General features: G+C 70.3%; 206 protein-coding genes and 1 riboswitch (2 of these 207 cut by a window edge). Of the genes, 105 read left to right on the forward strand and 101 right to left on the reverse strand.

The annotated features are described in order from the left end of the window. Positions 1-463 carry the 3' portion of a PLP-dependent aminotransferase family protein gene (locus tag ACFY2X_RS05465; protein WP_389932652.1) on the forward strand. The gene continues 971 nt to the left of window position 1, outside the view, so only the last 463 of its 1,434 coding nucleotides appear in the window; its start codon lies off the left edge, out of view; its stop codon occupies positions 461-463. Between the two features lie 4 nt (positions 464-467). On the opposite strand, the gene ACFY2X_RS05470 is transcribed toward ACFY2X_RS05465, so the two are convergent. Both ACFY2X_RS05470 and ACFY2X_RS05475 read right to left on the reverse strand, forming a co-directional pair. Then, the gene (locus ACFY2X_RS05470) at positions 468-1,079 is read right to left on the reverse strand and encodes a trimeric intracellular cation channel family protein (protein ID WP_389932654.1); all 612 of its coding nucleotides are present in this window, start codon (positions 1,077-1,079) and stop codon (positions 468-470) included. A gap of 38 nt (positions 1,080-1,117) precedes the next feature. Then, positions 1,118-2,626, reverse strand: a complete 1,509-nt coding sequence (locus ACFY2X_RS05475; protein WP_389932657.1) for a peptide MFS transporter — start codon at positions 2,624-2,626, stop codon at positions 1,118-1,120. A gap of 180 nt (positions 2,627-2,806) precedes the next feature. On the opposite strand from ACFY2X_RS05475, the gene ACFY2X_RS05480 reads away from it, so the two are divergent. Both ACFY2X_RS05480 and ACFY2X_RS05485 read left to right on the forward strand, forming a co-directional pair. Beyond that, a complete protein-coding gene (locus tag ACFY2X_RS05480; RefSeq protein ID WP_389932659.1) occupies positions 2,807-4,642 on the forward strand; it encodes an AMP-dependent synthetase/ligase in 1,836 nt (611 codons plus the stop codon). Positions 4,643-4,780: 138 nt separating this feature from the next. Beyond that, complete coding sequence (locus tag ACFY2X_RS05485; protein WP_389932661.1) at positions 4,781-5,761, forward strand: hypothetical protein; 981 nt, start codon at positions 4,781-4,783, stop codon at positions 5,759-5,761. 59 nt (positions 5,762-5,820) lie between these two features. On the opposite strand, the gene ACFY2X_RS05490 is transcribed toward ACFY2X_RS05485, so the two are convergent. From ACFY2X_RS05490 to ACFY2X_RS05500, 3 genes are read right to left on the reverse strand one after another with little or no spacing between them, the layout of a single operon-like run. Beyond that, entirely contained in the window at positions 5,821-6,834 is a 1,014-nt protein-coding gene (locus tag ACFY2X_RS05490; RefSeq protein WP_389932664.1) for an NAD(P)/FAD-dependent oxidoreductase, read from the reverse strand. Next, a complete protein-coding gene (locus ACFY2X_RS05495) occupies positions 6,831-7,388 on the reverse strand; it encodes an isoprenylcysteine carboxyl methyltransferase family protein (protein WP_389932667.1) in 558 nt (185 codons plus the stop codon). The genes ACFY2X_RS05490 and ACFY2X_RS05495 overlap by 4 nt, the downstream gene beginning before the upstream one ends. A gap of 6 nt (positions 7,389-7,394) precedes the next feature. Beyond that, positions 7,395-8,450 carry a type III polyketide synthase gene (locus ACFY2X_RS05500; protein ID WP_389932669.1) on the reverse strand — a complete coding sequence of 352 codons (1,056 nt, stop codon included), beginning with the start codon at positions 8,448-8,450 and terminating at the stop codon, positions 7,395-7,397. A gap of 308 nt (positions 8,451-8,758) precedes the next feature. On the opposite strand from ACFY2X_RS05500, the gene ACFY2X_RS05505 reads away from it, so the two are divergent. Next, the gene (locus ACFY2X_RS05505; RefSeq protein ID WP_389932671.1) at positions 8,759-10,012 is read left to right on the forward strand and encodes an MFS transporter; all 1,254 of its coding nucleotides are present in this window, start codon (positions 8,759-8,761) and stop codon (positions 10,010-10,012) included. Beyond that, positions 10,009-10,929 carry a UbiA family prenyltransferase gene (locus tag ACFY2X_RS05510; protein ID WP_389932674.1) on the forward strand — a complete coding sequence of 307 codons (921 nt, stop codon included), beginning with the start codon at positions 10,009-10,011 and terminating at the stop codon, positions 10,927-10,929. The genes ACFY2X_RS05505 and ACFY2X_RS05510 overlap by 4 nt, the downstream gene beginning before the upstream one ends. A 53-nt stretch (positions 10,930-10,982) precedes the next feature. Here the strand turns inward: ACFY2X_RS05510 and ACFY2X_RS05515 are convergent, their stop codons facing one another. Continuing rightward, positions 10,983-11,198, reverse strand: a complete 216-nt coding sequence (locus tag ACFY2X_RS05515) for a hypothetical protein (RefSeq protein WP_389932676.1) — start codon at positions 11,196-11,198, stop codon at positions 10,983-10,985. A 200-nt stretch (positions 11,199-11,398) separates the two neighbouring features. On the opposite strand from ACFY2X_RS05515, the gene ACFY2X_RS05520 reads away from it, so the two are divergent. The 4 genes from ACFY2X_RS05520 to ACFY2X_RS05535 all read left to right on the forward strand — a co-directional run bounded on the left by ACFY2X_RS05520 (position 11,399) and on the right by ACFY2X_RS05535 (position 14,689). After that, on the forward strand, positions 11,399-12,586 hold the full coding sequence (locus tag ACFY2X_RS05520; RefSeq protein ID WP_389932678.1) for an RtcB family protein: 1,188 nt from the start codon (positions 11,399-11,401) through the stop codon (positions 12,584-12,586). Positions 12,587-12,725: 139 nt separating this feature from the next. Further along, a complete protein-coding gene (gene moaA, locus ACFY2X_RS05525) occupies positions 12,726-13,715 on the forward strand; it encodes a GTP 3',8-cyclase MoaA (protein ID WP_389932681.1) in 990 nt (329 codons plus the stop codon). Next, entirely contained in the window at positions 13,712-14,290 is a 579-nt protein-coding gene (locus ACFY2X_RS05530) for a molybdenum cofactor guanylyltransferase (protein WP_389932684.1), read from the forward strand. Before moaA ends, ACFY2X_RS05530 begins: the two co-directional genes overlap by 4 nt. A 141-nt stretch (positions 14,291-14,431) precedes the next feature. Continuing rightward, the gene (locus ACFY2X_RS05535) at positions 14,432-14,689 is read left to right on the forward strand and encodes a DUF6457 domain-containing protein (RefSeq protein WP_389932686.1); all 258 of its coding nucleotides are present in this window, start codon (positions 14,432-14,434) and stop codon (positions 14,687-14,689) included. A 167-nt stretch (positions 14,690-14,856) separates the two neighbouring features. Here the strand turns inward: ACFY2X_RS05535 and ACFY2X_RS05540 are convergent, their stop codons facing one another. Next, positions 14,857-15,168: a DUF3099 domain-containing protein gene (locus tag ACFY2X_RS05540; RefSeq protein ID WP_389932689.1), complete on the reverse strand. Its 312-nt coding sequence runs from the start codon at positions 15,166-15,168 to the stop codon at positions 14,857-14,859. Between the two features lie 102 nt (positions 15,169-15,270). Here ACFY2X_RS05540 and ACFY2X_RS05545 point away from each other — a divergent pair, with 102 nt between their 5' ends. Then, positions 15,271-15,483 carry a dodecin gene (locus ACFY2X_RS05545; protein WP_389932692.1) on the forward strand — a complete coding sequence of 71 codons (213 nt, stop codon included), beginning with the start codon at positions 15,271-15,273 and terminating at the stop codon, positions 15,481-15,483. 38 nt (positions 15,484-15,521) lie between these two features. Next, positions 15,522-16,577 (forward strand): linear amide C-N hydrolase, encoded by a 1,056-nt coding sequence (locus ACFY2X_RS05550; RefSeq protein ID WP_389932695.1) that lies wholly within the window; start codon positions 15,522-15,524, stop codon positions 16,575-16,577. A gap of 195 nt (positions 16,578-16,772) precedes the next feature. Here ACFY2X_RS05550 and ACFY2X_RS05555 read toward each other — a convergent pair whose 3' ends face one another. Both ACFY2X_RS05555 and ACFY2X_RS05560 read right to left on the reverse strand, forming a co-directional pair. Continuing rightward, a complete protein-coding gene (locus ACFY2X_RS05555) occupies positions 16,773-18,140 on the reverse strand; it encodes a metallopeptidase TldD-related protein (protein ID WP_389933677.1) in 1,368 nt (455 codons plus the stop codon). 5 nt (positions 18,141-18,145) lie between these two features. Continuing rightward, positions 18,146-19,645: a TldD/PmbA family protein gene (locus ACFY2X_RS05560; protein ID WP_389932698.1), complete on the reverse strand. Its 1,500-nt coding sequence runs from the start codon at positions 19,643-19,645 to the stop codon at positions 18,146-18,148. A gap of 77 nt (positions 19,646-19,722) precedes the next feature. Here ACFY2X_RS05560 and ACFY2X_RS05565 point away from each other — a divergent pair, with 77 nt between their 5' ends. Both ACFY2X_RS05565 and fabI read left to right on the forward strand, forming a co-directional pair. Further along, positions 19,723-20,427 (forward strand): beta-ketoacyl-ACP reductase, encoded by a 705-nt coding sequence (locus tag ACFY2X_RS05565; RefSeq protein WP_389932700.1) that lies wholly within the window; start codon positions 19,723-19,725, stop codon positions 20,425-20,427. 3 nt (positions 20,428-20,430) lie between these two features. Then, the gene (gene fabI, locus ACFY2X_RS05570) at positions 20,431-21,195 is read left to right on the forward strand and encodes an enoyl-ACP reductase FabI (protein ID WP_389932703.1); all 765 of its coding nucleotides are present in this window, start codon (positions 20,431-20,433) and stop codon (positions 21,193-21,195) included. A gap of 13 nt (positions 21,196-21,208) precedes the next feature. Here the strand turns inward: fabI and ACFY2X_RS05575 are convergent, their stop codons facing one another. Then, entirely contained in the window at positions 21,209-22,045 is an 837-nt protein-coding gene (locus tag ACFY2X_RS05575) for a hypothetical protein (RefSeq protein WP_389932706.1), read from the reverse strand. A 159-nt stretch (positions 22,046-22,204) separates the two neighbouring features. Then, positions 22,205-23,149 carry an aldo/keto reductase gene (locus tag ACFY2X_RS05580; RefSeq protein WP_389932708.1) on the reverse strand — a complete coding sequence of 315 codons (945 nt, stop codon included), beginning with the start codon at positions 23,147-23,149 and terminating at the stop codon, positions 22,205-22,207. 65 nt (positions 23,150-23,214) lie between these two features. Here ACFY2X_RS05580 and ACFY2X_RS05585 point away from each other — a divergent pair, with 65 nt between their 5' ends. The 5 genes from ACFY2X_RS05585 (at position 23,215) to mshC (ending at position 27,337) form a co-directional block, all read left to right on the forward strand. Continuing rightward, complete coding sequence (locus tag ACFY2X_RS05585; protein ID WP_389932711.1) at positions 23,215-23,913, forward strand: histidine phosphatase family protein; 699 nt, start codon at positions 23,215-23,217, stop codon at positions 23,911-23,913. Positions 23,914-23,922: 9 nt separating this feature from the next. Further along, entirely contained in the window at positions 23,923-24,501 is a 579-nt protein-coding gene (locus ACFY2X_RS05590; protein WP_389932714.1) for a DUF3090 domain-containing protein, read from the forward strand. Continuing rightward, on the forward strand, positions 24,498-25,259 hold the full coding sequence (locus ACFY2X_RS05595) for an SCO1664 family protein (protein ID WP_389932717.1): 762 nt from the start codon (positions 24,498-24,500) through the stop codon (positions 25,257-25,259). Before ACFY2X_RS05590 ends, ACFY2X_RS05595 begins: the two co-directional genes overlap by 4 nt. A 33-nt stretch (positions 25,260-25,292) precedes the next feature. Then, positions 25,293-26,009 carry an NRDE family protein gene (locus tag ACFY2X_RS05600; protein WP_389932719.1) on the forward strand — a complete coding sequence of 239 codons (717 nt, stop codon included), beginning with the start codon at positions 25,293-25,295 and terminating at the stop codon, positions 26,007-26,009. 89 nt (positions 26,010-26,098) lie between these two features. Next, positions 26,099-27,337, forward strand: a complete 1,239-nt coding sequence (mshC, locus tag ACFY2X_RS05605; RefSeq protein ID WP_389932722.1) for a cysteine--1-D-myo-inosityl 2-amino-2-deoxy-alpha-D-glucopyranoside ligase — start codon at positions 26,099-26,101, stop codon at positions 27,335-27,337. Between the two features lie 153 nt (positions 27,338-27,490). Here the strand turns inward: mshC and ACFY2X_RS05610 are convergent, their stop codons facing one another. Both ACFY2X_RS05610 and def read right to left on the reverse strand, forming a co-directional pair. Further along, positions 27,491-28,132 (reverse strand): Uma2 family endonuclease, encoded by a 642-nt coding sequence (locus ACFY2X_RS05610; protein WP_389932725.1) that lies wholly within the window; start codon positions 28,130-28,132, stop codon positions 27,491-27,493. A gap of 18 nt (positions 28,133-28,150) precedes the next feature. Beyond that, a complete protein-coding gene (gene def / locus ACFY2X_RS05615) occupies positions 28,151-28,663 on the reverse strand; it encodes a peptide deformylase (protein ID WP_389932729.1) in 513 nt (170 codons plus the stop codon). 196 nt (positions 28,664-28,859) lie between these two features. On the opposite strand from def, the gene ACFY2X_RS05620 reads away from it, so the two are divergent. The 7 genes from ACFY2X_RS05620 to ACFY2X_RS05650 all read left to right on the forward strand — a co-directional run bounded on the left by ACFY2X_RS05620 (position 28,860) and on the right by ACFY2X_RS05650 (position 38,861). Further along, positions 28,860-30,182, forward strand: coding sequence for an MFS transporter (locus tag ACFY2X_RS05620; protein WP_389932732.1), 1,323 nt, complete (start codon positions 28,860-28,862; stop codon positions 30,180-30,182). Between the two features lie 107 nt (positions 30,183-30,289). Beyond that, the gene (locus ACFY2X_RS05625; RefSeq protein ID WP_389932734.1) at positions 30,290-32,365 is read left to right on the forward strand and encodes a molybdopterin oxidoreductase family protein; all 2,076 of its coding nucleotides are present in this window, start codon (positions 30,290-30,292) and stop codon (positions 32,363-32,365) included. Continuing rightward, positions 32,362-33,765 carry an FAD-dependent oxidoreductase gene (locus ACFY2X_RS05630; RefSeq protein ID WP_389932737.1) on the forward strand — a complete coding sequence of 468 codons (1,404 nt, stop codon included), beginning with the start codon at positions 32,362-32,364 and terminating at the stop codon, positions 33,763-33,765. The genes ACFY2X_RS05625 and ACFY2X_RS05630 overlap by 4 nt, the downstream gene beginning before the upstream one ends. Then, positions 33,762-36,206: a nitrite reductase large subunit NirB gene (gene nirB, locus ACFY2X_RS05635; protein ID WP_389932740.1), complete on the forward strand. Its 2,445-nt coding sequence runs from the start codon at positions 33,762-33,764 to the stop codon at positions 36,204-36,206. The genes ACFY2X_RS05630 and nirB overlap by 4 nt, the downstream gene beginning before the upstream one ends. A gap of 67 nt (positions 36,207-36,273) precedes the next feature. Next, positions 36,274-36,627: a nitrite reductase small subunit NirD gene (gene nirD / locus ACFY2X_RS05640; protein WP_389932743.1), complete on the forward strand. Its 354-nt coding sequence runs from the start codon at positions 36,274-36,276 to the stop codon at positions 36,625-36,627. 277 nt (positions 36,628-36,904) lie between these two features. Next, entirely contained in the window at positions 36,905-38,074 is a 1,170-nt protein-coding gene (locus ACFY2X_RS05645) for a uroporphyrinogen-III synthase (protein ID WP_389932746.1), read from the forward strand. Positions 38,075-38,108: 34 nt separating this feature from the next. Then, entirely contained in the window at positions 38,109-38,861 is a 753-nt protein-coding gene (locus ACFY2X_RS05650) for a sirohydrochlorin chelatase (protein ID WP_389932749.1), read from the forward strand. Here the strand turns inward: ACFY2X_RS05650 and ACFY2X_RS05655 are convergent. The 3 genes from ACFY2X_RS05655 to ACFY2X_RS05665 all read right to left on the reverse strand — a co-directional run bounded on the left by ACFY2X_RS05655 (position 38,765) and on the right by ACFY2X_RS05665 (position 40,953). After that, positions 38,765-39,286 (reverse strand): hypothetical protein, encoded by a 522-nt coding sequence (locus ACFY2X_RS05655; protein ID WP_389932752.1) that lies wholly within the window; start codon positions 39,284-39,286, stop codon positions 38,765-38,767. The two genes, ACFY2X_RS05650 and ACFY2X_RS05655, sit on opposite strands and share 97 nt — an antisense overlap. Before the next feature lie 288 nt (positions 39,287-39,574). Continuing rightward, complete coding sequence (locus ACFY2X_RS05660) at positions 39,575-40,429, reverse strand: PAC2 family protein (protein ID WP_389932755.1); 855 nt, start codon at positions 40,427-40,429, stop codon at positions 39,575-39,577. 65 nt (positions 40,430-40,494) lie between these two features. Next, positions 40,495-40,953: a universal stress protein gene (locus tag ACFY2X_RS05665; protein WP_389932758.1), complete on the reverse strand. Its 459-nt coding sequence runs from the start codon at positions 40,951-40,953 to the stop codon at positions 40,495-40,497. Positions 40,954-41,041: 88 nt separating this feature from the next. Between ACFY2X_RS05665 and metH the strand changes: the two genes are divergently transcribed. From metH to ACFY2X_RS05705, 8 genes are all read left to right on the forward strand, one after another. Further along, a complete protein-coding gene (gene metH, locus ACFY2X_RS05670) occupies positions 41,042-44,506 on the forward strand; it encodes a methionine synthase (protein WP_389932761.1) in 3,465 nt (1,154 codons plus the stop codon). A gap of 19 nt (positions 44,507-44,525) precedes the next feature. Beyond that, positions 44,526-45,176, forward strand: a complete 651-nt coding sequence (locus ACFY2X_RS05675) for an HAD family hydrolase (RefSeq protein ID WP_389932764.1) — start codon at positions 44,526-44,528, stop codon at positions 45,174-45,176. A gap of 163 nt (positions 45,177-45,339) precedes the next feature. Beyond that, entirely contained in the window at positions 45,340-45,852 is a 513-nt protein-coding gene (locus ACFY2X_RS05680) for a cellulose synthase (RefSeq protein ID WP_389932767.1), read from the forward strand. 262 nt (positions 45,853-46,114) lie between these two features. After that, on the forward strand, positions 46,115-47,110 hold the full coding sequence (locus tag ACFY2X_RS05685) for an ABC transporter permease (RefSeq protein ID WP_389932769.1): 996 nt from the start codon (positions 46,115-46,117) through the stop codon (positions 47,108-47,110). A gap of 57 nt (positions 47,111-47,167) precedes the next feature. Continuing rightward, on the forward strand, positions 47,168-48,940 hold the full coding sequence (locus ACFY2X_RS05690) for an ABC transporter substrate-binding protein (RefSeq protein WP_389932772.1): 1,773 nt from the start codon (positions 47,168-47,170) through the stop codon (positions 48,938-48,940). Positions 48,941-49,030: 90 nt separating this feature from the next. After that, on the forward strand, positions 49,031-50,050 hold the full coding sequence (locus tag ACFY2X_RS05695) for an ABC transporter permease (RefSeq protein WP_389932774.1): 1,020 nt from the start codon (positions 49,031-49,033) through the stop codon (positions 50,048-50,050). Further along, positions 50,047-51,072 carry an ABC transporter ATP-binding protein gene (locus ACFY2X_RS05700; RefSeq protein ID WP_389932776.1) on the forward strand — a complete coding sequence of 342 codons (1,026 nt, stop codon included), beginning with the start codon at positions 50,047-50,049 and terminating at the stop codon, positions 51,070-51,072. Before ACFY2X_RS05695 ends, ACFY2X_RS05700 begins: the two co-directional genes overlap by 4 nt. After that, positions 51,069-52,097 (forward strand): ABC transporter ATP-binding protein, encoded by a 1,029-nt coding sequence (locus ACFY2X_RS05705; protein WP_389932779.1) that lies wholly within the window; start codon positions 51,069-51,071, stop codon positions 52,095-52,097. Before ACFY2X_RS05700 ends, ACFY2X_RS05705 begins: the two co-directional genes overlap by 4 nt. A 128-nt stretch (positions 52,098-52,225) precedes the next feature. Here the strand turns inward: ACFY2X_RS05705 and tuf are convergent, their stop codons facing one another. The 3 genes from tuf to ACFY2X_RS05720 all read right to left on the reverse strand — a co-directional run bounded on the left by tuf (position 52,226) and on the right by ACFY2X_RS05720 (position 54,774). After that, positions 52,226-53,398 (reverse strand): elongation factor Tu, encoded by a 1,173-nt coding sequence (gene tuf / locus ACFY2X_RS05710; protein WP_389932782.1) that lies wholly within the window; start codon positions 53,396-53,398, stop codon positions 52,226-52,228. A gap of 351 nt (positions 53,399-53,749) precedes the next feature. Further along, positions 53,750-54,049 (reverse strand): AzlD domain-containing protein, encoded by a 300-nt coding sequence (locus tag ACFY2X_RS05715; RefSeq protein ID WP_389932784.1) that lies wholly within the window; start codon positions 54,047-54,049, stop codon positions 53,750-53,752. Continuing rightward, complete coding sequence (locus tag ACFY2X_RS05720) at positions 54,046-54,774, reverse strand: AzlC family ABC transporter permease (protein WP_389932787.1); 729 nt, start codon at positions 54,772-54,774, stop codon at positions 54,046-54,048. Before ACFY2X_RS05720 ends, ACFY2X_RS05715 begins: the two co-directional genes overlap by 4 nt. A 253-nt stretch (positions 54,775-55,027) precedes the next feature. On the opposite strand from ACFY2X_RS05720, the gene ACFY2X_RS05725 reads away from it, so the two are divergent. Beyond that, positions 55,028-55,924 carry a LysR family transcriptional regulator gene (locus ACFY2X_RS05725; RefSeq protein WP_389932790.1) on the forward strand — a complete coding sequence of 299 codons (897 nt, stop codon included), beginning with the start codon at positions 55,028-55,030 and terminating at the stop codon, positions 55,922-55,924. Positions 55,925-55,983: 59 nt separating this feature from the next. On the opposite strand, the gene ACFY2X_RS05730 is transcribed toward ACFY2X_RS05725, so the two are convergent. The 3 genes from ACFY2X_RS05730 to ACFY2X_RS05740 form a co-directional block, all read right to left on the reverse strand. Then, positions 55,984-56,667: a response regulator gene (locus tag ACFY2X_RS05730; RefSeq protein ID WP_389932793.1), complete on the reverse strand. Its 684-nt coding sequence runs from the start codon at positions 56,665-56,667 to the stop codon at positions 55,984-55,986. Further along, positions 56,667-57,860 (reverse strand): sensor histidine kinase, encoded by a 1,194-nt coding sequence (locus tag ACFY2X_RS05735; RefSeq protein ID WP_389932796.1) that lies wholly within the window; start codon positions 57,858-57,860, stop codon positions 56,667-56,669. Before ACFY2X_RS05735 ends, ACFY2X_RS05730 begins: the two co-directional genes overlap by 1 nt. A gap of 115 nt (positions 57,861-57,975) precedes the next feature. After that, positions 57,976-58,845: a RecB family exonuclease gene (locus ACFY2X_RS05740; protein WP_389932799.1), complete on the reverse strand. Its 870-nt coding sequence runs from the start codon at positions 58,843-58,845 to the stop codon at positions 57,976-57,978. A gap of 168 nt (positions 58,846-59,013) precedes the next feature. Here ACFY2X_RS05740 and ACFY2X_RS05745 point away from each other — a divergent pair, with 168 nt between their 5' ends. The 4 genes from ACFY2X_RS05745 to ACFY2X_RS05760 all read left to right on the forward strand — a co-directional run bounded on the left by ACFY2X_RS05745 (position 59,014) and on the right by ACFY2X_RS05760 (position 63,760). Beyond that, on the forward strand, positions 59,014-60,102 hold the full coding sequence (locus ACFY2X_RS05745) for a site-2 protease family protein (protein WP_389933681.1): 1,089 nt from the start codon (positions 59,014-59,016) through the stop codon (positions 60,100-60,102). A gap of 169 nt (positions 60,103-60,271) precedes the next feature. Beyond that, positions 60,272-61,807: a hypothetical protein gene (locus tag ACFY2X_RS05750; protein WP_389932802.1), complete on the forward strand. Its 1,536-nt coding sequence runs from the start codon at positions 60,272-60,274 to the stop codon at positions 61,805-61,807. Between the two features lie 11 nt (positions 61,808-61,818). Then, positions 61,819-62,256: a hypothetical protein gene (locus ACFY2X_RS05755; RefSeq protein WP_389932805.1), complete on the forward strand. Its 438-nt coding sequence runs from the start codon at positions 61,819-61,821 to the stop codon at positions 62,254-62,256. Positions 62,257-62,320: 64 nt separating this feature from the next. Beyond that, positions 62,321-63,760, forward strand: a complete 1,440-nt coding sequence (locus ACFY2X_RS05760; RefSeq protein ID WP_389932808.1) for an FHA domain-containing protein — start codon at positions 62,321-62,323, stop codon at positions 63,758-63,760. Between the two features lie 223 nt (positions 63,761-63,983). On the opposite strand, the gene ACFY2X_RS05765 is transcribed toward ACFY2X_RS05760, so the two are convergent. Beyond that, the gene (locus ACFY2X_RS05765) at positions 63,984-65,999 is read right to left on the reverse strand and encodes a cation:proton antiporter (protein ID WP_389932812.1); all 2,016 of its coding nucleotides are present in this window, start codon (positions 65,997-65,999) and stop codon (positions 63,984-63,986) included. A 132-nt stretch (positions 66,000-66,131) separates the two neighbouring features. On the opposite strand from ACFY2X_RS05765, the gene ACFY2X_RS05770 reads away from it, so the two are divergent. Beyond that, entirely contained in the window at positions 66,132-66,920 is a 789-nt protein-coding gene (locus ACFY2X_RS05770) for a serine/threonine-protein kinase (protein ID WP_389932814.1), read from the forward strand. Here ACFY2X_RS05770 and ACFY2X_RS05775 read toward each other — a convergent pair. Beyond that, entirely contained in the window at positions 66,902-67,501 is a 600-nt protein-coding gene (locus tag ACFY2X_RS05775; RefSeq protein WP_389932817.1) for a TetR/AcrR family transcriptional regulator, read from the reverse strand. The genes ACFY2X_RS05770 and ACFY2X_RS05775 overlap by 19 nt on opposite strands. A gap of 79 nt (positions 67,502-67,580) precedes the next feature. On the opposite strand from ACFY2X_RS05775, the gene ACFY2X_RS05780 reads away from it, so the two are divergent. Further along, positions 67,581-68,519, forward strand: coding sequence for a carbohydrate kinase family protein (locus tag ACFY2X_RS05780; protein ID WP_389932819.1), 939 nt, complete (start codon positions 67,581-67,583; stop codon positions 68,517-68,519). An 82-nt stretch (positions 68,520-68,601) separates the two neighbouring features. After that, on the forward strand, positions 68,602-69,825 hold the full coding sequence (locus ACFY2X_RS05785; RefSeq protein ID WP_389932822.1) for an aminotransferase class III-fold pyridoxal phosphate-dependent enzyme: 1,224 nt from the start codon (positions 68,602-68,604) through the stop codon (positions 69,823-69,825). A gap of 94 nt (positions 69,826-69,919) precedes the next feature. Here the strand turns inward: ACFY2X_RS05785 and ACFY2X_RS05790 are convergent, their stop codons facing one another. Continuing rightward, positions 69,920-71,023, reverse strand: a complete 1,104-nt coding sequence (locus ACFY2X_RS05790) for a GNAT family N-acetyltransferase (RefSeq protein WP_389932825.1) — start codon at positions 71,021-71,023, stop codon at positions 69,920-69,922. Positions 71,024-71,164: 141 nt separating this feature from the next. Between ACFY2X_RS05790 and ACFY2X_RS05795 the strand changes: the two genes are divergently transcribed. The 10 genes from ACFY2X_RS05795 (at position 71,165) to ACFY2X_RS05840 (ending at position 82,850) form a co-directional block, all read left to right on the forward strand. Beyond that, positions 71,165-72,034, forward strand: coding sequence for a tRNA (adenine-N1)-methyltransferase (locus tag ACFY2X_RS05795; RefSeq protein ID WP_389932827.1), 870 nt, complete (start codon positions 71,165-71,167; stop codon positions 72,032-72,034). 205 nt (positions 72,035-72,239) lie between these two features. Next, complete coding sequence (arc, locus tag ACFY2X_RS05800; protein WP_389932830.1) at positions 72,240-74,003, forward strand: proteasome ATPase; 1,764 nt, start codon at positions 72,240-72,242, stop codon at positions 74,001-74,003. Positions 74,004-74,173: 170 nt separating this feature from the next. Next, complete coding sequence (locus ACFY2X_RS05805) at positions 74,174-75,319, forward strand: acyltransferase family protein (protein ID WP_389932833.1); 1,146 nt, start codon at positions 74,174-74,176, stop codon at positions 75,317-75,319. Positions 75,320-75,405: 86 nt separating this feature from the next. Beyond that, entirely contained in the window at positions 75,406-76,923 is a 1,518-nt protein-coding gene (gene dop / locus ACFY2X_RS05810; RefSeq protein WP_389932836.1) for a depupylase/deamidase Dop, read from the forward strand. A 149-nt stretch (positions 76,924-77,072) separates the two neighbouring features. Then, positions 77,073-77,165, forward strand: a riboswitch (adenosylcobalamin (AdoCbl) riboswitch). Between the two features lie 43 nt (positions 77,166-77,208). Continuing rightward, positions 77,209-77,403 carry a CbtB domain-containing protein gene (locus ACFY2X_RS05815; RefSeq protein ID WP_389932839.1) on the forward strand — a complete coding sequence of 65 codons (195 nt, stop codon included), beginning with the start codon at positions 77,209-77,211 and terminating at the stop codon, positions 77,401-77,403. Between the two features lie 7 nt (positions 77,404-77,410). After that, complete coding sequence (locus tag ACFY2X_RS05820; protein WP_389932842.1) at positions 77,411-78,157, forward strand: CbtA family protein; 747 nt, start codon at positions 77,411-77,413, stop codon at positions 78,155-78,157. Continuing rightward, positions 78,157-78,717 carry a histidine phosphatase family protein gene (locus tag ACFY2X_RS05825; RefSeq protein ID WP_389932845.1) on the forward strand — a complete coding sequence of 187 codons (561 nt, stop codon included), beginning with the start codon at positions 78,157-78,159 and terminating at the stop codon, positions 78,715-78,717. Before ACFY2X_RS05820 ends, ACFY2X_RS05825 begins: the two co-directional genes overlap by 1 nt. Next, the gene (locus tag ACFY2X_RS05830; RefSeq protein WP_389932848.1) at positions 78,714-80,891 is read left to right on the forward strand and encodes a putative cobaltochelatase; all 2,178 of its coding nucleotides are present in this window, start codon (positions 78,714-78,716) and stop codon (positions 80,889-80,891) included. The genes ACFY2X_RS05825 and ACFY2X_RS05830 overlap by 4 nt, the downstream gene beginning before the upstream one ends. A gap of 19 nt (positions 80,892-80,910) precedes the next feature. Beyond that, complete coding sequence (gene cobO, locus ACFY2X_RS05835) at positions 80,911-81,513, forward strand: cob(I)yrinic acid a,c-diamide adenosyltransferase (protein WP_389932851.1); 603 nt, start codon at positions 80,911-80,913, stop codon at positions 81,511-81,513. Further along, positions 81,507-82,850 (forward strand): cobyrinate a,c-diamide synthase, encoded by a 1,344-nt coding sequence (locus tag ACFY2X_RS05840; RefSeq protein ID WP_389932853.1) that lies wholly within the window; start codon positions 81,507-81,509, stop codon positions 82,848-82,850. Before cobO ends, ACFY2X_RS05840 begins: the two co-directional genes overlap by 7 nt. 40 nt (positions 82,851-82,890) lie before the next feature. Here the strand turns inward: ACFY2X_RS05840 and ACFY2X_RS05845 are convergent, their stop codons facing one another. The 3 genes from ACFY2X_RS05845 to ACFY2X_RS05855 all read right to left on the reverse strand — a co-directional run bounded on the left by ACFY2X_RS05845 (position 82,891) and on the right by ACFY2X_RS05855 (position 85,200). After that, entirely contained in the window at positions 82,891-83,790 is a 900-nt protein-coding gene (locus ACFY2X_RS05845) for a serine/threonine-protein kinase (RefSeq protein ID WP_389932858.1), read from the reverse strand. Between the two features lie 112 nt (positions 83,791-83,902). Then, on the reverse strand, positions 83,903-84,697 hold the full coding sequence (locus ACFY2X_RS05850) for a serine/threonine-protein kinase (protein WP_389932861.1): 795 nt from the start codon (positions 84,695-84,697) through the stop codon (positions 83,903-83,905). Between the two features lie 98 nt (positions 84,698-84,795). Beyond that, positions 84,796-85,200 (reverse strand): hypothetical protein, encoded by a 405-nt coding sequence (locus ACFY2X_RS05855; protein WP_389932864.1) that lies wholly within the window; start codon positions 85,198-85,200, stop codon positions 84,796-84,798. A 230-nt stretch (positions 85,201-85,430) separates the two neighbouring features. Here ACFY2X_RS05855 and ACFY2X_RS05860 point away from each other — a divergent pair, with 230 nt between their 5' ends. After that, positions 85,431-85,640, forward strand: a complete 210-nt coding sequence (locus tag ACFY2X_RS05860; protein WP_389932867.1) for a ubiquitin-like protein Pup — start codon at positions 85,431-85,433, stop codon at positions 85,638-85,640. 267 nt (positions 85,641-85,907) lie between these two features. Here the strand turns inward: ACFY2X_RS05860 and ACFY2X_RS05865 are convergent, their stop codons facing one another. From ACFY2X_RS05865 to ACFY2X_RS05895, 7 genes are all read right to left on the reverse strand, one after another. Continuing rightward, complete coding sequence (locus ACFY2X_RS05865; protein WP_389932870.1) at positions 85,908-88,682, reverse strand: alpha-mannosidase; 2,775 nt, start codon at positions 88,680-88,682, stop codon at positions 85,908-85,910. A gap of 167 nt (positions 88,683-88,849) precedes the next feature. Beyond that, positions 88,850-90,055 (reverse strand): CehA/McbA family metallohydrolase, encoded by a 1,206-nt coding sequence (locus tag ACFY2X_RS05870; protein ID WP_389932873.1) that lies wholly within the window; start codon positions 90,053-90,055, stop codon positions 88,850-88,852. Then, on the reverse strand, positions 90,052-91,146 hold the full coding sequence (locus tag ACFY2X_RS05875; RefSeq protein WP_389932876.1) for an ABC transporter ATP-binding protein: 1,095 nt from the start codon (positions 91,144-91,146) through the stop codon (positions 90,052-90,054). Before ACFY2X_RS05875 ends, ACFY2X_RS05870 begins: the two co-directional genes overlap by 4 nt. Positions 91,147-91,318: 172 nt before the next feature. Beyond that, positions 91,319-91,669 (reverse strand): hypothetical protein, encoded by a 351-nt coding sequence (locus tag ACFY2X_RS05880; RefSeq protein WP_389932879.1) that lies wholly within the window; start codon positions 91,667-91,669, stop codon positions 91,319-91,321. A 301-nt stretch (positions 91,670-91,970) separates the two neighbouring features. Beyond that, the gene (locus tag ACFY2X_RS05885; RefSeq protein WP_389932882.1) at positions 91,971-92,795 is read right to left on the reverse strand and encodes a carbohydrate ABC transporter permease; all 825 of its coding nucleotides are present in this window, start codon (positions 92,793-92,795) and stop codon (positions 91,971-91,973) included. Continuing rightward, entirely contained in the window at positions 92,792-93,676 is an 885-nt protein-coding gene (locus tag ACFY2X_RS05890) for a carbohydrate ABC transporter permease (protein ID WP_389932885.1), read from the reverse strand. The genes ACFY2X_RS05885 and ACFY2X_RS05890 overlap by 4 nt, the downstream gene beginning before the upstream one ends. Before the next feature lie 40 nt (positions 93,677-93,716). Continuing rightward, a complete protein-coding gene (locus tag ACFY2X_RS05895; RefSeq protein ID WP_389932888.1) occupies positions 93,717-95,099 on the reverse strand; it encodes an extracellular solute-binding protein in 1,383 nt (460 codons plus the stop codon). Positions 95,100-95,284: 185 nt separating this feature from the next. Between ACFY2X_RS05895 and prcB the strand changes: the two genes are divergently transcribed. The 6 genes from prcB (at position 95,285) to ACFY2X_RS05925 (ending at position 101,500) form a co-directional block, all read left to right on the forward strand. Then, the gene (gene prcB, locus ACFY2X_RS05900; RefSeq protein WP_389932891.1) at positions 95,285-96,133 is read left to right on the forward strand and encodes a proteasome subunit beta; all 849 of its coding nucleotides are present in this window, start codon (positions 95,285-95,287) and stop codon (positions 96,131-96,133) included. Between the two features lie 25 nt (positions 96,134-96,158). Continuing rightward, on the forward strand, positions 96,159-96,944 hold the full coding sequence (prcA, locus tag ACFY2X_RS05905) for a proteasome subunit alpha (protein ID WP_389933684.1): 786 nt from the start codon (positions 96,159-96,161) through the stop codon (positions 96,942-96,944). Positions 96,945-97,070: 126 nt separating this feature from the next. Next, positions 97,071-97,580, forward strand: a complete 510-nt coding sequence (locus ACFY2X_RS05910) for a hypothetical protein (protein ID WP_389932894.1) — start codon at positions 97,071-97,073, stop codon at positions 97,578-97,580. A gap of 322 nt (positions 97,581-97,902) precedes the next feature. Further along, positions 97,903-99,261: a Pup--protein ligase gene (pafA, locus tag ACFY2X_RS05915; RefSeq protein ID WP_389932897.1), complete on the forward strand. Its 1,359-nt coding sequence runs from the start codon at positions 97,903-97,905 to the stop codon at positions 99,259-99,261. A gap of 96 nt (positions 99,262-99,357) precedes the next feature. Continuing rightward, positions 99,358-100,302: an FKBP-type peptidyl-prolyl cis-trans isomerase gene (locus tag ACFY2X_RS05920; RefSeq protein ID WP_389932900.1), complete on the forward strand. Its 945-nt coding sequence runs from the start codon at positions 99,358-99,360 to the stop codon at positions 100,300-100,302. Between the two features lie 292 nt (positions 100,303-100,594). Then, the gene (locus tag ACFY2X_RS05925; protein WP_389932903.1) at positions 100,595-101,500 is read left to right on the forward strand and encodes an FKBP-type peptidyl-prolyl cis-trans isomerase; all 906 of its coding nucleotides are present in this window, start codon (positions 100,595-100,597) and stop codon (positions 101,498-101,500) included. 60 nt (positions 101,501-101,560) lie between these two features. Here the strand turns inward: ACFY2X_RS05925 and ACFY2X_RS05930 are convergent, their stop codons facing one another. Then, entirely contained in the window at positions 101,561-102,709 is a 1,149-nt protein-coding gene (locus ACFY2X_RS05930) for a DUF3866 family protein (protein WP_389932905.1), read from the reverse strand. A gap of 40 nt (positions 102,710-102,749) precedes the next feature. On the opposite strand from ACFY2X_RS05930, the gene ACFY2X_RS05935 reads away from it, so the two are divergent. The 8 genes from ACFY2X_RS05935 to ACFY2X_RS05970 all read left to right on the forward strand — a co-directional run bounded on the left by ACFY2X_RS05935 (position 102,750) and on the right by ACFY2X_RS05970 (position 110,299). Then, positions 102,750-103,709: a helix-turn-helix transcriptional regulator gene (locus ACFY2X_RS05935; protein ID WP_389932906.1), complete on the forward strand. Its 960-nt coding sequence runs from the start codon at positions 102,750-102,752 to the stop codon at positions 103,707-103,709. A gap of 78 nt (positions 103,710-103,787) precedes the next feature. After that, on the forward strand, positions 103,788-104,744 hold the full coding sequence (locus ACFY2X_RS05940) for a helix-turn-helix transcriptional regulator (RefSeq protein WP_389932909.1): 957 nt from the start codon (positions 103,788-103,790) through the stop codon (positions 104,742-104,744). Between the two features lie 23 nt (positions 104,745-104,767). Continuing rightward, positions 104,768-104,956: a hypothetical protein gene (locus tag ACFY2X_RS05945; protein WP_389932912.1), complete on the forward strand. Its 189-nt coding sequence runs from the start codon at positions 104,768-104,770 to the stop codon at positions 104,954-104,956. Between the two features lie 66 nt (positions 104,957-105,022). Then, the gene (gene tatA / locus ACFY2X_RS05950; RefSeq protein ID WP_389932915.1) at positions 105,023-105,352 is read left to right on the forward strand and encodes a Sec-independent protein translocase subunit TatA; all 330 of its coding nucleotides are present in this window, start codon (positions 105,023-105,025) and stop codon (positions 105,350-105,352) included. Positions 105,353-105,403: 51 nt separating this feature from the next. After that, complete coding sequence (gene tatC / locus ACFY2X_RS05955) at positions 105,404-106,303, forward strand: twin-arginine translocase subunit TatC (RefSeq protein ID WP_389932918.1); 900 nt, start codon at positions 105,404-105,406, stop codon at positions 106,301-106,303. A gap of 16 nt (positions 106,304-106,319) precedes the next feature. After that, the gene (locus ACFY2X_RS05960) at positions 106,320-107,195 is read left to right on the forward strand and encodes a diacylglycerol kinase (protein ID WP_389932921.1); all 876 of its coding nucleotides are present in this window, start codon (positions 106,320-106,322) and stop codon (positions 107,193-107,195) included. 71 nt (positions 107,196-107,266) lie between these two features. Beyond that, positions 107,267-109,996: a DEAD/DEAH box helicase gene (locus tag ACFY2X_RS05965; protein ID WP_389932923.1), complete on the forward strand. Its 2,730-nt coding sequence runs from the start codon at positions 107,267-107,269 to the stop codon at positions 109,994-109,996. Between the two features lie 135 nt (positions 109,997-110,131). After that, positions 110,132-110,299, forward strand: a complete 168-nt coding sequence (locus tag ACFY2X_RS05970; protein ID WP_389932926.1) for a hypothetical protein — start codon at positions 110,132-110,134, stop codon at positions 110,297-110,299. A gap of 240 nt (positions 110,300-110,539) precedes the next feature. On the opposite strand, the gene ACFY2X_RS05975 is transcribed toward ACFY2X_RS05970, so the two are convergent. The 3 genes from ACFY2X_RS05975 to ACFY2X_RS05985 all read right to left on the reverse strand — a co-directional run bounded on the left by ACFY2X_RS05975 (position 110,540) and on the right by ACFY2X_RS05985 (position 114,491). Then, positions 110,540-111,967 (reverse strand): RNB domain-containing ribonuclease, encoded by a 1,428-nt coding sequence (locus ACFY2X_RS05975; protein ID WP_389932929.1) that lies wholly within the window; start codon positions 111,965-111,967, stop codon positions 110,540-110,542. 372 nt (positions 111,968-112,339) lie between these two features. Continuing rightward, positions 112,340-113,233: a 5'-3' exonuclease H3TH domain-containing protein gene (locus tag ACFY2X_RS05980; RefSeq protein ID WP_389932932.1), complete on the reverse strand. Its 894-nt coding sequence runs from the start codon at positions 113,231-113,233 to the stop codon at positions 112,340-112,342. A 37-nt stretch (positions 113,234-113,270) separates the two neighbouring features. Then, entirely contained in the window at positions 113,271-114,491 is a 1,221-nt protein-coding gene (locus ACFY2X_RS05985) for a PP2C family protein-serine/threonine phosphatase (RefSeq protein WP_389932935.1), read from the reverse strand. A gap of 229 nt (positions 114,492-114,720) precedes the next feature. Here ACFY2X_RS05985 and ACFY2X_RS05990 point away from each other — a divergent pair, with 229 nt between their 5' ends. From ACFY2X_RS05990 to ACFY2X_RS06005, 4 genes are all read left to right on the forward strand, one after another. Then, the gene (locus tag ACFY2X_RS05990; protein ID WP_389933687.1) at positions 114,721-115,830 is read left to right on the forward strand and encodes a M24 family metallopeptidase; all 1,110 of its coding nucleotides are present in this window, start codon (positions 114,721-114,723) and stop codon (positions 115,828-115,830) included. 77 nt (positions 115,831-115,907) lie between these two features. Further along, a complete protein-coding gene (locus tag ACFY2X_RS05995) occupies positions 115,908-117,053 on the forward strand; it encodes an acyl-CoA dehydrogenase family protein (RefSeq protein WP_389932938.1) in 1,146 nt (381 codons plus the stop codon). 185 nt (positions 117,054-117,238) lie between these two features. Further along, a complete protein-coding gene (locus ACFY2X_RS06000; RefSeq protein ID WP_389932940.1) occupies positions 117,239-118,795 on the forward strand; it encodes an FAD-dependent monooxygenase in 1,557 nt (518 codons plus the stop codon). A gap of 235 nt (positions 118,796-119,030) precedes the next feature. Further along, positions 119,031-120,011, forward strand: coding sequence for an MsnO8 family LLM class oxidoreductase (locus ACFY2X_RS06005; RefSeq protein ID WP_389932942.1), 981 nt, complete (start codon positions 119,031-119,033; stop codon positions 120,009-120,011). A 94-nt stretch (positions 120,012-120,105) separates the two neighbouring features. On the opposite strand, the gene ACFY2X_RS06010 is transcribed toward ACFY2X_RS06005, so the two are convergent. The 4 genes from ACFY2X_RS06010 to bioB all read right to left on the reverse strand — a co-directional run bounded on the left by ACFY2X_RS06010 (position 120,106) and on the right by bioB (position 127,691). Then, positions 120,106-123,108: a BTAD domain-containing putative transcriptional regulator gene (locus ACFY2X_RS06010; protein ID WP_389932945.1), complete on the reverse strand. Its 3,003-nt coding sequence runs from the start codon at positions 123,106-123,108 to the stop codon at positions 120,106-120,108. A 650-nt stretch (positions 123,109-123,758) separates the two neighbouring features. Continuing rightward, positions 123,759-125,171 carry a dihydrolipoyl dehydrogenase family protein gene (locus tag ACFY2X_RS06015; protein ID WP_389932948.1) on the reverse strand — a complete coding sequence of 471 codons (1,413 nt, stop codon included), beginning with the start codon at positions 125,169-125,171 and terminating at the stop codon, positions 123,759-123,761. 170 nt (positions 125,172-125,341) lie between these two features. Continuing rightward, positions 125,342-126,637, reverse strand: a complete 1,296-nt coding sequence (locus ACFY2X_RS06020) for an adenosylmethionine--8-amino-7-oxononanoate transaminase (RefSeq protein WP_389932951.1) — start codon at positions 126,635-126,637, stop codon at positions 125,342-125,344. Then, positions 126,630-127,691, reverse strand: coding sequence for a biotin synthase BioB (gene bioB / locus ACFY2X_RS06025; RefSeq protein WP_389932954.1), 1,062 nt, complete (start codon positions 127,689-127,691; stop codon positions 126,630-126,632). The genes ACFY2X_RS06020 and bioB overlap by 8 nt, the downstream gene beginning before the upstream one ends. A 297-nt stretch (positions 127,692-127,988) precedes the next feature. On the opposite strand from bioB, the gene ACFY2X_RS06030 reads away from it, so the two are divergent. Beyond that, positions 127,989-129,308, forward strand: a complete 1,320-nt coding sequence (locus tag ACFY2X_RS06030) for a GDSL-type esterase/lipase family protein (protein ID WP_389932957.1) — start codon at positions 127,989-127,991, stop codon at positions 129,306-129,308. A 69-nt stretch (positions 129,309-129,377) separates the two neighbouring features. Here the strand turns inward: ACFY2X_RS06030 and ACFY2X_RS06035 are convergent, their stop codons facing one another. Further along, positions 129,378-130,331: a pirin family protein gene (locus ACFY2X_RS06035; protein ID WP_389932960.1), complete on the reverse strand. Its 954-nt coding sequence runs from the start codon at positions 130,329-130,331 to the stop codon at positions 129,378-129,380. A 258-nt stretch (positions 130,332-130,589) separates the two neighbouring features. Here ACFY2X_RS06035 and ACFY2X_RS06040 point away from each other — a divergent pair, with 258 nt between their 5' ends. Then, the gene (locus ACFY2X_RS06040; protein WP_389932963.1) at positions 130,590-131,066 is read left to right on the forward strand and encodes an Lrp/AsnC family transcriptional regulator; all 477 of its coding nucleotides are present in this window, start codon (positions 130,590-130,592) and stop codon (positions 131,064-131,066) included. A gap of 72 nt (positions 131,067-131,138) precedes the next feature. Here ACFY2X_RS06040 and ACFY2X_RS06045 read toward each other — a convergent pair whose 3' ends face one another. After that, positions 131,139-131,657: a winged helix-turn-helix transcriptional regulator gene (locus ACFY2X_RS06045; protein ID WP_389932966.1), complete on the reverse strand. Its 519-nt coding sequence runs from the start codon at positions 131,655-131,657 to the stop codon at positions 131,139-131,141. Positions 131,658-131,751: 94 nt separating this feature from the next. Here ACFY2X_RS06045 and ACFY2X_RS06050 point away from each other — a divergent pair, with 94 nt between their 5' ends. After that, positions 131,752-132,294, forward strand: a complete 543-nt coding sequence (locus ACFY2X_RS06050; RefSeq protein WP_389932969.1) for a nuclear transport factor 2 family protein — start codon at positions 131,752-131,754, stop codon at positions 132,292-132,294. A gap of 48 nt (positions 132,295-132,342) precedes the next feature. On the opposite strand, the gene ACFY2X_RS06055 is transcribed toward ACFY2X_RS06050, so the two are convergent. From ACFY2X_RS06055 to ACFY2X_RS06080, 6 genes are all read right to left on the reverse strand, one after another. Then, positions 132,343-133,311 (reverse strand): N-acetylglucosamine kinase, encoded by a 969-nt coding sequence (locus tag ACFY2X_RS06055; protein WP_389932973.1) that lies wholly within the window; start codon positions 133,309-133,311, stop codon positions 132,343-132,345. Next, positions 133,308-134,567 (reverse strand): 6-phospho-beta-glucosidase, encoded by a 1,260-nt coding sequence (locus tag ACFY2X_RS06060; RefSeq protein ID WP_389932976.1) that lies wholly within the window; start codon positions 134,565-134,567, stop codon positions 133,308-133,310. The genes ACFY2X_RS06055 and ACFY2X_RS06060 overlap by 4 nt, the downstream gene beginning before the upstream one ends. Then, complete coding sequence (locus ACFY2X_RS06065; RefSeq protein WP_389932977.1) at positions 134,564-135,457, reverse strand: carbohydrate ABC transporter permease; 894 nt, start codon at positions 135,455-135,457, stop codon at positions 134,564-134,566. Before ACFY2X_RS06065 ends, ACFY2X_RS06060 begins: the two co-directional genes overlap by 4 nt. Next, positions 135,454-136,401 carry a carbohydrate ABC transporter permease gene (locus ACFY2X_RS06070; RefSeq protein WP_389932980.1) on the reverse strand — a complete coding sequence of 316 codons (948 nt, stop codon included), beginning with the start codon at positions 136,399-136,401 and terminating at the stop codon, positions 135,454-135,456. The genes ACFY2X_RS06065 and ACFY2X_RS06070 overlap by 4 nt, the downstream gene beginning before the upstream one ends. Positions 136,402-136,407: 6 nt before the next feature. Further along, a complete protein-coding gene (locus ACFY2X_RS06075) occupies positions 136,408-137,751 on the reverse strand; it encodes an ABC transporter substrate-binding protein (protein WP_389932982.1) in 1,344 nt (447 codons plus the stop codon). Between the two features lie 97 nt (positions 137,752-137,848). Continuing rightward, positions 137,849-139,039 carry an ROK family protein gene (locus ACFY2X_RS06080; protein WP_389932985.1) on the reverse strand — a complete coding sequence of 397 codons (1,191 nt, stop codon included), beginning with the start codon at positions 139,037-139,039 and terminating at the stop codon, positions 137,849-137,851. A gap of 237 nt (positions 139,040-139,276) precedes the next feature. On the opposite strand from ACFY2X_RS06080, the gene ACFY2X_RS06085 reads away from it, so the two are divergent. The 4 genes from ACFY2X_RS06085 (at position 139,277) to ACFY2X_RS06100 (ending at position 145,207) form a co-directional block, all read left to right on the forward strand. Next, complete coding sequence (locus ACFY2X_RS06085) at positions 139,277-141,586, forward strand: HelD family protein (RefSeq protein WP_389933690.1); 2,310 nt, start codon at positions 139,277-139,279, stop codon at positions 141,584-141,586. Positions 141,587-142,153: 567 nt separating this feature from the next. After that, a complete protein-coding gene (lnt, locus tag ACFY2X_RS06090) occupies positions 142,154-143,797 on the forward strand; it encodes an apolipoprotein N-acyltransferase (RefSeq protein WP_389932988.1) in 1,644 nt (547 codons plus the stop codon). Beyond that, entirely contained in the window at positions 143,797-144,540 is a 744-nt protein-coding gene (locus ACFY2X_RS06095) for a polyprenol monophosphomannose synthase (protein ID WP_389932990.1), read from the forward strand. Before lnt ends, ACFY2X_RS06095 begins: the two co-directional genes overlap by 1 nt. Positions 144,541-144,661: 121 nt before the next feature. Continuing rightward, complete coding sequence (locus ACFY2X_RS06100) at positions 144,662-145,207, forward strand: FxsA family protein (RefSeq protein WP_389932993.1); 546 nt, start codon at positions 144,662-144,664, stop codon at positions 145,205-145,207. Positions 145,208-145,305: 98 nt separating this feature from the next. Here ACFY2X_RS06100 and ACFY2X_RS06105 read toward each other — a convergent pair whose 3' ends face one another. Beyond that, entirely contained in the window at positions 145,306-145,746 is a 441-nt protein-coding gene (locus tag ACFY2X_RS06105) for an SRPBCC family protein (RefSeq protein ID WP_389932995.1), read from the reverse strand. A gap of 105 nt (positions 145,747-145,851) precedes the next feature. Here ACFY2X_RS06105 and ACFY2X_RS06110 point away from each other — a divergent pair, with 105 nt between their 5' ends. After that, positions 145,852-146,466, forward strand: a complete 615-nt coding sequence (locus ACFY2X_RS06110; RefSeq protein ID WP_389932998.1) for an RNA polymerase sigma factor — start codon at positions 145,852-145,854, stop codon at positions 146,464-146,466. Beyond that, positions 146,450-147,205 carry a methylated-DNA--[protein]-cysteine S-methyltransferase gene (locus ACFY2X_RS06115; protein ID WP_389933001.1) on the forward strand — a complete coding sequence of 252 codons (756 nt, stop codon included), beginning with the start codon at positions 146,450-146,452 and terminating at the stop codon, positions 147,203-147,205. Before ACFY2X_RS06110 ends, ACFY2X_RS06115 begins: the two co-directional genes overlap by 17 nt. 102 nt (positions 147,206-147,307) lie before the next feature. Here ACFY2X_RS06115 and ACFY2X_RS06120 read toward each other — a convergent pair whose 3' ends face one another. Beyond that, on the reverse strand, positions 147,308-147,547 hold the full coding sequence (locus tag ACFY2X_RS06120) for a hypothetical protein (protein WP_389933004.1): 240 nt from the start codon (positions 147,545-147,547) through the stop codon (positions 147,308-147,310). Between the two features lie 271 nt (positions 147,548-147,818). Here ACFY2X_RS06120 and ACFY2X_RS06125 point away from each other — a divergent pair, with 271 nt between their 5' ends. The 5 genes from ACFY2X_RS06125 (at position 147,819) to ACFY2X_RS06145 (ending at position 152,428) form a co-directional block, all read left to right on the forward strand. Beyond that, positions 147,819-147,956 (forward strand): putative ATP-grasp target RiPP, encoded by a 138-nt coding sequence (locus tag ACFY2X_RS06125; RefSeq protein WP_389933007.1) that lies wholly within the window; start codon positions 147,819-147,821, stop codon positions 147,954-147,956. Between the two features lie 69 nt (positions 147,957-148,025). After that, a complete protein-coding gene (locus tag ACFY2X_RS06130) occupies positions 148,026-149,009 on the forward strand; it encodes an MvdC/MvdD family ATP grasp protein (RefSeq protein WP_389933014.1) in 984 nt (327 codons plus the stop codon). Then, entirely contained in the window at positions 149,002-150,003 is a 1,002-nt protein-coding gene (locus ACFY2X_RS06135) for a TIGR04500 family putative peptide maturation system protein (RefSeq protein WP_389933017.1), read from the forward strand. Before ACFY2X_RS06130 ends, ACFY2X_RS06135 begins: the two co-directional genes overlap by 8 nt. After that, positions 149,988-150,185, forward strand: coding sequence for a hypothetical protein (locus ACFY2X_RS06140; protein ID WP_389933020.1), 198 nt, complete (start codon positions 149,988-149,990; stop codon positions 150,183-150,185). Before ACFY2X_RS06135 ends, ACFY2X_RS06140 begins: the two co-directional genes overlap by 16 nt. Next, on the forward strand, positions 150,182-152,428 hold the full coding sequence (locus ACFY2X_RS06145; protein ID WP_389933023.1) for a peptidase domain-containing ABC transporter: 2,247 nt from the start codon (positions 150,182-150,184) through the stop codon (positions 152,426-152,428). Before ACFY2X_RS06140 ends, ACFY2X_RS06145 begins: the two co-directional genes overlap by 4 nt. Here ACFY2X_RS06145 and ACFY2X_RS06150 read toward each other — a convergent pair. Together ACFY2X_RS06150 and ACFY2X_RS06155 are read right to left on the reverse strand one after the other, a co-directional pair. Then, positions 152,330-152,560, reverse strand: coding sequence for a hypothetical protein (locus ACFY2X_RS06150; protein ID WP_389933026.1), 231 nt, complete (start codon positions 152,558-152,560; stop codon positions 152,330-152,332). The two genes, ACFY2X_RS06145 and ACFY2X_RS06150, sit on opposite strands and share 99 nt — an antisense overlap. Beyond that, positions 152,557-153,753: an anion permease gene (locus ACFY2X_RS06155; protein ID WP_389933029.1), complete on the reverse strand. Its 1,197-nt coding sequence runs from the start codon at positions 153,751-153,753 to the stop codon at positions 152,557-152,559. Before ACFY2X_RS06155 ends, ACFY2X_RS06150 begins: the two co-directional genes overlap by 4 nt. Positions 153,754-153,963: 210 nt before the next feature. Here ACFY2X_RS06155 and ACFY2X_RS06160 point away from each other — a divergent pair, with 210 nt between their 5' ends. Then, the gene (locus ACFY2X_RS06160; RefSeq protein ID WP_389933031.1) at positions 153,964-154,803 is read left to right on the forward strand and encodes an LLM class F420-dependent oxidoreductase; all 840 of its coding nucleotides are present in this window, start codon (positions 153,964-153,966) and stop codon (positions 154,801-154,803) included. Between the two features lie 138 nt (positions 154,804-154,941). Then, on the forward strand, positions 154,942-156,096 hold the full coding sequence (locus tag ACFY2X_RS06165) for an alkaline phosphatase PhoX (protein ID WP_389933033.1): 1,155 nt from the start codon (positions 154,942-154,944) through the stop codon (positions 156,094-156,096). 134 nt (positions 156,097-156,230) lie between these two features. Here the strand turns inward: ACFY2X_RS06165 and ACFY2X_RS06170 are convergent, their stop codons facing one another. From ACFY2X_RS06170 to ACFY2X_RS06180, 3 genes are all read right to left on the reverse strand, one after another. Beyond that, entirely contained in the window at positions 156,231-157,349 is a 1,119-nt protein-coding gene (locus ACFY2X_RS06170) for a S1 family peptidase (RefSeq protein WP_389933036.1), read from the reverse strand. A 199-nt stretch (positions 157,350-157,548) separates the two neighbouring features. Continuing rightward, positions 157,549-158,505, reverse strand: coding sequence for a nucleoside hydrolase (locus ACFY2X_RS06175; RefSeq protein WP_389933039.1), 957 nt, complete (start codon positions 158,503-158,505; stop codon positions 157,549-157,551). A gap of 72 nt (positions 158,506-158,577) precedes the next feature. Beyond that, entirely contained in the window at positions 158,578-159,504 is a 927-nt protein-coding gene (locus ACFY2X_RS06180) for a sporulation protein (RefSeq protein WP_389933042.1), read from the reverse strand. Positions 159,505-159,829: 325 nt separating this feature from the next. Between ACFY2X_RS06180 and ACFY2X_RS06185 the strand changes: the two genes are divergently transcribed. Further along, entirely contained in the window at positions 159,830-160,048 is a 219-nt protein-coding gene (locus ACFY2X_RS06185) for a hypothetical protein (RefSeq protein WP_389933045.1), read from the forward strand. Positions 160,049-160,069: 21 nt separating this feature from the next. Here the strand turns inward: ACFY2X_RS06185 and ACFY2X_RS06190 are convergent, their stop codons facing one another. Further along, positions 160,070-160,639, reverse strand: coding sequence for a hemerythrin domain-containing protein (locus ACFY2X_RS06190; protein WP_389933048.1), 570 nt, complete (start codon positions 160,637-160,639; stop codon positions 160,070-160,072). 321 nt (positions 160,640-160,960) lie between these two features. Between ACFY2X_RS06190 and ACFY2X_RS06195 the strand changes: the two genes are divergently transcribed. Then, positions 160,961-161,287: a hypothetical protein gene (locus ACFY2X_RS06195; protein ID WP_389933050.1), complete on the forward strand. Its 327-nt coding sequence runs from the start codon at positions 160,961-160,963 to the stop codon at positions 161,285-161,287. 50 nt (positions 161,288-161,337) lie between these two features. Here ACFY2X_RS06195 and ACFY2X_RS06200 read toward each other — a convergent pair whose 3' ends face one another. From ACFY2X_RS06200 to ACFY2X_RS06245, 10 genes are all read right to left on the reverse strand, one after another. Next, positions 161,338-162,561 (reverse strand): beta-ketoacyl-[acyl-carrier-protein] synthase family protein, encoded by a 1,224-nt coding sequence (locus ACFY2X_RS06200; RefSeq protein ID WP_389933052.1) that lies wholly within the window; start codon positions 162,559-162,561, stop codon positions 161,338-161,340. A 175-nt stretch (positions 162,562-162,736) separates the two neighbouring features. Further along, a complete protein-coding gene (locus tag ACFY2X_RS06205) occupies positions 162,737-163,456 on the reverse strand; it encodes an aspartate/glutamate racemase family protein (RefSeq protein ID WP_389933055.1) in 720 nt (239 codons plus the stop codon). A 65-nt stretch (positions 163,457-163,521) separates the two neighbouring features. Next, positions 163,522-164,838, reverse strand: a complete 1,317-nt coding sequence (locus ACFY2X_RS06210; RefSeq protein ID WP_389933059.1) for an NAD(P)/FAD-dependent oxidoreductase — start codon at positions 164,836-164,838, stop codon at positions 163,522-163,524. Positions 164,839-164,847: 9 nt separating this feature from the next. Continuing rightward, entirely contained in the window at positions 164,848-165,693 is an 846-nt protein-coding gene (locus ACFY2X_RS06215; RefSeq protein ID WP_389933062.1) for a family 3 encapsulin nanocompartment shell protein, read from the reverse strand. A 56-nt stretch (positions 165,694-165,749) separates the two neighbouring features. Beyond that, a complete protein-coding gene (locus ACFY2X_RS06220; protein WP_389933065.1) occupies positions 165,750-166,610 on the reverse strand; it encodes a class I SAM-dependent methyltransferase in 861 nt (286 codons plus the stop codon). Further along, a complete protein-coding gene (locus tag ACFY2X_RS06225) occupies positions 166,607-167,434 on the reverse strand; it encodes an SDR family NAD(P)-dependent oxidoreductase (protein ID WP_389933068.1) in 828 nt (275 codons plus the stop codon). Before ACFY2X_RS06225 ends, ACFY2X_RS06220 begins: the two co-directional genes overlap by 4 nt. Before the next feature lie 26 nt (positions 167,435-167,460). Further along, positions 167,461-168,438, reverse strand: coding sequence for a sulfotransferase (locus ACFY2X_RS06230; protein WP_389933071.1), 978 nt, complete (start codon positions 168,436-168,438; stop codon positions 167,461-167,463). Between the two features lie 15 nt (positions 168,439-168,453). Continuing rightward, a complete protein-coding gene (locus tag ACFY2X_RS06235) occupies positions 168,454-169,620 on the reverse strand; it encodes an MFS transporter (protein ID WP_389933074.1) in 1,167 nt (388 codons plus the stop codon). Further along, positions 169,617-171,047 (reverse strand): DegT/DnrJ/EryC1/StrS family aminotransferase, encoded by a 1,431-nt coding sequence (locus ACFY2X_RS06240; protein WP_389933077.1) that lies wholly within the window; start codon positions 171,045-171,047, stop codon positions 169,617-169,619. Before ACFY2X_RS06240 ends, ACFY2X_RS06235 begins: the two co-directional genes overlap by 4 nt. A 427-nt stretch (positions 171,048-171,474) precedes the next feature. Then, entirely contained in the window at positions 171,475-171,621 is a 147-nt protein-coding gene (locus ACFY2X_RS06245; protein WP_389933080.1) for a hypothetical protein, read from the reverse strand. 443 nt (positions 171,622-172,064) lie between these two features. Here ACFY2X_RS06245 and ACFY2X_RS06250 point away from each other — a divergent pair, with 443 nt between their 5' ends. Then, positions 172,065-173,792, forward strand: coding sequence for a S8 family serine peptidase (locus tag ACFY2X_RS06250; RefSeq protein WP_389933084.1), 1,728 nt, complete (start codon positions 172,065-172,067; stop codon positions 173,790-173,792). 132 nt (positions 173,793-173,924) lie between these two features. On the opposite strand, the gene ACFY2X_RS06255 is transcribed toward ACFY2X_RS06250, so the two are convergent. Then, positions 173,925-176,336 (reverse strand): M4 family metallopeptidase, encoded by a 2,412-nt coding sequence (locus ACFY2X_RS06255; protein ID WP_389933087.1) that lies wholly within the window; start codon positions 176,334-176,336, stop codon positions 173,925-173,927. Positions 176,337-177,003: 667 nt separating this feature from the next. On the opposite strand from ACFY2X_RS06255, the gene ACFY2X_RS06260 reads away from it, so the two are divergent. Continuing rightward, the gene (locus ACFY2X_RS06260) at positions 177,004-180,399 is read left to right on the forward strand and encodes a phosphodiester glycosidase family protein (RefSeq protein ID WP_389933090.1); all 3,396 of its coding nucleotides are present in this window, start codon (positions 177,004-177,006) and stop codon (positions 180,397-180,399) included. Between the two features lie 190 nt (positions 180,400-180,589). Then, positions 180,590-181,513 (forward strand): SDR family oxidoreductase, encoded by a 924-nt coding sequence (locus ACFY2X_RS06265; protein WP_389933093.1) that lies wholly within the window; start codon positions 180,590-180,592, stop codon positions 181,511-181,513. Between the two features lie 57 nt (positions 181,514-181,570). Here ACFY2X_RS06265 and ACFY2X_RS06270 read toward each other — a convergent pair whose 3' ends face one another. Beyond that, the gene (locus tag ACFY2X_RS06270) at positions 181,571-182,122 is read right to left on the reverse strand and encodes a hypothetical protein (RefSeq protein ID WP_389933094.1); all 552 of its coding nucleotides are present in this window, start codon (positions 182,120-182,122) and stop codon (positions 181,571-181,573) included. Positions 182,123-182,291: 169 nt separating this feature from the next. Between ACFY2X_RS06270 and ACFY2X_RS06275 the strand changes: the two genes are divergently transcribed. Then, a complete protein-coding gene (locus ACFY2X_RS06275; protein ID WP_389933097.1) occupies positions 182,292-183,218 on the forward strand; it encodes a S1C family serine protease in 927 nt (308 codons plus the stop codon). Between the two features lie 243 nt (positions 183,219-183,461). Here the strand turns inward: ACFY2X_RS06275 and ACFY2X_RS06280 are convergent, their stop codons facing one another. Both ACFY2X_RS06280 and ACFY2X_RS06285 read right to left on the reverse strand, forming a co-directional pair. Then, complete coding sequence (locus ACFY2X_RS06280; RefSeq protein ID WP_389933100.1) at positions 183,462-184,910, reverse strand: N-acetylmuramoyl-L-alanine amidase; 1,449 nt, start codon at positions 184,908-184,910, stop codon at positions 183,462-183,464. Positions 184,911-184,983: 73 nt separating this feature from the next. Next, entirely contained in the window at positions 184,984-186,042 is a 1,059-nt protein-coding gene (locus ACFY2X_RS06285; protein ID WP_389933103.1) for a M23 family metallopeptidase, read from the reverse strand. Between the two features lie 237 nt (positions 186,043-186,279). Between ACFY2X_RS06285 and ACFY2X_RS06290 the strand changes: the two genes are divergently transcribed. Continuing rightward, positions 186,280-189,168: a BTAD domain-containing putative transcriptional regulator gene (locus ACFY2X_RS06290; protein WP_389933106.1), complete on the forward strand. Its 2,889-nt coding sequence runs from the start codon at positions 186,280-186,282 to the stop codon at positions 189,166-189,168. Positions 189,169-189,206: 38 nt separating this feature from the next. Here ACFY2X_RS06290 and egtD read toward each other — a convergent pair whose 3' ends face one another. From egtD to egtA, 4 genes are all read right to left on the reverse strand, one after another. Then, positions 189,207-190,187, reverse strand: coding sequence for an L-histidine N(alpha)-methyltransferase (egtD, locus tag ACFY2X_RS06295; RefSeq protein WP_389933109.1), 981 nt, complete (start codon positions 190,185-190,187; stop codon positions 189,207-189,209). 132 nt (positions 190,188-190,319) lie between these two features. After that, complete coding sequence (gene egtC / locus ACFY2X_RS06300; RefSeq protein ID WP_389933112.1) at positions 190,320-191,027, reverse strand: ergothioneine biosynthesis protein EgtC; 708 nt, start codon at positions 191,025-191,027, stop codon at positions 190,320-190,322. After that, positions 191,028-192,329 carry an ergothioneine biosynthesis protein EgtB gene (gene egtB, locus ACFY2X_RS06305; RefSeq protein WP_389933115.1) on the reverse strand — a complete coding sequence of 434 codons (1,302 nt, stop codon included), beginning with the start codon at positions 192,327-192,329 and terminating at the stop codon, positions 191,028-191,030. Continuing rightward, the gene (gene egtA, locus ACFY2X_RS06310) at positions 192,326-193,552 is read right to left on the reverse strand and encodes an ergothioneine biosynthesis glutamate--cysteine ligase EgtA (protein WP_389933118.1); all 1,227 of its coding nucleotides are present in this window, start codon (positions 193,550-193,552) and stop codon (positions 192,326-192,328) included. The genes egtB and egtA overlap by 4 nt, the downstream gene beginning before the upstream one ends. 112 nt (positions 193,553-193,664) lie before the next feature. Between egtA and ACFY2X_RS06315 the strand changes: the two genes are divergently transcribed. Further along, a complete protein-coding gene (locus tag ACFY2X_RS06315; RefSeq protein ID WP_389933119.1) occupies positions 193,665-193,961 on the forward strand; it encodes an anti-sigma factor family protein in 297 nt (98 codons plus the stop codon). Here the strand turns inward: ACFY2X_RS06315 and ACFY2X_RS06320 are convergent. From ACFY2X_RS06320 to ACFY2X_RS06360, 9 genes are all read right to left on the reverse strand, one after another. Further along, positions 193,926-194,195, reverse strand: coding sequence for an anti-sigma factor family protein (locus tag ACFY2X_RS06320; protein WP_389933122.1), 270 nt, complete (start codon positions 194,193-194,195; stop codon positions 193,926-193,928). The two genes, ACFY2X_RS06315 and ACFY2X_RS06320, sit on opposite strands and share 36 nt — an antisense overlap. Before the next feature lie 41 nt (positions 194,196-194,236). After that, positions 194,237-194,887 (reverse strand): RNA polymerase sigma factor, encoded by a 651-nt coding sequence (locus ACFY2X_RS06325; RefSeq protein ID WP_389933125.1) that lies wholly within the window; start codon positions 194,885-194,887, stop codon positions 194,237-194,239. Positions 194,888-195,300: 413 nt separating this feature from the next. After that, positions 195,301-196,362, reverse strand: coding sequence for a hypothetical protein (locus tag ACFY2X_RS06330; protein ID WP_389933126.1), 1,062 nt, complete (start codon positions 196,360-196,362; stop codon positions 195,301-195,303). A gap of 201 nt (positions 196,363-196,563) precedes the next feature. Beyond that, entirely contained in the window at positions 196,564-197,538 is a 975-nt protein-coding gene (locus ACFY2X_RS06335; RefSeq protein WP_389933129.1) for a M24 family metallopeptidase, read from the reverse strand. After that, positions 197,535-198,449, reverse strand: a complete 915-nt coding sequence (locus tag ACFY2X_RS06340; protein ID WP_389933132.1) for an ABC transporter ATP-binding protein — start codon at positions 198,447-198,449, stop codon at positions 197,535-197,537. The genes ACFY2X_RS06335 and ACFY2X_RS06340 overlap by 4 nt, the downstream gene beginning before the upstream one ends. Then, on the reverse strand, positions 198,446-199,216 hold the full coding sequence (locus ACFY2X_RS06345; protein WP_389933135.1) for an ABC transporter ATP-binding protein: 771 nt from the start codon (positions 199,214-199,216) through the stop codon (positions 198,446-198,448). Before ACFY2X_RS06345 ends, ACFY2X_RS06340 begins: the two co-directional genes overlap by 4 nt. Then, complete coding sequence (locus tag ACFY2X_RS06350; protein ID WP_389933139.1) at positions 199,213-200,052, reverse strand: ABC transporter permease; 840 nt, start codon at positions 200,050-200,052, stop codon at positions 199,213-199,215. Before ACFY2X_RS06350 ends, ACFY2X_RS06345 begins: the two co-directional genes overlap by 4 nt. Next, positions 200,049-201,146 carry an ABC transporter permease gene (locus ACFY2X_RS06355; RefSeq protein ID WP_389933141.1) on the reverse strand — a complete coding sequence of 366 codons (1,098 nt, stop codon included), beginning with the start codon at positions 201,144-201,146 and terminating at the stop codon, positions 200,049-200,051. Before ACFY2X_RS06355 ends, ACFY2X_RS06350 begins: the two co-directional genes overlap by 4 nt. After that, positions 201,121-202,722 (reverse strand): ABC transporter substrate-binding protein, encoded by a 1,602-nt coding sequence (locus ACFY2X_RS06360; protein ID WP_389933144.1) that lies wholly within the window; start codon positions 202,720-202,722, stop codon positions 201,121-201,123. The genes ACFY2X_RS06355 and ACFY2X_RS06360 overlap by 26 nt, the downstream gene beginning before the upstream one ends. A 119-nt stretch (positions 202,723-202,841) precedes the next feature. Here ACFY2X_RS06360 and ACFY2X_RS06365 point away from each other — a divergent pair, with 119 nt between their 5' ends. After that, positions 202,842-203,480, forward strand: a complete 639-nt coding sequence (locus ACFY2X_RS06365) for an Lrp/AsnC family transcriptional regulator (RefSeq protein ID WP_389933147.1) — start codon at positions 202,842-202,844, stop codon at positions 203,478-203,480. Between the two features lie 160 nt (positions 203,481-203,640). Here ACFY2X_RS06365 and ACFY2X_RS06370 read toward each other — a convergent pair whose 3' ends face one another. Together ACFY2X_RS06370 and ACFY2X_RS06375 are read right to left on the reverse strand one after the other, a co-directional pair. After that, positions 203,641-203,988: a hypothetical protein gene (locus ACFY2X_RS06370; protein ID WP_389933150.1), complete on the reverse strand. Its 348-nt coding sequence runs from the start codon at positions 203,986-203,988 to the stop codon at positions 203,641-203,643. Positions 203,989-204,211: 223 nt separating this feature from the next. Next, positions 204,212-204,841, reverse strand: coding sequence for a GNAT family N-acetyltransferase (locus ACFY2X_RS06375; RefSeq protein WP_389933153.1), 630 nt, complete (start codon positions 204,839-204,841; stop codon positions 204,212-204,214). A gap of 258 nt (positions 204,842-205,099) precedes the next feature. On the opposite strand from ACFY2X_RS06375, the gene ACFY2X_RS06380 reads away from it, so the two are divergent. Continuing rightward, on the forward strand, positions 205,100-205,357 hold the full coding sequence (locus ACFY2X_RS06380) for a hypothetical protein (protein ID WP_389933155.1): 258 nt from the start codon (positions 205,100-205,102) through the stop codon (positions 205,355-205,357). 69 nt (positions 205,358-205,426) lie between these two features. On the opposite strand, the gene ACFY2X_RS06385 is transcribed toward ACFY2X_RS06380, so the two are convergent. From ACFY2X_RS06385 to ACFY2X_RS06395, 3 genes are all read right to left on the reverse strand, one after another. Next, the gene (locus ACFY2X_RS06385; RefSeq protein ID WP_389933692.1) at positions 205,427-207,133 is read right to left on the reverse strand and encodes a glycerol-3-phosphate dehydrogenase/oxidase; all 1,707 of its coding nucleotides are present in this window, start codon (positions 207,131-207,133) and stop codon (positions 205,427-205,429) included. 93 nt (positions 207,134-207,226) lie between these two features. Next, the gene (gene glpK / locus ACFY2X_RS06390) at positions 207,227-208,744 is read right to left on the reverse strand and encodes a glycerol kinase GlpK (protein WP_389933157.1); all 1,518 of its coding nucleotides are present in this window, start codon (positions 208,742-208,744) and stop codon (positions 207,227-207,229) included. 34 nt (positions 208,745-208,778) lie between these two features. Next, a complete protein-coding gene (locus tag ACFY2X_RS06395; RefSeq protein WP_389933160.1) occupies positions 208,779-209,606 on the reverse strand; it encodes an MIP/aquaporin family protein in 828 nt (275 codons plus the stop codon). 306 nt (positions 209,607-209,912) lie between these two features. Here ACFY2X_RS06395 and ACFY2X_RS06400 point away from each other — a divergent pair, with 306 nt between their 5' ends. Next, positions 209,913-210,680, forward strand: coding sequence for an IclR family transcriptional regulator (locus ACFY2X_RS06400; RefSeq protein ID WP_389933162.1), 768 nt, complete (start codon positions 209,913-209,915; stop codon positions 210,678-210,680). 32 nt (positions 210,681-210,712) lie between these two features. Continuing rightward, entirely contained in the window at positions 210,713-212,221 is a 1,509-nt protein-coding gene (gene glpK / locus ACFY2X_RS06405; RefSeq protein WP_389933165.1) for a glycerol kinase GlpK, read from the forward strand. Between the two features lie 94 nt (positions 212,222-212,315). Here the strand turns inward: glpK (ACFY2X_RS06405) and ACFY2X_RS06410 are convergent, their stop codons facing one another. The 6 genes from ACFY2X_RS06410 to ACFY2X_RS06435 form a co-directional block, all read right to left on the reverse strand. After that, positions 212,316-212,765, reverse strand: coding sequence for a hypothetical protein (locus tag ACFY2X_RS06410; RefSeq protein WP_389933168.1), 450 nt, complete (start codon positions 212,763-212,765; stop codon positions 212,316-212,318). A 126-nt stretch (positions 212,766-212,891) separates the two neighbouring features. After that, positions 212,892-213,056 (reverse strand): hypothetical protein, encoded by a 165-nt coding sequence (locus ACFY2X_RS06415; protein WP_389933170.1) that lies wholly within the window; start codon positions 213,054-213,056, stop codon positions 212,892-212,894. Continuing rightward, on the reverse strand, positions 213,044-213,568 hold the full coding sequence (locus tag ACFY2X_RS06420) for a hypothetical protein (protein ID WP_389933172.1): 525 nt from the start codon (positions 213,566-213,568) through the stop codon (positions 213,044-213,046). The genes ACFY2X_RS06415 and ACFY2X_RS06420 overlap by 13 nt, the downstream gene beginning before the upstream one ends. Next, positions 213,558-214,073, reverse strand: a complete 516-nt coding sequence (locus ACFY2X_RS06425; RefSeq protein ID WP_389933175.1) for a hypothetical protein — start codon at positions 214,071-214,073, stop codon at positions 213,558-213,560. The genes ACFY2X_RS06420 and ACFY2X_RS06425 overlap by 11 nt, the downstream gene beginning before the upstream one ends. Continuing rightward, complete coding sequence (locus ACFY2X_RS06430) at positions 214,070-214,825, reverse strand: hypothetical protein (RefSeq protein WP_389933178.1); 756 nt, start codon at positions 214,823-214,825, stop codon at positions 214,070-214,072. Before ACFY2X_RS06430 ends, ACFY2X_RS06425 begins: the two co-directional genes overlap by 4 nt. A 302-nt stretch (positions 214,826-215,127) precedes the next feature. After that, a complete protein-coding gene (locus ACFY2X_RS06435; protein ID WP_389933181.1) occupies positions 215,128-218,034 on the reverse strand; it encodes a BTAD domain-containing putative transcriptional regulator in 2,907 nt (968 codons plus the stop codon). A 203-nt stretch (positions 218,035-218,237) separates the two neighbouring features. Here ACFY2X_RS06435 and ACFY2X_RS06440 point away from each other — a divergent pair, with 203 nt between their 5' ends. Further along, the gene (locus ACFY2X_RS06440) at positions 218,238-220,526 is read left to right on the forward strand and encodes a xanthine dehydrogenase family protein molybdopterin-binding subunit (RefSeq protein ID WP_389933184.1); all 2,289 of its coding nucleotides are present in this window, start codon (positions 218,238-218,240) and stop codon (positions 220,524-220,526) included. Between the two features lie 114 nt (positions 220,527-220,640). Further along, positions 220,641-220,814 (forward strand): hypothetical protein, encoded by a 174-nt coding sequence (locus tag ACFY2X_RS06445; protein ID WP_389933187.1) that lies wholly within the window; start codon positions 220,641-220,643, stop codon positions 220,812-220,814. 95 nt (positions 220,815-220,909) lie between these two features. Here ACFY2X_RS06445 and tnpA read toward each other — a convergent pair whose 3' ends face one another. Further along, positions 220,910-221,326 carry an IS200/IS605 family transposase gene (gene tnpA / locus ACFY2X_RS06450; RefSeq protein WP_389933190.1) on the reverse strand — a complete coding sequence of 139 codons (417 nt, stop codon included), beginning with the start codon at positions 221,324-221,326 and terminating at the stop codon, positions 220,910-220,912. A gap of 22 nt (positions 221,327-221,348) precedes the next feature. On the opposite strand from tnpA, the gene ACFY2X_RS06455 reads away from it, so the two are divergent. Both ACFY2X_RS06455 and ACFY2X_RS06460 read left to right on the forward strand, forming a co-directional pair. Further along, positions 221,349-222,608 (forward strand): RNA-guided endonuclease InsQ/TnpB family protein, encoded by a 1,260-nt coding sequence (locus ACFY2X_RS06455; protein WP_389933193.1) that lies wholly within the window; start codon positions 221,349-221,351, stop codon positions 222,606-222,608. Beyond that, the gene (locus ACFY2X_RS06460) at positions 222,577-223,047 is read left to right on the forward strand and encodes a ferritin-like domain-containing protein (RefSeq protein ID WP_389933197.1); all 471 of its coding nucleotides are present in this window, start codon (positions 222,577-222,579) and stop codon (positions 223,045-223,047) included. Before ACFY2X_RS06455 ends, ACFY2X_RS06460 begins: the two co-directional genes overlap by 32 nt. Positions 223,048-223,098: 51 nt before the next feature. Here the strand turns inward: ACFY2X_RS06460 and ACFY2X_RS06465 are convergent, their stop codons facing one another. Then, positions 223,099-223,563, reverse strand: a complete 465-nt coding sequence (locus tag ACFY2X_RS06465) for a MarR family winged helix-turn-helix transcriptional regulator (RefSeq protein ID WP_389933200.1) — start codon at positions 223,561-223,563, stop codon at positions 223,099-223,101. Between the two features lie 86 nt (positions 223,564-223,649). On the opposite strand from ACFY2X_RS06465, the gene ACFY2X_RS06470 reads away from it, so the two are divergent. The 3 genes from ACFY2X_RS06470 to ACFY2X_RS06480 all read left to right on the forward strand — a co-directional run bounded on the left by ACFY2X_RS06470 (position 223,650) and on the right by ACFY2X_RS06480 (position 225,881). Further along, positions 223,650-224,024, forward strand: a complete 375-nt coding sequence (locus tag ACFY2X_RS06470) for a cupin domain-containing protein (protein WP_389933203.1) — start codon at positions 223,650-223,652, stop codon at positions 224,022-224,024. A gap of 10 nt (positions 224,025-224,034) precedes the next feature. Continuing rightward, positions 224,035-224,409 carry a cupin domain-containing protein gene (locus ACFY2X_RS06475; protein WP_389933206.1) on the forward strand — a complete coding sequence of 125 codons (375 nt, stop codon included), beginning with the start codon at positions 224,035-224,037 and terminating at the stop codon, positions 224,407-224,409. 146 nt (positions 224,410-224,555) lie between these two features. Then, positions 224,556-225,881 carry a serine hydrolase gene (locus ACFY2X_RS06480; protein WP_389933209.1) on the forward strand — a complete coding sequence of 442 codons (1,326 nt, stop codon included), beginning with the start codon at positions 224,556-224,558 and terminating at the stop codon, positions 225,879-225,881. A 69-nt stretch (positions 225,882-225,950) separates the two neighbouring features. On the opposite strand, the gene ACFY2X_RS06485 is transcribed toward ACFY2X_RS06480, so the two are convergent. Both ACFY2X_RS06485 and ACFY2X_RS06490 read right to left on the reverse strand, forming a co-directional pair. Next, positions 225,951-226,766: an aminotransferase class IV family protein gene (locus tag ACFY2X_RS06485; protein WP_389933212.1), complete on the reverse strand. Its 816-nt coding sequence runs from the start codon at positions 226,764-226,766 to the stop codon at positions 225,951-225,953. A 193-nt stretch (positions 226,767-226,959) separates the two neighbouring features. After that, positions 226,960-227,245: the 3' portion of a sensor histidine kinase gene (locus tag ACFY2X_RS06490; protein ID WP_389933215.1), read on the reverse strand. It continues 1,247 nt past the right edge of the window; the window shows 286 of its 1,533 coding nt (coding positions 1,248-1,533); its start codon lies beyond the right edge, outside the window — the gene reads right to left on this strand; its stop codon occupies positions 226,960-226,962.

Consider the following 227,245-nt stretch of genomic DNA (forward strand, 5'->3'; position numbering starts at 1 on the left):
CACCACCGCCGCCATGGTCCGCCGCCTGGCCGTGCTCCGCGCGGCCATGGACATCGCCAGCCCCCTCTTCGAGCAGCTGGTCGTGACCAGGCTGTTCGAGGACATCGAGGAGACCAGGGCCGAGCGCCGCCGGAGCCTCAGCGCGTCCCGGGACGCGCTGGTGGCCGCGCTGGCCGAGCAAATGCCCGACTGGAGTTTCACCGTTCCCCGGGGCGGTGGCTCGCTCTGGGTGCGGCTGCCGAGCCCGTCGGCCACCCCGCTGGCCGACGCGGCGGCCTGTCACGGCGTACGGCTCGCGCCGGGCACCTGGTTCGGCGTGGAGGGCACGCTGGAGGGCCGGCTGCGCCTGCCCTTCACCCAGCCACCGCAGGTCATCGCCGAGGCGGTGAGCCGCATCGCCGAGGCCAGGGTCAGGGGGGCCTACGGCGCGCGCCCCGCCGAGCCGCTCACCCCGGCGCTGTGAGGTCCTACTCCGAGGTGACGCCCCTGGCCAGCGGCGCGCGCAGCCGCAGCCGCATGGCCGCGATGCGCAGCCCGAAGGCGAGCACGGCGGCGGCCAGCGTGGCCGGCCAGCCGTGCAGGTCGAGGGTGTAGAGCACGGCCATGACCGCCGAGCCGAGCATGGCGGGCACCGCGTAGAGCTGGCGGTCGTACAGCAGGCTCGGGATCTGCCCGGCGAGGATGTCACGCAGGATGCCGCCGCCGACCGCGGTGGTGACCCCGAGCAGGGCCGCGTGCAGGGGGCTGAGGCCGTAGTTCATGGCCTTCTCCGTGCCGACCGCGCAGAACAGGCCGAGGCCCGCCGCGTCGAGCACGTTCACCGCGGGCATCACCCGCTCCACGTGCGGGTGCCAGAAGAACACGATCACGGTGGCGGCGACGGGGACGACCACGTAGCCGACGCTGAAGAAGGCCGCGGGCGGTACGTTGAGGATCAGGTCGCGCAGGATTCCGCCGCCCAGCGCGGTTATCTCCGCCAATACGGCCATGCCGACCACGTCCAGCCGCTTGCGGACGCCGACGAGCGCGCCGGAGAGCGCGAAGACGAAGATTCCGATGAGATCGAGGACCTGATTCACGGATAAATCATCCCATGACCGGCTCTATGTGATTTCCACTAGGACGGCAGGGAACCGGCCCCCGCGCCCTCCTCGTGGTGCTCCCGCATCATGGCGTTGAGCTTGCCGACGAACATGAACAGCACCACGCTCGCCGCGAGGGCGATCCCCGCGAGTGTGAGGAAATACATAGGCTCCGACATGTAGTTCCTCAGCCGGCCGGTCTGCCCGCCCACGGCGTCGCCCACGGAGATGGCGATGAACCACACCCCGAGCATCTGGCTCTTGAAGGCCGCGGGAGCGAGCTTGGAAGTGATCGAGAGCCCGATGGGGCTCATCGCCAGCTCGCCGATGACCTGGACGAGATAGACCAGTACCAGCCACCACACCGAGATCCTCCCGTGCTGGGCCAGGGCGGCGGCCAGGGCCATGACCACGAAGCTCATCCCGTTCATGAAGAGCGCGATGACGAACTTGTGGGGAGAGGTCACTCGGTTGCCCAGTTTCACCCAGAGCGCCGCGAAGAGCGGAGCGAAGATCATGACGAGCAGCGGGTTGAACGCCTGCGTCGTCGCGGCGGTGATCCGGATGCCGAACATCGTCAGGTCGGTCTTGTCCTGGGCGAAGAACAGCAGCACGGTCGGCGCGAGGTCGTAGAGCATCCAGAAGGTCGCCGCGGAGATGAACAGCCAGATGTAGGCCTTCATCCGGGAGCGCTCGTCCTCGGTCAGGTTGTGGCTGCCGAGCAGGATGTAGGCGAAGTAGAGGACCGGGACGGCGACGACGAATACCGTCATCACGAGCGCGAAGGCGCTGAGGCTGAAGGTGCCCGAGGTCACCCAGACGGCCATGGCGACGGCGACGACGGCGACGGCGATGAGGAGACCGAGGGAGAAGTGCCTGCGCTCGCGAGGGGTCAGGTGGTGTCCGGGCTCCTCGCCCACGCCCCTGAGGTAACGGCCGCCCAGCACATACTGGGTGAGACCCAGGGCCATGCCGACCGCCGCCGCGCCGAAGCCCAGGTGCCACCGGTTGTCCGCGGCGAGCCAGCCGACGATGATGGGGGCGATGAACGCGCCGATGTTGATGCCGAGGTAGAAGAGGGAGAAACCCGAGTCCCTGCGCGCGTCCTCGTCCTCCGGATAGAGCTTGCCGACCATCGCCGAGATGTTCGGCTTCAGCAGCCCGGTCCCGACGATGATGAGGAACAGCCCGAGCGCGACGAAGACGCCCGTCTCGGCGGGAATGGCCATGCTGATGTGGCCGCACATGATGATGAGGCCGCCCCACAGCACCGCCCTGCGGGCGCCGAGGACGCGGTCGGCCACCCAGCCGCCGGGCAGGGTGACGAGATAGATGAGCGCGCCGTAGATGCCGACGACCGCCTGGGCGGTCCCCTGCGGCAGGCCGAGGCCGCCGACGGCGGGAGATGCGGCCATGAAGGTGGCCAGGATGGCTCGCAGGCCGTACCAGCTGAAGCGCTCCCACATCTCGGTGCCGAAGAGCGTGGCGAGGCCGCGTGGATGTCCGAAGAAGGTTTTCTCGCGAGTGGCCGTTCTCGATGTCATGTGACCCCCCGGTGTCATCATGTGATCGATTTTTAACTCTACGTACACGTCCTGACGTGATAGCGAGGGAGGTTGTGCATTGTGGCGTTTCTTCTCACTTACAAGGTCTTGTTCTTCGGTAACACCGTGTGGTGCGATGCATCCCACTCGTGCAAGTGAGCACTTTCGGGAGGCGCGTCCATGGCCGGTGTCCTTGAAGAGCGTGCGGCGATCGAGCAGGAGATCGCAGGCCGTACCGTCTGTGCCCAGCTGAGAGAGGCAGCGGAGCAGAACCCCGACGCTCCAGCCTATTCCGACCCGATCGAGGGCGGCTGGGCCACCCTTACCTACGCCGAGGCCCGGCAGCGGGTCCTGGAGATCGCCGCCGGATTCGTCGCCCTCGGGCTGCGGCCGGGCGAGGCGGTCGCGCTGATGATGATCAACCGCAGTGAGCATGTCCTGGCCGACCTGGGAGCGGTGCACGCGGGCGGCGTGTCGTGCTCGGTCTACTCCACCTTCGCCCCCGAGCAGGTGGCCTTCGTCGCCGGCGACGTCGCCGCGAAGATCGCGGTGCTGGGCGGCCCCGAGGAACTGGCCAGGTGGGAGCCGGTGCTGGACGAGCTTCCCGGACTCCAGAAGATCATCGTGCTGGAGGGTGCCCCGGCCGGTGACCGGTTCCTCGGCTGGGACGACTTCCTGGCCCTGGGCCGCGAACGGCTCGCCGAGGATCCCGCCGCGATCGACGCCCGCTGGCAGGCGGTGACCGCCGAGGACACCTTGAGCGTTCTGTACACCTCGGGCACCACCGGCAATCCCAAGGGTGTGCCGCTGACCCACGCCAACGTGTTCTTCGAGGTCGTGGCCACCGACCGGATGAGCGCACTGCCCACCAAGGGCACCCAGATCTCCTACCTCACCTACGCGCACATCGCCGAGCGGGTGCTCAGCCTCTATCTGCCGCTGTTCAAGTTCTCCCACGTTCACTTCTGCACCGACCTCGCCCAGCTCGGCGCCACCCTCGGCCAGGTCAAGCCGGTGCTGTTCTTCGGCGTCCCGCGTGTCTGGGAGAAGATGATGGCGCGCCTTCAGGCGCTGCTGTCCACCCAGCCGGAGGAGCAGCAGGAGAACGTGCGCAACGCCATGGCCGCCGGCCTGGCCTACATCGAGGCCAACCAGCACGGGCGGACTCCCTCGCCCGAGGTCCGGGCCGCCTACGAGCAGGCCGACGCCGCGCTGCTGTCGATCATCCGCTCGATGATCGGCTTCGACAACGCGGGCTGGCTGGCCAGCGCCGCCGCGCCGATGCCGCTGGAGGTCCAGCGCTTCTTCGCCGGTCTCGGCCTGCTCGTGCTCGACGTGTACGGCATGACCGAGACGACGGGCGCGTTCACCGCCAACGCCCCCGGCTGCTTCAAGCTCGGCACGGTCGGCCGGCCAGGTCCGGGCGTCGAGGTCCGCATCGCCGAGGACGGCGAGATCCTGACCCGCAGCCCCGCCAACACCCGCGGCTACCTGAACCGGCCCGAGGCGACCGCCGACCTGCTGGACGACGACGGCTGGCTGCGCACCGGCGACGTGGGCGTGGTCGACGAGGACGGCTTCATCCGCATCATCGACCGGAAGAAGGAGCTCATCATCACCGCCGGTGGCGAGAACATCTCCCCGGCCAACATCGAGAACTACCTCAAAGAGCATCCCCTCATCGGCCAGGCCCTCGCCTACGGTGACGGCAGGCCGTACCCGGTGGCGATCCTCACCCTCGACGGCGAGGTGGCTCCGGGCTGGGCCCAGGGCCACGGCATCGAGTTCGCCACTCTGGCCGAGCTCGCCGAGCACTCTGACGTCCTCAAGGCCGTCGAAGCCGCGGTCGCCACCGCCAACGAGAAACTGGCCCGCGTCCAGCAGGTCAAGCGCTGGCGTCTGCTGCCGGTGGAGTGGACGGCCGAGACCCAGGAGCTCACGCCGAGCCTGAAGCTCAAGCGCCGCGTCATTCACGCCAAGTACGCCGAGGTCATCGACGGCATGTATGACAGCTGACCCGGCCCCCGTCGGCGCCCGTCCCTCCTTCTTCCCCGGAGGGACGGGCGCCGGTACGCGTCGTGCGGACGGTGTTTTGCCCAACCGGTTGTGTGTCGCCTCCTCGGCCATTACCGGGGGATTTCTAGCGTCCTGACCATGAGAGTCCTTCTTCCTTTCCTGGTGGCGGGGGCCTCGGCCCTCCCCGCGTCGGCCGAGCCGGTGCCCGCCGCAGCCGGGAACCTGGTGATCCGCTCCATAGTCCTGCGTCCCGAAGCCCCCGTGGTCGGGCCGACCGGTGCGGTACGCCTGGTGGTCAAGGTGGTCGCCCGCGGGGCCGACGGCCCGGGCGCTGTGACCGTTCAGGTCGAGCCGGGGGCGCCGCCCGAGTCCGGAGCGGGGGTCTTTCCCGTCCCCGTCCCCAAGCCGGGTCCTGTGCTCAAGCCGGGTCCCGTCCTCAAACCCGGCCCCGACCTCAAGCCCGGCCCCGCTCCCGTGATCGGCCAGCTTCCCGTGATCGGCCAGCTTCCGGGGCCCGGCGCCTCCCCGCCGATGATCGGGCCGGTGCCACCCACTCCCGGTGTGGGTTCCGCCGATCGAAGGGAGCCGGGCTTCGTCGTCCAGGGAAGGGCCGAGATCAGACCGCGGGCGGCGGATCCCGTGCTGGACGGTGAAGACGACTGGCGGACCTGGCGGTTCCTGCCGGAGAAGAAACTGAGCCGCTGGTATCCCGCCGGGCGCTGGACCGTCACCGCGACCGCCAGGGGCGCGGACGGCTCCACGGTCACCGGGTACACCGGCTTCTGGCTGAAGCGCGAGACCAGGTTCAGCGCCATCCAGCCGTCCAGGAAAGGCGCGGGCGCAGTGGTCACGGGCGTGCTGAACCGGGTCGACCCGCAGGGATACCTCGACTACGCCCCGTTCCCCGGCCAGCCCGTCGAGATCATGCACCGGGCACCGGGGGAGACGGCCTGGACGAAGGTGGCCGACACGACGACCGACGTCCAGGGGCGCTTCACCCAGACCGTGGCGGACCACCGGGACGGGGAGTGGCGGATCCGGTTCGCGGGGACTAACCGTTACGCCCCCAAGCTGAGCGCCGTTCACCAGCTCTCGCCACGCCAGGGCTCCGATTCCTGACGGGGCGTGCCCGCGCCGGGGTGACCGCGGCGGGGCGGAAAGACCGGCCGGAACGGGTCCTATGCAAGGGCGTGCACCGCCGCGTCGAACAGGGCGGGCATCCGCTGAGCCGCCGGGACGATCAGCCGTGCCGGCACGCGGTGCCGGCGGGCCGAGACAAGCGCCCCGGTGAGCAACCGATGGCGCCGGGACAGCCGCAGCCAGTCGTCCTCGTACGCCTGCGGAGCGCCCTCCCGCAGGCGGCGGACCAGGGCTCGCGCGGACAGCAACGCCAGCGACACGCCCTCACCTGTGAGCGCGTCGGTGTATCCGGCCGCGTCGCCCACCAGCAGCACCCGCCCGGCGACCCGGCCGCGCACCCGCTGGCGCAGCGGCCCGGCGCCGCGCACCGGGGTCGCGGCCGGCCCCTCCAGCCGGGTCAGGAGGGCGGGAAAGTCCGCCAGGTGCTCCCGGTAGCCGCGGCGCCGGGAACTCAGCACGGCCACGCCGACGAGGTTCTCACCCACCGGCGTCACATATGCCTCGCCGTACGCGGCCCAGTGAACCTCGACGAAATCCGTCCAGGGCGCGACCGGGTAATGCCGGCGCAGGCCGTACCGGCGCGGGCCGCGGGCGGGCAGTTCCAGCCCGAGCAGGGCGCGCAGCGGGGAGTGCAGGCCGTCCGCGGCCACCAGCCAGCGAGCCCGCAGCCCCGCTGCCTCTATCGCGTCACGGCCCTGCCGTACTCCGTCCACCCTGCCGGGAACGATCCGCACCCCCAGCTCGGCCGCCCGCGCCGACAGCGCGGCGTGCAGCGCGGTGCGCCGCACTCCCAGCCCGTGGCCGTCCCGGAACGCGGCCTGCGCCTGATGCCGCCCGTCCAGGTAGCGGATGCCGAGCAGTGGCCGGCCCTCCACCCGCACACCCAGCGATCGCAGGGCGGCGGCTCCGCTGGGCATCAGCCCCTCGCCGCACGCCTTGTCCACCGGCGCGGGCCGGGGCTCGACCACGACCGCCTCCATCCCGGCCAGCGCCGCGTGGATGGCGGTGGCCAGGCCCGCCGGTCCTCCACCGGCGATCAGGACGTCGATCACGCGGGTGTCCGTCCGGGCGCCACCGGGGCGAGCGAGGCGAGAGCGGCCTCCTCGCACCGGATCCGCACCACCATCAGCATGGCGTTGAGCACGGTGAAGGTCACCGCGGTGATCCAGGCGCCGTGCACCAGAGGCAGAGCCATGCCCTCCACGGCCACCGCCACGTAGTTGGGGTGGCGCAGCCACCGCAACCGGTAGGGGCCGCGCGTCACCGGTGGCAGGCCGGGAACCACGATCACCTGGGTGTTCCAGCGCCGGCCCAGCGTGACGACGCACCACCAGCGCAACCCCTGCGCGATGATCACCAGGCCCAGCATCGGCCAGCCGAGCGCCGGGACGAAGGGCCGGCCGGCCAGGCCCACCTCCAGCAGGCATCCGGCCAGCAGCCCGGTGTGCAGGGCGACCATCCACGGATAGTGACCGCGCCCGGACACCACTCCGCCCCGGGCCAGGCTCCAGCGCGTGTTGCGGCGGGCGATGACCAGCTCGACGAGGCGCTCCACCCCGACGAGCAGCACGAGCAGCAGGTACCAGGACGGCAGATGTCCCCACATCGGCGCCTACCAGCGCAGCAGGACGAGTTCGGAGCAGAAGCCGGGGCCCATCGCGATGAGCATGCCCGGCGTGCCCGGCGGCGGTCGCAGGGCGAGGGTGTCCTGCAGGACGTGCAGCACCGAGGAGGAGGACAGGTTTCCGACCTCCGCCAGCGAGCGCCAGGTGACGTCCAGCGTGCCGTCCGGCAGCTGAAGCGTCTCGGCCACGGCCTCCAGGACCTTCGGGCCGCCGGGATGGCACACCCAGGCCGTCACGTCCCGCGCCGTCAGACCATGATCGGCGAGGAAGCCGCGCACGTCGCCGGCCAGGTAGGCCCGCACCATGTCCGGGACGCTCACGTCGAGCACCACCCGGAAACCGGTGTCGCCCACGTCCCAGCCCATCACGTGCCCGGAGCCGGGATACAGGCGGCTCCGGGTGGCCACCACGGCCGGCCCGGCCGTCTCCTGCTCCCGTTCGTCGCCGCAGGCCACCACCGCCGCCGCGCCGTCGCCGAACAACGCCCCGGCGACCATGTTGGCGGGGGAGGGGTCGCCGCGTTGCAGGGTCAGGGAGCACAGCTCCACCGACAGCAGCACGGCCACGTGGTCCGGCCAGCCGCGCAGGTAGTCGTGCAGGCGGGCGATGCCGGCGGCCCCCGCCACGCAGCCGAGCCCGAACACCGGAACCCGCTTGACGTCCGGGCGCAGTCCCAGACGGCCGGCCAGCCTGGCGTCCACCGAAGGGACGGCGATACCGGTCACCGAGGTGAACAGGATCATGTCCACGTCTTCCGGCGCGAGCCCGGCCGCCTCCAGCGCGGCACCGATCGCCTCGGCGCCCAGAGCGACGGCGGAGTCGACGAAGACGTCGTTGGCCCTCCCGAAGCCGTCGAGCTTGGCGTACTGGTCGAGCGGGAGCGCCAGATGGCGGGATTCGACCCGCGCGCCGGCGTGCAGCCGGTCCAGCAACCGCCGGTCGGCGCCCTCGGACAGGCATATCCGCGCGAACGCGTCGGTGATCTCGGCCTGGGAGTAGCGGTTCGGCGGAAGCGCGCCACGGACAGCGGCGATTCGCGTCATGTGATCAATACCCCCGGGCAGCCGAGATCGGATACCTGCCTCCTGCCCACCTGCGTGTACGGCATGCCTCGCAGCCGCCGGTGGCCAGGTGACACCCCGGCCCTCGAACCGGCTCATGGGGAACGGCTCACCATCACAAACCTGTCAGCGTGAGTCGAGCCATAGATACATAGATAAGGGTGCGCCTGAGACTCCGGGATCGAGAGAATCTGACGGTGAAAGCGGGCAGTTCCGATCTCCTGCTCATGAGTGCGCATCTATACACGCGTGCTGGAGGCGATGAGTAAGTGGTCAGGGGAGAAGCCGTCGTGAGCACAGGCATCGGGATACGGCAGTGGAATCGGATCTGGGGCTCATATTCGATCAGCGCCGCAGGCACGGCCATTGCGGCTGGCATCTTCCCGATCATCGCGATCGTGGAGTTGAACGCGTCTCCGGCTGCTGTCACGACAATGGCCGCTGTCTCCGCCGTCGCCGGTGGTGTGATCGCGACATGGGGTTCGCGAGTATTTGAACACTTTCCGGTCGTCAAGGTGCTCCGGCTCGTTGAGACCGTCCAGTTCCTCATGCTGGCCTCGCTACTGGCGGCAGCCGCCCTCGACGGTTTGACCTTCGTCCATCTGGTGGTCGCCGCAACGTCGCAAACCGTGGGCTACATCATCTACGCCGCGGGGTTCAGCCTTCACATGAAGCTCGTACTACGTGATGAGGAATTGATCAACGCCAATTCTCGCGTGGAGGCCACCAACTGGTCGACGCAAACCATCGGACCGGTCATCGGTGGAGCCCTCGTCAGTGCTCTGGGCGCCTTCGTATCCGTGGCCGTCGATGCCGTCAGTTTCTTGGCCGCCGCGCTAGGCCTGACGCGAGTGAGCGAGCCGGCACCAACCGAGGCTCCTGACCCGAGCGGATCCCCGTCTTCGCCCCGCGGCGGTGGTCTGCGGCATATCTGGCAGAACCCGACGCTCAGAGCTCTCTACCTCAACGCCATGACGCTGGGCGGCGGACTCTTGATGACGTCTCCGCTGCTCGCCCTCTTGATGCTCCGCGAACTTCACCTGCCGCCCTGGCAGTATGGCCTGGTTCTCGGTCTTCCAGCCGCAGCCGGCCTGGCCGGTGCGTTGAGCGCGCAAGGGATCAACCGGCGACTGGGCGGCGATCGCACGCTGCTGATCTTCGGTGCGTTGCGCGGCCCGTGCCTTCTGCCATTGGTGTTTGTGCCAACGGCACCCTCCCCGGCACTCGCGGTCGTGCTCGTGTCGCAATGCGTGTTGCTGTTCGCGGCGGGTGTCTTCAACCCGAGTTTCGCCACCACCCGACTCCGCTTATGTCCCGCCGGTCTGCTCACGAGGGTCACCGCAGCCTGGTCGGCTTCCGCCAAGGTCGTACAGCCGGCGTGCATCGCGGCAGGTGGCCTGCTGGCCGCCCAATGGAGCGTCCGATCGGCACTGATGGCCGCAGCGGCACTTGGAGTCTTAAGCGCGGTGATGTTGCCTTGGAACCTTCTCCGCACCGCGAACACAGAGCAGCGACAAGAACAAGCAATAAGATCGGTTCTGTGACGACGAGCGGGCGTCCGCGCCGGGAGCAGGGCCGAGCCCCCCTCCGGAGCCTCCGGAGCCGAAGCCGGGTCCTGGGGCGGGGGACCGGTCTGGCGGCGGTCCTGGGGTTGTCGCGGGCCTGCCATCCCGGGCCCACCGCGGCCGTCACCGCCCTGGTGGCCGCGCTGGCCGTGGCGAGCGGGCGCGACGCGGCCGGATGCGCCGTGGTGGCCGCGGCCGTGCTGACCGGTCAGCTCTCGATCGGCTGGTGCAACGACGCGGTGGACGCCGAACGGGACATCGCGGCCAGCCGTACCGGCAAACCGGTCGTCGACGGCATGGTGAGCGTCCGGACGCTGTGGGCCGCCGCGATCACCGCCCTGGTTCTCTGCGTCCCGCTCTCCCTCGCCTCCGGCCCGATGGCCGGGGCCGTCCATCTCGCCGGTGTCGCGGCGGCCTGGGCCTACGACCTCGGGCTGAAGGCCACCATGCTGTCGTGGCTGCCCTACGTCGTGGGATTCGGCGTGCTGCCGGCATTCGTTACCCTCGGCCTGCCCGGCCACCCGTGGCCCGCATGGTGGGCCGTCCTCGCCGCGGCGCTGTTCGGATGCGGGGCACACCTGGCCAACGTGCTCCCCGACATCCCCGCGGATCTCGCCACCGGCGTTCGCGGCTGGCCGCAACGGCTCGGTGCCGCCCGGGTCCGCGTCCTGATCCCGGTGCCGCTGTTCCTGGCGACCGGGCTGCTCGTCTTCGGCCCCCCTGACCGGCCCGGCGCGGGAGGCTGGGCCGCGCTCGCCGGAGCCGGAGCGTTCGCCGCCGCCGGGCTGTCGCTGGGAGGGCGGTCACCGCGGGTTCCCTTCGCCGCGGCCGTCGCGGTGGCCGCGGTCGGCGTCGTCCTCCTGCTCGCCCGCGGCACCGGGATCGCCGCTCCCTGATCGCTCCCCGCGCGAGAGGGCTCGGGGCCGGTAGGGGAGGCGCCGGGCCGCGTTCAATCTTTCGGGCGGACGAACAGTTCGAGATGGGAGCAGTGAGTGCAGCGGAAGGCGTCGATGATCCAGCGCGTCTTTCCCAGACGCCTGGCGCCGCCGAACAGCCCGCGCTCCAGAGGGCCCTTGATCCAGCGACTGTACCCCTGGGAGTGCTCGCCGGCGTCCTCGATGAAACCCGGCTCCAGGTCCGTGCTCTCGCACTGGGTGCATCGCATGCCCGTATTGTGGCAGTGCCCTTCCCGGCGATCGAGACATTTCATCGGACGAAGGCGGCGGGCCGGCCGTTCCCGCAGATTTGAACGGGTTTTTGCCGGAGAACAGGCTATGGATCCTTAATTCGGTTGCAGGAATGGTGAGGGTCTGGCGTCATTGTCGTCGTCGATCGGCCGATCGGCTGGAGGGAGGCGATGTGGGGATGACGTACAACGAGGTGATGGGTGGCCGCGCGCCAATCCGCATGTGGGCCGACCCGGCCGAGGTCGAGCCGAATGTCATGCAGCAGCTGCGCAACGTGGCGAACCTGCCGTGGGTGCACGGGGTCGCGGTCATGCCCGACGTGCATCACGGCATGGGCGCGACGGTGGGTTCGGTCATCGCGATGCGTGACGCGGTCTCGCCCGCGGCGGTGGGAGTGGACATCGGGTGCGGGATGACCGCGGTGAAGACCTCGTTCAAGGTCGACAACCTGCCCGACAACCTGGCCTACCTGCGTTCGAGGCTGGAGCAGGCGATCCCGGTCGGGTTCGGCCACCACAAGGAGCCGGTGGATCCGTCCGCACTGCACGGGCTCAAGACCGCTGACTGGGCGGGTTTCTGGAAGGGCTTCGACGCCCTGGCCTCGGCCGTGCACCCGAAGAGGGAGCGCGCGGAGGTGCAGATGGGCACCCTGGGCGGCGGAAACCACTTCCTGGAGATCTGCGCCGACGATGAGGGCACGGTGTGGGTCGTGCTGCACTCGGGGTCGCGCAACATCGGCAAGGAACTGGCCGAGTTCCATATCGAGCAGGCCCGGAAGCTGCCGCACAACCAGGATCTGCCCGACCGGAACCTCGCGGTGTTCGTCGGGGGCACCCCGGAGATGGACGCCTACCGGCGTGACCTGTTCTGGGCGCAGGACTACGCGCGGCGCAACCGGGCGGTCATGATGGCCCTGGTCTGCGGCGTGCTCAGGCGCCACCTTCAGGGCATCACGTTCGAGCAGCCGATCTCCTGCCACCACAACTACGTGGCCGAGGAGCGGTACGACGACGTGGACGTGCTCGTCACCCGCAAGGGCGCGATCCGCGCGGGATCCGGCGAGTTCGGCATCATCCCCGGCTCGATGGCGACCGGCACCTACATCGTGAAGGGCCTGGGGAACGCGAGCGCGTTCAACTCGGCCTCGCACGGCGCCGGCCGCCGGATGAGCAGGACCAAGGCCAAAAAGACCTTCACGCTGGCCGACTTCGAGGCGCAGACCCACGGTGTCGAATGCCGTAAGGACACCGGGGTGATCGACGAGATCCCGGGCGCCTACAAGGACATCGAGTCGGTCATGGCCGCACAGACCGACCTGGTCAAGGTGGTCGCTCACCTCCGGCAGGTCATCTGTATCAAGGGCTGAGATTGTCTGATCCTCCGAGGAATCAACGGTGCAGCCGCACTGTTGTTGGCCGATATAGCCTGATTTTGGGCTAGGCAGGGGGGTGGCCGTAGGCTGGCCCCCTGTTCGGCTCCAGGATGGATTGGGGAGGTGACGTCCCGTGTTGCAGGACTCGTTCGGCCGGGTGGCGACCGATCTGCGGGTGTCCCTCACAGACCGCTGCAACCTGCGGTGTTCGTACTGCATGCCTCCCGAAGGGCTCGAATGGCTGCCCAAACCCGATCTCCTGACAGCCGATGAGATCGTCCGGCTGGTGACCATCGGCGTGGAGCGGCTGGGCATCACCGAGGTCCGCTACACCGGCGGTGAGCCGCTGCTCCGCCGTGAGCTGGTGGACATCGTCACTCGCACCACGGTGCTGCGCCCCACTCCTCAGGTCTCGCTGACCACCAACGGCATCGGCCTGGCACGGCTGGCCGCCCCCCTCGCCGCGGCGGGCCTGGCCCGGGTCAACGTCTCCCTCGACACCCTTGACAGGGAGATCTTCAGGAAGCTCGCCCACCGCGACCGGCTCGACGACGTGCTGGAGGGCCTGGCCGCGGCCGACGCGGCGGGGCTGCGCCCGGTCAAGATCAACACCGTGTTGATGCGCGACGTCAACGACCACGAGGCGGTCCCGCTGATGCGCTACTGCCTGGAGCGGGGATACGAACTCCGGTTCATCGAGCAGATGCCGCTGGACGCCCAGCACGGCTGGCGCCGGGAGAACATGATCACGGCCGATGAGATCCTCGCCGGCCTGAAGGAGGCCTTCGACCTGACCGAGGACGATCCGGTGGAGCGCGGCAGCGCCCCGGCCGAGCTGTTCCTCGTCGACGGCGGGCCGGCCAGGGTCGGGGTGATCGGTTCGGTGACCCGGCCGTTCTGCGGCGCCTGCGATCGAGTACGGCTCACCGCCGACGGCCAGATCCGCAACTGCCTGTTCGCCACCGAGGAGTCCGACCTGCGAACGGCGATGCGCTCGGGCGCGACGGACGAGGAAATCGCCGAGCGCTGGACGGCCGCCGTCCGGACCAAGAAGGCCGGGCATGGCATCGACGACCCGGCCTTCCTGCAGCCGTCCCGCCCGATGTCCGCGATCGGCGGATGACCGCGCGCTACGACGCGTGCATCCTGGCGGGCGGCCTCGCCAGGCGACTCGGCGGGCGGGACAAGCCGGGCATGCTCGTCTCCGGCAGGCCGCTGATCGAGTCGGTGGCGGCGGCCGTACCGGACGCCGGGAAGCTGATCGTCGTCGGCCCGCACCGTCCCGGCCTGCCCCGCGCGCTCTTCCAGCGGGAGGATCCGCCCGGCGGCGGCCCGGTCTCCGCGTTGCGCGTGGGGCTGGCCGAGGTGAGCGCGCCCTGGGTGGCGCTGCTCGCGGCCGACCTGCCGTTCCTGACCGCCGGACACGTGTCGGCGTTGCTGGACGCCGCGGAGACGGGAGCCGTGCTCGTGGACGACGACGGGCGGGAACAGTGGCTTACCGGAGTCTGGCGTACGGCGGAGCTCGCGGAGGCGCTCGCCCGCTACGAGGGACGGTCGCTCCACGGGTTGCTCGCCCCGCTGGCCCCCGCCAGACTTCATCTCGCCGGGCAGCCGTGGTTCGACTGCGACACGGCGGACGATCTGAAGCGAGCCCGGAGCGGTGAAATGGGTCCGGGAGCGCAGACGCGAGGCCGGTGAGGGCTCACCGGGCAAGCGTGCTCATGGATGAACCAGGCAAGCGTGCTCATGGATGAACCAGGCAAGCGTGCTCATGGATGAGATGAGAGCGCGCTCATGAACAGGACGGGCGAGCGTGCTCATGGACGAAAGGGTGAAGAGGTGAACGTGCTGACGGAGTGGACCGCACTGGTCTGCCGGGAACTGGGCATCGATCCGGCGAAAGTCGATCGGGACGCGCTGCTGGACCTGACCAAGGAGGTCGCCCACGGAGTGACCCGGCCGGCCGCGCCGCTGACGGCTTATCTGCTGGGACTCGCCCAGGGAGCGGGCTCGGCACCGCCGGACGCGGTGGAACGGCTGACAACGCTGGCGCGCAACTGGGAGAAGGCGGTCACCGAGACGATGAGCGAGAAGTAAAGTCCGGGAAAAGGGCGACGCCGGGTGGTTACGGGGGCAAACCACCCGGCGTCGCTTCATCGGCGTTCCGACGGGGGCCCGGAACGCCGGCACCAGTGCCCCGACGGGGGACCAGGGCACTTGGCTAAAGCGTACACCTCCAACCCCTAAGATGCGTCAAGACTTAGTCACGACCCGATCTCGCGTCGGTGGCGTGGGATCTCGTTTTGGCCACTGTCTTCCCTGTCAAAGGCATCGGGAACCCCATGGCGAGGTGCGTTGGCCCCGATAACGGCAACGTATGGCAAAAAGATCGCCCCGGCGAAGAGCAGGAGCTTCACGGGCAGCGGGGCAGGCACGGTGAAGGCGAGGATCAGGCAGATCAGCCGGATCCCCATCTTGATGAAGTAGTACTTCTCTCGTTTCCCGATGTCCTCGCTGAGCGATGGCTGAGCATCGGTTACCTGGTACACCACCTGGCGCTTGTGCCATCCCTTCACAACTCCAACTTAGACCTGGGACAGGGCGGGTCCAACTCTGGCCTCGCTGTCGAGCGGGAGCGGCCATTCGTGCGATCATGGCCTTCGGACAAGGAGGTCGGGATGACGGATCGAACGTACCGGGTGACCGAGATCGTCGGCACCTCGGAGGACAGCGTCGAGCAGGCCATTCGCAACGGCATCCGCCGTGCCGCGCAGACCCTGCGCCATCTCGACTGGTTCGAGGTGACCGAGGTCAGAGGGCACATCGTCGACGGCGAGGTCGGCCACTTCCAGGTCGGCATGAAGGTCGGATTCCGCCTAGAGGACGCTTGATCCTGTACGGCGGGGCGTCCACGGTGCAGACTACGAGGATGGCCAAGCCACGTCGGATCGCAGGGGTCGCGCTGGCCGCGGCGCTGTCACTCGCCGGATGCTCCACCCCGGCCGGCGGGCCGCCCGCCGCCCCGACGGGCAACCAGGCCGCAGCCCCGGCCTCCACCTCGGCCGCCGCTCCGGCCTCGCGCGGTTCCGTGCTCGACCAGACCGCCGCCGACGTCCGGCGGACGGTCCAGAGCCTGCGCCAGGTGGACGACCTCCCGATGTACGAGATGACCTTCCACGGGTCCTACAACCGGGAGGCCCCGCTCAGCGAGGAGGAGCTCACCGGGCGCGCCGACGGCTGGGCCTGTTCGCTGTTCCACCTGGCCGGAGACCGGCCGCTGTTCGGCCGGAACTTCGACTGGGACCCCAACCCGGCGATGATCGTGCACGCAGACCCGTCCGACGGTTACGCCTCGGTCTCCCTGGTGGACCTGTCCTACCTGCTCGGCGACGCCAACGCGCCGGACCTCACCGATCCTCGGGCCCGCCGCAGGATGGCCCACGCCGTGCTCGCCCCCTTCGACGGGGTGAACGAGAAAGGCCTGGCGATCGGCATGGCCGCGGTCCCCGTCGGAGAGCCGCCGCCCAAGATGGCCGATCGCCCGACTGTCGGCAGTATGCGGATCATCCGGCTGATGCTGGACAAAGCCGCGACCGTGGACGAAGCGGTGGCGATCATGCGCCGCTACAACATCGACTTCACCAGCGGCCCGCAGGTCCACTACCTGCTGGCCGACGCCACCGGGAAGTCGGCCGTCGTGGAGTTCGCCAACGGCGAGCTCAACGTCATCGAGGACCGCATCCTGACCAACTTCACCATGACCGGTACCACCGGCGAGCAGCGCCTGGCCGACGACCGGTACGGCAAGCTCGCCGAGGGCCTTCCCTCGGCGAAGAACTGGCAGGACGGGATGAACCTGCTCCAGCGGGTGGCCCAGGGGCACACCCGGTGGTCGGTCGTCTACGACCTCACCGACGCCACGGCCCGCCTGGTGACCGGCAAACGCTGGGAGCGGGTGCACACGATCCCGCTCGTGCAGCGCTAGGCGAGCACGTCCGCACCGGTGACGACCGGTCAGCTCCGCCTTTTCTGACCGGCGGCGCGGTGGGAAGGGTGCCGACGCCTGTCGTCACAGACAGGTCGTCGACACCCTTCGCCGTTCCCACGGGCCCGGACGCCCTGGGGCCTACGCCTCCGGGCCCGCCGCCGGACCTTTCGCCCGCCGGGGCCCGGGCGGGGGTCAGCTGGCCTGGCTGACCGTCGACATGTTGAAGTCGGGCACCCGGACCGGGGGCATGACCGTGCGGGTGAAGTAGTCGTTCCACTCGCGCGGCAGGGTCTGCTCCTCGGCGCCGATCTCGGTGAGGCGGCCGAGCAGGTCCACCGGGCTCTCGTTGAAGCGGAAGTTGTTCACCTCTCCCACGACCTCGCCGTTCTCCACCAGGTAGACGCCGTCCCGGGTCAGCCCGGTGAGCAGCAGGGTCTGCGGGTCCACCTCGCGGATGTACCACAGGCAGGTGAGAAGCAGGCCACGCTCGGTGGAGGCGATCATCTCCTCCAGGGACCGGCCGTTCCCGGGACCCTTCATGATCAGGTTGTCGATCGCGGGGGTCGCGGGCATGCCGGTCAGCTCGGCCGAGTGCCGGGTCTGCTGCAGGTTCGCCAGCGTGCCGCCGGAGATCCAGTCGGTGGGCTCCAAGGGCATCGCGTTGTCGAACACCGAGCTGTGCCGGCTGGAGGAATGCGTCACGACGAAGGGCGCGCATCCGATGCCCGGCGCCGCCGGGTCGCTGTACAGGCGGATCGGAAGGGAGGACAGGATCTCTCCCACGCGGGTCCCGCCACCGGGCTTGGAGAAGACCGTCTGGCCCTCGAAGGCGTCCCGGGCGCCGGCCGTCCAGTACATGTAGATCATCAGGTCGGCCACCGCCGTGGGCGGGAGCAGCGTTTCGTACCGGCCCGCCGGCAGGTCGATCCGGTTCTTCGCCCACTCCAGGCGCTGAGCCAGCGAGGCGTCCAGCGCGGCCACGTCCACGTCCGAGAAGTCGCGAGTGGCCATACCGGTCCAGGCCGAGCGCTTCATGTCGGAAGACTTGGCGTTGAGCTCCAGGCGGCCGGTGGGCTGGGTGTGGCGGAGCCTGGCCCCCGCCGAGGTGCCCACGAAGGTCGTGGTGACGATGTGCTCGGCGAAGCCGTACAGTTTGCGGCCGCCCGCCTCCGCCACGGCGAAGGTCTCGCCCAGGGCGGGGGCGAACGCGCCGAACACGCCGATGGAGGTGGGCTCGGAGGGCAGGTCCCAGTCCGCCGAGCGGTCGCCCTCGACCAGCGGCCGGGCGTCTTCGGACGGCTGCGCGTCCTCCGCCGCCCGGTCGGCCGCGGCGACGATGTCGGCGAGCTGCTCGGGGCGGACCCCGGCCCGCGACACCACGCCCACGCCCCGGCCCGCGACCGAGATCACGGTGAGCTGGGAGGAACGGGCCACACCGTTGGTCGTGAGCGTGTTGCCGGCGAACCGGAGGTTGGCGCTGGAACTCTCGTTCACGATCACGACGGTGTCGTCGGCCGTGGAGAGGCTCAGAGCCTTCTCGATCATCTCCTGGGGGGTCATCCCACTCACTTGCCACTCTCCTGCCGGGTGTTGAGGATGCGCACGTCGCGGAAGAGCGCCGACGGGCAGCCGTGGCTGACCGGGGCGACCTGGCCCGGCTGACCCTTCCCGCAGTTGAACGCGCCGCCCAGCACGTAGGTCTGCGGCCCGCCGACGGCCGCCATCGACCGCCAGAAATCGGTGGTCGTGGCCTGGTAGGCGACGTCGCGGACCTGACCGGCCAGCCTGCCGTTCTCGATCCTGTAGAACCGCTGACCGGTGAACTGGAAGTTGTAGCGCTGCATGTCGATGGACCAGCTCTTGTCGCCGACGACGTAGATGCCGCGCTCCACGCCGGAGATCAGCCCCTCGGTGGAGGGACCGTCGGGAGCGGGCAGCAGCGAGACGTTGGCCATGCGCTGGATCGGCATGTTGCCGGGGGAGTCGGCGAAGGCGCAGCCGTTGGAGGCGCCCAGGCCCTTCAGCAGCGCCATCCGCCGATCGAGCTGGTAGCCGACCAGGATGCCGCCGGAGACGATGTCGAACTGCCTGGTCGCCACGCCCTCGTCGTCGTAGCCGATCGTGGACAGGCCGTGTTCCGTCGTGCGGTCGCCCACCACGTTCATCACCGGCGAGCCGTACACCAGCTTGCCGAGCTGGTCGAAGGTGGCGAAGCTGGTCCCGGCGTAGGCCGCCTCGTAGCCGAGGGCCCGGTCCAGCTCGGTGGCGTGCCCGATGGACTCGTGGATCGTCAGCCACAGGTTCGACGGGTCGACGACCAGGTCGTACTGTCCTGCCTCGACGGAGGGGGCCTTGAGCTTCTCCTCCAGGAGCTCGGGGATGCGCGCGAGCTCGCCCGGGAAGTCCCAGGCGGTGCCGGTGAGGTATTCGTATCCCCGGCCGGCGGGCGGGGCGAGGGTGCGCATCGAGTCGAAGCAGCCGTCCAGCACCTTCATGGCCTCAAGCTGGGGATAGACGCGAACCCGCTGCTGGGTGGTGGAGGTGCCGGCCGTGTCGGCGTAGAACTTCTGCTCCTTGACCTGCATCAGCGAGGCCTGGACGTGGTCCACGCGCGGGTCCTTCAGCAGCCCGGCCGACCAGTCGGCGAGCAGGGCCACCTTGTCGGGCAGCGGCACCTCGAACGGGTCGACGTCGTAGGCCGAGACCCAGGTGACGCCGGAGTGGACCGGCTCCGGGGCCAGCTCGATGGGTTCGCGGTTGACGGCCGCGGAGATGACCGCCACCTCCACCGCCTGCTCGGCGACCTTCGCGGCGGCCTCGGCGGTGAGTTCGATACCGGCCGCGAAGCCCCAGGTGCCGTTTTTGACGACCCGTACGGCATAGCCCAGATCGTCGGCGTCCATGGACCCCTCAAGCGAGGCGTCGGACAGGCGCAGGGTCTCCGAGCGGATGCGTTCGAGTCGGAAGTCGGCGTGCTCGGCGCCGAGGTCGCGGGCGCGTTGCAAGGCCGCGTCCGCCAGCCGCCTCAGGGGCAGAGCGAGGAAGTCGGGATCGATCTGGCGCATGTCAACGATCCTAGCCCTGTGATCTTGTCCCTCGCGGACAAGAGTTTTACCTCCGAAGAGGCGATAGCGTCAGCTGTATGGCTCGATCTGTTCTCGTAACCGGTGGCAATCGCGGCATCGGCCTCGCGATCGCCCGCGAACTCGCCAAGGCCGGTGACGCCGTCGCCGTGACCTACCGCTCCGGAGAACCCCCCGAGGGGTTGTTCGGCGTGCGGTGCGATGTGACCAGCACGGCCGATGTCGACGCGGCGTTCGGGAAGGTCGAGGCCGAGCACGGCCCGGTCGAGGTGCTCGTCGCCAACGCGGGCATCACCAAGGACACGCTGCTGCCGATGATGAAGGAGGAGACCTTCACCGACGTCATCGACGCAAACCTGACCGGTGCCTACCGGGTGGCCAAGCGCGCCACGCGCGGCATGCTGCGGCTCAAGCGCGGGCGAATCGTGCTGATCTCCTCGGTGGTGGCCATGCTGGGCTCGGCCGGGCAGACCAACTACGCCGCCTCCAAGGCCGGGATGATCGGCTTCGCCCGGTCCGCGGCCCGGGAGCTGGGCTCGCGCGGCATCACGGTCAACGTGGTGGCCCCCGGCTTCGTGGAGACCGACATGACGGCCGCGCTGGACGAGGCCCACCAGGAGCAGATCCGCAAGAGCATCCCGCTGGGCCGCTATGCGAGCGCCGACGAGATCGCACGCGTGGTCAAGTTCCTGGCGAGCGAGGACGCCGCCTACATCACCGGGGCCGTGATCCCCGTCGACGGCGGCCTGGGAATGGGGCACTGACACATGGGAATCCTCGAAGGCAAGCGAATTCTGGTCACCGGCGTCCTGACCGACGCCTCCATCGCCTTCTCCGTCGCCAAGCTGGCCCAGGAGGAGGGCGCGCAGGTCGTGCTGACCGGTTTCGGCCGGCTCAGCCTCGTCGAGCGCATCGCCAAGCGGCTCCCCGAGCCGCCGCCGGTGATCGAGCTGGACGTGCAGAACACCGAGCATCTCGACTCGCTGGCCGACCGGGTCGGCCAGCACCTGGACGGGCTCGACGGTGTCGTGCACTCCATCGGCTTCGCCCCGCAGAGCTGCCTGGGCGGCAACTTCCTCAACACGTCGTGGGAGGACGTCTCGACCGCCCTGCACGTGTCGACCTACTCGTTCAAGTCGCTGGCGGTCGCCTGCCTGCCCCTGATGAAGGAGGGGGGCGCGATCGTCGGTCTCGACTTCGACGCCACCAAGGCCTGGCCCGTGTACGACTGGATGGGCGTGGCCAAGGCCGGTCTGGAGTCCTGCTCCCGCTATATGGCCCGGGATCTCGGCAAGCACGGGATCCGCGTCAACCTGGTGGCGGCCGGGCCGCTGCGCACCATGGCCGCCAAGAGCATCCCGGGCTTCACCGAGTTCGAGGACAGCTGGCCGGGGAAGGCGCCGCTCGGCTGGGACCTGAGCGACACCGTGCCCGCGGCCAAGGCCTGTCTCGCGCTGATGTCGGACTGGTTCCCCGCCACCACCGGTGAGATCGTGCACGTCGACGGCGGCGTGCACGCGATCGGAGCCTAGGAGGCCCGGCTCCCTAGGCCATCCGGTGCCGCCCCACCCGGAGCGGCTCGAACGGCATCGACTCCTCGCCGGTCCGCTTGGCGTACAGCACGCGGACGGCGAGGATCGCCACGACCAGCAGTGCCGCGGTGAACGCGGTGCCCAGCGTGTCGGACGACCGGGTGGGCGTGACGGCCTGTCTCCCCGGCATCCGCTTCTGGAACTCCTGTACGGCAGGGCCGGGCCACAGCAGCTCCACCCGGGGCGCCTCGGCGTCGACCGCGGGCGGCGGCTGGGGGATCACCGGCTCGTCCGTGTCGGTCGTGTGCGTGCGGGTCTCCGGGGGGCGGACGGGCTCGGCCGCGATCGGGACCGTTTTCCTCTCCGCGGGTTTGTGCCTGTTCCTCCGGGAGGGGCTGGGGTGCGGCGACGGGGACGGCTCCGCGGCCTGCTCCGGGGTGGAGGTCGCCGATGGGCTCGGGCACTCGGGAGAGGCGACCAGCGAGAGGCAGACGTCGTTCAGGACCGTGGGCAGCAGACCGCTGTCCTTGGCCCCCTCGGGCGCGGGCTCGCCGGAGGGCTCGGCGCTCGGCGCCGCGGCCGACCGGGCGCCGGGGTCGTCCGCGGTCGTCTTGGGCGCGCCGCCGGAGTCGTGGGTGTCCGCCGCCGTGGCCGATGTGTTGCCGGTGATCTGGTTCACGACGTCGCCAACGGTGGTCACGGCCTTGCAGAGCTCACCGGTCAGCCCGCCGATCAGCCCGCCGTTGCCGCAGTCGATCCGCGCCGCGGCGCTCGCGGAGGTGGCCGCGGCCACGGGGAGCGCGCCCCCCAGGGCGAGCACCAGAGCACCGGCAGAGATCGCAGTTCGCAATTGTCCCCCTTGCACACCGATGACGAAGCCTCGCTGAACTCGGGCGCCCCCTCCCGTCACTCATTGACAGTTTTGTGGGGAGGCCGGAGTTTTCCACGTAAAGTTGCGATTCGGTATCGACTAGTGATACGCGAGATGGTTTCTCGTTTTGGCTGTACCTCACTCGGCCGAGACGTCGTCGAGTGCTTCCCTGATCTCCACCGGCAGGGTCAGGTCGTCGGCCTGGAGCACTCCGGCCAGCTGGGCGTGGGTGCGGGCGCCGACGATGGCCGAGGTCACCCCCGGCTGGTCGCGGACCCACGACAGGGCGACCGCCAGCGGCGAGACCCCGAGCCCCTCGGCCGCGGTCGTCACCGACTCCACGACCCGGCGGCACCTCTCGTCCAGGTACGGCTTGACGAAGTCGGCGAAATGCGGGGTGGCGGCCCGCGAGTCGGCGGGGATGCCCGTGCGGTACTTGCCGGTGAGAACCCCTCTGCCAAGCGGTGACCAGGCGAGCACCCCGGCGCCGACGTGCTCGGCGGCCGGGATCAGCTCGCGCTCGGCGTCCCTGGCCAGCAGTGAGTACTCGACCTGTGAGGCGACGATCGGCACCCGGCTGGGAACCGCGCGCTGGCTGACGGCGGCCACCGCGAGCTGCCAGCCGGTGTAGTCGCACACTCCGGCGTAGGCCGCCCGTCCCGAGGACACGATGGCGTCCACCGCGGCCAGGGTCTCCTCCAGTGGGACGTCCGGGTCGAAGGCGTGCAGCTGCCACAGGTCCACCTCGTTGACCCCCAGCCGGGTCAGCGAGGCGTCGATGGCGGCGATCAGGTGCTTCCTGGAGGCGTCCCGCGGCCGGCGTCCGGTGGGGGTCAGCACGGCCTTGGTGGACAGCACCAGCTCCGAGCGCGGCACCGCGTCACGGATCAGCCGCCCGAGCAGCCTTTCGGCCTCACCGCCGCCGTAGACGTCCGCGGTGTCGATGAGGGTGCCACCGGCCTCGGCGAACGTGCGGAGCTGCGCCGCTGCCTCTTCGGCGCCGGTATCGCGCCCCCACGTCATCGTCCCTAGCCCGAGGCGGGATACCGATAAGCCGCTGCGGCCCACATAGCGCTGCTCCATGATCCGGCCAGGTTACCGCCCGGGCAGTTAAAAGTAGTGGAGCGAGGCCTGCAAGACTTTCCCACGTGACGACCTTGTTGCTGGCCAGACACGGCCTGACTCATCTCACCGGTCCGGTGCTGGCCGGTTGGACCCCAGAAGTCCATCTCAGCAAGGCCGGACAGGCGCAGGCGGAGGCGCTGGCCGTACGGCTGGCGCCGCTGGAGCTGGACGCGATCGTCTCCAGCCCGCTGGAACGCTGTCAGGAGACCGCCCAGGCGGTGGCGGACGGGCGCCCGACGGAGGTTCTGACCGACGACCGTTTCGGGGAGTGCCGTTACGGTGACTGGACGGGCCGCCCGCTCGGCGAGCTCGCCAAGGACCCGCTCTGGCCGGTCGTGCAGAACCACCCGAGCGCCGCGACGTTCCCCGGGGGAGAATCCCTCTCCGCGGTGCAGCACCGCGCGGTGAGCGCCGTAAGGGAGTGGAACGAGCGGCTGGGCCCGAAGGCGGTCTATCTGGTCTGCAGCCACGGAGACGTGATCAAGGCCATCGTGGCCGACGCCATGGGTCTCCATTTGGATCATTTTCAACGGATAACGGCCGATCCCGCGTCGCTCACAGCGATTCGCTACACCCCCTTGCGTCCCTTCGTGCTCAGGCTCAACGATCTCGGTGGAGATGTGACCGGACTGCGGCCTTCGGAGGATTCAGAACATGAAGACGGGGGAGAAAACTTGACCGGGAGCGATGCCGCAGTCGGCGGCGGAGCCGGGACCACGTAAGGTCGGGCTATGCCGGTCTTCGACTACGATCCACCCGAGAGGTTCGTGGCCGGTGCCGTGGGGCAACCGGGATCGCGAGCCTTCTTTCTACAGGCCCGGGGACAGGGCCGACTGACCACCGTGGGGCTGGAGAAGTTCCAGGTCGCCGCGCTGGCTGACCGGTTGGACGAGCTGCTCGACGAAGTGCGGCGCCGCAGCGGCGGGGACGTTCAGGTGCCCGCCACCGCTCCTGTCGCGCTGACCGACAACGACCCGCTCGACGTACCGATCAGCGAGGACTTCAGGGTCGGCACCATGGCCCTGGCCTGGGACTCCGAAACCGCGCAGGTGGTGATAGAGGCCCAGGAGATCGTGGCGGAGGACGACGAGGAGTTCGAGGCGTCCCCGCTCTCCGAGCCCGCGGTGCTGCGCGTGCACATCAGCCCCGGCGCGGCCAGGGCCTTCACCAAGCGCGCCATCGCCGTCGTGGCGGCGGGGCGTCCCCCCTGCCCGCTGTGCGGCCAGCCACTTGATGCCGGCGGGCATATTTGCGTGCGTCTCAACGGTTACCGGGGTAGGAGCGCGTCACCAGGTGAGGGAGGCGAATGAGTGCCGAAAGCGAGCCCACGCTGAGTGCGGCGCCCGCGATGGGACTGGACGACGACACCGCTCTGCGTCTGCTCCGCGATGGTCAGTTGGAGGTCGCCGGAAGACTGGTCGAGGCGACCAACATGACGCTCTACTGTTCGGTACGGCTCGGCGGGCTCGCCGCGGCCTGCGTTTACAAACCGGTGCGGGGGGAGCGTCCGCTCTGGGACTTTCCCGACGGCACCCTGGCGGCCCGCGAGGTGGCCGCCTTCGAGGTTTCGGCGGCGATCGGCTGGCGGATCGTCCCGCCGACCGTCTACCGCGACGGCCCCTTCGGCCCCGGCATGTGCCAGCTGTGGATCGACACCGACCCCGAGATCGACCTCATGGCGCTGATCCGCAGCCGCCAGCCCGCCCTGCGGCGGATGGCCGTGTTCGACGCCGTCGTCAACAACGCCGACCGCAAGGGCGGCCACCTGCTCCCGCTCTCCGGCGGCCACGTCTACGGAGTGGACCACGGCGTCTCCTTCTCCGCCGAGGACAAGCTCCGCACGGTGCTCTGGCAGTGGCGCGGTAAACCCCTGTCCCGCGAGGCGATGAACGTCCTGGCCCGTCTTGAGCGCGATCTCGAACAGGGCCGTCTGGGCCGCCGGCTCCGCGAGCTCCTCACCCTCACCGAGGTGGAGGCCACCTGGTCCAGGGTCCGCAGGCTTCTCGACACCGGCCTGCATCCCCTTCCCTCGCAGGACTGGCCCGCCATTCCCTGGCCCCCGATCTGAGGCCGCGCCCGGCGGGACTGTACTCTGCCGGGCATGTGCACGGTTGTCGTCAGCCTCGATCCGAGCGCCAAAATTCCGCTGATCCTGATCGGGGTTCGTGACGAGTTCGTCGACCGGCCGTGGATTCCCCCGGGCGAGCACTGGCCGGGCCTGCTCGGCGGACAGGACCTCCAGGCGGGCGGGACCTGGCTGGCGGTCGATCCCGAGGCCAAGCGGATCGGCGCTCTGCTCAACGGCCGTGGAGTGCTCGCCCCGCAGGAGACGCGCCGGTCCCGGGGGGAGTTACCGCTCCGGGTGGCGGCCGAAGGCCGTCTGCCGGACCTGGATCTGACCCGCTACGACCCCTTCCACCTGGTCCTGGCCGATCCCGGCGGAGTCTGTCTGTGGCACTGGGACGGCGACGCGCTGGAGGAGGAGAACCTCCCCACGGGAACCCACATGATCGTCAACAGCGGCTGGGAACGGGGTGACGAGAACGCGCGCGTCGCCTTCTTCCGTCCCCTCTTCGAGAAGGCCGGCCGCCCCTCGGGGATCGACGGCTCCTGGGAGAGGTGGCAGGAACTCGCCACCGGGGCGGGCCTGCCCGACGACGACCCCCGCGCCATGATCATCCGTGCCGAACTGCCCGACGGGCGGGTCTACGGATCCCTGTCGGTCTCCCTGCTCGCCCTGGCCGCCGACGGCGTCCGCTACGACTTCACCGGTGATCCTCGCGATCCGGCGGCTTTCCGTCGCGTTCTGCCGGAATGATCGGGCGCATCCTCGCGGTTGAGATGAGTGCCCTGTATCTGCCGCCCCGGGGTGATCGGGGCGGTCTGTCTGCTGGATAGGCTCACTACATGAAATCGTGGTCTGCGCCGAAGGTTCCTCGGCTTCCCGGTGTTGGTGCTCCGCTACGGCTGTTCGACACCGCCGCGGGAGAGGTCGGCCCCACCCAGCCGGATTCCACGGCGCGGATGTACGTCTGCGGCATCACGCCCTACGACGCCACCCATCTGGGCCACGCCAACACCTACCTCGCCTTCGACCTGGTCAACCGGGCCTGGCGGGACGCCGGTCACGAGGTTCATTTCGTCCAGAACGCCACCGACGTGGACGACCCCCTTCTCGAACGCGCCGAGAAGACCGGGATCGACTGGCGGCAGCTGGCCGAGCGCGAGATCGAGCTGTTCCGCACCGACATGGAGGCGTTGCGCATCCTCCCGCCGCGCGAATACGTCGGTGTGACCGAGGCGATCGACCAGGTCGCCGAACTGATCGAGCGCCTGCGTGACAAGGGCGCCACCTATGACCTCGACGGGGACGTCTACTTCGACGTCGCCGCCGCGCCCAAGTTCGGCGCCGTCTCCGGATACTCGGAGGAGCAGATGCTCTCCCTGTTCGGCGAGCGCGGCGGCGACCCCGAACGGCCGGGCAAGAAGCACCCGCTCGACTGGCTGCTCTGGCGCGCCGAGCGCCACGGAGAGCCGTCATGGCCCTCGCCGTTCGGCCCCGGCAGGCCCGGCTGGCACGTCGAGTGCACCGCGATCGCGCTGGCCCGCCTGGGCAGTGGGTTCGACGTCGCGGGCGGCGGCTCCGACCTGATCTTCCCGCATCACGAGTGCGGTGCCCACGAGGGCCACGTCGCCTGTGGCGAGTGGCCCTTCGCCAAGGCCTACGTGCACGCGGGCATGGTCGCCCTCGACGGTGAGAAGATGTCCAAGTCCAAGGGCAACCTGGTCTTCGTCTCCCGGCTCCGCCAGGAGACCGACCCGATGGCCATCCGGCTGGCACTGCTGGCGCACCATTACCGCGCCGACTGGGAGTGGACCGCCGATCAGCTGGCCTCCGCGGAGGTACGGCTGGCACGCTGGCGCTCGGCCACCGGGCTGCAGACCGGCCCCGAGGCCGAGAGCGTGCTCGGTGAGGTCCGCGCCCGCATGGTCGACGACCTGGACGCCCCGGGAGCGCTCGCGATCGTCGACGACTGGGCCGAGCGCGCACTCGCCGAGGGCGGCACCGACCCGCAGGCGCCCGCGCTCGTCAGGGACACCGTGGACGCGCTGCTGGGCGTCGCGCTCCGGGAGATCGCCCGGTAGCCGACCGGACGCATGGGGCGACCACCGACCGGTCGTGACCGGTGTGTTCCGGTAGCCGGAAAGCACCCCCGCCAGGATCGATCCGGGTGAACGCGAGGCTGCGGGGGTGCCCGTTCATGGCTTCCCTCCCGAGCGGGCCTCTCTGAACAGGGCTCAGTCGTCCAAGACGGAGGTGTCGAGCAGGAGATCCGCCGGGGCGGGGATGTGAATCTTGTCGCCGAGCTCCACCGACGATGAGGTTCGGTAGCGCCCCTCGTCCGGGTCGCTGAACACGGTGATCCGCGCCGGGGAGCACTCCGGGTCGATGAGGATCATCACCGGCACGCCGCCCGAGGCGTAGGCGCCGGGCTTGAGCTCACGGTCGTCGCGGGCGCTGCCGGGGGAGACCACCTCGGCCACCAGGATCAGGCCGCTCGAGAGCAGCTCCCGCCTGCCCCAGCGAGGGGCGTCGCGTGGAGCGACGACCAGATCCGGGATGACCATGTCGCGGCTGCCTTCCAGGCAGACGCCGACCATTCCCGTCCAGACCCGCCAGGCCTGCTTGTCGGCAGCGGGGAATAGGGCACGGGCCAGCGACATCGCCTGGTCCGCGTGCTCGGGGGTGCCGGACGGGCTCACGACCATCCTCCCTCCGATGAATTCGATCTTCAGGTTGGGCAGCTCGGGGAGGGAGTCGTAGAGCTCCCGGGGAGTCCCCGGAAGGCGCCGCTCAGGATCGGCCGCGGTCGGGACCAGGTCGTGGGTGCGTTTCCCGCGCGAGACGGCGGCCATCGACAGTCGACCCTTCGTGTTCATGTGGACACGTTCAGTATTTCAGAGGGTGGCGGCCCGCAGGAAGTGTTCCCGCTCCTCGGCGGGGAGACGGTCGGCGAAGAGGATGCCGTCGAGGTGGTCGGTCTCGTGCTGGAGAACCCGCGCGAGCATGCCCAGGGCGCGGACGATCATGGGTTTGCCGAACATGTCGTGGCCGCGGGCGGTGGCCATGTAGGAGCGTTCCAGCGGCCACCAGACGCCGGGGGCGGACAGGCAGGCCTCGTCGGCGACGATCTTCCGCTCGGACAGCTCCAGGCGGGGGTTGATCAGGTGACCGGACCTGCCCTCCAGCTCGTAGACGACGACCCTGAGCGGGACCCCGATCTGGGGAGCCGCCAGGCCCGCACGGCCGGCGCCGGCCCGCATGGTGGCCTGGAGGGATTTGACCAGCCTCCGCAGCTCCCGATCGAAGGTGGTCACGGGTTCGGCTACGGTCCGTAGCACTGGATCGGTGAACAGTAGGATCGGCTGGACGGCCACGCGCACTCCCCGAGGCGACGAACGGACACGCACACGATTCCCGTTGCCTCGCGACCTCAACCGTGGCCGGCACATGCGTGATGTTTCCAGGATGTTGCGCGCGTGCGGCGTATGCATTGCACATTTCCGCTGTTAGACACACTTAACCTGCGCACCATCACCGACCGTGAATGTGCGTAACAGCTCCTCCTGAGAATTTCGATCGATCCCCGACGAAACAGGAGGAAGCATGGTCAAGCCCTGGATCAGCGAGTGGAGGCCCGACGACCCCGGCTTCTGGGAGGCGCAGGGGCGGAAGGTCGCCCGGCGGAACCTGATCTTCTCGATCTTCGCTGAGCACCTCGGCTTCACGCTCTGGACGGTGTGGAGCATCGTGACCGTGCAGCTCGGCGCCTACAGATTCTCCACCGACCAGCTCTTCTGGATCGTCGCCCTGCCCAACCTGGTCGGTTCGGCGCTGCGCATCCCCTACACCTTCGCCCCGGCCCGGTTCGGCGGCCGGAACTTCACCGTGGTCAGCGCGCTGCTCCTGCTCGTCCCCGCCGTGCTGCTGGCCGTCGCGGTCAGCGACCCCGGCACGCCGTACTGGGTGTTCCTGCTGATCGCGGCCACCGCGGGCCTGGGCGGCGGCAACTTCGCCTCCAGCATGGCCAACATCACCTACTTCTACCCCCAGTCCAAGCAGGGCGCGGCGCTCGGTCTCAACGCGGCCGGAGGCAACATCGGCGTCAGCTCCGTCCAGCTCCTCATGCCGTTGGTGATCGGGGCCTTCGGGCTCGCCGCCGCCGGGCTGTTCTGGGTCCCGTTCATCCTGGCCGCCGCGGTCGGCGCCTACTTCTTCATGGACAACCTCACCTCCGCCAAGGCGAGCCCGAGGGACCAGCTGAAGATCGCCGGACGGGCCCAGACCTGGATCATGTCGGCCCTCTACATCGGCACCTTCGGCTCGTTCATCGGGTACTCCACCGCGCTGCCGCTGCTCATCAAGAGCCAGTTCCCCGAGCGGGCCTCCCTGGTCACGCTGGCCTTCCTCGGGCCTCTCGTCGGCTCACTGATCCGCCCGGCCGGAGGCTGGCTGTCGGACCGGCTCGGCGGAGCCCGGGTGACGCTCGTCAACTTCGCGGCCATGGCGGGCGCGGTGGCCCTGGTCTGGCAGGGCCTGGTCCGGCACGACTTCACGCTCTTCTTCGGCGCCTACATACTCCTGGTCGCCACCGCAGGCATCGGCAACGGCTCCACCTACCGGATGATCCCGGCGATCTTCCGGGCCAAGGCCACCGCGGGGATCGCCGAGGGCACGCCCGCCTACGAAACCGCGCTGGCCGTCGGCAAGCGCGACGCCTCCGCCGCGATCGGGATCATCTCTGCGATCGGGGCGTTCGGCGGCTTCTTCATCAACCGGGGATTCGGCAGCTCCATCGCGGCGACCGGCGGCGCGGGCGTCGCCCTGGGCGCGTTCGCCGCCTTCTACGCGGTGTGCGCGCTTCTGACCTGGTCCTGCTACCTGCGGACCGTGGGTCCGGTGCCGAGCCTGGCGGCCGCCCGCGTCTGAGTGCTCACACCCGTCTCATCGCGAACGTGAACTTGGTTAGCGGCTTGTAGCACATCGGTAACAGAGGGGACCCAGCGGTGAAACCGCCTGAAAGCACCATCGGACACATGCCGACCTCACTTCCCGCCCAGATGCCTGTGAAAGCGGGGACGGCGACGCACTGCCCCTACTGCGCGCTGCAGTGCGGCATGAACGTCGCCGTGGGAGAGACGGTCACGATCGTTCCGAGGGAGGACATCCCCGCCAACGCGGGCGGTCTCTGCCAGAAGGGCTGGACCGCCGGTGAGCTGCTGGCCAGTGGAGAGCGGCTCACCACCCCGCTCCTGCACGGCGAGGCGGTCGGCTGGGACGAGGCGCTCGACTTCGTCGCCGGCCGGATCCGCACGCTCCAGGAGGAGCACGGCCCCAACGGCGTGGCCGTGTTCGGCGGCGGCGGGCTCACCAACGAGAAGGCCTACCAGCTCGGCAAGTTCGCCCGGATGGTGCTGCGGACCAGCCAGATCGACTACAACGGCCGGTTCTGCATGTCCTCGGCCGCCGCGGCCGCGGGCCGCGCCTTCGGCATGGACCGCGGTCTTCCCTTCCCGATCACCGACCTCGCCGGAGCCGACGCGGTCCTGGTCGCGGGCGGCAACATGGCCGAGACCATGCCGCCGTTCATGCGCCACCTCGCCGCGATGCGCGGTGGGGGCGGCCGGTTGATCGTCATCGACCCGCGGGTCACCGCGACCGCGCGGCAGGCCGATCTCCACCTCCAGCCGGCTCCCGGAACCGACCTGGCGCTCGCCCTGGGCCTGCTGCACATCGTGATCACCGAAGGGCACGTGGACGAGGCGTACGTGGCCGGCCGTACGAACGGGTTCGGCGAGATCCGCACCTCGATCGCCGCCTGGTGGCCCGAGCGGGTGGAACGGATCACCGGCGTGCCGATCGCCCAGATGCGCCTGGCCGTGGGGATCCTCAGCGACGCGAGCCGCGCGGTGATCCTCACCGGGCGCGGCGTCGAGCAGCACGCCAAGGGCACCGACACGGTCAGCGCGTTCATCAACATGGCGCTCGCCCTCGGGCTGCCGGGCCGCGAGGGATCCGGCTACGGCTGCGTCACCGGGCAGGGCAACGGGCAGGGCGGCCGCGAGCACGGACAGAAAGCCGACCAGCTCCCGGGCTACCGCAAGATCGACGATCCCGCCGCACGCGCCCACGTGGCCGCCGTGTGGGGGATCGAGCCGGAGGACCTGCCCGGACCCGGACGCTCCGCCTACGAGCTGCTGAACGCGCTGGGCACCGAGGACGGCCCCCGGGCGCTGCTGCTGTTCGGCTCCAACCCGGTGATCTCCGCGCCCCGGGCGGGGCACGTCACCGAGCGGCTCGGCTCGCTGGACCTGCTCGTGGTCTCCGACTTCGTCATGTCGGAGACGGCCGCGATGGCCGACGTCGTGCTGCCCACCACCCAGTGGGCCGAGGAGGGAGGCACGATGACCAACCTGGAGGGCCGGGTGCTGCTGCGCCGCCAGGCCGCCGTCCCGCCGCCGGGCGTGCGCAGCGACCTTGAGATCCTCCGGGGCCTCGCCGTACGGCTGCGCGGCCCGGAGGGCTTCCCCACCGGCCCGCGCGAGGTCTTCGACGAGCTGCGGCGGGCCTCGGCCGGAGGGATCGCCGACTACGCGGGCATCACCTACGAACGGATCGCCGCCGAGACCGGCGTGTTCTGGCCCTGCCCGTCCGAAGACCACCCCGGCACGCCCCGGCCGTTCCTGGACCGCTTCGCCACCGCCGACGGCCGCGCCAGGTTCGTTCCCGTCGAGCACCGCCCGCCGGAGGAGGACATCGACGGGGACTACCCCCTGTACCTGACGACCGGCCGGGTGCTCGCGCACTACCAGAGCGGCGCCCAGACCCGGCGCGTCGCCGCCCTGAACGCGGCGGCGCCGGAGGCCTTCGTGGAGCTCCACCCCGACCTCGCCGAGCGTCTGGAGGTGTCGTCCGGGCAGAGGCTGCGGGTGGTCGGCCGCCGCGGTGCGGCCGAGGCCGTGGCCAGGGTCAACCGGGCGATCCGGCCGGACACCGTGTTCATGCCGTTCCACTGGGCCGGGGCCAACCTGCTCACCAACCCCGCGCTGGACCCCGTGTCACGAATGCCGGAATTCAAGGTGTGCGCGGTGAGAGTGGAGCGTGCCGGATGACCCGGCTGGTGATCGTGGGAAACGGGATGGCGGGCGCCCGTCTCGTGAGCGAGGTGCGCGCCCGGGACAAGCACATCAAGGTGACCGTGTTCGGCGCCGAGGCCAGGCAGCCCTACAACCGGGTGCTGCTGTCGAACGTGGTGGCCGGGACGATGACGCCGGACCAGGTGCGGCTGCTGGACCCGGCCTGGTACGCCGACCACGGGGTGACGGCCCCGCCGGGCGTCGAGGTGACCGCGGTCGACCGGGAGGCCCGGGTCGTGCTCACCGCCGACGGCAGGCGCGAGCCGTACGACATCCTCGTGCTGGCGACGGGCAGCGAGGCCGTGGTGCCACCGGTGCCCGGAGTGGACAGGGCCGTGGCGTTCCGGACGCTGGACGACTGCCAGGCGATCGTCGCCGCGGCCGGTACGGCACGGCACGCCGTGGTGGTCGGCGGCGGGCTGCTCGGCATCGAGGCGGCTCGCGGCCTGGCCGGGCGGGGACTGCCGGTGACGCTGCTCCACCTGGCCGGGCACCTGATGGAACGGCAGCTCGACGCCGAGGCCGGGCTGGTGCTGGGGGAGACCCTCGCGAGGCTGGGTGTGGGGATCCGCACCGGCGCGGTCATGGAGGAGATCCTCGACGACGGCGTACGGCTCGCGGGCGGCGAGACGGTCGAGGCCGACCTGGTGGTGCTCGCCTGCGGGGTCCGGCCGGTGACCCGGCTGGCCAGGGACGCGGGGCTGGAGGTGGCGCGCGGGGTCGTGGTCGACGACGAGATGCGGACCGACGACCCGTCGATCTTCGCGATCGGCGAGTGCGCCGAGCACGACGGCACGGTCTACGGCCTGGTCGCCCCCGCGTGGGAGCAGGCCGCCGTGGTCGCCGACCTCGTGACCGGGACGGACAAGGCCTCCCGGTACCGGGGGTCGCGCCTGGTGACCCGGTTGAAGGCCAGAAGCGTGGAGCTGGCGGCGATGGGCGAGACCCACCTGACCGAGGACGACGCAGAGGTCGTGCGCTTCAGCCACCGGGCCCAGGGCACCTACCGCAAGCTCGTCATCCGCGACGACCGCCTGGTCGGCGCGATCCTCCTCGGGGAGACGGCCGTGGTGGGCACCCTGACCCAGCTGTTCGACCGCGGCGCGCCGGTGCCCCTGGACCGCGCCGGATTGCTGTTCCCGAACCTGGCGGGCAACGCGGTCGCCGACAGCCCGGTCCGGATGCCGGACGCGGCGAAGGTCTGCCAGTGCAACAACGTGACCAAGGGACAGATCCGCGGCTGCTGGGAGTCCGGCGCCCGCGACGTCGAGGCGGTGGCCGCCGCCACGCGCGCCACCACCGGCTGCGGCAGCTGCCGCGACGCGGTCGAGGGCATCGTCGGCTGGTTGCGAGAGCAGGAAGGAATCTCCGTATGAGACTCGTCGTGGTGGGACACGGGCCGACGTCGAGCCGGCTGGTCGAGGCACTGGCCGCCAAGGGGTTCGACGGGCGGATCACGGTGCTGGGGGAGGAGCCCCGGGCGGCGTACGACCGGGTCGCGCTGACCTCCTACCTCACCGGCAAGAGCGTCGAGGACCTCACCTACCCGGTCCCGGAGGGCGTCGTGCCGCGGCTCGCCTCCAGGGTCGTCGGGATCGACAGGGACGGCCGGAGCGTGACCACCGCCGACGGTCATGTGGAGCCCTACGACGTGCTGGTGCTGGCCACCGGTTCCAGCCCGTTCGTGCCGCCCGTTCCCGGCAGCGAGCTTCCGGGCTGTTTCGTCTACCGGACGATCGACGACCTGGACGCGATCAGGGACGCCTGCGCCCGCGCCACGAGCGGCGTCGTCATCGGCGGAGGGCTGCTGGGGCTGGAGGCCGCCGACGCGCTGCGCGGGCTCGGGCTCTCGACCCACATCGTGGAGATGGGCGGCTGGCTCATGCCCCGGCAGGTGGACGAGGGCGGCGGCGCCGTCCTGCGGGGCCACATCGAGGCCCTCGGCCTGAACGTGCACACCGGGGCCGGGGTGAAGGAGGTCGTCACCGGAGCGGACGGGCGGGTCGCGGGCCTGGCCATGCCGGACGGGCGGAAGATCGAGGCACAGGTCGTGGTCTTCTCCGCGGGCGTCAGGCCACGCGACGAACTGGCCAGGCAGGCCGGGCTGGAGGTCGGCGAGCGCGGCGGGATCGCCGTGGACGACGGGATGCGCACCAGCGACCCGTCGATCTACGCGGTGGGGGAGTGCGCCCTGCACGACGGCATGGTCTACGGGCTGGCCGGGCCGTGCTTCACGATGGCCGAGGTCGCCGCCGACCGCATCCTCGGCGGCGAGGCGGCCTTCGCCCGCGCGGACCTGTCCACCAAGCTCAAACTGCTCGGGGTGGAGGTCGCCCAGTTCGGCGCCATGGAGGGCGCGCTCGATGTGACCTTCATGGATCCGGTGGGCGGGGTCTACCAGAAGCTGTTCGTCAGCGACGACGCCCGCACCCTGCTCGGCGGGATCTGCGTCGGCGACGCCACGCCGTACAACACCCTCAAGCCCTTCGTCGGCCGGGCCCTGCCGGGCGCGCCGAGTGAGCTGCTGTTCACCGGCGGTCCGGCGAACATGGATCTGCCCGACGACGCGCAGGTCTGCTCCTGCAACAACGTCACCAAGGGGCAGGTGTGCGCGGCCATCGCGGGCGAGGGCCTCACCGACGTGGCGGGGATCAAGGCCTGCACCCGCGCCGGCACCACCTGCGGCAGCTGCGTCCCGACGCTCAAGCAGATCCTGGTCAGGTCGGGCGTCGAGGTCTCCAAGGCGCTGTGCGAGCACTTCGCGTACAGCAGGGCCGAGCTGTTCGACATCGTCCGGGTACGCGGCATCACCACGTTCTCCCGGCTCATCGCCGAGCACGGCACCGGGCGCGGCTGCGACGTGTGCAAGCCCGTCGTCGCCTCCATCCTGGCCTCGCTCGGCAACGGCCACATCCTCGACGGGGAGCAGGCCGCCCTGCAGGACACCAACGACCACTTCATGGCCAACATCCAGCGCAACGGCACCTACTCGGTGGTGCCCCGCATCCCCGGCGGGGAGATAACCCCCGACAAGCTGATCGTGATCGGTGAGGTGGCCCGCGACTTCGGCCTCTACACCAAGATCACAGGCGGGCAGCGGATCGACCTCTTCGGGGCGCGCGTGGAGCAGCTTCCGCTGATCTGGAGGCGGCTGGTGGACGCCGGGTTCGAGTCCGGCCACGCCTACGGCAAGGCGCTGCGCACGGTGAAGTCCTGCGTGGGTTCCACCTGGTGCCGGTACGGCGTGCAGGACTCCGTGGATCTGGCCATCTCCCTGGAGCTGCGCTACCGAGGACTTCGCGCGCCGCACAAGCTGAAGTCGGCCGTCTCCGGCTGCGCCCGCGAGTGTGCCGAAGCCCGGGGCAAGGACTTCGGCGTCATCGCCACCGAGAAAGGCTGGAACCTCTACGTCGGGGGCAACGGCGGGTTCACCCCGCGGCATGCCGACCTGTTCGCCGCGGACCTGAGCACCGAGGAACTGGTCAGGACCGTCGACCGGTTCCTGATGTTCTACGTCCGCACCGCCGACCGCCTGCAGCGAACCTCGGCCTGGCTGCAGGCCCAGGGCCTGGACTACGTCAGGGAGGTCATCCTGGAGGACTCGCTCGGCATCTGCGCCGACCTGGACGCCCAGATGGAACGGCACGTCGCCGCCTACGCCGACGAGTGGCGCGCCGCCATCGAGGACCCGGAGAAGCTGAGGCGCTTCGTCTCCTTCGTCAACGCCCCGGCGACCCCGGACCCGTCGATCGCCTTCGAGGTCGAACGCGACCAGATCAAGCCCGTCCTGATCCCGCTGGAGGTGCTCCGGTCCTGACCTCCGCCCGCCGTGCCCGCCGACGACAACCGCACCGACGACAACCGAAGGAAAGGAGACCCTCCCGATGACCGTCATGCGTGAAGACGTGGAGACGACCAGGTGGACTCCGGTGTGCGCCTACACCGACCTGCTGCCCGAGCGCGGGGTCTGCGCGCTCGTCGGCCGCCACCAGATCGCGCTGTTCCGGACTTTCGACGGCGAGCTGTTCGCCATCGGCAATCACGACCCGTTCAGCGGTGCCCAGGTCCTCTCCCGGGGGATCGTTGGGACCCGGGCGGGTGAGCCGATCGTGGCCTCGCCCATGCACAAGCAGGCGTTCTCCCTGGTCACCGGGGTGTGCCTGGACGACCCCGCGGTAGCCGTACCGACCTATCCGATCCGTGTCGACCACGGCACGGTGGAAGTGAGCGTGGCTTGACTTCCTCCCCACGGCTGAAGCCGGGGGACTCCAGCCCTCACGGGCCGGACCTTCCTGCTTCACCGGCGACCGCCGTCCCGGTTAAGGCGAGGGACGGGGAACCGTCCAACGGTCTTACGTGGCCTTCACAGGCGTCACATCCCGCCAGCCCGGCGGTAGGCCCGGCGGCTTGGTTCTCGCCGCCGGACAGCCGAGACCTTACCAAACCACTGTGCGGCACGTCCTGCGTTTCCTCCCCAGGGCTGAAGCCCGGGGTCTCCACGCTCAAGGAGTTTCGATGAGTAGCGCGCTTCTGGACAGTCCCGCGGAGTCTCCCGAGACCGCGCCCGACGCGCTGGCCGGATTCACGATCGGGGTCACCGCGACCCGGCGGCGTGAGGAGTTCTGCGCGCTGCTGGAACGGCGGGGCGCCAGGGTGGTGCGCGCCCCGGCGATCCGGCTGGTGCCGCTGGCCGAGGACGCCGACCTGCTGACCGCGACCCGGGCCAGCCTGGCGGGCCCGATCGACGACGTGGTGGTCACCACCGGGGTCGGGTTCCGGGGATGGATGGCCGCGGCCGAGGGCTGGGGGCTGTCGGGCGACCTGGCCGCGCACCTGACCGCCGCCCGGTTGCTGACCCGCGGTCCCAAGGCGCGCGGCGCGGTGCGGGCCGCCGGGCTGAACGACCACTGGACGCCGTCCACCGAATCGTGCGAGGAGGTCAAGCAACATCTCCTCGCCCAGGACCTGCGTGGTCGCCGCATCGCCGTGCAGTTGCACGGGGAGCCGCTGACCGATTTCGTGGCCGCGCTGCGCGAGGCGGGGGCCGAGGTCATCGAGGTGCCGGTCTACCGGTGGCTGCCCTACCGCGATGTCTCCCCGCTACGCCGCCTGATCAGCCAGGCGATCTCCGGCGGGGTGGACGCGGTGGCCTTCACCAGCGCCCCGGCCGTGCTGGCCATGCTCGGCGCGGCTCGTGCCGACGGACTGGAGGACGCGCTGGTCGCGGCCTTCGCCGACCGGGTCGTCGCGGCCTGCGTGGGCCCGGTCACGGCAGGGCCGCTGCGGGAGCGGGGGGTGCCCGTCGTGCAGCCCGATCGTGCACGCCTGGGTGCGCTGGCGCGAACGCTCGCCCGGCACCTGCCCCAGCACGGCGTCACCCGCCTGGTCGCGGGCGGACACGAACTGGAGATCCGCGGCCATGCCGTCCGGGTGGACGGCGAGCTCAAATCGCTGCCGCCCGCCCCGATGGCGGTGCTCAAGCGCCTGGCCGACAAGCCGGGCCACGTGGTGGCCCGTTCCGAGCTGCGGACCGTGCTCCCCGGCAGTCCGTCCCGCGACTCCGCCGAGCACGCCGTGGAGATGGCCATCACCCGCCTGCGCCGCGCCCTGGGCCCCTCCGGCATCGTCGAGACGGTCGTCAAGCGTGGCTACCGCCTGGCCTGCGACCGCGGGGAGGGCACGTGAGCGGGCACATCGCGGCACCGGCGGGGGGAAGGGCATGACGACGCTGGTCCTGGCCGGGCACGGGACCCGCAGCGCGCGGGGGGAGGAGACGCTCGCACGGCTGCGGGACCTGGTACGGCGGGCACGCCCCGGAAGCCGGGTCGAGCAGGGGTTCCTGGAGATCAGCTCACCCCTGCTGGCCGAGGTGCTCCCCGGACTGCCGGGCCCGGTGGTGGTGGTCCCGCTGCTGCTGGCGGGCGGCTACCACGTCCACATCGACCTGCCCTCGGTGATCGCCGCCGCCCGGCCCGGCACGACGGTGGCGGCCCCGCTCGGGCCGGATCCGCTGCTCGCCGCCATCGTGGCCAGGCGCCTGGCGAGCGCCGGGCTGCGGTCCACCGACTCGGTCATCCTGGGGGCGGCGGGTTCCTCCGACCCCGCGGCGCTGGCCGACGTGCGGGCGGCGGCCCGGCTGCTGGCGGTACGGCTGTCGCGCCCGGTCACGGCGGCCTTCGCCGCGACGGGCACCCCTTCGGTCGGCGAGGCCCTGGAGCGTCTGCGCTCGGGGCCCGCTCCCCGGATCGCTCTGGCGTCCTACCTGCTGGCCCCAGGCTTCTTCCAGAGCCGTCTGGAGGAGTCCGGCGCCGACCTGGTCGGTGCCCCGCTGGGAGCGGACACCGACCTGGCCGCGCTGGTGTGGGCCCGGTTCGATCAGGCCTGCTGGAAGGCCAGTCTCAGCTCCCGGACGATCTCCTCGGCGCTGTCGTCCCGCGAGGGCAGGAAGTCGACGCCGGCGAACATCTCGTAGTAGGCGTGGCGGAAGCAGCCGGCCAGCAGCAGCCGGGCGCTGGCCAGAGGGTCCACCTCGGGTGAGATCCGGCCCGCTTGCTGCTCGGCCGCCAGGTATTCGGTCAGCGGGATGATCTCCGACATGGGGCCGAGTCCCACGTCGCGCAGTGCCTCACGGAATCGGATGGTGACCGAGAGGGAACTGAAGGCGGGCAGCGCCGCCGACTGGACCTCCGAGTAGTAGTCGATGCCTGCCCTCGCGATGGGCAGCAGGTTGTCGTTGACCTGCCCCTTGCCGACCAGGTGCATCAGGTCGTCGAGGATGTGGAGCCAGACCGGGAGCCGGTCCTGGAGCAGGGCGAGGAACATGTCCACGGCCTGGCCGGGGGCGGTGCCCCGCAGCCGTGGGTACGAGGTGGCGTTCTCACCGTTTTCACGTTTCATGAGCACGGCCATCTCAAGAACGCGACGTCGCGTCTCCTGTGCTTTCTGGTACGGGTCGAGCTGTGGAGTCGCCATGGTTGCCCTAACGTGCGCAGTCACAGGGACAATGTTCGGCGTGGTGATGGCGCCATTCACCGATGTTTACAGAGCCGTGTTTCTCCTGGTGGCGGAATCGTTGCCGGTTGGTGTCCTTGAATCGGCACATCCCAGGCGAAACAGGTGGGCACCGATTATTACTCGGAACCGGTGAGAAAAGGCGTAAATAACGGTAACTATGTGCTGTGTGTTTCAGCTGTCGCCGTCGCGGTCCCGGCGGCGCAGGTAGCGCTCGAACTCCGCGGCGATGGCGTCGCCGCTCGCCTCGGGCAGCTCGGCGGCGTCCTTGCGCTCCTCCAGCTCCTTGACGTAGTCGGCGACCTCGCTGTCCTGGGAGGCCAGCTCGTCCACGCCGTGCTCCCAGGCCCTGGACTCCTCGGCCAGCTCGCCCAGCGGCATCGGGATGTCGAGGAGGTCTTCCATCCGGCTGAGCAGCGCCAGGGTGGCCTTGGGGTTGGGCGGCTGGGCGACGTAGTGCGGAACCGACGCCCACAGCGAGACCGCGTGCATCCCGGCGGCGCCCAGGGCGTGCTGGAGCACGCCGACGATGCCGGTCGGCCCCTCGTAGCGGCTCAGCTCCAGGTTGATCGCCCGAGCCAGCCCCTCGTCGGTCGCCGAGCCCACGATCGGGACCGGGCGGGTGTGGGGGGAGTCGTTGAGGAGCGCGCCGAGCAGCACCGCCAGTTCCACCCCGATCTTGCGGCAGACCGTGACGATCTCCTCGCAGAACGTGCGCCACCGCATGTTGGGCTCGATGCCGCGCAGCAGCACCACGTCGCGGTCGACGCCCGGCGGCCGGGCCACCAGGAGCCTGGTGGTCGGCCAGGTGATGGACCGGGTCAGCCCCTCACCCATCTCGACGATGGGGCGCGTGACCTGGAAGTCGTAGTAGTCCTCCGGGTCGAAGGAGATCAGCGGAGTCGCCTTCCACTCGTTCTCGAGGTGCGCGACCACTCCGCTCGAAGCCTCGCCCGCGTCGTTCCACCCCTCGAACGCGGCGATCAGCACCGGGTCGACGAGCTCGGGTAGACCTTCGAGTTGGATCACGCGCGGCCTCCTTCATGCCTCGCCGTACTATGCAGCTAAGCCTATGCGGTGAGGGGGGCTTTACGTCACCTCCCCGAGGTGGTGTGAACGATCAGTACGTCACAGGCCGCCCGCTGCGAGACGCTTGACGGAACCGAGCCCAGCAGCCGCCCGGCCAGGCTGTTGAGTCCCCGGTTGCCGACGACCAGCAGGTCGGCCGCGTGCCTGTCGGCCAGGGTGACCAGCACGTCCACCGCGTCGCCCTCCTCGGCGGCCAGCTCGATCGTCCGGGCGCCCGCGGCCACGGCGTGCTCCCGGGCGGCGCGCAGGGCGTCGTCGGCGGGGGTGGAGCCGCTCACCTTGTACGACAGCTCGCCGAGGGCGTCGGCGGCCGCGCTGCGCTCACGCTCGCGCATGGGGAGGTAGGCGCAGGCCAGCACCAGGGTGGCATCGGTCGCGGCGGCGAGGGAGGCGGCCGAGGAGACCGCGCGGAAGGAGGAGGCGGAACCGTCGGTGCCGACGAGGATGGTGCGGTAGGTCGCCATGTCTGCCTCGCAAGGGCTAATTGGACGAAATGTGTAATTGACACTATGAAAGATAAACGGCTGGACGGTTCCCAGTAGTCTTGTCCCCATGACAAGCACCCCGTCCTTCCGTGATGTCCTGGCCGAGCGCGTGATGGTCGCCGACGGGGCCATGGGGACGATGCTTCAGGCCCACGACGTCACCCTCGACGACTTCGAGGGTCACGAGGGCTGCAACGAGGTTCTCAACGTCACTCGCCCCGACATCGTCCGCGTCGTGCACGACGCCTACTTCGAGGCCGGCGTCGACTGCGTCGAGACCAACACCTTCGGCGCCAACCTGGCGGCCCTGGGCGAATACGACATCTCCGAGCGCGTCTTCGAATACTCCGAGGCCGGAGCCCGGGTTGCCAGGGAGGCCGCCGACCACTGGTCGGCCCCCGACCGGCCCCGTTTCGTCCTCGGCTCCATCGGCCCCGGCACCAAGCTGCCCACCCTCGGGCACAAGCCGTACCAGGCGCTGCGCGACGCCTACTACGACAACGCGGCGGGCCTGATCTCCGGCGGCGCCGACGCGCTGATCATCGAGACCTCCCAGGACCTGCTCCAGGTCAAGGCCGCGGTCGTCGGCTCCCGCCGCGCCATCGCCGACTCCGGCCGGGACGTGCCGGTCATCGCCCAGGTGACCATCGAGACCAACGGGGCGATGCTGCTCGGTTCGGAGATCGGCGCGGCGCTGACCGCGATCGAGCCCCTCGGGGTCGACGTGATCGGCCTCAACTGCGCCACCGGCCCCACCGAGATGAGCGAGCACCTGCGCTACCTGGCCCGCCACGCCCGCGTGCGCCTGTCCTGCATGCCCAACGCCGGGCTGCCCGTGCTGACCGCCGACGGCGCCTACTACCCGCTGAGCCCCGACGAGCTCGCCTCCGCCCACGAGACCTTCGTCCGCGACTACGGCCTGTCGCTCGTCGGCGGCTGCTGCGGCACGACCCCCGAGCACCTGCGCAAGGTCGTCGAGCGGGTCCGGGGCCAGGAGCCCGCCGCCCGCCGCCCCCGTCCCGAGGCCGGGGCCGCCTCGCTCTACCAGCACGTGCCCTTCCGGCAGGACACCTCCTACCTGGCCATCGGCGAGCGCACCAACGCCAACGGCTCCAAGGCCTTCCGCGAGGCGATGCTCGCGGGCAACTGGGAAGAGTGCGTGGAGATGGCGCGGGACCAGGCCCGCGACGGCGCGCACATGCTCGACCTCTGCATCGACTACGTGGGCCGCGACGGCGTGGCCGACATGAAGGAGCTGGCGTTCCGCTTCGCCACCGCCTCCACGCTGCCGATCATGCTCGACTCGACCGAGCCCGCCGTGCTGGAGGCCGGTCTGGAGATGTTCGGCGGGCGCGCGATGATCAACTCGGTCAACTACGAAGACGGCGACGGCCCGGACTCCCGCTTCCAGAAGATCATGCGCCTGGTGCGGGAGCACGGCGCCGCCGTGGTCGCGCTGACCATCGACGAGGAGGGCCAGGCCCGCACCGCCGACTGGAAGGTGCGCGTCGCGACCCGCCTCATCGAGGATCTGACGAAGAACTGGGGCATGAGGGTCGAGGACATCCTCGTCGACGTCCTCACCTTCCCCATCGCCACCGGCCAGGAGGAGACCCGGCGCGACGCGCTGGAGACGATCGAGGCCATCCGCGAGCTCAAGCGCCGCTACCCGGGCGTCCAGACGGTCCTGGGCCTGTCCAACGTGTCGTTCGGCCTCAACCCGGCCGCCCGCATCGTGCTCAACTCGGTCTTCCTCAACGAGTGCGTCAACGCCGGGCTCGACTCGGCGATCGTGCACGCCTCCAAGATCCTTCCGATGGCGCGCATCCCCGACGAGCAGCGCCAGGTCGCCCTGGACATGGTCTACGACCGGCGTCGTGAGGGCTACGACCCGCTGCAGCGGTTCATGGAGCTGTTCGAGGGCGTGGACGCCGCGGCGCTCAAGGCCGGCAAGGCCGAGGAGCTGGCCGCGCTGCCGCTGTGGGAGCGGCTCAAGCGCCGCATCATCGACGGCGAGCGCAAGGGCCTGGAGGCCGACCTCGACGAGGCTCTGGCCCAGCGCCCGGCCCTGGAGATCGTCAACGACGTGCTGCTGGACGGCATGAAGACCGTCGGCGAGCTGTTCGGCTCCGGCCAGATGCAGCTGCCGTTCGTGCTCCAGTCGGCGGAGGTCATGAAGTCCTCCGTCGCCTACCTGGAGCCGCACATGGAGCGGGTCGAGGGCGAGACCAAGGGCCGCATCGTGCTGGCCACCGTCAAGGGTGACGTGCACGACATCGGTAAGAACCTGGTCGACATCATCCTGTCCAACAACGGCTACGAGGTCGTCAACCTCGGCATCAAGCAGCCGGTGTCGGCGATCCTGGAGGCGGCCGAGGAGAAGAACGCCGACGTCATCGGCATGTCCGGGCTGCTGGTGAAGTCGACGGTCGTGATGAAGGAGAACCTCGAGGAGATGAACTCCCGAGGCATCGCCGGCCGGTTCCCGGTGCTGCTCGGCGGCGCCGCGCTGACCCGCGCCTACGTCGAGCAGGACCTCGCCGAGATCTTCCGGGGCGACGTCCGCTACGCCCGCGACGCCTTCGAGGGCCTGCGGCTGATGGACGCCTTCATGGCGGTCAAGCGCGGCGAGGAGGGCGCGAGCCTGCCGCCGCTGCGCGAGCGCCGGGTGAAGACCGGCGCCACCCTGGTCCGGACCGCCGTGGAAGACCTGCCCGCCCGCTCCGACGTGGCCGCGGACAACCCCGTCCCCGCGGCGCCCTTCCTCGGCGACCGGGTCGTCAAGGGCATCCAGCTCGCCGACTACGCCGCGTTCCTGGACGAGCGGGCGACGTTCATGGGCCAGTGGGGCCTCAAGGCCGCGCGCGGCGGCGAGGGGCCCTCCTACGAGGAGCTGGTCGAGACCGAAGGCCGGCCGCGCCTGCGGATGTGGCTGGAGCGGATGCAGACCGAGGGGCTGCTGGAGGCGGCGGTCGTCTACGGCTACTTCCCGTGCGTCAGCGACGGCGACTCGCTGATCATCCTGGACGACGCGGGCAACGAACGCACCAGGTTCACCTTCCCGCGCCAGCGCCGCGACCGGCACCTGTGCCTGTCCGACTTCTTCCGCTCGCGCGCGTCCGGCGAGGTGGACGTGGTGGCCTTCCAGGTCGCCACGATGGGCAACCGGGTCTCCGAGGCCGCCGCGGAGCTGTTCGCCAAGGACGCCTACCGCGACTACCTGGAACTGCACGGCCTGTCGGTGCAGCTCACCGAGGCACTGGCCGAATACTGGCACGCCCGGGTCCGAAGCGAGCTGGGGATCGGCGGTGACGAGTCGCTGGAGGACATGCTGAAGGTCAACGTCACCGGCTGCCGTTACTCCTTCGGTTATCCCGCCTGCCCCAACCTGGAGGACCAGGTCCAGCTGATGGAGCTGCTCGATCCCGCACGGATCGGAGTGAACCTGTCGGAGGAGTTCCAGCTGCATCCGGAACAGTCGACCTCCGCGCTGATCGTCCACCATCCCGAGGCCAACTACTTCAACGTCTGACCGTAAGGGGTTTCCGGGAATGGACGCGGTTCTCTTCGACATGGACGGGCTCCTCGTCGACAGCGAGAAAGTCTGGTTCCAGGTCGAGACCGAGGTGATGGAGCGGCTCGGCGCCGAATGGCGCCCCGAGGACCAGGAGCACCTGGTGGGCGGCTCCATGACCTCCTCCGTGGCTTACATGCTCAAGGTCTCCGGCGCGGACGCCGACCCCGCGGAGGTGGCGGCCTGGATGCTGGAGGGCATGACCCACAGGCTGGCCGACGGCGTGGAGATGATGCCCGGCGCGGCCGAGCTGCTGGCGGCGGTACGGCGGGCGGGCCTGCCCACCGCCCTGGTCACCTCCTCGGTCCGGCCGATCGCAGAGGCGTGCCTGAAGGGCATCGGCAGGCACAACTTCGACCACGTGGTGACAGGCGACGACGTGACGAGGACCAAGCCCGACCCGGAACCGTATCTGACGGCCACCCGGCTGCTGGGCGTGGCCGCGGCCCGCTGCGTGGCGTTGGAGGACTCCCCGAACGGGGTGACCGCCGCCACCACCGCGGGCTGTCGCGTGGTGGCCGTGCCCAGCATGCTGCCCATTCCCTCCGCCCCCGGTCGTCTCGTCGTGGAATCCCTGCACGAGATCGACCTCGAAATCCTCCGGACGCTGGCCGCGGGCGGCCTCTGAGCGGACCGGGTCCCTGCCGGGCGAGGCCCTGAGATCCCGGTTTCCGGGCGCTCGCGGTCTAAGGGTGACCCTTAAGGGGCGATCCCTCCCCAGGGAGGAGGAACCACCTCGGTCAGGCGTGTCAGGATGAATCTGATAAGCCGATATGAGGGGCGGTTTCGCTATGTCGTTCACCCAGATCGCCTGGTTGCCGCTCTGCGCCGGGGCGACCGGTGTGGGGCTGGTGCTCAGTTTCCTGTTGATGCGCCGCCGGGGGGTCGTGGCGGGGTTGCGTGGTGTGGCCTGGTCGCTGCTGCCGCTGGCGGCCTTTCTGACCGGCGCGCTGCCCACCCTGTGGCAGATCGGCACGGCGATCACCGGTTTCTTCGCCGGGCTGGTGTTCAATCCCACAGTGTGGGCCGGGGTGGCCGTGACCGGACTTTCCCTGGTGCTGTTTCTCGTCACAGGCGTGCTGCGCGGCCGCCGTAGGGCCGCGTCCGCGGAGGCTCCGGCCCGCTCGGCTCCCCCGGTGAGTGCTCCCGCGGCGCCGGCCGGATCCGTCGCGCCGGGCGGGGACGCCCGGCAGCCGCTGCCACAGCGCAAGGCCGCTCCCGCCCAGCCCGCCAAGTCCGCCAAGCCTGCGGACGACGACTTCTCCGACATCGAAGCCATTCTGAAGCGCCGTGGGATCGGGTGACTCTGAGTTACCCATCAGTGCAATGTCACAAATCCGAGACAGAAGCGGGACGGGTTCCGGACATTCGAACCAAGATCAAAACGAATGAATTTCGCGTGAATCACAGTTGAGCCACATAACGTCCCAGAGGGCTAGTCAGCGCAGATCAGCCCATAGATTCTGCGTCACGAGGCCGTGGAAACGGCTCATAGACTTCAGGACGCGAACCCAACCCGGGGCGCGTTCAACGGACAACGTCGTCTGGGATCCAGGGGGCCACTGTATGACCGCACCGCTCGATGTTCCTGGCTCGGCTACGGAGCCAGGTCCCGAAGCCGTGCTCGCGGGAGCGGAACGGAAGGCCATTCAAGGCCGTTCTCTCGGTCAGATCGCCTGGATGAGGCTGAAGCGTGACAAGGTTGCCATGGCGGGGGCGGCCGTCATCGTCTTCCTCATCCTGGTGGCGATCTTCGCGCCGCTCATCGTGAAGTTCTTCGGCCACCCGCCGCTGGAATTCCACCGCGAGAAGATCGACCCTTCCACGCTCACGCCCAAGGAGGCGTTCGGCGGCATGAGCGGGGACTTCCTGTTCGGCGTCGAGCCCCTCTGGGGACGCGACATCTTCAGCCGGATCGTCTACGGCGCGCGGATCTCCCTGCTCATCGCCTTCCTGGCCACCCTGCTCTCGGTGGTCATCGGCACCGTCCTCGGCATCGCCGCGGGTTACTTCGGCGGCTGGATCGACACCGTGATCAGCCGGGCGATGGACGTCTTCCTGGCCTTCCCGCTGCTGGTGTTCGCCATCGCGCTGGCCGGCGTCGTCCCCGACCAGGCGTTCGGCCTGTCCGGAGACACCCTGCGCGTGTCACTGCTGGTGTTCATCATCGGGTTCTTCAGCTGGCCGTACATCGGCAGAATCGTCCGAGGTCAGACACTGTCCCTGCGTGAACGGGAGTTCATCGACGCGGCCAGGAGCCTCGGCGCCCGCGGGCCGTACATCATCTTCCGCGAGCTGCTGCCCAACCTGATCGCGCCGATCCTGATCTACGCGACGCTGGTGATCCCGACCAACATCCTGTTCGAGGCGGCGTTGTCCTTCCTCGGCGTGGGCGTCCGTCCGCCGACACCCACCTGGGGAGGCATGCTCGCCGAGGCGGCGCGCTTCTACACCGTGCCGCACTTCGCGATCTTCCCTGGTTTGGCGATCTTCATCACCGTGCTGGCCTTCAACCTCTTCGGAGACGGCCTGCGCGACGCGCTGGACCCGCGCGGTCGTTGATTGCTTCTCGATCCCCGTAATTTCCCTGGCTCCTAACCTCAAGGGGTGTAGCGACAAATGCAGAGAAGACCCGCACTCGCGGCGGCCGCGGTTACCGCGGCGCTCGCCATGGGCCTGTCGGCCTGCGGCGGAACCAGCACGAATAAGGACAATGCCGGTGGTGGCGGGTCGGCGGCTCCGGCCCAGGCCGAGTTCAACGCGGCGATGACCAAGGTGTTCAACCCTTCGACCAAGAAGGGCGGCACCCTCAAGTTCGCCAACTCCGGTGACTGGGACTCCCTGGACCCGGCCGACACCTACTACGGCTACTCGTGGAACTTCATCCGCCTGTACGGCCGTGCGCTGACGGTGTTCAAGGCGGCGCCGGGCCCCGAGGGCGCGCAGGTCGCCCCCGACCTGGCCAAGGAGCTGGGCAAGCCGAGCGCCGACTTCAAGACCTGGACCTACACGCTGCGTGACGGTGTGAAGTTCGAGGACGGCACCCCGATCACGTCCAAGGACGTGGCGTACGGCGTGGCGCGCGCGTTCGACAAGGAGACCTTCCCGAACGGCCCCACCTACCTGAACGAGATGCTCGACTGGCCCAAGGGCTACAAGGGCCCCTACAAGTCGAAGAACGCCGACTACAGCTCGGCGATCGAGACGCCGGACGACAAGACGATCGTCTTCCACCTGAAGCAGCCCTACAGCGGCTTCGACTACATCACCCAGATGTCGCCGACCATTCCGGTGCCGAAGGCCAAGGACACGGGCGCGAAGTACCGCGAGCACGTGATCTCCTCCGGTCCGTACATGTTCGAGAAGAACGAGATCGGCAAGGGCTTCTCCCTCGTCCGCAACCCGAACTGGGACGCGGCGACCGACCCGAACCGCCCGGCGCTGCCGGACCGGATCGAGGTCCAGACCAACGTCAACGCCGACGACCTGGACAACCGCCTGCAGTCGGGTGACATCCACGTCGACGTCGCGGGCACCGGTGTGCAGCCGGCCGCGATGAGCAAGATCCTGCCGGACCCCGCCCTCAAGGCGCGGACCGACAACCCGACGCTGCAGCGTCTGTGGTACACCTCGATCAGCCCGACGGTGAAGCCGCTGGACAACATCGACTGCCGCAAGGCCATCGAGTACGCGGCCGACAAGACCGGCTACCAGGCCGCCTACGGCGGTGAGTTCTCCGGTGGCCAGATCGCGACCAGCCTCATGCCGCCGTCCGTCCCGGGCCACCAGAAGATCGACCCGTACCCCAGCGGTACGGACGGCACGGGCGACGTCGCCAAGGCCAAGGAGCACCTGGCCGCCTGCGGTCAGCCCAACGGCTTCGAGACCAACATCGCCTACCGCGCCGAGCGTCCGAAGGAGAAGGCGACCGCCGAGGCCCTGCAGCAGTCGCTGGCCCGCGTCGGCATCAAGCTGACCCTGAAGCCCTACCCGCAGGCCGACTACTTCTCGCTCTACGCCGGCAAGCCGCCGTTCGTCGTCCAGAACAAGCTGGGCCTGTCCGTCAACGGCTGGGGCTCGGACTACCCTGACGGTTACGGCTTCCTGCAGCAGATGACCGACAGCCGGGTCATCCGGGAGACCGGTGGCTCCTCCAACATCAGCGTCCGCATCCCCGACGTGGACAAGATGTTCGACAGCTCGCTCCTGGAGGCCGACGCCAAGAAGCGTGAGCCGATCTGGGCCGCGATCGACAAGCGCGTCATGGACGACGCGGTCATCCTGCCGGGTGTCTGGGCCAAGAGCCTGCTGATGCGAGGCAAGGGCGTGACCAACGTCTTCATCAGCGACGGCCAGCAGATGTACGACTACGTCGCGATGGGCGTCGAGTAACACCCTGTCAGTCAAACGAGTAGTTAGGCAGGTGAAGGCAGCGGTGGCCGCCGGGGAGCAACCCTCCCGGCGGCCACCTGGCCGGGCACTGTGGTCACATACATCATCAGACGCCTGATCGGCGCGGTGATCATGCTTCTCATCGTGAGCATGGCCACCTTCGCGATCTTCTTCCTCGTGCCCCAACTGGCTGGGGCGACTCCCGAGGGCATGGCCAGCCGATACGTCGGCCGCACCGCCACGGCGGAGACGGCCAAGCTGGCCGCCGAGCGGCTCGGATTCAACGATCCCCTGGTCGTGCAGTACGGCAGGTTTGTGAAGGGCATCGTCGCGGGCGCGGAATACGACTACGGCCCCGGGGTCGAGAAGTGCCCGGCCCCCTGCCTCGGCTATTCGTTCATCACTCGCCAGCCCGTCTTCCCCGACCTGATGAACCGGTTGCCGGTCACGCTGTCGCTCGCGATCGGCGCGGCGGTGATCTGGGTGATCATGGGTGTGGGCATCGGCGTGCTGTCCGCGTTGCGAAGAGGAACGCTCTTCGACCGGACGGCGATGACCTTCGCGCTGGCCGGAGTGTCACTGCCGATCTTCTTCACCGGACTGGTCTCGCTGCTGGTGTTCAGCTACGGCAACCCGTTCTCCTTCGCGGCGCAGGGCGGCCACTACACCACCTTCCTAGACAACCCCGCTGAGTGGGCCTACAACCTGATTCTTCCCTGGGTCACGCTGGCGTTCCTGTTCGCGGCCACCTACGCGCGTCTCACCCGGGCGGGCATGCTCGAGACGATGAACGAGGACTACATCCGCACCGCGCGGGCCAAGGGACTGCCCGAGGGCACCGTCGTCACCAAGCACGGCCTGCGCGCGGCCCTGACCCCCATCCTCACCGTCTTCGGCCTGGACTTCGGCCTGCTGATCGGTGGCGCCGTCCTCACCGAGAGCGCTTACTCCCTGCCCGGCCTCGGTAAGTACGCCATCGACGCCATCGTCAACCAGGACCTGCCCAAGGTGATGGGTGTGACGTTGCTCGCGGCACTGTTCGTGGTCGTCGCGAGCCTGATCGTCGACCTGCTCTACGCGGTGGTCGACCCGAGGGTGAGGCTGGCGTGAGCTTCCTTGAGCTGAAGGATCTGCGGATCCACTTCCCGACCGACGACGGGCTGGTCAAATCCGTCGACGGGCTGACCTTCTCGCTGGAGCGCGGCAAGACGCTCGGGATCGTGGGAGAGTCCGGATCCGGAAAGAGCGTGACCAGCCTGGGCATCCTGGGCCTGCACAAGGGCGGCCGGGCCAAGATCTCCGGCGAGATCTGGCTGGACGGCGAGGAACTGGTCAGCGCCTCCCAGGAGCACGTGCGCGGGCTGCGCGGCAAGAAGATGGCGATGATCTTCCAGGATCCGCTGTCGGCGATGCATCCCTACTACACGGTCGGCGACCAGATCATCGAGGCCTACCGGATCCACCACAAGGTGACCAAGAAGGTCGCCCGCAAGCATGCGATCGACATGCTCGGCCGGGTGGGCATCCCGGAGCCGGGCCGACGGGTGGACGCCTACCCGCACGAGTTCTCCGGCGGCATGCGGCAGCGCGCGATGATCGCGATGGCGCTGTCGTGCGACCCGGAGCTGCTGATCGCCGACGAGCCGACCACCGCGCTGGACGTGACGGTGCAGGCCCAGATCCTGGACCTGATGCGGGATCTGCAGCGGGAGTTCAACTCCGCTCTCATCATCATCACCCACGACTTGGGCGTCGTGGCGGAGCTGTCCGACGACATCCTGGTGATGTACGGCGGCAAGTGCATCGAGTACGGCACCGCCGAGGACATCTTCTACCGTCCCGAGCACCCCTACACCTGGGGTCTACTGGGATCGATGCCCCGTCTGGACCGGGAACGCACCGAACGGCTGATGCCGATCAAGGGCTCCCCGCCCTCGTTGATCAACGTCCCGTCAGGTTGCGCTTTCCATCCCCGCTGCCCCTACTCCGACCGGACGCACGGCAAGGCCGAGACCGAGGCGCCGGTGCTCCTGGAGTCCGGAGGCGGTCATCTGGTGCGCTGCCACATGACTCCGGAGGAGCGGCGGTCGCTCTGGGAGAACGAGATCAAGCCGATGCTGGAGACCACGTGACCACCCCTTCCAATGAGCTGCTGCTGTCCGTCCAGGACCTGCAAAAGCACTTCCCGGTGACCAAGGGGCTGCTCAAGCGGCAGGTCGGTGCGGTGAAGGCGGTCGACGGAATCACCTTCGACGTCTTCAAGGGCGAGACGCTGGGCGTGGTGGGCGAGTCGGGCTGCGGCAAGTCCACCATGGGACGGCTCGTCACCCGGCTGCTGGAGCCGACCGGCGGCAAACTGGTATTCGAGGGCCAGGACATCACCCACATGTCGCAGGGCCGGCTGCGCCCGCTCCGCCGCGACATGCAGATGATCTTCCAGGACCCGTTCTCGTCGCTGAACCCTCGCCACACGGTCGGCACGATCGTCGGGGCGCCCTTCCGGATCCAGGGCATCAAGACCGAGCAGGGCACGAAGAAGGCCGTGCAGGAGATCCTGGAGCTGGTCGGGCTCAACCCCGAGCACTACAACCGCTACCCGCACGAGTTCTCCGGCGGTCAGCGCCAGCGGATCGGCATCGCCCGGACCCTCGCCCTCAAGCCGAAGATGATCATCGCGGACGAGCCGGTGTCGGCGCTGGACGTGTCGATCCAGGCCCAGGTGGTCAACCTGCTGGAAGACCTGCAGAACGAGCTGGATCTCACCTATGTGGTGATCGCGCACGACCTGTCGGTGGTCCGGCACATCAGCGACCGGGTCGCGGTCATGTATCTGGGCAAGATCGTCGAGCTGGCCGACCGCCAGGGGCTGTACGAGTCGCCCATGCACCCGTACACCAACGCGCTGATGTCCGCGGTGCCGATTCCCGATCCGGCCCGGCGCACGGATCGCGAGCGCATCCGTCTCCAGGGCGACGTGCCCAGCCCGCTCAGCCCGCCGCCCGCCTGCCGCTTCCACACCCGCTGCTGGAAGGCGCAGGCGGTCTGCAAGACGGTCGAACCGCCGCTGGTCGAGCTGGCCCCCGGACACCAGGTGGCCTGCCACTTCCCGGAGAACGCCCCCAAGGAGACCGCGACCGCGGAGGCCGTCTCCGCCTGAGCCGCAGCCTCCGCCTGGGCCGCGGCCTCCGCCGCAACGCCCTCGCGCGTCCGCCTACTCGGCGACCGGGCCCCTCCTCGCCCCGGCTTCACGGCCGGTCGCCGGCGAGGAGGGGCCCGGTGTCTTCCTCAGTCGAGTGCGGCGGTGACCGTGCCGGCGCCGACGGTCCGGCCGCCCTCGCGGATCGCGAAGCCCAGACCGGCCTCCAAGGCGACAGGTTTGGCGAGTTCGACGGTCACCTCGACGGTCTCACCCGGCAGCGCGATCCCGGCCTCGTGCAGGTCCACCCGGCCGGGCACGTCGGTCGTGCGGAGGTAGAACTGGGGCCGGTAGCCGGTCGCGACAGCCGTACTCCGCCCGCCTTCCGCGCCGGTCAGCAGGTAGACCCTGGCGGAGAACCGGCGGTGGGCCGTCTGGCTGCCGGGCGCGGCCAACACCTGGCCGCGCCGTACCTGCTCGCGGCGGACTCCGCGAAGCAGCAGCGCGGCGTTGTCACCGGCCTCGCCTCGCTCCATGGTCTTGCCGAAGGTCTCCACCCCGGTGACCACCGCGGTGAAGCCGTCGCCGAGACCCACGGCCTGAACGGTGTCGCCGATCTTGATCGTGCCCCGCTCGATCGCCCCGGTGACGACCGTACCGCGCCCGGTGACGGTGAGCACGTTCTCCACCGGAAGCAGGAACGGCGCGTCGGTGTAGCGCACCGGAACGGGAACGTGGTCGTCGACCGCCTGGAGCAGAGCCTCGATGGAGGCGGTCCACTCAGGCGCGCCCTCAAGCGCCCGCAGCCCGGAGACCCGCACGACGGGCACGTCACGGTAGCCGTGCTCGGCGAGCAGCTCCCGCAGCTCCAGCTCGACGAGGTCGGCCAGTTCGGGGTCGGCGCCGTCGGCCTTGTTGAGCGCGACGACGACGTGCTCGACCCCGACCCGCTGGGCGAGCAGCACGTGCTCGCGGGTCTGCGGCATGATCCCGTCCAGCGCGGACACCACCAGGATCGCCCCGTCGAGCTGCGCCGCACCTGTGATCATGTTCTTCACGTAGTCGGCGTGACCCGGCATGTCCACGTGGGCGTAGTGCCGCGTGGCCGTCTCGTACTCGACATGGGAGATGTTGATGGTGATGCCCCGGGCGGCCTCCTCGGGGGCCCGGTCGATCCGCTCGAACGGCACGTAGGAGGCGCCGCCCCGGTCGCTGAGCACCTTGGTGATCGCCGCCGTGAGCGTGGTCTTGCCATGGTCGACGTGACCCATGGTGCCGATGTTGAGGTGCGGCTTGGTCCGCACGTAGGCCTGCTTGGCCATGTTCCCTTTCCTTCGATGCCCGTCTCCTCGGTGACCCGTGCGTTCGGCCGACCCTTCCCCGAGGGTCACCAGGACGTCCGGGAAAGGGTCAGCGCTCCGCGCCGTCGAGCAGCATCGAGGCACGCGCCGGTGCGCCCGCGGTGGCGGGCGTCACGAGGAGGGCGTGCCGGAACATGCCTTCATGATCTGGTACGGCGTCCCGCACCGGCAAACGGTTTTCCCGCCCGAAGACCGATGCCGGGCCGGCCACCGCGCCGGATCCGGCCGACTCCGGTCGGCTGTTCTCGACCGGGGCCCCGCTGGGAGGCGCAGGCAGGTGCCGAGGACGCCGGGGCCGGTTCGCGGACCTCGTCAAAAGCCTGCGGCGGCCGAAAGGGCTCCGGCGGCGGTCCCCAGGAGCACGCCGGGAAGGAATCCGAGGCGGCGGGCGGTCACCCCCGCCACGATGACGGCGAGAATCAGGCGCGGTCCCGGGCGGCCACCGGGCGCGGCCTGGACGATCACGACGGCGGCCAGCAACGCCACCGGCAGCAGGGCGGTGAACAGGTTCCACCGTCCGTCAGCCTCGCCCCGGGCGGCCGTGCTCACCCCGCCCAGCCGGAGCAGGTAGGTCACGACGGCCAGCCCCGCGATGAACAGCGCGACCCTCATGCCGGCCTCACCGTGAACGGGACGGCGGCCAGCGCGGCCAGGAGGACGGGCAGGCCCGGTGGCAGCCACCACGACGCCACCAGCGCCAAGGCGCCCGCTCCGGTGGCGACGGCCAGGTCGCGCCGGGTGCGGAGCAGGGGAGCCAGCAACGCCGCGAAGGCCGCCGCGGCGGCGCCGTTCACCGCCTCACGCGCACCGGCGGGCAGCGCCGAACCGAGCACCGCCCCGGCGCCCGTGCCGCCCACCCAGCCGGCGAACAGCAGCGACCCGACCACCAGGAACGTCCGCCTGCGCGCGGCCGGGGCCTGGCGCGTCACCGCGGCCGCCACCGACTCGTCGGAGACCAGGTGCGCGGCGAGCCACCGGCCCCACCGGGTCCGGAAGACGTCGCCGAGCGCCAGGCCGAAGGCGGTCAGCCGCAGGTTGACCAGCGACGCCGCGACCACCGCCGCCACCAGCGATCCGCCGTCCAGCCCGGCGGCCCAGGACGCCCCGCCCGCCGCTCCCGGGCCGGCGCCGCTCAGGGCGGACAGCCCGACGATCTGGCTGCCTCCGGCGTGCACCGCCACGCTGGCCAGCACCGCTTCCCAGGCCGACCAGCCCTGATCCACCGCGGCCGCGCCGAACACCGCGGAATAGGTGGCCGCTCCGGCCGCCGCGCCCAGCGCGAGCCCGAGATCTGACCGTATGCCGCTTCGCCCGCTCGGTTCCGGGCGCGCAGTCACGCGACCCGCCGGTCCGGGGCGGATTGGGGTGGGTTCCGGGGTTGGGGGCGTGCGGTCGGCCGGTTTGGGGCGGACCGCGGCGGGTTCCGGGGGCGCGGTCGCGTGGCCGGCGGGTTTCGCGCCCGGAGTCCGGGCGTCGCCTTCGGCCGCCCGCGCGTTCGGCTGATCTGTCATGGGTCGATACTCGGCGAGAGGGCCCGAGGCAGCTCAATAGTTTCCGGCTATGCCGATAGCCGATGGCTATTCTGGCCGGGTGGACCTCACTCTGCCGGCCGTACGGGCATTCGTCGCCGTCGCCCGCGCCGGTTCGTTCCGGGACGCGGCGACCTCGCTGGGAGTCAGCCAGCCGACCGTGAGCGCCGCCGTGAAACGCCTGGAGGCCGTCGCCGGGCGGCCGTTGCTGTTCCGCGACCGCGACGGCGTGCGCCTCACCGAGATGGGCGGCAAGGTACTGGCTCACGCGGAGGTGGTGACGGCCGCCGCCGGCGAGCTTGAGGCCCTGCTGGCCGGGGAGGATCCCGGACTGACCGTGGGTTTCATGGGTGAGGCGGCCGGCGCGCGCACCTCCCGGCTGCTCGACGGAGTACGGCGAGTCTCCGGCAGGGAGGTACGGCTGCGCCGCTTCGACTTCGACGACCCGGCCTGCGGCCTGCTGTCCGGGGCCACGGACCTGGCCGTGGTGTGGCCGCCGCTGGCCACCGGCGAGGTCGTGGACGTGCTGGTCCTCGGCAGCGACCGGCGGGCCGTCGCCGTGCCGGTCGGCGACCCCCTGGCCAGGCTGGCCGTGGCCGGTCCCGCCGACCTGGAGGGCCGGGTCTGGGTGGTGCCCCGCAGCCCCGACCAGGTCTGGCGGGCCTTTCGCCACCCGAGCTCTGTCGGTGTGACGGACGTCGCGGCCGAGGTCGGGTCCGGCGCGATCGAGGAGACCCTGGAGCTGGTCGCGGCCGGCCGGGGCATCGCCCTGCTCTCGCAGAGCACTGATGAGCACTACGCCCGTGCGGGAGTGGCGTTCGTCCCGCTCTCCGACGACCGCAGGTGCACCACCGCCGTCGCCTGGCGGCGCGCCGACACCCGGCCGGTGCTCACCCGGATCATCGAGGAGCTCAGGGAAGGGGCATCTGAGGTGGCCGGCGAAGGGCGCGCGGGGTGATCAGGGGAGGGCGTCCGGTCAGGGGAGGGCGCCCGGGGCGGTCAGGGGAGGGCATCTGGTCAGGGGAGGGCGCCCGGGGTGATCAGGCCGGTCTCGTAGGCGAGAACCACCGCCTGGACGCGGTCGCGCAGGCCGAGCTTGGTGAGCACGTTGCCGACATGGGTCTTGACCGTCGTCTCGCTCACCACGAGTGAGGCGGCGATCTCGGCGTTGGACATGCCCTTGGCGATCAGCCGCAGCACCTCCAGCTCACGCTCGGTGAGCCGGTCCAGTCGCGCCGGGGTGGACTGCTGGTGGGCGGGAGGCAGATGCGCCCCGAACCTGTCCAGCAGCCGCCGGGTGACGCTCGGCGCGACGATGGCGTCCCCCGCCGCGACCACCCGGATGGCCTGCACCAGCTCGTCCGGCGGGACGTCCTTGAGCAGGAAGCCGCTGGCTCCGGCGCGCAACGCCTCCACGATGTATTCGTCCAGGTCGAAAGTGGTCAGCACCAGCACTTTGGGCACGTGGACTCCGCCGACGGCCTCCCTGACGATCCGGCGGGTCGCCTCGATGCCGTCCACGCCCGGCATCCGGATGTCCATCAGCACCACGTCGGGCAGCAACGCCCGCGACTGGTCCTGGGCTGCCTTGCCGTCCCCGGCCTCGCCGACCACGGTGACGTCCGGCTCGGCTTCCAGGATGAGGCGGAAACCGGTGCGCAGCAGTGGCTGGTCGTCCACCAGCAGCACTCTGATCGTCATCACACCTCTTTGAGGGGAAACCGGGCATTGACCTCGAATCCGCCCTCTGGGCGCGGGCCGACTCTCAGGATTCCACCATAGAGGGCGACACGTTCGCGAATGCCCACCAATCCGTGGCCGGTCCGGTCACCGGCGGAGCGGGGAGGCTTCGGGCCTTTGCCGTCGTCCTCGACCTGGACGGCCAGCTCGCCCGGCCCGTGCCGCACGGTCACCCAGGCCTGGGCCCGTGGTCCCGCGTGCCGCAGGCTGTTGGTCAGCGCCTCCTGGACCAGCCGGTAGGCGGCGAGGTCGACGCCGGGTGGCAACTGCCCTCGCTCACCCTCGATCCACAGCCGCGTCCGCAGGCCCGCCTCACACATCTGATCGACCAGCGCGGGAATCTCCTGCACTCCCGGCTGGGGATTCCGCTCGGCGGGCGCCGCGTCGGTCCTGAGGACGCCCACGATGCTGCGCATCTCCGCCAGCGCGGTCCGGCCCATCTCCTCGATCGCCGACAACGCCTCCCGGGCCCCGTCGGGGTTGGTGGCCAGCACCCGGCGCGCCGCGGAGGCCTGGACGGTCATCACGCTCACGTGGTGGGCGACCACGTCGTGCAGCTCACGGGCGATGCGGGAGCGCTCCTCGGCCCTGGCCGCCCGGGTGTCGGCCTCCCGGGCGCGTTCCGTGCGCTCGGCCCGGTCACGCAGCTCGGCCAGGTAGGCCCGGCGCAGCCGTACGCTCCTGCCGGTGATCCACAGAGTCGTGGCGGAGACGGCCACGAACAGGTGGGCCATCCAGTCGCCGGACTGCCCGGTCGCCACCGCGGAGAGGGAGTGACAGGCGAAGCTCAGCGTCAGCGCGCACAGGCTGAGCGCCAGACCGCGATGGGCGGCGACCGTGTAGACCAGCACCAGCGCGGCGACCCAGAGCAGGGAGCCGTGCTGGGACAGCGAGGCCAGCGTCAGGACGGTAAGGCTGATCAGGGAGAGCATCAGGAACGGCCGGCGGCGGCGCAACGTCAGAAGCAGGCAGCCGGCCACGATCAGGACGAGGCCCGGGGCGTCCGGTTCGTTCAGACCGGCCGTGTCGCGAAAGGGAAAGGTGACATAGGCGCAGGGCACCGCGACGACCGCCAGCAGCGCCGCCAGGAGTGCGTCGGGGATCAGCGGGTGCCGGTGGAACCAGGCCCGCAGCCGGCCGGGGGTGTTGCGCACACAATCAATCTAGGCGGCCCACCTCCGCAGCCACCCTGCTGCAGGGGGATATCGCCCTCATCCCCACGGATGACCCACCAGACCCGCCGGGCCCGCGCCTCGCCCGACCGGACGCTCAGAGGTCGTCGGTGGCGGCCATGGGCATGCGGCGGGTGCTGCGCACGGTGTCGCCCGGCTGCCGCTCGGGCAGCGGCGGGGGAGTGCCGCCGAACTCCGGGCACAGCTCCTTGTGACTGCACCAGTCGCACAGACGGCTGGGCCGCGGGGGCCACTCACCGGTCTCCATCGCCCGCTCGATGGCCGTCCACAGGGCCTGCACCTTGCGCTCGGTGGCGAGCAGGTCGGCTTCGTCCGGGGCGTAGCGCAGGACCTCGCCGTCGCCCCCGAGATACATCAGTTGGAGCAGGCGGGGCACCGAGCCGCGCAGCCGCCACAGCGTCAGAGCGTAGAACTTCATCTGGAACAGGGCCCTGGCCTCGAAACCGGCCCCTGGAGCGCTGCCGGTCTTGTAGTCGACCACGCGGATCTCGCCGGTGGGCGCGACATCCAGCCTGTCGATGTAACCGCGCAGTATCAGGCCGCTGTCGAGCACCGCCTCCACATACAGCTCCCGCTCGGCGGGCTCCAGGCGGGTGGGGTCTTCAAGGGTGAAGTAGCGCTCCAGCATGGAGCGGGCCTGGGCCAGCCACCGGGTCTGCTCCTGCTCGTCGGCGAACATGTCGCGGTAGGCGGGCTCCTCGGCCAGCAGTTTGTGCCACTGGGGCTCCAGCAGCTCCAGGGCCGCCGCGACCGTGCGCGCCGGGGCGGGCAGGTCGTAGAGGCGCTCCAGCACCGAGTGGACCATGGTGCCGCGCACCGCGGCGGGCGACGGCGGCTCGGGCAGCCGGTCGACCACTCGGAACCGGTAAAGCAGCGGGCACGTCATGAAGTCACCGGCGCGGGACGGCGACAGCGCTCCGACGATCGTTGGCTCGGTCACTGACATGCCCGAACTGTAGGCCACGGTGGCGACAGTTTGGGACCAAGGTGGTCTCGTGGCGTCTGCGGGCGGCGTGATGGCGCGTAGCATCGAGGCTTGAAGGCGGAGTGAACGAGAAGTGGTGAGCCAGCGGTGAGCAGCGAGAGCCCGCGCCAGGGCAGTCCGGGACTGCGGATGGGACAGCCGTTCGGCATCCCGGTGTATGTCTCCCCGACGTGGTTCATCGTGGCGGCGTTCATCACGATCACCTTCCAGGGGGTCGTGACCGCCCAGCTGCCCGAGCTGAGCACCCCGATGACCTACCTCGTCTCGTTCGTCTTCGCGGTGCTGCTGTATGTGTCGGTGCTGCTGCACGAGCTGGCGCACTGCGTGCTCGCCAGGATGTACGGCCTGCCGGTCCGCCGCATCACGCTCTACTTCCTCGGCGGGGTCTCCGAGATCGAGCGCGAGCCGGAGACGCCGGGCCGGGAGTTCATGGTGGCCTTCGCCGGGCCGCTGCTCTCGCTGGGGCTGGCCGGGCTCGGGTTCGTCGCCTACCGTTTCGTCGAGCCCGACACCATCCTCGGGGTTCTGATCTTCCAGCTCTGGCTCGCCAACCTGATGGTCGGAATCTTCAACCTCCTGCCCGGGCTGCCGCTCGACGGCGGTCGCATGCTGCGTGCCGGGGTGTGGAAGGTGACCAGGAACCCGGGCTCGGGCACGATCGCGGCCGCCTGGGTGGGCCGGGGGCTGGCCGTTCTCCTGATCGCCTGGCCCGTCGGCCTGGCGCTGATGAGCGGGCAGACACCCGGGAGCATGCTCATCTGGTCGGTGCTGCTGGCCTCCTTCATCTGGTTCGGCGCCACCCAGGCGCTGCGCGGCGCCCGGGTACGGGCCCGCATCCCCCAGGTGAGCGCCCGCGCCCTGGCCAGGCGGGCCATCGCGGTGACCGGTGACGTGCCGCTGGCCGAGGCTCTGCGCCGGGCCACGGAGGCCCAGGCGGGGGCGATGGTGGTGGTGGACCACGAGGGGCGCCCGACGGGGATCGTCAACGAGGTCGCGGTGGAGGCCACCCCGCAGAGCCGCCGCCCGTGGGTGACGGCCGGTTCGCTGTCGCGCAGCCTCGAACCTTCGCTGGTGCTGGCCGCCGACCTGTCGGGGGAGTCCCTGATCGACGCCATGCGCGAAGCGCCCGCGGGGGAATACCTCCTTGTGGAGCGCAACGGCGATGTCTTCGGGGTGCTGGCCACATCGGACGTGAACCGGATGTTCAGCGGTGTTTGAGCCGGCGGGGCGAACCACGGGTGGTCTTCGGGCGTCTGACTGATTGCATGCGAAAACGATCGGGAAGAGCGAAGATCACCCCCGTTTGTCCCACTCGTTTTCGGTGCGTACCACGACTAGTGTTCTGGTCAACTGAACCGGTTGGCCATGGAGCTAAGGGACGCATCAATTGGCACCCCCCAACACGCCGGCCTCGACCGGTGACCTCACTCCGGAACTGCTCGGCGCATCCGAGTGGAGCGATCAGCTGGTCGCCGCCGCCGGGATCCCCATGTACGACATTCCGTTTCTCACGGTGGGCGGTGGTATCGGGTCCTTCGTGACGCTCGACTACCTGCGGATCTATGGCGTTCCCACCTCTCAGATGCGCGTGGTGTCCAACATCGACCATCCCTGGCAGACCTACGAGTTCCTGACCAGGTCCTCGCAGATCCCCCGCGGTGAGCGGATCCGCTCCGACTCCGCCTCGCGACCGGACAACATCTGGGGCTTCCCGTCCTACGGCCTGCAGGAGACCTGGAGGGACAAGACCCCGGCCTACCTGTGGCAGCTCCTGACCGAGCCGCTCCTGAACGACTACTGGACACCCCGCGCCGGCACGGTCTTCGAGGGCCTCGAGCGCGAGGCCAGGCGCATCGGCTACTGGGACATGCTGGTCAAGGGCCAGGTCCGGATGGTCCGCCGCCGGGCCGGTGGCGGCTACTTCACCGTGGTCACCCCGCCGGAGGGCACCGCGCCCACCAAGCGCATCATCTTCCGCTCGCGTTTCGTGCATCTCGCGGTCGGCTATCCAGGCCTGAAGTTCCTGCCCGACCTGCAGGAGTTCCGCACCCGGTACAACGACTACCAGCACGTGGTGAACGCCTACGAGCCGCACGAGCAGGTCTACGAGTTCCTCAAGACCCGCCCCGGCACGGTGGTCATCCGGGGTGGCGGCATCGTCGCCTCCCGCGTGCTGCAGCGCCTGTTCGACGACCGGGAGAAGTTCGGCCTGAAGACCCAGATCATCCACATCTTCCGGACATTCGTCACCGGATCCCACGGCCCGCACATCTGGGCGCGCCGCAAGGGCGGCAACGGCTGGGCCTACCAGGGCTTCAACTACCCCAAGTCGGTGTGGGGAGGCCAGCTCAAAGCGCAGATGCGAAAGCTTGAGGGCACCGCCCGCGCGCAGAAGTACAAGGAGATGGGCGGCACCAACACCCCCTACCGGCGGCGCTGGCAGGAGCAGATGCGCGAGGGCCGCAACGGCGGCTACTACCACGCCGTGCAGGGCACCGTGGACAGGGTGGAGCCCACCCCGGACGGGCGGATGGTCAGCTACGTGCGCAGCAACGACGGCATCGTCCGCGAGCCGGTGGCCGACTACATCATCGACTGCACCGGCCTTGAGGCCGACATCTCCGAGCACCGGATCTTCGCGGACCTGCTCCAGCACACCGGAGCCCACCGCAACCCGGTCGGCCGCCTGGAGGTGGAGCGCCACTTCGAGGTGAAGGGGACGGACAGCGGTGACGGCGCCCTCTACGCCTCCGGGTCGGCGACGCTCGGCGGCTACTTCCCGGGCGTCGACACCTTCCTCGGACTGCAGATCGCGGCGCAGGAGATCGCCGACGACCTGGCAAGGCGAGGGTTCGTCCGGAAGATGGGACCGCTGCGCTCGACCTCGCAGTGGTTCAAGTGGGCCTTCAACTCGCCGCTGTAAGGAGTGATCCCGTGGTTCCGACCCTGGTGGGGCGTATCCAGACGCGCCTTTTTCTGCTCGCCACAGTGGGCGTGATCATCACGCTGCTGATCGTTCCGGTGCTGCCGGGCTCCTCCGGGCTGCTCGGCGACCGCTATGTCACCGGGCTGCTGATCCTGGCGGCGGTGGGAGTGATAGGCATCGGCTGGGAATTGATCTATCACTTCCTCATGCAGTTCCGGTGGGAGAAGGACTGGCCGACTCTGTTCGGTTTGCTGACGCTCGTTCCCGAAGGCCTTCTGCTGTACTTTTTGCTACGGTCCGGTGCGATTGATTTCATCGATCCGGTGCCGCCCGCCGCATTCTGGACGCATTTCACCGTCGTGTGGATCTGCATGTGGCTGGTGGCGAACGGGCCGATGCGGGTGCCGTTCATCCGATGGCGTTTTCGGGGAGGGAGAGTTCTGTGACCGCGCGGAGCGAGGGAACCAGTAAGCACAGCACCTCGGTCATGGAACCGACGAAGGAGGTTTCATGACCGGCGAGGGCTTCGGAGTGGTGCGTCCGCTTCCGGGCAACGGGCTGGTCGCCCATGTGGGTGGCCTGCTGCTGGTGTGCGATGCGGCCGAGGCCGTCGTCGAGGGCCTGCTGGGGGCGGTGCGGGAGACCGCGGCCTCGGGCGGCGACGGCCGGGCGCTGGCCCGCCGCGTCGCCCAGGTGCTGGCCGTCATGATGGGTGAGCCCGTGTCGTGCGCCGTCGCCGGTCCCGCGGGCGGGGGAGTGGCCGTGCTGGTCAGCGGCTCGGCGTCCGCGTCGGTCACCGGCTCCGGCGGCGAGATCCACCTGGCCGGGCGGGACGCGCTCACCTGGTCCGACCGGCTGGTGCCCGGTCCGGTGACCCGCGTGGAGCTGCGCCTGCCCGAGGCCGGTGCGGCACACCCGCTCACCCGGCTGGACGGCGGTGTGATCGTCGGCGGCGGCGTCTGGTGCGATCCCACCGAGGCCGGAATGCCGTCGACCGTCCAGCCGTCGGTGTCCCAGATGGAGGCCGCGCCGGCCGTTCAGCGGCCCGCCCCTCCGCTGGAGGCCGCCCGCCAGGCCGAGGCGGCCCCTCCGGTGGCCTCAGCGCCCCCCGAGCGGCCGATGCCCCCGGTGGAGACGGCGCCGCCCGTGCCGCCCGCGCCCTACCCGATGGGTCATCCGGACAGCTATCCGCCGGCCCCCGCCTCGCCGTCCATGCCACCGGAACAGCAGGTTCCCGCGCCACAGGCCTGGCAGCCCGACCCCATGCCGATGCCTCAGCCGCAGGGGCCGGTCTCCGGTCCCATCCCGGTCGTCGCCGCGCCGGAGGAGGTGGAGATCGCCCGGGCCGACGGGCTCGGTGGTGATCCCGTCGATGTCCGCGAACAGCCGTTCGAGTACGAACTGCTGACGCCGGGCGGCTCGCAGGCCGCGCCCGAGTCCCTGTCGCCGGAGCCGGAGCCGGAGGTCGAGTCACGGCCGCTGGTCTACGGGGTCGACTGCAAGAACGACCACTTCAACGACCCGCGCGTGCCCTACTGTGCGGTCTGCGGCATCGCGCTGGTGCAGCGCACGCTCGTCCCCTACAAGGGGCCGCGCCCGCCGCTGGGCGTGTTGCTCCTGGACGACGGCATGACGCTCCGCCTCGACACCGACTACCTGGTCGGCCGTGACCCCGAGCGTGCCCCGGAGGTCGCCGACGGCTCGGTGCGCCCCGCCAAGGTCACCAGCCCCGACGGCTCGGTGTCCCGGCGCCATCTGCGGGTGGCCCTGGACGGCTGGGATGTCAACCTGGTGGACCTGGGCTCGGTCAACGGCACCCAGATTCAGCCGCCGGGCGACCCCAACTTCTATGACATCCCGCCGAACGAGGCGGTGGCGATCCTGCCCGGCACGACCGTGCGAATCGGCGTCTCCCGCACCATGCGTTACGAATCGCACCGCAACCGCTAGGGCGACCGCAGCAGGCGGAAAGATCCACAAAACAGATCCCGGACGGCCGCGACAGGTGAGAGCTCGGGGGAGTGTCCCGTGGACCTCCCCCTTCTGCCCGATGCCCGTACGGCGCCTCACCGCGGAAATCCTGCTTTAGGGCGGGTACGGCATGCGCCGTACCCGCCCTGGCCTTGTTCGGAGCCGGAGCCGGAGCCGGAGCCGGAGGCGAGGGTGGCGCGGGTCAGGCCTGGAGGGCCGGCGCGCGCAGCGCGGCGACGGCAGCGGTCCAGTCCACCGGGTCGGCGTCCTGCTCGGCGCGGACCAGCAGATGCGCGCCGTCCGTGGCGGTGCCGGTGTCGGTGCCGGTATCGGGGGCCACGACCAGCGCGCCGGCGGGGATCGGGCCGGAGCTGGCCGTCACCCCGAGCTTGGCCAGCCGCTGGGCCAGGGCGGAGGCCCGGCTGCCGCCGGTGATGATCAGCGGGAGGTCCCGCAGGAGCGCGAGGGTGAGCGCCACGTGAACGGCGGCGTCGCCGCCTGCGCCGTGGCGCACCGCGATCGGCCCCGCCGGGGACTCGGACGGTCCGGCCTGGTCCGGGGAGTGCGGCGGTGACACCGTCACGACGCGGCAGACGGCGCCGGCGCGGATCTCGGCGTAGCCGGGGACGCCGGCGGGCAGCACCACCAGGTCGGGCTGGGCCCCGGTGACCAGCTCGGGCAGTTCGGCGGCCACGTCGGCGCTGAACCGGCTCACGACCTTGGCCTCCGTGCCGTGCGCGCGGGCGGTGCCGGCGAGGGTCTCCAGGTCGTGGAGGGTCTCGGCCAGTTCGGCGAGTTCGGACGACAGTCCCGTGCCGACCTCCAGGCGGCCCTGCGGGTAGGGCCGCAGATGGGCCAGGACCACCTCGGACGAGGGTTTGGCACGTGCCAAGGTGGCCGTGAGGTCGACCAGCGGCACCTGCTCGGCCGGGGAGTCCGGGACGACGGCCAGCACCTGGTGGGCGGCGATCACGCCGAGGGCGGCGCGTTCCGCCTCGGCGATGTCACGGGCCACGCGCCGCTCGGGATAGATCCTGCGCAGCAGCGGGCCGGTCATCGCGGTGGTGACCAGGGCCATCACCACCATCAGCGAGTACAGCTCGTTGTCGAGCACGCCCTTCTGCAACCCGACGGTGAGGATGACGATCTCGGTCAGTCCCCGGGTGTTGAGCAGGGTGGCGATCGCCCAGGCCTGCCGGTTGGGCAGCCGGGTGCGGGCCGCCGCGTAGGAGCCGAGCAGCTTGCCGCCGATCGCCACCGCCAGGATCGCGGCGAGGGTGCCGAGACTGGACAGGTTCAGCGCGCGGAGGTTGACGTTGAGTCCCGCCATCACGAAGAACATCGGCAGCAGCAACAGCACGGCGAGCTGCTCCAGCCGTGACAGGACCTCGTGGTTGAGCCGTTCGGCGCCCTCGCGGGGCATCACCGCGCCGAACACGAAGGCCCCGAAGATGAAGTGCACGTTCATCCACTCGGTGGCCCAGGCCGAGCCGATGAGGCCGATGAGCACCAGCGAGAGCAGGCCCGGCGTCAGCCGCCCCGCCTTCTCGTAGGTGGGCACCAGCCGGGCCAGCAGCGGCCGGACCACCAGGAACATCAGCAGCGCGTACGGCACGGTGAGCAGGACCTTCCACTGCCCCTCGGCCTCCCCGGCTCCGGCGATGCCCACCACCACGGCGAGGACGGTCCAGGCGAGCACGTCGATCACCGCGGCCGCGGCCAGCGACAGGCCCCCGAGCGTGATGCGGTGCATCCCCCGGTCGGTGAGGATGCGCGCCAGCACGGGGAACGCGGTGGCGGCCATCGCCGCGCCGAGGAACAGCACGAACGGCAGCGTCCTGCCACCGTCCGTGTGGTCGTCGGAGATGGCGAGCGCGAGCGCGCAGCCCAGGACGAACGGCACCACGGTGGAGCCGAGCGCCATGGTCGCCGCGATCCGGCCCTTGCCCCTGACTAGTTTCTGGTCCAGCTCCAGGCCGACGACGAACATGAACAGCACCAGCCCGACGTTGGCCAGGGCCTGCAGCGGGGGGCGCATCTCCGCGCCGAACAGCCGCTCGCCGATCAGGGGGCCGAGCAGGGTGGGCCCGAGGAGGATGCCCGCCACGATCTCGCCGATGACCGGTGGCTGGCCGAGTCGTTTGGCCGCGGCCCCGGCCAGCCGCGCGGCGGCGAGGACGATCACCAGATCGAGTAGAAGCAGATCTACGTGGAGCACTGGCCACACGCTTCCCGTAAGTAATGGAAAACCCCGAGAATGACCATGACGACGTTACCGTGTACGGAACGTCGCCGCGAGCGCCGTCCTCCCCCACGCCCGTGGGGTGAGTCGCATGGAGGGGAGACGTTGGTGGAAGGCATCGCCGACTACGAGTTCATCCGCTCGCTGGGGGCGGGCAACCATGGCGAGTTCTTCCTGGCGAAGAGGCCCGAGCGGCTGCCGGTCGAGGCGGAGCTGGTCGCGGTGAAGGTGGTGGGCGGCACCGGCACCGACGCGTTCCGGCGGGCGACGAGGGAGCTGAAGGCCTTCGCGGCGGTGCGCTCGCCGTACCTGGTGACGCTCTACGACGCGGGCCAGCAGGGCGGGGTGTTCTACTACTCGATGGAGTATCTGCCGGGCGGCTCGCTGGGCCAGCCTGCCGAGCCGCTGTCGCGGGAGAGGGTGCTGCGCTCGATCGCCTGCGCGGCTCACGCCGCGCAGGCGCTGCACGAGGAGGGCATCGTGCACCGCGACATCCGCCCCGGCAACGTGCTGCTCACCGACGCCGGGGGCAAGCTCTCGGATCTGGGCCTGTCGCAGGTGCTGACGCCGGGTGTGACGGTGACCGGGATGGGCGGCATCGGGTCGGTGGAGTTCACCGACCCGGCACTGCTGCAGGGGGACAGGCCCACCCCCGCGGGGGACGTGTGGTCGCTCGGCGCGACGCTGCACTGGGCGGTGACCCGCACCGGCCTGTACGGCGAGCTGCCCACCCACGATCCTCTGCTGACCTTGCGCAAGGTTTACAGCACGCCGCCGTCGGTCCACATGGATCTTGAGCCCGAGCTGTCGGAGCTCGTCCACGCCTGCATCGGGGACGTGGCCAAGCGGCCCACCGCCAGAGGGGTGGCCGACCGGCTTTACGCGCTGGTGACCTGAAGCCGGTCCAGTTCGGCGCCGAGCAGCCTCTCCAGGCGCTCGGCGCCGAGCCGGTCGGGGTAGAGCAGGCGGTGCACGCTCAGCCCGTCGACCAGGGCCAGCAACCGTTCGGCGATGTCGTCGAGGCTCTCCTCGGTGGTGATCTCTCCGGCGTCGGCCGCCGCGCCGAGCAGGCTGCGCACCAGGTAGCGCAGGTCTTCGGCCTCGGCGCGCTGCGCCTGCAGCATCGCCGGGCTGGTCAGGCTCCGGCTCCAGAAGCCGATCTCCAGCCCGCTCTCCCGGACGCGCTCGTCGTCCAGCGGCAGGTTGTCGAGCAGGAGCTCGCGCAGTGCGGCCAGCCCGCCGAGACCGGCCAGCTTGCCCTGCAGGCGCTCCACGATGTGCCGGTGGGAGGAGCGCAGCGCTGACAGCATGATGTCGTCCTTGTCGGCGAAGTAGTGGGTGAGCACGCCGTTGGAGTAACCGGCCTCCCTGGCGATGGCCCTGGTCGTGGCCGCCTCGATGCCTTCGCGCAGGATGATGCGGCGGGTCGCCTCGACGACCTCCTCGCGACGTTCATCGTGATCGACGATCTTCGGCACCTGCTTCCTCCCTGCTTTCTCGTTGACATTTTATTCGGTCGCCCGTCTATTATCGCCTCAGACATGAGGAGGGCTCACTATGACCGTCGTCACCCTCGGGGTGCACATCGTGGACGTGCTCGCCAGACCCGTGGAGTCGATCCCGGACGGGCAGGACACCCACCTGCTGGAGCAGATCCGCATCACCGCGGCGGGCGCGGCCGCCGGGACCGCCGTGGACCTGGCCGGGCTCGGCGTCCCGGTCGCCTCGATGGGAGCGGTCGGCGACGACGAACTCGGTGACTTCCTGGTCATGATCATGGAGCGACGCGGGGTGGACGTCACCGGGATCGTCCGCAAGGCCGGCGAGCAGACCGCCGCCTCGATCCTGCCCATCCGGCCCGACGGCGGGCGCCCGTCCTTCCACGTCCCCGGCGCCAACCTGAGCCTGTCCCCGGCCGATCTCGACCGCGGGCGCCTCCTCGGTGCGGAAGTCGTGCACCTGGGCGGCATGGACGTGACCTGGGGCCTGTACGACCCCGGATTCTTCGCCCTGCTGGACGAGGCGCGGGAGGCGGGCGTGATCGTCACGATGGACCTCCTGTCCAATATGCGGGACCTGATGCAGGGGGCGCGGAGTTTTCTCCCGCACATCGACTACCTGCTGCCCAACGAGGAGCAGGCGCTCATGATGAGCGGCGCGGCCGAGGTGGAGGAGGCGGCGCTCACGCTGCTGGGCGAGGGCCCCAGGGCCGTGCTCGTCACCCTGGGCGGCGAGGGCAGTCTGATCGCCACCGCGTCCGGGATCACCCGCGTTCCCGCCCTCGACGTCCCGGTGGTGGACACCACCGGCTGCGGCGACGCCTACTGCGCCGGGTTCATCGCCGGTCTGGTCGACGGGCGTGACGTCGTCGGCGCGGCCGGGCTCGGCACTGCGGTGGCCGCCCGTGTCGCGGGCGGCCTCGGCTCCGACGCCGGTCTCGACGGGGTTCGGGAGCTGCGCGCGGGGGAGCGGGCGGGCGAGCCGGTGCGCGACTGACGGGCTGACGGTCTCCTGCGTTTCCTCCCGTCCGGGAAGGACGGGGCATCCACACTGTAGGCGCTTGGTGAAAGGGCGACACATGTCCATCGACGCCACCCTCCGGGAACGAGCCGCCAAGGTCGTTCCCGGCGGCATGTACGGCCACCTCAACGCGGCCCTGCACGGTCCCGGCTATCCGCAGTTCTTCGTCGGCGGCCAGGGGTGCCGCCAGCTCGACGCCGACGGCCGCGAGTACATCGACCTCATGTGCTCCTGGGGCCCGATCGTGCTCGGCCACCGCCACCCCGCCGTGGAGGCCGCCGTCGCGGCCCAGCTCGCCGCCGGCGACTGCCTCAACGGTCCGGGCCCCGTCTACGTGGAGCTCGCCGAGCTGATGGTGGAGACCATCCCGCAGGCCGACTGGGTGATGTTCTCCAAGAACGGCACCGACGCCACCACCCAGGCCCTGATGGTCGCCCGTGCCGCCACCGGCCGGACCAAGGTGCTCATGGCCCACGGCTCCTATCACGGGGCCGCCCCCTGGTGCACGCCCGGCCTGTCGGGCACCACGCCCAACGACCGCGCCGACCTGATCGAATACACCTACAACGACCTGGCCAGCGCCGAGGCGGCCGCGGCCCAGGCCGAGGGCGACGTCGCCGCGATCATCGTGACGCCCTTCAAGCACGACTCCTTCGAGGATCAGGAGCTCGCCGCTCCCGCGTTCGCCCAGGGGCTGCGGGCCCTGGCCGACCGGCTCGGCGCCGCGCTGGTGATCGACGACGTGCGCGGCGGCTGGCGGCTCGACCTCGGCGGCTCCTGGGAGACCCTCGGTGTCCGCCCCGACCTGTACGCCTTCAGCAAGGCCATGGCCAACGGCCACCCGATCGCCGCCGTCACCGGCGTGGACTCCCTGCGCGGCCCGGCCCAGACGATCTACTCCACCGGCTCGTTCTGGTTCAACGCCGCCCCGATGGCCGCGGCCAAGGCCACCATCGAGACCCTGCGCGAAATCGACGGCGTCGCCCTGATGGAGCGCGCGGGCACGCGCCTGCGCGAAGGCCTCGCCGCGCAGGCCCGCTCCCACGGCTTCGTGGTCAGCCAGACCGGCCCGGTGCAGATCCCGTGGCTCTCCTTCGAGGGCGACGCGACCCTGGAGAAGGGCATGTTCTGGTCCTCGGCCTGCCTGGAGGAGGGCGTCTACCTCCATCCCTGGCACAACTGGTTCCTGTCGGCCGCCCACACCGACGCCGACATCGACCGGGCACTGCAGGGCACCGACGCCGCCTTCGCCAGGCTCAGGGCCAAGTTCGGCGCTGACTGAGCCCGGTGACGACCGGGACACGGAGCCGGGACACGGAGCCGGGACACGGAGCCGGGCGGGAACGCCTCCCGGCGCGGCCGGCGCCCGGGGCCGCCTACCCTCTCGGGCGCAGGCGGTACCACTGCAGGTCGTCCAGGCGCGTGCCGTCCGGGCCCGGCAGCAGCCCGTGCAGCAGTGCCTCCTGGGTGAAGCCCGCGCGCTCCAGCACCCGGTGGGAGGCGAGGTTGTCCGGGGAGGTGCCCGCGATGATCCGGGCCAGGGGAGTGTGCTCGAAGGCCCACTCCGCGAGCAGGTTCGCCGCCCGGGTGGCGAAGCCCCTGCCCCGGAACTCCGGCAGCATGCTGTAGCCCATCATGGCCTGGCCCAGCGGCGGGATGATCGAGGTGAGCTGGATGTGGCCGGCGAAGGCGCCGGTCCCGGCGTCGCGGATGGCCGCCTCGGCCCGCTCGCCCGCCAGCCAGCGCATGCCCGCCTCCTGGCAGAATTCCTCGGTCTCCGTCGGATCGGGAGCCTGCGGGGGAACGCTGTGCTCCACGACCTCGGGCAGGCTCTGCAGCGCGTGGTAGTCGTCGGCGTCCGTCACGGTCAACGGCGTCAGCCGTACCGTTCCGTCGGACAGCGCGCCGCCGGGGAAACCGGGCAGGAACGGCCGCACGCGGTCACCGGAGTCGTCGCACAGCCTGGCGAAGGACACCAGATCGCGGCGGGTTCCGTCGCGCTGGGGCTCGGCCGAGCGCAGCAGGCCCTCGCGCTGGAAGCCGGCGGCCAGCGCGACCCGCTGGCTGGCCAGGTTCTCCACGTCGGCCAGCAACTCCATGCGTCCCACCCCGTGAGCGAAGGCCCACTCGGTCAGAGCCCTGGTGGCGGCCGTGGCGACGCCGCGGCCCCGCGCCCATGGGGCGATCATGTAGCCGACCTCGCCGTTGCCGCGCGAGTCGAGCGGCTTGAGCCCGGCGTTGCCCAGCCACTCGCCCGTTCCGGCGTCCGCCACGGCGAACGAGGCACCCCCGGAGTCCCACAGCTGCTCGGCGACCTTCAGGTAGGAGGTCGCGTCCTCCCGGGTGTACGGCACCGGCACGCTCGGGATGAAGCGGATGATCTCCGGGTCGGCGCAGGCGCGGGCCATCGGCCCGAGGTCGGCGTCGACGAACGCGCGCAGGACGACCGGGCCCGCGGGAATCACATCTCGGGGAAACATCCTCCAGTGCTACCAGGTACGCAGAACGAGGGCGAATCCTTTTCGACCTTCCCGGGGCGGGGATGCGGGCCATGCCCGTGAGGCCCTGCGGGGCCGGTGGATTGGAACGGGCGGCAGCCGTACGCAGATAACCTTGCGGGCATGGGTTTTCGCAGGCATGGGCCGTTTCAGGCCGGGGATCAGGTTCAGCTCACCGATCCGAAGAACAAGCGCCACACGGTGACGCTGAAGGAAGACGGGGTCTTCCACACGCACAAGGGGGCCATCCCGCACAGCGACCTGATCGGCCAGCCTGAGGGCTCGGTGGTGCGCTCGTCCGGCGGCACCCAATATCTCGCGTTCAGGCATCTGCTCCAGGACTACACGCTGTCCATGCCGCGCGGCGCGGCGGTCATCTACCCGAAGGACTCGGCGCAGATCGTCGCCATGGCCGACATCTTCCCCGGCGCGCGCGTCGTCGAGGCCGGTGTCGGTTCCGGCGCGCTCACCTGCTTCCTGCTGCGGGCGGTGGGTCCGGAGGGCCGTGTCACCTCCTACGAGCGGCGCCAGGACTTCGCCGAGGTCGCCACCAAGAACGTGGAAAAGTTCTACGGTGGCCCCATGGACCAGTGGCGTCTGGTCGTCGGCGACTTCGTGGACGCGCTCGACGAAAGCGATGTCGACCGGGTCATCCTGGACATGCTCGCCCCGTGGGAATGCGTCGACGCCGCATCCAAGGCGCTCACGCCGGGTGGTGTGATCTGCTGTTATGTGGCCACCACGACACAGTTGTCCCGCACGGTCGAGACTCTGCGCGAACATGGGAGTTTCACCGAGCCTCATGCGTGGGAGACCCTGGTTCGCGACTGGCATGTCGAGGGGCTGGCCGTACGGCCCGACCACCGGATGGTCGGCCACACCGGCTTTCTCGTCACCGCCCGTCGCATGGCGGACGGGGTGACGCCACCACCTCGTCGCAGGCGTCCGGCAAAGGGGGCATATGGCGAAGAGTCCACGTCTTCCACCGCATGATGACGATTCGGCCACGACAGTGCGCCGGGGCGTGACACGGGAACATAGTGTCGTGTTCTTATGCTTCCAGGATTAAACGCACCATAAGGGATTATTCATCGCGTACTTAATGTAGCCATACGAACACTGCTCGGCCAGGTAAGGGACAGCCCCCAGATGGGTAGGGTTTTGAGTAGTCGGTCTCGACTGGGAAGGAGGTGACGCCGTGGCAGCTCGCGACGACGCTGAGGCTCGAGCCGCGCAGCGCGAACGGGAGGTCGCTGACCTCACAACACAGGTCTCCTTCCTGCAGGAGGAGCTCACCGCGCTACGTCGGAAGTTGACGGAGTCTCCCCGGCAGGCCAGGGTCCTCGAAGAGCGTCTCCATGAACTACAGGCGAATCTCGCGGCCGTCACCGGTCAGAACGAGCGTCTGGTGGCCACCCTCAAGGAGGCCAGAGACCAGATCGTCGCCCTCAAGGAGGAAGTCGACCGGTTGGCGCAGCCGCCATCCGGGTTCGGCGTGTTCCTTGAGGCCAGAGAAGACGGCACGGTGGAGGTTTTCACCGGCGGCCGCAAGCTCCGAGTGAACGTCAGTCCAGCAGTGGAGATCGACTCGTTGAAGCGTGGCCAGGAGGTCATGCTTAATGAAGCGCTCAATGTGGTCGAGGCCCTCGGGTTCGAGGAAATCGGCGAGATCGTGATGCTCAAGGAGCTCCTCGAAGACGGCGAGCGTGCGCTGGTGATCTCGCATGCCGACGAGGAGCGGGTGGTGAAGCTTGCCGAGTCGTTGCGCGGCCAGCCGATCCGGGCGGGCGACTCGTTACTGCTGGAGCCACGCTCGGGTTACGTCTACGAGCGCATTCCCAAGTCTGAAGTCGAAGAGCTTGTCCTGGAAGAGGTGCCCGACATCTCCTACGAGGAGATCGGCGGGCTCGCGCGGCAGATTGAGCAGATCCGGGACGCGATCGAGCTTCCCTACCTGCACGCCGACCTCTTCCGCGAGCACAAGCTGCGTCCCCCGAAGGGTGTGCTGCTGTACGGCCCGCCCGGTTGCGGCAAGACCCTGATCGCCAAGGCCGTCGCCAACTCCCTGGCCAAGCAGGTCGCGGAGAAGACCGGCCAGTCCGGCAAGAGTTTCTTCCTCAACATCAAGGGGCCGGAGCTTCTCAACAAATACGTCGGTGAGACCGAGCGGCACATCCGCCTGGTCTTCCAGCGGGCTCGTGAGAAGGCCTCGGAGGGCACCCCGGTGATCGTGTTCTTCGACGAGATGGACTCGATCTTCCGGACCCGAGGCTCGGGCGTCTCCTCCGACGTCGAGAACACGATCGTTCCCCAGCTCCTGTCCGAGATCGACGGCGTCGAGGGCCTGGAGAACGTGATCGTGATCGGCGCCTCCAACCGCGAGGACATGATCGACCCGGCGATCCTGCGGCCCGGCCGCCTGGACGTCAAGATCAAGATCGAGCGGCCCGACGCCGAGGCGGCCAGGGACATCTTCTCGAAGTACCTCATCGAAGACCTTCCGCTCCACCCCGACGACCTCACCGAGCACGGCGGAAGCCGCGAGGGGACCATCTCGGGCATGATCCAGCGGGTGGTCGAGCGGATGTACACCGAGAGCGAGGAGAACCGCTTCCTCGAGGTGACCTACGCCAACGGCGACAAGGAGGTCCTGTACTTCAAGGACTTCAACTCCGGCGCCATGATCCAGAACATCGTGGACCGCAGCAAGAAGATGGCGATCAAGCAGTTCCTCGAGTCCGGGCAGAAGGGCCTGCGGATCCAGCATCTGCTGGCGGCCTGCGTGGACGAGTTCTCCGAGAACGAGGACCTGCCCAACACCACCAACCCCGACGACTGGGCCCGCATCTCCGGCAAGAAGGGCGAGCGGATCGTCTACATCCGCACCCTCGTGACGGGCAAGCAGGGCACGGAAGCCGGCCGGTCCATCGACACGGTGCCAAACACCGGTCAATACCTCTAACGGCACGTACGCCGGCGGCGCGGTTCCCTGGGCGGGGGCCGCGCCGCCGGCGTTCTCCGTCCCGGACCGGGTTTCCCGTCTGCCGCACAAGTATGGTTTCGTCACGTGGAACCCAACTGATCGAAACGCCGTCCAAGTGGCGTGCGTGAACATTTCGGCCCGGTCGTCAGGTGACCGGCGCGGGGTCTCGCGAAGCGGCTCGGGGGAGCGGCCGCCTCGCCGAACTCGACCTTCTCCGTTTCGTCGCCGCCATGGCGGTGCTCGCCTTCCACTACTTCATCGCCTTCGCCTCGGTGTGGGGGGATCGCCCGGCCGATCTGTTCCCCGCGATCGCCACGCCGTCCGGGCTCGGCATCCTGGGCGTCGAGCTGTTCTTCATGATCAGCGGCTTCGTCATCCTGATGAGCATCTGGGGGCGGGGCTTGGGGGCGTTCGCCCTGTCCCGGCTGGTGCGGCTCTTCCCCGCCTACTGGGTCAGCGTCGGCGTCACCGCGGCGGTCTACGGCCTGACCGCGGCCACGGCCCTGGATCCCAAGCTCAGCCCCGGGGAGTACGGGGTCAATCTCACGATGCTGCAGCGGGCCTTCGGCGTCTACGACGCCAACGGCGTCTACTGGTCGCTCTGGGTCGAGCTCCGCTTCTACCTGCTGATCTCGGTCCTGGTGATCGTCGGGGTGACGCTCAACCGCTGTCTGGTCTTCATGGGCGTCTGGCTGCTGGCCGCCGGGTTCTTCGCGGGCAGCGACGACAAGTGGGTCGAGCTGCTGGTGATGCCCAAGTACGCGGCGTACTTCGTCGGTGGCATGGCCTTCTTCCTGATGACCAAGCACGGGCCCAAGCTGGTCCTGTGGTGCCTGGCCGGGATCAGCGCGGGCCTGGCGGTCAACTCGGCGCTCGACCGGGTCGCCGGGCGGATCGAGAAGGTCGGCTACGCCGCGATGCCCGTGCCCGAGTGGGCCGTCGCCGCCACGGTGATCGGCTTCTACGTGCTCATGGCGATGGTGGCGCTCGGCTGGCTGGGCTGGATGCGCTGGCGCGGCCTGGTCGTCCTGGGCGCGCTCACCTACCCGCTCTATCTCTTCCACACCACGGCCGCCGTCGTCATCATTCCCGCCCTGCGGGACTCGCTGCCGCCCTGGCTGACCGCCGTGGTCACCATCCTGGCCGCGATGATTTTCTCCTATGGGGTTTACCGGTTCATCGAACGGCCGGTTCAGGATTTCGTCAAGGTCAGGCGACGTCGGAAGGCCGCACCCCCGCCCCCGGCGCCCTCCGGGACGTCCTTCGCGGCGGGCGAAAAGGCTTCGTTGCCATAACTGTCTGGTCACCGGGCATAGTGAAGGGTCTAGGGTCGGGGATATATACGGCGGAGAAGACAGTCCCGGATGAACAGAGGGTGCGCATGACGGTACGGCGGGTGATGGGCATCGAGACCGAATACGGTATCTCCGTGCCCGGACAGCCGGGGGCCAACGCGATGGTGACCTCCTCGCAAGTCGTCAACGCCTACCTGGCCGCGTCGGCGGCCAGGGCTCGGCGGGCGCGGTGGGACTTCGAAGAGGAGAACCCCCTGCGTGACGCACGGGGCTTCGACCTGTCCAGGGAGATGGCCGATCAGAGCCAGCTCACGGACGAGGATCTGGGCCTGGCCAACGTGATCCTTACCAACGGTGCTCGGCTGTATGTGGATCACGCCCATCCCGAATACTCCACTCCCGAGTGCACCAACCCGCGGGCCGCGGTGATCTGGGACAAGGCGGGGGAGCGGGTCATGCACGACGCCGCGGTCCGCGCCTCGGCGGTCCCGTCCAACGCCCCGATCCAGCTCTACAAGAACAACACCGACAACAAGGGCGCCTCCTACGGCTGTCACGAGAACTACCTGATGAGGCGGGCCACGCCGTTCGCCGACATCGTCAGATACCTGACGCCGTTCTTCGTCTCCCGGCAGGTGGTCACCGGCGCGGGAAAGGTCGGCATCGGCCAGGACTCGCGCGGCGAGGGCTTCCAGATCAGCCAGCGAGCCGACTTCTTCGAGGTCGAGGTGGGCCTGGAGACCACGCTCAAGCGGCCGATCATCAACACTCGCGACGAGCCCCACGCCGACCCGGAGAAATACCGTCGCCTGCACGTCATCATCGGCGACGCCAACATGTCGGAGATCTCCACCTACCTGAAGCTGGGCTCCACCGCGCTGATCCTCGCCATGATCGAGGACGGCTACTTCACCCGTGATCTCGCCGTGGACAATCCCGTCCAGGCGCTGCGCGCGGTCTCCCACGACCCGACGCTCAGATACGAGATCCCGATGCGCGACGGCCGCAAGCTCACGGCCGTCCAGCTCCAGATGGAGTATCTGGAGCTGGCCCGCAAGTACGCCGAGGAGCGCAGCGGCAACGGCGTGGACGAGCTCACCAAGGACGTCCTGGACCGCTGGGAGTCGGTTCTCACCCGGCTGGCCGAGGACCCGATGCAGCTCTCCCGGGAGCTCGACTGGGTGGCCAAGCTGGAGCTGCTGGAGGGCTACCGCTCCCGTGACGGCCTCGCCTGGTCCCACCCGCGCCTGCAGCTCGTGGATCTGCAGTACTCCGACATCCGTCCCGACCGCGGCCTGTACAACCGGCTGGTCGCCCGGGGCCGGATGCAGCGCCTGGTCACCGAGGAGGAGGTGCAGCGGGCCATCGAGGCCCCGCCCAGCGACACGCGCGCCTACTTCCGCGGCCGTTGCCTGAGCCAGTTCAGCGAATCGGTCGCGGCCGCCTCCTGGGACTCGGTCATCTTCGACATCCCCGGCCGCGAGTCCCTGCAGCGCGTCCCGACCCTGGAGCCGTTGCGCGGCACCAGGGCCCATGTGGGCGAGCTGTTCGACCGCTGCCGCACGGCGTCGGATCTGGTGGCCGCCCTCACCGGCGAGCAGTGACCGCCCGCTCGCGGAGTGGCGGCCCGGGCCGGGCCGCCACTCCGCGAGTTATTTCCGGATAAAAGGCGCAAATGGTGCATTTCGGCAGTCTATTGTTGGTTGTCTGGATTGACGAGGGATAAGCAGCCGGGGTACGTTCCGGGTGTTTTGTGGCGGTGCGAGGGAAGTCCGGTGAGATTCCGGTGCGGTCGCGCCACTGTAACCGGCCCCAAAAGCCGGAAGCCAGGTCACTCGACCGCCACCGGCCTTACGAAAAGGGACGCGTAAATCCCGAAGGAGGTGGCTGTGAGCCAGATCTCGGCTCCGCAGACCCAGTCCATCCCGTGGACTTCTCTCACCCGCTGGCTGATCGCCGTACCGGTGCTCCTGCTCGTCGCCTACCTGGTCGCCTTCGACCAGGGCGCGATCTCGCAGACCGGGAACTACCTGCACGAACTCATGCACGACGGGCGTCACCTGCTCGGCGTCCCGTGCCACTGAGCCGCACGTGATCGTCAAACTCCTCGTCCGGGGCATGCTCGTCGGGCTGATCGCCGGGCTGCTCGCGGCCGCCTTCGCCTACACCGTGGGCGAGCCGCGCATCGACCAGGCCATCGCGCTGGAGGAGGCGGCCGCGGCCGCCTCCCCAGCCGGATCCCACTCCCACGAGGCGGCCGAGCCCGCCGAGCACTCCCACGACGACGGCGAGGAACTGGTCAGCAGGAACGGCCAGCGGTTCGGGCTCTTCCTCGCCCTCGCCCTGTACGGCCTGGCCGTCGGCGGCCTGTTCGCCCTCGCGTACGCGGCCGTGCGCGGCCGGGTCGGGCCCGCGTCGGAACCGGCGCTCGCGATCACTCTCGCGGCCGCCGCGTTCACCGCGATCGTTCTCGTCCCCTTCGTCAAATATCCCGCCAACCCGCCCGCCGTCGGTGACCCCGAGACGATCGACCAGCGCACCGTGCTCTACCTGGTCGCCGTGGCCATCGGGATCCTCGCCGTCGCCGCGGGCACGGCCACCTACCGTTACGTCTCCCAGAGCGAGCCATGGCTGCGCTGGCTGGCCGCGGGCGCCGCGGTGCTGGTGCCGGTGGCGGCGGCCTGGATCCTCCTGCCGAAGATCAACGAGGTGCCCAAGGGCTTCCCCGCGGACCTTCTGTGGGACTTCCGGATCGCCTCCATAGGCACGCAGGCGGTGTTCTGGCTCGGCGTCGGCGCGCTGTTCGCCTTCGCCGCGCGCAAACGCAGCCCGGTGTGATGCTCCCCTCGGGGGTCACCCGCCTGCTGCTGGTCTGTCACGCCTCGACGCCGGCGACGGCGCGGGCCGTGTTCCCGGGCGACGAACCGCTCGACGAACCCGGCCTGCGCCGGGCCGCCGCCCTGGCCCCGCAGTTCGGCCCCGGCTCGGCGGCCTGCGCCGCCGAGCTGCGCTGTGTCCAGACGGCCGAGGCCCTCGGCCTGCGGGCCGACCCCGACCCGCTGCTCGCCGACTGCGACTACGGGCGCTGGAGGGGCAGGACGCTCGGCGAGGTCGAGGCGGCCGAGCCCGAAGGCCTCGCCGCCTGGCTCACCGACCCCGCCGCCGCACCCCACGGGGGAGAGTCGATCACCGATCTCCTCGGCCGGGTGTCCGGCTGGCTGTCCCGCCGGGCTCCCGGCAGGCTCGTCGCGGTCACCCATCCCCCGGTCATCCGCGCCGCGGTCGTCCACGCGCTCGGCGCGCCCGCCCAGGCGTTCTGGCGTGTCGACGTCGCGCCGCTGGCCCGCGTCGCGCTCACCGGCCGGGACGGGCGCTGGCGGTTGAGCTACCCCGCATGACGACATTCAAGGAGATCCCGAAGGTGCGTGACCCGCGTTATCCCTTCACCGCGATCGTGGGATCGGAGGACCTGAAGCTCGCGCTCCTCCTCAACGCCGTGTCCCCCCGCGTCGGCGGAGTGCTGGTCCGGGGGGAGAAGGGCACCGCGAAGTCCACGATCGTGCGGGCACTGGCGGCGCTCCTGCCACCCGTCGAGGTGGTGCACGGTTGCCGTTTCTCCTGTGACCCCGCCGCGCCGGACCCCGAATGCCCCGACGGGCCGCACGAGGTGCCTGCGGCGGACGCGCCGCCGGGGGCTTCCCGGGCCGGTGCCGTACGGCCCGCGCGCCTGGTCGAGCTGCCGGTCGGCGCCTCCGAGGACCGTCTGGCCGGCTCGCTCGACCTCGAACGGGCGCTCACCGAGGGGGTGAAGGCCTTCGAGCCCGGCCTCCTGGCGGGAGCTCACCGGGGCGTTCTCTACGTGGACGAGGTCAACCTGCTCCACGATCACCTGGTCGACCTGCTGCTGGACGCCGCCGCCCTCGGCACCTGCTACGTCGAGCGCGAAGGGGTGTCGGTACGGCACGCCGCCCGGTTCCTGCTGGTGGGAACCATGAACCCGGAGGAGGGGGAGCTGCGGCCGCAGCTCCTGGACCGGTTCGGGCTGACGGTGGAGGTGCGGGCCTCGAGGGAGCCGTCCCAGCGGGCGGAGGTGGTACGGCGACGCCTGGCGTTCGAGGCCGATCCCGCCGGGTTCGCGGCCCGGTGGTCCGGTCAGGAGCAGGCCTTGGCGGTGCGTGTCGCCGAGGCCCGGGACCGGGTGGCGGGCGTGGTCCTGCCGGACTCCGCGCTGCGGCAGATCGCCACGGTCTGCGCGGCCTTCGAGGTGGACGGGCTCCGGGCCGACATCGTCACCGCGAACGCCGCGATCGCCCACGCCGCCTGGCAGGGACGCACCACCGTCACCGCCGACGACGTCAGGGAGGCGGCCAGGCTCGCTCTTCCGCACCGCCGCCGCCGCGACCCCTTCGACGCCCCCGGCCTGGACGAGGCCAAGCTGGAGGATCTCCTCAACCAGATTCCCGACGACCCGGAGGACCCGGACGACCCCGGTGACGATCCGGGCCCCGGCGCAGGGGGCCCCGGCGACGGCCCTGACGGCGGTCCTGGCGAGGATTCCGACGACGGCGGCGCTCCCAGGGGGGACGATCCTCCCGGGGACGGCTCCGGCGGCGAGGACCGCGTCCCCTCACCGCCCGGCACCCCGGCCACGGACGGCACCCCGGCCACGGACACCTCGCACGCCGCCCCCGAGCCCGGAACGGCGAGCCCACCGCCCTCCGCACCCTCCGCCGAGCCGGCACCGCAAGCCGGGACCACCCCGCGCGAGCAGACCTTCGACGCGGATCCAGTGCGACGGACCAGGCTGTTCACGGTGCCCGGTATCGGCGCGGGAGCCCCCGGACGGCGATCAAGGGCGAGGACCCCGCTGGGGAGGACCACCGGTGCCCGCGTCCCCGACGGCCGCCCCGCCTCCCTCCACCTGGCGGCGACCGTCGGGGCGGCCGCGCCGTACCAGCTCCAGCGCGGCAGGAGCGGTCCCGGCCTGCTCCTGCGGCGCGAGGACCTCAGGGAGAAGGTCCGCGAGGGCCGAGAGGGGAACCTGGTGCTGTTCGTCGTGGACGCGAGCGGCTCCATGGCCGCCCGGCAGCGCATGCGCGCCGTCAAGTCGGCCGTGCTGGGCCTGCTGCTCGACGCCTACCAGCGCCGGGACAAGGTCGGGCTGATCACCTTCCGGGGCACCCGTGCGGACCTCGTCCTGCCGCCCACCTCCTCCGTCGAGGCCGGCGCGACCCGTCTGCGCGAGCTGCCCACCGGCGGTCGTACCCCTCTGGCCGCGGGGTTGCTGCGGGCCGCCGAGGTGCTGCGGGTCGAACGCCTGCGCGACCCGGCCAGGCGTCCGCTGCTGGTCCTGGTCACCGACGGGCGGTCCACCTGCGGCACCGTCGAGGAGTCCCACCGCGCCGCGGGGCTGCTGGCGGGGGTGGCGAGCGTGGTGGTGGACTGCGAGGGCGGGTATGTCCGCCTGGGACTGGCCCGATCCCTGGCGCAGCGGATGGGCGCCGAGACCGTGCGTCTCGACGACCTCACCGATCTTGCGGGGATGATCCGTGAGCGGCGGAGCGCCGCGTGACAGCGAAAGGTGAATGACGATGCCCCAGGGCAAACCGGTCAGCGTGCCCGAGGACGGTCTGACCACCCGGCAGCGCCGTACCCGGCCGTTGCTGATCGTCCATACGGGCCCCGGCAAGGGCAAGTCCACCGCGGCCTTCGGCCTGGCCCTGCGCGCCTGGAACCAGGGCTGGCCGATCGGGGTCTTCCAGTTCGTCAAGTCCGCCAAGTGGCGCATCGGAGAGGAGCGCGCCCTGCGGGTGCTCGGCGACTCCGGCGAGGGCGGGCCGGTCTCCTGGCACAAGATGGGGGAGGGCTGGTCCTGGATCCAGCGGCCCGGCAGCGAGGAGGATCATGCCGCCGACGCCCGTGAGGGCTGGGAGCAGATCAAACGCGACCTCGCCGCCGAGACGTTCCGCCTGTACGTGCTCGACGAGTTCACCTATCCCATGAAGTGGGGCTGGATCGACGTCGACGACGTGGTCGACACGCTGCGCGGGCGCCCGGGCAGCCAGCACGTCGTCGTCACCGGCCGCGACGCCGATCCCCGCCTGCTCGACGCCGCCGACCTGGTGACCGAGATGGGCAAGATCAAGCACCCCATGGACGCCGGGCAGAAAGGCCAGAAGGGCATCGAATGGTAGCCCGCCTGGTGGTCGCGGCCCCGTCCTCCGGGGCCGGGAAGACGACCGTGGCGACCGGCCTGATGGCCGCGCTGACCCGCCGGGGCATGGCGGTCTCGCCGCACAAGGTGGGGCCCGACTACATCGACCCCGGCTACCACGCCATGGCCACCGGCCGCCCCGGCCGCAACCTCGACCCGTGGCTGGTGGGGGAGGAACTGGTCGCCCCCCTGTTCTCGCACGGTGCGGCCGGGGCCGATCTCGCGGTGGTCGAGGGGGTGATGGGCCTCTACGACGGGGCAGGCGCGGGAGAGTTCGCCTCCACCGCACACGTCGCCAGGCTGCTGGACGCCCCGGTGGTCCTGGTCGTGGACGCGGCGAAGCAGAGCAGATCCGTCGCCGCGCTCGTGCACGGGTTCGCCTCCTACGACACGCGGCTCAGGCTCGGCGGGGTGATCCTCAACCGGATCGGCTCGGCACGGCACGAGGACATCTGCCGTGAGGCCCTCGCTGAGAGCGGTGTCCCGGTGCTCGGTGCGATCCGCCGCAGCGACGCCGTCGCCACCCCCTCCCGCCACCTCGGGCTCGTCCCCGCCGCCGAACGCCGGACCCAGGCCACCCAGGCCATGGACGCCGTCGCCGCGCTGATCGCCGGCTCCTGCGACCTGGACGGGCTGGTACGGCTCGCACGCACGGCCCCGCCGCTGCCCGCGACGCCGTGGACCCCGGACCAGGCCGTTCCCGCTGTGCCTACCACGCCCGCCGTGCCCGCCGGGACGAGGATCGCGGTCGCGGGCGGCCAGGCCTTCACCTTCGGCTACGCCGAGCAGGCCGAGCTCCTGACGGCGGCCGGAGCCGAGGTCGTCACCTTCGACCCCCTCACCGACGAGGCCCTGCCCGAGGGAGTGCGGGGAATCGTCATCGGCGGAGGCTTCCCCGAGGTCTACGCGGCCGAGCTGTCCGCCAACGAACCGCTGCGCAAGGAGGTCGCCGCCTTCGGCGGGCCGATCTCGGCCGAGTGCGCGGGCCTGCTCTATCTCGCCAGGGAACTGGACGGCCGGCCGATGTGCGGGATCCTGGACGTCAAGGCGGAGATGACCGGCACGCTCACTCTCGGCTACCGGGACGCGGTGGCCGTCCGGGATTCGATGCTGACCAGGAACGGCGAGCGGTATCGCGGCCACGAGTTTCACCGCACCGCCGTCGAGTCCGCGCCGGACCGCCCGCTGTTCCGCTGGAGGGGCGGCGCCGACGGGTTCGCCGACGACCGGGTGGTCGCCTCCTACCTGCACCTGCACTGGGCCGGCAGCCCCCATCTGGCCACCCGGTTCGTGGAGGCGTGCCACCGGCGGCCATGACGGCGCCGGGACGACCGGGAGGCCTTTCTGGGAAGGGGCCTCATGCCGTGTCCGACGGCGGGGAGTTGTGCGGGCGCCGCGCCGTCGGCAGGCGTGGCGGTGCCACCGCCACTCCCTCCAGCCGGAGGACCTCCGACAGCATGCGCGCCGCGGGACCGGCGGAGATGCGAGCCGCAGGGTCGCGCCGGAGCAGTCCTTCGAGAAGCGGCCGGAGCGGCCCGGCCTTCACCGGCGGATCCGGATTCTGGGTCATCGCCGTGCTCAGCACCGCCAGCGGGTCCGAACCGGGATAGGGCGGCCGTCCTTCCACCGCGAAATAGAGGCTCGCCCCGAACGACCACAGATCGGCCGCCTGGGCCGTCTTTCTGCCCCGCAACCGCTCCGGTGCCATATAGGCGGGCTCGCAACCGATCGGAACGGTCGTCGAGGTGCTCGGGTCGCCGTTCAGCATCGCGATCCCGAAATCCGACAGGACGACCCGGTCACCGGTCAGCAGGATGTTGCCCGGGTTGATGTCCCGGTGCAGCACGCCCGCCCCGTGGGCGTGACGCAGCCCCGCGAGCAACTGGAAACCGATCCAGGCCGTCCAGTGGATCGGCAGATGGCCCAGATGCCGCACCGTCTCCTTCAACGAGAGGGCCTCCAGCAGCTCCATCACGATCCAGAGCCGCCCGCTCTCTTCCAGCAGGTCGTGAACCGAGATCACCGCCGGATGGTTCAACCGCCCGGCCGAGCGCGCCTCGCGCAGTGCCCGCCGGCGCGCGCCGTCCAGGTCGGCTCCGTCCACGCCGAACCGCGGCTGGATCTCCTTGATCGCCACATCACGGCGAAGCAGGGAATCGTGGGCCCGCCACATGATGCCCACGCCGTCTCGCCCGGTGGGCGAAATCAGCCGGTAACGACCTCCCAGCAGTGGTGCCTTCTCTATTCCCGCTTCCATGAACCACCCGTTGCGCGTAGAGGCCGGGCCCTCAGCCGATTCATATTTTTACCTGGAACGGTGCATGGTGTCATCACGCCTGGTAACCGCGCATGACGATCGGGTGGTGCGGTCAGGCCGCGCTGGAACAGCGCACCCCGGCCAGCATGGCCGAGGCCTGCTCGGCGGTCAGCCGAGCCCGGGGGTCCTTGCGCAGCAGCCCGCGCAGCACCGGCTCCAGGGGGCCCGCCCGGCGCGGCGCGCGAGCCGGCTCCCGCAACGCCTCCACCAGGGCGGCCATCGAGTGGACCGTCCGGAACGGGGTCCTGCCCTCCACCGCCATGTAGAGCGTCGCGCCGAACGACCACATGTCCGCCTCGCGGGTTCCGCCCCGGCCGTGCAGGCTCTCCGGTGCGATGAAGGCGGGCGTGCCGCGCATCGAGGTCGTGGCCATGCCTTCGGGCGCGGCGAAGCCGAAGTCGGCCAGCACGACCCGGTCGCCGGTCAGCATGATGTTGGCGGGCTTGATGTCACGGTGGATGACCCCTTCGTCGTGCGCGTGCCGCAGGGCTTCCAGGAGCCGGCGCCCCATCGCCGCCACCAGGTCCGCCGGGAGCGGGCCGGCCTGCACCAGCGTGTCGTGCAGGGTCAGGGCCTCCAGGAACTCCATGACGATCCAGAGCCGCTCGGCCTCCTCGGCCAGATTGTGCACAGTGACGATGCCCCGGTGGCTCAGCCGCGCCGCCATCCGGGCCTCGCGCACCACTCGCCGCCGCCGGTCGGCCGCGTCGGGCCCCGGTGGGAGGGCGATCTCCTTGAGCGCCACCTCTCGTTCCAACAGCAGGTCGTAGGCACGCCAGACAACGCCAGTCGCCCCCCGGCCGACGGGGGAGACGAGCTTGTACCGGCTGTCGACGATGGCGCTCACCCGTCAATGATCGCAGTTCCAGGCCCTGGAGACCTAACTGGAACGATCCACGCGGGCCAGAAAAGTCTGAAATTTATGAATCTACACTGTAAAGGACATCAGATAAGGCCGATACCCAGCGACAACGTTCCGGCGCCGAGGGACACACCGCCCAGGGCCACCAGCCAGATCAACTTGTTCGGCTTGGTGTCGGAGGGGCGCACGACCGACAGGAAGAAGCCGAGCGGCATCAGGATCGGCGCCGCCACGATCAGGATCCGCGTCAGGCTCTTCATGCCCTCGGACAGGCCGGTCTGATCGATGTAGAGCATTGAGACGAGTGCGAAGAGGACCAGGACGCCCGCGTGCGCGTGACCGGCTCGCCAGAGGCCGCGCCGTACGGGGTTGTCCAGGTAGCCGGGGATGTTGCGCATGATGTGCGCGAGCAGGGACAGCCCACCGAAGGCGATGGTGGGAACGGTGATCAGAAGCACTCCGGCGGTGCTGAGCGACGACGGCGACATGGGGGACCTCCTGTTGGATAGTGACGCTGACCAATTATTGGATAGGAGAACTATCCAGTCAAGTGGAATGAATTTGCCAGGGGATGGCCGGTGAGGATTGTCTTGGCGGACAGGACCTCGGAGCGGTCTCGACGGGCTCCCGCAAAGATCGCGGGACGATCCGCGCGAAATGTCTGCCGGTTCGGGGAAGATATGAGTCAGAGACGTCCCCCCATGCGGAGGTGCCACAGATGGCTAGCAAGGACACCGGCGGCCAGAAGCAGACCGGCCGGAGCGACAGGGAGGCGGAGGAGACCACCGCGCTGGACTCCTCCGACGTTCAGGAGCGCAACGAGAAGCTTTCGGACGACGTCGACGCGATTCTCGACGAGATCGACGAGGTCCTTGAGGAGAACGCCGAAGAGTTCGTCAGGAGCTACGTGCAAAAAGGCGGCCAGTGAGGCAGGCGCCCGAATTCAGCACCATCTAGCCGGGAACCTCGGGCGTTCACGCCCGAGAGGAAGCTTCCCTGTCCGTGGTTTTGTTGTTACTGCTGGTGACGCGGTGACGGGATTGAACGCACCCGGCGTGCCGGGGAACGGCTCTGTGATCCGCTATCGGCATCGCAACACGGTATGGCCTGGCCATGCCGGGCAGTGAGTCACGCTGCCTTACGCGGCCTGAACCATCGAAGCCATCGACGGTGAGGAGCTGCAAGCTCGGCCCGTTCACGGCCGAGAAGCTGACGTGAGAGATGGGGGGAAGACCGGCGCCCTCGTCAGGTGAACGGTCGCGATCTCGAAGGGACGCAGCGGTAGCCGTACTGTGCCGTCGACGACCTCCAGCCGTTCGCCCGCCGCGCCGAGCAGGTCGGCGCGGCGGGCGGCGCTGAACGGCCCGCGGATGACGGCTTCGGTGGCTGACGGGTGCTCGGCCACGAGGCGGACCTCCAGCGCGCCCTCCCGCTCGCGCAGCGCCGTGAGCACCACGCCCGCGCCCTCCACCGCGAGCCAGGGGTCCACGCTTCCCTCTCCGGTGGCCGTGTCCTCTGCCCTAGTGTCCTCCGCCCCGGTGTTCGCGCCCTTCCTCGCGCCGGACGTCTCCCCGGCGAGGACGCGGCCCGCCCCCGGCACCGCCAGCAGCTCGTGCCGGTATTCCTCGGCCAGGCGCGGCAGTTCCGCCTCGTGCCAGGTGCCCGCGCAGGGCAGTACGGCCATGCGCATCGTGACCGGCCCCGGGCACTGGGCGGCGGGGGTGGGCAGCTGGGGCCCGGCGGGTTCGTCGCGGTAGGCGTTGCGGTTCCTGGACAGGAACCCCACCGAGCGGATCAGGGTGAGCGCCAGATCCCCGCCGGTCAGCTCGTACTCGGTCACCTGGTCCAGCAGGACGGCCAGCCCGCCCGCGGCGACGAAGCCCTCGGCGGGGAAGGTGGGCAGAGGTTCCTCACCGCAGCCGCCCTCGCCGGTCAGGCCGCGCCGTACCACCGAGAGCTGCCCCTCGGAGAAGGACTCCGCCGCCCCGGAGGGGAGCGGCGCGTGCCAGCGGACCCGGTGGTCGCGGCAGCGGTTGTCGAAGGAGACCTCCAGGCGCAGGTAGGGCTCGCCGGTCCGGAGTTCGGCCCTCGTGGTGACGACGACGCTCTCGGTGGTGCCCGAGCGGGTGCCCGCGGCCTCGCACGCCGGCCAGGCGTACTCGCGGCGGATCTCCAGCACCGACACCAGCGGCCCGGAGCAGACGCCCTCGACCTCGACCCGGACGGGGGTGTCCACCAGGACGTCGTCGCCCGGCGGGGCGTGGTTGTAGGTGTCTCCCACGTCGCCTCCGTCGACGACGCGGCCGACGCCGTGGGCCTCGGCGCCGGCCGAGAGCAGCGACAGGGTGCCGTCGGGCGCGACGGTGACGCGGAGCAGGCCGTTGTCGAGCGTGCCGCCGGGGGGACGCACCCAGCCGGGGGCGCCCGGCCGGCCGGCGCCCGCGGGCGCGCAGGACAGGACGGCGCGGCCGAGCGGCGGGACGGTGACGTTGGCGGCGACCGTGACGACCGGCTCGGCGAGGGTGAGCACGCGCCAGGGTCCCGGGCGGGCGGCGCCGTCCAGGACCGCCGAGCGGAAGTCGGCGTAGTCGTAGCCGGTGGTGGCATGGCGGCCGACGACGATGGTGAAGACGTTCTCGGAGCTGGACCAGGAGATGATCTCCTGGCCGAAGAGCTCGCGTTCGTGAACCCGGCCGAGCAACTGGGACAGGTCGTCCATGACGGTCTCGTCGAGGAGGGTCGGGGCCAGCTCCAGCCGCTGCGTCGGCACCTGGCCGCCGTCGGGGGCGAGGAGGACGGCCTGGGTTTCCGGCAGGTCGGCCAGGACCAGGGCGGTGCGCGGGAAAGGCGAGGGGTTGACGACCACGAGGGCGTCGCGTCCGGCCCGGTCGGCGAGAGAGGCGCAGACCATGTCGACCACGGCCTGGCCGATGTGCTCGGCCTCGGCGATGCGGGCGGCGACCTGCTGGGCGGTCTCGTCGGCGCCGCAGCCGGTGATGGAGTCGTGGCCGCTGCAGGCGATGAGGCGGCGCCAGGCCATGTCGAGCAGCTTCGAGGCGGCGGTGCCGCCGGGCAGCCAGAGCGCCGACAGGGGCTCGGCGTAGCGGGTGACGACGCGTTCGGCGCGGGCCATGGCCTGTTTGGCGGGGATGCGGGCGGAGATGACGCCGGGCAGGATGTTGGCGCGGGCATGGGAGCGCAGCTCGCCGTGGACGGCGGGCAGACCGGTGACGGCGGGATCCTGGGCGGTGACGTAGTCGTGGAGGGTGGCGACGCGCAGCCCGGCGGCGGTGATGTCGGCGGCGGGGGCGCTGTGGTCGGCGCCGTACATGGCCAGCAGGGGGCCTGCGGGGCGCCAGGGGCGCATGGTCTCGGTGAAGGCGGCGAGCCGGTCCGTGAGGGCCTCGGGAGGCCCGCTGAACAGGGCGACGGCGTTGCCGTACCCGCCGGGGAGATATTGGGTGCGGATCGCGGTGCCGTCGGCGCCGACCCAGGCGAACGCGTCCCGGTCGACGCGGGCGGGCACGCCGCGCCACAGGCAGGCGTGCTCGATGCCGGCCTGGCGGAGGATCTGCGGCATCTGGGCGCAGTGGCCGAACTGGTCGGGCAGGTAGCCGACCAGCATGGCGCCGCCCAGTTCGGCGGCGCCGCGCATGCCGTACTCAAGGTTGCGGATCAGGGTCTCCCCGGCGCACAGGAACTCGTCGGCGAGGATGAGCCACGGCCCGGCGGCGAAGCGGCCCTGCGCGATGAGCTCCTTCACGGCCGGAAGCCGTTCGGGGCGGATCTCCAGATAGTCCTCCAGGGCGGCGAGCTGGCCGTCCATGGTGAACCGGTAGCCGGGGTCGGCGGCCATGGTGTCCAGGACCTCGTCCAGCATGCGGACCAGGCCGAGCCGGAACCGCTGGAACGGCAGGTACCACTCGCGGTCCCAGTGGGTGTGCGGGACGACCACGATGTCAGGTCTCATGTGCCTCGCCTCCGGCGGACGGTCCGACCGATTCGATGATCTTTTGGATTGTCACGATATCGGCCGGCTGGCCGGCGATTCCGCGAGCGGGGCGGGGCTCTCGGTGACGAGAGCCCCTGAAACTCCGGCTCTCCTGGTCGAAGGGGGCGCCGGGCGCGTCAGGCGTGTCAGGTGCACAGTGCCATCACCTCGTTGCGGAAGGTCTCCAGCCGGTGGGGGCCGGGACGGGCAGGGACGGTGACCTTGTCGCCGATGACGACCCGCCGCATCTCGGGCCCCCACAGCACCAGCCCGTCGCCGCCGAGGATGAGGAAGTCCTCGCCGTGGCGGAGCAGCAGCGGGCCGTCGGGGGTGGCGGACACGGCGGTGTTCCCGGCGCGGAGCCCTTCCATGAGGTCGCCGGCGAGCACCCAGGTGGTGGGGTCGCCGGGCGGGTGGCCCTCCTCGGGCCGGTGGTAGTCGCTGCCGCCGATCATCGTCGCCCCGGCCGACCAGGCCTGCGTCCAGGCCAGCGGTGCACCCCAGGTCCGGTCCCACCAGCTCCAGTGCCACACCTCGACGGCGGGGGGCGGTGCGGCCATGGGGTGGCGCCAGGAGCAGTCGGCGGCGACGGGATGGTTGATCGACAGCACCCCGCCCCTGTCCCGTACGGCTCGCGCCCACCGGTCGGGATTCTCGCGGAAGTCGATCCAGCCGATGTCGCCGAAGGCGTTGGCGTGGCCGAGGTCGGTGGTGACCTCCTGGCCGGGCAGGAGGGCGATGGCGGCGTAGGTGGCCGCGACGGGCAGCTCGGCGTGGTGGCTGACGGTGTTGTGGTCGGTGACGGCGAGGAAGTCCAGGCCTCGGTCGGCGGCCAGGCAGGCGAGTTCGGGGACGGTCAGCGAGCCGTCGGAGTGGACGGTGTGGGTGTGCAGGTCTCCGGCGAGCCAGCGCAGCCCGCCGAGGGAGGGGAGCCCGCGCCTGGTGGCGGCCGGTTCGCGGGGCGGGGGAGGGGGCCGCAGGCCGGTCCGGCCGGGTGGGGCGACGGGCGGGGACAGGTGCGGGATGACGCGCAGCTCGTACGGCAGGCCGCCAGGAGGGACGCGGTGCAGGCCGAGGAGGATCCGCCACACGCCGGGCTCGGGTTCGCCGGGCAGATAGCCGGGAGTGGCCCAGGCGGGGGCGATCGTGTATTCGGAGCGGGCGCCGCCGGACCAGCCGCGAAAGCCCTGCGGTCCGTGGCAGCCGAGATCCAGCACGCCGGCGGAGCGGTCGTAGGAGAGCCGGACGGTGAAGGCCCGGGCGTCGGCGGGGAGCTCGAACGGGACGTCGTGGACCGGGCCGGTGAGCCGGTTCTCCAGCGTCCACCGGCCGTTCAGGCGCAGCGCTCTCATATCTGGCCGGCGAGGTGGTCGTGGTGGTAGACGAGGGCCCGGCCCGGCCGGGGGACCACCCAGGCCGTCGTGCCGACGCCGGGCTCGCGGCCCTCGGGTACGACGGCCTGGACGAGATGCTCCGGACCTTCCAATGTGACGAGGCTGGCGGCGCCGAGGTTCTCCAGCACCGCGACCTCCCCGGCGAATCCGTTGTCCGTTCTTGTGGTGGACAGATCGGTGTATTCGGGGCGCACGCCGTACACGATCGACTCGCCGTCGGGCAGGCCTCCGGGCGCAGGCAGTACGGCCTGCGCCACGTGGAGCATGCCGCCGCTGACCTTGCCGGGCAGCAGGTTCATCGGGGTGGAGCCGATGAAGGAGGCGACGAAGGTGGTGGCGGGCCGGTGGAAGATCTCGGCCGGGGTGCCGACCTGGGTGATCCGCCCGGCGTCCATGACGGCGATCCGATGGGCCAGGGCGAGGGCCTCGCCCTGGTCGTGGGTGACGAACACGGTGGTGACGCCGAGCTCGTCCTGCAGGCGCTTGAGGAAGGTGCGGGCCTCCAGGCGGAGCCGGGCGTCGAGGTTGGACAGGGGCTCGTCGAACAGGAACACGCTGGGGCGGCAGGCGATGGCCCGGGCGAGCGCGACCCGCTGTTGCTGGCCGCCGGACAGCTGCCCCGGGCGCCTGCCGAGCAGTTCGGTGAGGCTGAGCCTGGCGGCGACCTCGCTCGCCCTGGTCTCCCGCTGGGCGCGGGGTGTCCTGCCGATCCGCAGGGGGTAGGCGATGTTGGCGGTGACGTCCATGTGGGGGAACAGGGCGTAGTCCTGGAAGACCATGGCGACGTCGCGGCGGCCGGGCGGGAGCGTGGTCACATCGGTCTCGCCGATGCTGATTTTTCCGGATGTGGGCGTTTCGAGACCGGCAATACTCCGCAGCAGGGTCGTCTTGCCGCAGCCGGACGGGCCCAGCAGGGCGAAGAACTCGCCCTCGCCGATCTCCAGATCCAGGGAGTCCAGCGCCCGGACCCCTCCGGGGAATACCTTGGTCAGGCCGTGCAGGGATATCGCGGCTTGTCGGGGACGCGCTGTTCCAGAAGTTCGGGCCATGAACGCACTATGCGAGAACCCGGGCGGCGAGTCACTACCCATTCGCTTTCGGCCGCCGGAACGATCGCGCGAATTCCGCACCCCGAAAGGCGACAGGGGACTTTCCATAAGGGCGCGAATCCGTAAGGGCGCGAAGAATTCGGGCATATGCCGTCCGGATGGGTGACGCCCGTCACCGTGAACGGCGCTCGGGAGGCTCCGGGCGGTCGGCGATCCACCGTAATAAGCGGAAGGTCCTTCCGACAACGGATTCCGAACCGAACAGCGCGGCGAAGAGGATCACCATGCCCATCAGGAGTTCCATGCCGGTTACCAGCGCGCCGAACGCGGGATGGGCCATCCAGGCTCCCGCGGATATGCCGAGACCGGCGCCGCTCACGCCAAGCACGCGGCTCATGCGGATCTTGTCCGTCAACGCGCGAGGGGAGTTGGGCTGGGCGGTCCGTGGCCGCCTAACAGGGCTGGCCGCCACAGCCTTTGCCGTCTCTGGAATCAGACTGGCACCGCCGAACAGCTCGACCATCCGTATCACGATCGCGATCGCTGCTCGAAAGTCGCACTTTTCTCATGTGAGCTCGGCCTCCCGGGGTCGGAGTTCAAGGCACCGACGGCTCCCCGCTGGCAGCAGGGGGCAGGCGCCGTTCAGCGACCGGCCCACCGAGCCGTCATCCTCACTTTCCAGGGTGAGGCCTTCAGGGTAGATCTCCCGGTAGTTCTTTCAGGAAAGCCACGCCCATGTCGCAAGCAACGCTCTAACAGAGCAAAGCGGGTCTGCTTTCTTCGTCCGTGTTCTGCCCGGAACGGCGGGGCGCGGGACTGGAACGTCACCGCTTGATCCCGCCGTGAAAACGGAAACCATACTTGCTGCTGACGAACAAGTACATCAGCACCACCGGCAGCGAGTAGAGCAGAGAGAACGTCGAGATCAGGGAGAGATTGGGCTGGCCGCCCTCGGTGTAGAGGGTGAAAAGGACGACCGAGCCGGGAGATTTCCCGGGATCGCGCAACAGGATGTACGGGAGCAGGAATCCGCCCCACACGTTGGCCACGGCCCACACCGCGATCGTGGCCAGGCCCGGCCGTACCACCGGGACGACGATGTGCCACAGGATCTGCAGGGGTGACGCGCCGAAAACCCGTGCGGACTCCTCGTAGGAGGTGGGGGTGGCGTCCATGAAGTCCTTCAGGATGAAGATCGCCGCGGGGAGCAGGCCGCCGGAGACGACGAGGACGACCCCGAGGTGGGTGTCGACCAGGTCCAGCCGGGAGGCCAGCTCGAAGATCGGCACCATCGCGGCCGTCCCGGTGACCACCGACGACATCAGCAGCAGCACGTACAGCAGCGCGTCACGCCCGGGCACCCTCACCCGGGACAGCGCGTAGGCGGCCAGCGCGGCCAGGACGACCACGACCGCCGCCGCGCCGCCCGCCTGGATGATCGAGTTGCCGATGGAGCCGAGCGCGTAAGGGTTGTCGAGGATGGCGCGGAAGTTGGCCAGGGTGAACTCCGGGACCGACACCGTGATGAAGGGGTGGGCGTCGAACGGCGCCGAGGCCAGCCAGAGCATCGGCAGCGCGAAGAACGCCAGGACGATCGCGAGGAAGACGGCCGAGGCGATCCGGCCGAGCACGTGCCCGACGAGACTCATCCGGCGGCCTCCCGGCGATCACGCAGCAGGCGCAGGTAGGCCAGCGCGAAGATCAGGTTGATCACGAGGATGAGGAAGGAGACGGCCGCCCCGAAGCCGAGCTGCCCGCCGCGCAGAGCCACGTTGTAGACGTAGACGGGCAGGATCTCCGAGCGTCCCTCCGGGCCGCCCGCGGTGATCAGGAACGGAGTGAAGTCGTTGAACGTCCACAGGCTGGTCAGCAGCACGTTGGTGAGCACGTGCCCCTTGATCCGGGGCAGGACCACATCGCGCAGCTGCTGGAAGGGGGAGGCCCCGGCCAGGCGCGCGGTCTCCAGATGGGACGGCGGCACGTTCTCCAGGGCCGCCGAGTAGAGCATCATCGAGAAGGCGGTCCCCCTCCAGGTGTTGAACACGATGATCGACAGCATCGGATGGTCGAGCAGCCAGGCCGCGCCGGGGGTGCCGAGCAGGGCGTTGAGCGTGCCGCCGTCGCGATCCAGCAGGGCGATCCACAGGAACGCCACCACCGAGCCGGGCAGGATCCACGAAAGCAGCACCAGCGCCTCGACGATCCGCCGTACGGGCCCCCGCCGGTCACGCATGATCCACGCGAGGGCGAACCCCAGCCCCGCCTGCCCGACGATCGCCGACCCCAGCACGTACTGCACGGTCAGCCAGAGCGAGTTCCGGAACCGCTCGTCGCCGAGCGCGGTGGCGTAGTTGGCGGCGCCCACCACCCGGGGCTCGGCCGCCGCCAGCCCGGTCAGCCGGTAGTCGGTGAGCCCCAGGTAAACGGTCCAGATCGCGGGGAAGACCAGGAAGACCCCGATGAGCACGAGGGCGGGCAGCACGAACGCGACCGCCCGCCTCCGCCCCAACCCCGCGGCGTCTGTATTCATGGCGACGCTGCGCGTCGCGGCTCGGGCGCTCGCGTCCCCGTCAGTTGGTGACGTTGGCGGGGCCACCGACCAGTCCTTCCACCGCGGCCCGGTAGGCGGCGGCGGCCTCGTCCACGGTCTTGCCGGAGACGACGCCCGCCGTCGCCTCCTGCAGGGCGACGGACACCTGCGGGTAGACGGCCAGGCCGGGGCGGTAGGTGGTGATCGGCAGGACCTCCTCGGAGATGAAGCGCAACATCGGGTCGCCGGCGAGGACCTCCGCGTTGACGTCGGAGCGGGAGGTGACACGGGCGGCCCCGGCGAGCTCGGCCTTGACCGCCTCGGCGGAGTGCATGAACGACAGCAGTTCCCACGCCTGCCGGGGATGCCTGGAGAAGGGGTTCAGCACTCGTACGGCCCCGCCGGACATGCTGACGAAGTCCTGGCCGCGGATTCCGGCGCCGGGCTGCCTGGCGGGAATCCTGGCGTAGCCCACCGTCTGGTCGCGGTCGGCCATGGGCGCCACGCCCACCTTCGGCTCGATCACCGCGCGCCAGAAGTAGTCGCCCTCGGCCAGGATGCCGATCCTGCCGTCGGCGAACTCGGCGAAGGACTTGTCGCGCCCCTTGGCCTCCTGCTGCAGTTTCGGGTCGCCCAGGCCGCCCGCGTAGATCCGCCGGTAGAACTCCAGCACGTCCTTGACCCCCTGGGAGGAGCCGGTCCACTTTCCGCCGCTGTAGATCTCCGTGCCGGTTCCGGCCAGCAGCGGCAGCGCGCCCTGCATCGTCGTCGCCTCGCCCATCGCGGTGCCCGCGTTGATCTGGATGGGCGTCACGCCGGGGATCTTCTTCAGCGCCGTTCCCGCGTCGAGGATCTCCTGCCAGCTCTTCGGCTGCCACGTCTCCGGCAGCCCGGCCTGCCTGAAGAGCCGTTTGTTGTAGTAGAGGACTCGTCCGTCGGTGCCCTGCGGCAGCGCGTACTTCCTGCCGTCGAAGATGCCCAGCCCCTGCACGGCCTGGGGGATCTGCTTCCACCCCTCCCACGCCTCCACGGCCGCCCCGCCCACCTCGGCGAGCGGCTTGATGTATCCGGCCTGGGCGAACTCGCCCACCCAGATCCCGTCGAGGTCGATCACGTCGGCCCCGGTCTTCGACTTCAGATCCAGAGCGATCTTGGTCTTGTACTGCTCGTCGTCCACGCCGTTCGGCTGGAACAGCACGTGGACGTCGCGTCCGGCCGCCTTCTGGGCGGCCTCGAACCTGGGGATGACCCACTGCTTGATCCACTCGGCGCCGGCCGCGTTCTTGCCGCCCGGGATGGCGTTGGCGGTGATGGTCAAGGTGGTGCCCCTGTCTTCGGCGGGGGTGCCGGAACCACAGGAGGACAGTGCCAGGACGGCGGCTGCCAGTGCCGCGATCGGGACGGGCCTGCAGAAGGGTCTCACGCTGCCCTCCTCGGGGGATGGAGGCATGTCACGACAACTCGACAATTGCACGGCCTTACCGAGGCGTAAAGATTCAACGGGGCGAACGGAGATGGTTCGCGCTGAGCTGATCCAGGGAAGTGCAAGCAGCACGGCAAGATGAGTAAGGTCGGGCCTTATAGGACTGCACCTTTGGAGGGAGTCGCGTGGGATCGCACAGGGACCTGCCCGCCGGCATGGTGAATCACATTTTCACAAATAGCGGCAACTCCTCGTTCACCGAGTTCGTCGGGTCCTACGCGCCGGACTTGTTGCCCGGCCGAAATGAGACGCTGGCAGCCCCCGTCGGCGATCAGATTCCCCATGCCACCACGATCGTCGCGGCGACCTGCGCGGGCGGTGTGGTGATGGCTGGTGACCGCCGGGCGACCTCGGGCAACATCATCTCTCAGCGGGACATGGAGAAGGTGTTCCGCACCGACGAATACTCGTGCATGGGCATCGCCGGGGCGGCGAGCACCGGCATCGAGATGGCCCGGCTCTACCGGGTCGAGCTTGAGCACTACGAGAAAATGGAGGGCCGCACGCTCTCGGTGGCGGGCAAGGCCAACCGGCTCGCCACCATGATCCGCGGCAACCTCGCCATGGCGATGCAGGGACTGGTCGTCGTGCCGCTGTTCGCCGCCTACGATCCCGAGATCGACGGCGGGCGGATCTTCGGCTACGACGTCGGCGGCGGTCCCTACGAGCAGCAGCAGTACCACTCCATCGGCTCCGGCTCGATCTTCGCGCGCGGCGCGCTGAAGAAGCTCTACCGGGAGGGCATGTCGCCCGAGGAGACCGCGCTGGCGCTCATCAACTCCCTCTACGACGCCGCCGACGACGACTCGGCGACCGGTGGCCCCGATGTTCCCCGGAGGATCTGGCCCGTCGTGGCACAGATCACCGCGGACGGCTTCCGCCGCCTGTCCGACGAAGAGGTGGCCGGACACGTCCAGGCCGTTCTCGACGTGCGGATGACCTCCCCCGACGGCCCCACCGCCCCGCTGCGCTGAAACGAGAGGAACACCCCAGGTGTCCATGCCTTTTGGATATGTCTCGCCCGAGCAGCAGATGCGGGACAAGGCGGACTACGCGCGCAAGGGGATCGCGCGGGGCCGTAGCGTCGTCGTCCTGCAGTACGAGGACGGCATCCTCTTCGTCGCCCCCAACCCCTCCCGGGCCCTGCACAAGATCAGCGAGATCTACGACAAGATCGGGTTCGCCGCGGTCGGCCGCTACAACGAGTTCGAGGCGCTGCGCCTCGGCGGCATCCGATACGCCGACATCAACGGCTACACCTACCACCGCGACGACGTCACCGCGCGCGGCCTGGCCAACCTCTACGCGCAGAACCTCGGCCAGATCTTCACCGAGTCGATGAAGCCGTTCGAGGTCGAGATCGTGGTGGCCGAGGTCGGAGACTCCGCGGAGGAGGACCACATCTATCGCCTCACCTTCGACGGCTCGGTGTTCGACGAGTCGGGCCTGGTGGCGATGGGCGGTCAGGCCGAGGCGGTGGCGGGCCGGCTCAAGGAGCGCTACCGCGACGGCATGCCGCTGGCCGAGGCGCTGGAGGCGGCGCTGTTCGCGCTGACCGAGCCGGGCGGCGAGCGGTCCCCGGCCAGTCAGCTTGAGGTGGCGGTGCTCGATCGCAACCGGCCGCACCGCAAGTTCCTGCGGCTCAACGGCCCGCGGCTGGAGCGCCTGCTGGCCGAGGGTTCGGCGGCCGCCGCGCCGGAGGCCCCCACCGCGCCGGAGGCCCCCACCGCCCCCGAGGCTCCCACCGCCCCTGAGGGAGACATCGACACCGGCTCGACCGGCTGATCGCCCGACGGCCCGGCTGACCACTCGACGGCGGAGCGCCGCACCCCCGAGGCGCGGCGCTCCGCTGTGATGTGGATCACCTGGCCTTCGGCCAACTCGACCCGCGTGCTCGTCGTCGTAACGGACATGAAGCGTTCTCTGGTGGCCGCCGCCGCCGTGTTCTCCGTCGCCCTGGGCGGTGCGATCCCCGCCGAGGCCTCGGCGATTCCCGACTTCCCCGTGCCGAAGGTCTTCGGGACGACCTTCCAGGCCGACCCCGACCATGACTTCACCAAGCGCATCAGCCCCCGCAAGGACGGCATCCTGCGTGGCTGGATCACCCATGTGTCCACCGGTCAGGTGGAGTACGAGCCGATCAAGTGGATGAGGGACAAGCACACCGAGGGCTACTTCGTGGGCCCGCCGGAGGGTCACGTCTCCGCTTACGCCTCGCCCGTCGCCAAGGGGGTCGTCTTCCTGAGCGCCTTCGGCTGCTCGGCGCGCACGGTGGGCATCACCGTGGACAAGCGGGGCCTGGGCGCCAAGCGCTGCTCCCGCAAGGTGCTGCTGGCCAGGGTCAAGAAGGTCCGGCGCCCCTCGCTGATCACCGTCTACCGGGGCGAGATCGTCAAGCTGCAGGAGATCTACACCCCCTGAGCCCTCTCCTGCGGCTCCCATCGAATGATCCACATCACTTTGTTTCGGTCAGCCGAATCCCGGCCATCGATGCTCTTCGAGGTGTGAGCGCCGCGGCAGCCGGGATTCGCACCGCGCCCGGTCTCCCGTGACCGGCTCCGGTGGCCTCCGATGATGGGTCGATCCGACCTGATATCGACGCTCCAGCACGGCTTGTGCCCCGAATGTGATCAGGCGCGAGCCGTGCTCGCGCTTAGCAGTTCACTGGCCGGGGCATAAGCCGTACGACCGAAAACCCCACTGATCCCTCCCGCAAGAGGGGTTCGGCGAATAGTGTGAGGCAATGGATCGTCGCATCTTCGGGCTTGAGAACGAGTACGGCGTCACCTGCACGTTCAGGGGACAGCGGCGGCTGTCGCCCGACGAGGTAGCGCGCTATCTATTCCGCCGCGTCGTTTCCTGGGGCCGGTCGAGCAACGTCTTCCTGCGTAACGGCGCGCGCCTCTACCTGGACGTGGGCAGCCATCCCGAGTACGCCACCCCCGAGTGTGACAACGTCGTGGAGCTCGTCACCCATGACAAGGCGGGCGAGCGCATTCTGGAAGGCCTCCTGGTCGACGCCGAGAAGAGGCTCCGCGAGGAGGGCATCGCCGGAGACATCTACCTGTTCAAGAACAACACCGACTCGGCCGGAAACTCCTACGGCTGCCATGAGAACTACCTGGTGGGCAGGCACGGCGAGTTCGGCCGCCTGGCCGACGTGCTCATCCCCTTCCTGGTCACCCGGCAGATCATCTGCGGTGCGGGCAAGGTGCTGCAGACTCCCCGGGGAGCGGTCTACTGCGTCTCCCAGCGGGCCGAGCACATCTGGGAGGGCGTCTCCAGCGCGACCACCCGGTCGCGCCCGATCATCAACACCCGTGACGAGCCGCACGCCGACGCCGAGCGCTTCCGCCGCCTGCACGTCATCGTCGGCGACTCCAACATGAGCGAGACGACCATGCTGCTCAAGGTCGGCGCGACCGACCTGGTGCTGCGCATGATCGAGGCCGGCACGGTGATGCGCGACCTGTCGCTGGAGAACCCCATCCGGGCCATCCGGGAGGTCTCCCACGACATGACCGGGCGACGGCGCGTGCGCCTGGCCAACGGCCGGGAGGCGTCCTCGCTGGAGATACAGCAGGAATACCTCTCCAAGGCCCGCGACTTCGTCGACCGCCGCGGCAGCGACGAGATCGGCCGCCGGGTCCTGGAGCTGTGGGAGCGCACGCTCAACGCGGTCGAGACCGGCAACCTGGACCTGGTCTCCAGGGAGATCGACTGGGTCACCAAATACCAGCTGATCGAGCGCTACCGCAAGAAGTACGACCTCCCCCTGTCGAGCCCCCGGGTCGCCCAGCTCGACCTGGCCTACCACGACGTGCATCGCCGCCGTGGCCTGTTCTACCTGCTGCAGAAGCGCGGTGCGGTGGAGCGGGTGACCTCCGACCTGAAGATCTTCGAGGCCAAGTCGGTGCCGCCGCAGACCACCCGGGCACGGCTGCGCGGGGAGTTCATCCGCAAGGCGCAGGAGAAGCGCCGTGACTTCACCGTCGACTGGGTGCACCTGAAGCTCAACGACCAGGCACAGCGCACCGTGCTGTGCAAGGACCCCTTCCGCAGCGTGGACGAAAGGGTGGACAAGCTCATCGCCGGAATGTGATGGTCATGCTTCGGCAAGATCGGCTGGCGACTTACCGCATCCGTACGCGCAGGCGGGTAGTGTGGCGCAAACCTGACGTCTTCTTGAGGGATACCTATGCGCCGCCGCAGCCTGGCCGTACTCGCCGCAGTGCCTTTGATGTTCGCCGCAGCATGCGGTTCCGAGGGTGGCGCCACCGCCGCCAGCCCCACAGGTGAGGCGGTCACGGCGCTGAAGGTGACGGGGGCGGCGAACGCCAAGCCGGCCGTCGCCTTCCCGGCGAAGGTCGTCGAGACCTCCTCCTACCAGGTGATCACACCCGGCACCGGCGGCGCCTCCGCCAAGGACGGCTCCAACGTGGTGGCCAACTTCACCGTCTTCGCCTGGGACGGCAAGGAGAACAAGCAGACCGCCTCGACCTACGACGAGGGCGGTCCCCAGCTCATCACGGTCAACGAGCAGATCCCCGAGATCCTGCGCAAGGGCTTCGCCGAGACCAAGGCCGGCGGCCGGTTCATGTCCGTCGTGGCCAAGGACGCGCTGCCCAAGGAGCAGCAGGGCCAGATGCCCGCGGGCCAGTCGCAGGTCTTCGTGGTCGACGTGGTCGGCATCCCCGAGGCCAAGGCGGCCAAGGGCAAGGCGACCGACCCGAACGTCAAGGGTGTGAAGGTGAAGAACCCGGGCGGAGAGGCCGCGCCCACGCTGACCACCAAGACCAAGGAGAAGGCCCCCGGCAAGCTCGTCGCCAAGACGGTGATCAAGGGAAGCGGGCCGGAGGTCAAGTCCGGCCAGAACATCCTGGTCCAGTACGCCGGGAAGATCTGGGGGTCGGACGTCGAGTTCGACAGCAGTTGGTCGCGCGGAGGTCAGCCGATCATGTTCCAGATCGGCACCGGGAAGGTCATCAAGGGCTGGGACCAGGGCCTGGTCGGCGTCCCGGTCGGCAGCCGGGTGCTGCTGAGCATTCCGCCGGACCTCGGCTACGGCAAGCAGGGCTCCGGAGACAAGATCAAGGGCACCGACACCCTGGTCTTCCTGGTCGACGTCGTCGCCGCCTACTGACGGATCCCGCCGCTGACGGATCCCGCGACGAGCCCGGCCGCGCACCCGCGCGGCCGGGCTCGTCGCATTACTGACAACGCTCCTAATAGGGGGTTAGAGTTGGCGCAGCCCTCGCCTGGGAAGTGTCCCGTGGATCTCGTCCGTCACGAGCGGTGACCCAGGCGGACGCCTCGCAAGGCGAAGGAACCGGCCACGGCGCGGAGCCGCGGGCGGTGACGGCGGCGCGGCGAGGCGTCGTCCGGGTGACCGCGGTAGACGGGAAAGGTCCACGGAGCAGGTCCTAGGGAGTCGGATGCGCATCCCCGTACTGATCGCCGCGCTCTCGCTCACACTGGTCGGCGCTTGCACCTCGGCCGAAGGCCAGGCGGGTCCGGACATCGAGGTCATCGGAGACTTCGGCGACAAGCCCACGGTCCGCTTTCCCGAGGGCAGGCCCCCCTCCGACCTGCGGATCCGGGAGCAGGTGGCCGGCACCGGCAGCGTGATCAAGGGCAACGACCTGGTCGTCGCCCACTACACCGCGCACGTGTGGGACGGGGAGGACAACCGGCTGCTGGCCTCCAGCTTCAACCAGGGCGCCCCCGCCTCCTTCCCGCTGGGCCCGTCCATCGCCGGTGTCGGCAAGGCCCTGAAGGGGCACAGGGTCGGCAGCCGCGTCGTCGCCGCCATCCCACCCGAGGACGGCTACGGCCCCAATCCGCCCGGCGGGATGACCGCCGACGACGAGCTGTTCTACGTGGTCGACGTTCTCGGCGCCTTCCCGCCGGACGCCGCGGCCAGGGGCAGGGGCGGCCCCGGAGTCCTGGCCGGGGTCAAGGTCGCGGGAGCCTCCGGTGAACGCCCGGCTCTCACCCTGCCGCGTGCCAAGCCTCCCACCCGGTTGCAGAGCAGGATTCTCATCCAGGGAACCGGCGCCAAAACCCGGCCCGGACAGCTCCTCGTCACCCAGTACGAAGGCAGGATCTGGGGGAGTGGCGCGTCCTTCGACTCCACCTGGGACAGCGGGCAGCCCAAGTCCTTCCAGATCGGGAAGGGCGGCGTCATCGCCGGCTGGGACCGTGCGCTGGTCGGCGTCCCGGCCGGCAGCCGCGTCGCCGTCATCGTCCCGCCGGGGCTCGGCTACGAGAACGGCCTGCCGCCGCTGATCAAACCCACCGACACCCTCGTCTTCGTCGTCGACGTCCTCGCCGCCTACTGAGCGCCCCGGGCGTCCTCACCGGCGAGGCCCCACCCCGCAGGCCTTCACCTTCAAGGACTTCTACGACAGCAGCGAGGCCGCGTGGCGGCCGGCGGCGGCCGAGGCAAGGAAGTAGGCCAGATCCTCGTCCAGGCCCCGGCCCATCGTGGACAGCCGCACGGGAGAGCCCTGGAGCGCCTCGTACAGCCCGTCCACGGGCACCTGGACCAGCTCGTGCCGTACGGCCAGCGCCGCGGCCTGCTCGGCGACCCGCCGGCCGAACTCTCCGGGCAGCCGAGGCACGGCGATCTGGGCCGGGGCCAGCGCGACCCGGCCGTAGGCGGTCAGTGAGTGGTGGGAGACCCCGATGTGACGCTCGCGCCGGTCACTCTCGCTGACCCGCAGCGCCGCGACCGGCCGGCCCCCCAGGACGGCCACCGCGTTGATCGCCTCTCCGGCAGAGACGCCGGAAAAGCCCCAGCGAGTGCCGGTGCCCAGGTTGCCCGGCCCCTGGGTGACGATCGCCACGTCGGCGCCGAGGACGTGGCGAGCCGCGAGCAGTCCCGTGTGCGACGTCACGGCCTCCACGTCGCCGCCGAACGCCTGACCCACCGTGATCACCCCGCTCAGCCAGCCGGCCTCCTTGAGCTGGGCGCAGGACATGGAGAACCACGCCGGCAGCGCGCCCCCGTCGAGCATCACGTAGGCGACCCGGGCGGGCCGGTGGTCCGCGGGCTCCGCCCGGTCCCGGGCGTCCGGCTCCGGACTCCCGGCCCCGTCCGGCGGTGACGGACGCCCCGGGGGGTGCGAGCCGTACAGGCCGCAGAGGATCGCCGGGAGCGCGGAGTGCAGGTCAGCGATGATCACCGGCATGCCGTCCAGGGAGTCGGCGTCGCGGAGCACCTCGTGGAAGGGCGAGTCTTGCTCGTCGGCGCCGAGCACGGTTGCCTGCAACGGGGTGTAGCGTGCCTTCACCAGGTGTCCGGGGCCGTGCGGATCTTCCGGCAATCGGTCGGGAACCGCCACCACCATGGCGTAACCTCCCGTACCGAGGCCCATCGCGAGCGCGGTCGTGTTGAGCAGCACCGCGTCGCCGGGCTCCGGTCGTCCCACCAGGGCGGGGTAGGCCAGCGCACGCGCGCTGCCATCCTCGGTGGTGACGTCGAGTTCCACCGCCCCCGGCCACTCACGCCGGATCCGTATTACCTCGCCCCTGCGCCATCTGATCACGCGGGAAGAGTAGCGTCACTTGAACAGGGAGGGAGGCCTGATGTCACGCAGGAAGACCGAACGGTTGCTGAACCTCGTGATCTGTCTGCTCGCCACGCGGCGGCCGCTCAGCGCGGAGCACATCCGCCATGCGGTGCCCGGCTACGATGCCGACAACGACGAGGCCTTCCAGAGGATGTTCGAGCGCGACAAGAACGAGCTGCGCGAGATCGGCATCCCGATCGAGGTCCACAAGGACCCCTGGGAGGAGGATCCGGGCTACCGGATCGTCCCGCAGGCCTACGAGCTGCCCGAGATCACCCTGGAGCCCGACGAGGCGGCCGTGGTGGGCCTGGCGGCCCAGGTGTGGCAGCGGGCCAGCCTGGCCGAGGCGGCCAGCGGGGCGCTGCTGAAGCTGCGGGCCGGAGGGGTGGAGACCGACGAGGCCGGGGGAGTGCTCGGCGGCGCGCTGGAGTTGCGGGTCGATACCCAGGACCCGGCCTTCCCCGCGCTGTGGGAGGCCGTGCGCGACCGGCGCGCGGTCCGCTTCGCCTATCGGGCGGCGGCCAGCCAGAGCGTGCTGACCCGCATGGTGGAGCCCTGGGGCGTGGTCAGCCGGCGCGGCCGGTGGTACGTGGTGGGTCACGACCGTGACCGTGACGCGCCCCGGGTGTTCCGGCTCAGCCGGATCAGCGGGCCGGTCACCACGGTCGGCCGTCCCGGCGCCGTCGTGGTGCCTGAGGGGGTCGACCTCAGGTCGATGGTGGGCTACAGCGACGCCATGACGGTCCAGGAACGCACCGCGCTGATCCGGGTCCGGGAGGGCGCCTGCCAGGGACTGCGCCAGGTGGCGAGGGCCGTACGGCCGGGGGCCGACGGGTGGGACGAGCTCGACGTCGACTTCACCGACGTCGAGAGGCTGGCCGGATGGGTGGTCGGGTTCGCCGCGGACGCCCAGGTGATCGGGCCGCCGGACGCCCGTGACGCCGTGATCTGCCGCCTCAAGGGGGCTCTGGCGTGATGGTCCGGAGGCCGGGCCGTACAAGAAGGAGTGACAAGTGAGCGTGCGCGGCGTCGCGAACGCGGAGCGGAGCGGGCCATGAGCACTGCCGACCGGTTGCCCAGGCTGCTGGCGTTGGTGCCCTACCTGATGTCGCACCCCGGGGCCCAGGTGCCCGAGGTCGCGAAGATCTTCGGGCTGAGCGAGAAGCAGCTCATCGACGACCTGCAGCTGGTGTGGATGTGCGGGCTTCCCGGCCACACCCCCGGCGACCTGATCGACGTCTCGTGGGACGGCGGCGAGATCCTCATCGACAACGCCGACACCATCGCGCGGCCGCTCCGGCTGGGCGTCGACGAGGCGAGCGCGCTGCTGGTGGCCCTGCGGACGCTCACCGAGCTGCCCGAGTTCGGCGATCGCGACGCGCTGGCCCGGGTCATCGCCAAGCTGGAGCAGGCCGCGGGCCAGGGCGCCGCCACGGTCAGCAGCCAGGTCGCGGTCGAGGTGGACGCCGCGCCCGACGGGCTGCCCGTGGTCAAGGAGGCGCTGCGCCGCCACCGGCGGCTGTCACTGCGCTACTACGTGCCCGGCCGCGACGAGATCACCCCGCGCGAGGTCGACCCGATGCGCCTGGTCGTGGTGGACGGCCGTTCCTACCTGTCGGGCTGGTGCTATCGGGCCGAGGCGGTGCGGCTGTTCCGGCTGGACCGGATGCTCACCGTCGAGATGCTCGACGTGGCGGCCGACCCGCCCGCCGGCGCCGTGCCCGACGAGGTGACCCCAGGGGTGTTCCGGCCCTCGCCCACCGACGAGCTGGTGGAGCTGGAGCTGACCCCGGCGGGCCGCTGGGTCGCCGAATACTACCCGTGCGAGCAGGTCGAGGAGCTCGGCGAGGGGCGTCTGAAGGTGGCGCTGCGGGCACGGGACCAGAAGTGGCTGCTACGGCTGGCGCTGCGCCTGGGCGACACCGGCCGGGTGCTCTCCCCGGACTCCCTGGCGGAGGATGTCAGGGAGGCCGCGGCGTCGGCGCTGAAACTTTACGAGTCCGTTTCCTGACATCCCGGTTAGGATTTCACGACATGAGCTGGATCTTCGTCGCGGTCGCGCTGGCCTTCGCGGGAGTGGCCGTGCTCGCCTTTCTGGGGGTTCGCGTGCTGCTGGCGACCCGGGAGCTGGGCAGACAGGTGGACAGGACGCGTCGGAGGCTGGAGCCGGCACAGGCCGCCCTCAGGGAGAGAGCCGGGGCGATACGGGGTTCAAAGGGATGAGTCTGTCTTCCAGGCAGCGTACGATCAGGGTCAGGAATAGTGTGTCGCTCGGTTTAAGGATGTGTCATGCCTAACTTGGGGCCTACTGAGCTGATCATCATCGGTTTGATCCTGGTGCTGCTGTTCGGTGCCAAGAAACTGCCGGACGCCGCTCGCGGGCTCGGCCGCTCGCTGCGCATCTTCAAGGCGGAGACCGCCAAGCTCCGCGATGACGACGACGCCGCAGCCCCCACGGCCACCGTCGTCCAGGCGCAGCCTCAGCCCGCCGCTCCGGCCCCGCAGCCGATCTCCTCCACCCCGGCGGCTCCCGCGCCGTCCGTCGAGGAGCAGGCCCGCGTCTTGGAGGAGCAGGCGGCCAAGCTGCGCGCTCAGGCCGGTGCGCAGAAGCCCCAGTAGGGACTCCCAGCTCGTCCCTGATCATTTCACCTCTCGGACCGGGATTCGCGAATGGCGCTGCTGAAATGGCCCAAATCGGGCCGGAACGGGTCGGTACCGCCCGAGGAATCGGCCGAGGGGCGCATGCCGCTCATGGAGCACCTCCGTGAGCTGCGCAACCGCCTGGTCATCGCCCTGCTCGGGATGGTCGCCGGCATCATCGTCGGACTCCTCTTCTTCGAGCCGATCTGGGCCTTCATCACCGAGCCCTACTGCAGCCTGCCCATCTCGCAGGTCCTGCGGAAGGGTGAGTGCACGTTCGCCATCCGCGGGGTCTTCGAGGCGTTCTTCGTCAACCTGAAGGTCGCGGCGATGTTCGCGCTGGTGGCCTCCTCGCCGGTGTGGCTGTACCAGATCTGGGCCTTCGTGACACCCGGCCTCTACCGCAACGAGAAGCGCTATTCGATCACGTTCCTCGGCCTGGCGATCCCGCTGTTCCTGGCGGGGGCGGCGCTGGCCTACTTCATCATGGACACCGGCCTGGCGATCCTGCTCAGCTTCGCGCCGGACAACGCGCTCCCGCTGCTGGAGATGGACGACTACCTGAGCTATGCGCTGGTCATGCTCATCATCTTCGGCATCTCCTTCGAGCTGCCGCTGCTGATGGTGTTCCTCAACGTGATCGGCGTCCTGCCGCGTGCCACGGTGGCCAAGCATCGCCGCATGGTGATCTTCATCATGTTCCTCTTCGCCGCGATCGCCACCCCGAGCACCGACCCGTTCTCGATGCTCGCCCTGGCCCTGCCCATGGTCGTCCTGTTCGCCCTCGCCGAAGGGTTCATGTACCTGCGGGAGAAGAGGGCGCCGCAGGGTGAGGACTTCTCCCACCTGTCCGACGACGAGGCCTCCAGCCTCCCCGACGACGACTCTTCTCTCGATTTGGGAACGACGGACGTCGATTCGCCCAAATAGAGGTATGTTCCGGTCTGTGCCCGGAGAGATCGCCGTCCTCGTCAACCCCGCTGCCCGTGGCGGCCGCTCACGCGGCCTGCTCGCCCCTGTGCTGGACAAACTCCGGGAGGGGGGCAACGAGGTCTCGGTGATCGTCGGAAGGACCGCCGACGACGCCCTGGAGCGCGCCTGTACGGCCGTCGCCGAGGGCCCCGACGCGCTGGTGGCCTTCGGCGGCGACGGACTGGTCCACCTGGCCGTCCAGGCGGTCGCCGGAACCGACGTGCCGCTGGGTATCATCCCCACCGGGACCGGCAACGACTTCGCCGGCGCGCTCGGCCTGCCGAAGAAGGACGCCCTCGCCGCCGCCGGCATCGTGCTCAAGGGGCGGACCCGCACGATCGACGCCGTGAAGCTCGGCCAGGACGAGTGGTTCGCCAGTGTGATGGCCTGCGGCTTCGACTCCCGTGTCAACGAGCGGGCCAATCGGATGACCTGGCCGCCCGGCATGGCCAAATATCTGGTCGCGATGGTCGAGGAGCTGCGCTCCTTCCGGCCGATCCCGTTCCGGCTGGACCTCGACGGGGAGGTGATCGAGCAGGAGGCCATGCTGGTCGCGGTCGGCAACACCCACTCCTACGGCGCCGGGATGCGGGTCTGCCCGGACGCCGTCCCCGACGACGGCCTGCTGGACGTGACGATGCTCGGCGCCGTCCCCAAGGGGCAGCTCCTGCGCGCCTTCCCCCGCGTTTACAAGGGCTCTCACACCACCCATCCCTCCGTCACGATCAGGCGCGCCCGCCGGATCACGTTGGAGGCCCCCGACGTGATCGCCTACGCCGACGGCGAGCGGATCGGCCCGATCCCCCTGACGTGCGAGGTCGTCCCCGGCTCGCTGCGGGTCCTCGTTTAGGGAGGCGCAGTCCCGGCGATCGCCCGGCATCGACGGGCGGACCGGAATTCCGATATCGGTAGGCTGGAGCCATGACGACCCCAGCGGAACGTTACGCTGCCTTCCGTCAGAGCCAGGCCGACAGCGGGCCCGCACTGACCTCGTTCCGCGGTTTGTATGACTTCGAGCTGGACGAGTTCCAGCTTGACGCCTGCCGGGCGCTGGAGGCGGGCGACGGAGTCCTCGTGGCCGCTCCCACCGGATCGGGCAAGACCGTCGTGGGAGAGTTCGCCGTGCACCTGGCCCTTCAGGAGGGGCGCAAGTGCTTCTACACCACCCCCATCAAGGCGCTGTCCAACCAGAAGTACAACGACCTGGTCAAGCGGTACGGCGCGGCCAAGGTCGGCCTGCTCACCGGTGACAACAGCGTCAACGGCGAGGCCCCGATCGTCGTCATGACGACCGAGGTGCTGCGCAACATGCTCTACGCCGGGTCCGGCACCCTGGCCGGGCTCGGCTTCGTCGTCATGGACGAGGTGCACTACCTGGCCGACCGGTTCCGCGGCGCCGTCTGGGAAGAGGTGATCATTCACCTGCCCGAGTCGGTGCGGCTGGTCGCCCTGTCGGCCACGGTCAGCAACGCCGAGGAGTTCGGCGAGTGGATGGGCGAGGTCCGCGGCGACACCAGCGTCATCGTCGACGAGCACCGCCCGGTCCCGCTCTGGCAGCACATGCTCGTCGGCCACCGTCTCTACGACCTGTTCGTGTCGGAGGAGGACGGCCCGCGGCCGCAGGTCAACCCGACCCTCATGCGGATCGCCAAGGACGAGGAGCGCCTGGCGTACGGCAGGGGCCGGCGCGGCTACTCCCGTCCCCGCAGGAACGGCCCGCCCGACCGGGCCGAGGCCGTCGAGCGCCTCGACGCCGCGGGCCTGCTGCCCGCGATCACCTTCATCTTCTCCCGCGCCGGATGCGACGCCGCCGTCCTGCAGTGCGTCCAGGCCGGCATCCGGCTCACGACCGACGCCGAACGCCATGAGATCCGCCAGATCGTCGACGAGCGCACCGCGCATCTGCCGGACGAGGACCTGGCCGTGCTCGGCTACCTCGAATGGCGCGACGCCCTGGAGCGGGGCCTGGCCGCCCATCACGCGGGCATGCTCCCGACCTTCAAGGAGGTCGTCGAGGAGCTGTTCACCCGCAACCTGGTCAAGGCGGTGTTCGCCACCGAGACCCTCGCGCTGGGCATCAACATGCCCGCCCGGTCCGTGGTGATCGAGAAGCTCGACAAGTGGAACGGCGAGACCCACGCCGACCTCACGCCCGGCGAATACACCCAGCTCACCGGGCGGGCCGGACGGCGGGGCATCGACGTGGAGGGCCACGCGGTGGTCCAGTGGCAGCCGGGCCTGGACCCGCTGCAGGTCGCGGGCCTGGCCAGCACCCGCACCTACCCGCTGCGCTCCAGCTTCCGCCCCTCCTACAACATGGCGGTCAACCTGGTCGGCCAGGTGGGCAGGGAACGCGCCAGGACGCTCCTGGAGTCCTCCTTCGCGCAGTTCCAGGCCGACCGGGCCGTGGTCGGCATCGCCAAGCAGGTGCGCCGCCACGAGGAGGCCCTGGAGGGCTACCGCGAGGCGATGACGTGCCACCTGGGTAACTTCGAGGAGTACGCCGGGCTGCGCAGGGCGCTGTCGGACCGCGAGGCCGAGCTGTCGCGCCAGCGCGGCGCAGCCCGGAGGGCGCAGGCGCTGCGCTCGCTTGAGGCGTTGAAGCCGGGCGACATCATCCGCGTCCCCGGTGGCCGCCGCGCCGGTCTGGCCGTCGTCCTCGATCCCGGGCTCAACGCCCGGGGCGAGGGGCCGTCCCCGCTGGTGCTGACCATCGGCAAGCAGGTCAAGAAGCTGTCGCCGGCCGACTTCCCGGTCCCGGTGGAGCCGGTCGAGCACCTGCGCATCCCGAAGAACTTCAACTCCCGCTCGCCGAAGGAGCGGGCCAACCTGGTCTCCTCCATGCACGCCAAGATCGGCGACCGTGACCTGGGCAAGCCGGTCAGGGCGCGCGACCACGCGGCCGAGGACGACGAGATCCTCCACCTGCGCAGGGAGATCCGCCGGCATCCCTGCCACGGCTGCGACGAGCGTGAGGACCACGCCCGCTGGGCCGAGCGCTACTACAAGCTGCTGCGCGAGACCGAGGGCCTGCGCCGCAGGGTCGAGGGCCGCTCCCACGTCATCGCCCGCACCTTCGACAAGGTCTGCGGGGTGCTCGACCAGCTCGGCTACCTCGACGGCGAGAACGTCACCGCAGAGGGCCGCCGTCTGGCCCAGCTCTACACCGAGCTGGACCTGCTCACCGCCGAATGCCTGCGCGCGGGCCTCTGGGACGACCTGGACCCGGCCGAGCTGGCGGCCTGCGTGTCCTCGCTGGTCTTCGAGTCCAGGCAGGCCGACGAGGCCCGGCGGCCGAAGATCCCCGCGGGCGCCGCGCAGAAGGCGCTGGGGGAGATGGTCCACCTCTGGGGTGAGCTGGAGTCCATCGAGAGCGACCACGGCCTGTCGTTCATCAGGGAGCCCGACTTCGCGTTCGCCTGGGCCGCCTTCCGCTGGGCCAAGGGTCACAGCCTGGACGCCGTGCTCAGCGACGGGATCAACGGCTCCGAACTGGCCGCCGGTGACTTCGTCCGCTGGATGAAGCAACTGCTCGACCTGCTCGGCCAGCTCTCCGACGCCGCCCCCGGAGGCAGCAAGATCAAGCAGAACGCGAGCAAGGCGATGGACGCGATCCGGCGCGGAGTGGTGGCCTACTCGTCGATGACCTGACGCCTAACTGACCGCCCGGTCAATACCTTGTGACGGCTAGTGCGCGGAACGTAACCTCAAGGGCTGTTTCCTGGGTGATCGCGATGGAAATTCCCATATGCGCAACCCGTTCAACCCCCGCCCAGGGAGGTAGGCATGTTCGCCCTCGCCGCCGCACTTCTGTTCGTACTCGCCCTGATCTTCGAGATCGCCGGTGTGGCCGTCGGCAACGTCGTGACCGTCACCACGCTCGGCACCGCCGGGTTGCTCTGCGTCGCGCTGCACCTGATGGGTGTCGGGGCGGGCTGGAGCCTGAAGAAGTGACCGCGCGGCGGCCGAGGCCGAGCCCGGAGCCTCCGGGCGCGGCTTCGGCCGCCCAGCGCGATCGCACGGCCTGAACGGGGTCACGCCAGCCCTGAACGAGGTCACATCGGCCTGAACGGGGCTGCATCGGCTTTGAACGGGGTCGCACCGGCTTGAACGGGGCTGCATCGGTCTTGAACGGGGTCGCGCGCCCAGTGCGGTCGTGTCGACTTGAACGGGATCGCGCCGAGCCGGACGCGGTCAGGCCACGCTGAAACGGACCTCCCGGGTGGCCGGGTCGGCGCGCGTAAGCCGTACCTGGACCGTCTCGCCCAGCCGAAGCCGCTCTCCGTCGCAGCGGGCCACCACTGAGGGATCGGTGACCTGCACCTGACCCCACGAGTGGTTGTCGTCCACGTCGATCACCACCGCGTCGAACGTCTGGCCCACCCGCTCGCGTAACACGAACGCCTCCACCAGATCCACGCACGCCCGCTCGACCGCGCTCGCGCGCCGCCCGGTCGCGTGCATGGTGCCGGGCAGCCCGTCCATCACCTGCTGGATCTCCTCGGGCACCGGCTCGCCCGCCGCGACGGACAGGCAGATCTCGGTGGCGTAGCGGTCGATGAGGCGGCGCAGCGGCGCGGTCACGTGCGCGTACGGCGCGGCCACCGCGGCGTGCTCCGCCTGAGCGGGCGGCTCGCCGTTGAAGGCCACGTATCCGGCCCCGCGCAGCAGCACCGTCGACTCTTGCAAGAACGCGGCCTGCCCGGGGATCTTCGGGTCGAGGCCGTGCACGACGTCACCGTAGGAGGCGCCCTCCGGCCACGGCACGCCGAGCGCGGCGGCCACCCGGCGGACCTGGGCGACCCTGTCGGCGGGGGCGGGCGGCAGAACCCGCAGCAGGCCGATCTCGGCGTCCAGCATCATCGAGGCGGCGGCCATACCGGTCAGCAGCGAGATCTGCGCGTTCCAGGCCTCGACGTCGAGCGTGGCGCGGAACTCCACCCGGTAGCCGTCCCCGTCGGAGACGACCTCCTGCTCGGGTGTGGGAAGCGTGACCCCACCCCTGGCCCGCTCCAGCGTGAGCCGGAGCCTGCCGATCTCGGCCAGCAGCCGCAGCGTGCCGTCGGCGGTGCCGGTGTCCACCGCGGCCTGCACGTAGTCGTAGTCGAGCCGCTCCCGGCTGCGCACCAGCGCCCGTGTCACATCGACGCCCACGACCTGGCCGTCGGCGTCCAGATCGACGCACCACAGCGCGGCCGGCCGGGTCACCCCGGGCAGCAGGCTGGCGGCTCCCTCCGACAGGATCGACGGGTGCAGCGGCACCCGCCCGTCGGGCATGTAGACGGTCTCGCCGCGGCTGCGCGCCTCGATGTCGATCGCCCCTCCGGGCCGCACGAACGCCGCGACGTCGGCGACGGCGTACCAGACGCGGTAGCCGCCGGGGCGCTCCTCCAGGTGCATGGCCTGGTCCAGGTCCATGGACCCGGGCGGGTCGACGGTGATGAACGGCAGATCGGTCCGGTCCAGCTCAGGCAGCCTGGGCACCTCGGCGACCCATTCGGCCTCCTCGGTCACGGCTCGGGGGAACCCTCCCGGAAGCTTCAGCTCCCGGCGGATCCGCTCAAAGCCATCATCGAGTCGCGGATGGGACCCTCCGGACAGCTGGATGCTCTTATGCGGCACGGGGATCAACCTACCGTTCCCCGTCATGTCGACCTCACCGGATGTCCAGGGGGCATGCGACGACAGATCGGCGAGTCATCGTGAACAGGTCGCGGGGTCCGTGCTCGAACGAGGTCGTTTTCTTCACTCCGGTGTCCTCCGCGCGCAGGTGGTCGGGTATTACGTTTTCCCCCGAATCGCCCCCGCAACTCGCGGCGCTCCGCGAGTCGGCGCGTGAGAACCCCGATGGGCGCCAGGAGCCCGTCATGCCCCGGCCGGGTGGCGGACACCTTGCCGTGCCCGCGGGCGTCCGGCCACACCTGCGGGCATCTGGTCACACCCGCGGCCGGGTGGCGGCCATCGGCCACGCCCGGCGCCTTCCTCCGGTCGAGGTCAGAGCGCTGCGGACAGGCGCCCCAGCGGGCCCTGCAGGCCGTAGCGTTCGGCCAGGGCCGTGAGCGCCTCCGGGTCGCGGGGCCCGGCGGGAAGGGAGAGATCCAGCTCCGGGATCGGCACGTCGCGGGCGACCTGGACCACCGTGGGGGCGACGCGCAGGTAGTCGCGGGCCGCGCCCAGCTTGGCGCGCTGGCCCGAGGTCAGCTCGCCTCCCTCGTCCACGGCCCTGATCAGGGCCTCCAGCGAGCCGAACCGGGTGATCAAGGCGGCCGCGGTCTTGTCGCCGATCCCGGGCACGCCCGGCAGCCCGTCGCTGGGGTCGCCGCGCAGGGTGGCGAAGTCGGCGTAGGAGCGGCCGGGGATGCCGTATTTGGCGGTGACGGCGGCCTCGTCGATCGGCTGGAGGTTCTTGACCCCCCTCGCGGTGTAGAGGACGCGGATCGGCTGGGCGTCGTCCACCAGCTGGAACATGTCCCGGTCGCCGGTGACGATGTCCGCCTGGCCCTTGGCCCGGACGGCGAGCGTGCCCATCACGTCATCGGCCTCGTAGCCGGGCACACCGAGGCGGACGATGCCCACCGCGTCGAGCACCTGCTCGATCACCGGCACCTGCGGGACCAGCGTGGCCGGGGTCTCCTCGGCGTTCCCCTCGGCGACCCGGTGAGACTTGTAGGTCGGGATCGCGGCCACGCGGAACGCCGGGCGCCAGTCGGCGTCCATGCAGGCGACCAGCGCGCTGGGGGAGTGCTGCCGGACCAGCATGGCGATCATGTCGATGAGGCCGCGGATCGCGTTGACCGGCATCCCGTCGGGAGCGGTCATCGACTCCGGCACCCCGTAGAAGGCGCGGTAGTACAGCGACGGGGTGTCGAGAAGCATCAAGCCGGGCATGGCGACCATTTAACCAAGCACGCCGATCGCCGGCACGTCAACCGAGCACGCCGATCGCCAGAACGCAGGTGTCGTCTTCGGGATTGGGGCCGCCGACCGCCTCGATCAGCCGGTCCAGCCCGGCCCCCAGGTCGTCGCCGAGGAGATCCACCGCCGCCTCCAGGGCCAGCGCGAGACCCTCGTCGATGTCGCGGGCACGCCGCTCGACCAGCCCGTCGGTGAACAGCAGCAGCAGATCCCCCTCTCGCAGCTCCACGCGAGCCGGTTCGTACGGCTCGGCGAGGGTGGCCCCCAGCAGCACCCCGGCCGGCGGGTCGAGCTGGACGGCCGTCCCGTCACGAACAAGGATCGGTGCCGGGTGGCCGGCCTGGCTCCAGGTGAACACGCCGGTGGCGGGGTCGAGATGGCCGATCACCGCGGTCGCGGTGGTCTCCGCCAGCCGGTGCATCACCAGGTCGTTGAGCCAGGTCAGCAGCCTTTCGGGAGGCTCGCCGGTCGTCGCCAGCCCGATCAGCGCGTGCCGCAGCCGGGCCATCTGGGCTATCGCGGGCACGCCGTGCCCCGAGACGTCGCCGATGGTCAGCACCACCCGGCCGTCCGGCAGGGTGGTGGCGTCGTACCAGTCGCCGCCGAGCCCGGCCTTCATGCCGGCCGGGACGTAGCGGACCTCGATCCGGGTGTGCGGCAGGTCGACGGCGACCCCCAGGTCGGGCATGATCGCGTCGCGCAGGGCGACGCTCAGGTGCCGCTCCTCGGCCGCCTGCTCGCTGATCTCCAGCAGCTGGCGCCGGGACTCCGACACGGCCTGCTCGGCCTGGCGCCAGCCGGTGATGTCCTGGATCACGCCGTGCACGGTGGCGCGCCCGCCGGTGGCGAGGGGCTCAAGAGCCGCGCGCAGATTGCGGACCTCGCCCTGGCGGCGGATGCGGAACTCGGCCTGTCCCGGCTCGGCGTGCTGCATGACGGTGCGCAGCAGCCGGTCCAGGCCCGCCCGGTCCACCGCCTCGACGTGGGCGAGCAGATCGCGCAGGTGGATCGGGCCCTCGTGGGGGTCGCGGCCGAAGATGGCGTAGGCGTGCTCGGACCAGGCCGACTCCCCGGTCTGGAGGTTCCACTCGGCCCAACCCAGGTTGCCCAGCCGCGCGGCATGGGCTAGCCGCGCGGTGAGGAGTTCTCGTTCCACGGCCATGTGCTCGTCCAGCTCTCCGCGCAACCGCTGCACCATCTCGGCCGCGGTCAGCGGGGCGGAACCGGTCACGTGGTCGTTTCGTGGGTGGAGGGGTGGCTGGTGGCCGCCCACTACGCCGACCATTTAGCTCGCTCTCGAAAGGTTGGGCCTTGGACGCTTTGTTTGACGAAATGTAGTTGTACTTCAACGGAGTGTAGTGAAGGCGTTGCCGTCCCGGGAGGTTTTCCGGACTTTCCCTGGTCGGCCCAGGGCCGGGTGTGCTGCCGATCCGCCCGGGATTACATTGGTCGATGTGACAATGGAGTCCTCTGACCTGTATCCCGTCGCCCGCCTCGCCGCAGCCCAGGAGGCGACCGCCGCCGCCGGGCTGGACGCGCTGCTTCTCACGCCGGGCCCTGATCTCCGCTACGTGACCGGCTATGAGGCGCTGCCGCTGGAGCGGCTCACCTGCCTGGTGCTCCCGGCCAGGGGCGACGCCTTCCTCATGGTGCCCCGCCTGGAGCTGCCCGCCGCCGAGCATTCTCCGGCGTCGAGGCTCGGCATCGAGTTCGTGCCCTGGGACGAGACCGATGATCCCTACGCGGTCGTCGGCGCGCGTCTCGGCCGGGTCGGCCAGGTCGGCCTGGCCGACCGGATGTGGGCGATGCAGTCGCTGCGCTTCCGCGACGCGATGCCCGGCACCGAGCAGGTGCTCGCCGGGACCGTCCTGCGCGGGCTGCGCATGCGCAAGAGCCCGGCCGAGGCGGCCGCCCTGCGCGAGGCGGGCGCGGCCATCGACGCCGTGCACGCCCAGGTGCCCGGGTTCCTGCGGGCGGGCCGGACCGAGCGCGAGGTCGGCAGGGACATCGCCGACGCGATCATCGCCGCCGGGCACTCGACCGTCGACTTCGTCATCGTCGCCTCCGGGCCCAACGGCGCCAGCCCGCATCACGAGCTGTCCGACCGGGTCATCCAGGCGGGTGAGCCGGTCGTGATCGACATCGGCGGCCAGATGCCCAGCGGCTACTGCTCGGACTCCACCCGGGTCTACTGCGTCGGGGAGCCCCCGGCCGACTTCGTGAAGTACTACGAGGTGCTCCGGCACGCCCAGGAGGCCGCCTGCGAGGCCGTACGGCCCGGCGTGTCGTGCGAGTCGATCGACGCCGCCGCGCGCGAGGTGATCGCCGCCGAGGGCTACGGCGACTACTTCATCCACCGCACCGGTCACGGCATCGGCCTGGAGACCCACGAGGAGCCCTACATCGTCGCGGGCAACACCGAGCCGCTGGCACCGGGCTTCGCCTTCTCGGTCGAGCCGGGCATCTACCTGCCGGGTGTCCACGGCGCCCGCATCGAGGACATCCTCATCTGCACCGAGGAGGGGGGCGAGCGGGTCAACCACCGGCCTCGTGAGCTCGTCATCGTGTAACAGATGCCACAATCGGGGTGGCCGGTGACCCCGGTCATCCCTTTTGTCGTTCGCGCCATGACCTGGAGTATGCGGATATGACCGTTGAGCGTATGCTGCCGACCGCCGAGGCCCACGACCTGCTGGACCTGGTCCGCGAACTGGTCGCCAAGGAGGTCGCGCCCCGGGCGTCGGCCGACGAGTCCGCCGGGCGCTTTCCTCGCGAGGTGTTCACGACCCTGGGCCGGGCGGGGCTGCTCGGGCTGCCCTACCCCGAGGAGCACGGCGGCGCGGCGCAGCCGTACGAGGTCTATCTTCAGATGATCGAGGAGCTCGCGGCCGGCTGGCTGGCGGTCGGCCTGGGCCTGTCGGTGCACACCCTGTCGTGCTTCCCGGTCGCCGCCTTCGGCACCCCCGAGCAGCGTGCCTCGCTGCTGCCCGAGATGCTCGGCGGCGAGCTGCTGGGCGCCTACTGCCTGTCGGAACCCCAGTCGGGGTCCGACGCCGCCGCCCTGACCACCCGCGCCGTGCGCGACGCCGACGGTTACGTCGTGGACGGCGTCAAGGCCTGGATCACCCATGGCGGCGCCGCCGACTTCTACACCCTGATGGCCCGCACCTCGCCCGACGGCGGGCGCGGCATCTCCTGCTTCCACGTTCCCGCAGGGACCGCGGGGCTGTCCTTCGGCGAGCCCGAGCGGAAGATGGGCATGAAGTCCTCGCCGACCGCCCAGGTCCGCTTCGACGCCGTACGGCTCGCGCCCGACGCGCTGCTGGGCGAGGAGGGCGAGGGCTTCCGCATCGCGATGGCCGCCCTGGACGGCGGCAGGCTCGGCATCGCCGCCTGCGCGGTCGGCTTGGCCCAGGCCGCGTTCGACGCCGCCACCGCCTACGCGAAGGAGCGCCGTCAGTTCGGCTCGCGCATCGTCGACTTCCAGGGGGTCGGCTTCATGCTCGCCGACATGGCGACCCAGATCGCCGCCGCCCGCGCGCTCTACCTGGACGCGGCCCGACTGCGCGACTCGGGCAGGCCGTACGGCACGCAGGCCGCGATGGCCAAGCTGTTCGCCACCGACATGTGCATGAAGGTAACCACCGACGCCGTCCAGGTTCTCGGCGGCTACGGCTACGTCGAGGACTTCCCCGTCGAGCGCTACATGCGGGAGGCCAAGGTCCTGCAGATCGTCGAGGGCACCAACCAGGTCCAGCGGGTGGTGATCAGCCGGGCGCTGGCCAAGGGGTAGCCGTCTGAAAGCGCTTGGTTTTCGCTGGTTCAACCAAGAGCGTCGCCGGGGAGAAAGATCGAAGCGGAGGAGCGAGCAGGTGACGTCCGGAGCCCTCGCCCGTCCGCGGACCCGGACGGCGGGCCTGGGCGCCCGACACCGCCGGTGACGTGATCTGCTGGGCGGAGGGGGCGAGGACGGGCGGTATGGAAGCGGATCCTGTCGTGATCGCCGGCGCCGGACCGGTCGGGATGGCCACGGCGCTGCTCCTCGCCCGCTGGCGGGTGCCCACGGTGGTGCTGGAGGCTCAGCCCCGGCACGCTCCCGGCGGTTCCCGGGCCGTCTGTTTCCAGCGCGACGTCCTGGACGTCCTCGACCGGATCGGCTGCGCCGAGACCATGGTCGCCGAGGGAGTCACCTGGACCACGGGACGCACCTACTATCGCGAGCACGAGCTGCTCACGGTGACCTTTCCCGACCCCGGCCACGGTCTTCTGCCGCCCTGGACGAACATCTCCCAGGCCCGTGTCGAGGAGCTGATGGCCGGACGCGCCGCCGCCGAACCGCTGATCGACCTGCGGCCCGGTCATTCGGTGTCCGGCTACCGCCAGGACGCGGCCGGTGTGGAGGTCGACGCGGTCACCGCGAACGGCCGGGTCACCGTGCGCGGCACCCACCTGATCGGCGCGGACGGCTCGCGGAGCGCGGTCCGGCGGCTGGCCGGCATCGGCTTCCCCGGACGGTCCTTCGACGACCGATTCCTGATCTGCGACATCAAGGCGGACCTGCCCTTTCCCAACGAGCGGCGTTTCTACTTCGACCCGCCGTGGAACCCCGGCAGGCAGGTGCTGGTCCATCAGTGCCCCGACTCCGTCTGGCGCGTCGACTGGCAGGTGCCGCCGGACTTCGACCCGGCCACCGCCGACGTCGACGCGATGATCCGGCGCATCACGGGCTCTCGGCCGTACGAGATCGTCTGGCTCACCGCCTACCGCTTCCATCAGAGGGTCGCCTCCGTCTTCCGCCGGGGGCGGGTGTTCCTGGCCGGCGACGCGGCGCACCTGTACGCGCCGTTCGGGGCGCGCGGCCTCAACTCGGGCCTTCAGGACGCCGAGAACCTGGCCTGGAAGCTCGGGCTCGTGCGGCAGGGCGCCGCCGGAGAGGCGCTGCTCGCCAGCTACGAGCCGGAACGGCGGGCCGCGGCGCTGATCAATCTCAAGGTGACGGGGGACACCATGGAGTTCCTGGCCCCGCAGAGCCCGGAGCAGTGGCAGTGGCGGCGTTCGGTGCTGTCCAGGGCCGTCGAGGAGCCGGAGGCCCGCGCGTCGATCGACTCGGGCAAGCTCGCCGAGCCGTACTGGTATGTGGACTCCCCCCTCACCACGGCGGCGGGCCAGGTGCCCACGGAGCCGGGAGCACCGCGTCCTCCTGTGCCGGGAGTGCTCTGTCCCGACGGCCCGGTCGCCGTGGACGGGGGGACCCGCACTCGCCTGCGGCGGCTGTTCGGGAGCGGGTTCGCCGTGCTGGTGGCCCGGCCGGAGCGGATCGGGCAATCCCGTACGGCCTGCCCGGCGGGTACGCCGGTCCGGGTGCTGGCGGTGCCGGACATCGACGTCGACGGTGTCGTCGCCCGCGCGCTCGAAACCGGTCCCGACAGCGTGCATCTGGTCCGTCCCGACGGCCATCTGGCGGCCGTGCTGCCGGAGTTCTCCGCCGCGGCGCTCACCGGCGCGCTGCGCCGCGCGTGCGGGTTCCCCGCCTAGTGTCTGAATTTTTGATCCGTCGTCGGCCAGGGCATGGGACGTCCTGAGCCAAGGCCGGCTGTGACGCCGTCCAGCCCGTCCTCCAGCGCCCCACCTGGAATGCGCCCCTCAGGAGCAAGCGCATCACGATCACGATCACGATCACGCTCACGCTGAGCATGCAGGGCGAGTCTATGAACCGGCCGGTGCGCTGGACCGCCGGACTTTATCGGAAATAAGCGGTGTTGCAGGACAGGTGACTCGATTCTCGATCCTCGACCGCTCGCTCGTCCGCGCCGGGCAGGACCCGGCGCGGGCGCTGCGAGAGACGGTACGTTTCGCCCAGCAGGCGGAGGAGCTCGGTTACCACCGGTTCTGGGTGTCGGAGCACCACAGCGTCCCCGGCGTCGCCGGGTCGGCGCCGACCGTGCTGGCCGCCGCGGTGGCCGCGGCCACCTCCAGGATCCGGGTGGGCACCGGCGGTGTGATGCTGCCCAACCACCGGCCGCTGGTGGTGGCCGAGCAGTTCGGCGTGCTGGAGTCGCTGTACCCGGGCCGCATCGACATGGGGCTGGGCCGGTCGGTCGGGTTCACCGGCGGGATACGCAAGGCGCTCGGGCACGAGCTGCGGGACGCCGAGGACTTCGGCGCGAACCTGGAGGAGCTGCTCGGGTTCTTCACCGGCAAGCAGCAGTCTTATCCGGGCGTGCACGCGTTTCCCGCGGAAGGATTGCGGCCGCAGGCGTTCGTGCTGGCCATGGGCGCGGGGGCGGACATCGCGGCGGAGCACGGGTTGCCGATGGTGATCGGCGGCGGGCCCCGGATGGACGAGGCGGTCGCCCGTTACCGCGCGGCGTTCCGGCCGTCGGAGTGGGCGACGGTGCCGTACGTGATGGTGGCGGTGAACGTCGCGGTCGGCGAGACGGCGGCGCAGGCCGAGGCGCTGCAGCTGCCGGAGGCCTGGTCGACGGCGGTGTCGAGGACGCGAGGCGCCTTCCCGCCGCTGTCGCCCGTGGCGGAGATTCAGGCGCTGGACAAGAGCGAGCCGGAGCGCAAACTGCTCGGCGAGGCACTCGCCGGGCAGATCCGCGGTACGGCCGGCGACGTCGCCCACGCTCTGGAGACGCTGGTCGGCAGGTCGGGGGCCGCGGAGGTGCTGGTCACGATGAACACCTTCGACCTCGGCGAGCGCCTCGACTCCTACCGGCGCCTGGCTCAGCTGGCGGAAGGCCGGTAGACCAGCACGAGCACACCGTCGGGGCCGGCGGGCGACGCTGGGGCCCGGTTCGCAAGCCGATCAGTGGCCCGGCTTCCGGCCGCGCCGGTTCGGTCTAAGGCTGATGCGGTATGAGGGCGCTGATCCGGTCGGCCTCCTGCTCGTTTCCCAGTTTGCGATACTCCTGGCAGGCCAGGGTCAGGGCATGGCGTGCCGCGGCCTGGTCGCCGACTCTGGCGTGGGCCTCGCCGAGCGCCGCGAGCGTGCGTGCCTTCCCGAAGACGTTCTGCAGCCGCTCCCAGAGCTCCGCGGCCGAGCGGAGCCAGGCGACGCCCGCCGCCAGGTGCCCCTCGGCGCAGTCCAGGACGCCGAGTCCATGCAGGGCGACGGCCTGGCCGAAGTCGTAGTGACAGGCGGCGCTGAGCGACAGGCCGCGCTCCAGGGTCTGCCGGGCATCGGCATGGCCCTCTTCGACATAAAGCTGTCCGAGATGGGCGAGCATCTGGGCTTCCAGCAGCGGATCCGCGGCGGCGCGGGCGTTCGTGGTCGCCTGGCGCAGCTGCGCACCACCTTCCAGGAACTCGCCCCGCCGTTTGTGGATCACGCCGAGGAGGCCGCGCACGACGCATTCGTCCCGCGGGCTGCCCAGCTCCTCCGCCATCACCAGGGCATGCCGGGCATACTGGAGCGCCTCGTCGTGCCGTCCCCGTTGATGACCGACCATCGCGAACTGCTGGAGCGCGTGCAGTTCGCCGAGCCGGTAGCCGTGTGATCGGGCGAGATCGACGCTCTCTTGGAGGTAGGCGACGGCGTGGTCATGGTCGCCGCGTAGCCGATGGGCGTCGGCGGCCAGGTAGAGCGCGTCGGCCTCGCCGTACCGCTCGCCGAGGTCGCGGAAGATCGCAAGAGCCGCCTCGGCCGAGGTGAGCTTGTCGTCGAGGGTCGCGCCGGACTTGCCGGCGTGCAGGTCCGCGAGGTTGCGGAGCATGACCGCCTCGCCCCGTCGCGCCCCTGACACGCGGCAGGCGGCCAGCGCCACCTGGTGCGTCCGCACGCCTTCATGGGCATCGCGCAGCTCGTAGAAGGTCTGGGCGGCGGCCGCGACGCCCCAGGACAGCTCCGCCAGTCCGAGCGCGGCGGCCTGCCGTACCAGGGCGGCGATCGCCTCGCGCTCGGCCTCGAACCAGGCGAACGGGTCGCTCACGAGTTCCTCGCTCGCGCGGGGACGCCACCGAGGCGCGGCCGCGTGCAGCGGGGCCAGGGTGCGGGCGGGAAGCCTCGCGCCGGCCTCTTCGGCGAGGAAGAGCCATCCGCCGAACGCCCGGGACAGGGCGGCCAGGCGTGCGCCGGCGTCCTCCTCCGCCTCCGCGCGCCCGCGCGCGAAAATCCGGATCAGCTCGTGGAGGCGGAACCGCGCCCGCCCTTCCGGGCCGGTGCCGACCTCGTCGACCAAACGCGCGTCCACCAGTGACAGCAGTGACTCCTGCGCGGATCGCTCGGAGACGTCGGCCAGGGCGGCGGCGGCCCACGCGGGGAAGCTGGGCACCTCAAGCAGCCCGAGCAGCCGCAGCAGGTGACGTCGTGGCTGGTCGAGGCCCAGGTAGGAGGTGGCGATGGCGGCCTCGACATCGAGGTCGCCGGCCTTCAACCGGTGGAGCCTGGAGGCCTCGTCTCGCAGTTCCGCGGCGAAGGCCGACAGCCGCGACTGCGGCCGGGCGGTCGCGCGCGCCCCGACGATCCGTACGGCCAGCGGGAGACGACCGCACAACTCGACGATCTCCAGCGCCGCTTCGGGCTCCCGTGCGACCCGCTCGGCTGTCACGATCTTGGCGAGCAGGTTCACCGCCGGATCGGGCTCCAGGACGTCGAGATCGGCGAAGTACGCCGATTCCAGGCCCAGCAGCCGCTTTCGGCTTGTCACCACCACCGTGCACCCCGCCGATCCGGGCTGGAGCGCGCGCACCTGTGCCTCGGAATCGGCGTTGTCGAGCAGGACCAGGACGCGGCGGTCGGCCAGAAGACTGCGATAGAGGTGTGTTCGCTCGGCGAGGGGTTCGGGAATCGCCGAGCCGGGTACGCCGAGTGCCCGCAGGAACTGTCCCAGCACGGTGGCGGGTGTGGTGTGCGCGGTGAAGGCGGCGTAGAGCTGGCCGTCGGGATAGACCGGGCGGAGCCGGTGTGCCAGGTGGACCGACAGTGACGTCTTGCCGACGCCCGCGCGGCCGGAAAGCGCCAGTGTCCTCAGCGCGGGATGATCGCCCGAGGCGAGCATGTCGCTCCAGTGCGCGATCTCCTTGTCGCGGCCGGTGAAATCCACGACATCCGGTGGGGTCTGGGCCGGACGCGGTGTCACGGGTGCGAGAGCGGCCGAGACCTGTGGCTCGCAGGCCAGGACCGCCTGGTGCACCCGCTGGGATTCCGGTCCCGGCTCCAGGCCCAATTCCTCTGTGAGACATCGCCGGTGGTCGGCGAACACCTGCAGGGCCTCGGCCCGTCTGCCCGCCGCGTGCAGGGTCTTCATGAGTAAGACGGTGAAGCCTTCCCGGAAGGGATGTTCGGCCACCAGCCCCCGTAGCTCCTCGACCAGCCCGCTCTGCCGCCCCTGGGCCAGATCGCTGTCTATCCGGGCTTCGAGCGTTATCAGCCGTCGCTCGCCGAGGCGCTCGGCGTAGGCCGCCACCAGCGCCGTCTCGCGCACATCGGCAAGCACGCGCCCACGCCACAGGGACAGGGCCTGGGACAGCAGGAGCGAGGACTGCTCGGCCTCGCCGCGCCCGTGGTGGCGTCGTCCCTCGTCGCTGAGACGTTCGAAGCGGCACGCGTCGACCGCCTCGGGCGCGATGTCGAGGCAGTAGCCGCCGGCGCGCTGCCGGATCACCGAATCGCCCAGCAATCGCCTCAGGGACAGAATGTATCCGCGAATCAGCGTTCTGCCGGACGAGGGAGGCTCATCGCCCCATAATTCGTAGACCAGATCGTCGGTGGATACGTTCAGCCGGGCGTTGACGAGCAAGGCGGCGAGAACGCCGCGAGCTTTGAATCCGCTGGGGGAAACCCAGCACCCCTCCCTCAGGATTTCGAGCGGCCCCAGGGAGCGGATGCGTATGGGGTTGTCCATGTCACCGTCCGTAGCACGTGCCAGATTCTACAGCGTCTCTACGGCATTTCTACCGGATTTAAACACTTGCCTTCAATAATACGGCTGTGTCCCATTTCATTTGGTGACGGAAAGGACTCACGCCTCCGGGCCGGAGGCGTGAGCCCGTGATGAGCGGTGGATCGGCAGGCGAGCCCATATCCCGTCGGAGGCCGGCGAGCCGCCCTCATTGCGGTTCGGAGCGTGACGGCTGTATGCGCCGCGGTGGACGGCGTCCGTGGTGGCCTCGTCGAGGGCCGGTGGATAGAGGCTGCTGCCGAGTGGGCCACGCGCGAGTTGTACAAGAAGTTCAGCCCAGGCGGCCCGGGGAGCGAGGCGTACGCGGCCATGCCTCCCACCTTTCTCGGTAACCCCGGTAATCGACCAGGTGGTCTACCGCGGTGGATCCGCGTACCTCAGCATCGAACCATGCTTTTTTGGGCCGCGGTCGATTCGCCGATCCTTCGATTAACGAATCGATGTCCTTTCGCGTACGGTCACGACGGCTCTGTTATCTGCCCGTTACGGGCAGGAGCCTGCCGTGATAAATAAATATTTCCTATACGGTGGCCCTTCCCGTCGCCGGGCCTGGCGGTAGGGCGCAGCCGCGGCCGCGCCGTACCGCCTGCCGGTCAGAGCCCGTATTCCTCCAGCAGCCGCAGCCAGACCTCGCTGACCGTGGGGAAGGACGGAACAGCGTGCCAGAGCCGGTCGAGCGGCACCTCGGCGGTGACCGCGATCGTCGCGGAGTGCAGCATCTCGGCCACGCCCGGCCCGGCGAACGTCACACCGAGCAGAACGCGCCGCCGTTCGTCCACGACCGCCTTGGCCCTGCCCCGGTAGCCGTCACCCAGCAGGTAGGCGCCGGTCACCGCGCCCATGTCGTACTCGACCACACGCACGTCGAACCCCTCGGCCCTGGCGGCGGCCTCGGTCCGGCCGACCGCGCAGATCTGCGGGTCGGTGAAGATCACCTGAGGGGCGCCGTACCCGTCCGCCACGTCGCGCATCCCGGGCAGGTCGTCGCGCTCTCCCTTCGCCCGCGCCACGATGACGTCGCCGCACACCCGTGCCTGGTACTTGCCCATGTGGGTGAGCAGGTTGCGGCCGTTGACGTCGCCCACGGCGTACAGCCAGCCGTCGGCGATCCCGGTCGCGCGCATGCTGTCGTCGACCGGCACCGGGCCCGTGTCCGGCAGGCCGACGCTGTCGAGGCCGAGATCGCCGGTCGCGGGCCGGCGGCCGGTGGCCACCAGAAGCTCGTCGACCTCGACCGGCGGCCCTTCGGCCAGGTGGACGGTCACCGTGCCACCGGGCTCGGGCCGCTCCACCCCGGTCACCTGGGCCCCGGTGCGCACCTCGACGCCACCGCCGGCGAGCGAGGTCCTCAACAGCTCCCCGGCGAACGGCTCCATCCGGCCGATCAGCGAACCCCCGCGCACCAGCAGCGTCGTCTCCTCGGCGCCGAGCCCGTGCAGGGCCTGCCCCATCTCGCAGGCCACCACGCCCCCGCCCAGCACGGCCAGCCGTTTCGGAACGGCCCGGACCCCGGTCGCCTCGCGGTTGGTCCACGGCGAGGCCTCCCGCAAGCCGGGGACCGGCGGGATCACCGGACGGCTGCCGGTGGCCAGCACGACGGCGTGCCGGGCGCGCAGCAGTCGGGCGGGGCCGTCGGGGGTGGTCACCTCGACCTGCCTGGGGCCCCGCAGCCGTCCCCGCCCCCGCACGAACTCGGCGGGCACACTCTTGATCCATCCCACCTGCTTGCTGTCGTCCAGGTGCGACACGGCCTCGTCGCGCCGGGCGAGCACGGCACCGGCGTCGATCGGCCCCAGCGTCAGGCCGGGCACCCTGCGGGCGTCCGCCGCCAGCTCCACCGGGCGAAGCAGGGCCTTGCTGGGCACGCACGCCCAGTAGGAGCACTCTCCGCCCGCCAGTTCCTCCTCCACCACCGCGACGCTCAACCCGCCGCGACCCACCCGGCCCGCGACGTTCTCCCCGGCGGGGCCCGCGCCTATCACGATCACGTCGAACTCGTCGGACATGACTACCTCCTGAAGCGAACAAGTCAATCGCCGTGCGTCAGCGCGACGACACCGGCCGCACCAGCTTCGCACCCTTGCCGCTTTCCCCGGCGATCTGTTCCACGCTATTCCACGGGGAACGGGTGATCATGCGGGAACCGGAGGCCGCAACCCGGCGATGGCGGGCACGCTCACGAGGCCCTCCCCTCGGCCGCGGCGGCGGTCATCGCGGTCGTGATCCGTGCCAGGTCGGCGTCGTCGGTGATGTAGGGCGGCATGGTGTAGACGAGGTCGCGGAACGGGCGGATCCACACGCCATGGCGGGCGGCGGCCCGGGTGGCGGCGACCCTGTCGACCTCGTGGTCGAGCTGGATGACGCCGATCGCGCCCAGCACCCGGACATCGCGCACCCCGCGCAGCGCCCGTGCGGCGGCCAGCCCGGAGCGCAACCTCTGCTCGATGCGGTTGACCTGCCCCTGCCAGTCCTGTTCCAGCAGCAGGTCGAGCGAGGCGTTGGCCACGGCGGCGGCCAGCGGGTTGGCCATGAAGGTGGGACCGTGGGCGAGCACGGGGAAGTCGCCCCGGCCGATGCCGTGGGCCACCTGCGGGGTGCACAGCGCGGCCGCCATGGTGAGATAACCGCCGGTCAGGGCCTTGCCCACGCACATCACATCCGGGGCGACACCGGCGTGGTCGGCGGCGAACAGCGCGCCGGTCCGGCCGAAACCGGTCGCGATCTCATCGAAGATCAGCAGGACCCGATGCCGGTCGCACAGCTCGCGCAGCACACGCAGGTACCCGGGGGACAGGAAGCGCATGCCGCCGGCGTTCTGCACGACCGGCTCGACGATGACGGCCGCCAGCTCGTGCGCGTGCCGCTCGATCAGCTCGGCCAGGTGCGCGGTGTAGGCGGGATCGGGCCCGGCGTCGAAACCCTCGGGCGGGGCGTCGGCGAAGACCTGCCGGGGGAGCACGCCGGTCCACAGGGCGTGCATGCCGCCCTCGGGGTCGCACACCGACATCGGCTGGAAGGTGTCACCGTGATATCCGCCGCGCCAGGTGAGCAGGCGGTGCTTGTCCGGGTGGCCGAGAGACCGCCAGTACTGCAGGCACATCTTGACCGCCACCTCCACCGCGACCGAGCCCGAGTCGGCCAGGAAGACGTGCCGCAGCGGGTCGGGGGTGATCTCGGCCAGGCGGGTGGCCAGCCGGATGGCGGGTTCGTGGGTCAGCCCGCCGAACATCACGTGGCTCATCCGGCCCAGCTGCTCGCGCACCGCCTCGTCCAGTACGGCGTGGCCGTACCCGTGGATGGCGGCCCACCACGACGACATCGCGTCCACCAGGTCGATCCGGCCCTCGACCGGTTCGGCCAGGCGCAGCCGTACCCCTGACGCCGACTCGATCAGGAACGGGGTCTCTCGGCCGGGCATCGGCGTGTAGGGGTGCCAGACGTGAGCCCGGTCCAGCTCCATCAGCTCACGCATTGGGCGGCAGCTCCGTCCCGGCGCCACGGCGGCGCACCGCGACCAGGTCGGTCCGGTGGGCGGGCAGCGTGCTCGCGCCCGCTTCCTCGACCTCGAAGCCGGAGTCGGCGATCATGTCGAGGTCGGCCTGACCGGCCTGCCCCTCGCTGGTCAGGTAGTCGCCCAGGAAGATCGAGTTGGCTATGTGCAGAGCCAGCGGCTGCAGGCTGCGCAGGTGGATCTCCCGGCCCCCGGCCAGGCGGACCTCCACGTCCGGGCAGACGAACCGCACCATCGCCAGGATCCGCAGGCACCGCTGAGGCGTCAGTTCCCACCGGCCCGCCAGAGGAGTCCCCTCGAAGGGGATCAGGAAGTTCACCGGCACCGAGTCCACGTCCAGCTCGCGTAGCGCGAAGACCACGTCCACCAGGTCGGAGTCGCTCTCGCCCATGCCCGCGATCAGGCCCGAGCAGGCCGACAGCCCCGCGTCCCGGGAACGCCGGACGGTCTCGACCCGGTCGGCGAAGGTGTGTGTGGTGCAGATGCCGGCGTAGGTCGCCTCGGCGGTGTTGAGGTTGTGGCTGTAGGCGTGGACGCCCGCTTCGCGCAGCCGCGCCGCCTGCCCGTCGGACAACAGGCCCAGGCAGGCGCAGATCTCGGCCCGCGGGTCGTGCTCCTTGATCGCCGCGACCGTGGTGGCGACCCGCTCCACGTCACGGTCGGTCGGGCCACGTCCGCTGGCCACCAGGCACACCCTCTTGGCGCCACCCGCGATCCCCGCCCGCGCGGCGGCCGCGGCCTCCTCCGGCTTGAGCCAGGTGTAGGTGAGGACGCCGGCCGTCGAGCCCAGGCGCTGCGAGCAGTACGAGCAGTCCTCGGGGCACAGGCCCGACTTGAGGTTGACCAGGTAGTTCAGCTTGACCCGGCGGCCGAACCAGTGGCGCCGCACCTTCCCCGCCGCGGCCACCAGGTCGAGCAGCTCGTCATCGGAGGTGGCCAGCACCGCCAGCGCCTCCTGCCGGGTCGGCGACTCGCCGCGCAGGCCCCTGTCCACCAGCTTGATCAACAGATCCATGCCCCGATCGTCGGCCCCGGACCGCCGTGCGGCCAATGATCAATCCGCACAAGCGCCGTCGCGCCGACTTTGTAGATCATGATCGTGGACGGTGTCCGCCCCACCTGGTAGACACCGTCTACGAACGGATGGGGTCCGAACCTCCGCTCCGCGCGGACCGGTTCGGGCCCGGGACCACCCGGCTCCCATCGATATGGCTGAAAGGCGGATGCGGCTCGACCGAAAAGCGGATCCGCGCGCTGAGCGCTCCCGGAACACTCTGTGGCGACCGTTCTAATGATCAAGGGAGTGCTCAGGGTGAGATGGGCGAACGCGACACGGCGGGTGGTCGTGGCGGCCGTGGCGCTGTGCGCGGCGGCGACGCAGGCCGTACCGGTCTCCGCGCAGGCCGCACCGACTTCTGCGCAGGCCGTACCGGCTTCCGCGCGGGACCGTGCGACCGGCGAGGAGTGGGTCGCGAGCTGGGGAACCGCGCTCCAGCGGCCGACGAAGGGGACCAAGGACAACGGCCCCAACTGGTCGGCCGGGGGGTTCAAGGACGACACGGTGCGGCAGGTGGTGCGGGTCAGCGCGGCCGGCTCGCGGGCGCGCGTGCGTCTGTCGAACCTGTACGGCACCAAGCCACTGCGAATCACCGGGGCCGAGCTGGGCAGGTCGGCCGGTGGTGCCCAGGTATGGCCGGGCAGCGCGAGAGCACTGCGTTTCGGCGGCAAGGCGGGAGTCGTCATTCCGCCAGGCGGGGAGGCGGTCAGCGACGCGGTCGCGTTCGCCACCTCGCCCCTGGAGAAACTCGCCCTCACGCTCCGCCTGAAGGGCGCGAGCGGCCCCGCCACCTTCCACCGCTTCACCACGGCCACCTCTTATCGCGCGCACGGCGACCACCTGTCCGAAGGAGGAGGGGGCGCCTTCGGCGAATCGACCAGCTCCTGGTACTACCTGGCCGGAGTGGAAGTCGCCTCGCCCGCTCCCGCGGTGGTGGCCTTCGGCGATTCCCTCATCGACGGCGTGGGCATCGGCCAGGGCGCCGACGCCCGGATCGTCGACCAGATGGCCGAACGGCTCGTCGAAACGGGCAGCCAGATCGGAGTCGTCAACGCCGGGATCGCGGGCGCGCGGCTTCTGAACGACTCCGCCTGCTTCGGTGACAAGGCGGCCACCCGCTTCCGCCGCGACGTCCTGGACCGCTCAGGAGTCAAGGCCGTGCTCATCCACCTGGGTGGCAACGATCTCGGCTACCCGCAGCTCTCAGGTCCGTGCGTCATGCCCAACACGAAAGTCACCGTGCGCTGGCTCATCGAGGGCCACCAGGCTCTCATCAAGCTGGCGCACGCCCACGGCATCAAGGCGGTAGGCGTCACGATCCTGCCGCTCAAGGGGGCGCTCTTTCCCTTCTGGACCAAGGAGGTGGAAGAGGCCAGGACGGCGCTCAACCAGTGGATCCGCACCAGCGGCGCCTACGACGCCGTGCTGGACGCGGATCGGGCGCTCGCCGACCCCGCCGTCCCCGGCGCGCCCAGGCCCGGCTACGTCTTCATGGACGGGCTCCACCCCAACGAGGCAGGCGCCCATGCCGTCGCGAGAGCCATGGATCTGCGGGAACTCGTCGCGGGAAGCTGAGGCCTGTCGCACGGCGGGGCGACCGGAGGCGAACGACGAGGCACGAGCGCGGCGCGTGCGTCGGTTCGCCTAGCGGCGGCGTCCGCGGGATTTCAGGGGAACCGAGGGGAGGGCCGGCGCGGGCAGCGGGGCGTCGTCCGTGCCGGGCACCGTCCCGAACGTGTCGCCGGCCATCCACTCCTGTCTGAACGCGACGATTTCCTCGTGGCTGCGCCCGATGAAGTTCCACCACATGACGATCCGCTCCTCGAAGGGCTCGCCGCCGAGCAGCAGGAGCCGGGCGGGCCGCTCCGCGCGCAGGAGAAGCTCGGATCGTCCGCAGCCGAGATAGAGCAACGGCCCGGGGTCGAGGACGATCTTCTCGGCCCGCGCGGTCCCGGACAGGGACAGGGCCGCGTACTCGAAGCCCGGCTGGAGCGGAATCCGGGTCTCGGCGCCCGCGTCGAGGGTCACCTCGGCGCCGACCAGGGGAGTGTAGGTCTGGGCCGGTGACACGACGCCGCCCAGTTCGCCCATGAGAACGGTCGCCCTGAACCCGGGCCCGGCCAGCGACGGCAGCACCGGATGGTGCTCGAAGTGCGGGGCCACCTGCCGATGGGCGGAGGGGAGCGCCACCCACAGCTGCACCCCGTGCAGGACGGCGTCGCGGGGGGAGTGCTCCGAGTGGGAGATGCCCCGGCCCGCGGTCATCAGATTGAGCTGCCCGGGTTTCACCAGCTGCTCGCTGCCGAGGCAGTCGCGGTGCAGCACCTCGCCCTCCACGAGCCAGCTGACGGTCTGCAACCCGGTGTGCGGGTGCGGTGGCACGCGCATGGTCGCCTTCTCCGGGCCGTAGTAGTCCGCGAAGCACCACGCGCCCACCATCCGGATCTCCCGGTTCGGCAGGGTCCGGGTGACCTTCATCGCCCGCGGGCCGCCCAGCGCCACGTCGTGACCTTCCAGCAGTCGGCTCACCGGTTCCGCCGCGACGTCCGTGAGGCCGCCGCACGTCGCCTCCCACGGCTCCCGCTCCAGGTTGCTCATCGAATACTCCCAGTGTGGAGACCCCGGGCTTCAACCCCGAGCCTGTCTTGCGGATTATTCCGGTCCGCAGCGTAGGCGAAGCCCCACGGAACGGACCCCGGGGCCCGGCGCGAGCCGCGGGTCAGGGAACGGCTTCGCCGTTCGCGGGTCAGGGAACGGCTTCGCCGTCCCCTGTCTCCAGGGATGAGCGAGGTTGGAACGGGGCCGTGACCCTCTCGGCGGTGCGGGTGACCGCCGAGTGCCATTACCGTTGACCGGGTGGAGGAGATCGACCGCCGGATCGTGACATTGCTGGCCAGAGACGGCCGGATGAGTTTCACCGACCTCGCCAGGGAGACCGGCCTGTCGGTGTCGGCGGTGCACCAGCGGGTGCGTCGGCTGGAGAAACGCGGGGTGGTGCGGGGTTACGCCGCGCTGGTGGACTACGACGCGATCGGGCTCTCGCTCACCGCGTTCGTGTCCATCAAGCCGATCGACCCGGCCGCCGCCGACGACGCCCCCGACCGGCTGGCCCATCTGGGCGCCATCGAGGCCTGCCACAGTGTGGCGGGTGACGAGAGCTACATCCTCAAGGTCCGGGTGGCCTCGCCGACGGCGCTGGAAGAGCTGCTCAGCCAGATCCGCACCTCGGCCAACGTCTCGACGCGGACGACGGTCGTGCTCAGCACGCCGTACGAACACCGCGCTCCCGGGCTGATGGACACGGATGAGGAGAAGCCGGACGAACGCGCCTGACGCCTCCGGCGGGTGGTGAGCGGCTGACCGCCCGCCGGGATGACGGCGCTCGTTTCCCGGGATCCGGCGGGCTTACTTTTCGGGATCCGGGTCCGGTGGAGCCTGGCGCCCGAGGGTCAGCAGCCGGGTTCCCGGGCCTTCCGCGGCGCCTGGGCCGGCCAGGGGGGTGACCGTCGTCGCGGTCACCTTCCCGCCGCATTCCGAGCAGGTGATCGTCGGGGTGAAGTGATTCCCGCAGGTGTCGTGCACGAGTTCGGCGGGCGGCCCGCCGGGCGGTGTCACCCACTTGTCACCCCAGGCCATCAGGGTCATCAGGGCGGGCACCAGCTCCCGGCCCGCCTCGGTGAGGTGGTATTCGAAGCGCGGCGGGCGGTCCTGGTAGCGGACGCGCTCCAGCACTCCGGCCTTGACCAGGTGGGTCAGCCGCTCGGTGAGCAGGTTGCGGGAGATGCCGAGGTTCTCGGTGAGGTCGTCGAACTTGCGAAGCCCGAGAAAGACGTCTCGCAGGATCAGCGGGGTCCACCACTCTCCGGCCACCGCGAGGGTCCGGGCGATGGAGCAGTGCATCGCGGCGAAGCTGTTCCTGGCCATGTCACAAGCATAGTGAGTTGAATTATTGAACCCACTGGAGGGCCCGTCGGGCGGTGTTGGTAAGTTCAAAATCAGGACTTAATAGGGAGTTGAGATGACCGAGACTTCTGCGCTCACCAGAGCCGAGGCGACCGCGCTTGCCTATCGGAAGGCCGTGGAGTCCGGCGATGTTGAGGCGGTGATCGCCCTGTTCGCCCCAGATGTCGTGTTCCACTCTCCGATCAGCACCAGGGTCCGCTTCGAGGGACGCGACAGCGTCCGGCCTCTCTTCAAGGTGGCCCTGGCGTCCTTGTCCGGCCTCGCCTTCCACACCGACATCGGCGACGAGCGCAGGCGCACCCTGGTGGCCACCGCCCGGATCGGGAGGCAGGAGCTGGAGGAGGCCACGCTGCTGCTGCTCGACGAGGAGGCCCGGATCGCCGAGGTCACCATGTGGATCCGCCCGCTGCCGGGAGTGACCGCCCTGATGCTCAAGCTCGCCCCCGGCATGGCGCGTCTGGCCGGACGCCCCGTGCTCGGTGTTCTGGCCGAGGCTGCCATCCGGCCCCTGGCCTTTTTCGTCCGCACCGGTGACCGCACGCTCGTCCCCATGCTCGCCCGCTCACCCGGCGGGGCGCCGTCCGGGCGACCGCGGTAGGCGGAGAGATCCGCGAGACAGATCCCGGGGCGGACGCTCCTACCCGGCTCAGGCCATGGCGTGGAAGTGGGCGCGGAGACGGGCCTTGGCCTCCTCCGTGGCGCCGAGGGCGTCCAGGCCGAGCAGCCCGGCACCCACGATCGGCGGGACATCGGTGACGATCAGTTTGGTCCGGGGAGCCTGCTCGGCGAAGCGCTGCTCGATGAGGTCACTCAGCAGCGGATCGCGGGCGGTCAGCACGCCGCCGCCCAGGACCACCTCCATGGGGGTGCCGAGCAGGTTCAGGCGGCGCAGCGCGACCACCGCGAGGACGACGATCTCGTCGGCCATCCGTACCAGAAGCGAGCGTGCCACGGCGTCCCCCGCCGCGGCGACGTTCATCAGCACCGGCACCAGCTCGTTCAGCCTGGTGTGGGGCAGGTCGCCGAAGTGGATGCAGAGGGCCACCTCCTCGACGGTGCGGGTGCCGAAGTGCTCGCAGATCGCGCGGCCGAGCGCGGTGGCCGGGCCCCGGCCGTCCTCGGCCCGGGCGGCATGCCAGAGCGACTTCTCGCCGAGCGCCAGCCCGCCGCCCCAGTCGCCGGTGAGGTCGCCGAGGGCCGGATACCTGGCCACCTCACCGGTGGGGGAGACCGCCACGGCGTTGACGCCCGCCCCGCACACCACGGCCACACCCGCGGGCCCGGAGGCCCCGGCCCGCAGCAGCGCGAAGGTGTCGTTGCCGACCACCACCTCCCGGCCGTACCCGCGGGCGACGATCTCGTCCCTGAGGGCCTCCTCCTCGACCGGCAGGTCGGCACCCGCCACGTAGGCGGCCACATGGTCGGCGAACGGCGGCACCAGGTCCGGGCCGAGCAGCCGTACGGCATCGCCGATCGCGTCGATCGCGACGCCCACGCCGGTGCTCTGCGGCTGGAAGGCCGCGCCGCGGCCGGTGGCCAGGATGGAACCGTCCTCGCCGATCAGCGCGACGTCGGTTTTGCTGTTGCCGCCGTCCACGGCCAGGATGGTCCTCACGCGGTGGCCCAGGGCAGGTGCGGGCGGTTGGCCTCGACGAGACGCTGGGCCAGGTTCTCCGACAGCGAGGCCTGGCCGATCAGCGGGTGGGCCAGCAGCGCGTCCGAGACGCGCTCCCTGCCGCCGTGCAGCGCGGCGTCCAGCGCCAGCGTCTCGTATGCCGTGACGTGAGAGATCAGCCCGGCGAAGAGCGGCTCGACGGGATCGACGGGCAACGGCCGCGCGCCCGCGGCGGTGATCGTGGCCGGAACCTCGATGACCGCGTCGTCGGCCAGGAACGGCAGCGTGCCCTCGTTGCGCAGGTTCACCACCTGGGTGTCGCCGCGGTCGCCGAGCAGTGAGGCGATCAGCGCCACCGCGGCCTCGGAGTAGAACGCGCCGCCCCGCTTGGCCAGCAGCTCGGGCTTGGTGTTCACCGCCGGGTCGGCGTACAGCTCCAGCAGGGCGGTCTCCATCGCCGCGACCTCGGCCGCGCGTGACGGCTTGGCCTTCTGCTCCTCCACCACGAGGTCGTGCTCGTAGAAGTAGCGGAGGTAGTAGGAGGGCACCACGCCCAGGCGACGGAGGAGCCCGGCCGTCAGGCCGACGTCTTGCGCGATCTCCTCGGCGTGGTCGTCCAGCAGCCGGGGGAGCACGTCCACCCCGTCCAGGTGGACGGCCCGCTCCCAGGTGAGGTGGTTCAGGCCGACATGGCCCAGGGAGATCCGTTCCGGCGCGACGCCCAGCGTGGCGGCGAAGCGGCGCTGGAAACCGATGGCCACGTTGCACAGGCCGATGGCCCGGTGGCCCGCGTCCAGCAGCGCCTTGGTGACGATGCCCACGGGGTTGGTGAAGTTGACGATCCACGCTCCGGGCGCGTGGCGGCGGACCTCCTCGGCGATGTCCAGCACCACCGGGACCGTACGCAGCGCCTTGGCCAGGCCGCCCGCGCCGGTGGTCTCCTGGCCGACGCAGCCGCACTCCAGCGGCAGGGTCTCGTCCACGTTGCGCGCGGCCTGGCCGCCGACGCGCAGCTGGATCAGGACCGTCCGGGCCCCGGCCACGCCGTCGGCGACCGAGGTGGTCGCGACCACCTTGGCCGGATGCCCGGCGTGGGCCAGCATCCGGCGGGCCATCCCGGCGATCAGCTCCAGCCGGTGGACGTCCGGGTCGACCAGTGCGATCTCGGTGAGGGGGAGTTCGTCCCGGAGCCGGGCGAACCCGTCGATCAGCTCCGGCGTATACGTCGAGCCGCCCCCGACAACGGCGAGTTTCACCCTTTTACTCCTGTCAGCGTCACGCCTTCGATGAAGACTTTCTGGGCGAAGAAGAACACGATGATCACCGGAGCCATGACGAGGAGGGTCGCCGCCATGGTGAGGTTCCACTGCACGCTGTGCAGTGCCCGGAAGGACGCCAGCCCGAGGGACAGGGTCCAGTTTTCCTCGTTTATCTGTGCGTAGAGGAGCGGTCCGTAGTAGTCGTTCCAGCAGTAGAAGAACTGGAAGAGGGCGACCGCCGAGATGGCCGGCCGCGCCATCGGCAGGATCACCCTGACCAGGGTCTTGAAGTCCGAGCAGCCGTCCACGCGGGCGGCCTCGGTGTACTCCCTGGGGATCGTGATCAGGAACTGCCGCAGCAGGAAGATCGAGAAGGCGTCGCCGAGCAGCATCGGCAGGATCAGCGGCCACAGCGTGCCGGTGAGCCCGAAACGCGCCCAGATGAGATAGACCGGGACGGCGACGACCTGCGGGGGCAGCATCATCATCGTGATGACCGCCAGGAAGGCCAGCCTGCGCCCGCGGAAGCGGAAGCGGGCCATCGCGTAGGCCACCGGGATCGACGACAGCAGCATGAACAGGGTGCCGAGCCCGGCGTACATGAACGTGTTGCCCAGCCAGCCCAGCAGGTGGGACCTGGCGAACACCTCGCCGAAGTTGCCCCAGTTCCAGGTCTTGGGCCACAGGTCGCCGGTGAGCGCCTGTTCGTCGGTCATCAGCGCGGTCAGCGCCACGAACACCAGCGGGCCGAGGAACATCAGCGACAGCGCCACGGCCACGGCGTGGGTGGCGATCCAGTACAGGGCCGCGCGGACGCCCCTGCCGCGCGTGCGCGTGCCGCGGGCGGGGGAGGCGGCGGCGGGTGGCCTCGTGGCCAGGGCGGTCATCGGCTGCCTCCCTCGTCGTCGGTGAACGCGCGGAACTGGCGGAGCAGGACGAGCGTGAAGATCATGGACGCCGCGAACAGCAGCAGCGCCAGCACGCAGGCGTAGCCCATGCTGAAATCGCGGAAACCGGCGTGGAACAGCCATTGGGGCAGCGTCAGCGTGGACATCTCGGGATAGCCCGGCACGAAGGGGCTGCCGGGAGAGTCGGTGACCCCGGAGGCGACCCGGGAGGCGATCATCGCCTGGGTGAAGTACTGCAGGGCGTAGATGACGCCGGTGACGGTAGAGAACATCAGCACCGGGGAGATCGTCGGCAGCGTGATGCTCCGGAACTGCCGCCACGCGCCCGCCCCGTCGATGGCCGCGGCCTCGTACAGGTGCTTGGGCACGTCCAGCAGCGCCGCCAGGAAGATCATCATTGTGTTGCCGATGCCCCACATGGCCAGCAGGGTCAGTCCGGGCTTGGCCCAGTTCTTGTCGCCGAACCAGTCGGGCGCGGCGATCCCGAAGAACTCGATGATCTGGTTGAGCGGGCCCGAGGGGTTCATCAGGAAGACGAAGGAGACGGTCCCGGCCACCACCGGCACCAGCGACGGCAGGTAGAACACCGTGCGGAAGAACCCGGCGCCAGACTTCAGGCGGGTCAGGAACTGGGCCACCGCCAGACCGAAGATCACTTGAGCGGGGACCATGACCGCCACCAGCCACAGCGTGTTCTTGATGGAGATCCAGGCCCGGTCGTCGTGGAAGAAGTAGCGGTAGTTGTCCAGGCCGATGAACTCCAGCGTGAACAGGTCGTAGCGGTGGAAGGAGAAATAGACCGTCGCCCCCAGGGGGTAGACGAAGAAGACCGCGAACCCGATCAGCCAGGGCGACATCCAGAGGAGGGCCTTGAGGCCCTCGCGGCGCCGTGGGTGAGGCGGCGCCGCATGGGTGATGCTCATCGAGGATCAGCCCCCGGAAAGCTTCAGCTTGTCGTTGACGCGCTTGTCGACCTCGGCGAGCCCGGCGTCGAGGTCGGCGACGGAGCCCTTCTCCCACTGGGCGGAGAACTCCTGGAGCGCTTCCTGGTTGAAGGTGCTGTTGACGCTGGGCGGTATCGTGTTCGTCTTCGGGTGCGCGAAGATGTCGAGGAAGATTTGGAAGTTCGCGTCCTTCTTCAGGTCGGGCGACTCCAGCGAGGCCTTGGTGGTCGGCACGTTGCGCAGCGCGTTGGAGAGGGTGACCAGCCCGGCGGTGTCGGTGGTCAGATATTTCACCAGTTCCCAGGCGGCCTGCGGATTCTTGGCCCCCTTGGGCACGCCGATCACGGTGCCCGAGGTGAAGCCGCTGCCGTACAGGTCGGGTTTGTCGTCGGCGACGGGGAGCGGCGCGGTGCCGTAGTCAAGCCCCTTGGCCTCGTTGGCGATCATGGCGTTGCGCCACTCGCCGTCCAGGGTCATGGCGACCTTGCCCTCGTAGAACGGGTGGTCGGCCGACCACTCCTGTCCCAGGCTCTTGCGGAACTTCTCCAGCTTGTCGTAGCCGTACCAGTCGACCAGCTCCTTCTGCCACCGCAGGAGCCGCTTCCAGCCCGGGTCGGAGCCGATCGCCGAGGTGCCGTCCTCGTTGTACCACTTGGCGTCGACCATGGGGGCGAGGTGCGAGACGGTGTTCTCGTAGTACTGGGAGCTCGGGATGAAGCCGGCGACCTTGATGGTGCCGTCCGCGTCGCGGACGGTGAGCTTCTTGGCGAGTTCGGTCAGCTCTGACAGTGTCTTGGGGGGCTCGTTGCCCTTCATCAGGGCCTTGTTGTAATAGAGGCCGTAGACGTCGGCGAGCAGCGGCATCACGCACCGCTTGCCGCCGAACTCGGTGTAGGCACGCGAGACCTCGGGGAGCACCGACAGGTCGATGCCGTCCTGTTTGATCACCGGGGTGAGGTCCTGGAACGTTCCGCTCTTGCACCACTGCGCCACGTTGTCGGTGGTGAAGGAGGCCGCGACGTCGGGCGCCTTCCCGCCGCGCACGGCCTGGGTGATCTGATCATCCTGGACGCCCTTGACCAGCTTGACGGTGATCTGCGGGAACTTCTTGCGGAACCCGGCGACGGCGTCCTCGAACGCCTTCACCTCGGCCGGGGCGGAGAAACCGTGCCACAGCTCGATGGTGGCGGCGGGCAGGGCCGCGGACGCGGAGCCCGAGGGCTTGGGCTGGGCCCCGAGCGCGGGGGCGCCCTCGTTGCCCGCGGTGCAGGCGGTCAGGGCCGCGGCCGCGACGGCGGCCGTGGCGAAGGTGAGAAAACGTCGGTGCACGACGGTTGCCTCCTCTGGCGGGGGGGTCAGGAGGGGACGGTGGAGCGGGAAGGGGGAGACGGCGGTGGAGCCGGGGATGGTGGAGCCGATAGGGGAATCAGGAGGGAACAGTGGAGCTGAAGACCTCGTCGCGGGCGGTGGCGAGGGCGAGGTCGAGCGCGCCGGCGAGGACGGGGTTTCCCTCGACGGTCGACAGCAACAGGGGCGGTCGCGGGACGGTCAGCGCGTGAAGCTCGTGTTCGACGAGTTCACGCAGCGTCTCGCCGCCGGCCAGGAAGGTTCCCCCGGTCAGCACGACGAGTTCGGGGTCGACGACCGCGGTGATCGCGGCCAGGCCGACGGCGAGGCGGGTGGCGATGTCACGGAGCCCGGCGCGGGCGTCGTCGGCTCGCCTGCCGGTGCCCGCGGCGGCCTGTACGGCGTTGCGCACGGCCGTCTCGAAGTCGGCACCGCGCACGCCGTACGAGCGGAGGATCTTGAGTACGGCGGGGCCGCCGGTGAGGGCCTGGAAGCCGTGATCGGCGTGGCGGCCGACCTCGCGGGCGGTCGGGGCCCCGAGGGTGGGCATGTAACCGACCTCGCCCGCGCCGCCGGTCGCGCCCCGGTGCAGGCGTCCGCCGAGCACCAGGGCCGAGCCGAGGCCCTCGTCGGCCCAGAGCAGCACGAAGTCCTGGTGGCCCTGGGTCACGCCGTGCGCCTGCTCGGCGAGGGCGACGAGGTTCACGTCGTTCTCGATGTCGACCGGCACGCCGAGGCCCTCGCGGAGGGTGGGGACGAGGTCGGGGATGTGCCAGCCGGGGATGTGGCCGCCGTAGCCGAGCCTGCCGCTGACAGGATCCACGGCGCCCTGGATGCCGATCACCACGCGCCGCAGGTCGGCGGGGGCGCCGGCGCCCTCGAGCGCGGCACGGAGCCTGCCCACCACGTCGCCGCCGGAGCGGCCGGGGGTGGGCAGCCGATGCCGGCCGATCACCGTGCCGGTGATGTCGGCGACCTCGGCCTCGATGCGCGCGGGGGTGACGTCCAGCGCGGCGACGTACGCGGCGGCCGGGTTGAGCTGGTAGACCTCCGCCGTACGGCCCGGCAGTCCCTCGCGGATGCCGCTGAGGACGACCAGCCCGGCCTCCTGGAGCCGGGCGAGCAGCTGGGACGCCGTGGGTTTGGACAGGCCGGTCAGGGCGCCGATCTCCGGGCGGGTCAGCGGCCCGCGCTCCAGAAGCGCCTGCAGGGCGGCGCGATCGTTGATCGCGCGCAGCAGGCTGGGGGTGCCCGGCGTCGGCTGAATCACAGGTCCTCCGTGTCCGCACATGTCCACACGGGTACCCGTATGGCACCGATGGACGCCAAGTTAGGAAAGTTTCCTAACTTGGAGTGAATTTAAGGAACCCTTGCGACCCCGTCAAGCGAGAAAGGTGCGCCGAAATCAACCTGTGATGGCGAGAGTGGGGACGAATATCTCGACGGACCTGCTAGGGTGATGGTTTGTCATAACAACTAGCACAATGGCCCGGAGTATCCCATTACTATCAACGATAATGGAGCGACGGCATCCCGTCAAATCGAGCTCGCCAAGGAGCAGGAGTACGTCTCCCGTCTTTACGAACGACTCGACCTGCTGCGTGAGCGGACCCAACGCCAACTGGACGGCGTGCTGGCGCAGGGCGGGAGCGGCGGCACGCATCAGAACCGCTCCGAGCGCGACACTTTCGCGGGGATGTACGCCGAACGCCTGGGCCGCCTGTGGGCGGTCGAGAACGGCCTGTGCTTCGGGCGGCTCGACAACGCCGACCAGACCTCTCTTTACATCGGCCGCATCGGCCTTGCCGACGACGAGCAGCGCCGGTTGCTGATCGACTGGCGCGCCCCGGTGGCCCAGCCGTTCTACGGCGCCACCCCCGCCGCCCCGATGGGCGTCATCCGCCGCCGCCACCTGCAGACCAAGGGCCGCAAGGTGATCGGAGTCGACGACGACCTGCTCGACCTCGACAACCTCACCGAAGAGGACGTGGCCACCCTCAACGGCGAGGCGGCGCTGCTGGCCTCCATCGACGCCAGGCGCACCGGGCGCATGCGCGACATCGTGGCCACCATCCAGTCGGAGCAGGACCGCATCATCCGCTCGGACCTCAACGGCGTCCTGGTCGTGCAGGGCGGTCCCGGCACCGGCAAGACCGTGGTGGCCCTGCACCGGGCGGCCTACCTGCTCTACACCCACCGGGACAAGCTCGCCCGCCGGGGCGTGCTCATCCTCGGGCCCAACCTGACCTTCCTGCGCTACATCGAGCAGGTGCTGCCCTCCCTGGGTGAGACCGACGTGCTGCTGTCCACGGTCGCCGAGCTGTATCCGGGGATCGTCGCCACGGCCAGGGAGCGCTCCGAGGTCGCCGCGCTCAAGGGCGACGAGCGGATGGCCCAGGTGGTGGCCCGTGCCGTACGGGAGCGGCAGCGGGTGCCGCGCAAGCCGATCGAGATCCGCCTCGACCGTTACACCCTCAAGCTCGACGCCCGCGTCCTGGAGGCGGCCCGCAACCGGGCGGCCCGCTCCAGGAAGCCCCACAACGAGGCCCGCGGGATCTTCGTCCGTCACCTGCTCAACGCGCTCGCCAGGCAGGCCGCCAAGCAGCTCGGCAAGGAGATGATCGACGACGACGAGCTGGCCGACATCCGTGAGGACCTGCGCACGGAGCGGCCCGTCAAGGCGGCGCTGAACAGGCTGTGGCCCTACACCACCCCGCAGCAGCTCCTCATCGGGCTGTTCACCTCCCCCGAGCGGCTGGACTACGCCGCGAGCGACCTCAGCCCCGCCGAGCGCGGGCTATTGCTGCGCGAGCCGCCCCGCAAGGGGGACAACTGGTGGGCCGAGTCCGACGTGCCGCTGTTGGACGAGGCCGCCGAGCTGCTCGGCGACATCGACCCCGCGGTGCTGCGGGCCGGGGCGTGGATCGCGGAGGAGGAGCAGGCGCTGGCGCGCGCCGCCGCCCTCGACGAGCGCCAGCAGCAGCTGACCTACGCCAAGGAGGTGCTGGAGCTCACCGGGCTGTCCGAGATCATGGACGCCGAGAAGTTCGCCGCCCGGCACCTGAACGACGACGTGTACCTGACCACCGCCGAGCGCGCCGCGGCGGACCGTACCTGGGCCTTCGGCCACGTCATCGTGGACGAGGCGCAGGAGCTGTCGCCCATGGCCTGGCGGATGGTGATGCGGCGATCCCCGAACCGGTCGATGACGGTCGTCGGCGACCTGGCGCAGACCGGGTCCTCCGCGGGCGCGCGCTCCTGGGGCCGGATGCTCGACCCGTACGTGGCCGGGCGCTGGCGCGAGGAGCACCTGAGCGTCAACTACCGCACCCCGGCCGAGCTGATGGCCGTGGCCGCAGACGTGCTCACCCTGGTCGACCCCGGCCTCACCGCCCCCACCTCGGTGCGGGAGACGGGCGCGCATCCCTGGGTCGCCTCCCCGGCGGAGTCTCTCGCCGAGATCGTCAAGGCCGAGGCCGTCGAGGGGGGCCGCCTGATCGTGATCGTTCCCGAGGCCTCCGAGCCCGGCCCGAGCGAGTTCGGCGAGATGGTGACCCGTTCCGTCGAGGGTGCGGTCGAGGGCGGCGGAGCCGCCGCGCTGGACGCCCCGGTGGCGGTCATGACCGTCGCCCAGGCCAAGGGGCTGGAGTTCGACTCCGTCATCGTGGTGGAGCCGGAGCTGATCCTGCGGGAGTCCCCCCGGGGGGCGAGCGACCTTTACGTCGCGTTGACCCGCGCGACGCAGCGCCTTGGCGTCGTCCACAGTCTCCCGCTTCCCAAGGCGCTCGCTAGACTTGAGCGACATCGGATCACATGAGACCATTGACGGCTCTCGTCGATCATGTCCCAGCTGCGAAAACTTGATGTTTCCGCTGTTAGTGACACGGTTGACATCTGCGCTGGGGTCGGTAGTTTGCTGCCCAGTCCAGCACGGGACTGGCCGGTTGGCCGTCTTCCGACATCGTCGGTTCCTGCGCCCGTGACGGGGGTCACCCCGTCCGTACAGCCAGGCGCAGGGCTGGCGTTTCGTCGAGGCGGGGCACCCCATCCGGGCGGGGGGTTGGACCCAGGAGGGGTCCGGGCATCCAGTAGACAACGGCAATCCGCGCTCGCCGCCGACGGGACGGAACCGGTCCGAAGGGTCGTCCGGGCCCTCTTCCCGCTCCCGTGCCGAGCGTCGCAAGCGTCGGGGTGATCCCCAGGGCATCCGTCCGCCCTGAGGGTCACCCCGTTGCCGTGTCCGGGCACCCACCCTCGCTTTGGGTGCGGGCCCGGGGAACGGTACCGTTCGAGCTAGAGAACCGGCCTGCAGGATCGGGCCGGAAGGCCGGACCGGGAAGGCCGGGTGTCATCCGTCCGCACGACACCGCAAGGAGCCCCGCCAGTGGTGCAGGAGAAGGCGGCCGCACCGGCACCGGGAGCGGTCGCGACAGGCGGCCCTCCTGACGGCCTGCCGCGCGAACGAACGGGCGGGAAGGCCCTTCGCCGGGTGCCGGCGGGCCGGATCGCGGGCGCGGTCGTGGGCGGTCTGCTGCTGTTCCTCTCCTTCCCGCCACTCGGGCTGTGGTTCCTCACCCCGTTCGGCGTGGCGCTCGTCACCCTTTCGGTGTACGGCTCGCGCCCGCGCCGGGCCCTGTGGCTGGGCTTCCTCGCGGGGTTCGCCTTCCTGCTGCCCGCGCTGCACTGGGTCAGCCCGATCGGCGTCGACGCCTGGCTGGGCCTGGTGGCCATGGAGAGCCTCTTCTACGCGGCCTGGGCCGTCGGCGCCGCCCTGGTCGTCCGGCTGCCCCTGTGGCCGTTGTGGAGCGCCGCGCTGTGGGTGGCGATGGAGTGGGCCCGCGGGACGTTCCCGTTCGGCGGGTTCCCCTGGGCGCGGGTGGCCTTCAGTCAGGGACAGTCGGTCTTCACCCCCTTCGCGGCCCTCGGCGGGGCGCCGCTGGTGAGCTTCGCGGTGGCCCTGTGCGGCGGGCTGATCGCGCTGGTGGCGCTCCGGCTCGCCCCGGCCCCCCGCTGGAACCGGGCGGTCGCCCTGCCGCTCGCCGGGGCGCTGGCCGTGCCGGCGGCGGCGTTCGCCGTCCCCCGGCCGGGCGACGAGGCCAGGACCGTGACCGTCGGCGTCATCCAGGGCAACGTCCCCGGGCGGGGCATGACCCCCCTGGGGGACGAACCGGCCGTGGTCCTCGGCAACCACACCCGCATGCTCCACGAGATGGCGCGGGCCGTACGGGAGGGCAGGACCCCCCGGCCGGACCTGGTCGTGCTGCCGGAGAACTCCACCGACATCGACCCCTACCGCAGCGAGTTCGCCCACCGGGAGATCGACGCGGCGGTGAAGGACATCGGGGTGCCCGTCCTGGTCGGCGCCGTGGTCGGCATCGGAGAGAACAACCGCGCGACCCGCAGCCTGGTGTGGGATCCGGTCACCGGGCCCGGTGCCTACTACGACAAGCAGCAGCTCGTCCCGTTCGGCGAATACACCCCGCTCAAAGACCTCGTGCTGGCCCTGTTCGAGCGGGCCGGGCTGGTCGGCAAGCAGTCGGTGGCCGGCACCCGCGACGGCGACCTGAAACTGGGACCGGTGACCCTCGGCGCGATCAACTGCTACGAGGTGGCCTTCGACGGCATCGTGCGCGGCACCGTCAGGACGGGCGCCACCCCGCTGACGGTGCAGACCAACAACGCCACCTACGCGCTGACCAATCTGCCGGCGCAGCAGCTCGCCATGTCCCAGCTCCGCGCCGTCGAGCACAACCGGGCGGTGGTCACCTCCGCGATCACCGGCATATCCGCCTACGTGACCCCGGAGGGCGAGGTCGCCTGGCACACCGCCGAACTGGTCCCCGCGATGAACGTGTTCCGCGTTCCGGTCAGAACCGCCGAGACGATCGCCACCCGAGTGGGCGCACTGCCCGAATGGGCACTGATACTTGTGGGTACGGGCGCGTTGGCCGCCGTTTGGCGGCGCCGGACCCGTACTCTGGTGCATTCCACGGACCAGGAGGCTGATCACCAGGTGGGAGACGCGTGATGGAGCGAATGCTCGGCCGGGTGCTCGTCATCGTCCCGACTTACAACGAGCGGGAGAACCTGCCGACGATCGCCGGGCGGGTGCGGGCCGCGGTCCCCGAGGCCCACCTGCTGATCGCCGACGACAACAGCCCTGACGGCACCGGCGCGGTCGCCGACGAGCTGGCGGCCAAGGACGACCACGTCCACGTGCTCCACCGGCCGGGCAAGCAGGGTCTGGGCGCCGCCTACATCGCGGGCTTCCGCTGGGGCCTGCAAGAGGGTTTCGACGTTCTCGTGGAGATGGACGCCGACGGTTCCCACCAGCCGGAGGAGCTGCCCAAGCTGCTGGAGACATTGGCCGACGGGGCCGACCTGGTGATCGGCTCCCGGTGGGTGCCCGGCGGCAAGGTGGTCAACTGGCCCACCTCGCGGGAGTTCCTGTCGCGCGGCGCCAACGTCTACACCCGGATGATGCTCGGCGTCCCGGTCCGCGACGCCACCGCGGGTTTCCGCGCCTACCGCTCCTCCACCCTGGAGAAGATCGGCCTGGACGACGTGGAGTCGCAGGGCTACTGCTTCCAGGTCGACCTGACCCTGCGCACCGTCCGCCACGGGCTGCGCGTCGCCGAAGTGCCCATCACGTTCGTGGACCGCACCGTCGGGGCGAGCAAGATGAGCCGTGACATCGTCGCCGAGGCGCTGTGGCGGGTCACGCTGTGGGGCTTCTCCGGCTTTCCCCAGCGTCTGCGCCGCCCACGCTGAACCGGGTCGCTCACGCTGAACCGGGTCGTCCGCGTTTCGTCCACATTGGACGAAACGCGGAACGCGACGGCGCCCCGGGGCGTTGTCAGTGTCGTACGGCTGTCGCGAAGTTGAGGAAAAGATGCGCTTTCTGCTGTTCCTGCTCTTCCTCGTGGTCCCGCTGCTGGAGATCTGGGTTCTGATCCAGGTCGGCCAGGTCATCGGCGGCTGGCCCACGGTCGCCCTCCTGCTCGCGGACAGCCTGCTCGGCGCCTGGGTCGTCCGCCGCGAGGGCCGCAAGGCCTGGCGGAATCTGCAGGGTGCGCTGCAGAGCGGCCGGATGCCCGAGCGTGAGCTCACCGACGGTGTCATGGTCGTCGCGGGCGGCACGTTGCTGCTCACCCCGGGATTCGTCACTGACCTCGTCGGTTTCCTGTGCCTGCTGCCGCTCACCCGGCCACTGGTCCGCAGGCTCGGCGCCTGGTTCTTCGCCCGCCGGGTCCGCACCCTCACCCAGACGGTCGCGGGTCCCGGCTTCGGTTCGCCGTTCGACGGGATGGACTCGCCCTTCGACGTGATGCGCGGCCAGGGCGGCGGGTCCGGTCCGGTGATCCACGGCGAGGTCATCCGGGAGGAGCCGGGCACGCCCGGTGCCCGAGACTCCGGCCGCGACCTCACCGGCCGCTGATCTCCAGCCGTTGATCTCTGGCCGCTGACCTCACCAGTCGCAGGGCCGGAGAGCGGCGGCCGGTTCACCGGCCGCCCGGTCGGCGTCCCGTCGCCCGTTCACCGGCCGCAGAGCCGGGCCAGGCGCCGGAGTGAGAACCGCAGCAGCGCCGTGCCGACCGGCCTGGCCAGCAGCCAGCCGAGCCGCCCGATCGAGCCGAACGGCAGGTCCAGATCCTCCTCCCAGGTGATCGTGCTGCCGCTTCCGCGGGGCAGCACGCGGAACTCCCCGGTGCCGCGCACCAGCCGTCCCGTGTGCCGGACCGCCACGGTCGTGGGCGGATCCCACCCGGTGATCTCCATGATGTCCAGGAACCCGACGGGGCCCACTCCGGTGAATGCCGCCAGGCGGCTTCCGGCGCCGCGGCCGTCACCGGCGGTGACGTGCGCTCGGGTCAGCACCATCCACTCGTCGTGACGTGTCCAGTCGGTCAGCACGGCGAACACCCGGTCCGGATCTGCGGCCGCGTCCACCGAGACGCTGATGCGAGCGTGAGTCACCCTCCGATCCCTCCCCCCGGTTCCGTACCGCCGAAACCGTCGCCGCGCGCCGATCATTTTCCGGTGAGGTGCAACCGAAAGGGGGTGGGTGGTGTTGAAAGGAGCGTGAGGGATATCGACAGCCGGACCCGCGCGCAACACGAGGAGACGGACCCCGTGGTGAAGGCGCTCGTTGATGATCTTGATGCGGGGTTCGCCGAGCTGTTCGGTGCCTACCGGGGCCTGGTGTTCTCCGCCGCGTTGCGGCTGTGCGGGCGCTGGGCGGACGCCGAGGACCTGACGGCCGAGGCGTTCCTGCGCGCCTACCGCGCGCTGTGCGGCTACGACCGCCGGCGCGTCGAGGAGCTGCAGCCGCGCGCGTGGCTGATGACGATCATGATGAACATATGGCGCAACGACCGCCGCACGGACGTCCGCAAGCCGCCGCCCGACCTGCTGGAGGAGTCTCCCGATGCCGTCGATCCCCGCGAAGGGGTCGAGGAGGCGGCCGAGCGGCGCGAGACGAGCGGAGAACTGGCCGAACTGCTGGGCCGGCTGCCGTCCGAGCAGCGGGCGGCGGTGGTGCTGCGGCACGTCGTCGACCTGCCCGTCAACGAGATCGCCACGGTGCTCGGTATCCCGCAAGGAACCGTCAAGTCGCACATCTCGCGGGGGCTGCGGCGGCTCCGCGCCCTCACTGTCCCGCAAGGAAAGGAGATGCCCGATGGGCTCCAACCATGACCCGCTGCTCGCCGGGCTCGCGGCGCTGGCCACCGACGCCCCCGCCGGGCTGCTGGACCGGATCGCCGCTCGCTGGGTACGCGTCCCCGGCCCGGTCGGCGAGCTGCTGGTCGCCTTCACCGATCAGGGCATCGCCTACGTGCGGGCCGGAGAGGAGGACTTCGCCTCCTCCTTCCGGCAGCGGTTCGCCCGCCCGCTGCTGCCGTCGGACCGGCCGCCGGCCGGGCTGCTGCCCGCGCTGCGGTCGGGGCGGACCGCCGGACTCCGGTTCGACCTGCGCGGCATGAGCGAATTCCAGCAGGCGGTGCTGCGTGCCGCCCAGGCGATCCCCAGGGGGCAGGTGCGGCCCTACTCCTGGATCGCCCGGCTGATCGGACACCCCGATGCCGTACGCGCGGTCGGCTCGGCTCTGGGACGCAACCCGGTCCCGGTGCTGATTCCCTGCCACCGGGTCATCCGCGCGGACGGCGCGGCTGGCGGCTACGTGTTCGGCACGGAGACCAAGGAGGCGCTGCTGAATGCCGAGGGCGTCCCCCTGGGGGAGGTGCGTGAGCTGGCCAGAGAGAACGTCTTCTACCTCGGCAGCGACACCACCGGCATCGTGTGCTTCCCCACCTGCCACAACGCGCGCAGGATCACCTCCGCCCACCGGCACGGCTTCCGCAGCCTTCCCCAGGCCGAGGCCGCCGGGTACCGGCCCTGCCTGCACTGCAGGCCGGGATCGACGAAGGTCGCATGACGCCGCGGGGCTCCTTCACCCGTGACTTCGCCGGAACATCGGGAACCGGCGGCCGGAGGGCCCCGCACGGAGGGAGGCCGGTTCCCGGCGGCGTGAGGGCTGTTACGGCCTTCCCTGCGTCGCCTTCTCCGCCGCCTCCCGCAAGGCGTCGGCCATTGTCACGACCCCGCGGGAGCTGAAGATGAGCATGAGCTGACGCTCCTGCCCGGTCCTGCGGTCGGTCGCGGTGACCTGCTGCACGACCATGTGGGCGCTGATCACGCCGTCTTCGGTCGGCACGTCCATGGTGGCGATCCCGACGTCCACCTGGCTGACGAAGAGCTCTTCAAGGTCAACAGACACGTTTGTGACGCTATGTCCGAATTGATGGGCGGTACAACCTTTGATGGTTAACGGCGCATCAAGCATTTTTTGCGGGACCGCTCGGGCTCGGGTCTCGCCGACGCCCCGTTACGAGGCCGCAGGGACCGGGCGGCGGGTGCCAATGGTTCACAAGTCGTTTCCCAGAAACTCGCAAGAGGGGATTTCTAGTGTCTTCCCCGTAAGGAAAGACCACCGGGGCGCCGTGATCGTCAGAGACCGGCGCACCCGGTGCGGAAGAGGGGAATCGACAATGTCGAAGATCAGCATCGACGACCTCCCGTTCGAGGGGGCGGAGCTTTCCGAGGCCGAGCTGGGCGAGGTCTCCGGTGGCCGCTGGAGCGTGTCCTGGTACATCAAGGGCCGGCCGGCCGAGTGGGAGAACTCCTGATCATCAGGTGATGTGACACGCGGCGGGGCGGGGTTTCCCGCTCCGCCGCTTTTCATGATCGGGGCGGACGTGATCCTTGTATTGAGCGACCGGCAGGACGAGACGGTCGAGATGGTGCTGCCGAAGCTGAGGCGCCGTGGCGTGCCGGTGACGTGGTGGGACCCGGGTGACTTCCCGGCCCGGGCCAGGATCACCGCCGCCTTCACCGGCGACGGGCATCGGGTCGTGCTCGACACCGGTGCCGAACGGCTGGACTTGTCGGCGGTGAGCGCCGTGTGGCGACGGCGTCCGAACTCGCCCGCACCGGCGGAGGCCATGACCGAGCCCTCCCACCGCCATCATGCGATCTGGCAGGCGGAGTTCCTGCTCGACGGGGCATGGGAGCTCACCCCCGCTCGATGGATGCCCTCACGCAGGGAGGTCGAGCGCCGGGCGCACAACAAGATCATTCATATGGCTCGTGCGGCGGCTCTCGGGTTCTCGATGCCGGAGACCGTCTACACCAACGACCCGCGCGAACTGGTCCCGGCCTACGAGAGGGCGGCGGGTCATCTGATCACCAAGCAGATCAATTCCGATGAGTTCACCCTTGACGGCTCCGACCATCGCACCTACACCACCGTTCTCACCCGGCGTCACCTCACCTCGCGGCACCGTCTCCGGCACGAGCCGGTGATCCTGCAGCCGTACGTCCCCAAGTCCGTGGAACTACGCGTGATCGTGGTGGGGGAACGGGTCTTCGCCGCCGAGATCGACTCGCGGGCGTCCCGCACGGCCAGGGACGACTGGCGGCACTACGACCACGACAGGGTGCGCTACGGCGTGCACCGGCTCCCCGGCGACCTGGAGCGCAGGTGCGTGGAACTGACCGCATCCCTGGGCCTGACCTACGGCGCCATCGACCTCATCCTCTCCCCGGACGGGCGGTACATGTTCCTGGAGATCAACCCCAATGGCGCCTGGGGGTTCGTGGAACACCACACAGGCCTGCCCATCAGTGACGCGATCGCCGACTGGCTCGCCGAGGCGGAGACAGGGACGCACCATGAGTGACTTCGGAGCGGTGCTCGAATCCGGCGTGCGGCTGCTGCGCGGCCTGCCCCGCCGACGCGCCCACGTGGAGCAGGCCAGGCGGGCGGCCGCCGAATGGGCGGCCGGTCACCCCGGCCTCGGTGCCGAGCTCGTCGTCGACGAACGCCCCGGCACCCCGGTGGTCGACTTCGACCTGCTGCTGGAGGACCCGGAAGGCGGGACGGTCGCGCTCACCGCGCAGGCCGACGACGGCGTTCCCTGGCTGATCGACCACTCCACGCACTGGGCGGCCGGACAGCTGGTCACCGTGGACGACGTGCATCTGTCGGTCGCCCAGGCGCTGACCATGATCCGTTCGCTGTCGCGCCGTGACGTGACACCGCACGAGGAGATCGTCGACCAGTGCCTGATCCTCAACGAGGTCGGCAAGGACGAAAGGCCGGTCAGCGACGAGGACCTGCAGGCCGCGGCGGACGAGTTCCGGCGCGGCCGGGGCCTGCACGACCGCGCCGCGACGCTGGGCTGGCTGGCCGAGATGGGCATGTCCCTCCAGCAGTTCGAGACCTACATCACCGGGGTGGCCAGGCGGCGGAGCTTCCGCCGCCGTAAGGAGGCCGAGCTCGCGGCGGCCCGTCTGGCCCGAAACCCCGAGGACTTCGACCGGGTCCACGCGGTCTGGATCACCGGGCCGGAGGACGCGCTCGCCGGCAGGGCCGCCGAGCTGGCCGAGGTGTGCCATGCCGGCCTGGCCGCCCTCTCACCGGCCGGTGGCGAGGCCGAGACGACGATCGCCGAGCGCTGGGCCTTCGAGCTGCCCGTACCGCTGCGCGGAGCTTCGCCGGGAACCGTCGTCGGGCCGGTGGCCGGCGGCGGGATCTTCCTCGCCGGAGTCGTCCTGGCGCGCACGGCCGCCTCTGCGGACGAGCGGACGCTGGCCGCCGCCGGACGCGTGGCGTTCACGGAGTGGCTGGCCGAGCGCCGCCGTCAGGCCTCGGTCGAATGGCACTGGTCATGAGGCGCGGCGTCTTCCGTGAGGAGGCCCTGCGCCGGTACCGGGCCCCGTCGCGGCGGGACCGCGTCCCGATGATGATCCGTACGGGCACCCTGGTGGGGCTGTGGGCGGTGGTCGTGTTGCTGGTGGCGGCGGCGGTCGTGTTCGCCGTGCTGCTGCGGGCGCGGATCGGAGGCGCGGCATGAGACGCGTGCCCGTCCTGCTGCAGAACACCGCCACCGAGTGCGGGGCGGCCTGCCTGGCGATGATCCTGTCGCACCACGGCCATCGCGTGTCCCTGCACGAGGTCACCGACCGGCTCCAGATCGGCCGGGACGGCCTCAGCGCGAAGGCGCTCCTGGAAGGCGCCAGGGAATGCGGGCTGAAGGCGCGCGCGTTCTCGCTGGCCCCCGCCGACCTCGCCCGGGTGCCGATGCCCGCGGTGGTTCACTGGGAGTTCAACCACTTCGTGGTCGTCGAGCGCTGGTCACCCGACCGTGTCCACATCGTCGATCCGGCTCGCGGGCGCCGCAGGCTCACGGCGGAGGAGTTCGACGAGGGTTTCACCGGAGTGCTGCTCGCCTTCGAGCCCGGACAGGGCTTCCGGCCGGGCAGCTCCAGCGCCGGGGACGTCTGGCGCCGCCGGTTCGTCCGCACGCTGCTGGCGCGCAGGAAGGGCCTGCTCGCCCAGGTCGTCCTGGCTTCGCTGCTGCTGCAGCTGCTCGGACTGGCACTGCCGTTGTTCTCCGAGGCACTGGTGGACCGGGTCCTGCCCGAGGGTTCCGGAGAGCTGCTGGCCCTGCTGGGCGCGGGACTGGCGCTCGCGGCCATGACGCAGTTCGTGGTCGGCTACCTTCGCTCGGTCCTGCTGGTCGCCGTTCGCGCGGGAGCGGACGCCGAACTGACCGGCGGGGTGGTCTCCCATCTGATCGCCCTGCCGTACCGCTATTTCGCGTTGCGCGGCAAAGGCGACCTGATGACGCGCGCCGGAAGCGTGGCGATGCTCCGGGACATGCTCACCGGGCAGGTTCTCTCGGCGTTGCTGGACGGGCCGCTCGCCCTGGGCTACCTGATTTTGGTGTTCACCTGGGACGCCGTCCTCGGCACCTGCCTGCTCGCCTTCGCGGCCTCGCAGGTGCTGCTGCTCCTGGCCACCGCGCGCAGGGTCGGCCGTCTCACCCAGGAGGAACTCGCCGCCTTCTCCGCGACCCAGAGCCAGCTCGTCCAGGCCATCGGCGGCATCGAGACGCTGAAGGCGTCCGGGGCCGAGCACCGCGCGGTCGAGCAGTGGTCGAAGCACTTCACCGACCAGCTGAACGCCGACGTCCGGAGCGGCCTGACACAAGGTCTGCTGGACGCCGCGCTCGGGGCCCTGCGCCTGCTCGCCCCGCTCGGACTGCTGTGGATCGGCGCCTGGCGGGTCCTCGACGGGCAGCTCACCCTGGGCGCCCTGCTGGCGCTCAACGCCGTCGCCGCCGCCGCTCTCACGCCCATCGCCTCACTGATGACCAGTCTGCAGGGGCTCCAGCAGGCCGGGGCGCACTTCGATCGCCTGTCGGACATCCTGGCCTCCGAGCCGGAGCCGACCGCCGGTATCGAGGTGCTCAGACTGCGCGGTTCGGTGGAGTTGCACGGTGTCGGCTTCCGGCACGACCCTCGTGGGCCGTGGACGCTCCGCGGCGTTTCGGTGTCGATCAGCCCGGGGCAGAAGATCGCTCTGGTCGGCCCCTCGGGGGCGGGAAAGAGCACCCTGGCCCGGCTCCTGCTGGCCCTGCACACCCCGACGGAGGGACGGGTCAGTTACGACGGTGTGCCGTTGTCCGAGCTCAACCTCCGTTCCCTGCGCCGCCAGTTCGGCGTGGTCACGCAGGAGCCGTCGCTGTTCACCGGATCGATCCGGGAGAACATCGCGCTCAACGATCCCGGAGCGTCGATGGAACGGATCATCCAGGCCGCCGAGCTCGCCTGCCTGCACGAGGAGATCTGCTCGATGCCCATGGGCTACGAGACCGTTCTCGTCGAGGGCGGCGGCCTCTCCGGCGGCCAGCGGCAGCGGCTCGCGCTCGCCCGCGCGTTGCTCGCCCAGCCGAAGATCCTGCTGCTCGACGAGGCCACCAGCCATCTCGACAGCACCACGGAGGCGCGGATCGAGGCCAACCTGGGCTGGCTCACCCAAACCCGTATCGTGATCGCCCACCGGTTGAGCACGGTGAAGGACGCCGACCTCATCCTTGTGGTCGACGACGGGCAGATCGTGGAGCGGGGCACCCACGAGGGCCTGATCGCCCGGGGCGGCCGTTACTCCGCGCTGGTGTCGGCCCAGACGGAGGGGAGGGAGCCAGTCGTGGACTCACTTCGAAAGCAGCGCGTACAGACCCAGGCCGATCCCCGCGGCGACGATCAGGAAGCACGTTCCCGCGAGGAGCAGCCCGCGCGGTCTCCGGCCTGAGGACCGCTCCTCGGAGACGGCGATCGACAGGCCCACGAGACCGAACGCGTACGCCGAGACCAGTCCGGCGCCGGCGACGAACCCGGTCACCATGACCTGCCACAGGACGTCCAGGTTGACGGAGCCGCTCACGGCGCCGGCTCCTCGGCCGACTCCGGCCCCCTCCCCGGATCCCTGAGATAGGTGACGGGAACCGGCCGGCCCGTCCACTCGGCCTTGACGTTGGAGGCGTTGACCGGCCTGAGGTCCGCGGTCACGTAGATCGCCAGGGCGAAGACCAGCAGCACCAGGAACACCACGGCTGCGCCCGCCACCCCTCCGATGATCTGGGAGCCCTGCCACGCGGCCGCTCCCAGCAGCGCGGCGGCCGGCAGGGTGGCCAGCCACGTCATCAGGATCCGGGCCGCCAGGCCCCAGCGGACCTCGACGACCCGCCTGCCCAGTCCCGAGCCCACGATCGCGCCGCAGCACACGTGGGTGGTCGACAGCGGGAATCCGGAGTACGACGCGGCGAGAATCAGAGCCGCGGCGGAGCCCTCCGCGGCGAACCCCTGCGGACTCTCGATCTCGGTCAGTCCCTTGCCCACGGTCCGGATGATCCGCCATCCGCCGGCGTAGGTTCCCAGGGCGATCACGGTCGCGCTGCTCACGATCACCCATACCGGCGTGGTGGCGTTCCTGTCGATCGTGCCGTTGATGATCAGCGCGAGCGTGATGATGCCCATGGTCTTCTGGGCGTCGTTGGTTCCGTGGGCCAGCGACACCAACGACGCCGAGCCGATCTGCCCGATCCGGAACCCCGGACCGCGGATGCGGGCAGGCACGTTTCTGATGATCGCGTAGACGAGGTGGGTGCCGACGGCCGCCACGAGAACGGCCGCCAGCGGTGAGAGCAGCGCCGGGACGAGGACGTTCGACACGATCCCGGGCCCCTTGATCGCGGAGGTTCCCGCCGCCAGGAAGGCCGCCCCCACCACCCCGCCGATGAGGGCGTGGGACGAGCTCGACGGGATGCCGAAGTACCACGTCACCAGGTTCCAGACCATGCCGCCCACCAGGCCGGCGAAGAGGACCGTCAACGTGATCGCACGGACGTCCACGATGCCCTGGGCGATCGTGGCCACGACTTCCAGCGACAGGAAGGCCCCCAGGAAGTTCAGGATCGCCGACAGTGCCACGGCCGTGTGCGGACGCAGTGCCCCCGTCACGATGGACGTCGCCACCGCGTTGGCGGTGTCGTGGAACCCGTTGGTGAAGTCGAAGGCCAGCGCCGTTCCCACCACGATGAACAGCAGCAATGGAGTCGCTTCCACAATGTGCCTCATATCACCTTTGGCGATATATAACCTGTCTTCGCCTTAAAATCTGAAATAATCTATTTTGGTCGTTTGTATTTGCTTTTATGAGATCCATGACTTCCTGAGCCGGTTATCCGGGTATCAGATTTTGCCGCCCCGCTCCCGCGATCACCGCCTGGGCGAAAGACGCCGAGTGTCGCCCTCGGCGACGTGCATGCGCCGGGATACGTTGGGGCGATGGACTCTGGCTTCGGCTACTTCGCGACGCATGACGCGGTCGGTCCTGGCAGGCTTGCCCAGCTGGTCGAGCAGCGGGGTCACCAGGCGTTGCTTTTCAGCGAGCACACACACATCCAGGCGGCGGGCGCGCCGCCGGTGCGCCCCGACGGGGGCCGGCTTCCCCGCAAGTACTGGCACACCTACGACCCGTTCGTCGCGTGTACGGCCGCGGGCCTCGCCACGACGCGGCTGCACGTGGGAACCGGCGTCTGCCTGGTCCCCCAGCATCACCCGATCAGCCTCGCCAAGACGGTGGCGAGCGTTGACGACCTCACGGGCGGGCGCTTCGAATTCGGCGTGGGAGCGGGCTGGAACGAGCCCGAGATCCGCAACCACGGGGTGGATCCATCGCGCCGTTTCGCCGTGATGAAGGAGCACATCGAGGCGATGCAGCGGATATGGTCCCACGACGAAGCCGAGTACCACGGAAACTTCGTGTCGTTCGACCCGATCTGGTCGTGGCCCAAGCCGTCCCGGCGGCCCTACCCGCCGGTGCTGGTCGGCGGCACCGGGCCCCGGGTGTTCGAGCGCGTGCTGGCATACGGCGACGGCTGGTTGCCGAACTACTCTCCCGGCGTCCTGGAGCGCGTACGGGAGCTGTTCCGGCTGGCCGAGGACGCCGGGAAGCCGGTGCGGGTGGTGATGCTGTCGGTGCCGCCGGACCCCGCGGTGCTTGAGGCCTGCGAGAAGGCCGGGGTCGCCCGCGCGATGGCGTGGCTGCCGTCGGCCGGCCTGGACCGCGTCCAGCGTGACATGGACGCCTTCGAAGCGGCGCTGGCGGAGATGCGGGGGGAGTGAGGGCCGGACGCGGCGTGCAATCAGTACGGGCAGGCCATGCGCCGTTAACCACACGCACAGCCGGGTGTTCACCGGCACTTCTAGTCTTTGGTGCGGTCGGGGGAACGGTCCTGTTGATCCTCATCCAGGAGGTTCGTCGTGGAACGTCGTACATTCCTTCGTGCCTCGGTGCTCGGCGCGAGCACCCTGGCCTTCGCCGGAAGCCTCTGGCAGGACGCCCTCGCGGCTCCGGCCCAGAACGCTCCCGGTCCCTACGGAGCCCTGCTGGCCGCCGACGCCAACGGCGTCCAGCTTCCGGCGGGGTTCACCAGCCAGGTGATCGCCCGCTCCGGGCAGGTGGTCCCCGGCACCTCCTACACCTGGCACGGTGCCCCCGACGGCGGCGCCTGCTTCGCCGACGGCAGCGGCTGGATCTACGTCTCCAACTCCGAGGTCAACCCCGGCGGTGGCGCCTCGGCGATCCGCTTCGACTCCGGTGGCGGAGTCGTCTCCGCGAACTCGATCCTGTCGGGCACCCGGCAGAACTGCGCCGGTGGCGCGACGCCGTGGAACACCTGGCTGTCGTGCGAGGAGGTCAGCCGCGGCTACGTCTACGAGACCTACCCGTTCGGCGGGGCGGCGGTGCGGCGGCCGGCCCTGGGCCGCTTCAAGCACGAGGCGGCGGCGGCCGACCCGGTCCGCAGGGTGATCTATCTGACCGAGGACGAGAGTGACGGCCGGTTCTACCGGTTCATCCCCACGACCTGGGGTGACCTGTCCTCCGGCACACTGCAGGTGCTCCGCGCGGGCTCGGCCACCTCCGGCTCCTTCACCTGGGCGGATGTGCCCGATCCCGATGGTTCCCCGACCGAGACCCGCCGCCAGGTCTCCGGTTCCAAGTCCTTCAACGGTGGCGAGGGCTGCCACTACGCCAACGACACCGTGTGGTTCACCACCAAGGGCGACAATCGGGTCTGGCAGGTCAACGTCGCCGCCGGCACCTACGAGCTCGCCTACGACGACAACCTCATCAGCCCCGGTACGGCACCGCTGACCGGCGTGGACAACGTCACCGGCTCCACTTTCGGAGACCTCTACGTCGCCGAGGACGGCGGCAACATGGAGATCTGCCTGATCACCCCGGACGACACCATCTCGCCGTTCCTGCGGATCAACGGCCAGAGCTCCTCGGAGATCACCGGCCCGGCCTTCAACCCCGCCGGCGACCGTCTTTACTTCTCCTCCCAGCGTGGCACCTCCGGCAGCTCCTCCGGAGGGATCACCTACTGCGTGACCGGCCCGTTCCGCACGTGAGGGGGCCGGCCCCGATGCCGTCGCCGGATCCGCGAACGTTCGCGGATCCGGCGACGGCTGCGGTCCCTCGCCGTCGATGCCGGATGCCCCGGCCACCGGGTGTGCTCGTCACGACGAGGCGGTGAGGAGAGCGATCAGCCGACGGTCAGGGTGAGCCGGTAGGCGGACAGGATCTCGTTGACCGGCTGGTGGTATGTCGTACCGCCGGTGCGGCAGTTTCCGGAGCCGCCCGACGTCACACCCTGGGCCTGGCTGCCGGAGATGAACGATCCACCGGAGTCGCCCGGCTCGGCGCACGCGCTGGTGCGGGTCAGACCGCTCACCGTGCCCTGCGGATAGGTCACGGTGGCGTTGTGCTGCTGGATGACGCCGCAGCGCCAGCCGGTGGTGGAGCCGGAACGGCAGATCGAGGAGCCGACCACGGCCTGGGCGGAACCGCGGACGACGACGTTGCCGCCGGAACTCCGCACCCAGGGCCTGGGGGTGTTGCCGGGGGCGGCGACCCACGCGTAGTCGTTGCCCGGGAAGGACGAGCCCTGGAACGTGCCGGTCGGGTTGGTGGTCGTGTAACCGGCCCTGCCGCAGTGACCCGCGGTGACGAACCCGGGCGTGCCTCCCCTGGTGACGGAGAAGCCGACGCTGCAGCGGCTGGAGCCGATGTAGTAGGGGCTGCCGCCGATGATGTCGATGAAGGGCCGGGGCTGCTCGGAGGTGACCGCCACCCGGACCGCGTCGTTGTTCACACCGGCGGCGGCGATGAGAGCGTCGCCCGCGGCCTGCTGGGCGGCCTGGACCACGACGCTGTTGGTGGGCAGGTCGACGTACCAGAGGGACGCGCCGGCCTTCGCCTGTTCCGGAGCCTGGTCAAGCCGCTCTTTGAGGGCGGTGAGCTCTTCCAGGGTCCGGCTGACGACCACGGGCTGAGCACCCTGCGCCCTGATGGCGTCGGTCGTGGCGGCGTCACTGGTGGCGACGATGAGCTGGGAGGCGTCGGCGTTGAGCCAGGCACCGGCGTACTTTCCGCCGAGTGTCCTGCTCAGGTTGGATTCCGTGGTGACGGCGCGTGCCTCGGTGGCCAGCCGCGTGACGGCCTGTTCGGCGGTGAGGCCGAGGTCGCGCTGGAGCGCGTCGACGACCGAGGGCGGGGGCGTGGGGGAGAGGGAGGCGGTTTCGGCGACGGCGGGCGACACGGCGGCGGCCAGGTACAGGGCGACCGTGGCGGCCCCGGCCATGAGGGGACCTCGACTGAACATCAGCACTCCTTGTGGGGGGTGCTGTCAAAATATTTGCCATGTGGAGCCCAGGGATATGCCAAAAAATCCCTGTCGCGATGTTATGGGGACTTGATCGTCAGAGCGTGAAACGCGATCCCTCGCCTTCGTGCCGGGCGTCGGCGGGGTGTGGCCGCCGGGCCCGGTCTCCCCGAGGCGTCCGGCGCGTGACGCCGCGCCGTCATCGGGTCAGCACCTCGACGAAGTCGGTGACGAAGCGCGCCGAGTCGACCTGCATGATCACTTCGGTGTCCGGCGCGTCCTCGTAGGGGAACGGCGGCGGGGGCTCGCCCGCGGCGCGCATCAGGCGGCCCCGGTACAGCGGTCCCTCGGCCACCACGTTGACCGGGCCGGACGCGGACGCGGTCGCGAAACCCGGGTCGAGAAGGATCCCGGCGGCGAGCGGGTCGTGCAGCGGGACGACCCGGCGGCCCCACCTGTTCTGGTAGAAGTCCAGATAGGTCTCCAGGATCTCGCCGGCGAAGCGCGCCCGAGGGGTTTTCGCGGCGCGCAGCGCGGCGATGGCGGCCTCGTCCAGGATCGTCCCGCCGGTGACGTTGACACCCACCGCGACCATTTCCTCGCGGGACGCGGAGAACACCGCCCGCGCGGCCACCGGATCGCTGTGGATGTTCGTGTCGTTCAGCAGCGGCCCGTTCCGGTCGGCACGGTGACCCGAACCGCCCATCACCACCACCGAGCGATACCTGGTCAGCAGGCCGGGGTCGACGCGCAGTGCCAGGCCCAGGTTGGTGAGCGGGCCGAGCGCCAGCAGATCGAGCTCGCCCGGCCGCTCGTTCGCGAGCCGTACCAGCAACTCGGCGCCCGTCTCGCCGGTGACCTCCGGCAACGGGCGGTCGTAGCCCCGGTCGCCGAGACCGTCTTTGCCGTGTGCGCGCCCGGTGACGTGCGCGGTCCCGGCCATCGGCCCGGCCGCGCCGCGGGCGACCGGAACCTCCAGGCCGAGCAGCCGGATGACGTAACCGATGTTGCGCGCGGAGTCCTCCTCGGCGCAGTTGCCGAACACCGAGGTGATGGCGGTGATCTCGGCGTCCGGCCGGCCCGCGAGGTACAGCAGGGCATGGGCGTCGTCGATGCCGGTGTCGGTGTCCACGACGACGTGGCGGACCGGGCTCAAGCGTCCTCCCCGGAACGGCCGGATGCGTGTACGGGCGGGCCGCCCCCCCGCATGGAGCGGCCCACCCGATCCTCACTCTTCTTCGTCGCCCTCGAAGAAGTCGCCGATCTCGTCGATCACCTCGGCGGCCACGAACCCGCCGACCGCGCCGGCCGCCACGGCCGCGCCCATGCCCGGCCCGTCGTGATGATCGTGGTAGCCGCGGTGGCCGCCGTCGTGCCCGCCGCGGTGATGTGCGGTCAGCTCGTTCAGCCAGGTGGTGATCTCCGTGGCCCAGTCGATCTGGAGGGCCTGCTCGTGCGTGACCTGGAAACGCCCGAGGGCGTCGTGGCTGGAACCGTGCCCGCCACGCTTGTCGGCCTCCAGGATGACGTCCAGCCCGCCGGGGGTGGCCACGAAGGTCAGCTCGACCTCGTTGACCCGGCCGGCGTACTGGGGCGGCGGGTAGAACTCGATCTCCTGGTAGAACGGCAGCTGCTGCTGCACGCCGTACAGGTGGCCCGCCTCCAGGTCGGCGCTGCGGAAGTGGAAGCCGAGCCGGGAGAAGGCCACGAGGACGGCTTCCTGGGAGGGCAGGGCGGCGACGGAGAAGAGGTCGAGATCGCCCTTGTCCACCGCCTTGGCGATGGCGAGCTCGGTGCGCACGCCCATGGCCATGCCGTTCAGCGGCTGGCCCTCGACCTCGGTGAGCGGCGTCTCCCAGGGCACCGGCACCCGGAACGGGATGGCACGTTCCTCGCCGATGCCCAGCGTGAACGGGCCGGAGACCTCGGCGCGGAAGAACTCTCCGAGGCCGCTGTGCTCGCCCTCGCCGTGCTCCATCTCGATCCTGGCGACCAGCCCCAGGCTGATGTGCTCGATCTCCGCCTCGAACTCGCCGCCCTTGATCCGGACCTCTCCGGTCAGGAACCCGCCGGGCGAGACGCGCGACACGGACAGGACGGTGTCCACCGAGGGACCCCCGACGCCGAAGGCTCCCAGCAGCCGTTTGAAGACCACGGATACCTCTCTCTTGTTGTGGTGATGCAGCTGAAACGGCGAACGAGCGATCGACGTCCGCGGTTCCCAGGATCGCGCGGGCGGAGGCTTTCCGGAGGCCGTGCGGGCGTATTCGTTCCGTAAAAGTCGATCTCTGACAGTGATCAAGCAGGGCAGCGTCAAATCGCCGGTTCTGGGCACCCGTAACTCATGGGGATAGATTGCTGCATCGCACGGACGTCCGATCGGTGAGTCAATCCTGACTGTCACGCCCGCTCGGAGTTCCGATTGGATCGTTCCGTTTCGGACGCCGCAGGACTGGAATGCCACAGGAGGAGACGCGCCCATGACTCACGACCTCGCCGATGAGGGTGGATCCGGGCGTGCAGAGCTGGAGTCGCTACCGCGCCGCAGCGACGCGCTCCGGTGCCCGCACACGGAGGCCGACCGGCGCTGCGTCCTCCCGCCCGGTCACGAGCTGGATCATGTCTACCCGCCCCAGAACGCCGGCCCCATGACGGAGGACGGCCCGCTGGCGCCGGTGCCCTCTCCTGTCTCACAGTGAGGGCGTGAACGAGGGACGCTCTCAGCTCCTGCCGCGTCCGGTGATGGCGTCCCGCACCCGGTCGACCAGGCCGACGAGCGGCGCCACCAGCTTGTTGGCCGGAGGGGTGTCCGGTGCGGCGGGGTGCGGCCGGGTGGGTGCGATCGTCTTCACCGCCTGGACCTTGTGGCCCATCTCGGCCAGCTGGGAGGCGGTGGCGTGGCTGCTCAGCAGGGGGAAGAGCTCGCTCTCCTCCTCCTGCACGTGTGCCCGGACCTCGGCCATCAGCTGAGCCAGCAGCGCGGCGTGCCGGGAGTCGGTGGCGTCGACCTGTTCCAGCTCCTTCATGGTCCGCTCGGCCTCGGCGTGCTCCGCCAGCTCCCGGTCGGCGAGCTGGTCGCCCCCGGGTACCAGGTCCCGTACCGCCGGATACAGATAGGCCTCTTCGGCGACCGAGTGGCGCACCAGCTCGGTGATGACCTTCTCGGTCAGCTCCCCACGGCGCTCGGGGTCGGACTCGCCCAGCCGCTCCAGTTCGCTGAAGATCTCCTCCACCTCGCGATGGTCGCGGGTCAGCACGGTGACAACGTTCGTGTCCTGTTCTGTGCTCATCACGGATTCCTCTCCACCTGCGCAGGTCGCTCACGGGAGGCGGACAGGTGCCGGCCGCCGGTCGTGACGCCCGGCAGATCCACGGCGCTGCCGCCTCACCGAGGAGATCACGGCCGGACCGGCGGCGGCGCAGCAGCACGACCCCACGGAACGATCCTTTTCCTGGACGGAACCATCCTTTTCCGCCCGCTACCCGTCTGATTACCCCGGTCCCGTTGCGGCAGTTCCCGCCGACCGGGATGTCGCGTTTGATTCGCACCGCTCAAGGATGCGCGCCGATCGGTACGCTGGCCTCCCCAAGTCATTCAAAGGCGGTATTCGATGCGATCCCTCCAGGCATCGGCCGTTCGCCCGCATGTCGGGTGGTATGCCGTTCCCTCGGTATGCGCGGTGCTGAGCGTCCTGCTGCCGGGCATCGGGATCGGGCTGTGGGGCCGCGGCGCGGCCCGCGAGGTCGCCGGGGACCTCCGTGACGTCGGCAAGTACGGCGCGGGCAATCCCGCCCCGCCGCGCTCCTACGGCGACCACTTCGACATTCTGATCACCCTGTCCACGGTCGGCCTGGTGTTCGCCCTGGCCGCCGTGATCGGTTTCGTCATATTGGTGGTCAGGCGCAGCCGCTCGAGAAAACGCCTACTCGGCGGGTGAGCGGCCGGGCAGGCGGTGTTCTCGGAGGTTCTCTGGGCGGACTGTGGCCGTCAGGAGGCGGAGGCGAAGGCCAGTGAGACGTTGTGGCCGCCGAATCCGAAGGAGTTGGCCAGCGCCGCCGCCAGCCTGCCGTGGCGTGGCCGGCCGGCGACGGCATCGATTTCGACCTGAGGATCAAGGGTGTCCAGGTTGCGGATGGCCGGGACGATTCCGTCGCGGATCGCGAGGATCGCGGCGATGGCCCCCATGGCTCCGGCGGCACCGCACAGATGCCCGGTCATCGACTTGGTCGCCGTGACCACCGGATGCGTTCCGATCGCATCGGCGATCGATCGAGCCTCGGTCACGTCGCCGGTCGGGGTGGAGGTGGCGTGGGCGTGGACATGCCCGATGTCGAGCGGGTCCAGGCCCGCGGAGGCCAGGGCCAGACGCATGGCGCGCACCTGCCCGCCCAGGTGGGCGGCGGTGATGTGGTGGGCGTCCGAGGTGATGCCCGCTCCGGCCAGCCCCGCGTGGGCGCGTGCGCCGCGCGCCATGGCGAACTCGGCGCGTTCCAGGACCACCAGGGCGGCCCCCTCGCCGATGACGAACCCGTCCCGTGCGGCGTCGAAGGGCCTGGACGCCTCCCGCGGCGCGTCGTTGCGGGTCGAGAGCGCCTTGGCCTGGGAGAACCCGGCGATCGTGAGGGGATGGATGCACGCCTCCGCGCCACCCGCGACGACGACATCGGCCCGGCCGAGGCGAATGAGGTCCAGTCCCATTGCGATCGCCTCGGCACCGGACGCGCAGGCGCTCACCGGAGTGTGAGCCCCGCCCCGGGCACCGAGCTCGATGCTGACCCAGGCGGCGGGCCCGTTGGCCATGAGCATGGGCACGGTGTACGGCGAGACCCGCCGCACGCCGGAGGCCTCCAGGATGTCGTCCTGGCCGAGCGTGCTCAGCACACCGCCCGTACCCGTGCCGACGACCACGGCCAGGCGCTCGGGCTCCACCTCCGGACGTCCGGCGTCGGCCCAGGCCTCGTGGGCGGCGATGAGCGCGATCTGCTCGCAACGGTCCAGGCGCCGGGCCTTCACCCGATCGAGCACGTCGGTGGGCTCCACTCGTAGCCGGCCCGCGATCCGCACCGGCAGGCCGGCCGCCCAGTCCTCCTCGATCGGGCCGATCCCGGACTCCCCGGCCAGCAGCGCGGCCCACGTCGAGGCCACGTCGCCGCCCAGGGGCGTGGTGGCGCCCAGTCCCGTGACCAGCACATCAGCCTTGCCAACCGCCATCGGATGCCCCTTTTCGTCGTGGCGACACGTTCGCCTCCGCGCCCGCCGGGCGCGGATCGATCAACTTCGAGCCACGCTGCCAGGGTGTCCGCGCCTTCGCGGATGTCGTGCCGGACGAAGTTCGCGGGCGAAGATTTGTCGGGAATCTACGACGTTCTCAGCCGCCTCAGCCGCCTCAGCCGCCGAAGGACCGGCGTGTCAGGCTCCGGTACACCATCTCCGTGAGCGTCACGATGTCGAAGACCGGCACGCCGATTCGTGCCTGAATCGCGTGTGCGAATGGCACCAGATCTGTGCATTCAATGACGAGCGCCCCCATATCTGGATTGTCCAGTGCGAGCTTCTCGGCCTGGCTCAGCACCTCGCGCCCCAGGCGGTCGACGTCGAGCTCGACGCGCCGCCCTTCGAGCATGACCTCGCGGAACTCCGGCTGCTCCGCCATGCCGGCGACGCAGACCGGAACGTGTTCGCCGCCGATCGCCTCAAGATGGCGCCGCGTGAGGGAGCTCTTCTTGGCGACCAGCAGCCCGACCTTCTGATCCGAGCGGAGCATGCGGTGGACCATGGGCAGCTGGATCAGGCTCGACGTGTAGAGCGGGACGGTGACCGCGTCGGCCAGCTGCTTCTGGAAGAGGACCAGGAAGCCGCAGGCTCCGGTGATCGCCGCCACCCCCTGCGCCTCAAGCTCCCGGGCCGCGCGGATGAACGGTTCGAGCAGGCTCGGATCAGCCTGGCTCACCACTCGCTCCGGTGTCGCGCCCTCCACCACCTTGTAGGTGACGGGGAAGTCGAAGGTGGTCCGGTTGCGGATGTGCCCCGGGATCTTGGTGAACGAGGTCTCGAGGCAGAGGACGCCGATCACGGCGTCACGCTTCGTTTCCGCTTCGCTTGTCATGGTCGTCTTCTCCCGCCGGATGTTCCTGCCATCTCGTGGCCGCGACGCGTGCGCGCCGCGGCGTCTTACCGTCGTAGCCGGCGCGGCGCCCGCCCGCCGTAGCGGCCGACGCGAAACGGCGCGAGATCCATGTCGGGTCGCTCGCCGGTGACGATCTGGGCGACCAGCTTGCCCCCGACCGGTGCGAGACCCAGGCCGATATGGCCGTGGCCGCACGCGAGGGAGAGGTTGCGATAGGAGTCGGCGCGTCCCATGAAGGGGAGGCTGTCCGGCGTGCAGGGGCGGAAGCCGCTCCAGACCTCGATGGTCTCGGCGGTCTCCAGCCGTGGGAGATAGGACCGGACGGTTCGCAGGATGCCGTCCACCCGGCGGCGGGAGACGGTGCTGTCCATGCCCGCCAGCTCCAGCGTCCCGCCGAGGCGAAGACGGTCGCCGAGCGGTGTGAGCGCGACCTTCCCCTCGCCCAGCAGGATCGGCAGCCTCGGCGCGTTGTGCGGTGCCTTGACCGTGATGGTGTAGCCCTTGGCGGGCTGGAGCCTGAGCCCGATGCCCAGCTTGCGGGCGCACTCCGCGGACCACGCGCCCGCGGCGATGACCGTCTCGCGGGGCGTGAAATCACCGCGCGTCGTCCTGACCTGCCTGATCTCGCGGCCCGCGACCTCGAAGCCGGTGACCTCGGCCTGCGTGTGGATCTCGACCCCCATGTCCTCGACCGTCCGGGCGAACTCCCGGACGAAGTCCGGAACGTGCAGGTAGGCGCCCTCCTCGTTGTACAGGGCGCCGTGGATGTCGAACTCGGTGCCCGGTTCGAGCGCGCGCAGTTCCCCCAGGTCGAGGACGCGCAGGGGCACGCCGTTCGCGACCGTTTGCGGCACGGAACGGCAGGCCTTCTCGAATCCCTGCGGCGTCTTGAACGCGACCACCATGCCCTGTTCCGTGAAGGTGGAACCGAGGCCGTCCGGCGCGCAGAGCTCGCGCAGGATGTCGAGGCTCCGTTTCTTCATGTCGAGCAGCACGTGGAAGGTGGCCTGCGCGTCCCGGTCGTTACAGGCGCGGCGGAAATGCCAGAGCCAGCGCAGCAGTTCGCCGTCCAGGCGGGGCTTGATGTAGAAGGGGCTTTCCGGATTCAGCAGCCAGCGCAGCCCCTGGGCCGGCACACCGGGCTCGGCGAGGGGAGCCGCGCCCTGTGTGCCGACGAAGCCGGTGTTCCCGTAGGAGCAGGCCAGGGGGTCGCCGACCGATCCGCGCTCGACCACGGCCACACTGCTGCCGCCGAGGCGCAGGTAGTAGGCGCAGAACAGGCCGACGATGCCCCCGCCGATGACGAGGACGTCAGGATCGTGCCGCGTGGGCGTCGCGTCTGGGGGGAGCATCGTCGGCATGCGCTGTCCTTACAGGCTCACGATGAAGAAGTTGGTCGGAAGATTGATCACGACTCGCTCGTAGATCTCGGCCATGAGTGCGAGGCCGGGCTCGGCGAAGGTGCCCGGGGGCGGTTCGGCGAAACGGATCACCGAGCGTCCCGCGTCGAACAGCAGAGCGCCGTGCCCGAAGTCGCCGACGATCGCGGTCCCCGGGTCGACCAGGCGCGTCCGCACGATGAAGACGCCGTTCTGCTCGACGTCGTCCATCAGGCGGCCCTGCCCCATGAACCTGTAGTAGTCGACGGGGTTGATGATGAGGCCGTCGGCAGTGCCCCCCATCTGCTCCACTTCGTTGCACGCCGCGAGGATCGTCGAGCTGAACGGGCCCTCCGAGGTCATGCGCGCGATCCCCGGAATGTTCAGCAGCCCGCCCTCGCCGCGGATGATCGTGTGGTTCTCGGCCGTGGCGAGGCGGACGATCAGCCGGTAGTTGACGAAGGACTCGAAGGTCTCCTCGTCCTCCCACAGGTCCGGCGGGACCTGGACCCACGCGGTGGTGGGGTAGAGCTCCGGAATCGGCGACTTGTGGAAGCGGCTGGCCGCCTCGCGCCTCAGGTCGGCCTCGTGGACCTTCGGATCGCCCGGCCGTGGCGGGCTCTCGTGCCAGTAGTACTGCCGCGGGTCCTTGGAGAGGTCGACGACCTTGAGCATGTTGCGCGCCGGATAACGCGGTTTCCGCCGCGAGCTCGTCAACGAGTCGGTGATCGTCACGTCGTATTCGACGGAGGCCTCAAGTCCCTTGGCGGCACAGGCCTCGACGAACATCCGGCCCGGCGACAGCTCCTTCTTCCGCTCGGCGACGACTTCCGCCATCGTGCGCTTCATACCTTCTGTCCGCTGCATGACTTCCTCGCTCGTGATGGTCCGGTCTAGCGCTTGCGGGCAACGAAGATTCCCCAGCCGAACTCGCCCTGATCGATGGCGATCTGGATCTCCCCGCAGGAGTCGGAGAAGGCCAGCATCCAGTCCCGGGCCGCGGGGTCCGACGTGGTCTCGGCGCGCTCCCGCGCCGTCTTCCCCAGCACGCGGTAGGTCTGCCTGATGTGGCTTTCGAGGTTGCGGGCGAGGATGATCTCGAACCCGGCGCTCTCCAGGGCGGCCTGGTACTCGACGAGCGAATAACCGCTGCTCCATCTCACGCGGTCGTAGACGTGCTTGCGGGCACGCTCACCGATCTCCTTCTTGGGCTGGAGGAAGTCGGAGAAGGCGAAGACGCCGCCGGGGCGGAGAACGCGATGGATCTCCGCGTGGCTGCGCGGCTTGTCCGGTACGAGAAAGAGCGCGTCCTGGCTGACGACATGGCTGAAACTGCCGGTCTCGTACGGCATCCGCGTCGCCGAGCCGTGGCGGAACTCGATGTCGAGCCCGTCACGGCCGGCCAGCAGCCCCTGCGCGATCTTGATGCGCTCCTGGCTCAGGTCCAGCCCCTCGCCGCGGCAGCCGTACCGCCCGGCGAGATGGATCAGGAAGTTGCCGCAGCCGCAACCCACGTCGAGCACATGAGACGAGCCGTCGATCCCGGCGTCCTCCGCCAGGATGTCGGAGGTCCGGTCGGCGGCCGCACGATAGTCGTCGTCAGCGTCGTTCTCGAAATAACCGGTGTGAAGGACCCCCTCGCTGTCCCAAAAGCTCAAATACGTCTGGGCGGTCTGGTCGAAGAAGTCTCCGACCTCCTGCTCGGTGTAGGCATGGCTGGTCATCGACATCACAGGCTCCTTCGCGTTCGTCATGTGTAGGTGTCCTTGCGTGCGGCCGTGAGGTGCGGCAGTTCCGGCCCCGTCACGCTGGCGCCGCCGTCGATCAGGTGAAGCGCGCCGGTGACGAAGGAGGCCCGTTCGCTGGCGAGGAAGGCCGCGACGGCGGCGACCTCGTCCGGGTCGGCGAGGCGGCCCAGGGCGTTGTGATGGCCCATGGCGCGCAGCTGGGCCTCGACGTCGCCGTCCCCGGCCAGCTTGGCCGCCGCCCGCTCCATCGGCGGGGTGCGGGCTCCGCCGGGCGCCAGCACGTTGACGGTGATGCCGTCATGGCCGAGATCGGAGGCGAGGGCCTGGGCGAAGCGCACGATGGCGGCGCGCGTCACGCCGGAGAGCGCCAGCGGGGGTATGGGCACGCTCGCCGTCTCCGAGGCGACGAAGAGCAGCCGGCCCCACCCCGCGGCTTTGAGGTACGGCACCGCCGCCTGGGCCAGGTTCACCGCGGAGAAGAGCACCTTGTCGACGGCCGCCTGGTACTCCTCCAGCTCGAACTGCGAGGCCGTGCCGATCGGCGGGCTGCCACCGCTGACGACGGCGATGTGAAGCGCACCGAAGTCCGCGGCGACCTCGTCGACCCAGCGGCGTGCCGCCGCCCGGTCGGTGACGTCGACACTCGTGGCGCGGACGCGGCCGCGCGCCACCTCCTTGAGGTCGCGTTCGGCCGCCGCGAGCCGGTCGGGATCACGCGCGCCGATCGCGACATGCGCACCCTCCCTGGCCAGTTCCCTGGCGGTGGCGAGGCCGAGGCCGCTTGAGCCGCCGACGACCAGCGCGACCTTGTTCTCAAGGCCCAGATCCAATCGTTCTTCTCCTTTACGTCCGAGCCCTATTGCTCTTTGGTCGCCTGCGGCGTCGCGGCGTCCGCTCGCCGCGGACCGGCGAGGAGCGTGCCGTCGTATCCGTAGCCGTAGCGCCGGAAAAGCGGCCATGACAGCGTCGCCGCCGCCAGCTTCGCGGACACCGAAAGGCCGGTCTTCCAGGAGTCGTCCCGGTCCCGGATGACGGTGACGCCGGTGCGGAAGCGATCCGGATTTCCGGTGACCGTGTGGTTGGTGTGAAGCTCGACCGTCCGGTCTCGCACCGGATTGGCGTCGGGGTCCGCGTCGCAGAACCGCAGCAGCGCGTCGATCGTTCCGGCCGGGTCGGCGATGAACCGTTCGTAGCGCAGGAAGAGCGACCGCCCCGGGTGACGCCGGGTGATCGCCTGAGAGGCCAGGTTGAAGCCGTGCCAGTAGGCCGTGCTCATGGAGGACGACATGGCGTAGACGTACTGTTTCGGCTCGCGCCACGAGTGGGCGACCGCCCGGGGGTCACGCACGAGATGGACGTAATAGGGCGTCACCCCCTCGAGGCGTGGCAGCAGGGCCGCCTCACCCGGGATCTTCGTCGTGTCGACGATCACCCGCGAGCCCGTCCGCTCGGCGATGGCATGGTAGGTCCGCGTCATCAGGTCGGCGTGCTCGCGGATGTCGTCACAGTGCAGCCCGCGGTCGAGCACGCGCCAGGTGTGCCTCGTCCGGACGCAGGCACGCTGGCGGCGGATGACGGTGTCGGCGAAGTCCTCCAGCGAAACCCCTTCGGGCATGCCGAGCGGGATGATCTTCGACCAGATGGGACATCCGGTCAGCACCTCTCCGCACCCGCACAGGCTGTTCACGCCCCTGCCGGCGGAGTTCTTCCACAGGAAGTGCAGCTCCCCGACGTGGAAGAACCCGGGGATCTCGTTGAGGATGTTGCCGATGATGGTGCTGCCGTTGCGGCACCATCCGGTGATGCAGAGGATCTTGAGCGGTGACGTGTCCATGGTTTGCTCCTCGACTCAGCCCGTGGCCGTCGGCTGCGCGCTCGGCTGGCGAACACACAGCGCCACGCCCACGGCCGCCGCCGCGCAGACGGCGCCCACGACGAACACGGCGGGGTAGCCGAAGCCGGTCGCGACCACCCCGATCACCGGTCCCCAGACGCTCAGGCCCAGATCCCAGAAGGAGGTGTAAGCGCCGATCGCGGCTCCCTGCTTCGACTTGTCGGTCAGGTTCATCACCATCAGGGCGAGCGACGGGTGCAGCAGCGAGAACCCGACTCCCATGATCAGGCCGCCGAACACGGCGATCGGCAGGTTCGGTGCCAGGGCGATGATCAGAAGGCCGACGGCCTCGCCGATGCCGGACCAGATCACCACTGGCCGCGGCCCGAGCCGGTCCGGCAGATGGCCGATGAACAGGCGCGTACCGGCGTAGACGGCGCTGAAGCCGCTGAGCACGGCGACGCCCGCCTGGATGCCGCGAGCCTGCAGGTGAAGAACGACGAAGGCGGCGAGACCGGCGTAGCCGGCGGCGGCGAGCGCGAGCGCCGTCCCCGGCAGCAATGCCGGGCCCAGGAGCAGGCCGCCTCCGCCACTCGGCCGGCCGGAGCGGGAGGGCGCGGGAACCGAGCTGATCAGCACGAGACCGACGAGCCCGGCGGCGATGCTGAAACCCCACACCGCCCCGAAGCCGAAGGGCTGAAGCGCCGCGCCCAGGAAGGTTCCCACCGAGATCCCGCCCCACATGCTGACGCCGTAGAGCCCGATCAGCTGCCCGCGGCGGCTGTGCGGCGCGAGCGACACGGTCCAGACCGCACCCGCGGTGAAGAGCGACGCCTCGCCGACGCCGAGCAGCAGGCGGACGGCGATGAGGCCGGCCAGTCCGAGCGGCAGGAAGTACAGCACACCGCCGACGGCGACGATCAGCGCGCCCATCTGCATGACGAGACGATGGCCGTACCGATCTGCCAGATGGCCGGAGACGGGCCGGACGAGCAGCGCCGTGAGCGCTGTCGCCGTGACCACCAGCCCGACGGTGAAGTCGGCGGCGCCGAAGCTCTCCCGGACGAAGCCCGGCAGTACCGGAATCGCCGCGGTGAGGCCGATGTAACCGGAAAAGAGTCCTCCGAAGATCCCGACGAAGGCGCGGCGGGGGACCGTGCTCTCTTCTTCGGGCTTCGTCATCGCTGCGGCCTCGTCCGAGCGACGTCGGCCGCGCCGGCGGCCGGCGGCGACTCCTGCGGGAAGCCTGCCTCCCGGCCCTCGAGCGCGTGCCCGCGATCGTCGCCCACGACGGCCTGTGCCGGTTCCGGCCCGTTCCGGTCCGATCCGATGGCGCCCGCCACCTTGCGGACCCCCGCGATCAGCTGATCGCAGTCCTCGGCCGAGAGGCTGGAGGACAGGGGAATGTCGACCGCCTGCTCCAGATACCGCGTGGTGTCCGGCAGCAGCGCCTTGATCTTCGTGACGTCCTTGGTGCCGAACAGGAACAGCCAGCTCCAGAAGACCCGCACGTTGGTGTCTTCGTCGGAGCCGAGATTGCGCGCGTCGATGCCCTCGCGGCAGAGCGCGTGGGCGAACCATTTCGCGTTCCCGCCCGGCACGCGGAAGATGAACGCCTCGCCGAGGTAGGCACCGGGCGCCACCGGCTGCCGGATCTCGATCTGGGGGAGGTCCGAGAGCGCCGCGGCCACGTAGGAGTAGTTGCGGTGGAAGCGTTCCAGCCGGATCGGCAGCCGCTCCATTTCGGCGCACAGCAGGGCCGCGCGGATCTCGTCCATGCGGAAACTGAGCAGCGGCAGGTCGAGGTCGGTGCCGATCGGCGGCTCGCCATCCGGGAAATGCCGCCGGAGGCGCCCTTCGTAAGCACCGGAAAGCACGACGGCGCGGGCGAAGAGCACGCTGTCGTTCGTGATCAGGAAACCGCCCTCACCGCAGTTGAGCGACTTGTCGGACTGGCTGCTGAAGGCGCCCGCGAGGCCGAAGGTGCCGAGCTTGCGGCCCTTCAGCTCGGCGCCGAGGGCCGGCACGGCATCCTCGAACACCGGAACGCCCATCTCGGCGGCGAAGCGTGTCAACGCCTCCATGTCGGCCGCGAAGCCGCGCATGTGGACCACCAGGATTCCCTTGATCTCGAGCGTCCAGCGGCGGCGCAGGTCGGCGAGGTCCAGGTGGAGGTTCTCGTCCACCTCCACCAGAAGAGGCTTGCACCCGGCGAGCACGATGGCACTGGGCGTGGCGACGAAGGTGAAGCCGGGGCAGACGATCAGAGAACCCGGCGGAATCCCCGCCGCCATGATGGCGAGTGCGAGTGCGGTGGTGCCGCTCGACACGGCCAGCGCGTGTTTGGTCCCGAAATAGCGGCATAATTTCTCCTCGAATCTGCCGCATTCGGTTTCCTGCTGGGCTCGGTAGTCGTAGCGGAAATAGAGGTGACTGCGAATGGCGCGCAACGCCGCTTCTTCGTCTTCGGGGTGGATGAAGACGGCCCCTTTGTCGTAGGTCGGCCAAGGTGCGCGCCGAACGGGACTGCCGCCATGTACGGCAAGCCGCGCGTCCTCGGTTTCCTGCAATGGCTGGGCCGGCGCCAAAGCCTCCTTTTTCCTGTTCACCGTCGGGCTCCTTGCTTGTGGCTGGTGGGCTTTCCCGTTGATGGCACATGGGTGGACATGGGTCACCGCCCCCGGCGTCGTGGTGGGGCCGGGCCGGGCGCCGTGATGGTCGGGATGTCGACGACGTTGAACGCGACGACGGTGAACTCCTGCTGGGTTGCCAGCGGTCGCAGGGCTGGGAACGGCCGAGCTTCGCCGCGGTGGCGGCGCGTGGGCGCAGGACACCGACCCGCCCCCGTGTGGCGGTCCGGTCTTGACGGTTGCTGGTGGTGGGGAACTTCTGCGCTGCCCGAGGGCGGGTGAGGTCACGCCGGTGGACCCGGGCGGCGAGTGGGCCGGAAACGACGCTGGCGATCATCGGGAAGCCGCGATGGGTCAACTACCCCGAGGCGCCCAATAAATGAACCTGGTGGGCGCCTTGATCGTGCTAGGAGCCAATAAAATCGCTTAAAGGATCTCCAAATGCCTCGAAGGTGTCAATGGGCAGAAATTTCCTGACAATTCCAGTAGGTAATTGGCTGTTTTGTTTATTTAAATTCACCTGCACTGATGCCGGGAAGTCTTTTTCGGACATGCATTAAAGGTAGTATTGGACAGCTTCCGGCAAGCCTCCGCCGTGCGTGTCCGTAGATGCTGGTGGTTTGTTAAAAAATGGGAGATGTGCGCCCTGATGGGGCAAGCACTCCCATTGTCGGATTTCACCTTGTGTTCGACATTGATTCACCTATCGTGTGAAGAGTCACATAAATGGATGACATGCTCGGTATGTCCGTTATCTCTCACTGTGAGGCATCATGTCGGCTTCTGGTGAGCGAAAACCCGAGGACCGGGGGGCGAAATCCGCAAGGCGAATTGACGAGGATCGGGCCGTTATGCGGCCGCATGTCGTCACCCGTTCGGTGAAGCCTGTCAAACCCCGGGTTCATTACGCGTTGATGGCGATTTTCGTTTCCTGTGGATTAACGCCGCCCGTGAATCCACATTGTCTGGAGGATCTTCAGAGACACGGAGGTGTGTGTGAAACGCGTCATCATCGTCGCCGCCGCTACCGCTCTCACAGCGGCCGCGCTGGTGACCCCGGCGCAGGCTCGGCAGGTGGGCGCCGAGCCGGGTGCGGAGGCCGAGTACGTGGTCCTCTACAAGGAAGGCGCCAACCTCGCCGAGGCCCAGCAGGCCGTCCAGGCCGCGGGCGGAAGCATCGTCAGGGAGAACGACGCCGTCGGCGTCGCCACGGTCACCACGACGAACGCCGACTTCGTCACCGCGGTGCGGGCCAGTGCCTCGATCGAGGGCGTCGCCCACAACCGGTCCATCGGCAGCGTGCCCAAGGCCACCCGGTCGAGCGCCGCGGTGCGTCAGGCCATCGAGGCCAGGGCGGTGGAGAAGGAAGGCCACGGCGCGCCCGCCGGCGCCACGCCCGGGAAGCCGGCACCCGCCGCCGAGCCGCTGTCGGAGCTGCAATGGGACATGAAGCAGATCCACGCGACCGCCGACGGGTCCCACAAGTACCGGCAAGGTGACCCCGGCGTGCTGGTCGGCGTTCTTGACACAGGTGTGGACGGGTCCCACCCTGACATCGCGCCGAACTTCAACCGCGAGCTGAGCCGCAACTTCACCGTCGACATCCCGGCCGACGCCAACGGCGCCGAGGTCGACGGCCCGTGCGAGGCCGAGCCGGACCACTCCTGCAACGACCCGGCCGACGTCGACGAGGACGGCCACGGCACGCACGTGGCGTCCTCCATCGCCTCACCGATCAACCAGCTCGGCGTCGCGGGCGTGGCGCCCAAGGTCTCGGTCGTGAACCTGCGGGTCGGGCAGGACTCCGGCCTGTTCTTCCTGCAGCCGAGCGTGGACGCGCTCACCTACGCGGGCGACATCGGCGTCGACGTGGTCAACATGAGCTACTACATCGATCCGTGGCTGTTCAACTGCACCGACAACCCGGCCGACTCTCCCGCCGACCGTCTGGAGCAGGCCACGGTCATCAAGGCCACCCAGCGGGCGCTCGACTATGCCCACCGGAGGGGCGTGACCCTGGTGGCGGCCGCGGGCAACAGCGGCAACGACTACACCAAGGAACTCACCGACGCCTCCAGCCCCGACTTCGCCAGCGTGCCGGGGGAGGCCCCCTACTCCCGCACGATCCCGACGAGCTGCCTCTCCATGCCGACCGAGGGCAATCACGTGATCTCGGTCTCCTCGCTCGGCGTCAGCAAGCGCAAGTCCTACTTCTCCAGCTACGGCAACGGCTACGCCGACGTCTCCGCGCCCGGCGGCGACGTCTACGACACGCCGGGCAACACCCGCGACGTCACCAAGGCGACGCTGTCGGCCTACCCCAAGGCGCTCGCCGAGGAGCGCGGTGAGCTGAACCCCGACGGCACGCCCAAGGTCGCCAACGTGGTCCGTGACTGCAAGGACACCGTCTGCGCCTACTACCAGTACCTCCAGGGCACCTCGATGGCCTCGCCGCGCGCCGCCGGCGTGGCCGCGCTCATCGTCAGCAGGTTCGGCCACCGCGACCGGGAGCACGGCGGCAAGACGCTCAGCCCGGCCGTCGTGGAAACGGCCCTCAAGGCGTCCGCCACCAGGACGGCCTGCCCCGACCCGGCCGCGTACACCTACACGCGGCACCTGCCGAACGGCACCACGGTGACCGCGACGCACGTCTGCGAAGGGAGCGGGTTCCGCAACGGCTTCTACGGCTTCGGCATCGTCGACGCCCTCAGGGCCGTCCGCTGACCTGATCCGGGCGCCCGGCCCTCGTGGTGTGGGCCGGGCGCCCGTTCGCGTGTCACCGGAGTCCGGAGGGCGGCCTCGGACGTGGCGCGGCCCCGGCGCCTGGAAAGGGCCGGGGCCGCTGGAGAGACGGGGTCAGGACCTGGTGATCCTCACGTCGTCGACTCCGGCCTCGATGAGGCTCGCCGTCGAGGCGTCGGCGGTCTCGATCTGGAGGCGGATGGTCTGCCCGGCGTAGCTGGACAGGTTGACCGTCGCGGCCTGCCATGCACCGGCGCGGTTGGATGCGGCGCCGAGCTGCTGGAAGACCTGCGTGCTGGTGCTGCCGGAGAGCACACGGACCCGGAAGTAGTCGGCGCTGCTCGCGTTGCTGAGGTGGGCGAGGTACCAGGAGAAGGTCAACGTCAGCGTGCCGGAGGGAAGCACGATCTCGGGCGAGCGGATGCTCGTCGCCCCGCCGTCGACGTCGTTCTCACCCGCGGACGCGCCCGCCAGACGAGCGGTGACCAGGTCGTTGGAGCCGCTGACGGTGGTGCCGAGCTGGAGGGACGTGCCCGAGGAGCTGGTCGCCTCGGGGTCGCCGCGCTCCCACGCCCCGGTGGTGGCGGTGTCGGTGCCGCCCGCGTTCGCGGTCCAGCCGAGACTGGTCTCGAACGTGTCGTTGAAGACGACGTTGCTCGTGGAGCCGACGGTGAGCGTGAAGGGAGCCGTCCTGTCGACGCTGGCCCCGTCACCCGTGACGACCACGTTGTAGGTGCCGGACGCGGTGCCGGCCGGAACCGAGATCGTCAGGGTGGAGGAGCCGCCCGAGGTCACCGACGCCGGGTTGAAGGAGGCGGTCGCGCCCGAGGGCAGGCCGGACGCCGAGAACGTCACGTTCTGCGCGCTGCCCGAAGTGGTCTGCGTGCTCACCGTCGTGGTGGCCTGCTGGCCCGGCTGCACGGTCGCCGACGTCGGGTTGAGCGTCATGGAGAAGTCGTTGCCCGCGGAGCACGAAGCGGGCTCGCCCGCCGCGGCGGGAACGCTGACCGCGGTCCAGGCTGCCTTGGTCGCGTTGAACTCGGTGCAGGAGCCGGGGAAGAGCTGGATCGCGGCTTCCAGCGAGGCCCTGCGGGCGAGCTGGTGGGTCCAGGTCGAGGTCTTACGGTTCAGCGTGCCCATGAAGATCTGGCCCGCCTTCTGGATCCCGAGCCCGGTGAGGGTGGAGTTGTTGCAGGTCGGGCTGGCCGGCTGGCCGTCGGTCGGGTTCGTTCCCTCGGCGAGCAGGTAGAACCAGTGGTTCTGGACGCCGGCTGCCGCGTGCACCTCCATGTTCGGCACCGAGGAGGAGTAGCAGTCGGGGTTGCCGGAGATCTGCGACGGCCTGTGCATGTAGCGGATCGGCCCGCTGCCGACGAGGTTCACCTCCTCGCCCACGCTGAAGTCCGGCGGGTCGTACTGTGCGGGCTCGTTGGCGTAGAACTCGGTCAGCGCGCCGAAGATGTCACCGGTGGACTCGTTGAGCCCGCCCTTCTCGTTGCTGCCGGTCGAGCCGCCGGGCGTGGTCTGGAAGATGGCGTGGCCGAACTCGTGCGCCACCACGTCGATCGGGGTCGCCTGGCGCTGGCCGTCCTGGGAGCGGCCGAAGTTGGTGTAGCTGCCGTTCCAGTAGGCGTTGACGTCGGACAGACCGACCCTGGCGGGGAAGCCTCCGCCGGTGCCGTTGATGCCGTTGCGGCCGAGCCAGGCGCGCAGCATGTCCCATTCCTTGCCCACCGCGTGAAGCGCGTCCACGCAGGCGGTCTCCAGGTCGGTGCCCGTGCCGTTGCCCCAGTTGTCGTCGGGGCCGGTGTAGGCGGAGCCGTTCTGGCCGCCGCAGAGTATGCCCGTGCGGGCGGGGTCGGTCAGGGAGAAGGTCCCGCCGGACTGCGTGGTGCCGATGGTGACCGGGCCGTTGTAGTAGCTCGCGCCCTGGCCGTCCATGACCTCGTCCGACTTCTCGGCGATCTCGCCGGTCAGGGCGTCGACGAAGACGTGGAGCTTGCTCTCGCGGCCCTTGTTCCTGCCGCTCACGACAACCTCGTAGGCCAGTCGTCCGGAGCCTTCGGCCATCACCGACAGCTGCGGCGTGGAGACCTCGGCGGCCTCGGAGATCTCAGCCTTGGCGATCTCCGCGGCCTTCTCCGGCTTGACCTTCGGGACGGTCCCGACGGTGAGCTTCTCGGTCTGGGCGATCGACGTACTCAGCACGCCGCCGCTGGAGTTGGTGACGACGACGAAGTCGCCACCGTGAACCGGCAGGCCGGCATGGGTTCGCGTGTAGGAGACGTAGTTGAGCCCGCCCTTGCCCGCGATGGTGCTGCGGCGGAGGAAGCGGTCCTTGTCCGATGCCTGGAGGATGTCCGGTTCCGCTGCGACGAGGCGGTCCGCGGCCTGGGCTGGGGTGTCGGGAGGAACGATCGAGGGGGCGAGGACGGTCAGTCCGGTGGCTCCGGCCGATGCGGTGGACAGGGCCACGACCATGCTTGTCGCCGTGGCCACTAGCGCAAACGCGACAGAGCGTTTCACGCGGTGCTCCTTCTGCTGAGCGACGGCCACGACGTTTTTCGGGGGCAGCCGTGGTCCGCCGAATTGCCTGGAAGCGAGGCCTCGTTTGCGCGTTCACGAACGCCGCGCGCTGACGTTCGTTGTACGGCGGGGCGGAGAGGCTCGCCAGTACTGCTGGTGGGGCTGAGAGGAATTTGACGCCTTCCAGGCGAAGCCGTCAATATTCCAGTCAATAATGTGAAATTCACAGTTTTGTCTTGCATTTCATGATTTATCGCTCATCGCCTGTTCAGTGAGGCTTCGGCCTGATTCAAGGGCGACCTTGATCGCTTTGATGGGACTTCAGTATGGCTTCGGCATGGCTTCGGGGTGGCCTTGGCCGTCGCCGGGCGATTCCAGGCCGAAAGGGGTGGATCTGGTGAGTCCGCGTGCCGTAATGAGCGTGTAACCATCGGTCGCATGGCCTTGTGGTCGTCGCGGTCCGCGGGGCCGAAAGCCGGACCGAGACGTCCGACCGTCCGCGCCAAGGCGAATCGGGCGAACTTGCATGAAACGCGTCGACGTCGTTCGTGGCGACCGGTGTCTTCCCAGGGGTTGAAATTTTCTTTTAAGACACCAGAGAGTCTTGAAACTTGTAACCATTACGCGGTTGAGTTCGCTCGTGCCCCCAAGACACCATCCCCGAATCGTGGCCACGGCCCTGCTCGCCCCGCTGCTCGCCTTCGGCGCGGTGGCGCCCGCCCAGGCCGATCCGCCGCCACAGCAGACTCTCGTAGAGGACGCGCCGCAGGCGTCGTCCTACCCGGCCCGCTCCACCCTGCTCGTCGCCCCCGGCGGAAGGCAGCTGGAGACGGCGAAGAAGACCCGGCCCGTCGCGCCGGGGGTCACGCTCACCTCGTTCGACCGTTACGACGCCGCGGGCTGGCTGCGCGCCGACGCGATCGCCGCCGACCTCACCGGCGGTGCGAGCGTCGACTACCTGTACTCCGGGGAGGTGTCGAAGACCGAGCCGCTGTCCGGGCCGGCGAAGCGGTCGCGGGCCGTCGCCGCCGTCAACGGCGACTTCTTCGACATCAACAACTCCGGCGCCGCGCAGGGCATCGGCATCCACGACGGAGATCTCGTCCAGACTCCGATCGCGGGCCACAACAACGCCGTCGCGGTGACCGCCGACGGGGTCGGGCGGGTGCTGCAGATGCACTTCGACGGCACCGCGACGCCCGGCGGCGGCGCCCCGATCACGCTGACCCAGTTCAACCAGCTCGTCCAGAGCGGCGGCGTCGGGCTGTTCACCCCGCTGTGGGGCTCCTACGACCGCGGGCGCGCGGTCGAGGGCGCGGCCTCGGTCACCGAGGCCGTACTCCAGAACGGCGTCGTCACCGACGTGCGCGCCTCCGCGGGCAGCGGCCCGATCCCGGCGGGCACCACGATCCTGCTCGGCCGGGACGCCGGAGCGGCCGCGCTCGCCGGGCTGAAGCAGGGCGACCGCGTCGAGGTGAGGTACCGGCCGAAACCTTCCGACGGCGGCGAGGTCAAGACGGCCGTCGGCGGCAGCCACATCCTCGTCAAGGACGGCGTCGCGCAGACCTCGACCGACAACGCCGCCCACCCGCGCACCGCCGTCGGGTTCTCCGCCGACGGCCGCAAGATGTATCTGCTGACCGTCGACGGCCGGCAGGCCGACAGCAGAGGCGTCACGCTCACCGAGCTGGGGGCGATGATGGCCGAGCTCGGCGCGCACAACGCGCTGAACCTCGACGGCGGCGGCTCCTCGACGATGCTCGCCCGCGAGCCCGGCTCGGCCGACGTGCAGGTGGAGAACAGTCCCTCCGACGGCGGCGAGCGGCACGTCCCCAACGGCCTCGCGCTCTACGCCCCCGCCGGAAGCGGCAGGCTCAGGGGTTTCTGGGTGGAGACGGCCAGCGACCCGGCGAAGGCGCCGGGCGTCGGCCCGGCCGGCGGGGGACGCCCCGATCGCGTGTTCCCCGGCTTCACCCGCAAGCTCACCGCGACGGGATACGACGAGACGTACGGCCCCGCGGCGGGCACCCCGTCGTGGCGGACCAGCCAGGCGGTGCACGGGCACGTCGACCGCGGCGGTACCTTCCGCGCGCTGCTGCCCGGGCAGACGACCGTCACCGCCTCACGCGACGGAGCGAAGGGCGAGATCGACCTCACGGTCCTGCAGCCCCTGGCGCGCATCGGCACCACGACGGACCGGGTCGGCCTCGCGGGCGCGGGCGCCTCGGGCACGTTCGGCGTGGTCGGCTACGACCGCAACGGCAACTCCGCGCCCGTCGAACCCGCCGACGTGCGGCTCGACTACGACACAGACCTGCTCGACGTCGCCCCCTCCGAGCACGGCTTCTTCACGGTGAAGGCGAAGAAGGCGACGGGATCGGGTCTGGTGACCGTGCGGGCCGGTGGTTCGAACGTCGCGGTGCCGGTGACCGTCGGGTACGAGGACGTCCCGGTCGCCGACTTCGAGGACGCGGGGTCGTGGACGTTCGCCGCCGCGCGTGCGACGGGTTCGCTGTCGGCGACGCCGGGCCAGAACGGTGGCGGGCTGAAGCTCGCCTACGACTTCACGCAGTCGACGGCGACGCGCGCGGCCTACGCGAGCCCGCCCCGGCAGATCGTCGTGCCGGGCCAGCCGCAGGCGTTCGGCCTCTGGATCCACTCCGGCGGCAAGGGGGAATGGCCGAGCCTGGAGTTCTACGACGCCCAGGGGCAGTCGCAGATCCTGCGCGGTCCCTATCTCACCTGGACCGGCTGGCGGTTCGTCGAGTTCGCGGTTCCGGCCGGGGTGAACTACCCGCTGAGGCTCCGCCGCTTCTACGTCGCCGAGACCAGGGCCGACCAGAAGTACAACGGCGAGATCGCCGTCGACGGGCTCGTCGCCAAGGTGCCGCCGTCGGTGACCGCTCCGGCGGCCCCGAAGACGGCCGACCCGGTGGTCCGTCCCGGGGCCGCGGTGGCGGCGATGCCGTGGCGGTTCGCGGTCGTGTCCGACGCGCAGTTCGTGGCGCGCGCCCCCGACAGCGACATCGTCGCCAACGCCCGCCGTACCCTGCGGGAGATCAAGGCGGCCAGGCCCGACTTCCTGTTCATCAACGGGGACTTCGTCGACGAGGCGTCCCCCGAGGACTTCGCGCTCGCCAAGCGGATCCTGGACGAGGAACTCCGCGGTGAGCTGCCCTACCACTACGTGCCCGGCAACCACGAGGTCATGGGCGGGAAGATCGACAACTTCACCTCGGTCTTCGGCGACACGTACGGCACCTTCGACCACAAGGGCACGCGTTTCGTGACGCTCGACACCTCGCGGCTGAACGTCCGTGGTGGGGGATTCGAGCAGGTGACCCTGTTGCGCGACCGCCTCGACGCGGCGGCGAAGGACCCGTCGGTCGGCTCGGTCGCCGTGCTGTTCCACGTCCCGCCGCGCGATCCGACGCCCGGCAAGGGCAGCCAGCTCGGCGACCGGAAGGAGGCCGCGCTGATCGAGGGCTGGCTCGCGGACTTCCAGCGCGCCACGGGCAAGGGAGCCGCCTACATCGGTGCGCACGTCGGGACCTTCCACGCCTCCCGGGTCGACGCCGTGCCGTACTTCATCAACGGCAACTCCGGGAAGAACCCGGCCACGGCCGCCGACGACGGCGGCTTCACCGGCTGGTCGCTGTGGGGGGTCGACCCGGTGACCGAGCGGGAGGCGGCGCACGTCCGGCGCAACTGGTTCGTCGACGCACCGGCCTGGATCGGCACGCAGGTCCGTCCCCACGTCGATGAGCTGACCCTCACCGCGCCCACGTCGGTGGAGGCCGGCACGCCCGGTCACGTCTCGGCCACCCTGTCGCAGGGAACCCGTACGGTGCCCGTCGCCTACCCCGTGTCGGCGGACTGGTCCGGCTCTCCGAACCTCCACATCGGCACCCGCGCCGGTGCGAAGCCACGGCACATCGCGGTGTTCGACCCGGCGACGGGGACGCTCACGGCGCTGCGCGCGGGACAGATCGTCATCGCGGTCACCGTGAACGGCGTCACCCGGCAGTCGACGGTCACGCTGTCGGCGCGGGCGGCGGCCTGACCAGGCCTGATCCCGCGGGCCGGTGCGATCACCGGGAGCCTCTCGCGGCGTGGCCGAGCCGCGCCGCGAGAGGCTCGTCGCGTTCAGGCCGTGTCCGGCGGGCATCGGATACGGCGGCCCCGCGTCGTTGACATCGGCCGGCCTCTTCGAGACTCTCGATCTAGAACAGGATTCTAGAACTGGAGGGCGCATGGCCGGCATCGTGGAGGGGCGGGTGGTCGTCGTCACCGGGGCGGCCCGGGGCATCGGGCGCGGGCACGCCCTGGAGTTCGCGCGGCAGGGCGCCAAGGTCGTCGTCAACGACCTCGGGGCCGAGGTGGACGGCACGGGCTCGTCGGCCGGGCCGGCGGGAGAGGTCGTCGAGGAGATCCGGGCGATGGGCGGCGAGGCCATCGCCAACGGCGAGGACGTCTCCGACTTCGACGGCGCGGGCCGGCTCGTCCGGGCGGCGATCGACCACTACGGCGACGTGCACGTCCTGGTCAACAACGCCGGGATCCTCCGCGACCGGATGCTGGTCAACATGACGATCGACGAGTGGGACGCGGTGATCCGGGTCCACCTGCGCGGCACTTTCGCCACGACGCGCCACGCCGCCGCCTACTGGCGCGAGCGGTTCAAGAGCGGTGCGGACGTCGACGCGCGGATCATCAACACCACGTCGTCGTCCGGCATCTACGGCAATCCCGGCCAGGGCAACTACGGCGCGGCCAAGGCCGGGATCGCGGCGCTCACCCTGATCGCCGCCCAGGAGCTGGCCCGCTACGGTGTGACCGTCAACGCGCTCGCCCCCACCGCCCTCACCCGGATGACCGAGAACCTGGGAGCCGGCAGGCCCGCGGGCGCCGTCGCCGACTTCGACGCCTTCCACCCCGAAGACGTGGCGCCGCTGGCCGTCTGGCTGGCCAGCGAGGAGGCCAGGGAGATCACCGGCCGGGTCTTCAACGTGCGGGGCGGCACCATCAGCGTGGCCGAGGGCTGGCACGCGGGACCGGGAGTGGACAAGGGCGCCCGCTGGGATCCCGCCGAGCTGGGCAAGGTGATCCCGGACCTGGTGGGCAGGGCGGCGCCCAACGCCCTGCAGAACGGCAGGATCCCGGGACGGGAGGGCTGAGCACCGCGGACGCCGGACGGGCGGGACCGCCGGCGCGCGGGGCCCGGCCGAGCCGTGCTACTTGATCAGGACGTTCGCGGCGATGATGACCAGGCCCATCAACATGTCGACGCACCCCGCTCGGCACGCCGCTCCCCAGGAACCGCCGGAGGACCGGGAGCCCCACGCCCCCCAGCCGAAGAGCATGACCACGTTGAACACCAGGACGACGTCGACGGCGGTGTACTCGTGCCACCACCCCGCGTAGGCCGTCAGCAGCGCGGCGACGGTGGGGAAGGTGGCCACCACCAGCGGCCATTCCCCGAACATCGTCCGGATGGTGTGCGTGGGGGCCGCCTCGCCGGCCGGGGCGCGGAAGGCGATGGCATGCGCGTAGCCGTGGGCCATGGCCGCCACGAGCGCCGAGACCAGCAGCCACGCGGCGTTGTATCCGGGTTTGGAAGGGCTGTTGACCCGGTCGAGGGCGGCCGCCAGGCTGCTGGCGAGGACCGTGCCGTAGACGCAGTCGAACAGCATCCGCTCGGACGGCCTGTATCGCCGGATCCGGCGTAGCGCGGCCGAGATGGCCGACGGGCCATGGGGCACGGGACGGTCGGTGCTGCCAGACATCTTCTCGCTCGCTGGTAGGTCTGCTGACCAGGTCAGTTCCCGCGCCCGGCGGAACGTACCCTCACCGTCCGGCTGAGTGGTCGGCCTTTTCACGGGCGTCCGGTCAGGGCTTCGATCAGCCGCTCCTGTCGGTTAACGTGTAAGTGTGTAATCACACTCGGAGGCTCCCATGCCCGACCAGCCACTCGACGCCTACTCCCGTGTCGTCTCCTCCGTCGCCGCCGAGCTCCAGCCCAAAGTCGCCCGGATCAAGGCCGGGCGGGGAAGCGGGTCCGCGGTGGTGTTCACCCACGACGGATTCCTGCTCACCAACGCGCATGTCGTCGGCTCCGCCAGATCCGGGACGGCGGCGTTCCAGGACGGCACCTCCAGCACGTTCGATCTCGTCGGAGCCGACCCGCTGTCGGACCTGGCGGTGATCCGCGCCGACGGGCCCGTTCCGGAACCCGCCCTGCTCGGCGACAGCGACGGATTGGTGGTCGGGCAGCTCGTGGTGGCGGTCGGCAACCCGCTGGGGCTCACCGGGTCGGTGACGGCCGGGGTCGTCTCGGCGCTCGGGCGCTCACTCCCGGCGCAGGACGGCTTCGCCGTACGGCTCATCGAGGATGTCATCCAGACCGACGCCGCGCTGAACCCGGGCAACTCCGGAGGGGCGCTCGCCGACGCCTCGGCCCGGGTGGTCGGGATCAACACGGCGGTGGCGGGGGTCGGCCTCGGCCTGGCCGTTCCGGTGAACGCCACCACCCGCTCGATCATCGCGGCGCTGATGCGCGACGGCCGGGTGCGGCGAGCCTACCTCGGGCTGGTCACCAGCCCGGCGCCGCTGCCCGAGCCGGTACGGCGGCGCACCGGCCAGGCCGCGGCCCTGCGAGTGGTGCAGGTGGTCGCGGGCTCCCCGGCGGCGCGAGCGGGGCTGCGGGAGGGGGATCTGGTGCTGACCGCGGGTCGCAGCCCGGTGGGAAACGCCCAGAGCCTGCAGCGGCTGATGTTCGCCGATGCGATCGGCCGGCCACTGCCGATCACCGTGTTGCGTAACGGCGCCCTGGTGGATGTGATCGCCGAGCCGGTGGAGCTGGGACCGTCGATGACGAGGTGACCCGGTCAAGCCCTTCTCGCCGTCCCGTCTCGCCCAGCCCCGCCCCACTCGGCCCCGCCAGCCCCGCTCGGCCCCGCCAGCCCCGCTCGGCCCCGCCTCGCTGGGCCCGCCGTGGCACCCTCGCCCTGCCACGGCACGGAGCCCAGACCGGTGGCCGGCCTGGGCTCCGTGGCGCGCGCCTTCACGCGCCGGTCGGTTTGATCCTCACGGTTGCGCCGCGTGACGGATCACCGCTGATCACGGCTAGCCGCAGTGTTCGAAGGGGCTGGTGTAGGTGGAGGAGCCGGCCTTGCCGCCCCATTTGACGCACTTGTTGGCCGCGGAGGCGCGTACCGGGCCCGCGTAGTAGTCGAAGTTGCCGCTGTCGGTGGCGCGGGCCTTGCCCTGCACTTCCAGGAAGGCGCTGGTGGCGGTGGCGGTGCCGAGGGAGGTCTTCTTGATGGTGGCCACGCAGTTGTTGCCGTTGGAGTTGTTGTAGAGCAGGTAGACGGTGCCCGCCGTGCCCAGGGCCGCCGAGTCGACGACCGAGTAGCCGCTGCCGCAGACCGACTGCGGGGTGTGCGGGTTGCCGCCACCGCCACCGCCGCCGCCGTTGACGTACTGCATGTACCTGTTCCAGTCCCAGTTCGGGCCCGGGTCGGTGTGGTCGGATCCGGGGACCTGGACGTGCCCGACGATGTGGGTGCGGTCCTTGGGGATGTGGTACCGGTCGGCGATGCTGCGGGTCAGCGCGGCCGAGGCACGGTACATCGGGTCGGTGAACCAGGAGGCGTTGCTGATGTAGCCCTCGTGCTCGATGCCGACCGATCGCCTGTTGTAGCTCCCGGCGTGGAAGGCCCTGTCCTTCTCCCGGACCAGCTGGGTGATGTCACCGTCCGAGGAGCGGACGACGTAGTGCGCCGAGGTCGGGTTCGGCCTCGGCCCGGTCTGGAACCAGGAGATCGTCCCCGCGTAGGAGCCCTGGGCCACGTGGATGACGATGCGGTCGATCGCGTCGCTGGACGGGCGGTTGGAGACGGCGTAGTTGCTGGGGTGGGCCGCCGCCCAGTGGGCCGACGGGTAGTCCACGGCCGCGGCCGCGCGGCTGCCGTCCAGGGACCGCGCCTTGGCGTAGGCGCCGCGGTCGGGCTGCACCGCCTGCGCCGCGACGCTCACCGCTTCGCCGTCAGGGGTGGTGGCCTGCACGCCCTCGGCCAGCAGCTCGTAGACGGTGTCGGCGTAAAGCCTGGCGACCTCGGCGGAGGAGGCGTTGCTGTACTTGGCCACCGCCGGGTACCACTTGCCGGGGTCCTTCCGGGTCGTCGCGTCCAGCCCGAGCTCGTCGGCGTAGGAGCGCAGCACCGCGGCGCCGCCCGCGATGTTGGCCGCGTCGTCGGTTTTCAGCGCCGAGACCGGCTGCCTCGTCAGAGAGGCCGCACGCTCAAGGGTGTGCGCGGTGGGGTTGCTGACCAGGTGCATCACCCCGTAGCCGCCGCTCGCGCTCGGCTCGCCGTCGTGGTTGTCGAGATGCGTCTCGGCGTATCCGAGGGTGATCAGCAGGTCGCGGGGCACCTCGTAGGTCGTGGACGCGGTGGTGAAGGCGTCTGCCAGGGGGTCTGCGGGAGCGGCGTTCGCGGGCCGTCCCATCAGGCACACGAGGGGGATGAGGGAGCCGGCCAGCAGGGTGGCTGAACGGCGGAGTCGGGCCTTCACAGGTTCTCCTCAACAAATGGGGGGTTCGTCGAGGGGCCGCCTCCGACCGGCGGAGGCGGCCCTTGCGGATCGGCTAGCCGCAGTGTTCGAAGGGGCTGGTGTAGGTGGAGGAGCCGGCCTTGCCGCCCCATTTGACGCACTTGTTGGCCGCGGAGGCGCGTACCGGGCCCGCGTAGTAGTCGAAGTTGCCGCTGTCGGTGGCGCGGGCCTTGCCCTGCACTTCCAGGAAGGCGCTGGTGGCGGTGGCGGTGCCGAGGGAGGTCTTCTTGATGGTGGCCACGCAGTTGTTGCCGTTGGAGTTGTTGTAGAGCAGGTAGACGGTGCCCGCCGTGCCCAGGGCCGCCGAGTCGACGACCGAGTAGCCGCTGCCGCAGACCGACTGCGGGGTGTGCGGGTTGCCGCCACCGCCGCCGCCGCACTTGTTGTGCGAGGTCACAGGGTTGTAGGCGCGCTGGTAGTCGTACGTGACCCCGTTGAAGACGGCCTTGCGGATGTTGCCGGGGTAGCCTTCGCCCTGGCGCACCTCGAAGTGCAGGTGGGGCGAGATGTTGTTGCCCGGCTTGCTGGTGTTGCCGACCGTGCCGATCTGCTGCCCCTGGGAGACCTGGGCGCCCACGCTGACCGAGCGCACGCTCAGGTGCGCGTAGTAGGTCGACCATCCCCCGCCATGGTCGATCTTGACCAGGTTCCCGTAGCGGTTGACCGATCCCTGGTGGGAGGAGATGACCACGGTTCCCGCCGCCGCGGCGAGGACGGCGTCTCCCCGGTCGGCGTCCGGCGTGCTGCCCCGGTTGAAGTCGATCTCCCACGACCGGTGCGCGCTGCTCGCGCCGGAGTTGCCCGTCCAGACCTGGCCGCAGGGGAAGGGCAGCTGGAAGTTCGTCGCCGCCGCCGCCATCGTCCGCGGTACGGCACTCGTCTCGTTCGCGGGGTCGTTGTTGTCCTGGCCAGGGTCTTCGTGGCTCGGGTTGTCCTCGTCCGGCGCGGAGCTCGACGTCGGGCTCGGCGTCGGGGTCGGCGTCACGGCAGCCGCCGGGTGCACCGCCGCGACGGCTCCCGGCGTCGCGATGGCGCCGCCTGCCAGGCTGAGCGACAGGGCGAACCCCGCCGTGAGCAACCCTCTGAGTCTCATGCGGACCCTTTCCGCAGGTCCGGCGGGTGGTGCCCTGACCGGAACCGTGCACTGTCTGTTGGATCTCTCGAAAGGCTCTTGCTGGGGATCAAGGCTCTGGATAATCCATACAAAGAACATCCAAAATCGGTATAAAGGCCTATCCAGCTCGAACAACTCAGCCCAAACGACACAGCTCGAACGGCACAACCCGGCGAACGGTTGCGACGTCTCTCCATCTGAGGAGTAGGTGCGGTCATGGTGGTTGATCAGCCCACATTCAACGTGCTCGGTGCCCTGGAGATCTGGACCTCGGGGCGCCCCCTTCGCATCGCGGGCACGAAGCCCCGGATACTGCTGGCCTCGCTGCTGCTCGACGCGAACCACGTGGTCAGCGGGGACCTTCTCGTGGAGGTGCTGTGGCCCCAGCAACCGCCACGGTCCGCCCATGCCAACATCCGCACCTACGTGAGCTCGCTGCGCGGCGTCCTTGAGGAGGCCGGCGCCCGCATCCTGGCCCGGCCCCCCGGCTACGCGATCGAACTGCCCGCCGAACAGCTCGACGCGCTGCTCTTCGAGGATCTGATCGCCAGGGCGCGGGCGGCGGGCCGTACGGAGGCGGCCTTCGACCAGCTGCGGCAGGCACTCGCGCTGTGGCGCGGCACCCCCCTGGCCGACCTGCCCGCCAGCCCGCTGTGGGACGGGCGGCTGCGATCGCTCGCGGAGGTACGGCTCGGCGCCGCCGAGGAACTGATCACCCTGAGGATGGCCAGGGGGGAGTACACCGACGCGATCAGCGAGCTGCGCGAGCTGCTCAGGGACCAGCCCTTCCGCGAGGACCTGTGGCAGCAGCTGATGCTCGCGCTGCACTGGAGCGGCCGGCAGGCCGAGGCGCTGCACACCTACACCACGGTCAGGCAGCAGCTGGTCGACGAGCTGGGGATCGAACCCGGGCCGGAGCTGCGCCGGGTGCACGCGTCCATCCTCGCGGGGGAGTCCCCGCCCGCCGTGACCGTGTCCGCTCCCCACCAGCTTCCCCCGGACGTGCCGGACTTCACCGGCCGGGCCGAAGCCGTCGCCGCCCTCACGCAGGCGCTGTCGGCGAAGGAACGGGCGCCGGACGGGCCTCCCTCGATCGCCGTGGTGGTGGGGCCGCCAGGTGTGGGCAAGTCGGCACTGTCCGTCCACTGCGCGCACGCCGTACGGGCCGACTATCCCGAAGGGCAGCTCTACCTGGATCTCGGCGGCACCGCGCACGCGCCGGCCGACCCGGGTGAGCTGCTGGCCGAGGCGCTGCGGGCGCTGGGAGTCGGTGAGACGGGCCTGCCGCCCACCGTTCACGAACGCTCCGCGCTGTACCGCTCCCTGCTGGCCGACCGCCCGATGCTCGTCTTCCTCGACGACGCCGCCGACGCCGCGCAGGTGCGGCCGCTGCTCCCCGGCAACGGCTGCGCGGTGCTCGTGACGAGCCGGCGGCGGATCACCGAGATGCCCGGCGCGCTCCAGCTGGAACTGGACGTGCTGTCTCCTCGGGAGGCCGAGGAGTTCCTGGGCAGGATCGTGGGCGCCGAGCGGCTGGGCGGGGAGAGGGCGGCGGCCTCGGCGATCCTGCGCGCCTGCGGATACCTGCCGCTCGCCGTCAGGATCGCCGGGGCCCGGCTGGCCGGGCGGCCGGGGTGGTCGCTGCGCGTGCTGCAGCAGCGGCTGGAGGACGAGTCGAACCGGCTCAGCGAGCTGCGGGCGGGGGATCTGGAAGTACGGGTCAGCCTTGATCGGAGCTACCGGCAGCTGCCCGACGAGGCGGCCCTGACCTTCCGGGCGCTCGGCCTCCTCGGCCCGCAGTCCCTGCCCGGCTGGGTGGTCGACGCCGTGCTGGACCGGTACCGCGCCGACGACGTCATGGACACCCTGGTCGATGTGAACCTGTTACAGCTGGTCGGGACGGACCCGATCGGCCAGCCTCGCTACCGATTACCTGACCTGGTCCGCTGCAACGCCAGGGAGAAGGCCGACGGCGACTTCGAACGGCGGGCGCTCGTCAGGGTGCTCGGGGCGTGGATGGCCACCGCCGAAAGCGCCACGGCACGGCTGCCCACCACGGTCTTCAGCCTGACGTCGGAGAAGGCCCCCCGCTGGAACCTGCCGGGAGACACCGTCGGGCGCCTGACCGCCGACCCGCTGTCGTGGTTCGACACCGAGCGGGAGGCACTGGTGGGAGCGGTACGGCTCGCCGCCGACGCGGGACTGGCCGAATCCGCGTGGGGGCTCGCCGCGGCCCTCGTCCCCTATTTCGACCTGCGATGTCACTTCGACGAATGGCAGCTCACGCACCGGGTCGCCCTGGAGGCCGCCCGCCTGGCGGAGGATCGCCACGGAGAGGCGGCCATGCTCCGCGGCCTGGCCCAGGTGTGCCTCTACCAGGACCGCTACGCCGAGGCGAAGGAGATGTTCCGGCGATCCCGCGTGATCTTCCACGAGCTGGGCGACACGCGGGGTGAGGCGACCTCGATCTGCGGGCTGGGGGCGGTGAACCAGTTCTGCGGCGAGGACCTCAAGGCGCTCGGCTACTTCCGGCAGGCTCTCAACATGTTCCTCTCCCTGGGCGATCCGGGCGGCGAGGCCTACGCGCGGCAGGCGATCGGCCGCGTGTGCCTGAACGTCCGCGACCTGCGCCGGGCCTCGACGTGGTTGGGCGAGGCGCTGCGGCTGGCCAGGGAAATCGGCGACCCCCATCGGGAGGGGTGCGTGTCCATGCAGTTCGGGCGGCTGCACGAGCTGGTGGCCGACTCCGACGAGGCGATGCGGTACCAGGGGCACGCGCTCGACATCTTCGAAAGGCTCGGCGACCGCCACTGCGGGGCCTACGCCATGCAGAACCTGGGTGAGCTCCAGGTGGTCCGCGGAGACCGGTCGCACGCCTCCGTCCAGCTGGAACGGTCACTGGTGATCTTCCAGCAGCTCGGCGACCGCAGCGGGGAGGCCGCCGCGATCCAGACGCTCGGCGAGCTGTACCGGTCCGCGGGCCGCAACAACCTGGCCCAGCACTACCTGCATCACGCCCTCGAGCTACGGCGTGAGCTGCGGGGAGGTGACGGCGTCCCCGAAAGGTCCGCCGTCGGCCCGCCGTCCCCGGTGCCCGGCGCCTGAGACGGCTTCCCTGCGGCTTTCCGGCGCCTTCCCGGCGGTCATGCGCCGGCGAGGACGAGGCTGAAGTCCCCGGTGGGGTCGGTGTAGTGGCGGCTCACCGTGAACCCGACCGCGGCGAGCTCCTTTCGCAGGCCTTCGGGACGGAACTTGGCGCTGATCTCGGTGCGCATCTCCTCTCCGGCGGCGAAGGAAACGGACAGCCCGAGGTCGGCGATCCGCACGTTCATGGCCCGGGTCGCGCGAAGCCGCATCTCGATCCAGTCGTGCTGCACGTCGTACAGCGCGACATGCTCGAAGGCGTCCGGCTCGAAGGTGGAGCCCAGCTCCCGGTTGATCACGTGCAGGACGTTCCGGTTGAACGCGGCCGTCACCCCGTCGGCGTCGTCGTAGGCCGCGACCAGCCGCCCGGTGTCCTTGACCAGATCGGCCCCGAGCAGGAAGCTGTCGCCGGGGCGGAGGGTGGTGCGCAGTTCCTTCAAGAACACCTCACGTGCCACCGGGTCGAGGTTGCCGATGGTCCCGCCGAGGAAGGCCACCATCCGCCGGCCCGTCCGCGGCAGCAGCGCCAGATGGCGCTCGAAGTCGGCGCAGACCGCCCGTACGGCCAGGCCGGGATAACGGGCGGTGAGCCGCCGCGCGGCGTCACCGAGGGTGACCGAGTCGACGTCGACCGGCGTGTAGGTGCGCAGCGTCCCCGCCGCGGTGAGGGCGTCGAGCAGCAGGACGGTCTTCTCACTGGTTCCCGAGCCGAGCTCGACGAGGGTGTCCGCGCCGCTGCGCGCCGCGATGTCGGCGGCCCGCTCACGCAGGATGGCCAGCTCGCGGCGCGTGGGGTAGTACTCCGGCAGCCGGGTGATCTGGGAGAACAGATCGCTGCCCGCCGCGTCGTAGAACCATTTGGGCGGCAGCCATTTGGGCGTCGACGTCAGCCCGGTGCGGACATCGTGTTCGAGCGCCTGGCGCAGGTAGTCACGGTCAAGATGGTTGATCAGCTCTACGGCCGACTGACTGACGGACACGGGTCCTCCTGAGTCGATGAGTCACGGTCCTCTTCGCCCGGCGGCTCGTCGGCCCGTGACCAAGACGCTGTGCTTGTCGGTGATCTCGCTTCGCTCGCGTGCTCTGCTTGCCGGTGACCTGGCTCCGCTCGCTCACAGGGGCTGGAAGCGCACGCCGCCGGAGGAGGCGACGACCAGGTTTCGCTCCGGTACGGCCTGCCAGCCGGGCCGGTTGTCCAGCGGCTCGCTCGCCGCGAGCACGCCGTCGTCGCCGAGGTGAAGGAAGAAGGTGTCGCCCCAGACGGTCGCGGCGATCGACGCGCCGTCGCAGGCGAGCAGGTTCAGCCGGGCCTCGGGATCCTTCGCCCCGGCGTGGGCGACGACCTCAGCCAGGGCGTCGCCGAGCGGGTGGCCCGCGCGCCGCCGGGCGAACACCGCGGCGGCCAGCCACGCGGAGTCGCAGAGGCTCTCCGCCTCGTCGGAGAGTTCCCGGGCCACCTCCCGCGCGACGCGGCCGTTGTGGCTGAGCAGCCACGGCCCGTCGGTGAAGGGCGCGGTCGCGGTCTCCTCGATCGGCATTCCGACGGTGGCCGACCGTACGGCGGCCAGCAGGCAGCCCGAGCGGGCGACCTGCGCGAGGGCAGGCAGATTGGCGTCCGTCCAGATGGGGACCGCGCGGCGGTAGCGCACCGGCTCCGCGCGGGCGGGGTCGTACCAGCCCACTCCGAAGCCGTCGGCGTTGACCTTGCCGTAGCGCTGCAGGCGCGGGGCGTAGGACTGCTGGAGCAGGCCGTTCCCGGGCTCGTGGATCAGCGAGGCGAGGGTGCGGGGACGGCCCAGCCAGGCCACGTGACGGCACATCTACCTTTCCTCCGGGGAGGCCGAGCGGGCGCAGCGGAAACCGGAGAAGATCTGCCTGCGGATCGGGTGGTCCCAGTTCCTGAACGTCGTGCGGATCACGGCCGGGTCGACCGCCCAGGATCCGCCGCGCAGCACCCGGTAGTCATGGCCGAAGAAGACCTCGCTGTACTCGCGGTAGGGGAAGCTGCGGAAGCCGGGGTGAGGCAGGAACCAGGAACCGGTCCACTCCCACACGTCCCCGATCATCTGCTCGACGCCGTAGGCGCTGGCCCCGGAGGGGAAGGCGCCGATCGGCGCGGGCCGCGCCGCCCTGTGCCCGAGGTTCGCCCGATCCGGGCCGGGGTCGTCGTCACCCCACGGATACTTCCGGGCCCGCCCGGCCGAGGGGTCCCAGCCGCAGGCCTTCTCCCACTCGGCCTCGGTGGGCAGCCGCTTACCGGCCCAGCGGGCGTAGGCGTCGGCCTCGTACCAGCACACGTGCTGGACGGGTTCGTCCATGGGCACGGGCTCGGGCCGGCCGAAGCGGGTACGCCACCAGGTGTCGCCGTCCTTGGCCCAGAACAGCGGGGCGAAGACGCGGCTCTCCTGCCGCCAGCGCCAGCCCTCCGGGGTCCACCAGCGCGGGTCGTCGTAGCCGCCGGCCTCGATGAAGGCGACATAGGCATGGTTGCCGACGGGGAACCGGTCAATCCAGTAGCCGGGCAGGTCGACCCGGTGGGCGGGGCGCTCGTTGTCGTAGGCCCACGGCTGGGTGTCGGTGCCCATCAGGAAGGGGCCCGCGGGGATGAACACCTCCTCGGCGCCCGTGGGCCTGCCCTGTGGCAGGTCGCCGTCGCGGACCAGGCCGGGTTGCTTCGACAGCTGCAAGGTGGCGAGCATCGTCTCGTCGTGCTGGTGCTCATGCTGGATCACCAGGCCGAAGACGAAACCCCCCTGATGGAGGGGGTCGGGGCTGTGCAGGTCGATCGCGTCCAGGACGTCCAGCACCCGGCCGCGCACGCCTTCGATGTAGTGGCGTGCCTCCACCGGCCCCAGGATGGGCAGGCTCGGACGGTCCTTGCGCGGGTGCTTGAACGCGTCGTACAGATCGTCGATCTCGGGGCGGAGCGGGGTGATCCCACCCGCCTCCCGCAGCACCCACAGCTCCTCGTAGTTGCCCACGTGCGCCAGATCCCACACCAGCGGAGACATCAGCGGTGAGTGCTGTCTGACCAGCAGATCGTCTTCGGCGTCGGTATAGGCCAGCGAACGGTTCCGCACCGCGACCAGCTCGGCGGCGATCCGTTCCTTGAAGTCGCTCATGCCTGTCCTTCCTCGGTCAACCAGGCCGACAGGTGCCGTCCCGGCTCTCTCACCAGATCCAGCAGGTCCACGGCGGGCGGGCGGCCGGGCGTCACGTGACGGTCGGCGAACGCGGCCACCTCGCCGAGCAGGCCCGGGGCCGCTCCCAGGCGGGGCAGCGCCGACAGGGCGGCCCGGAAACAGGCGTCGGCGGCCCTTCGCAGCCGCGGCTCCGCCAGGCCGCAGCGGGCCGCCTGCCGCCACATCCCGGCGCACGGCTCGGCCGCGGCCAGCGCGGCGTCGGCCGCGACGTCGTCCGTCATCAGGGCATGGGTCACCGCCACGCACACCGGCCAGTTCGCCGGGTGCTGGGCGTCGAGATAGCGGATCTCAAGCCAGCCGCGCGGCCGTACCGGGGGGAAGACCGTCGTGGCGTGGTAGGCCAGATCCGCCAGGGTGACCGGGCGCGCGGGCGCGGTCAGCCAGTCGCGGAAGGTCGAGCCGTCGTGGATCGGACGGCACCGTTCCCCGTCCTCGCGCACGAGCATGAGCCGGGCGTCCAGCAGGTACTCGGCCCAGGCCGCGGCCGGGTCGGCGGCCGCGGGGACGGGAGCCGTCCGCGTGCGGTCGAGGTTCTCCCACACCGCCTGGCGGCCCGACATCCACCCGCAGGGCCGGCCCCGCTCGATCGGTGAGTTGGCGAAGGCCGCCAGGAGGACGGGGCCCAGCAGGTGCGCGCGTTCCCAGCGCACCACGGGCTTGGCGCCCAGGTCCACGTTGACCTGGACCGAAGCCGTCGAGCACATCATCAGCGGCCCGTACGACGCGTCGAGGAACGCGGCCATCGCCTCGTACCGGGGCAGGCGCAGCTGCCGCCGGGCCGGCCGGATCGGGTCGAGGCCCACCCCGGTCAGCGTCAGGCCCACATCCCGCAGGGCTCCGCGCGCGGCGTCCACGTCGGCGGTGAGACGGGCGATCGCGTCCGGCAGCGGGCCCGCCGGGCCGGAGAGCTCCAGCTGGCCGCCCGGCTCGAAGGTCACCCGGCTTCCGCCGGACAGCGGCGGCAGGGCGTCGGCGATCCTGGCCAGCGGGACCTGACGGGCGGGAGCCGTACGGTCGAAGACCAGGAACTCCAGCTCCACCCCCACCTGGTCCCCGGTGGTGCCGAGGAAGCAGCGCCGCGCGAAGTCCTCCACATCCGAGGCATTCCGGATCAGCGTGTTCTCGGTCGCCAGACCGGTCATCTTCCCCCCTTTTGCCCGATGTGTATGGATCTATAGATCCGCCAGGCGCGCGAGCGTTACAGGGGAGGGCGGTGTAACGGTTCGATCCGCAAGCGGCACTACATCACATGAAGTGCGGGCGGGAATGATGCGGGCGAGATCCGGATCCGGGCGGTCGGCCGACTGCCGGGAGGTTCTCGGGCTTGTCACCGACTATCTCGAAGGGGCGCTGCCCGCCGGGCGGCGGCGGCGCTTCGAGGAGCACATGGCCAGGTGCGCCGAATGTCCTGTTCATGTGGAGCAGATCCGGGCGACGATCAAGGTGCTTGGCCACATCAGAGCCGACGACATCCCGGAGTTGGTGCTCAGGAGGCTGTGCGGGGCCTTCCTCGGCTCAGGAAACCTGCCGTTCGCGGAAGGTGGACAGTAGCCGGTCACGGATGGCGCCCGGCAGGCCCAGCGGCCGCTCGTGCGCGTCGCCCGAGGCCTCTGGCGGCAGCTCTCCGAGGGCGGCGACGGTGATCCGGAACTGGCCGACATAGCGCTCACAACCCTGGCAGCAGGTCAGATGCTCCTCGAACCGGCACCGCACGGACTCGTCGAGCTCGTCGTCCAGGTAGGCGGTGACGAGTTCCACCAACTCATCGCAGCTGAACCGCTTCACATCCTTGACCGCCTTACCGTCTCGATACTGAACCGATTTCACTACGCCGACCGCCTCGCCGTCTCGAAATAGTCCTCCAGCCGTCCGCGCACCGAGGCACGGGCGCGATGCAGCAGAACCCGCTGGTTGGCCGCCGATATCTCCAGGATCTCGCAAACCTCTTCGGAGGCGCAGCCCTCGACGTCACGAAGTGTTATCACGGCACGCTGCCTGGGAGGCAGTTCGGCCAGGGCCGCGGCGATCAGGCCGCGCACCTCCGAGGCGAGCACCTCACCTTCCGGGGTCGGCCAGGCGGCGGGAAAATTCTTCCAGTGCCCGGGACAGGGATCGTCCGCATCCTGGAAGCGCGCGGGATCGACGGTCGGGCTCTCCTGCTCGAAAGCGCTGCTCCACGGGATCGTGCGGTTCTCGCGCATGCCGCGCTTCTTGGCCGTGTTGACCAGGATCCGGTAGACCCAGGTCTTGACCGACGAGCGGCCCTCGAAGTCGTCGATCCCCTTGATCACCGCCAGCCAGGTGTCCTGCACGACCTCCTCCGCCGAGTCGTTGGTGGACACGTGTGAGCGGGCCAGCCACAACATCCCTCGTGACCAGGTGTCCAGCAGTGCCGCGAACATCGCTTCGTCTCCGGCGCGCAGGGCCGCGACGACGACATCGTCAGGGGGCAGCCTGCCGTCCGTGGAAGACTTCACGATCGTCTCCTCCCGATCGGGCATCGTGGACATCCGTGACGTCGGGTGCTCCACCGGTCGCTTCCGGTTCGGGGGAATCTCAGCGTTGACGGGCGACATCGCCGCTGCCGGTGCTTCGGGGTTCTCGACGTCGAGACGGCAGCCCGCGTCCCGCTGAAAGGCTGGTCGCCGTGTGCCGGGTCTCAGTCATCGTGGCGCGTCCTCCCCGCTGAAGCGCTCCCGGAGCGCAGTGGCCCGGAGATGAGAATGCCCGCCATGGCCTGGGCTGACACCTTTTCTTCCTTGGTCAGATCGCATGGGCGTTTTCATCTCCTCCCAGCATCGTTCCGAGATCGGGTCATTCGTTACGCGGACCGGCCGGATGAGACGTGGTCCCCGTCCCCCGAAGGGGGACCACGCCGGCCGCGCGCCGTTCAGCAGCCCGGGCAGCCGTCGATCAAGGTGCCGTACCAGTTCGGGTTGCCGATGAGGTTGATGTACATGTAGAGGCTGTTGTTGAAACCCCGGGCCGTGATGACGTTCGCGCCACCGCCGCGGGCGACCGCGGGGTCGGAGAGGGTGTTCCCCGCCAGGTTGGCATTCCAGGTGGGGTTGCCGTGCAGGTTCCAGTAGAACTTCAGCGTGTCGTTGGGACCGCGGGCCGCGATGACGTTCGCGGTGTTGTCGCGGGCGACGGAGGGGGCGGACACGATGCTGCCGGGGCCGGCCACCTGGGTGGTGTTCCAGGTGGGGTTGCCGTTCAGATTCCAGTAGAACATCAGCGTGTTGCCCGCGCCTTGAGCGGTGATGACGCTCGCGGTGTTGTCGCGGGCGATGGAGGGGGCGGACACGATGCTGCCGGGGCCGGCGACCTGGGTGGTGTTCCAGGTGGGGTTGCCGTGCAGGTTCCAGTAGAACATCAGCGTGCCGTTGGGCCCTTGGGCCGCGATGACCGTCGCGGTGTCGTCGCGGGCGATGGAGGGGGCGGAGACGATGCTGCCGGGGCCGGCGACCTGGGTGGTGTTCCAGGTGGGGTTGCCGTACAGGTTCCAGTAGAACATCAGCGTCCCGTTGGGACCCTGGGCCGCGATGGCGTTCGCACCGGCACCGCGGGCGATGGAGGGGGCGGACACGGTGCTGCCGGGGCCGGCGACCTGGGTGGTGTTCCAGGTGGAATTGCCGTTCAGATTCCAGTAGAACTTCAGGGTGTTGCCCGCGCCCTGCGCGGCGATGACGCTCGCGGTGCTGTCACGGGCCAGCGACGGTTCGGAGGGAGTGGTGCCCTGACCGGCCACGGCCGTCCAGTACCAGTACACGCTGCCGTTCAGGTTCCAGTAGAACCTCAGCGAGTCGTTGGGACCGCGGGCCGCGATGACCGTCGCGGTGTCGTCGCGGGCGATCGGCGGGGCGGAGGAGGTGAGACCGGGAGCGGCCGGACCGAGGCTGCCGGCCAGGCAGAGCGCGGTCACGAGGGCGAGTCTCGCCAGGCGTTTCATCACGCGTCCTTTCTGAGGTGAGCGGGCGGCGGCAGTTCGACGATGGGAGAAGCCCGCCCAGCTGAGAAGGGATGCGGAGTTATCCGTACAAGGCCGTACAGAAATATGAGGATGGCTCAGGTGCACCATTCGGGTTTCGCGGCGACTCGATGATGCGTCGAGCCGATACCCGGTGCCGCCCGCCAAGCGCCCGACGGCCGCTCAGCGGTCGATGATGTGGAGGGCCTGCGGACTCGCGCTGAGCCGCTGCGCTCCCTCGGGAATGCACACCACGACGTCGGCCACCCGCGCGCCGAACAGCTCGGGCAGGTAGATCGCCGGCTCGACGCACACCGTCGTCCCGGGAACGAACACGGTCTCGTCGCCGGGGACGAGCCACGGGCCCTCGTCCTGGCCGAGGCCGAGGCCGCGCCCGGACCGCTGCCCCGCGTAGTCGCCGTAACCGCTGCCGTCGATGACCTCCCGGGCGACCCGGTCGATCGCCGCCGCCGTCACCCCCGGCCGCAGCGCGTCGAGAGCGGCACGCTGCGCGGCGAGGACGACCGAGTACATCGCCTCGAAGTCCTCGGGCGGCTCGGCCACGGCGAACACACGAGCCACCTCCGAGCAGTAGTCGCCCCACCTGCCGCACACCGAGACCAGGAGCGCGTCACCCGGATTGATCACGCGGTCACACGGCACATGCCGGGGGACGGCGGTGTGCTCGCCAGCCGCGACGACCACCGACAGCACCTCTTCGCATTCCGTCTCGGCCATCATGGCCCGCAACCGCCGTGCCATCGCGCGCTCGGTGGTCCCGAACCACGCCAGCTCGCGGGCCGCGAGCAGGACCGCGTCCGCCGCCGAGGCCGCGCGCCCGGTCGCCGCGACCTCCGCGAGCCCCCTGCGCAGCCGGAGCGGCGCCAGCACGACCGGCGCCAGCACGAGCTCGGCCTCCACCCGCAGCGAGAACAGCTCCCACGCCCGCATCTCGGGGTCCACCCCGACACGGCGCGCGGAGGAAGGGATGAGCGCCGCCGCCTCCAGCGGGCCGGCCGCGGTGGCGGGCGGCAGGTCGGCGGCCAGGACGAGATATCCGTCGCCCTGACCGCCCAGATAGCGGAAGTCGGGGGAGGGGCGCAGCACCAGGGCGTCGATCCCCTCCTCGGCCATCCTGGCGCGCACCTCGTCGATCATGCAGGTTCGTGCAGCCAGCACGCGACGGGGCCGAACTCGGGTTCGCGCTCCCGGCACACGTCCATCGCCACCGGGCAGCGCGGGTGGAACCGGCAGCCGGGCGGCGGGGCGGCCGGATCGGGCACGTCTCCGGGCAGTTCGGCGGGGAGCACCCCGGCGCCGTCGGGCGCGGGGATCGCGCCCAGCAGCGCCCGGGTGTACGGGTGGCGGGGGTCTTCCCAGACCTCGGCGGTACGGCCGACCTCCACGATCTTCCCGAGATACATCACCGCGATCCGGTCGGCGATCAGCCGTACCACCGACAGGTCGTGACTGATGAACAGCAGCCCGGCTCCCGACCCGACGGCGAGGTCCCGCATCAGCGTGGCCACCTGCGCCTGGGCGGACGCGTCGAGCGCGGAGATGGGCTCGTCACCGATCAGCAGGGACGGCCGGGCGGCGAGCGCCCTGGCGATCGCGATCCGCTGCCGCTGGCCGCCGGAGAACTCGTGCGGGTGCCGGTCCGCGAAGTCGCGGGGCAGCCCGACCCGTTCCAGCAGGTCCGCCGGGGCGGTCGAGGTGTCGCCCGCCGTACGCAACCCGTCGGCGATCTGCGCGCCCACCCGGCGCCGGGGGTTCAGCGAGGCGTAGGGGTCCTGGAAGACCATCTGGATCCCGGCCAGCGCCCGGTTCCTGCGGCGCAGGCCGAGCGGGGTGACCGGGTGCCCGTCGAAGGTGATGGCGCCGGAGGCGGCCGGGTTGAGCCCGCACACCGCGCGGGCCAGCGTCGACTTGCCGCATCCCGACTCCCCGACGAGGCCGACGACCTCGCCCGCCGCGACGGTCAGGCTGGCTCCGGCCACGGCGCGCACCATGGGCCGACCGGGAGTCCGGTGCTCGACGACGAGGTCGTCCACGGTCAGCAGTGTCATGGGGTCTCCCCGGGCAGTGCGTCCAGCAGGGCGCGGGTGTAGGGGTGGCGCGGGTCGCGCAGTACCTGGCCGCGCGGGCCCGTCTCCACGACCAGGCCTTCCTTCATCACGCTCACCTCGTCCGCGACCGCGGACATCACGCCGAGGTCGTGGGTGACGAGCAGCACGGCCAGGCCCAGGTCGTCGCAGAGGCCGCGCAGCAGCCGCAGCACCCCCGCCTGGACGGTCACGTCGAGCGCGGTCGTGGGTTCGTCGGCGATGAGCACCTTCGGCGAGCAGGCCAGCGCGATCGCGATCGCGATGCGCTGGCGCATGCCTCCGGAGAACTGGTGGGGGTAGCGGTCGATCGCCTCCTCGGGGCCGGGGATGCGCACCTGGCCCAGCAGCTCGACGGCCCTGGCCCGCGCCTGCTTCCTGTCGAGGCCCAGGTGGTGACGCATGTGCTCGGTCAGCTGGCGGCCGACCGAGAGCATCGGGTGCAGGCTGGTCGCCGGGTCCTGGAAGACCATGGCGACCTCGCCGCCGCGCACCGTGTTGAGCTCCTTGGGGGACATGGCGAGCAGATCGCGATCCCCCAGGGTGATCCGGCCGCCGACGCGTGCCCCGTGCGGGAGCAGACCGAGTACGGCCAGGCCGGTCATCGTCTTGCCCGAGCCGCTCTCCCCGGCCAGGCCGTGCACGCGACCGGGCTGGAGGTCGAGGTCGACGCCGCGCAGGATCTCCTTGCCGCCGATGGTGACCTTCAGGTCGGAGATGGCGAGGGTCAAAGCGCACGCTCCTTGATGGCGCGGGCCGTCCGCGGGTCGAGGGCGTCGCGCAGCGTGTCGCCCAGGAAGTTGAACGCCAGGACGACGGTCAGGATGGCCAGGCCGGGGAAGGCCGCGACCCACCAGCTGTCGAACACCTCCACGCCGGAGGCGACCATCGCGCCCCACTCGGGCGACGGCGGTTTCGCGCCGAGCCCGAGGAACGACAGGCCCGACAGCAGCAGCAGCGCGGTGCCGATGTCGAGGGTCGCGAGCACCAGGACCGGCCCGGTGACGTTCGGCAGCACGTCCACCCGGAGTGAACGCCAGGCGGAGAAACCGAGCAGCCGCCCGCTCAGCACGAACTCGCGTTCCCGCACGCCCAGCACCAGGCCGCGGGTCACGCGGGCGTAGGCGGGCCAGGCGACGACGAGCACGGCGAGCACGGCGTTGGTGAGGCTCGCGCCAAGCGCGGCGGCGACGACCATGGCCAGGATCACGGTGGGGAAGGCGAAGACGAGGTCGGCGAACCGCATGATCGTCTCATCCATCCACCTGCCGAAATATCCGGCCGCGGCGCCGAGCAGGCCACCGATCAGCACCGAGAGCACGACCAGCAGCAGCGTCAGCGGGATCGACAGGCGCGCGCCGTACATCACCCTGCTGAGGATGTCCCGGCCGAGCTGGTCGGTGCCGAACCAGTGGCCCGGGCCCGGCGCGGCCAGCCGCGGCAGGTCCTGGGCGAGCGGGTCGTGCGGGGCCAGCAGCGGGGCGGCCAGCGCGATCACGATCCAGGCGAGCGCGACCACCCCGCCGATGATGGCCAGCGGCTGCCGCCAGGCTTGGGGGAGTTTCACGACAGTCTCACTCTGGGGTCGATGACGCCGTACAGCACGTCGACGATCAGGTTGATGACGAGGTAGACCCCGCCCACGACCAGTCCGACGCCCATGACGGCGGGCAGGTCGAGGGTGGTGGCGCTCTTGTAGGCGTACTGCCCGACGCCGGGCCAGGCGAAGATCGCCTCGACGAGCACGGTGCCGGACAGCAGGCTGCCGAAGGCGAGACCCGCGACCGTGATGATCGGCACCAGCGCCGAGCGCAGCACGTAGCGGAACAGGATCACCCGAGGGGGCAGGCCCTTGGCCCGCGCGGCGCGCACGTAGTCCTGGCCGAGCACCTCCAGCACCGCCGACCGGGTGAACCGGGTGAGCAGGCCGATCGTGTACAGGGCCAGTACCAGCGCGGGCGTGACCAGGTGGCCGACCGCGGAGGAGAACACGTCCCACTGTCCCGCCAGCGCGGAGTCGATCGTGTACAACCCGGTGACCTGCGGCGGCGGGCTCATGCCCGGGTCGATACGGCCGCTGCCCGGAGTGATCTGCAACCGGTAGAAGAAGACGTAGAAGGCCGTCAGCGCCAGCCAGAACGTCGGCACGGAGATGCCGATCAGGCTGATGACTCGGAGCACGTGGTCGGAGAGCCGGTCACGGCGCAGCGCCGCGATCACGCCGAAGGCCACGCCCGCCACGATGGAGATCAGAATCGCGGCGCCGGCCAGCTCAAGGGTGGCCGGTACGGCCTCCGCCAGGTCGTCGAGGACCGGGCGGTGGCTCTGCTGGCTCATCCCGAGATCGCCCTGGAGCACTCCCTGAAGGTGGAGCAGGTACTGCTGGGGGAGGGGCTTGTCCAGGCCGTGCTCGGCCCGCCACTGCGCGACGATCGCCGGGTCGCCGAGGGCCCGCTGGCCGAGGTTGGCCGAGACGGGATCGCCGGGGACCAGGTTCGTCAGGACGAAGGTGACCAGCGTGATGCCCAGGGCCAGCAGGAGCGCCGTGAGCACCCTGCGGAGCAGGAAGCGGGCCAGCGGGTTCCGGCGGCCGCCACGGCCCGGCCGGGGCCGGGCCGTGGCGGCCTTCAGGTCCTTACTTGGCACCGAGGTCGGCGACATCGACGGTCCACACCGGGTGGAACTCCAGACCGGTGACGGAGGCGGCCGTCACGATGTTCTGGCTGGGCTGGATGAGCGGGACGAACGGGCCCGAGGCGTTCAGCTTGGTCTGGATGTCGACGTAGGCCTGCTTCCTGGCCTCATCGCCGATCGTGACGGCCGCCTTGTCGCCGGCCGCCTCCAGCTCCTTGTCGGCGCCGGCCTTCCACCCGGCCCGCAGGCCGACGAGCTTGCCCGGCAGGAACGCCAGATAGTCGCTGGGGTCGGGGTAGTCGGGACCCCAGTACCACAGACCCAGCTCCTCCTTGCCGTTGCGGTAGTTGTCCAGGGCCGTGGTGACCGGCGCGGGGGCGAGCTCCACGGTGATGCCGACCTCCTTGAGGTTGGCCTGGACCCGCTCGGCGAACGGCTGGAAGGACAGGCCGTTGACGGTCAGCTCGCTGGGGTACTCCAGCTTGACCGCCGGGTTGGACAGGCCGCTCTCCTTGAGCGCCGCCTTGGCGCCCTCGACGTCGCGCTTGACGGCCTGGTCGGGCGGGAGCGCGCCGAGGAACATCGAGGGGATCACTCCGGGCGCCTGCACCGACCCCTCGCCGGCCAGCTCCAGCAGGCCCGCGTAGTCGACGCCCTTGCGCACCGCCTCGGCGAACTTGGGGTTGGAGGTGATCTTGCTGACCGAGGGGTCCTGGTTGGCGAGCAGGAAGATCACGTTGGCCGCGGGGGTCTTCTTGACCTGAAGGTTTCCCGTGATGCCGGCGACCTGGTCACCGGAGAGGTTCAGCGCGACCTGGCTGTCGCCACGTGAGATGTTGAGCTTCTGCGTCGCGGCCTCGACGTTGCGGATCACGACCTTGTCGTAGACCGGCTTGTCCTGGCCCCAGTACTTCGTGTTGGCCTTGAGCACGACCTGGCTGCTGACGTTGAACGACTCGATCGTGTACGGTCCCGAGCCCGCGGAGGCGGAGTTGAGGTACTGCTCGGCCTTGTCGCCCGTGTCCGCGGTGGCGCCGTGCTCCTTGGCGACCTTGGAGTTGAGGATGCCCAGAGCGGGGTTGGGCAGGATGTACGGCAGCGCCGGGTTGGCGTTCTTCGACGTCAGCGTGATCGTCGTGGCGTCGGTCTTGGCGACCTCCACGCCGTCGAGCAGGAAGGACGGCGTGCCCTTCATGTCGCGCACGCGGTTCAGCGAGAAGACGACGTCGTCGGCGGTGACGGGGGAGCCGTCGGAGAACGTGGCGCCCTGGCGGAGCTTGAGCGTCAACGTCTTGCCGTCGCCGGACAGCTCGAACGACTCGGCGAGGGCCGGCACCGGCTTGGTGACGTCGGACCCCTCGAACGTGAGCAGGGTCTCGTAGGCCGCCTTGCCGACGATCAGGCCGGTCTGCTCGTAGGTCCGCCCCGGATCGGCCGTCTTGAGGTCGAAGGATGTGTCGATCACGAGCGTCTTGGCGGCGGCGCCGCCCTGGGACGTCGTGGACGAACCGCCGCTGGAACAGGCGGCAAGGGCGAGGGCGCCGGTGAGCAGCACCGGCAGCAGAGCTGCCTTCGCTCCGGGGCGCCGTGAACGGATCGCCATTCTGTGTCCTCCGAAAGTGGTCCATGTGGACGTTTGGTCGCCGATCGTCCAGGATTGTCCGGCAGAAAGTCCAGCTCACGGCGTCAATCTGAGACAAAACTGATTTGAGGAGTATGGCGATGACCGAAATATCCAGAAACTCGGCTCACGAGGGCGGTCAACCTGGACGGATCGGCATCGGTCTCCAGCTCGACGCGACACACCTGAAGATCCTTGAGGTGCTGCGGGAAAACGGCAGGATCTCCGTGGCGGCCCTCGCCGAGCGCGTCGGAATCTCGCGGGCGAACGCCTACACGCGCTTCGAGGCGCTGCGCGCCGACGGCGCGATCAAGCGGTTCACCGCCGAGATCGATCACGTGCGCGCGGGCCTCGGCATCACCGCGTTGATCTTCGTGACCGTCCGGCAGCAGATGTGGCGCCAGTTTCGCGCCCAGCTCGCCCAGATGCCCGAAGTGGAGTACTGCGCGATCACGACGGGCCAGCACGACGCGATGATCCAGGTCCGCATGACCGACGTCGCCGCCGTGCACGCGCTGGTGACCGAACGCCTGGCCGGCATTCCGGCGGTCAAGGCCACCGAGACGGTCTTCATCCTGGACGAAGTGCTCAGGCGGCCCTACGTCCTGCCGAGCGACCGCGGCCCTGGCGGGCCTCCTCGGCGACCGGCCCCCGAGCCGGCCGGGGGAGAGGTTCCCCTGGGGAAGATGCGCTTCGTGGGCGCGGCCGAAGGCCGCGCCCAGCTTCAGCAGGACATCTGACCCGCCGAAGGGCGCGCCACGAGTGGCGGTCTCACCTGGTACGGCGGGCCTGCGCGGGATGGTGGCTCACCCGGTACGGCGGGCCTACGCGGGATGGTGGCTCACCCGGCACGGCGGGCCCGCGCGGGATGGTGGGCGGTCTCCCCGCCGGGGACCGCCCTCAGACGATCTCGGCGCACACGCTCACGTGCACCGTGTCGTCGCCGGCGAACTGGAATTCCTCGACCAGGCGCAGCGTGCCGTCGGGAAGGGTCTCGATGCGGCTGCCGCTGCGCCCGCCGGCGCGTTCCCCGTTCTTGAGCAGGTGGACATAGGTCAGCTCGATCCGATCGCCGTCCCGGGTGCCGACGAAGTGCCCGTGGGTCACGGTGTCACCGGTGTAGTCGCCCCAGATGACCCCGCCCGACTCCCGGTAGGCGAACTCCGTGGGCCCGTCCGGGTCCACCGCGCTCGCCGTCGAGCTGACCATGACGAACCTGCGGCCGTTGAGAAGATCGTTGTCGTTCACGCTCCGCATCGTGCCGTGTCGCCGGGCATCCGCAACCGGTGCTGGACATTTCGTTCAGTTCGGGGCTCGTGCGCGGTGATCCGTCCAGCCGGGAGTCCGCCCGGCGGGGACGGGCGAGATCCGGCGCCGCACGGGAGAACACCTGCTCCGGGCTTCCGCCGGAGCGCGGCACACCGCCCGGCCGCCGGTCATCGGCGGCGCACGCCGGTGCCAAGGCCGTGGATCACGCACCCATGAGAGACCGGCAGGCGTCCAGGCCGTGGATCTCCACGGGGACCAGGGAGACGAAGTCGTCGCGGTCGAGCCGGAGCCGCTGCTGGACGGCGCGCTCTCCGCGCGAGTTCTGCACCGAGAGACCGTCGGGCCGGTAACCGAGCTTGCGCGACACCGAGAGCGAGGCAGAATTGTGAAGGAACGCACCGGAGGTCGCCGACTCGGCGGCCAGTCCCGCGAAGGCCAGGTGCAGGACGGCGGCGCGTATCTCGGTGCCGATCCCCCTGCCCTGGTAGGCGCGGCCCAGCCATGAACCGGTCGTCACTTCGCGGGTCACGGCGAAGTCCCGCGCGGAAAGTTCTTGAACGCCGACGACGCGGCCCTCATAGACGACCATGAAATTGCAGTGCCAGTCTTCCGGCCGCCAGGCGGCGATGAGCCCAAGGTTGAAACGGACCACATTTCCCGGCAGTTCGCCGGCGGGCACGTCGGTCCACTCCACGCCGAACGGCATCGAGTCCGGGTCGTGGATGCCCTCGACGGCTCGGTCGGCGAGCTCGTCGAGATCCTCGAATGAAGGTAGCCGCAGTTCAAGACGGGGAGTCGTCAGACGGAGACCGAGAAGAGGAAAGTGTCGCATGCGAGTTGATTGTCCCGGACGGGCCGTCGTACTGGCATCTGGATTATTCGCGGCGGAGGCCGTCCGGTGGCCGGGGTCACGTCTCCGTTCTTTGACACGAACATCGATGATGACATGTTCTGAAAAATGGTGATTGCGCAATCTGGAAGCCGAAAATGTCGGTGCCGGCCGAGATGATGGAAGCGTGAGTACGACTTAAGCAATCAACGGGGCCTGAGGTTCCGTGAAACTCGGAAGGGCCCCGGAAGGGGGCATGCGATGCCGACCACGATGAGCGTGTCCGAGCTGGCGGAGGTTCTCTTCACCTCCGCGTTGCAGGCATCCGACAATCCCTCGGCGGATCAGGTGCGCATGGCCATCGAAGACCGGCTGCGCGCCTGTCATGCGGACATCGCCGACTGTGTGGCCTGCGTTGCCCAGGAGGCGGGTGACCATCCCGAGACATATGAGACCCGGATGCGCTGGGCCCTGCGCGTGGCCGAGCAGGTCGATCTGACCACCCTTGTCACGGCCTGACCGTTGCGGCCCGGCCGCCACGCCACGCGCCGGCTCCCGGCGGCTGGGCCACGGTCTCGCGGGCACCGGTCAGGCCTCGACCACGTCGGCACGGGGCTCCAGGTCGGACAGCTCCCAGGCCTTCGCGCGCACCTCGTCCGCCGACAGGTCGTCCTCCTGCCGTTCGGCGGCCTGCTCGGCTCGCACCATGATCCGGTAGCGCTTCAGCTCGCGCTGCACGTCCTCGTCGTCCCAGCCCAGCACGGGGGCGATGAGCGCGGCCACCTCGGGCGCGGCGGACAGGCCGCGGTCACGCTCCTCGATCGAGATCCGGGTACGGCGGACCAGCACGTCCTCCAGGTGCAACGCCCCTTCGTGTGAGGCCGCGTAGACCGCCTCGGCCCTGAGATAGTCCGCCGCCCCGGCGAGGGACTCTCCGAGGGCGGGGTCCGCCTCGACCAGTTGGAGGAGCTCCTCGACGGCCGAGCCGTACCGCCTGAGCAGCCGTTCGACGCGGGCGACGTCCACGCCGGCGCGCGCGGCCAGATGGCTGCGGCCGTTCCACATCGCCTCGAACCCGTCGGCTCCCAGGACGGGCAGCCGGTCGGTGACGGACGCGGGCACGGCCCCGCCGAGTTCCCGCACGGCCACGTCGACGGCGTCCTTGGCCATGATCCGGTAGGTGGTGTACTTGCCGCCGGCGACGAGGACGAGACCGGGGGCCGGGCGTGCGACGGTGTGCTCCCGGGACAGCTTGGCGGTGTCGGAGGCGTCGCCGGCCAGGAGGGGGCGCAGGCCCGCGTACACCCCTTCGATGTCCGCGCAGGTGAGCGGCGTGCTCAGCACCTCGTTCACGTGGTCGAGCAGGTAGGTGATGTCGGCCCGGCTGGCCACCGGGTCGGCCTTGCCGAGGTGCCAGTCCGTGTCGGTGGTGCCGATGATCCAGTGCCGGTCCCACGGGATGACGAAGAGCACGCTCTTCTCCGTACGGAGGATCAAACCGGTGTCGAGCGCGATCCGGTCTCGCGGGACCAGGATGTGGACGCCCTTGGACGCCCGGACCCTGAGGCCTCTCTGCGTGCCCGCCATCTGGGCGGTCTCGTCGGTCCAGACGCCGGTGGCGTTGACCACCTGGCGGGCGCGGACGACGATCTCGTGGCCGCCCTCCGCGTCGAGCACCCGGGCCCCGGTGACCCGAGTCCCCTCACGGACCAGCTCCGTCACGCGAGCCCCGGTCGCGACGGCGGCGCCGTACTGCGCGGCGGTGCGTGCCAGCATCATCGTGAACCGCGCGTCGTCGACCTGCGCGTCGTAGTACTGGATCGCGCCGACGAGGGACTCCGGGCGGAGGCCGGAGGCGACGGCCAGCGCGCCGCGCCGGCTCATCTGGCGGTGACGGGGCAGGGTGCGCGTGCCGTCGAGCATGTCGTAGAGGGTGATGCCCGCACCGACGTAGAACCGCTCCCACAGGCGGTGCCGGAGCGGGAACAGGAACGGCACCGGGCGCACCAGGTGGGGCGCGAGCCGGCTCAGCAGCAGGCCGCGCTCCTTGAGGGCCTCCCTGACCAGCCGGAAGTCGAGCTGTTCGAGATATCGCAGGCCGCCGTGGATGAGCTTGCTGGATCGGCTGGACGTGCCCGCCGCCCAGTCGCGGGCCTCCACCAGCGCGACCGAGAGGCCGCGGGACACCGCGTCAAGCGCCACCCCCGCGCCTACCACTCCGCCGCCGATGACCAGCAGGTCGAACTCGCTCTCGCTCATCCGCCGCAGCGTCTCCTCGCGGTACGACGGTCCCATCGCTACAGGTGTCAAGGTAAAGCTCCTCATTTCAAGAAAAATCATGAAGCCGGGGCCCCGGCCGTGCGGTACCGGGGCCCCGGCGGTGGACGGTCAGTCCACGTCGACCCAGTCGAGGGTGCGGTCGACCGCCTTCTTCCAGCCCGCGTAGCCGCGGGACCGCTGCTCGTCGGACCACTGCGGCTGCCAGCGCCGGTCCTCGTTCCAGTTCTGCCTGAGCTCGTCGGTCGACTTCCAGAAGCCGACGGCCATGCCGGCGGCGTAGGCCGCGCCCAGCGCGGTGGTCTCGGCCACGACCGGCTTGGACACCGGCACGCCGAGGATGTCGGCCTGGAGCTGCATGCACAGTTCGTTGGCGGTGACCCCGCCGTCCACCCGCAGCACGTCGAGGGCGACACCGGAGTCCTGCCGCATGGCCTCCACGACGTCCCGGGTCTGGTAGCAGATCGACTCCAGGGTCGCCCGGGCCAGGTGGGCGTTGGTGTTGAAGCGCGACAGCCCGACGATGGCGCCGCGGGCGTCGGAGCGCCAGTACGGGGCGAACAGCCCGGAGAAGGCGGGCACGAAGTAGACCCCGCCGTTGTCCTCGACCTGCCGGGCGAGCGTCTCGCTCTGCGCCGCGCCGGAGATGACGCCGAGCTGGTCGCGCAGCCACTGGATCGCCGAGCCGGTCACCGCGATCGAGCCCTCCAGCGCGTAGACCGGCCGGTCGGCGCCGAACTGGTAGCACACGGTGGTGAGCAGGCCGTGCTTGGACCGGACCGGCTCGTGGCCGGTGTTCAGCAGCAGGAAGTTGCCGGTGCCGTAGGTGTTCTTGGCCTCACCGGGGGAGAAGCAGACCTGTCCCACGGTCGCCGCCTGCTGGTCGCCGAGGTCGCCCGACAGGGCCACCTCACCGCGCAGCGGGCCGTCGCCTCGGGTCAGGCCGTAGAGGTCCGGATGGGAGGAGGGCCGGATGGCGGGCAGCATCCGCCGGGGGATGCCGAAGAACGACAGCAGTTCGTCGTCCCAGTCCAGGGTCTCCAGGTTCATGAGCATGGTGCGGCTGGCGTTGGTGGGGTCGGTGACGTGCACGCCGCCGTCGGTGCCGCCGGTGAGGTTCCACAGCAGCCAGGTGTCGGTGTTGCCGAAGATCGCCTCGCCGGCCTCGGCGGCCTCGCGGACCCCCTCGACGTTCTCCAGGATCCATTGGATCTTGCCGCCGGAGAAGTAGGTGGCCGGTGGCAGGCCCGCCTTGCGGCGGATGACGTCGCCCTTGCCCTCGCGTTCCAGGGCGGCGGCGATGCGGTCGGTGCGGGTGTCCTGCCAGACGATGGCGTTGTAGTAGGGCCGGCCGGTTGTCCGGTTCCACACCACGGTGGTCTCGCGCTGGTTGGTGACGCCCAGCGCGGCCAGGTCGGAGGCGACGAGGTTCGCCTTGGTCATCGCGGTCTCGATCACCGCGCGGGTGCGCTCCCAGATCTCCACCGGGTTGTGCTCGACCCAGCCGGCCTGGGGAAGGATCTGCTCGTGCTCCAGCTGGTGGCGGGCGATCTCGTTGCCGCCATGATCGAAGATCATGAAGCGGGTGCTCGTCGTTCCCTGGTCGACGGCTCCGACGAAATCAGGCATGGGGTGGTGTCTCCTTCGGACGAGTGGGGGGATTTCAGACGGCTTCGTAGGCGGTCTTCGCCGGTTCCTGCGCCGTCTCGGGCGCTTCTTCCGGCGGCAGGAACCGCCCCACGAGGAGCTGGTACAGGCCCGCGCCGAGCAGTCCGCCGATCACCGGTGCCACGATCGGCACCCAGAAGTAGAGTCCTCCGTACTGGTCTTGGAAGGCCGTCTCGTAACCCGTGAGGAACGAGGCCAGGCGCGGGCCGAAGTCGCGCGCCGGGTTGATGGCGTAGCCGGCGTTGGTTCCCCAGGCCATGCCGATGGCCACGACGAGCAGCCCGACCACGAAGGGCGCCAGGTTGGCCGCGGGCGGTGTGTTGCGCACGTCGGAGATGGCGAGGATGAGGAACAGCAGGATCGCGGTGCCGATGATCTGGTCGCGGAACGCGCCCCAGGTGCCGATGGGAAGGCTGCCATTGCCGGGCAGGGTGGAGAAGACGCCCTGGGTCTTGATGGTGAAGCCGGGGTCGGCCTTGGCGAGCACCTCGCTGTAGTTGAAGCGGACGATCAGCGCGGCCACGAACGCGCCGGCGGTCTGCGCCAGCGAGTACGGCAGCACCTTGCGCCAGGAGAAGCCCTTGAACGCCGCCAGGGCGATCGTGACCGCCGGGTTGAGATGGGCGCCGCTGACGCGAGCCGCCACGTAGACACCGAGCGTGACACCGAGACCCCATGCCCATGCGATGCTGTCGTGGTCGCCGATGCCGGCGGCGGCGACCTGGGCCACCACCCCTACCCCGAACAGGATCAGGATCAGGGTCCCGGCGAACTCGGCAGCCAACTCGCCGAGTAGCCCTTGGGCTTTCAGGCGTTCCGCCATTTCTCCTCCTCACAGTGCCATGCCGCCCTGCCGGTCCGCAGCGAGAAGCGGGCCGTCGTCGCAGGTAGGTCATCTGGTGTGGCGTTTCGCGCCTCACGGTTGCCGGGGACGCTAAGTGAGATAAAGCGGAGGGTCAACGACTGGGTGCCGACATTGTCGAACACTAGTCAGCGATGCCAAGCCGCATTATGGTCTGGGGCTATGAACCAGACCGCACAAGTCCATTTCTGTGGTGGTGTGCGTAGATCTTCGCTTCCGTCGCGCCGACATTGTCGAACGATCGCCGACGGCACTACCATCGGTCACGTGCCAGGTCCGGTTCAGTCCATCCAGCGGGGAGCAGCGATCCTGCGTCTTCTCGCACGTAGTTCAGGTCGGCTGGGCGTCGGTGAGATCGCCACCTCGCTGGGGCTCGCCCGGGGCACCGCTCACGGTCTGTTGCGGACCCTGCAACTGGTCGGCTTCGTGGAGCAGGACGAGGTGACGGGCAAATACCAGCTCGGGGCGACCCTGCTCCATCTCGGCACGAGCTACCTGGATGTCAACGAGCTCCGCTCGCGGGCGATCAACTGGGCGGACGCGCTGGCGGCGCGGAGCGGTGAGGCGGTCCGGATCGGCACCTTTCTCGACGGCCAGATCCTTGTCGTCCATCACGTCTTCCGCCCCGATGACACCTTGCAGACGCTCGACGTCGGCACGCTGCTGCCGATGCACGCCACGGCGTTGGGCAAGGTCCTGCTGGCCTACGACGTCAGCGCGACCGCCGCGCTCGGTGACGGTCCCCTGGAGGCGTTCACCCGCCGGACGATCGTCACCCCGAAAGCGCTGACGCGCGGCCTCACGAGCATTCGCGAGGTTGGTTGGGCCGTCGAGATCGAGGAGATGACTATCGGTGAGGCGAGCATCGCCGCACCGATCCGTGGTCACGGCGGCCTGGTCGTCGGCGCCATCGGGATCTCCGGTGCGGTCGAGCGGATCTGCGACACCAAAGGCCAGCCGAACGCCGCCCTGGTGACATTCGTGCGCGACGCCGCGCGTGCGGTGTCCCGGGACCTCGGCGCCTCCCGCTGGTGAAACTTCTTCCACATATGCCGAGGTGAAATGCCATGGTCATGCGCTATGTGATGTCCATCGATCAGGGCACGACATCGACGCGGTGCATCATCTTCGACCAGCGAGGGCGTCTGGTGTCGGTGACACAGCGCGAACATCGACAGCACTTCCCCCGCCCCGGATGGGTCGAGCACGACGCCGTCCAGATCTGGCGGAACCTGGAGCGCATCGCGCCGGAGGCGCTCGCCCAGGCCGGGATCGGGCTGGAACAGGTGGTGGCGATCGGCATCGCCAACCAGCGGGAGACCACCCTCCTGTGGGACCGGAAGACCGGCGTGCCCATCGGGCGGGCCATCGTGTGGCAGGACACGCGGACCGACGCGCTGGTCGACGAGTTCTCCGCCCGGCCCGAGGCGTCGATGGTGCAGAAACGCTGTGGCCTGCCGCTCGCCACCTACTTCTCCGCCCCGCGCATCCGCTGGCTGCTCGACAACACACCCGGGCTGCGTGACCGCGCCGAACGGGGCGAGGTGCTGTTCGGGACGATGGAGAGCTGGCTCATCTGGAACCTCACCGGCGGGCCCGAGGGCGGCCTGCACCTCACCGACGTCACCAACGCCAGCCGTACGCTCCTGATGGATCTGGCCTCCCTGGAGTGGGACGACGAGCTGCTGTCGTTCTTCGGCGTCCCGCGCGCGATGCTGCCGCAGATCCGGCCGTCGACCGAGACGTACGGCGTGGCCAGCCGCGTGCTGCCGGGCGTCCGCATCGCCGCCGCCCTCGGCGACCAGCAGGCGGCGCTGTTCGGCCAGACCTGCTTCGCGCCGGGCGAGGCCAAGTGCACCTACGGCACCGGCAGCTTCCTCATGCTCAACACCGGCGGCGAGCCGATCCGCTCCAGCCACGGACTGCTGACGACCGTCGGCTACCAGGTCGGCAAGGAGCCCGCGGTGTACGCCCTGGAGGGGCCGATCGCCATCACCGGCGCCCTGGTGCAGTGGTTCCGCGACGGGCTCGGCCTGATCAGCAGCGCCCCGGAGATCGAGACACTCGCCCGGACCGTGGCGGACAACGGCGGGTGCTACATCGTTCCCGCGTTCGCGGGATTGTTCGCCCCGCACTGGCGCAGCGAGGCCCGCGGCATCATCGTCGGCCTGACCTCCTACATCACCAAGGGCCATCTCGCCCGCGCCGTGCTGGAGGCCACCGCCTGGCAGACTCGCGAGGTCGTCGACGCGATGAACGCCGACTCCGGGCTCGAACTACGAACCCTCAAAGTCGACGGGGGCATGACCGCCGACAACCTTCTCATGCAGAACATCGCGGACTTCCTGGACGTCCCGGTCGTGCGCCCCATGGTGGCGGAGACCGTGTCACTCGGGGCCGCGTACGCCGCCGGGCTGGCCGTCGGCTACTGGCCGGACCTGGAGGGGCTGCGCCGCAACTGGCACCGTGCCGCCCAGTGGCTGCCGGCCATGGAACCCCAGCGCCGGGCCGAGGAGTACGACAACTGGCGCCGGGCGGTGGAACGGACGTTCGGCTGGATCAAACCGCGCGGCTGAGGACGGCTGAGGACGGGCGAGGCCCTCACGCCGGGCAAGGCCGGCGTGAGGGCCGAACATCCGCCACGCGCTGTCGCGGATCACGACGAGGCGCTCACCATCCGGCAATCCACAGGCCGAGCAGCAGGGAGCCGATGGTTCCCACCGTTGTCACGACGGCCAGCAGCCGCTGGTTGGAGTGCCAGAGCGTGGTCCACTCCCCGTCGTCACTGTGGGTGATGCTCGCCGCCGCCATGATCCAGCGCGCCGCGGCGAACCCCACCGCCGCGGCCATCGCGCCGGAGAACGGCACGGCCAGCAGCAGTGACACGAGCACCAGGTGGGGAAGGGCCGAGGGGGAGTACGTGCGCATGCCCGTCCCCATCTCGAACCCGAACTGGATGCCCCCCAGCACCCGCCCGCGGCCGAGCACGTGCTCGGGAACCAGCCGCGCGTTCTCCGGGACGGTCAGCGTGATCAGGCCCGCCTCACGAAGGAACACGACCACCGCCAGCAGGCCCAGCAGCCCGAGACGGACGAACGGGGGCAGCAGCGACTGGAGCACGCCGCCGATCGCCGAGGCGACGAGGGCGACGCTTGCCGCGCCGAGTAACAGGCCGACACCGAAGTAGGCCAGAGCACCAGAACCGCGCCAGACCGACGCGCTCAGCAGGAACGCCGAGTTGTGGCTTCAAGTGCTGCCGGAGTTGGCGTATCCGGCGTTGAGGCCGGCCCAGAGGAACAGGAGTACGGCGGGGCCCTTCACCGCCCATGGAACGGCGGCGCCCAGCACGATCGGCACCGCGAGGACCAGGGGGTGAAGGGCGAACCTGCGTAGCGCGATCACACGCGGCACATGGCGATCGTGAGGCCGGTGTAGCTGTCGCCGTCGTTCCAGCGGACGAAGGTGTTCGCGTCGGAACACCGGTAGAGGGTGCTGTACGCGGTCCAGCGCCAGGCGTTACGCCCGCTGCAGGTGGTGACGCGGCTCGAGGTGTAGCCCTCGTCGTCGTAGCCGCGCCACCCCTCGAAGTGGAATCCTCCCGAGCAGGGGTAGCTGCCCATCCGCCAGCCGCCGAAGCAGACCGCGCGCCCGTCCGACCACCAGTTGTTGTACCCCTCGCCGTACCCGCCGGGGTAGCCGTCACTGCAGTTCGACGCGGTCCACTCCGAGGTGGGGCCGGCGTTCGCGGCCCGCCGGGACAGGAACCACTCGAAGGGCACGACCGTGGCGGCGATCGCGCTGACCACCAGGCCTTTCACCAGGGTCCGCCGAGAGACGGGAGGGTTGGGGATGAGGCGGCGTACGAGGCTCGGAGTCGCGTCCGCGGGCGCGGCCTCGGTCGAGGGGATGAGGTCAAGACGCATGATTGCTCCCGGAGGACGAGAGGGCGGGGGAGAGCTCGGCGAACAGGGCCGGCAGATCGGTGTCGCCGTAGACGAACCGCCGGGCGGTGACCTGCCCGGTTCCGTCGATCGCATAGACGCATGGGGTGTATCCCTCGTAGAGGGCGGTCCACAGCTCGGGGTCGGTCAGCTTTTCCACCGGCCCGTCGAACTTCTGAGCCGAGCCCGTGTGAGAGAACACGGCGGTGAGGCGGGTCGTGGGCAGTGACGCCGATCCGGCTGCCTCCCAGACCTGATGGCAGACAGAGCAGTTGGCGTCCAGCAGCAGGACGAGCGCGCCGGTCTGCCCTTCGGCGGGCCACAGCGGCTGCGGCACGAGGCGGAGCTCGTCGTCAAGGCGGGTATTGCCCGGCTTCAGAACGGTCTGCTCCATCATCCGCAGCCGGGCGTAGACGGCACCCGCGGCGAGGATCGCGAAAACCGACAGGAGCAGGGCCAGGAGAGCGAGAGCGGTGGGAAGGCTCACGCACTCCACGCAGCCTTCAGGCCGGCCAGGACGGCCGCGGTCCTGTCGTGCTCCGCCGTGCTTCTGAGCTGAGGGGAGTCCGCCCGCTGGTGGAAGACGACCTCGATGACGGAGGTGGTGTTGGCGATGATGTAACGCCACTCGAAGGGAGTGCCGCTCACCGCCTTGGCCTGCTCGGGGCCGAGGTTCAGCGGTTCCTTCCAGATCTCCGCGTCACCCTGCGTCGCGCCCTTCCAGGAGGGGAGTTCCTCTCTCGCGCCCCGGGCATCCTTGATCATCACGGACAGGCGTTCGCTGGAGCCGATGACCATGGTGCTGAACTGCTGGAGGTTCGCCGCCGGACCGGCCGCGACCAGCCGCGCCCCCTCAGGGGAGTCGGTGAAGGACAGGTTCGACACGAGGCGGTTCAGCACGCTCTGGCGAGGTGCGGGGCCGCCGAACCAGGTGGTCGCCTCGTTGTGCGGCCCGGCCCAGACCAGGCAGCTGTTGGAACGGTCGGCCGCCTCGTACAGCACCAGGTCGAAGCCCGAGCGGCGGAAGGTCTCGACCCGGCCCCCGGGGAAGATCTTCCTCGGGATCACATGGCGCTGCCCGGCCGGGGCCAGGTCGAAGTTCCGCACCAGGGCGGGCCCGGCGAGCCGGGTGTGACCGTGCCAGGGCAGTTCGCCCGCCTCGGGAGGGAGGGAGATGTCGACCCGGGCCCCGTCGGGGGCCACGCGGGTGATCTGGGAGGGATTGGCGAGCACGGTCACGAAATCATCCCCAGTCTTGATCCACGATCGATCATTTCGACGCCTTCTTCTGCGGGAGCAAAGATCACGCCGTCCGCGACCGGTGAGGAGGCTGACGGCGCAGTCAGGCTATAGATCAAGATCCTCGATCTGTCCTCGATGCGTCCTGGTTCGCCTGGCAGGCCCGCATGCTCCGGTGCTTTCACGGCGCCAGGAGACGGTGACGCCCGGTGGGGCGGGGCGAGTGGCCGAAGCGCCGGTCGCCTGCCGGGTGCCGCGGGGACGCCTGAGCGGCGGGCCCGATCTCGACCGCCCGCGGGGCGTCAGGGAAGCACCTGGTCCGGCCGGTTACGGTCGAGTTTGGCCCGGACCTGGTCGGCGTCGGAGTGACCGAGCTGGTCGAGGATGTCCAGCGCGTGCCGCCAGCTGTGGCGGGCGGCCTCCGGCTCCTGGATGACATGGTGGATGTCGCCGAGGTGGATGAGGGTCTCGGCCTCGCCGTAGCGGTGGCCGGCCTGGCGGAACAGCTCCAGGGCGTGCTGGTAGCAGGTCACGGCCTGCCGGTGCTGGCCGAGGTGGTGGTGGGCGTAGCCCAGGCTGTGCCAGATGCTGGCCTGGCCGAGGCGGTCGCCGAGTTCCTGGAAGAGCATCAGCGCCCGCCGGCAGTAGACCAGGGCCTGCCGGTGGTCGCCGAGCAGCGTGTGGGACCAGCCGACGGAGTTCAGCGCGCGGGCCTGCCCGGCCCGGTGCCCGGCGATCTGGAACAGGTCCAGGGCCTGCTGGGCGTGGTCGAGGGCCTCGCGGTTCCGGCCCTGCCGCTCCAGCACCCCGGCCAGGTTGCCGTGCGCGGAGGCCTGGCCGACATGGTCGCCGAGCTCGCCGTACAGGCCCAGGGCGTGGTGCAGGTGGGTGTGGGCCGCCTCATGGCCGCCGAACCGCATGTGACTGCGGGCGAGATTGCGGTGGCTGTGGGCCTGAGCCCGTCGGTCGGCCAGCCGGTGGGCGGCCTCCAGGGCGGTGGCCTGCGTTGCGGCCTGGTCGTGCCAGTACCCCCGCAGGTCCAGGAAGTCCGCCAGGGACCAGGCCAGCTGCCAGGCGTGGGTGTCGAACCCGGTCGCGGCGGCCTGCGCGACCACGGCGAGCAGGACCGTGTGCTCGGCGGCGAACCAGGCCATCGCCTGCCCGCGCTCGGACAGTTCCTCGCACACCACCGCGGGCGCGGCGGGACCGGCGACCGGATCCCAGTTCGGGTTGAGCAGCGATGCGGCGGCGTGCGCGGTGTGCAGGTAGTGATCCAGCAGCCGGTGCAGCGCGGCGTGGCGGTCGGGGACGAGGTCCTGGGCGTGGGCCAGCTCCGCGGCGTAGGCGCGCAGCAGGTCGTGGAAGGCATAGCGGCCCGGCGCGTGTTCGGTGATCAGGTGGGCGCGGGCCAGCTCGGCCAGCAGCGGCCGCACCCGCGCGAGCGAGATACCGGCCAGGCTGGCGGCCGCGCCCGCGCCGACATCCGGGCCCGGATGCAGGCCCAGATGCCGGAACAACCGGGCCGCGCCGGTGCTGAGGGTGCGATAGGACCAGGAGAACACCGCCCGGACCTGGGTGCTGGGATCACCGCCGTCCAGGGCGTCCAGGCCGCCGTGCGCCGCGCCCAGCTCGGCGGCCAGCGCGGCCAGCGGAAAATGCGGATGGGCGGCGGCGCGGGCGGCCACCACCGCCAGCGCCAAAGGCAGCCGCGCGCACCGGGCGATGATCTGACCGGTCGCCTCCGGCTCGACGGCCACCCGGGCGCTGCCCAGGCGGCGGGCCAGCAGCTCGCGGGCCTCGGCGGCCGGCAGCAGGTCCAGCGCCAGCGCCTGGGCGCCCTCGACCGCGACCAGCCCGGTCAGCTGGTCGCGGCTGGTGACCACCACCAGGCAGCCCGGCGCGCCGGGCAGCAGCGGGCGCACCTGCGCGGCGTCCCGGGCGTTGTCGGCCACGATCAGGATGCGCCGGCCGGCCAGCAGGCTGCGATACAGGCCGGCCTGGGCCTGCGGGGTGGCGGGGATCTGCGTGGCGGGCACGCCGAGCGCGTCCAGGAAGGCGCGTACCGCCTCGGTGGGGGTCATCGCCGTTCCGCCGGGGTCGAAGCCGCGCAGGTTGACATACAGCTGCCCGTCGGGGAAGCGGTCGCGGACCCGGTGGGCCCAGTGCACCGCCAGCGCGCTCTTGCCCACCCCGGCGGTGCCGGACAGCACCGCGACCATCACCGCGGTGGGTTGCCGTCCGGCCGCGGTCAGCAGGCCGTCCAGCCGCTCCAGCTCACCGGCCCGGCCGGTGAAGCCGTACACGTCCAACGGCAGCAACGCCGCCACCTGCCCAGACGTCGATACCGTCCCCACCTCCGGGGCGGGCACGACCCGAGCCGTCGCCTGCCCGGACGCCGGCGCCGATACGGTCGGGTCCGAGACGGAACCGTCAGGCGGGTACGGCGAAGGCGACTCGCCCAGCTCGTACTCCGAGCGCAGAAGAGTGTCGTGCAGGCGCTGCAGGTCGGCGCCGGGGTCGAGCCCGAGCTCGTCGGCCAGGCGCTTCCGCAGGGCCCGGTAGGCGTCCAGCGCGTCGGCCAGCCTGCCCGCATCGCACAGCGCGCGCATCAGGATCCCCACCAGGGGCTCGCGGAAGGGATGCTGCTCTACCAGCGCCAGCGCCTCAACGGTGATCTGGCGGTGGCGGCCCAGGGAAAGCTCCAGCGCCAGGCATTCCTCCACGACGGCCAGCCGCCGCTCCTGCCAGGCCTCGGCCACGGTCTCGAAAGCCCGGCCGCGGATGCCGGCCAGTGCCCCGCCCCGCCACAGCGACAACGCCTCGCGAAACCCGGCGACGGCCGCGGCGGTGTCCGCACGGGCGATCTCTCGTGCCGTCGCGGCCAGGTCGGTGAAGACACGGGCATCGAGGCCGCCGTCGTCCGGGCGCAGCAGATAGCCCGCCCGCTGGGTGGTGATGAGATCGGTTGCGGCGCCCGCGGACACCAACGTCCGCCGCAGCCGGGTCACCAGGTCCTGGACCTGCCGCCGTGCCGAGGCCGGGGGCTCCTCCCAGACGACGTCGATGAGCTGGTCGACCGTGACGACGCGGTCGGCGTCGAGGAGCAGAGCCGCCAGGATGTTTTCCTGCCGCGGTCCGTACAGCGTGATCGGACGGCCGTTCACCCTCACTTCCAGCGGCCCCAGGATGCCGAACCAGACCGTGGTCATGAACGTTGCCCCCCCGAGCATCGAATGCGCGCAAAACGCATCATTTCCCGTCGGGCGCCAGTGTAGACACCACAATGATCTAGCTCTGGGGAATTGGACAAGGACGGATCGAGGATCTCGCGTGATGGCGTGACTCATGATCGAACGGCATCCGGTGGCATGGCGACCTTGGCGGAAGCCATGACGGCGATCACAATCGGGCCATGAGCGATGGTCACCCGTATGTCGGCACCCGAACCCCTCGCCGCGAGGACTCCCGGCTGCTGACCGGGAGCGGGAAGTTCGTCGGCGACGTCCGCTTGCCCGGCATGGTGCACGCGGCGATCGTCCGCAGCCCTGTCGCGCACGGGCGGGTGGCGCGACGCGCGGTCGAGGCCGCCCGCGCCGCCGACGGGGTGTTGGACGTCATCACCGCCGACGACGCGGCCACGGTCCGGCTGCCGTGCGTGTCCGTCGCGCCGGGGCAGCGCGCGACCTCCTATCCGGCGCTGGAGGAGACGATCCGTTACGCCGGCCAGCCTCTCGCCGTCGTCGTGGCGCGGACCCCGGAGGCCGCTCAGGACGCGGCCGAGCTGATCGACCTCGAGTTCGACGAGCTGCCCGCGGTGATCGGTGTGGAGGCGGCGCTCGAAAGCGGCGCCGCGCTCCTTTACCCGGACTGGGGCACCAACCTGGTCACCGACTTCGAGATCGGAGACACCGACTGCGACGAGGCCATCGCGAGGGCCGACCACGTCGTGGAGATGACCTTCCGGCTCGGCAGGGCGGCGCCGAGCCCCGTCGAGCCGCGCGGGATCGTGGCGGCCTACGCCGAGGGGACGCTGACGGTCTGGGCCGCGACCCAGGCCCCCCACCATGTGCGTGACCACGCCGCCGAAGCGCTCGGACTGTCCCATCACCGGGTGCGCGTCATCGGATGCGACGTCGGGGGAGGGTTCGGCGCCAAGGAACATCTCTATCCGGACGAGGCGCTGGTCTGCCTGGCGGCGATCCGCTCCGGCCTGCCGGTGCGCTGGATCGAGTCACGCAGCGACCACCTCGTCGCCACCCTGCCCGCGCGTGACGCCGTTCACCGGGGCCGCCTGGCGCTCGACGCGGACGGCCGCTTCGTCGCGCTGCACTGCGACATCCTCGGCGACCTGGGCGCCCATCCGTCGAACGTCGGCACCTCCCCGATCGCCGTGTCGGCCATCATGCTGCCCGGGCCGTACCGCTTCGAAAGGGCGGGCGCGCGGGTGCGCGCCGCCGTCACGACGACCACGCCCATCGGCTCCTACCGGGGATTCGGCCAGCCCGAGGTGACCTGGACGAGGGAACGGCTGATCGACGAGGCCGCGCGGCTCCTCGGCGAGGACCCCGTCGAGGTACGGCTGCGCAACATGATCGGCCCTGGTGAGCTCCCCCACACCACGCGCACCTGGCAGGCCTACGATTCGGGCGACTATCCGCACGCCCTGCGCACGCTGCGCAAACTCGTACGCCCCATGCCGTCGCGCGACGGCCGCAGGCGCGGGGTGGGTTTCTCCTGTCACGTGGAGGCCACCGGCCTGGGGCCGTCCATGCAGATGAAGGCCGCCGGCCAGATGGCCGGCGGGTTCGAGACCGCGGTCGTGCGGATGGACCTCGACGCCTCGGTCGTCGTGCACGCCGGGGTGGTCGGGATGGGGCAGGGCATCGAGACCACGCTCGCCCAGCTCGCCGCCGACGGAGTGGGTGTTCCGCTGGAACGGGTTCACGTGGTGCTCGGGGACACCTCCGCCACGCCCTACTCCTCGATCGGCTCCATAGCCAGCCGCTCCCTCGTGGTCGGCGGCGGAGCCCTGAACCGGGCCGCGGCGCTGCTCCGTGACAGGATCGTCGCCATCGCCGCCCATCAGCTGGAGGCGGCCCCGGACGACCTGGAGATCGTGGGCGACGCCGTACGGGTGAAGGGGGATCCTGCCGCGTGCAGGACCCTGCAGGAGATCGCCGCCTCGGCCTGGCGGGGCTGGGACCTGCCCGAGGGGATGTCACCGGGCCTGGAGGAGCGGGTCACCCACGATCCCAGCGCGTACACCTACGCCTACGGCGCCCACGCGGCGGCCGTGGCCGTCGACGAGGAGACCGGGGCCGTCGAGGTCGAGGGCTACTGGGTGGTGGGCGACTCCGGGGTGCTGGTCAACCCCGCCATCGTCGAAGGCCAGCTGAGAGGCGGGGTGGTCCAGGGGATCGGCATGGCGCTGACGGAGGAGATCGTCTACACCGCGGACGGGCAGCCGCTCGCGGAGTATCTCCTGCCGACGGTGCGGGAGGTTCCCGAGATCGAGATCGTCTTGATGGAGACCCCTTCCCCCATCACGCCGGGCGGGATGAAGGGAGTGGGGGAGGCGGGCACGATCGGCCCGCCCGCGGCCATCGGCAACGCGGTGGCCGCGGCCCTGCCCGAGATCGCCGGCCGGATCATCGCCACCCCGCTGACCCCGCAGGTCGTGTGGTCCTCCATCAACGGCTGAGGACAGGCCGTCTTCCCCGCCTGGGCCCGCGAGGATTCCCATCCGCCGGTCAGAGGATTCCCGCCCGCAGGCCGAAGGCTGAGTGGATCAGTTTTTCGGGGTAGGGGGAGGGACATGGCCGAATTTCTCAGTGATATCAAGGAGATCCGCGCCCGGGCGCGGCAGGAGATCGGCAAGGGGCCGATCACGTCCGCCTACGGTGCCGATCTCCCCCGGGTGATCCAGGTGTGCAACGAGGCGCTGGTCACCGAGCTGGTCTGTGTGCTGCGCTACCGGAATCGTCGGTAGTGCTCCGGCCTTCAGACCGGGGGCGAAGCCGACCAGCCCGCATAGCGGGGCAAGAACAGCCGTTTCGCCGCCAGGCGGACCGGCGTCCACCCAGCTCAGACGGACCGGTTTTGCTGCTCGATGTACTGGCGCAGGACGCCGATCGAAGCGCCGCCCACCGATCCGGCGAAGTAAGAGCCCGACCACCGCTTGTTCGCCCGGTAGGAGTGGCGGGCCAGCTCGGGCAATTCCCGACGCATCCGGCGCGAGGACACGCCCTTGAGACTGTTGACCAGCTTGGACAAAGCCGCCTTGGGTGGGAAGTCGACCAGCGGGCGGACGTGGTCGTCTTCGCCGTTGAACCCGCGCAGCTCGGTCTCGAAGGCGGCGCACACGGATCTCATGATCTCTTGCAGTCGGATGAGGTGCTCGCCGGTGAACACGCGGCGGCGGAACTTCGTGACAAAAACCAAATACGCATGCAACACGAAAACGCAATGTCTACCGGTCCTGATATCGCTGCACTCGGCCATAACCCAACCGTAGGATGACCGTGTGCGGTTGCGATACTCCTTCCGGATCGACCCGACCCCGGGCCAGCGCATCGCGCTCGCGCGGGCATTCGGGTGTGCCCGGGTGGTGTTCAACGACGCGGTCGCACTGCGCAACCACGCCCATGAGCAGGGCCTGCCGTTCATCACCGACGCGGAGCTGTCCCGCCTGGTGATCACCCAGGCGAAGCGGACACCGGAACGCTCCTGGCTGGGCGAGGTGTCGGCGGTGGTGTTGCAGCAGGCGCTGGCCGACGCCTGCGCGGCGTTTCGGAACTTCTTCGCCGGTCTGGCCCAGACCCGCAAGGGGCCCACGCTGGGGCCGCCGCGTTTGCGGTCCCGCAAGGACAACCGGCAGGCGATCCGCTTCACCCGCAACGCTCGTTTCGCCATCACCGCGGCCGGCAGGTTGCGGCTGCCGAAGATCGGCGATGTGGCGGTGCGCTGGTCACGGAGCCTGCCGTCCCAGCCCTCTTCCGTCACCGTGGTCAAGGATGCCGCCGGGAGGTATTTCGCCTCGTTTGTGGTCGAGGCAGCCCAAACCCCCTTGCCCGCGACCGAGGCCGAGACCGGGATCGACCTGGGCCTGACGCATTTCGCGGTGCTGGCGGGCGGACGGAAGATCGACAGTCCGCGGTTCCTGCGCCGAGCCGAGAAGAAACTCAAGCGGGCACAAAAAGCCCTCTCCCGTAAGGAGAAAGGCAGCAAGAACCGGGCCAAGGCCCGGGTGAAGGTCGCCCGCCGGCATGCCAGGGTCACCGACGCGCGCCGCGAGTTCCACCACCGGTTGTCCACGATGCTGATCCGCGAAAACCAAGCGATCTATGTGGAGGATCTGGCGGTCAAGGGGCTGGCCCGCACCCAGCTGGCCAAGAGCGTGCACGATGCGGGCTGGGCGTCGTTCATCGGCATGGTGGAGTACAAGGCGAAGCTGTACGGCCGGACGTTCGTGAAGATCGGCAGGTTCTTCCCCTCCTCCAGGCTCTGTTCGGCCTGCGGGGCGCTGGCCGAACGGATGCCGCCGGCCGTACGGGAGTGGACCTGCCCGTGTGGGGTCACCCATGACCGGGATGTCAACGCCGAGATCAACATCCGGGCCGAGGGGCGCCGGATCGTCGCCGCTGGACGGAAACCTGTGCCTGAGATGGGCGGGAAGCGGAGACGGAAAACGCCTGCGGAGACCGGTAAGACCCCTGCGCCCGCTCCTCGGGGCGGGCGCGGGGGCGCGGTCGATGAAACAGGAAGCCACAGAAGTGCCGGGTGACACCACATGGCACAGGCTGAATCCCTGGCGTTCACGCCGGGGAGCGCGTCAAAAGCGCCACTACTACACCGCCACCGGGATCTACGCCGAGCCGGTGGCAGCGGAGTTCCTGGAGCACGCCGCCGAGGAACAGGTGCACGCCGACCGGCTCGCCCAGCGCATCGTGCAACTCGGGGGAGAGCCTGATTTCAACCCGGACACGCTGACCGCTCGTGCGCACGCGGAGTACGACGACAGCCTCGACCTGATAGAGATGATCAAGGAGGATCTGGTCGCCGAGCGGGTCGCGATCGCCTCCTACACCGAGATCGTCCAATGGCTCGGTGACGGCGACGTGACCACCAGGCGCATCTTCGAAGACCTTCTCGCCCAGGAGGAGGAGCATGCCAACGACCTCAAAGGACTGCTGGAAAGACTTCCCGGCGCGCTGAAGGGCTGACCCTCACGGCCGGGGCCCTCCCCGCTGTGGCCGCCTTGGCCGGGAGGCGGCTCACAGGCCCCTGAGCGCGCGGGCCAGGCTGTCGGGAGACTCGTTCCTGTCGACGATCGCGTTGAGCACCTGGCGCACCACGGCAATGTGCTCGGTCCCGAACTCGGCGGCCAGCCGGCGCTCGACCTCCGCGTGGAACTCCCGCGCGACCGCCATGAGAGATCGGCAGTGGTCGGTGAGCCGCAGCCGTCTCATCCGCCCGTCCGCCGGGTCGGGAACCCGCTCCACGAAGCCCGCGGCCACCATCTCGTCGACCGTCTTGGCGGCACCCTGCGGGGTGATGCCCAGACGGGCCGCGAGCTGGCTCGTGGTCAGGCTTTCACGGGCCAGCGCCCTGAACGCGTAGCCGAAGGCCGGCCGGAGCTGGAGCCGGTTGAAACCCGCCTTGTCCAGGTGCGTGTGCAGCTCGTCGACCAGCTGGTTGTAGGCCAGTCCGAGCAGGACGCCGAAGTCGAGCTCCTCCATCTCTCCTCCAGTTGACGAGAGTCCGGGCGAAGATATACAACCTTGGTTGTAAACCTTGGTTGTAGATCTGCTCTGGAGCATACACCGTGCCAGTGATCCAGGGAGCCACCGCTCCCACCTTCACCGTAGGAAACACCCGCTTCACCGGTCTCGCCGCGCCCAGCAGGGGAGCCACGGAGACGTGCGTCTGGCGGACCCACGTGGCCCCCGGCACCCTGCCCGCCGAGCACTCCTTCGACCGCGAGGAGGTCATCATCGTGCTCTCCGGCCGGGCAACGGCCAGCTTCGACGGTGTGGAGCAGCCCGTGGTGGCGGGCGACGCGATCGTCGTGCCCGCGCACACGTCCTTCAGCCTCGCCAACCCCTATGACGAGCCGCTGGAAATGGTCGCGGTGCTGCCGGTCGGCGCGCTCGCGCGCATGGCCGGAGGCGAACCGTTCACCCCCCCGACCGCTCAGTAAAGGACCCCTCATGCCCGTCATCTCCGGGGCGACCGCCCCCGTCTTCACTCTGCCGCACGTCACCGCCATCGGGCTCGCTGCTCCCAGCAGGGGAGCCAAGGAGACCTGCGCCTGGCGTTTCACGGTGGCCCCCGGCACGCCGGCCGCCGAGCACTCGGTCGACCGCGAGGAGGTGTTCGTCCTGTTGTCGGGCGGGGCGATCGCCACCCTCGACGGCGTCGAGCATCCGCTGGTGTCCGGCGACGCGCTGATCGTGCCGCCGGGCACGCCGTTCGGCATCGCCAACCCCTACGACGAGCCGCTGGAAATGGTCGCGGTCCTGCCGGTGGGCGGCCGCGCGACGATGCCGGGAGGCGAGCCGTTCGTGCCGCCGTGGGCCCAGTAGCCGGGGCGCCCACCAGGCGGGCGCCCCGGCTGCCTCCACCCCTGCCGGACGCGCGACCGCCCGGCCCACTGTCCGGGCGGCCTCCGCTTCTTTATCCTTGATGATCGTCCGTCCCGTTCCGTGGACTACCACGAGAGGATCGCCGAGTGTCTGGAGCAGCGGATCCCGGTCGGTGGCACGCCCGTCTCGCCGAGCTGATCGCCGAGTACGAGGTGCCCGGTGCGAACCTGGCCTTCCTCCACGAGGGGGAGGTTCACGAGTTCGCGGCCGGGGTGCTCAACATGGACACCGGGGTGGAGGTGACCACCGACTCGCTCTTCCAGATCGGCTCGATCACCAAGGTGTGGACCGCCACCCAGATCATGCTTCTCGCCGAGCGGGGCACGCTCACGCTCGACACCCCGGTCATCGAGGTCCTGCCGGAATTCAGGGTCGCCGACCCGGAGGTGACCAGGGCCGTCACGATCAGGCACCTGCTCTCGCACACCTCCGGCATCGACGGGGACCTGTTCCTCGACACGGGCCGCGGCGACGACTGCGTCGAGAAGTACGTCAAGGCCTGCGCCGACCTCGGGCAGAACCACCCCCTCGGCGCCACCCAGTCGTACTGCAATTCCGGCTTCATCGTGGCGGGGCGCGTCGTCGAGCGGCTCACCGGCAAGGTGTGGGACGCCGCGCTGCGCGAGCAGATCGTCGATCCGCTCGGCCTGACCCGCACATGGACGCTGCCCGAGGACGTCCTGCGCTTCAGGGGGGCCATGGGGCACATGCGCGGGCGGCCCGCCCCTGTCTGGGGCCTGGCGCGTTCCTGCGGCCCGGCGGGACTGATCTGCGCCCGCCCCGCCGACGTCGTCGCCTTCGCCCGCGCCCACCTGGGAACCGGACTGCTCGCCGACCCCCGGGCGATGTGGGAGCCGCAGGTCGACATCCCCAACCCGCACACTCTCGGCAAGCAGTGGGGGATCGGCTGGATCCTCGACGAGTGGGAGGGCCGCCGGGTCATCTCCCACGGCGGCAACACCATCGGCCAGGCCGCCATGCTGTGGGTCGTACCCGACAGCGAGACCGTGGTGTGCGTGCTGGCCAACGGCGGCCACGCCGCGGCCTTCCAGCACGCCCTGGCCACCGAGCTCTTCGACGGCCTGCTCGGCCTGGCCGTACCGTCCGTGCTGGGGCCGCCCGAGACGCCTGTCGAGGCGGACGTCGAGCGGTACGCCGGAGTCTACGAGCGGGTCGGCAGCCGGATGACGCTGACGGTCCGCGACGGCGTGCTCCACCTGTACGGCGAAGCCACCGGAGCCCTCGCCGGGCTGGATCCGCCCATGGAGTTCGACCTCCTCCCGGTGGACGACACCACCTTCGTCGGCCGCCCGGAAGGGGAGCCCCGGTGGATCTCGGCCGTCTTCTACGAGCTGGCCGACGGCTCGCCGTACATTCACCTCGGTGTGCGCGCCACGCCCAAGATCGCTTGAGATGTCAGCGGGATCGGGAACCCGCGGAAACGGTTCGGCGCGGCGGAGGGAGGGGACGCGCCCGGCGGATCAGATCGGATCCCAGGGGGTCGCCTCGTAGCAGTCGAGGAGCGTGGCGAAGAAGTCCTCGTCGATCTTCAGCGGGGTGTCGCCGACCCGTGAGACCGCCGCGACGCCGTGGGAGTTGGTGAGGAAGACCGCCGTGTAGCCGGGCAGATCGGCCACCCGGATCGGGCGCCGCTCGACGGGGATGCCCCTGCGGGCCAGGCCGAGCTCGACCAGCCGCATGGCGGTGCCGTACAGCAGCGGCGCGTCCGGCCAGACGACGGAGGTGCCGTCGAAACAGCCGATGTTGGTGATGGCGCCCTCGGAGATCGTGCCGTCGGGTGTGGTGAGCAGCGCCTCGTCGAAGCCGCCCTGCCCGGCCCGCTGCCGCAGATAGGCCTGGGGGAAGCCGCCCAGATGCTTGATGTGCGGGAGGAAACGCTGGTAGGAGACCGGCATGAGGCTCTGAGGGGTGGTGGGGGTGGGCGCCGGGGCGCCGGTCGTGACCACGACGTGCACCTCCTCGGTCCGCACGACGTAGACCCGCACGGAAGCGTCCTTCAGGTCCTCGCCCAGGGCGGCGCGGATCATCTCCAGGACGAGGCCGTGGTCGAGCGCCCGGTCGAACAGCTCCCGGTTGGCGGTGTCGAGCCGGGCCAGGTGCAGGTCGAGGCCGCGTACTCGTCCGTCCCGGACCTGCATCGCGGTGAAGTGGCCGTAGTTCGAGATGGCGAGGTGGCGCAGATCCGCGGCGGTGGCGGCATGGCCGTCGACCATGACGCGCTTGAACCCGTTCGCCACCGGGGGCGCTCCGTCCTGGTTTCCGCTGGCCGCGGGCATCTCGGGTCTCCCGTGCGTGCTCGGTATGGTCTGTCCCGTCGCGGGGACAGGGGCGATGCGGGAATCATATTGATCAGGTGGCCGTCTCCTTCCCCCGGGGACACGGTCCTCCGTTCGGATCCGTGCGACCAGGGAAAACGGTCGAGGGACACATGTCAAGACCGCTGCGTGGCGGTCACGGTTCACGCGATGCTCACCCCACCACCTCCTTGGAGGTGAGCCGCCCGCCGGCGAAGCACAGCCGGTAGGCGCCGGCCGAAAGGAACTCGGTGCTGTAGTAAACGCAGGTCTCGCCCCTGGGGGCGGGCGGGGCGTCGTCGGGCGGGCCGTCCCGGGTGAACAGGGGGAGCCGCGCCTCCACGTCGCCGCGCGTGTCGCCCACCAGCAGCCGTTCGTACGTGTTCTTGTGCAGGACCGAGAATGAGGAGCTGAGCAGGTTGACGGGGATCATGAGGAGGAGGATCCCGGCCAGCACCGCC

The organism is Streptosporangium sp. NPDC000396 (assembly GCF_042898655.1).
Taxonomy (GTDB): domain Bacteria; phylum Actinomycetota; class Actinomycetes; order Streptosporangiales; family Streptosporangiaceae; genus Streptosporangium.

Excerpts from the sequence above, each read along its gene's own strand:
- ACFY2X_RS05935 (WP_389932906.1), top strand. The coding sequence starts at position 102,750 with ATGTCACGCAGGAAGACCGAACGGTTGCTGAACCTCGTGATCTGTCTG.
- tatA (WP_389932915.1), top strand. The coding sequence starts at position 105,023 with ATGCCTAACTTGGGGCCTACTGAGCTGATCATCATCGGTTTGATCCTG.
- ACFY2X_RS06095 (WP_389932990.1), top strand. The coding sequence starts at position 143,797 with ATGGAGCGAATGCTCGGCCGGGTGCTCGTCATCGTCCCGACTTACAAC.
- ACFY2X_RS05495 (WP_389932667.1), bottom strand. The coding sequence starts at position 7,388 with ATGTGGGGACATCTGCCGTCCTGGTACCTGCTGCTCGTGCTGCTCGTC.
- ACFY2X_RS06475 (WP_389933206.1), top strand. The coding sequence starts at position 224,035 with ATGCCCGTCATCTCCGGGGCGACCGCCCCCGTCTTCACTCTGCCGCAC.
- ACFY2X_RS06230 (WP_389933071.1), bottom strand. The coding sequence starts at position 168,438 with ATGGACACGTCACCGCTCAAGATCCTCTGCATCACCGGATGGTGCCGC.
- ACFY2X_RS06170 (WP_389933036.1), bottom strand. The coding sequence starts at position 157,349 with ATGTTCAGTCGAGGTCCCCTCATGGCCGGGGCCGCCACGGTCGCCCTG.
- ACFY2X_RS06115 (WP_389933001.1), top strand. The coding sequence starts at position 146,450 with ATGGGCTCCAACCATGACCCGCTGCTCGCCGGGCTCGCGGCGCTGGCC.
- ACFY2X_RS05785 (WP_389932822.1), top strand. The coding sequence starts at position 68,602 with ATGTCCATCGACGCCACCCTCCGGGAACGAGCCGCCAAGGTCGTTCCC.
- ACFY2X_RS06335 (WP_389933129.1), bottom strand. The coding sequence starts at position 197,538 with ATGATCGACGAGGTGCGCGCCAGGATGGCCGAGGAGGGGATCGACGCC.
- ACFY2X_RS05610 (WP_389932725.1), bottom strand. The coding sequence starts at position 28,132 with ATGAACACGAAGGGTCGACTGTCGATGGCCGCCGTCTCGCGCGGGAAA.
- dop (WP_389932836.1), top strand. The coding sequence starts at position 75,406 with ATGACGGTACGGCGGGTGATGGGCATCGAGACCGAATACGGTATCTCC.
- egtB (WP_389933115.1), bottom strand. The coding sequence starts at position 192,329 with ATGAGCGACTTCAAGGAACGGATCGCCGCCGAGCTGGTCGCGGTGCGG.
- ACFY2X_RS06235 (WP_389933074.1), bottom strand. The coding sequence starts at position 169,620 with ATGACGAAGCCCGAAGAAGAGAGCACGGTCCCCCGCCGCGCCTTCGTC.
- metH (WP_389932761.1), top strand. The coding sequence starts at position 41,042 with ATGACAAGCACCCCGTCCTTCCGTGATGTCCTGGCCGAGCGCGTGATG.
- nirD (WP_389932743.1), top strand. The coding sequence starts at position 36,274 with ATGACCGTCATGCGTGAAGACGTGGAGACGACCAGGTGGACTCCGGTG.
- ACFY2X_RS05990 (WP_389933687.1), top strand. The coding sequence starts at position 114,721 with ATGGAGTCCTCTGACCTGTATCCCGTCGCCCGCCTCGCCGCAGCCCAG.
- glpK (WP_389933157.1), bottom strand. The coding sequence starts at position 208,744 with ATGCCTGATTTCGTCGGAGCCGTCGACCAGGGAACGACGAGCACCCGC.
- ACFY2X_RS05890 (WP_389932885.1), bottom strand. The coding sequence starts at position 93,676 with ATGAATACAGACGCCGCGGGGTTGGGGCGGAGGCGGGCGGTCGCGTTC.
- ACFY2X_RS05500 (WP_389932669.1), bottom strand. The coding sequence starts at position 8,450 with ATGACGCGAATCGCCGCTGTCCGTGGCGCGCTTCCGCCGAACCGCTAC.
- ACFY2X_RS06210 (WP_389933059.1), bottom strand. The coding sequence starts at position 164,838 with ATGCCGACGATGCTCCCCCCAGACGCGACGCCCACGCGGCACGATCCT.
- ACFY2X_RS06435 (WP_389933181.1), bottom strand. The coding sequence starts at position 218,034 with ATGACCACGGTCTGGTTCGGCATCCTGGGGCCGCTGGAAGTGAGGGTG.
- ACFY2X_RS06140 (WP_389933020.1), top strand. The coding sequence starts at position 149,988 with ATGGCACTGGTCATGAGGCGCGGCGTCTTCCGTGAGGAGGCCCTGCGC.
- ACFY2X_RS06000 (WP_389932940.1), top strand. The coding sequence starts at position 117,239 with ATGGAAGCGGATCCTGTCGTGATCGCCGGCGCCGGACCGGTCGGGATG.
- ACFY2X_RS05555 (WP_389933677.1), bottom strand. The coding sequence starts at position 18,140 with ATGACCCCCCAGGAGATGATCGAGAAGGCTCTGAGCCTCTCCACGGCC.
- glpK (WP_389933165.1), top strand. The coding sequence starts at position 210,713 with ATGGTCATGCGCTATGTGATGTCCATCGATCAGGGCACGACATCGACG.
- ACFY2X_RS06465 (WP_389933200.1), bottom strand. The coding sequence starts at position 223,563 with ATGGAGGAGCTCGACTTCGGCGTCCTGCTCGGACTGGCCTACAACCAG.
- ACFY2X_RS06420 (WP_389933172.1), bottom strand. The coding sequence starts at position 213,568 with ATGCGTCTTGACCTCATCCCCTCGACCGAGGCCGCGCCCGCGGACGCG.
- ACFY2X_RS06380 (WP_389933155.1), top strand. The coding sequence starts at position 205,100 with ATGCCGACCACGATGAGCGTGTCCGAGCTGGCGGAGGTTCTCTTCACC.
- ACFY2X_RS06020 (WP_389932951.1), bottom strand. The coding sequence starts at position 126,637 with ATGCGTGAGCTGATGGAGCTGGACCGGGCTCACGTCTGGCACCCCTAC.
- ACFY2X_RS05530 (WP_389932684.1), top strand. The coding sequence starts at position 13,712 with ATGACCGCGCGCTACGACGCGTGCATCCTGGCGGGCGGCCTCGCCAGG.
- ACFY2X_RS05685 (WP_389932769.1), top strand. The coding sequence starts at position 46,115 with ATGACCGCACCGCTCGATGTTCCTGGCTCGGCTACGGAGCCAGGTCCC.
- ACFY2X_RS05475 (WP_389932657.1), bottom strand. The coding sequence starts at position 2,626 with ATGACATCGAGAACGGCCACTCGCGAGAAAACCTTCTTCGGACATCCA.
- ACFY2X_RS05790 (WP_389932825.1), bottom strand. The coding sequence starts at position 71,023 with ATGTTTCCCCGAGATGTGATTCCCGCGGGCCCGGTCGTCCTGCGCGCG.
- ACFY2X_RS05545 (WP_389932692.1), top strand. The coding sequence starts at position 15,271 with ATGACGGATCGAACGTACCGGGTGACCGAGATCGTCGGCACCTCGGAG.
- ACFY2X_RS06100 (WP_389932993.1), top strand. The coding sequence starts at position 144,662 with ATGCGCTTTCTGCTGTTCCTGCTCTTCCTCGTGGTCCCGCTGCTGGAG.
- ACFY2X_RS06220 (WP_389933065.1), bottom strand. The coding sequence starts at position 166,610 with ATGACGAACGCGAAGGAGCCTGTGATGTCGATGACCAGCCATGCCTAC.
- ACFY2X_RS05865 (WP_389932870.1), bottom strand. The coding sequence starts at position 88,682 with ATGAGACCTGACATCGTGGTCGTCCCGCACACCCACTGGGACCGCGAG.
- ACFY2X_RS06365 (WP_389933147.1), top strand. The coding sequence starts at position 202,842 with ATGACCGAAATATCCAGAAACTCGGCTCACGAGGGCGGTCAACCTGGA.
- tatC (WP_389932918.1), top strand. The coding sequence starts at position 105,404 with ATGGCGCTGCTGAAATGGCCCAAATCGGGCCGGAACGGGTCGGTACCG.
- ACFY2X_RS06460 (WP_389933197.1), top strand. The coding sequence starts at position 222,577 with ATGAAACAGGAAGCCACAGAAGTGCCGGGTGACACCACATGGCACAGG.
- ACFY2X_RS05885 (WP_389932882.1), bottom strand. The coding sequence starts at position 92,795 with ATGAGTCTCGTCGGGCACGTGCTCGGCCGGATCGCCTCGGCCGTCTTC.
- ACFY2X_RS06205 (WP_389933055.1), bottom strand. The coding sequence starts at position 163,456 with ATGACAAGCGAAGCGGAAACGAAGCGTGACGCCGTGATCGGCGTCCTC.
- ACFY2X_RS05970 (WP_389932926.1), top strand. The coding sequence starts at position 110,132 with ATGTTCGCCCTCGCCGCCGCACTTCTGTTCGTACTCGCCCTGATCTTC.
- ACFY2X_RS06385 (WP_389933692.1), bottom strand. The coding sequence starts at position 207,133 with ATGGGACCGTCGTACCGCGAGGAGACGCTGCGGCGGATGAGCGAGAGC.
- ACFY2X_RS05780 (WP_389932819.1), top strand. The coding sequence starts at position 67,581 with ATGACCGTCGTCACCCTCGGGGTGCACATCGTGGACGTGCTCGCCAGA.
- ACFY2X_RS05625 (WP_389932734.1), top strand. The coding sequence starts at position 30,290 with ATGCCGACCTCACTTCCCGCCCAGATGCCTGTGAAAGCGGGGACGGCG.
- ACFY2X_RS06155 (WP_389933029.1), bottom strand. The coding sequence starts at position 153,753 with ATGAGGCACATTGTGGAAGCGACTCCATTGCTGCTGTTCATCGTGGTG.
- ACFY2X_RS06265 (WP_389933093.1), top strand. The coding sequence starts at position 180,590 with ATGGCCGGCATCGTGGAGGGGCGGGTGGTCGTCGTCACCGGGGCGGCC.
- ACFY2X_RS05590 (WP_389932714.1), top strand. The coding sequence starts at position 23,923 with ATGCCGGTCTTCGACTACGATCCACCCGAGAGGTTCGTGGCCGGTGCC.
- cobO (WP_389932851.1), top strand. The coding sequence starts at position 80,911 with ATGCCCCAGGGCAAACCGGTCAGCGTGCCCGAGGACGGTCTGACCACC.
- ACFY2X_RS06010 (WP_389932945.1), bottom strand. The coding sequence starts at position 123,108 with ATGGACAACCCCATACGCATCCGCTCCCTGGGGCCGCTCGAAATCCTG.
- ACFY2X_RS06035 (WP_389932960.1), bottom strand. The coding sequence starts at position 130,331 with ATGAGCAACCTGGAGCGGGAGCCGTGGGAGGCGACGTGCGGCGGCCTC.
- ACFY2X_RS05485 (WP_389932661.1), top strand. The coding sequence starts at position 4,781 with ATGAGAGTCCTTCTTCCTTTCCTGGTGGCGGGGGCCTCGGCCCTCCCC.
- ACFY2X_RS06015 (WP_389932948.1), bottom strand. The coding sequence starts at position 125,171 with ATGTCCGACGAGTTCGACGTGATCGTGATAGGCGCGGGCCCCGCCGGG.
- ACFY2X_RS06065 (WP_389932977.1), bottom strand. The coding sequence starts at position 135,457 with ATGACCGCCCTGGCCACGAGGCCACCCGCCGCCGCCTCCCCCGCCCGC.
- ACFY2X_RS05925 (WP_389932903.1), top strand. The coding sequence starts at position 100,595 with ATGCGCATCCCCGTACTGATCGCCGCGCTCTCGCTCACACTGGTCGGC.
- ACFY2X_RS05655 (WP_389932752.1), bottom strand. The coding sequence starts at position 39,286 with ATGAAACGTGAAAACGGTGAGAACGCCACCTCGTACCCACGGCTGCGG.
- ACFY2X_RS06340 (WP_389933132.1), bottom strand. The coding sequence starts at position 198,449 with ATGACACTGCTGACCGTGGACGACCTCGTCGTCGAGCACCGGACTCCC.
- ACFY2X_RS06215 (WP_389933062.1), bottom strand. The coding sequence starts at position 165,693 with ATGGCGGAAGTCGTCGCCGAGCGGAAGAAGGAGCTGTCGCCGGGCCGG.
- egtC (WP_389933112.1), bottom strand. The coding sequence starts at position 191,027 with ATGTGCCGTCACGTGGCCTGGCTGGGCCGTCCCCGCACCCTCGCCTCG.
- ACFY2X_RS05880 (WP_389932879.1), bottom strand. The coding sequence starts at position 91,669 with ATGGTCGAGCTGTTCGGCGGTGCCAGTCTGATTCCAGAGACGGCAAAG.
- ACFY2X_RS06070 (WP_389932980.1), bottom strand. The coding sequence starts at position 136,401 with ATGAGCATCACCCATGCGGCGCCGCCTCACCCACGGCGCCGCGAGGGC.
- ACFY2X_RS05840 (WP_389932853.1), top strand. The coding sequence starts at position 81,507 with ATGGTAGCCCGCCTGGTGGTCGCGGCCCCGTCCTCCGGGGCCGGGAAG.
- mshC (WP_389932722.1), top strand. The coding sequence starts at position 26,099 with ATGAAATCGTGGTCTGCGCCGAAGGTTCCTCGGCTTCCCGGTGTTGGT.
- ACFY2X_RS06375 (WP_389933153.1), bottom strand. The coding sequence starts at position 204,841 with ATGCGACACTTTCCTCTTCTCGGTCTCCGTCTGACGACTCCCCGTCTT.
- ACFY2X_RS05875 (WP_389932876.1), bottom strand. The coding sequence starts at position 91,146 with ATGGCCCGAACTTCTGGAACAGCGCGTCCCCGACAAGCCGCGATATCC.
- ACFY2X_RS06285 (WP_389933103.1), bottom strand. The coding sequence starts at position 186,042 with ATGAGACTCAGAGGGTTGCTCACGGCGGGGTTCGCCCTGTCGCTCAGC.
- ACFY2X_RS05860 (WP_389932867.1), top strand. The coding sequence starts at position 85,431 with ATGGCTAGCAAGGACACCGGCGGCCAGAAGCAGACCGGCCGGAGCGAC.
- tuf (WP_389932782.1), bottom strand. The coding sequence starts at position 53,398 with ATGGCCAAGCAGGCCTACGTGCGGACCAAGCCGCACCTCAACATCGGC.
- bioB (WP_389932954.1), bottom strand. The coding sequence starts at position 127,691 with ATGGATCTGTTGATCAAGCTGGTGGACAGGGGCCTGCGCGGCGAGTCG.
- ACFY2X_RS05825 (WP_389932845.1), top strand. The coding sequence starts at position 78,157 with ATGCTCCCCTCGGGGGTCACCCGCCTGCTGCTGGTCTGTCACGCCTCG.
- ACFY2X_RS06160 (WP_389933031.1), top strand. The coding sequence starts at position 153,964 with ATGGACTCTGGCTTCGGCTACTTCGCGACGCATGACGCGGTCGGTCCT.
- ACFY2X_RS05745 (WP_389933681.1), top strand. The coding sequence starts at position 59,014 with ATGGGACAGCCGTTCGGCATCCCGGTGTATGTCTCCCCGACGTGGTTC.
- ACFY2X_RS06355 (WP_389933141.1), bottom strand. The coding sequence starts at position 201,146 with ATGTCGCCGACCTCGGTGCCAAGTAAGGACCTGAAGGCCGCCACGGCC.
- ACFY2X_RS06360 (WP_389933144.1), bottom strand. The coding sequence starts at position 202,722 with ATGGCGATCCGTTCACGGCGCCCCGGAGCGAAGGCAGCTCTGCTGCCG.
- ACFY2X_RS05645 (WP_389932746.1), top strand. The coding sequence starts at position 36,905 with ATGAGTAGCGCGCTTCTGGACAGTCCCGCGGAGTCTCCCGAGACCGCG.
- ACFY2X_RS05595 (WP_389932717.1), top strand. The coding sequence starts at position 24,498 with ATGAGTGCCGAAAGCGAGCCCACGCTGAGTGCGGCGCCCGCGATGGGA.
- pafA (WP_389932897.1), top strand. The coding sequence starts at position 97,903 with ATGGATCGTCGCATCTTCGGGCTTGAGAACGAGTACGGCGTCACCTGC.
- ACFY2X_RS06200 (WP_389933052.1), bottom strand. The coding sequence starts at position 162,561 with ATGGCGGTTGGCAAGGCTGATGTGCTGGTCACGGGACTGGGCGCCACC.
- ACFY2X_RS05845 (WP_389932858.1), bottom strand. The coding sequence starts at position 83,790 with ATGGAAGCGGGAATAGAGAAGGCACCACTGCTGGGAGGTCGTTACCGG.
- ACFY2X_RS05600 (WP_389932719.1), top strand. The coding sequence starts at position 25,293 with ATGTGCACGGTTGTCGTCAGCCTCGATCCGAGCGCCAAAATTCCGCTG.
- ACFY2X_RS05715 (WP_389932784.1), bottom strand. The coding sequence starts at position 54,049 with ATGAGGGTCGCGCTGTTCATCGCGGGGCTGGCCGTCGTGACCTACCTG.
- ACFY2X_RS05680 (WP_389932767.1), top strand. The coding sequence starts at position 45,340 with ATGTCGTTCACCCAGATCGCCTGGTTGCCGCTCTGCGCCGGGGCGACC.
- ACFY2X_RS05665 (WP_389932758.1), bottom strand. The coding sequence starts at position 40,953 with ATGGCGACCTACCGCACCATCCTCGTCGGCACCGACGGTTCCGCCTCC.
- ACFY2X_RS05920 (WP_389932900.1), top strand. The coding sequence starts at position 99,358 with ATGCGCCGCCGCAGCCTGGCCGTACTCGCCGCAGTGCCTTTGATGTTC.
- fabI (WP_389932703.1), top strand. The coding sequence starts at position 20,431 with ATGGGAATCCTCGAAGGCAAGCGAATTCTGGTCACCGGCGTCCTGACC.
- ACFY2X_RS06440 (WP_389933184.1), top strand. The coding sequence starts at position 218,238 with ATGAGCGATGGTCACCCGTATGTCGGCACCCGAACCCCTCGCCGCGAG.
- ACFY2X_RS05740 (WP_389932799.1), bottom strand. The coding sequence starts at position 58,845 with ATGTCAGTGACCGAGCCAACGATCGTCGGAGCGCTGTCGCCGTCCCGC.
- ACFY2X_RS06245 (WP_389933080.1), bottom strand. The coding sequence starts at position 171,621 with ATGTCCGAAAAAGACTTCCCGGCATCAGTGCAGGTGAATTTAAATAAA.
- ACFY2X_RS05650 (WP_389932749.1), top strand. The coding sequence starts at position 38,109 with ATGACGACGCTGGTCCTGGCCGGGCACGGGACCCGCAGCGCGCGGGGG.
- ACFY2X_RS05630 (WP_389932737.1), top strand. The coding sequence starts at position 32,362 with ATGACCCGGCTGGTGATCGTGGGAAACGGGATGGCGGGCGCCCGTCTC.
- ACFY2X_RS05940 (WP_389932909.1), top strand. The coding sequence starts at position 103,788 with ATGAGCACTGCCGACCGGTTGCCCAGGCTGCTGGCGTTGGTGCCCTAC.
- ACFY2X_RS05730 (WP_389932793.1), bottom strand. The coding sequence starts at position 56,667 with ATGACGATCAGAGTGCTGCTGGTGGACGACCAGCCACTGCTGCGCACC.
- ACFY2X_RS06330 (WP_389933126.1), bottom strand. The coding sequence starts at position 196,362 with ATGAAACGCCTGGCGAGACTCGCCCTCGTGACCGCGCTCTGCCTGGCC.
- ACFY2X_RS05580 (WP_389932708.1), bottom strand. The coding sequence starts at position 23,149 with ATGGAGCAGCGCTATGTGGGCCGCAGCGGCTTATCGGTATCCCGCCTC.
- nirB (WP_389932740.1), top strand. The coding sequence starts at position 33,762 with ATGAGACTCGTCGTGGTGGGACACGGGCCGACGTCGAGCCGGCTGGTC.
- ACFY2X_RS05910 (WP_389932894.1), top strand. The coding sequence starts at position 97,071 with ATGAAGCGTTCTCTGGTGGCCGCCGCCGCCGTGTTCTCCGTCGCCCTG.
- ACFY2X_RS06045 (WP_389932966.1), bottom strand. The coding sequence starts at position 131,657 with ATGGCCAGGAACAGCTTCGCCGCGATGCACTGCTCCATCGCCCGGACC.
- ACFY2X_RS05480 (WP_389932659.1), top strand. The coding sequence starts at position 2,807 with ATGGCCGGTGTCCTTGAAGAGCGTGCGGCGATCGAGCAGGAGATCGCA.
- ACFY2X_RS05620 (WP_389932732.1), top strand. The coding sequence starts at position 28,860 with ATGGTCAAGCCCTGGATCAGCGAGTGGAGGCCCGACGACCCCGGCTTC.
- ACFY2X_RS06135 (WP_389933017.1), top strand. The coding sequence starts at position 149,002 with ATGAGTGACTTCGGAGCGGTGCTCGAATCCGGCGTGCGGCTGCTGCGC.
- ACFY2X_RS06395 (WP_389933160.1), bottom strand. The coding sequence starts at position 209,606 with ATGGCGGAACGCCTGAAAGCCCAAGGGCTACTCGGCGAGTTGGCTGCC.
- ACFY2X_RS05675 (WP_389932764.1), top strand. The coding sequence starts at position 44,526 with ATGGACGCGGTTCTCTTCGACATGGACGGGCTCCTCGTCGACAGCGAG.
- ACFY2X_RS05515 (WP_389932676.1), bottom strand. The coding sequence starts at position 11,198 with ATGCGATGCACCCAGTGCGAGAGCACGGACCTGGAGCCGGGTTTCATC.
- ACFY2X_RS05550 (WP_389932695.1), top strand. The coding sequence starts at position 15,522 with ATGGCCAAGCCACGTCGGATCGCAGGGGTCGCGCTGGCCGCGGCGCTG.
- ACFY2X_RS05520 (WP_389932678.1), top strand. The coding sequence starts at position 11,399 with ATGACGTACAACGAGGTGATGGGTGGCCGCGCGCCAATCCGCATGTGG.
- ACFY2X_RS05565 (WP_389932700.1), top strand. The coding sequence starts at position 19,723 with ATGGCTCGATCTGTTCTCGTAACCGGTGGCAATCGCGGCATCGGCCTC.
- ACFY2X_RS06290 (WP_389933106.1), top strand. The coding sequence starts at position 186,280 with ATGGTGGTTGATCAGCCCACATTCAACGTGCTCGGTGCCCTGGAGATC.
- ACFY2X_RS05690 (WP_389932772.1), top strand. The coding sequence starts at position 47,168 with ATGCAGAGAAGACCCGCACTCGCGGCGGCCGCGGTTACCGCGGCGCTC.
- ACFY2X_RS06485 (WP_389933212.1), bottom strand. The coding sequence starts at position 226,766 with ATGCCCGCGGCCAGCGGAAACCAGGACGGAGCGCCCCCGGTGGCGAAC.
- ACFY2X_RS05980 (WP_389932932.1), bottom strand. The coding sequence starts at position 113,233 with ATGCCCGGCTTGATGCTTCTCGACACCCCGTCGCTGTACTACCGCGCC.
- ACFY2X_RS06050 (WP_389932969.1), top strand. The coding sequence starts at position 131,752 with ATGACCGAGACTTCTGCGCTCACCAGAGCCGAGGCGACCGCGCTTGCC.
- tnpA (WP_389933190.1), bottom strand. The coding sequence starts at position 221,326 with ATGGCCGAGTGCAGCGATATCAGGACCGGTAGACATTGCGTTTTCGTG.
- prcA (WP_389933684.1), top strand. The coding sequence starts at position 96,159 with ATGCCTTTTGGATATGTCTCGCCCGAGCAGCAGATGCGGGACAAGGCG.
- ACFY2X_RS06275 (WP_389933097.1), top strand. The coding sequence starts at position 182,292 with ATGCCCGACCAGCCACTCGACGCCTACTCCCGTGTCGTCTCCTCCGTC.
- ACFY2X_RS06185 (WP_389933045.1), top strand. The coding sequence starts at position 159,830 with ATGACTCACGACCTCGCCGATGAGGGTGGATCCGGGCGTGCAGAGCTG.
- ACFY2X_RS06190 (WP_389933048.1), bottom strand. The coding sequence starts at position 160,639 with ATGAGCACAGAACAGGACACGAACGTTGTCACCGTGCTGACCCGCGAC.
- ACFY2X_RS05795 (WP_389932827.1), top strand. The coding sequence starts at position 71,165 with ATGGGTTTTCGCAGGCATGGGCCGTTTCAGGCCGGGGATCAGGTTCAG.
- ACFY2X_RS05830 (WP_389932848.1), top strand. The coding sequence starts at position 78,714 with ATGACGACATTCAAGGAGATCCCGAAGGTGCGTGACCCGCGTTATCCC.
- ACFY2X_RS05995 (WP_389932938.1), top strand. The coding sequence starts at position 115,908 with ATGACCGTTGAGCGTATGCTGCCGACCGCCGAGGCCCACGACCTGCTG.
- ACFY2X_RS06195 (WP_389933050.1), top strand. The coding sequence starts at position 160,961 with ATGCGATCCCTCCAGGCATCGGCCGTTCGCCCGCATGTCGGGTGGTAT.
- ACFY2X_RS05870 (WP_389932873.1), bottom strand. The coding sequence starts at position 90,055 with ATGAGAGCGCTGCGCCTGAACGGCCGGTGGACGCTGGAGAACCGGCTC.
- ACFY2X_RS06145 (WP_389933023.1), top strand. The coding sequence starts at position 150,182 with ATGAGACGCGTGCCCGTCCTGCTGCAGAACACCGCCACCGAGTGCGGG.
- ACFY2X_RS06125 (WP_389933007.1), top strand. The coding sequence starts at position 147,819 with ATGTCGAAGATCAGCATCGACGACCTCCCGTTCGAGGGGGCGGAGCTT.
- ACFY2X_RS05560 (WP_389932698.1), bottom strand. The coding sequence starts at position 19,645 with ATGCGCCAGATCGATCCCGACTTCCTCGCTCTGCCCCTGAGGCGGCTG.
- ACFY2X_RS05945 (WP_389932912.1), top strand. The coding sequence starts at position 104,768 with ATGAGCTGGATCTTCGTCGCGGTCGCGCTGGCCTTCGCGGGAGTGGCC.
- ACFY2X_RS06445 (WP_389933187.1), top strand. The coding sequence starts at position 220,641 with ATGGCCGAATTTCTCAGTGATATCAAGGAGATCCGCGCCCGGGCGCGG.
- ACFY2X_RS05760 (WP_389932808.1), top strand. The coding sequence starts at position 62,321 with ATGACCGGCGAGGGCTTCGGAGTGGTGCGTCCGCTTCCGGGCAACGGG.
- ACFY2X_RS05965 (WP_389932923.1), top strand. The coding sequence starts at position 107,267 with ATGACGACCCCAGCGGAACGTTACGCTGCCTTCCGTCAGAGCCAGGCC.
- egtA (WP_389933118.1), bottom strand. The coding sequence starts at position 193,552 with ATGACCGGTCTGGCGACCGAGAACACGCTGATCCGGAATGCCTCGGAT.
- ACFY2X_RS05855 (WP_389932864.1), bottom strand. The coding sequence starts at position 85,200 with ATGTCGCCGTCGTCGCTCAGCACCGCCGGAGTGCTTCTGATCACCGTT.
- ACFY2X_RS06270 (WP_389933094.1), bottom strand. The coding sequence starts at position 182,122 with ATGTCTGGCAGCACCGACCGTCCCGTGCCCCATGGCCCGTCGGCCATC.